This window comes from Ensifer sp. SL37, assembly GCF_026672675.1.
Classification (GTDB): domain Bacteria; phylum Pseudomonadota; class Alphaproteobacteria; order Rhizobiales; family Rhizobiaceae; genus Ensifer; species Ensifer adhaerens.
On sequence record NZ_JAPPRN010000006.1, the window covers coordinates 109,851 to 336,248 of the forward strand.

Here is a 226,398-nt window from a genome sequence, read left to right on the forward strand (position 1 = left end):
GCAGGCAAGAAGGCTGGTATTCATGGTGAGCGCTCAGGTCTCTTTTCTGAAATCGTCCGCCTCATTCGCGAGCTACGACCAAAATTTGTCTTGCTGGAGAATTCCGCAGATCTCCTTACTGGAGCAGATGGAGCATGGGCTAGACACGTTTTCGGGGAGCTTTCCGCGGTCGGGTACGATGCGGAGTGGCACGTTATACCAGCTTCCGGACTTGGTGCCCCGCACGAAAGGGAACGTGTCTATATCATTGCTTCCGACCCCATTCGCACGGTCTGGCGGCAAGGGATCGAGCTATTTCTTGGACGGTGGCACACACGCACGGCAAAAGCTGCGGCAGTTGTTGCCTACGATTACCAGGAAGGGAAACTACAATCGGGTTGGCGCTTCCGAGACCAGCGGGGACGGACTGTACACGATCCTCAATCAGTATGGCCTGAAGCCTGGGACGATAAGCTGTCACAGATTTGCGGCTTGGATGATGGGCTACCCGCAGGACTGGCTACTGACACGAGCGAACGCTTCGGAAACTCGGTAGTTCCGCACATCCCCAAGCTGATCGGCCATGCCATCCTTGAAATTGAAAGGATCGCAGCATGACCCCCTCACCCCTCATCCCACAGCGGATTAGCGTCGGAATGCTTAGGAAGGAGAAGAGATGACAACCGCACTCCTATCATGCGAGCAGGCTGCCGAAATCCTCAATGTCTCCCCTGAGACGTTGCGCAAGTTCGTCAAGGCTGGTGATATCCCGTATATCCCGCGGGGCGCAGGCACGAAAAAGCCTCGACTCGGCTTCCACATCGACGACATAAACGACTTCATAAAGGCCCGGAGAACCCGCGCGTGTCCGTCTACAAGCCAAAGAACAGCCCGTATTACCACTTCGACTTCCAAGTCAGTGGTACTCGGTTTCACGGCTCTACAGAAACAGCGAACCGCCGAGAAGCTGAAAAACGAGAAGCGGTAGAGAAGGAAAAGGCCAAGGCTGCGGCTAAGGCCTCAAAGAACGCTTCTGGTGGCCCTCTGACGATCGATGTTGCCGCGGCTCGGTATTGGAACGAAGTAGGCGAGAGGCACGCCAATAGTGAAACGACGTGGGCTGATCTCGGACGACTCATAGCCTATTTCGGGCCGTCGAAGCTCATGGCTGACATCACGGACGACGATATTGCCAAGCTCGTCCAGTGGCGCCGCTCTCAGCAAGCCTGGGGCCGCGAGAAGACGAAGGACGACGAACCCATGCGCCTCGTATCGGCCGCAACGGTTAATAGGTCCACTACCCTCGTCATCAAGAAGATTTTCACCCGGGCGAAGCGGACGTGGCGATATGACTTCCCCCAGGAACCGAACTGGCGTGATCACTTCCTTCAGGAGCCGAAGGAGCGCGTCCGGGAACTGAAGTCAAATGAAAGCGCCTCTCTCGAACTCGCCACCAGATCCGACTATGAGCCGATCTTTGAATTCGTGCGCGCCACCGGCCTGCGTCTTGAGGAATGCTTGCTGGAATGGTCCGAGGTCGATTGGCAAACCGGATGGATCACCAAGACAGGAAAAGGCGGCAATCTCGTCAAGACTGCCATCACCAGCACCGTCAGAGACATTCTGCTGCCTCTGAGAGGCCATGACCCGAAATACGTCTTCACGTATCAGGCTGCCCGCAACAGGACGGGGAAATCTTCATACAAGGGAGATGGTGAGCCTAGGAAGAAGGGCGATCGATATCCGATCACCTATAGTGGGCTCAAGACGCAGTGGAAGAGGATCAGGAAGAAGGCCGGCGTTGAGGACTTCCGCTTTCATGACTTCCGCCATGACCTGGCAACGAAGCTTCTGCGGAAAACCGGGAACCTGAAAACGGTCCAGAAGGCGCTCAGTCACGCCGATATCAAGACCACCACGCGCTATGCTCACGTCCTCGATGAGGAAGTGGCTGACGCCCTCGAATCACTCTCGAAGGCCAAGCGTGCACAAAGGAAGAACAAGTGAGCCAATCTCTTCGGGACTTGTTCGGGACTATCCGTCACGAAATACCGAATCTGAGCGCGTTTCGTTCTGATTTGATGGGGAAAGAGGAAATGCCATCTGGGGGAACAGCATTGAAAATAAAGAGGAAAATGGTCGGAGCGGCGGGATTCGAACCCACGACCCCTTGACCCCCAGTCAAGTGCGCTACCGGGCTGCGCTACGCTCCGAACCGAGGAAACCCCTATATAACCAACGCTTAGAGCGCAAGCGGGAAAATGCGGCCTGGATCGAAAAAGGAACAAACGGCGTGGAAAAGTATGCTTGGGAACTGAAAGTCCGACGGACTTCCGCAAACTCATAGCATGGCGTCGCACCTGTGATGCGACTGCGGACATAGAAAGCTCCCGCCATTCGCGCGCCACTGGGTGTCTGCAAGTTCCGATGCTGCCTGACGAGGAAATCACCGACCGCCCGTCCGTCTACCGAACCTTCACCAAAACGAGATCCCGTCCCTCGAAACTTGCTGCCTAACGCAACGTGAGCTTGCCATCATGGATGATTTGAGGGACAGTTTGATACTGGCCCTTGAGGCCTGGAGCGTCTCCCCTTCTAGGAGAAAACCATGCCTCTTAAGTCCCTTATGGCCCTCACCGCGCTTGCGCTTCTCACGCTCTCCGGCTGTGCGACCTCCGGTTCGACCAACACGACCTATGCGCAGTGGACCGGCCCCTACCCGGAGCCCGACGTCTCCGCGGCGAGCCCCGGCGGCTTCCGGATCTCCTACTGACGCTTTTCAATCCTTGCTGGAATAGTCGCGCGGGCGCCCTGCGGACGGATGCGTATATGCCCCTCTTCGGCAGGAAGCCCGCAGACGGCACCATCTCGGCAATCGTGTAAAAGGTGTCTGTGGAGGCAACCGTATTCGGCAGACGTTCGGCCGTGCGGAACCGGTCTTGATAATCGCCTGCTATGGCTTTCTCAGCGCACCTGGTCGAGAAGCCGCTTGCATTCCAGGAGGTCGTAGAGCGCCTCCTGAAGCAGGGCGCGATCTTCCTTGCCAACGGACGACGATTTGCCGAGCGAGATCTCCGGCACGTCGTCGCTGTTGCCGCCGAAGGAGAAGAAACGGCGGCTCGCCGGCGCCTTGGCGCGGCCGACGATCTGATCCTCCTCGGAAAGACCAGCCTTCGGCGGTGCCGGCTCCTCGTTGCTGGAGGCTGCCAGCGCCTCGACGGTCGCGAGATCGCCGCTTGCAATCGCCGCGACGAACTTGTTGCCGTTGGTCTTCAGGAGCTTCTGCACGCCCTTGATCGTATAGCCGTGATCATAGAGCAGATGCCGGATACCCTTCAGAAGGTCGACATCCTCCGGCCGGTAGTACCGCCGGCCGCCGCCGCGCTTCATCGGCTTGATCTGCTGGAAGCGGGTTTCCCAGAAACGCAGGACATGCTGCGGCAGATCGAGATCGTCAGCGACCTCGCTGATGGTGCGAAAAGCGTCCGGGCTCTTTTCCATATCGTTCCCAATCCATGCCGTGCGACTCAGGCTCGAAAGCCGTAGTGAGCCGATACCGCGCCAATGATGGCACGAATCGGCTCCATTTCAACGGCTTATGGATGGGTTTTCAACCACATTTGTGGCTGTCGTCAGGCGTTCACGAAACGGGAGATACCGGTTTCTGCTTGGCCCTGCGGCCCAGATGCGCCTTCAGGACGCGCTGCTTCAAGACATTCGACGCCTTGAAGGTCATCACGCGCCGGGGCGAAATCGGCACTTCCTCGCCGGTTTTCGGGTTTCGCCCGATGCGTTCGTTCTTGTCGCGGACCTGGAAGGTCGCGAAAGAGGACAGCTTCACACTCTCGCCACGCACGATTGCGTTGCATATTTCGTCAATGACGGTTTCCACCAATTCGGCAGACTCTGTCCTCGACAGACCCACCTTGCGAAAAACCGACTCAGCCAAGTCCGCCCGTGTTACTGTTTTTCCGCTCATCTTCCCCCACCAACGTCTGGTACGCCGATCAGCGTCCGAAGACTATTGCCCTTGCCTTTTGCGGTCAAGCGTCTGTTGCTTAAGCAATTTCTTTACCAGCGGAGAAGCACGGAGCCCCAGGTGAAGCCGCCGCCCATGGCCTCGAGCAGGACGAGGTCGCCCTTCTTGATCCGGCCGTCGCCCGCCGCCGCATTCAACGCCAGCGGAATGGAGGCTGCGGAGGTGTTGCCATGGAGATCGACCGTGACCACAACCTTATCGAGAGGGATGCCGAGCTTCTTGGCGGAGCCGTCGATGATGCGCCGGTTGGCCTGGTGCGGCACCAGCCAATCCAGATCTTCGGCCGTCGTCCCGGTCGCCTCGAAGGCAGCCTCGATCACATCGGTGATCATGCCGACCGCGTGCTTGAAGACTTCGCGGCCTTCCATCTTCAGATGGCCGACCGTCCCAGTGGTCGAAGGGCCGCCATCCACATAGAGCTTGTCGCGATGTGCGCCGTCGGAGCGAAGCTTCGCCGTCAGCACGCCCCGGTCGGCAATGGTGCCCTCGCCTTCCTGGGCTTCCAGGATGATGGCGCCGGCGCCGTCACCGAAGAGCACGCAGGTCGTGCGGTCGTTCCAGTCGAGGATACGCGAGAAGGTCTCCGAGCCGATCACCAGCACGCGCTTAGCAAGCCCACCGCGGATATAGGCATCCGCCGTGGTAACCGCGTAGACGAAGCCCGAGCAGACCGCCTGCATGTCGAAGGCCGCGCCATGGCGCATGCCGAGGCGGTCCTGGATGTTGACAGCCGTTGCCGGAAACGTGTTGTCGGGAGTGGAGGTCGCCAGGATGATCAGGTCGATATCATCAGGGGTAAGCCCCGCATTGGCGAGCGCAGCACGCGCGGCACCTTCGCCGAGCGAAGCTGTGGTTTCGCCCTCGCCGGCGATGTAGCGCTGCCGGATGCCGGTGCGCTGCACGATCCACTCATCGGACGTATCGACCTTGGATTCCAGCTCCTGATTGGTGACCACGCGCTTCGGCAAAGCTGCGCCGAAACCGCGAACGACGGAACGGATCATCTATTCAAACCTCATCATTCATGCCGGCGGAAAGGGCCTTGGGCGGTTCGCCGCCATGGTACTTCGCCAGATCGAGCTCGATCTTCGACTTCAGGCCATTCTTCACCATGTCGTAGCCGACGTCGATCGCGGCTGCAAAACCCTCGGCATCTGCACCACCATGGCTCTTGATCACGACGCCATTGAGGCCGAGGAACACGCCGCCATTGACCTTCCTCGGGTCCATCTTCTCCCGCAGGCGGTCGAATGCGCCCTTGGCCAGGATGTAGCCGATCTTGGCAAGAAGCGTGCGCGACATCGCCGCGCGCAGATATTCGGCGATCTGGCGCGCGGTGCCTTCTGCGGCCTTCAGCGCGATGTTGCCGGAAAAACCTTCCGTGACGACGACGTCGACGGTCCCGCGACCGATGTCGTCGCCCTCGACGAAGCCGTAATAGTCGAAGCCGTCGATGTTGGCTTCACGGATCAGGCGGCCGGCTTCCTTGACCTCTTCCTGTCCCTTGATTTCCTCGACGCCGACATTCAGCAGCCCGACCATCGGCCGCTCGATCTCGAACAGCGCCCGTGCCATGGCGCCGCCCATCAGCGCGAAATCCATCAATTGCTGCGCGTCCGCGCCGATCGTCGCGCCGACATCAAGCACGATGCTCTCGCCTTTCAGCGTCGGCCAGATGGCGGCAATCGCCGGCCGTTGAATTCCCTGCATGGTGCGCAGACAGAAGACCGACATGGCCATCAGCGCGCCGGTATTGCCGGCGGAAACAACGACATCTGCCTCGCCGGCATTGATCGCGTCGATCGCTTTCCACATGCTCGACTTGCCGCGGCCTCGGCGAAGCGCCTGGCTCGGCTTCTCGTCCATGGCGACTGCAATCTCGCAGTCGTAAAAGGTGCTGTTGGCCTTCAGCTTCGGATGTTTTTCAAGGAGGCCCGCGCACTGCGCTTCGATGCCGAACAAAACGAACTTGATGTCCGGATGACGTTCAAGCGCCCTTGCGGCGCCGGGGATGACGACTTCAGGACCATAGTCGCCCCCCATCACGTCAAGTGAAATTCTGACCACGCGTGTCTTATCCTTCATTTCTGCCACACAACACGTGCCGCCGCGGCGTACTCAACGGAAACGCATTGACGAAACATATTGCTTCTGACGCTTGAGCCAAGCACGCGGCAGATCGCTTTAGCGGCTCTTCTGGCCGGTTTGGGGCCAAAATACTGCTTTTCCTTTGCGTGACAACCGAATTGTAGATGACGCTTTCGCGACCTCAGTCCTTTTTCCAGTCCTTCAGGACCGCAAAGGGGTTCGGCTTCTTGTCATCGGCAGATGTGCTCTCGATGCGCTCGCCGAACGTCACGCCGGGCTTACGGGGATAAGGCTCGATCGCGAGTGCAACCTGCTCGCTGACGACGACGCCGGCGTCGATGGTGTCGCCGATAAAGGTATCGGGAATATCGGGGCCGTCAGGGTCGAGAATCATCTCGCCACCGTCATTGCTCGCCTGGCGGGCAAGCCGCGAGCCCTCGGGCACGAAGATCGCTTCGACCGGTTCGTCGATATCGGCTTCGACCGGCTCAAGAGTGACGACACAGCTCTGCACGACGCGGGCCCTGACGTCGCCCTTGATCTTCACGCCATCCTTCTTCCAGCGCGCGATCTGCAGGTCGGCTTCGAGCGACAGAACCTCGTTGATGTTCCAAAGCGCGGCAAGCGCCTTGCGCTCGCGCTCGTTGGCGGAGAGATGCACGCTGACCGCGTTCGCCGAAATGTGCCCGACTTTCACCGGATAAGAAAAGGCCGCCTGACTTTCGTCTTTCATGATTGGATCCTTCCTCGCGCGGGCTACCTGGCACCCATCGCGAACGCAGCCGCCAACCGGCTGCCGGTGGCGACGCTCTTGTTTTCTATTACGCCCCAGCCGGCGGAATGTGCAACTGGCCGATTTCGACGGCGTCTTCCGCGACATCGACGAGCTGGGCCTCAACCGCCAGCAGATAGCCAGCAAGCGCAACCATCGAAGGCGCCGCGTCGCCGCCATCAGGATGGAAGTTGCGCCTGAGCGCTGCCGCCAGGGCCTCGACGTCCCTTGCTTCCAGCGCCGCCGCATAGGATTCGAGTCGACCGTAATACATGCCGGCCAACTTCTTCATCTTCTTCGGCACGCCGGCATCGCCGACGCCGAGCTCGCGGATCGAGTGATCCACATCCTCGAAGAAGGCATCGATGATCTCCTGGGCGATTTCCTGGCCAGGCCTTGCCGAAGCACGTGTGCGGCGGAAATAGAGGATCAGCGTCGCCGACAGCATCTCGAACCGGCCCATGACCGTGTCCGGAACATCGAGGTCGGTGTAAAGGTAGGGCTGGCGTGCCGCCGCCGTCAGCAATGCATATTGCCGCTCGACAATCGCGGTGTTGCCACTTTTTCTTTTAAACAGTCCAAAAATCATCACAAAGCTCGGGCTTGGCTTTCTCGAAATGCGCGCAAGCGCCCATGACGTTGTTGCATGACAGCCGAAGCTGGTTTACCGAAGCAGGCACGAATTGCAATGGCGGATCTGCCATCGTTTCTCCAAGGGGAGCTGTCGTTGACGAAGCGGTATTTGAGAAAAAACTTTAAGACCCTCGGCCGCGTGGCGGTCGTAGCCACCATCGCCGGTTTTACCCTTTCCGCCTGCCAGTCCGCCAATGTCGGTGAAGTTCTCCATCAGGGCTATGTGGTTGATCAGGAAACGCTAAACCTCGTTCCGGTCGGTTCCAGCCGCGAGCAGGTGCTGCTCTCGCTCGGCACGCCGTCGACGACCGCGACCTTCGACAACGAAGTGTTCTACTACATCTCGCAGACGCGCAAGCGCCCTGTCGCCTTCATGAAGCCCAAGCTGATCGACCAATCGATCCTGGCCGTCTATTTCGACAAGGAAGGCACCGTCAGCCAGCTGGCTCACTATACGCTGAAGGACGGCAAGGTCTTCGACATGCTGACACGCACGACGCCGACAGGTGGCAAGGAAACGAGCTTCCTCGGCCAGCTGCTGACGGGCCCCGGCGCCGGTCAGGCCGCGGCGCGCAGCCTGTTCAAGGACTTCGGCAACTAAGCCTCCCCATTCCAAACAAAGGCCCGCGGAACGATGTTCCGCGGGCCTTTTGTTTGCGCATCGATGCGATCAGGCGAGGACGGCCAGAAGCAAGAGCGCCACGATGTTGGTGATCTTGATCGCCGGGTTCACAGCCGGCCCGGCCGTGTCCTTATAGGGGTCGCCGACGGTGTCGCCGGTTACCGACGCCTTGTGGGCGTCGGAGCCCTTCAGATGGCGTTCGCCATTCTTGTCGACAAACCCGTCCTCGAAGCTCTTCTTGGCGTTGTCCCAGGCACCGCCGCCCGAGGTCATCGAGATCGCCACGAAGAGGCCGTTGACGATGACACCGAGCAGAGAGGCACCGAGAGCCGCGAAAGCCGAAGCCTTCGAGCCCGAGAGCAGCAGCACGCCGAAATAGACGACAATCGGCGCCAACACCGGGAGCAGCGAAGGAATGACCATTTCGCGGATCGCCGCTTTTGTCAGAAGGTCGACGGCGCGGCCATAGTCCGGCCGTTCGGTCCCCTGCATGATGCCGGGCTTTTCGCGGAACTGGCGGCGAACCTCCTCGACGATCGACCCGGCCGCACGGCCGACCGCAGTCATCGCGATACCGCCGAAGAGGTAGGGAATGAGGCCGCCGAAGATCAAACCCGCGACCACGTAAGGGTTGGAGAGATCGAAGGAGATCTGCCCGACATCGGCGAAGTACGGATACTTGTCGCCGTTGGCGGCAAAGTAGCTGAGGTCGTTCGAGTAGGCGGCGAAGAGCACCAGCGCACCGAGACCGGCCGAGCCGATCGCGTAGCCCTTGGTGACGGCCTTGGTGGTGTTGCCGACGGCGTCGAGCGCGTCGGTGGATTTACGCACTTCCGGCGGCAGATGCGACATTTCCGCGATGCCGCCGGCATTGTCGGTGACCGGACCGAAGGCGTCGAGCGCCACGATCATGCCGGCAAGGCCAAGCATGGCGGTGACGGCGATGCCAGTGCCGAAGAGGCCGGCAAGCTGGTAGGTGGCGATGATGCCGCCGACGATGACGATCGCCGGCAAAGCCGTCGATTCCAGCGAGACGGCCAGACCCTGGATCACGTTGGTGCCGTGACCGGTCACCGACGCCTGGGCGATCGAGTTGACCGGCCGCTTGTTGGTGCCGGTATAGTATTCCGTGATCACCACGATCAGGGCCGTTACGATCAGGCCGAGAATACCGCAGAGGAACAGATTCCAGCCGGTGATCTCCTTGCCGGCGACGGTGCCGATCGTGCCCCAGCCGATGGTGAAGGACGTGGCGGCGCCGAGACCGAGGATCGACAGGACACCGGTCACGATCAGGCCCCTGTAGAGCGCACCCATGATCGAGTTGTTGGACCCGAGCTTCACGAAGAAGGTGCCGACGATCGAGGTGATGATGCAAGCCGCGCAGATGGCAAGCGGATAGACCATGACGGTCGCAAGCACAGGCGTGCCGGCAAAGAAGATCGCCGCCAGAACCATGGTCGCCACGACCGAGACCGCATAGGTCTCGAACAGGTCGGCTGCCATGCCGGCGCAGTCGCCGACATTGTCGCCGACGTTGTCGGCGATGGTTGCCGGGTTGCGCGGATCATCCTCGGGAATGCCGGCTTCGACCTTGCCGACGAGGTCGCCGCCGACGTCGGCACCCTTGGTAAAGATGCCACCGCCGAGACGGGCGAAGATCGAAATCAGCGATGCGCCGAAGCCGAGCGACACCAGTGCGTCGATGACTTCGCGCGAGGCGGGCTCATGACCCAGGCCGGCCGTGAGGACGACGTAGTAGACCGAGACGCCAAGGAGCGCGAGGCCGGCCACAAGAAGGCCGGTGATCGCGCCGGATTTGAATGCGATATCGAGGCCGGAGGCGAGGCTCACGGACGCCGCCTGGGCAGTGCGGACGTTTGCCCGGACCGAAACATGCATGCCGATGAAACCCGCGGCACCCGAAAGGATCGCACCGATCAGAAAGCCGAAAGCGGCGGCGGGAGAAAGAAGAACCCAAGCGGCGATGAATACGACGACGCCGACAATGGCAATGGTCTTGTATTGACGCGTGAGATAGGCCTGCGCCCCTTCACGAATGTAGCCTGCGATTTCTTGCATGCGGGCGTTCCCCTGGTCGGCGGCAAGCACCGACTGTGTTGCCCAGATGGCATAAGCCACCGCGAGCAACCCGCATGCGATAACGCCCAATAAAATGGTCATTTCGCATTACCCTCCGTTACAACCCGCGGACTCACTCCCGGCCGCAGGCCCCTCAAAACCGCGAATCACGCACCACCTCCTCAAGCAGCACCCCTCACGGCGCGGCCAGAGTGCGGTTGCAACAGGAGATCGTCAAGCCCCGAGAAACGCCACTGGCGGCGCCTCGTTCGCTTTAGATTTCAGGGGAATGGAGCGTTAGGCGGCGGCCTTGCGCGGCGCCCGCTTCAGGAGCAGCAGGAGGATAAGGCAGACGATCGTTACCGGCCACACGACCGCGTTCAGCATGTCCCAGCCATAGGCGGTGAGCACCTTGCCCGAGGCAAACGACGACAGCGCCACCGTGGTGAACAGGATGATGTCGTGGAAGGCCTGAACCTTGTCGGCCTCCTGCGGGCGATAGCTGCTGGCAACAATCGCCGTCGAGCCGATGAAGCCGAAATTCCAGCCAAGGCCGAGCAATACGAGCGCGCCCCAGAAGTTCCAGAGCTCGATACCCATATGCGCAACCGCGGCGCAGGCCATCAGCAGAAGGAGGCCACAGCCGACAATGCGCTCGGCGCCAAAGCGGCTGATGAGCATGCCGGTGACAAAGCTCGGCGCGAACATCGCCAGCACGTGCCACTGGATGCCGAGCGTGGCGAGTTCGGTCGAGAAGCCGCAGCCGATCACCATGGCGACCGGCGCCCCGGTCATCATGAAGGTCATCAGCGCGTAGCTGGAAATGCCGCAGATCATGCCGGTGGCGAAGCGTTGGCTGCGGACAATCTCGCCGAGGGGACGGACAGACTGATCGTGGTGGGCACTCACCATTGCGCCCGGCTCGGGCAGCCGCAGCGGCGCGAAAAACAGGGCTGCAACCAGGCAAATCGGCATCAGGACGACGAAAGCCCCGGCAAAGGAAACCGGCGCGAACAGGTCGCCAGCAAAAATGACGATCTGCGGACCAAGAACGGCCGAAACGATTCCGCCGCCAAGGATCAGCGAGATTGCCTTGGGCTTGTAGAACGACGGCGAGGCGTCGGCGGCAGCGAACCGCAGCTTCTGCGTAAAGCCGTTCGACGAGCCGAGCATCGCAAGGGCGAAGGCGAAAAGCCAGAAATTCTCGCGGAAGAGCGCGACGGCGGCGAGTGCTGCCCCGGCGGCCGCTATTGCGGTCCCGCTCATGAAGGCGAAGCGGCGGCCGATCAGGCGCGACAACACCGCAACCAGCACGACGCCGAGCGCCATGCCGACGTTAAAGGAAGTGAGCGGCGCGGTGGCCAGCGACTTGTCCTCCGCCAGCATCTGGTAGCCGGCGACACCGCCGACCGAAAAGCAGATGGGCCCGACGACGCCAAGAACGGCCTGTGCGGCTGTCAGGAGGTAAACGTTGCGGCGTGTTTCGCGAAGGGTGTTCCCCATGTCCTCAGCAGCAGCCGCAACCATCGACCTTACTTCCTCGGTTCGCCGCGGACCTGCTTGGCAATGCGGTCGAGAACGGCATTGACCAGCTTGGGCTCATCATCCGAGAAGAAAGCCTTGGCGATCTCGACATACTCCGTGACGATCACCGGAACCGGCACGTCCTTGCGCTCGAGCATCTCGAATGTACCCGCGCGCAAGATGGCACGCACGGTGGAATCGAGGCGCGACAGAGCCCAGTCGTCCTGGAGTGCCGAGCCGATCAGCGGATCAAGCTTGCGCTGGTCGCGCACGACACCGGCGACAATCGACCGGAACCAGGAGGCGTCCGCCTTCAGGTAGGTGTCGCCGTCGACATCCTGTCCGAGGCGATGCGCTTCGTATTCAGCAACCACTTCCAGGACACCGGTGCCGCCGATGTCCATCTGATAGAGCGCCTGCACCGCAGCGAGGCGTGCTGCACCGCGCTGGTTGACCTGCTTCAGCGGTTGATCCGAGGGAGTTTTCGTCACTTTTCCGTGCCCAATTTCTTCTTAAGTTCAATCATGGTCAGTGCCGCACGCGCAGCAAAGCCACCCTTGTCGCCTTCCGACCGGCGGGCGCGCGCCCAGGCCTGGTCGTCGTTCTCCACCGTCAGGATACCATTGCCGATCGCAAGGCTCTCGCTGACGGCGAGGTCCATGATCGCGCGCGAAGACTCGTTCGCGACGATGTCAAAATGGTAGGTTTCGCCGCGAATGACCATGCCAAGGGCCACGAAACCATCATATTCGGTGCCGCCCTCGTCGGCGCCGTCGAGTGCCATGGCAATCGCCGGCGGGATTTCGAGCGCACCCGGAACCGTCACGATATCATAGGTGGCCCCGGCTGCGTCCAGCGCATGCTTGGCGCCGTCGAGCAATGCATCGGCCATATCGTCATAGAAACGCGCTTCCACAATCAGGATGTGGGCTGCCGTGGTCTCTGCCATGGATCACCTGTCTTTGAGAGTTCCGCGCCGGATGCGACCGGCTGAGGCGGCGGTAAAACCACGCCCGGCGCCGAATGGCAAGCAAATTCCGCCGCAGACGGCCTTTTGCCGCGTTTACAGGGCCGCAACATGCGGCCGTTGCCGCTGCAAAATGCCAATGCCGTGGGTCTTGCGCGGCCGCGTTGCTGGCTCCAAGTTCGAAGCCGTCGATATCAAGCTGGATTTTTCGTATGCCCGAAATCGGTTCGACCAACATCGTCCTGCCCATGAAACCTCTTGGCGTCGTCTTCGACATGGACGGATTGCTCTTCGACACCGAAGCGCTCTACCGCGACGCGATGATCCAGACAGCGGCAGCGCTCGGTCACAACATGCCTGTCTCCCTTTATCTCGATACGATCGGGCTTTCGGCCGAGGCGACGCGCATGTTGCTTCGCGGTCGCTTCGGCGATGCCTTCGACCTCGCTCAGTTCTGGGAGCGTACCTCGGCGCAATTTGCGACAATGGCGACGACCGAGCTGCGGCTGAAGCCTGGCGTCGTCGATCTCCTCGACCTGCTTGACGGCATGGGCCTGCCGTTTGCGATTGCCACCTCGTCACAACATCACGACGTCCAGCGCAATCTCGACCGGCACGGATTGCGCGACCGCTTCCCGACGGTCGTTGCCTATGGCGACTACGATCATGGCAAGCCGCACCCGGCCCCCTTCCTGACGGCTGCAAGTCGGCTCGGTATCGCGCCGCAGTATTGCCTCGCTCTCGAAGACAGCCACAACGGCGTGCGTTCGGCTTCGTCTGCCGGCATGATGACGGTCATGGTGCCCGATCTCCTGCCACCGACCGAAGAAATGAAAACCCTTTGCGTTGGGATCGCCAGGTGTCTTCACGAGGTCGCCACGGCGCTGATCGGCAGACGAACGTGACCGCGCAGCTCGGCGTTAAACCAACGCGCGATAGCGCCCATATGCTTTCGCCAATGGATTGCAACACTAGGATGTATTCCTGTAACCATCGTCGCTAATTTTAGCGATCGCAGGTTGACGACGGGACGAACGCGCGACACGGATAGAACGTATTAGCGTTGCCGCGACAACGGTACGCGAGGGAGGAACATGTGACCGATACGAAAAAGCCGATCGTTAATCCCAAAAACCTAGAACTCGACCACTGGACGCAAGGCACCTTTTTCGAATCCCGCGACGCCGCCTTCGGCGCGCTACTCGGCCTCAAGGATCTGGGCATCGGCTACGGTGAAGTACCGCCGGGCAAGTCCGGCTGCCCGTTCCACAATCATCACGTCGAAGAAGAACTTTTCATCATCATCGAAGGCGAAGGCACGTATCGCTTCGGCAGCGAGCGGTATCCGGTCGGCCCCGGCGACATTCTGGGCGCCCCTGCGGGTGGACCGGAAACGGCCCACCACCTGATCAACACCGGCTCGGTGCCGCTCAAGTACCTTTCCATCTCGACCAAGGCGGCCACGGAAATCTGCGAGTATCCGGACTCCGGCAAATTCCTTGCCAGGACGCGTGGTTCCGATGGCCAAAGACGCTTCCTTTTCACCGGCCGTCCGGAAAGCGATGTCGACTACTGGGACGGCGAGCCCGACGCCTGATTTCATCACAGCTTAGGATCGAATATGCATAGCGTTCCCATTATCGAGACCGACCGCCTCATCCTGCGCCCCTACCGCCGTGACGATTTCCCCGCCTATTCCGCGCTGTTCGGCGATGCCGAGGTGATCCGCTATGTCGGCGGGGTGCCGTTTACGCGCGAACAGTCCTGGACGCGATTCCTGCGCCAGGTCGGCATGTGGCACTATTTCGGCTTCGGCTTCTTTGCCATCCAGGACCGGGAGACCGGGGGTTTTCTCGGCGAGGCCGGCTTCCACGACGTGCACCGCGCCATCACGCCTTCGCTCGAAGGCACGATGGAAACCGGATGGGCATTGTCACCGAAGGCACACGGCAAGGGGCTGGCGACGGAAGCCGTCAGTGCGGCGCTCAAGTGGGCCGACCACCAGTTTCCGAAGCTGCGCAAGACCTGCATCATCGACGTCGGAAACCGCGCCTCGATCCGGGTCGCGGAGAAGCACGGCTTCAAGGAATTCTGGCGGACGACCTATCACGGCAACCACGTGATCATGTTCGAGCGCCACCAGAAGGCAGCAGCTGCGACAGGCGACCGAAGGGCTCGCGCGCACGCCGAAACATGAACAATTTTTAATTGTTTTCCCGATGCCAGCGCCATGGAAAGGGCCACATTCCGGCCCAGTTTCCTAGTCGTTGGCACGACGCGCCCTCCCCAAGAAGGGAGCAAACGCCGACCAATCAGTCGAAACAGTCCAGCGCCTTTGCTTGCGGGTGACAACGCCCGCAAACGAACCCTGCTGGCCGCCGCAATGGGCGATCCTCACCGGCCCGGAAACCCGCAAGGTTCCGCGTTCCCGTAACGGGTCGGCTTGCGCCTTGTTGCCGGCAAACAAAGGAGCATGACCATGAACCGCATAGCCAAGCTTTCCGTCATCGCTGCTCTCTCCGCCCTTTCCTTCGGCGGCGTCTCCTATGCTGCGAGCGCAGCCATGAACTGGCCGGCCGAAATCGACCACACCGTTCGCGATTTCAAGGGCGATCATTTCAACGTCGTCGACGTGGATACGCTGAAGGAATCGAGCCAGACGCGCATGTGGATCAACGAAGCGACGCCGCAACAGATTTCGTCCCTGCACGCGGCCGTCGAAGGCAACAAGCCGCTTGCAGCCAAGCTCAAGGCACAGAATGTCGAGATGAACAACATTGCCGGCGCCGAACAGGCAGCCGATGGCAGCCTGACCCTCTACGTGCGTTGAGTGTCAACACCTCCCGCAACCAGAACCGCCCCCGATTGGGGGCGGTTTGCATTCGGCAAAAGAGGAAGTCGGCTTACTCCGGCTTTGGTGCCGGGAATTCGGCGAGGCGCGCCGCATAACGCGCCATGGTGTCCACCTCGAAGTTGACGAAATCGCCGGCCTTGCGCTCACCCCAGGTCGTGACCTCCAGCGAATGGCGGATCAGGAGCACGTCGAACTCGGCGCCGGCGACCTTGTTGACCGTCAGCGACGTGCCGTCGAGCGCGACCGATCCCTTCGGCGCGACGAATTTCGCCAGATGCTCAGGCGCCCGCAGACGAAAGCGCACAGCGTCGCCTTCCGCTTCCACCGACAGAATTTCCGCCTTGTCGTCGACATGGCCGGAAACCAGGTGCCCGCCGAGCTCGTCGCCGATCTTCAGCGAGCGCTCGAGATTGATGCGCGTTCCCTTCGTCCAGCCGGCGATCGTCGTCAGGCGGAGCGCCTCTTCCCAGGCCTCGACCTCGAACCAGCGCTCGTTGCTGCCGGCTTCAGGCAAAGCCGTCACCGTCAAGCACACGCCGGAATGGGCGATCGAGGCGCCCATGTCGATGGTCTTCGGGTCGTAGCTCGTGGCGACACGCAGCTTGATGCCTTCTTTCAGCGGAGTGACGGCATCGACGGTGCCGATATCGGTAACAATGCCTGTGAACATCAGTTCTCTCTTTCGTATTCCTCGAACAGATCGTCGCCATACCGTGCCTCGGCGACGAGCCGGAAGCCTGCCGGCACGGACTTACGGTCAAATGGGGATGCAATGCCGTTTTCGCCAATGGTCCCCGGTCCGGTGTAGAGCTGGATACGGTCGACCAGATCAGCATCGAGAAAGGCGCGTGCAGCCACAGCACCACCTTCGACCATCAGCGAGGAGATACCGCGGGAAGCGAGTGCCGCAAGAAGGTCGGCGATCGAGCCGGCTTCGAGCACCTCGACACCGGCGGCCTCCAGGGCCGCCTTGCGTGCTGCTCGGCCGTCGTCAACGTCCGCATCCGCATCGCCGGATCCGTCGCTGGAGACCACGATGACGGGGACCTCCCGCGCCGTTAACACCAGTTTGGAGGAAAGCGGCAGGTCAAGCCGGCGGTCGAGAACGATGCGCAACGGCGAGCGATGTTCGAGCCCCGGCAAGCGCACAGTCAGTTCCGGATCGTCAGCCGCAGCCGTGCCGATCCCGACCAGGATCGCGTCGGTCTCCGCGCGCAGCATCTGTACCTGCCCGCGCGAAATCGGACCGGTGATGCGCACTTGCCCCTCGCCCTTGCGGCCGATCATGCCATCGGCCGAAACCGCAAGCTTGAGAGTCACATAAGGTCTCTTGCTGACCTGGCGCATGAGGTAGGCTTCAAGCGCGTGATGCCCTTCCTCGGGGAGCACACCGATATCGACGGTGATGCCAGCATCGCGCAGGCGCACGACGCCACGCCCGGCAACCCGCACGTCCGGATCGAGGATCGAAATCACCACGCGGGATATGCCGGAGGCGACAAGCGCATCGGCGCAAGGCGGCGTCTTGCCGTGATGGGAGCAAGGCTCCAGCGTCACATAGGCCGTAGCACCCCTCGCCTTCGCACCGGCCTCCGTCAGTGCCTGGGTTTCGGCATGCGGGCGGCCGCTCCGCGCGGTTACGGCCCGGCCGACGATAACGCCGTCCTTGACGATCAGGCAGGCGACGGAGGGATTGGTGGATGTCTGTCCGAGATGGTGGCGAGCCAGCCTCAGCGCCGCGGCCATGAACCTCTCGTCTTCACGGTTGGGCGCTGTCATGGCTCTATCCAGCGTAATCTACTCGCCGGGATCGCGCGCGATCTTGGCGCTGATCTCGGTGATGACCTTCTCGAAATCCTCCGCATGGGAGAAATCGCGATAGACCGAAGCGTAGCGCACGAAGGCCACGTCATCGAGGCTCTTCAGCGCTTCGAGCACCTGCAGGCCGATTTCTTCCGAAGGGATCTCGGTCTCGCCGGAGCTTTCAAGGCGACGGACGATACCGGAAACCGCCCGCTCGATGCGGTCGCGATCGACCGGACGCTTGCGCAGCGCAATCTCGAAGGACCGCAGAAGCTTGTCCCGGTCGAAAGGAACCTTCCGACCGGTTTTCTTGATGATCATCAGTTCACGCAACTGCACCCGTTCGAAGGTCGTGAAACGACCTCCGCAATCCGGACAAATCCGGCGGCGGCGAATGGCATTCCCGTCCTCTGCCGGACGGGAATCCTTCACCTGACTGTCTTCAGAACCGCAATAGGGGCAGCGCATGGGCGACCGATCACATGTAGCCGTACATCGGGAAGCGGTCGGTCAGCTTGATGACCTTGTCGCGAACGCCGGCTTCGACGGCGGCATTGCCCTCGTCGGAGTTGGCGACCTTCAGGCCGTCAAGAACCTCGACGATCCGCTCGCCGATTTCCTTGAACTCGGCTTCCTTGAAGCCACGGGTCGTGCCGGCCGGCGTGCCGAGACGGACACCCGAGGTGACGAAGGGCTTTTCAGGATCGAAAGGAATGCCGTTCTTGTTGCAGGTGATGAAGGCACGGCCAAGGGCGGCTTCCGCGCGCTTGCCGGTTGCGTTCTTCTTGCGCAGGTCGACGAGCATCAGGTGGTTGTCCGTGCCGCCCGATACGATGTCGAGGCCATTGGCCTTTAGCGTTTCGGCGAGCGTGCGGGCGTTCTTGACGACCTGAGCCGCATAGTCCTTGAACGACGGCTGCAGCGCTTCGCCGAGTGCCACGGCCTTGGCGGCGATGACGTGCATCAGCGGACCGCCCTGGAGACCCGGGAAGACGGCCGAGTTGATCTTCTTGGCGATATCTTCGTCGTTGGTCAGAATCATGCCGCCGCGCGGGCCGCGGAGCGACTTGTGCGTCGTCGTCGTTGCAACGTGGCAATGCGGGAACGGCGACGGATGCTGGCCACCGGCAACGAGACCGGCGATGTGCGCCATGTCGACCATCAGCCAGGCGCCGACTTCGTCTGCGATCTCGCGGAAGCGCTTCCAGTCCCAGATGCGCGAGTAAGCGGTGCCGCCGGCGATGATCAGCTTCGGCTTGTGCTTGCGCGCCTGCTCGGCGACGTTGTCCATGTCGAGCAGGTGATCGTCTTCACGCACGCCGTAAGAGACGACGTTGAACCACTTGCCGGACATGTTGACCGGCGAACCGTGCGTCAGGTGACCGCCCGAGTTGAGGTCGAGGCCCATGAAGGTGTCACCCGGCTGCAGGAGCGCCAGGAACACGGCCTGGTTCATCTGCGAACCGGAGTTCGGCTGAACGTTGGCGAAGTTGACGCCGAAGAGCTTCTTGGCGCGCTCGATCGCCAACTCCTCGGCGATGTCGACGAACTGGCAGCCGCCGTAGTAGCGCTTGCCCGGGTAGCCCTCGGCATATTTGTTGGTCATGATCGAGCCCTGGGCTTCGAGCACGGCGCGGGAAACGATGTTCTCGGAGGCGATCAGCTCGATCTCGTGGCGCTGGCGACCCAGCTCCTTTTCGATCGCACCGAAGATGTCCGGATCGCTGTCGGCCAGAGAGCGGGTGAAGAAGGCGTCATTCGTCTGTGCAGTCATCGGCGCGAGGCTCCTCTCAAGGGTGGCAGTTCTTTAGCTTCCTCGCACGGCGAGAGCAATATCCGCTGTGCGGTTTGCGTCATTTCCCCCATCTGCCGCGCCGAAATATCGCGGCGCTCAACCCATGAAAAAGCCGCGCTCCCAAGGGAAGCGCGGCTCGAAGAATTCCGTGTCGCAAATTCGCTTATTGCGGCAAGGCGTCCTGGTCGACCGAGCCGGGCGACTGCTCGACGCCATAGGGGGTCTGCAGCGCCAGTTCGGTGGCACCGTCGCGCTGATAGATATCGTCGCGGAACTGCACGACGCCGTCCTTGGCGGACCAGGCGGTGATGTAGGTGAAGAAAACAGGGACTTCCTCGGCGAGCGTGATCGGCGTGTTGACGCCGGTCTTGATGGTCGCCTCGATCTGCTGGCGCGACCAGCCGGGCGTTTCCTTCAGAAGCCAGGTCGAAAGGTCGCGCACGTTCTGTACGCGCACGCAGCCCGACGATTCGAAGCGCATCAGCTTGTTGAACAGGCCCTGCTGCGGCGTGTCGTGCATGTAGACCTGATGCTCGTTGTGGAAGTTGATCTTCGTCGACGACATCGCGTTGATCTTGCCCGGGTCCTGGCGGAACATCAGGTTCGGTGCCTTCTCGGCGTTCCAGTCGACGGTTTCCGGCGACACTTCGCCGCCGCTGCCATCAAACAGGCGGATCGAGTTGCGCGCCAGATAGGTCGGATCCTTACGCATCAGCGGCATGATATCCTTCTGGATGATCGAACGCGGCGCGGTCCAGTAGGGGTTGAGGATGACCTCGTAAATCTTCGAGTTGAGGATCGGCGACTGGCGGTCGATCTTGCCGACGATCGCCGTGTGGCGCAGCGCCACGCGGCCGTTCTCGACCGCTTCGATGTAGGCCGCAGGGATGTTGACCATCACGTAGCGGCGGCCGAGGTCGCCGGACATCGACTGCAGGCGCACGAGGTTGGTCTGGAGCTGGCCGAGGCGGGTGTTGGCGTCGACGTTGATCGCCTTCAGCGTGTATTCGCCGATGACGCCGTCCGCCGGCAGGCCGTGGCGGGCCTGAAAGCGCTTGACCGCGCCTTCGACGTAGCTGTCGAAGGACGAGGAGATGCCGGCCGAACGCGGCAGGTCGCCGGAAACCATCAGGCGCTGGCGGAGCTGCTGCACGGACGGGTCGGTGACGCCGAGTTCAAGCTTGACGCTGGTCTGGACCGACGGCCAGCCGCCCTGGGACACGATGTTCTGATAGTCGAAGATCGCCTGCTGCACATGGGCGATCGTTTCCGGGCCGAAAACCGGCGTGTTCGAAACGACCGTCGTCGCGGTGCGCGATGCCCCTTTCGCGTCAAACTGGTCATCCCAGGAGCCACGGCGAGGCGAATTGATGATCTCGTTCAGGGCGTCCTGTGCGCTTGCCGCGCCGGCGACTGCCACGGCGCCGAAGGTCGCTGCCGAGCGCAAGAAGGCGCGGCGCGAGAATGCATCAATTCCATTCTTTTTCGACATAATCCTACCATCCCAATGCGTCGGCACGCGCCCTATGCGCTGACACGCACGTTGCCGGAGCCCTAACACGATCGTGGTTAACAAAGGTCAACCAACGAGCCACCCTGCCCTCACATGTCTTCACGATGCCGCGAGTGAGGACCCTCATCCGGCAGGCGAAACGCGAAACGAATCCACACGCAAGAAAACACGTGGGCGCACCTACCGCATGCCGTCGTCGCTGTCATAGCAATATGGCCAATTCGTGTCTCGGCGCGAGCGAACGGCGACATGGCATGCCTTTTGCCTTTCGCCGGACGCGACGGGGTTGCAGCCGAACCGAGAACGGCAACATTATGATTTACTAATGTTTTTGGTTTGAAAAATCGCGCGAACGCGAGGAAAGCGTGCCGCAGCGGTGCAGCTTTTCGGCAACAGAACGGGCTGCCGCAAATGGCAAAGGTCGGACACGCAGGGATTGCGCCCGACCCTTGAACTGGAGGTTTTGGCCTGATTACAGGCGATACATGATCGAGTCGTTCCAGAAGCGATCGAGGCGCTGCAGGAGCTTATTCATCTGGGTGAACTCGTCCGAGCCGATGCCGCCGACCTTCTGGATCGAGCCGACGTGGCGCTCGTAGAGCTTGGCAACGGTTTCGGCGATTTCCTGGCCGTCTTCCGTCAGGCTAATGCGGACCGAGCGGCGGTCGACGCGGGAGCGCTGGTGGTTGATCAGGCCGAGATCGACGAGCTTCTTGACGTTGTAGGAGACGTTCGAGCCGAGGTAGTAGCCGCGGGAGCGAAGTTCGCCGGCGGTCAGTTCCGAGTTGCCGATGTTGAAGAGCAACAGGGCCTGAACGGCGTTGACGTCGCTGCGACCTTCGCGGTCGAACTCGTCCTTGATGACGTCGAGCAGGCGGCGGTGCAGACGCTCGACGAGGTGAAGGGATTCCATATAGAGACCGCGGATGGTTTCTTCCTGGGGGTCTCGGGGCTGAACTGCCTGCGGCTTCATCTTGGTGTTCATTTGACTGCCTCACTGTTTTGTTTGGCGGTGTCTGTTTGTCTTCCCGCCTTGAGTGAGACCCTATCGAATACGTCTAAAATTCTACTTAAACCGCAGCCTTAACAAGAGCTTGCCATTTGGCGACCCTGTCTCAGGGTGAATCAACCCTTACCTGCCTGGCGAGCCGCCAGCGCTGGTAGAAGATCGCCGCGCGGAAAAGAACGAAGGTAACGGCAACCGCCGCATGCAGCACGACCAGCAGCGGACGGCCGCCGAAACTGGCCGGATAGAACTCGTACATCACGATCTCGATGGCTGCCGCAACCACCCAGACGACCGGCCCCCAGGAGACCAGCAGCCACAGGCCGAGGGCGGCGACCGGATAGATGACGGCGAGTGCGGTTGCGGCCGCCCGCCACTCCGGCGTCAGGAGATCGAAGCGTCCGGCGCCGCCATGGGAAAACCCGATCAGCATGGCCCAGTAGTTCAGCGCGAACCAGATGCATGAAGCGGAGACCAGACGCAGAAAGAGACCGAAGAGGATCTCGGTCAGCGACGGTTTCGGCACATGGGCAGAATCATGAAGCATGGCCGGGAAGATAGGGCGGGTCTTTGCCATCCGCCAGCGGCATCGCGCCGTCCCCTCCCCATGACTCCTTTTAAAGAGAAGAAATGCCGCAGCCCGTTCGCCGGCCGCGCGGTTCCCAATGGCGGCCAGCCCATGATAAAGCGCTTGGCTATCGACGATTTTCACGGGAAAGGCGCGGCGCGATGAACAACAGGACAAATCTTGTGGACAGGGTCACCGGCCATCGCCGCATGCGCCGCAACCGCAAGGCCGACTGGACGCGCCGGCTGGTGCAGGAAAACCGCCTGACCGTCGACGACCTGATCTGGCCGATCTTCATCGTGCCGGGCGAGAACATCGTCCAGCCGATCGACGCGATGCCGGGCGTCAACCGCATGAGCATCGACAAGGCCGTGGAAGCGGTGAAGGAAGCGGCCGATCTCGGCATCCCGGCGATCGCCACCTTCCCCAACATCGACCTGTCGCTGCGCGACGATACCGGCTCCAACAGTCTTGCCGCCGACAACCTGATCAACCAGGCGACGCGCGCCTTCAAGAAAGCCGTGCCCGAGATCGGCGTCATCACCGACGTCGCGCTCGACCCCTTCACCAGCCACGGCCATGACGGCATCCTGCGCAATGGCGAGATCGTCAACGACGAGACGGTCGAGACGATCGCAAGGGCGGCCATCGCCCAGGCGGACGCCGGCTCCGATATCATCGCCCCCTCCGACATGATGGACGGACGCATCGGCGCCATCCGCCAGGCACTCGACGCTCACGGCCACCAGAATGTCGGCATCATGTCCTACGCGACGAAGTTCGCCTCCGGCTTCTACGGTCCCTATCGCGAGGCGATCGGCACCGGCGGCCTTTTGAAGGGCGACAAGAAGACCTATTACATCGACCCGGCCAACGGCACCGAAGCGATCCGCGACGCAGCCCTCGACGTCGAGGAAGGCGCCGACATGCTGATGGTGAAGCCAGGTCTGCCCTATCTCGATATCTGCTGGCGGATGAAGGAAGCCTTCGGCCTGCCGGTCTTTGCCTATCAGGTGTCCGGCGAGTATTCGCAGGTGAAGGCGGCGGCTGCCAACGGCTGGATCGATGGCGAGAAGGTGATGCTCGAAACGCTGCTCGCCTTCAAGCGCGCCGGCTGCGACGGCATCCTCAGCTACTTCGCGGTCGAAGTGGCCCGCATTCTCGCCAAAGGCCGCTGAAACGTACCGCTTGATCCCGGCTCCGATCCTTGTTTTGCAGGGAATGCCATCCCATATCCTTGCTGCAACCAAACGAGGCTTTTGACCGATGACCATGCACAACGAAGAACTGAGGCTGCCGAGCAATGACTGGCGCGCCTATCAGGGCGTGCTGTCGCGACGCGTCTTTGCCTTTCTGCTCGATTACGCGATCATCGCGCTCCTCTGGATCCCCGCGGCGGTCGTCGTCTTCTTCCTCGGCCTCCTGACGCTCGGCCTCGGCTTCATGCTTTATCCGGCGCTCTTTGCGATCGTCGCCATGCTCTATTTCGGACTGACGGTCGGTGGCCGCGAACAGGCCTCTCCCGGTATGCGCTTGATGGGCCTGGCGATCGCTCGAACTGATGGACGCCCGATGGACTTCCTGACGGCGATCGTCCACCTCGTCATCTTCTGGATCGCCAACGCGCTGCTGACGCCGCTGATCCTGCTGATCGGCCTTTTCACCGACCGCAGCCGCCTGCTGCACGACCTGCTGATCGGTACCGTCACGGTGCGCCGCGACATGTATTGAAACCGGCGCAGGCATAGAGCTGAAAGCGTAAGGCGGTGTTTTCCGCCTTACCGCCGCCACCTATTGTGGTCACCACTAAAATATCGGCCGGCGCAGGCGGAAGCGGCAAACGAGTGAGTTGACGTTTTCCATTCTTGCGCCATGCTACTGTCATGAACCACAGCGCGAAGAGTGACCTCCGCACTCGATGAACACACAGACCGCACCGTCTCCGCAATTTTATCTGACTGCGCCGGCAGCCTGCCCTTATCTGCCGAACGAGATGGAGCGGAAGGTTTTCACCCACATGGTGGGCGAGCGCGCGCCCGAGCTCAATGATCTCCTGACGCAAGGCGGCTTCCGACGCTCGCAGAACATCGCCTATCGCCCGGCTTGCGAGACCTGCCGCGCCTGTATTTCGGTGCGCATCCTCGCCAACGAGTTCAAGCCCACCCGTTCCATGCGCCGCGTGCTTGCCGCCAATCACGACGTGATCTCGGCGGAATATCCGGCCGAGCCGTCGAGCGAGCAGTACAACCTCTTCCGCCGATACCTCGACCGACGCCACCAGAAGGGCGGCATGTCGGACATGTCGGTGCTCGACTATGCGATGATGGTCGAGGACACCCATGTGCACACCAAGATTATCGAGTATCGCCTGAGGGTCGAAGGCGACGGCGTCAGCGAGAAGGCACGCGGGCCGCTGATCGCTGCGGCGCTCACCGACCGCATGGGCGACGGACTGTCGATGGTCTACTCCTTCTTCGACCCGACGCAGGAAGAGCGGTCGCTCGGCACCTTCATGATTCTCGATCACATTCGCCGCGCCCGGGAGCGCGGCCTTCCCCACGTCTATCTCGGCTACTGGGTGAAAGGCTCGCGCAAGATGGGGTATAAAACAAAGTTTTTGCCGCAAGAGCACCTCATGGCCCGTGGCTGGGAGCGCTATGAAGGCGGAGACACCACCCTGGAAGCCGCTCCTACGAAAACGGGTTAGAAATTGAGTTCATCTTCCGATGCCGCGATGCACCGGCGCGGCCTTGCCATCACCGGCCTCGGCGGCCTTGCCCTCTCCTTCGACATTCCGCTCATCCGATCCGCCGGCGGCGACGTCTGGTCGCTGCTCGCCGTGCGCAGCCTGTCGACTTTCGTGATCGCGCTCGGCGCCTGGTTCGTACTCAACCGGGTGCTCGGCCGGAAGATTTCGCTGCTGCCGGGCAAGACCGGCCTTTTGGTCGGCGTCTTCTACGGAATCAATTCCTGCACGTTCCTGCTCGCCGTCTTCAACACCTCGACGGCGAATGTGGTCTTCATCCTCGCCTTCACCTCGATGTTTGCCGCCATCCTCTCCTGGATCTTTCTGAAAGAGAGACCATCGAACGCGACGCTCGTGACCATGCTGGTCATGGTGCTCGGCGTCGGGCTGATCGTCCAGGACGGACTGGAAAGCGGGCACCTCTTCGGCGACGCCATGGCGGCATCCTCCGCCTTTCTGCTGGCAAGCGCGATTACGATCAGCCGTGCGAGCAAGCGCGACATGGCGCTGGTGCCGCTGGTGACGGCGATCTTCCCGGCGGCCGTCGCTCTCCTGATGCTGCCGGCCGGCGGCTTCACGATCGCCGCCCCCGGCTACATCCTCTTCAACGGCCTGGTGATGATCCCGCTCGCCTTCTTCTGCCTTGCGACCGGGCCGCGTTATCTCTCAGCCCCGGAAGTGGGCATGTTCTATCTGCTAGAGACTATTCTCGCGCCGATCTGGGTCTGGATGGTCTTCGCTGAAACGCCGACAACGCAGACGCTGATCGGTGGCTCGATTCTCGTCTTCGCGCTGATCGGCCATTCGCTTTGGCAGTTGCGCAGCCGGTCGCTGAGAGCGGCCGTTGCCTGCGCCGAGTAACGCTTGTTCAAGACTTGTCGTCGCGCTGACCGCTGGGCCGCGGACGACGCTGCTTGTGGTCGACGCCCCGATCGCGCACCGGCAGCGGCTCCTGCGGCTGTCCCAGCGAAGCCGGGCGGACGCCGGGCATCTCTACGCGCATGACCCACAGTTCGCGGTTGGTGTTGATCCAGGTGGCCGCGACGCTCAACGGCGCCGGATTGCCGATCAAGGCGTCGCCGTCGCGCCGTTTGAGGCGGGTGACGAGGCCTGCAGCCTCCAGGAGCGCGATGTGCGTCTCCAGCTCTTCGCGGGTTGCCGCGACGGCTACGGCAATATCGGCGACGCGCGCCTCACCGGCAAAAAGGATCTCGAACATCCGGCGGCGGACCGGGTGGGCAAGGGCCAGCAGGACGTCATCAAGGGCTGTGGCATTCGGCATCGCTGTCATCCCTGTTGGACGCGCAGTGATCCATTATAGCCTTCCGGCTTACAAGCGCCAGTTGCGCCTGCGTTTCATTTGGATTTCCAATGATTTAAGAGATTGCGCCAAACTGCGCCAAAACGAAACAGGAGCCACGCGGCCTCTCGACCGCATGGCTCTCCTTATCCCGGTCAGCCGCTGAACTTGCCGCTGCGCGGGAAGCCCTTCGGAACGACGCGGCCGGCAGAAGCGCGGTCGCCCTGCCATTCGATCAGTTCGTCCTTGGTCTTGGTAAAGACCCGGCCGGCGCTGTCTTCCCAGACGAGACCGTCGGCGATCGTGAAGCAGCGAATGTCGGAGATGCCGCCATCCTTGTAACGCTGCAGCCGCACGCCCTTGCCGCGTGCCATCTCGGGGATCTGAACGAGCGGGAAGACGACCAGCTTGCGGTTTTCGCCGACGACGGCCACGTGATCGCCCTTGACCGGAACGACCAGCTTCGCTTCGTCGCTGGCCGAGACGTTCATCACCTGCTTGCCCTTGCGGGTATTGGCGACGATATCGCTTTCGGTGACGACGAAGCCGTTGCCGGCAACCGAGGCGACGATGAGCTTGCGCGCCGGGTCATGAACGAAGGCCGTCAGGACGTCCTGGTCGGTCTCCATGTCGACGATGATGCGCAGCGGCTCGCCATGGCCGCGACCGCCGGGCAGCTTGTCGCCGCCGAGCGTGTAGACCTTGCCGCCTGTCGTGAAGACGAGGATCTTGTCGGTCGTCTGCGCCGGGAACGCCACCTTCAGCGCGTCACCCTCCTTGAACTGGAGCGACGACGTGTCGGAGATGTGGCCCTTCAGCGCGCGGATCCAGCCCTTCTCCGAGATGACGACGGTGATCGGTTCCTTCTCGATCATCGCCTGCTGGATCGCCTCTACGTCGGCGTCCGGCGCATCGGCAAAGGTGCTGCGGCGCTTGCCGATCTCGGTCGCCTTGGCAAACTTCTTTTTGACTTCGCCGATTTCCCAGGCGACGGTCTGCCATTGCTTTTCGTCGGAGGCGAGCAACGCCTCGATCTCGGCCTTCTCCTTTGAGAGCGCATCGAACTCGGTGCGGATCTCGAATTCCTCGAGCTTGCGCAAGGAGCGCAGGCGCATGTTAAGGATCGACTCGGCCTGGAGATCGGTGAGCGAGAATCGCTCCATCATCACTGTCTTCGGCTCATCCTCTTCGCGGATGATGCGAATGACTTCGTCGATGTTCAGATAGGCGACGAGGTAGCCGCCGAGGATTTCGAGCCGGCGGTCGATCGCGGCCAGCCGGTGGCGCGATCGGCGCTGCAGCACTTCGCGGCGATGCGCCAGCCATTCCGACAGCACTTCGTTCAGCGCCATGACGCGCGGCACGCGTCCGAGCGACAGCACGTTCATGTTGAGTGGGATGCGGCTTTCGAGCTCGGTCAGCTTGAACAGCGATTCCATCAAGATTCCGGCATCGACCGAACGGGTCTTCGGCACGAGGACGATGCGGATGTCTTCGGCCGATTCGTCGCGGATGTCTTCGAGCAGCGGCAGTTTGCGGGCGACCAGGAGCTCGGCAATCTTTTCGATCAGTCGGGACTTCTGCACCTGATAGGGGATTTCGGTGACGACGATCTGGTAGCCGCCGCGCCCAAGGTCTTCCTGCGCCCAGCGGGCACGAACACGGAAACCGCCGCGGCCGGTGCGGTAGGATTCGGCCATGCTTTCCCGGCCTTCGACGATCACGCCGCCGGTCGGGAAGTCGGGCCCTTCGATGCCGCCCTTTTGCGGGTTGGCCGGATCGTAAAGCAGATCCTCGACGGTCGCGTCGGGATGGCGGATGAGATGCAGCGCCGCGTCGCAGAGTTCATGCGCGTTGTGCGGCGGGATCGAGGTGGCCATGCCGACGGCGATGCCGGTCGCGCCGTTTGCGAGCAGGTTCGGGAAAGCGCCGGGGAGCACGGTCGGCTCCTGGTCTTCCTCGTTGTAGGTCGGGCGGAAATCCACCGCGTCCTGGTCGATGCCTTCCAGGAGCAGCGAGCAGACGTCCGTCATCTTCGCTTCGGTGTAACGCATCGCCGCGGCGTTATCGCCGTCGATGTTGCCGAAGTTGCCCTGGCCGTCGACCAGCGGATAGCGGATCGCGAATTCCTGCGACAGGCGCACCAGCGCGTCATAGATCGACGCGTCGCCGTGCGGATGGAACTTACCCATCACGTCGCCGACGATACGCGCGCACTTCTTGAACGAGGAGTTGGGGCGCAGCCCCATCTCGCTCATCGCATGCACGATACGACGGTGCACGGGCTTCAGCCCGTCTCGGACGTCCGGAAGTGCGCGGTGCATGATGGTCGACAAGGCATAGGCGAGGTAACGCTCTTCCAGCGCCGCCTTGAGGTCAACCGGCTGAATGTGATCGTCCCCGCCTGACGGGGGATTGAGGCTTTGTCCCATAGGTTCTTGCTAGCGCAACAAACCCGGAACGGCAAGGTTTTCAGGGCTTGCGCTTGTGGAGAACCCCCTCGCCCCAAATAACCGGCTCTCGCACCGATCCGCTTGCCCCGGCGCAATGTTCGTGCAACGGTCGCGCCGCTATGCGTCGGAGGCTGCCGACAGGTAACGTCCCGGAAAGCATGCCCGAGCAGGAACATGTGCGGTTCGCCCAAGCGAATATAATTTCGCCCTGTTTCGTAATAGCTTCGGCTGGAGTTGATTTGGACGATTTGCAAGGGGGATCGCAGGACGCGCATTGGCAGACGGAACTGGCGGCCGCGCGCCGCCGACAAAGACGAATGCTGCCATGCGCCTACAGTTGACGCCCTCGCCAAGGGAACCAGATCAGCGACGCCTTATCTTCTTAAACAGCTACACAATCAAAGATTTTCACGAAGGAACTCGAAATGATGCACACGCGCAAGATCCGCCTGATGATGGCGAGCGCCGCGCTTCTCACGCTGACCGGCCCGGCCTTCGCGCTCGATGGCGCCGATTTGATGAAGAAGCTCGACGCAGCGACGAACGCGAACGGCACCTCGATCACCTATGACAAGGCCGAAGTCGACGGCGACAAGGTGACGGTGACCGGCGTGAAGCTGAAGGTCGCGAGCCAGCCGGGCGACGCTGTGGACCTGAATATCGGGGACCTGACCTTTGAGGGCGTCGAGGAGACCGAAGGCGGCGGCTATTACGCCGAAACCGTTTCGTTCCCCGACGTCAATGTCAGCCAGGACGAAGGCGCCATTTCCGTCAAGGACATCCTGCTCTCCGGCCTGACGATCCCGGCCAATGCGACCGGCGGAACGATCAACGACATCATTCTCTATGAAAGCGCCAGCACCGGCCCGATCGCCGTCAGCTCCAAGGGCAAGGAAGTCTTCTCGCTCGAAAGCACCGAAGCCAACCTCGCGCGCCAGGAAAATGACGCCGGCTTCGACTTCGACGCGACCGCTTCCGGCATCAAGGCCGACCTGTCGTCGGTCGAGGACGCCAAGACCAAGGAGGCGATCGAAAAGCTCGGCCTCACCACTATCGACGGCGCCCTGACCATGAAGGGCAGCTGGGAAGTCGAAAGCGGCAATGTCGCGCTCGAAGAATATGCGCTCGACTTCAAGAATGTCGGCCGGCTGAACTTCGCTCTCGACATCTCCGGCTACACGCTTGCCTTCGTCAAATCGATGCAGGAAGCGATGAAGGCTGCCGAAGCCAATCCGAACAAGGAAGAGGCCAACCAGGCCATGGGTCTCGCCATGATGGGCCTCATGCAGCAGCTGACCTTCAACAGCGCCGAAATCCGCTTCGACGACGCCTCGATCACCAAGAAGGCGCTCGACTATGCCGGCTCGCAGCAGGGCGTGACCGGTGAGCAGATGGCACAGTCGCTGAAGGGCCTGGTGCCGATCATGATGGCGCAGCTCAACGTGCCGGAACTGCAGAACCAGGTGTCGGCTGCCGTCAACGCCTATCTCGATGGCCCGAAGAGCCTGACGATCAGCGCGGCACCGGAAAAGCCGGTTCCGTTCCCGATGATCATGGGTGCCGCCATGGGCGCGCCGAACACCATCCCGTCGGTGCTCGGCGTCAAGGTAACGGCGAACGACTAATCGTTCAGGTCTCTCCCGGCCTCAGCCGAGCCCGGGAGAAGCCGACATCACGACCAACCTTGCGCGCCGAGACAGGCGCGCAAGGTTTGATGGCGCCGCACCGGCCTCCCATGTGGCCCACGGCATTCACTCAACGGACTTCGCCGGCCGAAAACTGCGCCGCCGCCCTCCCGTGAAAGAACAAGCATCGCCCTTACTTGCGAACCGCATAGTCGGATCACGTTGCAAGCCCTTGTGGAGCACGCATCGGCTGCGGGGCTCTTTTCTTCCCGGTGAGCTATTGCTTGCACCAAGAAATTTTCACCGTAAGGCGATAGCGTTTTTCATCGAAATCGTGCATGCCACCCTCAGGCAATTCAGAATCCGACTTCCAACGAACTTGAGAGCATCTAGGCCTCGAAGGGGACGTCTCGGACTTTGTGCAAATATACAAATACATGCCCGAATATCGTCTCCACGTTACGGCAGATCGGACGTAAATGCTCGCCTGGCTCCAGCAGTCTGTAAATTTCACTGAAGAATTGTTGGAGGGGAAATTCGCCCCCGTCCGAGCTGACTACTATACGGGCCCGCCCGGTAAGCCGTTGCGGCTGCTGCTCCAGGCGCGAACGGATTTCCTATCGATCTGGCGGGCGAGCGACTATACCGAAACGATCTCGCAGACCCGGATCCTTGGGCGGCAGATCATCGTCGTCAACTCGCCCGACCTGATCCGGCAGGTCGTCGTCAAGCGTCATGAAAACTTCGAGCGCAAGAGCCCGCAGATGCGCCGGGCACTCGAATTCCTGCTGGGCGACGGGCTGTTTATTTCGGACGGGGACACCTGGAAGCAACGCCGGCCGCTGGTGGCGGACATCGTCCACGCCAAGCGGGTCCCCTCTTTCGGGCCCGTCATGGAAAATACGACCAGCGAACTGGTCGAGCGTTGGAACCGCATGCCCGATGGCGCCGAGGTCAACGCGTTGCACGAAATGGCGGGGTTGACCGCCGAAATCATCGCGCGCAGCGTCTTCGGCAACCAGCTCGGCGACGGTAGCGCGGCGGCGGTGACCGAGGGCTTCACCAGCTACCAGTCGCTGGTCGATTCCATCAACATCGGTTACTTCCTCGGCTTTGACGACGGCCTGCCGGTGCTGCGCACGCCGAGCCTGCGTCGTTCGGTCAAGCGCATCCACGCAACTATCGACAAGGTGGTTGAGGATCACCTTGCCGGACGCGGTGACCACAATTCGATGGTCGAGCTGCTGATCCGGCGCCAGCAACGAAACCCGGAACTGAAACTCGACCTCGTCGCCTTGCGCAACGAGGCCGCGACCATCTTCATGGCCGGGCACGAGACGACGGCGGCGACGCTGACCTGGACCTGGTATCTGCTTTCGAAGGCAGGCTGGGTCGAGAAAGCCGTTCACGACGAAATCGCCAGGGTCTGCGGCGACCGGACACCGACGATCGACGACGTGCCTCAGCTCGAATGGTGCCGGGCAGTTATCGAGGAGACGCTTCGCCTCTATCCACCGGTTCCGATCCTGGCGCGGCAGACCCGTGAGGCGGATATGATCGGCGACGTTGCCGCAGAGCCGGGCTCGCTCGTGCTGATCGTGCCGTGGCTCCTTCACCGGACTGAAAGCCTCTTCCAGGATCCACACCACTTCCATCCGGAACGGTTCACCGAAGGCCGGCGCCCGACGCCCTACAGCTTCATCCCCTTTGCCAGCGGACCGCGCGTCTGCCCCGGCCTGCATTTCGGGCTGACCGAAGCGATCCTGTGCCTGGCGATCATCGCGCAGCGCTACCGGGTTCGTGTGAGCCAGCGCCACGCGGTCGAACCGATCTGCCGCCTGACCCTCAGGCCGAAGAATGGCCTGCCGGTCACCTTGCACAAGCGAGAGGCCCCGTCGCATGGCGCCGGATGATCCGCACGCGGCGCAGCCGATCGGTAAGCGCAGGGCCTGGATCTTCGCCGAGGAAAGCGCCCCGCGGCTCGCCGATGCACTGGCGGGTGGCGACAGGGCGCGGGCCTTCCGGCGCTATTGGATCACCGACAACATCTGGAACGTCGCCAACATCGCCGCCCATTTCGGCATGAAGCTGCTGCCGATGGACGCCTGCTCCAGGCTTGGGGCGGCGCTCGGTCTCTTCATGGTTCCGCGCTTCCACAAGGTGGCAACCCGCCGCGCCCGTGAAACCATCGAACAGTTGCGGCCGGACCTTGACGCCCCGCAACGCGAGGCACTGTTTCTCGAAAACTGTCGCGCTCAGGGACGGTTGATGACGGAGTTCTCTGTCGTCAACCGATTGCAGCAGCGGCCGGAGCGGCTGAAGACCGAGGGCCTTGCACCCATCCGTGAGGCGGCAAACCGCGGCCCAGTCATTCTCGTCGGCCTGCATCTCGGCAACTGGGAAGTGGGCACGATCGCATTCCGCAAGCTCGGCCTCCAGCCGCATGCCTTCTATGTGCCGCCCAAGGGCCGGGCCAAGGCGTGGATCGCCGGTCGGGTGCGCAGCAAGGCTGGCTTGCAGTTTCTGCCTCCGGGAATGGACGGGATCCGGCCGGCACTGAAGGTTCTGAAAGGCGGCGGCGTTGTCAGCATCTTCTGCGACGAGGGGTTCGGCGGTATGATCCGCGGGCCGTTCTTCGGCCGCCGGCCGCATCAGGAAGGCAACATCGCCATCGCCATACGGCTGGCGCGCATGACGGGCGCTACGATCTGCCCCTGGTACGGCCTTCGCACCGACGACTTCCGCTTCGAATGCACGGCCTTGCCGCCGATACGTTTGCCGGCGGAGGAGCGCCCCAATGCCCGGCTGCTGGATGACATGCAACTGCTGAACGACACGATCGAGCCGGTCGTCCGCGCCCATCTCGACCAATGGTATTTCCTCGATAACGCGCTACGGCCGCGGTGAGCTTACTCGCGCCTTTTTAACGCCTGCACGTCGCGGCTTTGCGATCGGCGCTTGATGCCGGCCGGGTCTGGCCTATTTATTCCACCAAGGACCGAAATCCCTGTTCCTGACCGATAAAACGGAAGGAGAAACCCATGGGACTGAAGCAGGCGGACATTACAGCCATCCTTGGCCCGGTTGACGAGACGCTGATGGCCGAACTGCTTGCGACCGGCGCGACGGCCGGCGAGCTTGCGGAGGCGATCGCCTGGGTCAACAACGATGAAGCGCTGATCGGGGAAGGCCGCCATCTGCCGGCCGGCCGCGTTGCGGCGCTGATCGATATCTTGACCCCGGACAACGAAGAAGAGCGGAATTTGGGACTGTAGTCGCGAAAGCCGGTTGCCGGGTACGTCCGATTGCAAGCCGCCTTCCGGGCGGCTGGGTGCGTGAGGCCATATGTTCGTGTTGAGGGAGGTCCACAATGGCTGCCAAGGAAGTCAGGTTCAGTAGCGATGCCCGCGATCGGATGTTGCGCGGCGTCGACATTCTCGCCGATGCGGTCAAGGTCACGCTCGGCCCGAAGGGACGCAACGTCGTCATCGAACGCGCCTTCGGCGCGCCGCGCATCACCAAGGACGGCGTGTCGGTCGCCAAGGAAATCGAGCTCGACGACAAGTTCGAGAACATGGGCGCGCAGATGCTGCGGGAGGTCGCGTCGCGCACCAGCGACGTGGCCGGCGACGGCACAACGACGGCCACCGTGCTCGCACAGGCCATCGTCAAGGAGGGTGTCAAGGCGATCGCGTCCGGCATGAACCCGATGGATCTGAAACGCGGCATCGATCTCGCCGTCGATGCGATCGTCGCAAAACTGAAGACCCATGCGCGCAAGATTTCCAACAATGAGGAGATCGCGCAGGTCGGCACGATCTCGGCCAACGGCGACGCCGAAATCGGAAGCTATCTGGCAAAGGCAATGGAGCGTGTCGGCAACGAAGGCGTGATTACGGTCGAGGAGGCGAAGACGGCCGAAATAGAGCTGGAGATCGTCGAAGGCATGCAATTCGACCGCGGCTATCTCTCCCCCTATTTCGTCACCGACCAGGAGAAGATGCGGGTTGAATTCGAAGACCCCTACATTCTCATTCACGAAAAGAAGCTTTCCAACCTGCAGGCGATGATCCCGATTCTCGAAGCAGTGATCCAGGCAAGCCGGCCGCTGTTGATCATCGCCGAAGATGTGGAAGGCGAAGCGCTGGCGACGCTGGTCGTCAACAAGCTGCGCGGCGGGCTGAAGATCGCCGCCGTCAAGGCGCCGGGCTTCGGCGACCGGCGCAAGGCGATGCTCGAGGACATCGCCATCCTGACGGGCGGGACCGTCATCTCCGAAGATCTCGGCATCAAGCTTGAAACCGTGACGCTCGCCAATCTCGGGCGGGCCAAGCGGGTGATGGTCGAGAAGGAAGACACCACCATCGTCGATGGCGCCGGCACCAAGGCAGACATCGACGGGCGTGTCGGCCAGATCAAGGCGCAGATCGAGGAAACGACCTCCGACTACGATCGCGAGAAGCTGCAGGAACGGCTGGCCAAGCTTGCCGGCGGCGTCGCGGTGATCCGGGTGGGCGGCTCGACGGAAGTGGAAGTGAAGGAAAAGAAGGACCGGGTCGACGATGCGCTGCATGCGACGCGGGCCGCGGTGGAGGAAGGCATTCTGCCTGGCGGCGGCGTCGCGCTACTCCGCGTCGTCCACGCGCTCGATGGGCTCAAGCCCGAAAATGACGACCAACGCGTCGGCGTCGAGATCGTCCGGCGGGCGCTGGAGGCGCCGGTGCGCCAGATCGCCGAAAACGCCGGCGCCGAAGGCTCGGTCATCGTCGGCAAACTTCGGGAGATGAGCGACTTCGCCCAGGGTTGGAACGCGCAGACCGGTGAATATGGCGATCTCTACCGCATGGGCGTCATCGATCCGGCGAAAGTCGTGCGGGCGGCGCTGCAGGATGCGGCGTCGGTCGCCGGCCTGCTTGTGACCACCGAAGCGATGGTCGCCGAAAAACCGAAGAAGAACGTACCCACGCCACCGCCCGGCCCGGGCATGGATTTCTGACCCGCGCCAGTCGGTCGGTCGCCTAGCAGGACGGCTGCCGGTGGCGCCCGACCTCGTCGATCGCAAGTTCAGCGATCGGCAAGAGGTCCGCTTCGCCGGCACCGTCCTGCGCCTGCACGGTCATGCCCTGGAGAATAGCGCCGACGAAGCGCGCGAGGCCGGCGGCATCGGTATCCGCACGTAGCTCTCCGCCCGCTATGCCCTGCCGGAAGCGCGCCTCCAGCAAGGCCAGCGTCTCACTGCGCAGGGCAGAAGATCACCGTCGTCGCCATGACGAACACGACCTTCGAGGGCACGTGGGGTCCGTTCACCCGCGAGGTTCGCGACGCCGTCTACGGCAGGCACTGAACAGACATGGCGCAGACAAAGAAAAAGCCCGGCGAGACGATCGCCGGGCTTTCCTTTTGGGGTCAGGTCCGTTCGACCTCAGTCCTTCTTCTGCGGAATCGGGCGGATCGCCAGTTCGCGCAACTGGGCCGGCGTCGCTTCGGACGGTGCGCCCATCAGGAGGTCGACGGCCTGCTGGTTCATCGGGAAGATCGAAATCTCGCGCAGGTTCTTGGCGCCGACGAGCAGCATCACGATACGGTCGATTCCGAATGCCATGCCGCCATGCGGCGGTGCACCGTACTGGAAGGCGCGGTAGAGGCCGCCGAACTGATCTTCGACTTCCTGCTGCGACTTGCCGGTCAGCTCGAACGCCTTGACCATGACTTCCGGAAGCTGGTTACGGATCGAGCCGGAGGCGATTTCGAAGCCGTTGCAGACCATGTCGTACTGGTAGGCCTTGATCGACAGCGGATCTTCGCCGTTCAGCGCTTCCAGACCACCCTGCGGCATCGAGAAGGGGTTGTGGGCGAAGTCGATCTTCTTTTCGTCTTCCAGCCATTCGTAGAACGGGAAGTCGACGATCCAGCAGAATTCGTAGCGGTCGCGGTCGACGAGGTTCAGTTCCTCGCCGGCGCGGGTGCGGGCTTCGCCAGCAAACTTGTAGAACTTGGCGGGGTCACCGGCGACGAAGAAGCAGGCGTCGCCGTCGTCGAGGCCGAGCTGGGCGCGGATCGCATCCGTGCGCTCTTCTCCGATGTTCTTGGCGAGCGGGCCGGCGCCTTCGAGCTTTTCGCCCTCCTTGCGCCAGAAGATGTAGCCGAGGCCGGGCTGACCCTGGCTCTGCGCCCAGGCGTTCATGCGGTCGCAGAAGGCGCGCGAGCCACCGGTCTTGGCCGGGATCGCCCAGACTTCGACCTTCGGGTTAGACGCGATCATGTTCGCGAAGACCTTGAAGCCGGAACCGGCGAAGTGTTCGGTAACCGCCTGCATCTCGATCGGGTTGCGCAGGTCCGGCTTGTCGGAGCCGTATTTGCGGATCGCCGTGTCGTAAGGAATGCGCGGGAACTTTTCCGTCACCGGCTTGCCGTCGGCAAACTCCACGAAGATGTCGCGGATCACCGGTTCCATCGTCGACCAGACGTCTTCCTGCTCGACGAAGCTCATTTCCAGGTCGAGCTGGTAGAACTCGCCCGGCAGGCGGTCGGCGCGCGGGTCTTCGTCGCGGAAGCACGGGGCGATCTGGAAGTAGCGGTCGAAGCCGGCGACCATCAGCAACTGCTTGTACTGCTGCGGCGCCTGCGGCAGGGCATAGAAGCTGCCTGGATGAATGCGCGAAGGCACGAGGAAGTCGCGCGCGCCTTCCGGCGACGAGGCCGTCAGGATCGGGGTCGTGTATTCGGTGAAACCGACGTCGCCCATGTGGCGGCGCATCGACGAGATGATCTGGGTGCGCTTGACGATGTTCTTGTGCAGCGTGTCGCGACGCAGGTCGAGGAAGCGGTACTTGAGGCGCACGTCTTCCGGATAGTCCGGCTCGCCAAAGACCGGCAACGGCAGTTCCTTGGCGGCCGAGAGAACCTCGATCTCCTGCGCATAGAGTTCGATTTCGCCGGTTGGCATGCCCTTGTTGACGGTGTCATCCATGCGCGCCTTGACGAGGCCGTCAATGCGCACGACCCATTCGCCGCGAACGGTCTCGGCCGCCTTGAAGGCGGGGCTGTCGGGATCGGCAACGACCTGGGTGATGCCGTAGTGGTCGCGCAGGTCGATGAAGAGCAGGCCGCCATGGTCGCGGACGCGGTGGACCCAGCCCGAAAGGCGAACGGTGGAACCGACGTCCGACTTGCGGAGGGCGGCACAGGTGTGGCTGCGGTAACGGTGCATCGTCTTATCCCGGAATTGCAAAGAGCCGCGCAAGCTCGTGGGACACAGCGCGCGGCAACATGGTCAAAATCGGGCGGAAAAGCGCATGATGCGCAGCCTTTGTCAAGCTGCAGCGCCCGCTGCCGCCCCCGATGGAGGTGCGTTGTAAACGAAGGCAAGAGCCAGTCCAAGACCGCTTGTGACAGAAGGCGGCCGAAATGCCGCGAAAAGAACGGCAATCGTCACAATTCGGGACTGTCCGGCGGCAGAATGCGGGGCTACACATGAGCAAGGCCCGATAGTGATCCCACCCGAGTCGTGGCCGCCTGCCCGGATGTCGCCTGCCCCATGTCCCAGATTCGCCCGCTTATCCCCCTCCTCGTCACCGCAGGCATCCTCATTGGCGGCAACGGCCTGCAGGGCACTTTCATCTCGCTGCGTGCACTCGAAGAAGGTTTCTCGACATCGCTGATCGGCGTTATCGGCGCCGGCTACAATATCGGCTTCGCGCTTGGCTGCGTCTACGTCACCCGCATCCTGCGCTCGATCGGTCACATCCGCACCTTCTCGGCGATGGCGGCGATCGCTTCGGCCGCAGCCATCTCGATGGTGCTCGTCATCAATCCGCTGATGTGGTTCCTGATGCGGCTTCTTGCCGGCATCTGTTTCGCCTGCCTGTTTGCGACAGTCGAGAGCTGGCTCAATGCCAGCGTCACCAATAAAAACCGGGCCCGCACGCTTTCGGTCTATCGTCTCGTCGACCTCGGCTCGGTCACGGCCGCACAATATGTCATTCCTGGCATCGGGCTTGGCGGCTTCGAGCTTTTTGCCATCATCTCCATGGCGCTGACGCTGTCGCTGGTGCCGATCTCCTTTGCCGACCGCTCGAGCCCTGTGGCCCCGGAGGCGATCCGCTTCGACGTCAAAGCACTGTGGAACATCTCGCCGCTTGCGACCGTCGGCTGCATCGTCGTCGGTCTGACCAACGCCGCCTTCCGCTCGCTCGGGCCAATCTATGCGCAGGGCATCGGCCTGTCGGTGACGGCGATCGCCACCTTCATGAGCGCCGGCATCATCGGCGGCGTCGTGCTGCAGTATCCGCTCGGCCACTATTCCGATCGGTTCGACCGCCGCCTGATCATCCTGATCGCCACCTTCGGCTCGCTGCTCGCAGGCTTGTTTCTCGCCTTCGGCGCCGGCAACGACGAATGGCTGAACTTTGCCGGCATCTTCCTGTTCGGCGCCTTTGCCATGCCGCTCTATTCGCTCTGTTCGGCCCATGCGAACGACCACGCGGCCGAGGGGCAGCATGCGCTCGTCTCCGCCGGCATGCTGTTCTTCTGGTCGCTGGGCGCGATCATCGGGCCGCTGTTTGCCTCCTTCCTGCTCGAGATCTTCGGGCCGCAGGCGCTGTTCATCTACACGGCAGCGATCCTCTTCCTGTTCATGCTCTACACCCTGCAGCGCATGACGGCGCGCGGGCCGGTGCCCGCCGGGGAGCGCGCCTTGCCGTTCCGCAATCTCCTGCGCACCTCGTCCTTTTTCAACAAGCTCGCCGCCGGCAACAACCACAAGCGCAAGGATCGCTGACCTGCGGCAAGATGCGCGCGATCCGGATAATTGCTGAACACAATAATCAGGTTTAGAACCGGGGCACCTCAAACAGCAGCCGAGATTGCCGAAATGCCCGTCATCAGCCGCCGCACCTTCCTCCAAGGCTCCGCTGCTCTCGGAGGCGCCTTCGCGCTCGGCGCCGGCATGGCGGCGCGCGCCGGCGCCGCACCCGATCCGCAGATCCTGATGGCACAGCTTGCCGAAGCCCAGATCGCCAAGGATGGGCTTACGCCCAAGGTCATGACCTACGGCTTGGGTGAGGCTCCAAGCAGCGGCATGCCGCCCGTCTTGCGCATGCGCAAGGGCGAGCCCTATGCGGCCCGCCTCTTCAACCGGCTGGACGAGCCGACGACGGTACATTGGCACGGACTGCGCATTGCCAACGCCATGGATGGCGTGCCGGAACTGACGCAGCCCTATGTCTATCCGGGCGACCGTTTCGACTATGTGTTCACCCCGCCGGATGCCGGCACCTTCTGGTATCATCCACATTGCAACACGCTGACCCAGATGGGTGCCGGCCTGACCGGCATGATCGTCGTCGAAAACCCGGACGATCCGACGTTCGATGCCGAGATCGTGCTCAACCTGCGCGATTGGCGGCTCGGCACCGGCGGCGCGTTCATCGACGCATTCAAGCCGCGGGATGCGGCCCGCGGCGGCACTTACGGCACGGTGCGCACCGCCAACTGGCAGCAGGAGCCTACTTACGATGCACCGGCCGGCGGCCTGGTGCGCGTACGCATCGCCGCAACCGACGTCACCCGCATCTATACGATCGGCCTTGAGGGCGCTGAGGCGATGGTCATCGCGCTCGACGGCAATCCGGTCGACAAGCCCTTTGCACTTGATCGCTACGATTTTGGGCCCGGCCAGCGCGTCGATCTTGTCGTGCGCATGCCCGACGGCGAGGGTCAGACGGTTGCGCTCGGCAACCTGCGTGGATCGCATCCCTGGACGATCGCGCGCTTCCGGTCAGCCGGAGCGTCGCTCAAGCGCGATCTTCGGGATGTCAGCCCCCTGCCTGCCAACCCGATCGCGGAAGCCGACCTCTCCACCGCCACCCGCGTGCCGCTCGAACTGACGGCGACGGCCGAGCACAAGGCGACGCCTTCGATCTGCGGTTCGCTTGGCTACACCTTCTGGGCGATCAACAAGGTTCCGTGGCCGGGCGACACGCCCGATCCGATCGCGCCGATCGAGGAGATGAAGCTCGGCAAGAGCTATGTGCTGGAGGTCGCCAACCGGACGCCGCATGCGCACCCGATCCATCTGCACGGCCTGAGCTTCCGCATTCTCAATTCCAACAAGCGGACTTTCCTGCCGCCGCCGACCGATACGATCCTGCTTTTGCCCGATGAACAGGCGGAAGTGGCGCTTGTGGCGGACAATCCGGGCGATTGGGTCGTGCATTGCCATATCATCGAGCACCAGAAGACCGGCATGACGGGTTATTTCAAAGTCGTCTGAGATTTCGATTGTGACAGATGCCGCGAAGAGTTACACGAAATTCCAAGCCGCATTTTCGCCACAGTGATTTAAATCTGATGATTGAAACAACAGCAGACCTTGAGGCCGCCTGCCAGCAGCTGGCCCTATCAAATTATATTACGATTGATACCGAATTTCTTCGCGAGACGACTTTCTGGCCGGAGCTTTGCCTGATCCAGATGGCGAGCCCGGACCTTGCCGTCATCGTCGACCCAATGGCGAAGGGCATCGATCTTGCGCCCTTCTTCGCGCTGATGGCAAACCCTGAGGTCATCAAGGTGTTCCATGCCGCGCGTCAGGACATCGAGATCATCTTCCATCTCGGAAACCTTATTCCGCATCCGATCTTCGATACGCAGGTCGCAGCGATGGTTTGCGGCTTTGGCGACAGCGTTTCCTATGACCAGCTGGTCAACCGCGTCACCGGCACGCAGATCGACAAGTCCTCGCGCTTTACCGACTGGAGCCGCCGTCCGCTGACCGAAAAGCAGCTCGACTATGCGCTGGCCGACGTGACGCATCTGCGCGACATCTACAAATACCTGGCGGCAGAACTCGAACGCGAAGGCCGTTCGCTCTGGCTGACCGAAGAGATGGCCATTCTCGAAGCCCGCGACACCTACGACCTGCATCCTGACGACGCCTGGCAGCGGCTGAAGATGCGGGTAAAGAAGCCGATTGAGCTCGCCGTGCTGAAGACGGTCGCCGCCTGGCGCGAGCGCGAGGCACGCGCCCGCAACGTGCCGCGCGGCCGCATCCTCAAGGATGACGCCATTTACGAGATCGCCCAGCAGCAGCCGAAGGATGCGGAAGCACTGGCACGGCTCCGGACCATCCCCAAGGGCTGGGAACGCTCCACCGCCGGAACGGCGGTCGTCGAGGCCGTCAACGAGGCGCTGGCGATCCCGAAGACCGATCTGCCGAAGCTTCCGCGCCAAAGCCATGCGCCGGAAGGTGCTGCGGCCGCTGGCGAAATGCTGAAGGTGCTTTTGAAGCTGATCGCCGAGAAGCAGGGTGTCGCCGCGAAGATCATCGCCAACAGCGAAGATCTCGACAAAATAGCTGCCGAGGGCGAGAAGGCGGATGTCGCCGCGCTCAAGGGCTGGCGGCGCGAACTCTTCGGCGAAACGGCACTGAAGCTGATCAACGGCGACGTTGCCCTGCGCTTCGTCGACAAGAAGATCGAAGCAGTGGAAATCAGCGCCGAGATCACGTCCGCGTCAGCTTGAAAAAGGGATTGGGCGGAGACAAGTTTCCGCCTGAATCCAGCTCTAGCGAAGGGCCGGGCGGAACAGAATCACCATCGTATCAAACGATGTGACGTGAGCCGGCGCCTTGGGCAACGCCGACCGACACGGATGCCGCCTCTTCCGGTACCGGAGCTTTCTGCATGCGTTGGCGCTTTTCGACTTTCGAAGGACTTCTCTTGCTGCTGGTCGTCGCAGGCGCCGGCGCGGTCTACGCATGGGTTTTCTACGGCAAGGGCGCCCTGATCGGCGCGACCTATGCGCTCTTCATGTGCCTGCCGATCATCGCCTTCGAGCGACGCATCATTTTCCGGCGCCTGCATCGACGGATCCACGCCTTTTCCACGCCGGTCTTTTTCGTCGCGTCGCTGGTGATCTACTTCGTGCTTCTCGACATCGGATATGCCGCCGCTGGCCTGCTCATGCAGTCGGGCGGCGTCATGGAGGACCATTGGATGGACGCGATGATGCCGTCCAAGACGGTCCTAATCTTCGCGCTTGGCGTATCAGGTTCGCTCGTCTTCATCCTCAGGGTTCGCGAACTCCTCGGGCGCGACGTCTTTTTGAGCCTGCTCACCGGCCGCTATCGCAGACCGGTCGAGGAGGAACGCGTCTTCCTCTTCATCGACCTGGCCGGCTCGACCGCCTATGCCGAGAAACACGGCGACCTGCGGATGCAGGAGTATCTCGGCAGGCTGTTTGCGACGATCGCCGACCCGGTCATGCGCTACCGCGGCTCGATCGACGATTATATCGGTGACGCCGCCGTCATTACCTGGCCTTTCGATCGCGCCACCAACAATGCGGCCTGCATTCATTGCGTCTTCGACATTCTGGAAATGATCGATGCGGATGCGCGCCGTTGGCAAAAGGAGTTCGGCGAGGTTCCGCGGCTGCGCGCGGCGCTTCATGGCGGCACCATCGTCGCGGCGGAAATCGGGCTCGACCGGCACAAGATCACCTATTTCGGCGATACGGTGAACACCACCGCCCGGCTCGAAGGTTTCTGCAAGACGCTCGGCCACCAGGTACTGATCTCCACCGATCTCGCCCGCAAGATGCGTCTGCCGCATTATGTGCGGGTCGAGGATCTCGGCGAGCACGCCGTCAGAGGACGCGGGCAGAAGCTTGGCGTTCTGTCGTTGCGCGCAGGCAGCGCGGCTCCTCAGCTGGCATCGACCGCGGCCGAGTGATCCCGGCCGGCGCGCAGGGCATTGATCGGCCGGATCGCGATCGCCGTCAGCCGTGCAGCTTGGCACCCTTGGTGATCTTGTCGACCAGCTTCTTGTCCGCATGAATGGCAATGCCGGCGACTGCCGCGTCGTCCGGCCTGGTCTCGGCGAAAACCGCACGGTTGGCGTGGTCGTGACCGGTGGCAAACATGCCGTCGACATAGATCGAAGCTTTGACCTCTCTTTCGATCGCGCGCCGTTGAATGTTGCCGAGCGTCTTCCCATCTGCGGCAAGGACGATGATCGGCTGGATGCTCAAGGCGTTGTAGACGTTGCCGGCGCCATCGCGATAATCTTCGCCGATGATCCCGGGCTTCTGTCCGGCGATCCCGGTGGCGAGGAAGGCGGTGACGTTGAGCTTCTGCCAGGTTGCCAGGTCCTCGCGCAAGACGATTGCAAATTTGGTATCGAACATGACGGCCATCTCCATTTCAGCCCGACAGGGCGTGCCGGAAGACGCATTATCGGACGGCGCTGCGATCGATCTTGAACGATTGTGCGGCGCGCCCGGCGACGGCATTCGGGTTGCGCCTGCCGTCGATGGCATCGAGCGCATCGAGGCGCGCCTGCATGGAAAATTTTTCGAGCCGCACCGCCACGACACCTATGCCATCGGCGTAACGCTCGGCGGCGTCCAGACGTTTCAGTATCGCGGCGAAAGCCGCTTCAGCAATCCTGGAAGCATCATCATCCTCCACCCGGACGAGATCCATGATGGCGGCGCGGGAACGGAGATCGGGCTGCGCTACCGGATGATGTATCTGCAGCCGGAACGGCTACTCGCAGCGCTTGATGAAACCGACCGCTCCCTGCCCTTCGTCGCAGCCCCTGTCGTAGGCGACGAGGCGCTGCGGCAGGCGGTCGGCGAAGCCGTCATGGATCTCGACAATGGCATCGACGAACTGGCGCTCGACGACATTCTCGTGCGGATCGCCGAGGGGCTCTACCGTCACGCCGGCACCAAGGACGCCAAGCCCGCAAAGGCCGACACGCGTGCCGTTCTACAGGCGAGCGAATTTCTTCGCGCCAATCTCGAACGGCCCGTCGCCTCGCAGGAACTTGAGGCGGTGAGCGGGCTCGATCGCTTCACGCTCGCCCGGCAATTCCGCCGGGTTCTCGGCACCAGCCCCCATCGCTACCTGCTGATGCGCCGGCTGGAGCGGGCACGGCAGATGATCGCCCGGGGCGAAAGCCTTGCCGGTGCTGCGCTCGAAACCGGCTTTGCCGACCAGGCGCATTTCACCCGTCATTTCAAGCGCGCCTACGGCCTGACGCCCGGCCGCTGGGCAAGCCTCGCCGTCGCCGGCTAATCCTGTCACCAAAGCTTCATCGGGTTGTAAAGCAAGCATCACCCAACCGTCATCATAGCCGCCTATCGGGTTGCGGACTGCAGCGCCGCGCGTCCTGGGACGCGCAAGGGTCGCTGCAGCACGTCGAATTTGCTGCACATCTGCCTCCTTGGATCTAGGGCGATCCAAGGAGACATGCAGAAGGCTCCAACCCAAGGTGAACCTCATGACGAAAAAGCTTCTCGCCACCGCGGCTCTTTCTCTTTTGATGACGATGGCCGCCTCGGCCGAGGAAAAGTCCTTTACCGCGACGCTGAAGGGCCACGCGATCCTGCCGGCCAACACGATCATCGCCGCCCCCTCGGACGCACCGGAATACCTCAAGACCTCCGGCAAGTTCACCACCGCGGACCGCAAGCGTGCCGAAGCGCTCGGCACCGTTCCGGGCAAGGACGGCGTTCGCCTGACCGGCCTGTCGCTGCCCTTCGACGGCCAGCCGATGCAGGGCTTTTCCGGCATCAAGGCGATGGAAGACGGCACCTTCTGGAGCCTCTCCGACAACGGTTTCGGCAGCAAGATGAACTCCAGCGACGCCATGCTGATGCTGCACCACGTGAAGATGGACTGGGACGCCGGCAAGGTCGAAGCACTGAAGACGTTGTTCCTGACCGACCCGGACAAGAAGGCCCCCGTTCCGATCGTCATGGAAGGCTCGGACAAGCGTTATCTCACCGGCGCCGACTTCGACGTCGAATCGATCCAGCCGGTTGCGGACGGCTTCTGGGTCGGTGAAGAGTTCGGCCCCTACATCCTCAAGTTCGATCTCGACGGCAAGTTGACCGATGTGATCGCGACCACGGTCGACGGCAAGCCGGTGCTTTCGCCCGACAATCCGACGCTGACGCTGCAGGGCGATCCCTCGAAGAAGACGCCCGCCTTCAACCTGAAGCGCTCCGGTGGCTATGAAGGCATGGCGCTTTCCAAGGACGGCAGCAAGCTTTACGGCCTGCTCGAAGGCCCGCTCTGGACCGACAGCGAAACGGTCGAGCAGGCCGATGGCCGCCCGGCGCTGCGCATCATCGAACTCGATGTTGCGAGCAAAGCCTGGACCGGCCGCAGCTGGCTCTATCCGCTGGCTGAAGGCGGCGAGGCGATCGGCGACTTCAACATGCTCGACGACAAGACCGCACTGGTGATCGAGCGCGACAATGGCGCCGGCACGGTGGACAAGGCCTGCGCCGATCCGAAGGGCCCGAAGCCGGACTGCTTCGCAACGGGCTCCAAGGTCAAGCGCATCTACAAGATCGCCTTTGACGACAGCAATGCCGGCAAGGCCGTGCGCAAGATCGGCTACATCGACCTCTTGAAGATCGCCGATCCGGACAACAAGAAGCGCCAGGGCGGCGGCGAAGGCTTCTACGACATGCCCTTCGTCACCATCGAGAACGTCGACCGCGTCGATGAGACCCACATCATCGTCGGCAACGACAACAACCTGCCGTTCTCGGCCGGTCGCGCGCTCGACAAGGCCGACGACAACGAGTTCGTGCTGCTCGAAGTCGGCGACTTCCTCAAGGCCGAATAATCAAAAGGGCGCGCGAACATCGGTTCGCGCGCCCTTCCCGTTTGACCGGTGACTTTTCGGCGTCAGCTTTCGAAGTGGAAAGCGAGACGCTTACCAGTGAGCTTTCCAAGCTGCTGCAGGCGTCCATCCAGGCGCTCGCCCTGGAATTCCGAATAGTCCGCAGGCACGACGATTTCGAGGTCCACGTCCGGCAGAGACGACTTGCGGAACGTCAGGTTCCGGGCAATCCCCGGCATCGATGCGGAGAAAAGATAGGCGACACGCAAGAGGCCTCCGAGCAGCTTTGCCAGTTCCAGCAGGCGCGGCGTGGTGATGCCGGCAAGTGCGTTCGTGGCGCCGTCGTCGTTGAGCCCCTCGAAGCGGTAATAATTGGAAAGCGCAATATAGGCGCGGCCGGCATGGGTAATGCCGGAGAAGGTCGAGTGGGCGATGATGTTCAGCGCCTGGAGACCGCGATAGTCGGGGTGCGCCCGCCAGCTGATATCCGCAAGCAGGCAGGCCGCCTGGCGATACCGGCCTTCCTCTTCCGTCTCCTCGATCCCGAAGAACGGCACCATGCGACCGGTCCAGTCAGCCAGTTCGCGGGCGTGCTCGGGCGAGCGGGCACGCAGGATGGCGATCTCGTTGGCCGCCGTCAGCAGCGGATCCTGAGCACGTTCCTCGTCCCTCAAGAGCGAGAAAAGATAACCTTCGCGAACGCCGAGCGCCGAGAAGGAAATCCGCTCCGGCTTCATGATCTCCAGCGCTTCCTGCATGGCGATCGCGCCGAAGGGCAGAAGGCTGCGGCGGCTCTTCGAGATCGTCGAATAGGCGGACGGCTTGATGTTCTTCGGCTCGATCACTTCCGGCAAAAGCGCCATCGCCTCGTCAAAGGAAATCTCGTAGCCCTGCATCATGTGCAGCGGATAGTCGCGGATCTCCATGTGCAGCTTGGCGATCGAACGCCAAGTGCCGCCGACCGCATAGAACGTCCGTCCCGTGCCGGTCTTCAGCACCGCCGAGTTCTTCATGAACTTGCGCACCCAGGTGCGCGCCTTGGTGAGTGAGCCGTTGCTGTGCTCGAACAAACGGATACCGCCGAGCGGGAGGGTGATGCCCTTGCCGATTTTCGTGCCGGAGACCTCGACGAGTTCCAGCGAGCCACCGCCAAGGTCGCCGACGACACCGTCGGGATCGTGATAGCCGCTGACGATGCCCATCGCGGAATAATAGGCCTCTTCCTCGCCGGTAAGGATGCGGACCTTGTGACCGAGGATCGCCTCCGCCTTCTCGATGAAGGCGGGGCCGTTGCTCGCTTCGCGTGCGGCGGCCGTCGCCAGCACATACATCGAGGTCGCACGCGCCTGCTTGGAGAGCGCGTGAAAGCGGTGCAGCGCTTTCAGCGCGCGCTCGACGCTGTCTTCATCCATGCGTCCGGTCGCATCGATGCCCTTGCCGAGACCGCACATCACCTTTTCGTTGAACAGCATGGCCGGCGAGCGGCTCAGGCCTTCATAGACGACAAGGCGGATGGAGTTCGAACCGATATCGATAACGGAAACCGGGCGGATGCCGGGCAGACGCCCCTGCGCTTCAGATTCGACCATGCAATTCCAGTTTATTTGTGCCAGCCGCTCTTCCAGCCGGCTATGAGCTTCGGTGCGCTGGACTTCAGGGCCTCGCCCCGGCCGGAGAGGCTGGGATTGGTCATGAAATAGTGCTGTGCGTTGAAAGGCTCGGCATCCTTGCCGACTTCCATCCGGCGAGAGGTGCCATCGGGAAGAATTTCGTAGCTCTGCTGGTTGTCGATGAGATTACCCAGCATGATCTGCGACAGAACCTGTTCGTGCACAGTCCGGTTGATGAGAGGCACGAGCGTCTCGACCCGCCGATCCAGATTGCGCGGCATCATATCCGCCGAGCCGATATAGACAAGGGCATTCTCCGATGGAAGCCCGTGACCGTTGCCGAAGCAGAATATGCGGGAATGTTCGAGGAATCGACCTACGATAGACTTGACACGGATATTGTCAGATAGCCCCGGGACCTGCGGGCGCAGGCAGCAGATGCCGCGCACCACCAGGTCGATTTCGACGCCGGCACGGCTCGCCTTATAAAGCGCGTCGATGATCTCCGGATCGACAAGCGAGTTCATCTTCATCCAGATCGCCGCCGGGCGCCCGGCCTTGGCATGCTCGATTTCTTCGTCGACGTGCCTGAGAATGCGCGGGCGCAGCGTGTGCGGCGAGACGGCCAGCTTCATGCCCGCCTCCGGCTCGCCGTAGCCGGTGATGAAGTTGAAGATGTTCGCCATGTCGTGGGCGATGACCGGGTTGCAGGTGAAGAACGACAGGTCGGTGTAGATCTTCGCGGTGACCGGGTGATAGTTGCCGGTGCCGAGATGGCAGTAGGTCCGAAGCTTGCCCTCTTCGCGCCGCACCACCATCGACATTTTGGCATGGGTCTTCAGTTCGATGAAGCCGAAGACGACCTGGACGCCGGCGCGTTCGAGGTCGCGCGCCCAGCGGATATTGGCTTCCTCGTCGAAGCGGGCCTTGAGCTCGACCAGCGCCGTCACGGACTTGCCGGCCTCGGCGGCGTCGATCAGGGCGCGCACGATCGGGCTGTCGTTCGACGTGCGGTAAAGCGTCTGCTTGATGGCGACGACTTCAGGATCGCGCGCCGCCTGCAACAGGAACTGCACGACCACGTCAAAGGACTCGTAGGGGTGATGCACCACCATGTCCTTCTCGCGGATCGCCGCCAGGCAGTCGCCGGCATGCTCGCGCACGCGCTCGGGGAAACGCGGATTGTACGGCTCGAAGCGCAGATCGTCGCGTGGAGCCTTGGTGATTTCGGACAAAGTGTTGAGTGCCAGCAGTCCCGGCAGGACGGCGATCCGGTTTTCCGGGACGCCCAGTTCCTGCACGACGAACTGGCGCAGCGACGCCGGCATTTCCGAATCGGTCTCGATGCGGATCACCGAACCGCGGCGACGGCGCTTCAGCGCGGTCTCGAAAAAGCGAACGAGGTCTTCCGCCTCTTCTTCCACCTCGATATCGCTGTCGCGAATGATGCGGAAGGTACCGGAGCCTTTGACCTCATAGCCCGGAAACAGCCGGTCGATGAACTGGCTGACCATGTCTTCGAGGGTGATATAGCGGATGACGTTCTTGACGTCGGGCAGCCGGATGAAGCGGTCGAGTGCCACCGGCAGACGCAGGAGCGCCGTCATTGGCTCGCGGCCGGTCTTGCTGACGAGCTGCAGGCCCATCGAAAAGCCGAGGTTCGGAATGAAGGGGAACGGATGCGCCGGGTCGATGGAGAGCGGTGTCAGCACTGGGAAGATCGACTGATCGAACTCGTTGGCAAGCCAGCTCCTGTCCTGCACCGAAAGCGAGGCCGGGCGAACGATCAGGATGTCTTCCTTGGCGAGATACTGCTGAAGCACGGCGAGCGAGGCCTGCTGCTCCATCTGCAGATTGTCGATTTCCTTCAGGATGTCTTCGAGCTGCTCGACCGGGGTCTTGCCGTCGGGCGAACGCATCGAGAGGCCCTGGCGCACCTGGCCTTCGAGGCCGGCGACGCGCACCATGAAGAACTCGTCGAGGTTGGCGGCAGAGATCGACAGAAAGCGAACACGCTCCAGCAGAGGATGCGCCGTGTTCAGCGTTTCCTCGAGCACGCGGCGATTGAACTGCAGCCAGGAAAATTCGCGGTTGATGAAGCGCTGCGGGCTCGTCAGCAGGTCGACGTCCTCCGCCGATGCCTGGTTTTCGTTCACCGCAGATAGCGCGTTATCCATGCTTTTCAGATCCCATTGCTCCGGCTGCACCGGCTATCTCAGTTTGACGACGGTTCTGTGACAGTCAATCGGACCGACGCTGATTTCCCAGTTCTTCGAGAACTTCGGAAGCGAGCGCGCGTGAAAGCTTCGTGCCGCGGGCCAGCGCCAGATGGTCGATGCGCTCGACGATCGTCTGCGCTGCCTCCAGCGAGCGCTCCATGCGCTGGACGATGTAGCCCACCAGCCGCTCGTCGACGAAAAGCTGGCGATCGGCAAAGAGCTTGATCAGCACCTGCGTCAGCAATTCGTCGTCCGGCTCACCGATCTCGACCACGGTCGCCGCCTTCAGGCGCGAGCGCAGGTCCGGCAGCGTCACCGGCCAGGACATCGGCCAGAGCCGCGTCGTCATCAGCAGGCTGGTGCCGTGCTGGCGCACATTGTTGATGACGTGGAACAGCGTCGTGTCGTCGAAGCCGCTGCGGTCGGCATCCTCGAAGAGAACAGGTCGTTCGGCCGCGATCAACGCGGCATCGGAGCCGGCGAGCGGGTGGATCACTTCCGCTCCTGCCCGCTCCTTCCAGATGCTGGCGAGATGCGATTTTCCCGAGCCGATCGGGCCGGCGATGATGACCACGGGCGCCGGCCAGTCCGGCCAGTGGTCGACGATGGCGATGGCCGCGCTCAGCCTGTCGGAGACGAGCAGGTCCTCACGACCCGTCGCCGGGTCGTGGCCGAAAGCCAGGGGGATTTGTTCGAATGGGCGTTTTGTCATGCTGTACTCGGGACAATCGTCGGAAATCAGGCGGCCTTGTCGCTCTTCGCCTTCTTTTCCACGGCCTTGCCGTGCCCGTGATAGAGGTCGCTATCAAGGTAGCGCTGGATGCCGAAGCGGACAAGCACGCCGATGGCGGCTGCTGCGGGCACCGCGACCAGAAGACCGACGAAGCCGAACAGTGCACCGAAGGCAAGCAGCGCAAACATCAGCCAGACCGGATGCAGGCCGACGCTTTTGCCCACCAGCTTGGGCTGGAGGATATTGCCCTCCATGAACTGGCCGCTGAAGAAGACGGCAAGCACGAGGCCGATCCACAGATAGTCCGGCCAGAACTGGACCAGTGCGACGCCAACGGCGAGCACCAGGCCGACCATGGATCCGACATAGGGAATGAAACTGATCATGCCGGCGAAGAGACCGATCAGCAGACCGAAATTGAGACCGACCAGCGACAGGCCGATCCCGTAATAAAGACCAAGGATGAGGCAGAGCGAGCCCTGCCCGCGCACAAATCCGGCGATCGTCGCGTTCATGTCGCGGGCGATCTGGCGCACATCCGAGACGTAGTCGCGCGGAACCCAGCTATCGACCTTCTCGACCATCCGGTCCCAATCGAGCAGGATATAGAAGGCGACGACAGGGGTGACGACCAGCAGCGAGATGACGTCGAGCAACGCCACGCCGGAGTTCCAGATCTGCTGGAAGAGCGTGCCGACGAAGGCCGCACCCTGTTCGAGCAGTTTGCCGGAGCTTTGCTTCAGCGAGGGCATCTGGCTCGCGAGCCAATCGGGAATCAGCCGCGTCTGCGCTTCGTTGACGAGCACCTGCAGCTTGGCGGCATAGCCGGGGATGTTCGCAATGAAATCGGCCGCCTGGCTGACGACGACAGGAATGATGACCATGAGGGCCAGCACGAAGACGACGACGAAGCCGATCAGGATCACGACCGTCGCCATCAACCGGCTCAAGCCGAACCGCTCCAGGCGGTCGGCGACCGGGTCGAGGAAATAGGCAAGCGCCATGCCGGCCAGGAACGGCAGCAGGATCGAGCTGAAAACCATGAGGAAGGCAATGAAGGCGGCAAGCACCAGTAGCCAGAAAATGACCTGGCGCTGCAATCCGGAACCGCTGACCTTGATATTCATGACACTCCTCGTGAGGCGCCGCTCGCCACTGTTGCGTATCACAACCCTGTCAAGGAGATAGGGGGCGGTGCGCGTAACGGTCAAGTCCGACCGGTGCAGTCATCCAGTTTATAGCCAAGCTGACTGGCTTGCGCCGTGGGATATGGGCAAAATGGTGAAAAAACGCCGCCAAGGCCTGCTCTCGGCTTGCACTCCCTTGCCTGCCGTGCCAATCGCATCCGCAAAATACCTGTCGCACGACGAGCCTTGGAGAACGAGCATGAGCCAGTCGGGAAAGAACGGTCTCACCTATAGCGACGCGGGCGTTGATATCGACGCCGGGAACCTGATGGTCGAGAAGATCAAGCCGCATGTGCGCTCGACCCGACGGCCCGGCGCCGACGGCGAAATCGGCGGCTTCGGCGGTCTCTTCGATCTCAAGGCCGCGGGCTTCACCGACCCGGTTCTGGTGGCCGCCAATGACGGCGTCGGCACCAAGCTGAAGATCGCCATCGACGCCAACAAGCACGACACCGTCGGCATCGACCTCGTCGCCATGTGCGTCAACGACCTCGTCGTCCAGGGCGCCGAACCGCTCTTCTTCCTCGACTATTTCGCGACCGGCAAGCTTGACCCGGACCAGGGTGCCGCGATCGTCGCCGGCATCGCTGCGGGCTGCCGCGAATCCGGTTGCGCGCTGATCGGCGGCGAGACCGCCGAAATGCCCGGCATGTATTCGGGCGGCGACTACGATCTCGCGGGCTTTGCCGTCGGCGCTGCCGAACGCGGTCAGTTGCTGCCGGCCGGTGACATCTCCGAAGGCGACGTCATCCTCGGCCTCGCCTCCTCCGGCGTGCATTCCAACGGCTATTCGCTGGTGCGCAAGATCGTCACGCTCTCGGGCCTTGCCTGGGATGCTCCTGCTCCGTTCGGCGAAGGTACGCTTGCCGATCTCCTGATGACGCCGACGCGCATCTATGTGAAGCCGCTCCTGAAGGCGATCCGCGAGACCGGTTCGATCAAGGCGCTCGCCCACATCACCGGCGGCGGTTTCCCTGAGAACATTCCACGCGTGCTGCCAAAGCACCTCGCTGCCGAGATCGACCTCGACGCGATCAAGGCGCCGAAGGTGTTCTCCTGGCTTGCCCAGACCGGCGGCGTTGCCGCCAATGAAATGCTGCGCACCTTCAACTGCGGCGTCGGCATGATCGCCGTCGTTCCGGCCGACAAGGCCGCAGAGGTTTCCGCCGTGCTCACCGGCGAAGGCGAAACCGTCTTTACGCTGGGCCGCATGGTCGCCCGCGACGAAGGTGCAGCCGGCACGATCTACAAGGGCAACCTGGCCCTATGACGACGGAAGTCTCGACGGGCAAGAAGCGGGTCGTCGTCTTCATCTCTGGTGGCGGCTCCAACATGCTGGCGCTCGCAAAGGCAACGGCCGAGCCGGATTTCCCGGCCGAGATCGTCGCCGTCATCGCCGACAAGGCGGATGCCGGCGGCCTCGCCAAAGCCGCGGCGCTTGGCATCCCCACGCGCGCTTTCCTGCGCAAGGACTTCGACAGCAAGGACGCCCACGAGGCGGCAATTCTTGCCGAGCTCGACCGGCTGTCACCAGACATTATCTGCCTCGCCGGCTATATGCGTCTGCTGTCGGCGACGTTCATCCAGCGCCACGAGGGACGCATCCTCAACATCCATCCGTCCTTGCTGCCGCTTTTCCCCGGCCTGCACACCCATCAGCGGGCTATCGACGCCGGCATGAAGGTCGCCGGTTGCACCGTGCACTTCGTCACCGAAGGCATGGACGAAGGCCCGATCCTGGCGCAGGCGGTGGTTCCGGTCGTGCCCGGAGACACGTCCGACAGCCTTGCTGCCCGAGTGCTGACCGTCGAGCACCGCACCTATCCGATGGCGCTTCGGCTGATGGCCGAGGGCAAGATACGCATGGAAGGCGGTCGCGCTGTGAGCAAGAGCCTTGGCGAGGCGACGGGTACGCTGATTTCGCCGGCTGCGTAATCACGCCGGGTTGCTTTGTCCCGACTACGGCGCATCACACGCGGTTAACGCCCCTCTGTCATGCCGGGCATCTCCCCCGCAAGGGGGGATATCAGCAGATGGCGACCGCTCGGCGGTCATTACCGGTTCGCCGGTGGCAACTCTATCTGGGGCAGAAGGATACCCCCATCGTCAACATCGAGCCGGCGGGCAATCTCGTTCAGTTGTAGCGGGTGGGCGCGTCTAGCCGATCTCCCCTTTGTGGGGGGAGATCCCCGGCGGGGCAGAGGGGGGTAAGCCTCACGCCCCCACACACCGACCGTTCACTTCGCCGAAGCCAGCCGGCGATCGAGGGCGTCGAGCACACGCCGTGTCAGCGCCGGATAATCCTCGTCGAAGTGGTGGCCGCCGTCGATGCCGATGACGTCGACGCCGGTGCCCTTCAGTTGCGGGCAGGCATCATCCTCTTCGTCGGTGCCGTAGATGCATTGCACCAACGCCGGGTCGATGCGCTTGATATCGTCGAGCGGATCACCACCCTTGCCGTCGCCCGAAGCCCCTAGCCAACCCAGCACAGAGACCTTGTAATCGACCATGTGCGAGAGGGCCATCAAGGTCACCTGGCGAACATGGGCCTTTTCGCCGGCCGGCAGCAGGTTGAAGGTTCGCGGCAGCACGTCGGCACCGAAGGAATAGCCGATGAGGAGCACGTTTCGCACGTTCCAGTGCTTGCGGTAGTAGCTCATCACCTTGGCAAGGTCGTCCGCCGTCACCTGCGGATCGCGCTCGGACCAGAAGTAGTGCAGGGAATCGAAGCCGACGACCGGTACGCCCTGCTGCTGCAGCACGTCGCCGACTTCCTTGTCGATGTCGCGCCAGCCACCGTCGCCCGAATAGATCACCGCCATCGTGTCACGGGTCGGCTTTGCGTCAAGGATGGTCAGGGGCAAACCGAACGGATTGCCGGCGTCGCGCTCGCTGTCGATGATATCGATGAGGTGATCGGACAGCGTCGTATAGGCGTCGTCGTCGCTGTCCTCCTGCTCGACGTCCGGATGCTTGGCGATCAATGCCGCCACATGGGCGCGCCCGTCGGCCGATGCCGCGGGTGAAAAGACGACGGAAACCGGATCCGGCAATGCGCCGTCGGTCAGGCCATAGACCATGCGGTCGCCCTTCTTCACCTTTTCGGCCGGGGTGCAGAGTTGCTTTTCAAGCGCGATCCCCTCTTCCGGATCAATCGCAAGTGTTTGGCCGATGGTGGCAGGCGGTGTCTGGGCAGCGATGGCGAGTGCCAGCGCACCACCGGCACCGACGCCTGCGACGACGGGCAATTGGTAAGCGTCGGTGCCGACGGCACGCTGCACCTGCTGGCTCAGCGATTCGATGTCGGAGACCATGTAGATGCAGTCGCCATCATCCTTGGCGAGTGAAGCGAGATAGGCCTTGAGGTCGATGCCGACAACGACTGTCTTGTCATCGGTGAGCGTATCGGCGATCGCCTGCTCCTTGTCCGTCCAGCCGGCGGCGTCCGACAGCAGCACAACAAGTGCGGCCGCCTTTTCCTTCGGTAGCATGATGCGCGGCGACGGGATCATCCCGGTATCGTAGCTCTTCGGCGCGTCTTCTGCGAGAGCGGGGAACATCGATGCGGAGAGCAGCAGCGCCGCCGAAGTCAGGCATTTCCAGGCGTTCGCGACAGGGATCATTTCTTCACCACTCCCTTGAGACCGCCGCCGATCAGGAATGTCGCATCCATCAGGGCGAGGATCGGATTGATGCCGCCACTGGCGACAAGATAGCGCGGTTGCCACTGCGGATGAAACTTCGACTTGAAGGCGCGCAAGCCCTTGAAGTTGTAGAAACGTTCGCCGTGTTCGAAGAAGGTGCGCCCGGCCCGGTCCCAGACCGGCGCGATCTGGCGCGTGGACATGCCCGACAGGGGCGCCATGCCAAGGTTGAAGGTACGGTATCCCTCGGCCTTCAGATACTCCATCACCTGAGCGAAGAGAAAATCCATCGCGCCCTTCGGCGCATCCGGCGAAAAGCGCATGAGGTCAACGGTCCCCTCCTCCTTGGTCGCCGTCACCAGAATATTGGCAAATGCGACCGTACGCCCACCACAGGTGAGGATCGCCACCGGCTGCTCGCGAAGATACTCGGGATCGAAGGCACCGAGCGAGAAGCCTTTCTCCTTGGCATTGTGATGCGCGAGCCAGGCATCGGAGACCGCGGTCAGGTCAGGCATGACGTCCGGAACGTTTTCGGGCGCTACGACACGGAACTCTAGCCCGTCCCGCTGAGCGCGGCTCACCTGCTGGCGCAGGTTCGCCCATTTGCCCCCCTTCAGCTCGAAGCGGGCGAGGTCGACGCGCGCGAGTTCGCCGAGCCGGAAGGCGCGCAGCCCGGCATCGGCATAGTATGCAAGCCCCAGGGGCGAGACCTGGTAGAAAACCGCCCGGCAGCCGGCCGCGCGCGCCTTTTCGATGAAGTGCCAGATCAGCTCCGGCCAGGCATCGATCGGGCCGACGGGATCGAAAAGCGCGATCCAGGAACGAGCACGCTGGCCATACATGATGAAGGCTCGGCCGTCGGCGGAAAACAACAGGCTCTTGTCGCCCATGCGCACCAGATTGGCATCGGACATATCCTGCGCCTCGACGATCGAAAGCGCCCGCTCCATCGCGTCGTCGGAGGCAGGCTCGGCGGATCCGGTTGCCGGGCGCATCAGGCTCCAGATCGCAAGCATGCTCGCGCCGATCGTCACGCCGAGAAGCGCGCGCAGACCGCGGGGGGCTTCGGCGGAGAATTCGAACTGCCACCAGAGCTCATGGCTGTATTCGACATCGCGATAGACGAAGAGCAGCACGACCAGCGCGCCCAGGCAGATGACCCCGAGCGCCGTCAGCCATGGCACCGTCAGCGCCTGCCCGAACAGCGAGGCCGGCCGCACGAACAGGCGGCGGCTGACGATGAGCCCCACCAGGAAGAAGGCCAGCATGCCCGCTTCCACCACGGCGATCGCCTTGATCAGCGACAGCAGCAGCGCGGCGATCCCGATCACGATCGAGGCCCACCAGGCGCCGTCAAGCCTCAGCGCCAGTCCGCGCGAGACGACCACAAGGGCAAGGCCGAGCAGGCTGGCGAGGAAGTGTGCGCCCTCAACGATCGGCAAGGGCAGCAGTGCTTCGAGGAATGCCAGGTTCTCGTCGGGCGTCGGGGTCACGCTGGAAAGAACCAGCATGATCGCCAGCACGATGCCGAGCGTTGCCAAAAGCAGCGGCGTCATGCGGCCGCCGATGCGCCGCACGCTGGAGGCAACCGGATGACCGGACAGCTGGCGGAGTTCGATGCCGATGACGACGGCGATCGCGATCACGAGCGGCAGAACGTGATAGATCACGCGGTAGAGCACCAGCGCGCCAAGAATGGTGTCGACATCGGCATTGTGGCCGAGCGTCGCGATGATGATCGTCTCGAAGACGCCAAGACCGGCCGGCACATGGCTCAAGACGCCAACGCCGACGGCCAGCGAATAGACCGCAAGGAAGGCCGGCCAGCCGATCGTGCCGGCGGGTAGAAGAACATGGAGAACGGTCGCCGAGGCGGCGAGATCGAGCGCCGTCACCAGGAACTGGCGCGAAACGGTGCGCGAATCCGGGAGCCGAAGCGTCAGACGCCCGATGCTGACCTCGCGCCCGTCACGGGCAAGAAAGAACACTGTGAACAGACCGCCGAGGATCACGGCCGCGATTACGCGCAATACCAGAGGATCCATCCCGGTCATCGGCGCCACATACTCGCCGACGGCAAGCAGGCTGAGGCAAGTCACCGCCAGCAGCCCGAGCCCGAAGGCGAGCGTCACGAAGGCGATAATGCGGGCGATGTTCTCAGGCTCGATGCCGAGGCGCGAATAGGAGCGGTAGCGGATGGCGCCGCCACTGAGCGCCCCGAACCCCGCGGTATTGCCGACCGCATAGGCCGAGGCCGCCGTCAGCGCCACATCGGCATAGGGCAGCTTTCGCTTGACGTAATCAAGCGCGCTGACGTCATAGAAGGTGAGCGCGAGGAAACTCAATGCGGTGAAGAACACCGCCGCCGCGACGGAGATCCAACTGGTATCCGCCAATGCCTGGACCACCTCGTCGTACTGGACTTCGGACGTCAGGTGAAAGATCGCAAAGCCGAAAAGTGCGATTACGAAGAGCGTACCGGCAGCCGATAGATAACGGCGATTGCGACGCAGGAAGGTGAACCAGCCTCCCTCCGCCTGCTGCTCGTCGTCGGTTGCACGTTCCGGTAGGGAGGATGTCATGAAGCGCCCATGTCGATAATGAGGACATCAGCGCTTTAGCTTACCCGATACGGATCAAAAAGTGAAATATCGGTAATAAATTATACTCTTATAAAACAATCCCTTAGGCAAACAGTTGCTGCCGGTTGAGCAGCGCCCACTGCAGGAGCATGATCGTCTTGGCATCGCAGATCTCTCCGGTCGCGATCATTGCGACGGCTTCGTCGAAGGGGATTTCCAGCACTTCGATGTCCTCGCCCTCATGCGCAAGCCCGCCGCCGTCGCCGCGTTTCTCGGTGGCGTCGATGTGGCCGGCAAAGAAGCTCGTGCGCTCGGTCAGCGCCCCCGGGCTCATATAGACATCGAAGAGGTGGATGACGTCCTGGACGTGGTAGCCGGTCTCCTCCAGCGCCTCGCGGCAGATCGCCTCTTCCGGAGTGTCGCCGTCGAGGAGCCCGGCGGCCGCCTCGATCAGATAGGCCGGGTCGCCCTGGAGCAGAACGGGAACGCGAAGCTGCCGCACCAGGATGACGCTCTGGCGCCTGGCATCGACGAGCAGGATGGTCGCCGCATTGCCATGGTCGTGGATCTCCCGCTTCAGCGTCACGGTCGCGCCATCGGACATCTGCTGTTCGAACGTCACCTCTTCCAGGTGCGCAAAGCCCTTCCACAGCGTGCGGCGGCCGACGATCCTGACGCGTGGGTCATGCTGGGTGCTCATGCAACTTCCTTCTCCGGCGAGTGCAATCCCGCCCTTTCAGCCATCAGTGGATATCTTCCGCTGCCGCGCGATCTTCCCGCTCCATCTGCAGCGTCGTGTGGTGCAGGTCGAACGTCGCGCGCAACTGCTCCTCGATTGCGCGGCGCACGGTCTCGGCATCGGCACCGTCGGCAAGTACCGCATGGGCGGTCAGCGACGGCTGGCTCTGGGTGATCGCCCAGAGGTGCAGGTCATGCACGGAGGCAACACCGGGAACGGCGGCAATCGTCGCGTGGACATCGGCGAGGCGCATGCCCGGCGGCACGCCTTCGAGCAGGATGTTGACGCACTCCTTCAGCAGCACCCAGGTGCGCGGAAAGACCATGAAGCCGATGCCGACAGCGAGCAGCGAATCCACCCACTGCCAGCCGGTCAGCCAGATGACCACCGCGCCGACGATGACGGCGAGCGAGCCCAGCATGTCCGACCAGACTTCGAGATAGGCGCCCTTGACGTTGAGGCTTTCGTCCTTGTGGCTGGTGAGCAGCCGCATCGAGGCGAGATTGACGAGAAGGCCGACGACGGCAATCACCAGCATGCTGCCGGACTGGATCTCCTGCGGCTCGGACAGCCGCTTCCAGGCCTCATAGAGGATGTAGAAGGCGACACCGAGCAGGAGCAGCGCGTTGAAGGCGGCAGCCAGGATCTCGAAGCGGGCGTAGCCATAGGTGCGCAAGAGGTCTGACGGGCGACGGCCGACATGGATCGCGACGAGCGCGATCGCAAGGGCCGCCGTGTCGGTCAGCATGTGCATGGCGTCGGATATCAGCGCCAGGCTGCCGGTCAGGATGCCGCCGACGACTTCGGCCAGCATGAAGCCGCCGGTCAGGCCAAGCGAGGCCCAGAGCCTTGAAACCGGCGTGCTCGTGACATCTGCATGGTGGTGGTCGCCGCTCATGGGAGGTTCCGTCTGCCGTTCTACAACCTGACTTAGCGCGCCAACCTTACCCAGACCCTGTTGTCGTGAAAGGCGGCACCACCATACGGCGCCACCGCATCGGCGCCGGTGAGCACATTGATGCCCTCCCCGTCGAGATGCGCGCCATTCGGCCACAGGCCCTCGGCGATGACGACGCCGCGACGGGCGCCGCCACCGATCTTCGCATGCAGACGCACCTCGCCGCGGACGTTGCCGAGTTGGACGACATCGCCATCGGCAATGCCGAGTTCTGCGGCATCTTCCGCATGAACCATCACTTCCGGGCGCACTTCCTTCTGGATCGAGGACGGTGTCTCAGCAAAGGTCGAATTCAGGAAGGATCGAGCCGGAGAGGTCGCCAGCCGGAACGGGTGCTCGGCGTCGGCAACCTCGATGAGGTCGACATGATCAGGAAACTCCGGCAGCGCCTGGTGCGGCCCCTGAATGCCCATCGACTTCGGCGGCCGGTTCGGCGCCGGCGTCCCCGTCCAATCCGCCTTGAAGCGGAACTTGCCGTCCGGGTGGCCAAAGCCGTTGAGATAGTGCGCCTCCTCGAAGGCGGGCTGACAGTCGAGCCACTTCTCCCGTTTCATCTCTTCGTAGCCGATTCCGTAGTTGGCGAGCAGCCGATCAATGTGCTCACGCTCGGTCAGGCCGAAGCCGGCATGATCGGCAACGCCAAGGCGCTTGGCCAGTTCCTCGATGACGAACAGATTGGTGCGCACGGTCGAGGGTGGTTCTACCACCTTAGGGCCCATCAGGATGTGCTGATGGCCGCCGCCGCGATAGAGATCGTCATGCTCCAGGAACATGGTGGCCGGAAGCACGATATCGGCAACAGCAGCCGTATCGGTCATGAACTGCTCGTGCACGGCAACAAAGAGGTCGTCGCGCAGGAAGCCGCGCTTCACCAGCCGCTGCTCCGGCGCGACGTTCGCGGGATTGGTGTTCTGGATCAGCATCGCCGTCACCGGCCCGCGGTGGCGCAGCGCCTCGGCGTCGCCGGTCAGCACCCGGCCGATCTGCGACTGGTCGAGCATGCGCACATCCGGATCGTGAAAGGCCGAGCCGATCAACTCGCGCTTGTCGAGCTTGAAGATATCGTTGTTGGAGTGGAAGGCACCGCCGCCTTCGTGTTTCCAGGAACCGAGCACGGTCGCCACGGATGCCGCCGCGTGGATGGCGACGGCACCGTTGCGCTGGCGCGTGAAACCGTAGCCGAGCCGGAAATAGGTCCGCGGCGTCGTGCCGACCAATTTTGCAAAGGCCTCGATTTCCTCGGCCGAAAGGCCGGTGATCGCCGACGCCCACTCCGGCCCGCGCGACTTCAGATGCGCTTCAAGGCCGGCCGGATCGTCGGAGAACTTCGCCATGTAGGCCCGGTCGGCGTAGCCGTCGCGAAACGCGATGTGCATCACGGCGCAGGCAAGTGCTGCGTCGGTGCCCGGCTTCAGCACCAGGCCCATGTCCGCTTGCTTGACCGTCGGGTTGTCGTAGATGTCGATGACGACGATCTTCGCGCCGCGATCCTTGCGGGCTTTCACCGCATGGGTCATCACGTTGACCTGGGTCGCAACCGCATTCGTGCCCCAGATCACCACGCAATCGGCCTTGGCCATTTCGCGCGGGTCGGGGCCGCGCAAGGCGCCGGTCGCCATGCTCAAGCCGGTCCAGGCCATGTTCGTGCAGATCGAGCCGAAGAAGCCGGAATAGCGCTTGGCGTGACGCAGCCGGTCGATCGAGTCGCGCTGCACCTGGCCCATGGTGCCCGCGTAGAAGTATGGCCACACGGTCTCGGCGCCATATTTCTGCTCGGCGCGAATGAACAGATCGGCGATCTCGTCGAGCGCGGCCTCCCAGCTCACCTCCTGCCAGCCGCCCTCGCCCTTGGCGCCCTTGCGGCGCTTCGGCACCATCAGACGGTCGGGATGATAGATGCGCTCGGAATACCGCGCCACCTTGGCGCAGATCACGCCGGCGGTGTAGGTATTGGCGGCTGCACCGCGCACACGGCCGATCCGCCCTTCGGCGGTCAGGTCGACTTCCAGGGCGCAGGCCGAGGGACAGTCGTGCGGACAGACCGAGTGGCCGATGGTTTTTTCTGCTTTGATGGGGGTCGCAACGTTCATGGCTTTTCTATATGGCATCGGCATTTCGGCTCAAAGAGCCAATCGCCCACCCATCGCAACTATTGATCACAGCCATCGGCGGCGCTCATGAACTATCGGCACATCTATCACGCAGGCAATTTTGCCGACGTCCTGAAGCACGCAGTGCTGGCACGGCTCGTCACCTACCTCCAGCAGAAGGAGAAGGCGTTCCGTGTTCTCGATACCCATGCGGGCATCGGGCTCTACGACCTCTCCAGCGAGGAAGCGCAGAAGACCGGCGAATGGCGCGACGGCGTCGGCCGGCTGCTCGAGGGCGAACTGCCGCCGGAGATCGCGGTGATCCTCGCCCCCTACCTGTCCTCCATCCGCGCGCTGAACCCCGGCTCCGAGCTGACGCTCTACCCTGGCTCGCCGAAGCTCGCGCGCATGCTCTTCCGACCCCAGGACCGGCTTTCGGCGATGGAGCTGCATCCGGACGACTACGAAACGCTGCACCGGCTGTTCGACGCCGATTTCCAGAGCCGCGTCACCGAGCTCGACGGCTGGCTGGCGCTGGGCGCGCACCTGCCGCCGAAGGAAAAGCGCGGATTGATTCTCGTCGACCCACCCTTCGAAAAGGAGGGCGAATACGAACGGCTGGTGGATGGCCTTGCGCGCGGCTACCGCCGCTTTACCGGCGGCGTCTATTGCCTGTGGTATCCCCTGAAGCAGGGCGCGCCGATCAAAGCGTTTCATGAGGCGCTGAAGGCGCTGGACATCCCGAAGATGCTCTGCGCCGAACTGTCCGTCAGAAGCGACCGGGAAACCACAGGGCTTTCCGGTTCCGGCCTCATCATCGTAAACCCGCCCTTCACGCTGAAGAGCGAGCTCGACCTGCTGCTGCCGTTCCTGAAAAGCCGGTTGGGGCAGGATCGTTTCGCGTCCAGTCGCTGCTTCTGGCTGCGCGGGGAAGAACAGACAACCCGAGGGGCTTGACGGACGGGCGCGACGCACCGCAATCTCATGCGACGACATAGGGAGACGCCCATGACTCGCACGCTCGCCGCCACGCTTCTCATTTCGCTTTCCCTCGCCGGCGCTACGGCGCCGGGCGCCATTGCCGCCGACTACATCGGCAGCAGCCAGGCGCAATCCTACAACGCCGGGGTCTGCAGTGAATCCTCGGTTCTCGGCTTCATCACATCCCGTTTCGAGTATCGGGATGCAAACTACCTGCACGCCAATCTCTCGATCGCCGAGATCCGCGACATGGGGCAGAATCGGCAGGAGTTCCGCGACGAGACGCATCTCGTCGAGCGTGAATATTGCTACGGGACCGCTGTGATGACCAACGGCGAACAGCGTGCGCTCTATTACCTCATCGAACGCCCGTGGGGCTTTGCCGGCGTCGGCAGAAGCATCGAGTTCTGCGTCGGCGGCCTCGATCCCTGGTATGTCTACGGCGCCTATTGCGCCTCGCTCCGTTAATCATGAGATCATTCCGGAAAACGCGCCGGCTTCTGCCGGCGCTTTTCGTTGCAGCAGCCCTCGTTGGCTGCAGCGATCAGAACACTGAAAAGGCGCCGACGGCGACGGGAACGCAAGCCACGAAGGCGGTCGTTACGGTGCCGGTCGGCAGCGGCTTCGATTTCTATGTGCTCTCGCTCTCCTGGTCGCCGACCTGGTGCGGCGACAATGACCCCAAGGGAAAATCCAGCCAGTGCGAAGTCGGCGGCAATCGCGGCCTGATCGTGCATGGCCTGTGGCCGCAGAACGAACGGGGTTATCCGGACTTCTGCCCGACACGCCAGTCCGATCGCGTGCCGTCGTCGCTCGGCAAGCAATATCTCGACCTCATTCCATCGATGGGCCTGATCGGCCACCAATGGCGCAAGCACGGGACCTGCTCCGGCCTCAGTCAGGAGGAATACTTCGCCGTCACGCGCGCGGCGTGGGACCGGCTGACGCTGCCATCGGAGCTCGCACCTCCCCCGCAAGAAAAGGGCCTGCGCGTCGCCGCCATCGAAGATGCGCTCGTTGCCAAGAATCCCGGCATGACGAAGGACGCGGTCGCCGTGACCTGCGAGGGTAGTCGGCTCGAGGAAATCCGGATCTGCTTCGACAAGTCGCTCAATTTCCGCGCCTGCCCGGCGGTCGATCGCCAGGCCTGCCGAAAGGAAAGCGTGTCGCTGCCCCCGGCGCTTTGACCAGCCGCAGAAGGCGCCTGTCAGAAACCCATCTCGCAATCCCTGGAAGGAAAGACGCCCGATGAAGATCTTGTACTCGCCCGCCTCGCCCTATTCGAACAAGGTGCGCATGGCGGCGCATTATGCGGGCTATGCGGCCGAAAGTGTCTTGACCGACACCAATGCCAACCCGCCGGAGCTGATCGACAACAATCCGCTCGGCAAGATCCCGACGCTGATTCTCGACGACGGACGGGCGCTCTACGACAGCCGTACCATCATGCATTTCATCGACCGGGAGACCAAGGGCAAGCTCTATCCCAGGAACGCCGAAAAGCGCACCGACGTCGAGTTGCTGGAAGCGCTATGCGACGGCGTCTGTGACAGCCTGCTGTCGATCGTCTACGAGAAACGCTCCCATCCGCCGGAAAAGGTGCACCAGCCCTGGATCGACCGGCAATGGGAAAAGGTCGAGCGCAGCCTCGACCATCTGAATGCCAACCTGCCGAAGACCGGGGCCAAGCTCAATGCAGGCCATTTCGCACTCGCGGCGATGCTGCGCTACATCGAGCTGCGGTTTGCCGGCGAATGGCAGAAGGGGCGCGCCAAGCTGAAGAACTGGCCGGCGAAGTTCGAAAAACACTTCCCGGATTACCCCAAGTTCAAGGCCTAACGTGCAGACACAAAAAAGGCCGGGTCTCCCCGGCCTTTTCTTTGATCCGGCAGAAGCCGATCAGAACTTCACGCCCATACCGACTTTAACAGCGTGCTCGTCGTAGCCGGACGAGACCTTGGTGCTGCCCATGCGGAAGTCCTTCGAACCGTAGTCCGTGTAACGGTACTCGACGCGTGCGGTGATGTTGTCGGTGACGAAGGTTTCAGCACCGACGCCTGCGGTCCAGCCGACCATGGTGTTCTTGTCGGAAGCGCCGCCGACGGTGCCCTTGGTCTGGCCGACGGCAAGACCTGCGGTACCGTAGACGAGGACCGGGTTCAGATCGACACCGACGCGGCCGCGGAGCGAGCCGTTGACGCCCTGCTTCATGCGCAGGTTGCCCTTGGTCGAATCCTGGCCGGAGTAACCGATATCGGCTTCGCCGCCGTATACCATCTGGCCGTCCTGAACGTTGTAGCCACCATAGAGGCCGCCGCCGAAGCCGGCTGCGGTGTTGCTGCCGGTCGCATCGTGCTGGCCATGCTTCCAATCGGCGGTGCCACCGACATAGGCGCCGGACCAGTTCTTGACTGCCGGCTCGCTGTATTCGGCCTGCGGAGCTGCCGGAACTTCGTCGATCGCGTCTGCAGCCTGGGCGGCCTGGAAGGCGATGAGGGACATAGCCGAAGCCATGAGGGTGGTGGTGAGCGTACGCATAAACATTCTCCTTTTCGTCCCGATGCGCCGAGGGCTTGGGGTCCCACAGTGAAACATCAGGCAACTCTTAATTTAACCCGCCCGGTTGAGCTGAAATTGGCCAGCAAATGCGGATTCACAAGAGCCAAAATGTGAAATTTTGGTGGCACAAACGCGCCCGAAGTTTGATGTTGCTTTAGCGCCACAGGAGATTTGTTAACCATAAATCAAGATTAACGAAAGCTATACTATAAGTACGCAAAATAATACAATTTACGCCAATTCCATTAATTTTTGGGCAAGGAATCGTCAGGGAGTGTTTCAGCCCCGCGTTTCTTCCCTATATCTTCGTCCGCTGACGCGAAGATTCGAAAAAGCGGGATGAAACGTTGAAGAAAGCACTGAAGGCGGCTCTCGTAACCGGGGGCGCCAAGAGGATCGGTAAAGCTATAGTGGAGGACCTGGCCGCCCACGGCTTTGCGGTCGCCATTCATGCCGATGCCTCGTTTGACGAAGCGCGGGCCCTGGCCGAAACCCTGAAGAAGACGGGAACGAATGCCGTCGCGATTCGAGCCGACCTTACGGATACGGGCGCGACATCGACACTGATCGAGCGCGCGACAGCAGCGCTCGGGCCGATCGATCTGCTCGTCAACAATGCGTCGCTGTTCAAGAAGGATAGCCTCGATGCCTTCGACGAAGAGGTCTGGGACCAGCATTTCGCGCTGCATGTGAAAGCCCCTTCCCTGTTGGCGCGCGATTTCGCCGCGCAACTGCCGGCCAAGGCCAGCGGGCTCATCATCAATGTGATCGACCAGCGCGTCTGGGCTCCCAATCCGCGCTTTTATTCCTATATGTTGTCCAAGTCGGCGCTTTGGACGGCCACCCGGACGATGGCGCAGGCACTCGCCCCGCGCATCCGCGTCAACGGCATCGGCCCCGGACCGACGCTGCCGAACGAACGGCAGGACCCGAAGGATTTTGAGGCGCAGGTCGATGCGCTGATCTTGAAGCGCGGGCCGACGCTCGACGAATTTGGACGGACGATCCGCTTCCTGTTCGACACGCCGTCGATTACCGGACAGATGATTGCGCTGGACGGGGGCCAGCACCTCGCCTGGGAAACGCCCGACATCAGGGAGATAGTGGAATGAATGGACGCGTGCCGGCCGACGGCGGCATCCTTTATGATGGCAGCGAAGCGGAAGACGACGACGACCTGATCGAAGTGTCTGACGTGAGCGGCGTTGCGCCCGTCGTCGAGTGGCACGAGAATCACTCGGAGACCGAGGGACTGAAGGGCGCGGAGCTGATCCAGGCCTTCGTCAAGCTGCTGCCGAATGGCCCCGGCGTCTATCGCATGTTCAACGAGGCCGGCGACGTTCTCTATGTCGGCAAGGCGCGCAGCCTGAAGAAGCGCGTCAGCAATTATGCCCAGGGGCGCGGTCATTCCAACCGCATCGCCCGCATGGTGCGCGAGACCGCGAACATGGAGTTCGTGACGACGCGCACCGAGATCGAGGCGCTGCTGCTCGAAGCGAACCTGATCAAGCGCCTGAGGCCCCGCTTCAACGTGCTTTTGCGCGACGACAAGTCGTTTCCCTATATTCTGGTGACCGGCGACAGCCGTGCGCCGGCACTCTACAAGCATCGCGGCGCACGCAGCCGCAAGGGCGACTTTTTCGGTCCCTTCGCGTCCGCCGGCGCGGTCGGCCGCACGATCAATTCGTTGCAGCGCGCCTTTCTGCTTCGGACCTGCACCGACAGCGTCTTCGAGACGCGCACGCGCCCCTGCCTGCTCTACCAGATCAAGCGCTGTTCGGCGCCCTGCACCGGCGAAATCAGCGATCAGGGCTATGCGGAACTCGTTCAGGAGGCCAAGGACTTCCTCTCGGGCAAGAGCCAAGCGGTGAAGGCGACGATCGCTGCCGCCATGGGCGAGGCAGCCGAGAACCTCGACTTCGAAAGGGCAGCGCTTTACCGCGACCGCCTCGCCGCACTCAGCCACGTCCAGAGCCACCAGGGCATCAACCCCTCTGGCGTCGAGGAAGCCGACGTCTTTGCGATCCACCACGAGGGTGGCATCTCCTGCATCCAGGTGTTCTTCTTCCGCACCGGGCAGAACTGGGGCAACCGCGCCTATTTCCCGAAGGCCGACCCGTCGCTGCCGACGGCCGAGGTGCTCTCGCAATTCCTCGCACAGTTCTACGACGACAAGCCCTGTCCGCGGCAGATCCTGCTTTGCGAAGCGGTGGAAGAGCAGGAACTGCTCGGCCAGGCGCTCAGCGAAAAATCCGGATACAAGGTCGCGATCCAGGTGCCGCAGCGCGGCGAAAAGAAGGATCTCGTCGATCACGCGCTCGCCAATGCGCGCGAGGCGCACGGCCGCAAGTTGGCAGAAACGGCCTCGCAGTCGCGCCTGCTCGAAGGCTTCTCGGAAACCTTCAAGCTGGAGCGCACGCCGCGCCGCATCGAGATCTACGACAACTCGCACATCATGGGCACCAATGCCGTCGGCGGCATGGTGGTGGCGGGGCCGGAAGGCTTCGTCAAAGGCCAGTACCGCAAGTTCAACATCAAATCGACCGACATCACCCCGGGCGACGACTTCGGTATGATGCGCGAAGTGATGACGCGGCGGTTCTCGCGGCTGCTGAAGGAAGAGGGCAAACCGGACCGGAGCGTGGAGGTCGGTGACGATGCCGCTTTCCCCGCCTGGCCCGACGTCATTCTCATCGACGGCGGTCAGGGACAGATGACCGCGGTGCGCGCCATCCTCAAGGAGCTCGATGTCGAGGACTGCGTGACGGCGATCGGCGTCGCCAAGGGCGTCGATCGCGACGCCGGCCGCGAACGCTTCTTCGCGCTCGGTCGCGACAGCTTCACGCTGCCGCCGCGCGATCCGGTGCTCTATTTCATCCAGCGGCTGCGCGACGAGGCGCACCGTTTCGCGATCGGCTCGCATCGGGCTCGCCGCAAAAAGGAGATGGTCAAGAACCCGCTCGACGAGATCGCCGGCATCGGGCCGACGCGCAAGCGCGCGCTGCTCACGCATTTCGGCACCGCCAAAGCCGTCTCGCGCGCCGGCATCAACGACCTGATGGCCGTCGCCGGGATTTCCGAAACGGTGGCGCGGCTGGTCTACGAACATTTCCACGACGATGCCGGGAAATGAAAACCTGATGTCACAATTCACCCGGCGTTCACATGCGATAGGGCAAATATGACAGTTGACGACGATGACCTGTTGACCTGCGGCCAGCAAAGTCATTTCTGTACCTGACGAACCAGAGAACACGAATCCATGCCCACGCCCGTCGCCTACAGCATCCCGAACCTGCTCACCTATTTCCGCATCCTGATCGTGCCGCTGATCGTCCTTTGCTTCTTCGTCGAAGGACGGCTGCACAGTTCGGACTTCGCGCGCTGGACGGCCGTGGCGCTTTTTGCCGTTGCCTCAATCACCGATTTCTTCGACGGCTATCTCGCGCGCATCTGGAAGCAGACGTCGAACATCGGCAAGATGCTCGATCCGATCGCCGACAAGCTGCTGGTCGCCTCCATCCTGCTGCTCGTCGCCGCCGACGGCACGATCGCCGGCTGGTCGATCTGGGCTGCGATCATCATTCTGTGCCGTGAAATCCTGGTCTCGGGCCTGCGCGAATATCTGGCGGCGCTGAAGGTCAGCGTTCCCGTTACCCGCATCGCCAAGTGGAAGACGACGATCCAGATGGTCGCCATTGCCTTCCTGCTTGCCGGCCCGGCCGGCGACAAGATTTTGCCCTATACGACGGAAGCCGGTATCGTGCTCCTGTGGATTGCCGCCGCGATCACGCTCTATTCGGGCTACGATTACTTCCGCGCCGGCCTCAAGCACGTGGTCAACGAATGAGCACCGTCAACCTGGTCTATTTCTCATGGGTGCGCGAGCGTATCGGCAAGGGCGAGGAAACCCTCGACCTTCCCGCCGGTGTCGTCACCATTGCCGATCTGCTTCAGCACCTGAAGACGCTCGGCGAGGAATACGAGGCGGCGCTCGAACATGAAAACGTCATCCGCGCGGCCATCAACCAGGAACATGTCGACCACAAGGAGCCGATCGCCGGCGCACGGGAGATCGCCCTGTTTCCGCCGATGACGGGTGGCTGAGGCCATGCGCGCGCCGGTGACCGTGCGCGTCCAGCGCGAGGATTTCGACATCAATAGCGAGGTCGCCAAGCTTTCGGCCGGGCGTGCCGACATCGGCGCCATCGTCACTTTTTCCGGGCTTTGCCGCGACGAGGCAGGCACGCTTGCCGCCCTCGAACTGGAACACTACCCCGGCATGGCCGAGGCGGAGATCGAACGCATCTGCCAGGAGGCGGTCGAGCGCTTCTCGCTCCAGGCGGCCACCGCCATCCACCGCTACGGCAAGATCCTTCCCGGCGAGAACATCGTGCTCGTCGTTGCCGCCTCGCGGCACCGGCAGGCCGCCTTCGACGGCGCCAACTTCATCATGGATTTCCTGAAGACTTCGGCTCCCTTCTGGAAGAAGGAACATTTGGGCGACGGCACGACCGGCGGCTGGGTCAGCGCCAAGGATGCCGACGATACCGCACGGGACCGCTGGTCGAAGTAGCCGCCCGTTCCTTGAGGTCAGGGAATGACCTTCTCCTTGCGCGTCACCATCAGCACGATCACCAGAAATCCGAAAATCGCAAAGTCGCGCCAGAGGATCGGCCCATAGGCGCTCCATAGTGTTTCGAGCAGGCCGACCGCGGCAGCGCCGAGGGCTGCATAGAGCGGCGAGGCCTGGCCGCCGATCGCGGCGATGAACAGTACCTTGACGCCGAAAGTAAGCCCCGTGCCGAAATCCATGTTGCCGTAGTAGGACGCGGCGAGGATGCCGCAAAGGGCAGCAATCAGGGACGCCGCGCCATAGGCGACGATGTAGACAGTGGCCGCGTCGACCCCGCAAAGCGCTGCAGCCCCCCGGTCTTCGGAGACGGCCCGCCAGAACCGCCCTGCCCGCGAATGGGTCAGGAACCAGTGCCCGGCCGCCACCAACGCCGCCATCAGCGCGGTATTGCCGAGTTGGATGACGGTCAACGTGACCGGGAAACGCGGATCATCCCAGAAGACGATGTTGGCATTGAGGAACGGCGGCAGCCACAGGCTGCGGGTCTCCGAGGCAAGCCGTGCCGTTTCCATCAGCACCAGCAGGCAGCCGAGCGAGGCGACGACGACGGTGTTGGCCGACGAGAAGGCCAACGGCCGCATGACATACCGCCCGGCGACGAGCCCGGCACCAACACTGAAAGTCAGGGCAGCCGCCGCACCGAGACCAAGGGCGGCCGGAAGCACCAGCCACAGCCGGTCCCAGCCGAAAGCAGCAAACAGCACAAAGATCTGGCCCGAGAAGGCAAAGAGCGCACCATAGGTGAGATCGGCCCGGCGGGTCACGGCAAAGGCGATCGCGTAGCCAAAGGCCAGCGCCGCGTAGAGCGCTGCGACGGGAACGGCGTTGGCGAGCTGCTGCAGAAAATAGAGCATGGCGCATCCGGAGCGTGACAAGATCAATATAACTGGTAAAATCAATTTTGCCAGTTAGGATTTTTGCATGACCTTCACCTGGACAGCCCATCGATTTGCCGGCGGCGCCCTGGCACTGGATGTCGCCAATTCCATCGTCCTGCGTTTCGATCCCGAACGCCGGATCGACCGCTTCGCCGATGTCGTCGCACTCCATTCCTTTGCGGAAGCCGCCAACCGCTACAGCGCGGAGAGTGTACGCTTCGGCGCGCTTGCGCCTGTCGCCGCGGAGAACCGTGACCGGCTCTTGCAGTTGCGCGAAGCGACCGACCGGCATTTTCGCGCAGAGATCTCGGACACGGGCCGGCCGGAACTGTTGGCGGATCTGCTGGAAGCCATCGCCGGCGTCTTGCGCGGCTCGACGCACCAGGGCGGCCTGCTTTCGCTCGACACCGCAACGGCGCAATCGGCGCTCACGCTTGCCGCCAACCCCGAGCCCGATCGGCTGAAGATCTGCCCGAATTGCGGCTGGCTGTTTCTCGACCGCAGCCGCAACCGCAGCCGCACCTGGTGCGACATGGCCGTCTGCGGCAACCGCACCAAAGCCAAGCGCCACTATCACCGCAACAGGGAAGAAGCAGGCCCATGACAAGGACATTCGGGATCTTGGCCACACTCGCCATCGCACTTGCCGCTGCCGCATGTCAGCGCGAGAGCGGCCCGGATCCGCTGAAGCTGACGGGCAAGATGTTCGTCTTCAACTACCGCCTCGCCTATGCGACCTACATGGTCACGCTGACCAAGGCCGAGGCGGTGCCCGACGGCAGCATCGTGGTGGCGCGCTTCGAAAATCCGGCCGGCGGCGACGCGCTGACACTGGAGCGCAAGCTCTTTCCGAAGTTGGAGAAGGTGGTGCTGGAAAGCCCCGATGTCACCTGCGTGAAGAAGGATCGCCCCTATACGGTGTCGATCGAGGTCAAAGGCCCCGAAGGCCAGTCACTGCAGAAGCTTGAGACCACCGTCGTCTCCGATGTCGATCAGGACATCATGCCGGCCAAACCGCTGGTCGAGGGCCCGGCCTACGACAAGAACCCGGCGGTCTTCAGCGGCGGCAAGGCACCAGCCCATTTCGAGACCGCGAAGTGCCCCGTCTGAGAGACCGGGCAACAAAAAACCGGAGCGTTTCCGCTCCGGCTCAAATCCTGAGTCAATTCAAGCCGCTATGGCTCGAACCGAAGATTTTGAATCAGCCAACGATCTCGGTGCCCGAGAACCAGTAGGCGATTTCTTCAGCAGCGGTTTCCGGAGCATCCGAACCGTGAACCGAGTTTTCGCCGATCGAGAGAGCGTGAACCTTGCGGATCGTGCCTTCGTCAGCGTTTGCCGGGTTGGTGGCGCCCATGACTTCGCGGTTCTTGGCGATTGCGTTTTCGCCTTCGAGAACCTGAACGATGGTCGGGCCGGAGGACATGAACTCGACCAGTTCGCCGAAGAACGGACGCTCCTTGTGAACGGCGTAGAAGCCTTCGGCTTCGCGACGGCTCATCCAGACGCGCTTGGAAGCGACGACGCGCAGGCCGGCATCTTCGAGCATCTTGGTGATGGCGCCGGTCAGGTTGCGCTTGGTCGCGTCCGGCTTGATCATCGAGAAGGTACGTTCAATAGCCATTGGCTCAAATCCCTTGTTTCTTGAGAAGTGGCGGTTCATTAGCCGCCAATTCCGCGCAAAACAAGGGGGTTCACCGATGATTCGGCTTAGGCCAGGCGGGTTTCACGCAGCCGTCACACTGCGCCCGAGCCCGCCATGCAGATCAAGGCAGCGCTCAAACCAGGCGGTGACGGGATCACCCGGCTGAAGCAGGCGCTGAGGCGAGACGATGCGCGCCCACTGAAACGCGCCGAAGACGATGTAGTCGGCGAAAAGCGGCGTTGCACCACCCAGAAAATCCTGAATCTTCAGCAGATGGCGCAAAGGCTCGAGCTTTTCCGAGAAGGTTGTGAGAGAGGATCCGCCACTTTCGGCCACGGCCTCGAGCGACGTGCCGAAGCGCTTTTCCCGGCTCTCGCGGAAATAGGCCTGATCGACGGGGTCCAGCCGGTCGTGAATGTCCCGGATAATGATGCGGGTGACGGCCGGGTGCAGCGTCGTCTGCGACCAACCCTCGACGAAGCGGGAGATCGCCATCGCCCCCTCGCCGGCAAAGAGCGCCGGACGGTCCGGATAGGTCCGTTCGAGATAAAGGGCGATCTCGAAGCTGTCCTTCACGAGCTTTTCTCCATCCCGCAGCAACGGCACCAGGTTCGTCGCCCCGTCCTCGATCGCTCGGATTTCGGTGAAGCCGATCGGCACGGTGTCAAAGTCGAGCCCCTTGTGGGCCAGCGACATCGCGGTCTTCCACACATGCGGCGAGAAGGGACGCGCCCTGTCGGATCCACACAGCGAATAGAGCTTTCTAGTCATGCAAACTCTCCGGGACGATTGGCGTCCTCTTGAACGACATATCCGCCGCGTCATCAAATCAGTAAATTTCATGAATGATATCAGACACAGGAATGCGGTTCCGGGTTAGCGTCGCCATCCGCAACCGCAGCCATCAGGAAGGTAGCCGATGCTCGATCATTTTCGCATGTTCGCCGATTATAACCGCTGGGCGAACCGCCTCGTCTATGCTGCTGCTGCGGAGCTGACCGATCCCGAATTGCGGGAAAACCGCGGCGCCTTTTTCGGCTCACTGCTTTCAACCCTCAATCATATCCTCGTTGCCGACCGCATCTGGATGAAGCGCTTCACAGGCGAGGGCAATACCCCTGCTTCACTCGACACGACCCTGCACGAGGACCTCGCCGGGCTTACCGCCGCGCGGGCGGCCGAGGACGAACGCATCATCGCCTGGATCGACAACCTCAGCGACGAGCGCCTTGGCGCTTTGCTTAGCTACAGAACGCTGACCAATCCGGCGGCCGTCACGCAGAGGCTGGCGCCGACGCTCGGCCACTTCTTCAACCACCAGACCCACCATCGCGGTCAGGCGCACGCGACGCTCACCGCGCTCGGGCGCCCGTCCCTGATACTGGACCTGGCCCAGTTTCTGAGGACCCAAGGATCACAGTGGGCGTAACGGCGAGCGCAACGCCTCGAAGCCGAACAGCCGCAGTGGGCGGATCTCACGCCCGCGCCATGCGGTAAGCTTCTTCAAGAGCTGACGCTGGCCGAGCCATGCGACGAGGCCGAGCGCCACGCCGCCGACGACCGACAGCAGCGAAAAAGCCGCCGGCGGCAAGGCCGGCTGCATCGGCACCATCAGCAATTCCGGCACGAAGCGGTGCAGGATGTAGATGTGGAAACCCGCCGCCGACAGGGGCAGGATGAGCTGAGCCGACCAGCGCGGCAGACTGACGCGTGGAAGGTAAAGCAGCGCTGCCAGGACGGCGATCTGCAGCAGATATTTGATCTTCGTGCCGATCCAGACTCCTTCGTAGAGGCCGAAGAACAGGAAGGCCCCCGTGCCGGCCAGCATCAACAGCAGCCGCTGCCTGGCCGTTTCCGCAACGGCGGCGCACCAGCCAATGACGGCGAGATAGAAGATCCATGGCAGCGTAAAGATCTGGCGATTGCCGATCGGCCAGACGAGTGGCAGCGCCAGGCGGGTAACAAGCGCGGCCAGAAGCAAGGCCATCCCGGCGGCGAAGGGTTTTGCCGACACGAAACGGCGAAACTGCGGGACGGCAAAGAGTCCGACGAAGACGACCATCATCTGGCAATAGGCCTCGATGAACCAGTAGAGATAGGGCACCATGCCGTGCGTTTCCGGCAGGGCCACGCCGAAGTTGCCGACGAGAAAGACCGAGGCCCAGGGCACCTCACCCCAGGCGACCGCATAGGCCGCAACGATCAGATAATAGGGGATCAGCACCTGCGCGAGCGGCCGCAGGATCGCCCAGCCGTCGCCTGCAAGCAGCGGTCCCATCTGAAAGCGCGCAAGGCTGAAGCCGGCGAGAACGACCATGGCCGCCGACCCGCCGGGGATCGGCCACAGGACCTCGTGGTGCAGGACGACCAGAAGAATAGCAAGCGCACGGATCAAGAGGTCCGTGCCGATCCGTCGCGTGGCAGTCTCGCGCCGTTCCTGGAGCGATAGCTCGGCGATCGGCAAGGTCTCCCAGGCATCCGGAACTTGCCCCAGCGCTTTTTCCAGCCCGATCGACAGCTGAACGAAGCGCAAGGAATCGCCGCCGAGCGAGACAAAGCTGTCGGACCGCTTCACCCGCTTTGGATAGAAGACCTGGGCAAAGAGCCCTTCGATACCGCCGTTATCATCATCGCCACTGGCCGCCGCCTGGCGGGCTGCCATGTTCAGTGCGTTGTAATCGATCTTGCCGCTGGCAAGCCGCGGCATCTCGGCAAGGGGCGTCGCCTTCAGGTGGGCCAATGTCAGCCCGCTTGCCTGCGCCAAGAGCCGCCTGATCTCTTCGACATCGCGGCTGCCGGCGTAAAAGGCGTGAAGGCCGGCATCGTCGCCGACAACGGCAGCGGTGATACCGCGCGCCTCGAGCCCCGCTTCCAGCACATCGTGCGCGATCCTGAGCCCGGCGATCTTGGAGATCCGCTTCATGCGGCCGACGATCTGGAACAGGCCGTCGGCATGGCGCATGGCCAGGTCGCCGGTCCGCAATTCGGCAAGGTCGGCGCCGCGGCAGAGGTCATCCCGTGAAATGGCATAGCCCATCATGACGTTCGGGCCGCGATAGACGAGTTCGCCAGCCACGCCGTCGCTTTCGATCGGCACGCCGCTCTCGCTCACGATCAGAAGGCGTCCACCTGGAATGGCGACGCCGATCCTGTCCTCGTTGCCGGAAAGCTGAGCCGGCGGCACATAGGCGATGCGGGCGGTGGCCTCGGTCTGGCCGTACATGGCGAAGAAAGCCACACCCTGGGTGCCGAGATGGTCGTTGTAGAGTCGGATGACATCAGCGCTCAGGCGGCCACCGGCGACAGTCATGAAACGCAGCTTGGCGAAGCGACGGTCGCGGAAGCCCACTTTTTCCAGCAGCTCGTAGGAGTAGGGCACGCCCGAGAGGTTCGTGCTTCCGCTTTCCGCGAGACCATCGAGAAAACCGGCATCGAGGATGGAGCCGCCGGGAATATAGAGGCTGGCGCCGACGGCCAGGTGAGAATTCAGCACCGACAGGCCGTAGGAATAATGGAGCGGCAGGATCAGGCAGCCGCGATCTTCCGCCGTCAGGCCGAGATAGTCCGCGATCGCCACAGCGTTGGCGGAAATGTTTTCCCGCGAGAGACGCACGGCCTTGCCGCAACCGGTGCTGCCCGATGTCGAGAGCATGACGGCCAGTTCGTCATGGGGCGTCCGATCGCCTTGTCGCAGATGCTCCGTGCGCCAGCGGCCATCGATGCGACGGAAGCCGAAGTCTGGCTCGAAGGCATCGACCCAGGAGCCGGCAGCGCCGTTCTTCGGGGCTTGCATGGCGACGGCATGCCCGGCGGCGAGCGCTGCCAGATAGGCGACAATCGCATGCTCGCATAGCTCGACCTCGATCGTTACCAGCCCGCGCGGACCGCGAAAGGCAAGTGCCTGGCGGGTGACCCGCTCATGGAGTTCGCGATAGGTGACGATCCGTTGCCCGGAAAAGACCAGCGCCGGCCGGTCGCCCCATTTCGCCAGATCCGCAATGAACGAGAGGGACATGCTTGACCGTCGCTGTTTGCCCGGGCGCGATGCCCGATTTAGCAGCGCCGAATATAATTGGTGACTAAAGGCGTCAAGTATAAAGATGGCGACAGTTGACAACCGTCCATTCCCCGCGACATGCGGTTGCAGTGGACGGAGGGCCGATGGAATTTAGCAACCATACCGGGCGGGAATCGCCCAGAGCCCGAAATCTTCAGACTCCCTTAAATGCAGCCTTCTCATAGTGGCGGCTTATCAAGCCAGAGATTGAGAAGCGACCGGGGGCCACGACAGAATGAACAGGCAAGTTCCAGCGGATGCCAGCCGATCGCAGGCGAGGCAGGCGGCGATCATTCTGAAGGTGGCGCATGCGATGTCGGCGCACGGGATCGCGGCCCTGCCCCGCAATTACGAGCTTGTCTACGAGGCGCTATCCGGTCGCCTGCCGGAGCTTTCCCGCGAACTCGCCGCACTCGGGCACAACCCGCAGCAGGATGCGCTGGATGCCCTGGGTCTCAGGCATCACCTCATCTCCCATGCAGCACTTGCCGCTGACCGCGCGAGAGCCGCGGGCCAGGAAGCGCTTGCCGAGATTGCCGGAAAGCTCAGGCTCGCCTTGCTGCAGAAACAGAGCTTCAAGGATGAACTGGACCATTTCGCCGGCCGCCTGGCCACGGACCCCGTTGCAGGCATGTCCGAATTCGCCGACGACGCCGCGCGACTGCGGGAAGCGGCTGGCCGTTTGACGAATGAAGAAGGCGCTCTCCAGCAGGCGCTGGAAACCAGCATGACACGTCTCGCCGAACTCGAAGGCGAGCTTGCCGAAAGCCGGCGATCCCTGACCCGCGACCCGGCCACGGGCCTGCCGAACCGCCTGGCGCTGACGGCAAAACTCGACTCGATCCTCGAAGCGGAACGGGCAGACCAGCCGGTTGCCCTGCTTCTTGCCTCGGTGGAAGGGCTGCGTGAAATGGCGGAGCACCACGGCGGCACGGTCGCCGCGAAGGCGCTTTCCAAGCTCTCGACGCTGTTTCGCAAGTCGATCAAGAAGGACGATTTCGTCGCCCGCGTGGGCCAGCAGGAGTTTGCCTTCGTGTGCCGGGATGTCAGCACCGAAAATGCCGAGGCCATTGCCCGGCGTCTGCGGCAGTCGGTGAAGGAACTGACGGTCACCCTCCCCGGACGGGCGCACACGGCCGAGACGCTTTCGCTTGCGGCCGGCATCACCCTTGCGCAACCGGCATCGACGAGCGCCGATCTGCTGACCCAGGCGGAGCAGGCCCTCGCCGGCGCACGCGATGGCGCCGGCATCCTGTGCTATTCGGCGGCCCTCGGCCGCGGCAGGGGCTACGGCCAGAGCGCCGCTTGACGCTTGCAAATCAGGCGGCGTCCGGGTGACGGCTTTCGTCGATTTCCGACGCCCTTTCACGCAGACAGCCGAGCAGCCGGAAGAATTCGGTGCGTTCACAATCGTCGAGCGCTGAGAACAGCTCATCGATCGTGCGATGGCGCGGCTGCAGTGCCGCCTCCAGCGCCAGCCGACCGCGGTCGGTGATCGAGATGATCTTCGCGCGGCGGTCTTCCGGATCCGGTTCGCGCAGGACCATGCCGTCCCGCTCCAGGCCATCGATCGCTTCGGTGACGGTTCTGGCCGCAAAGCCGAGCGCCGAGGCGATATCCGCGCAGCGACAGGGGCCGAGCGTGTTCAGATAAAACAGGAATTTGCTGCGCGCGAGCGAAACGCCTTCCTCCGACATCGATGCGTTCACCAGGCGATGAACGCAGTGGTAGAGCTCGAAGAGCCGCTCTGCGACTTCGACTTTTTCTGTCATGGCAATGTACCTCATTTGGCAACGCCAAAACGAAACAACCCGGCCCCGCGTGGGCGGGACCGGGTTGTTCGGTCAACCGTCTGGCGTGACTTACTGCTTGTTTTGGTCGGCCTCGCCGAAAGCCCTGGCGCCGCCATTGGCGATCGCGCCGGTTGCCGTCTTGTCGACGGATCTGTCTTCGATGCCCGCATAGTAGTCGCCGCGGCTTGCGGTCGCGGACACGCCGGTGCCGGCGGAGGCTTCGGCGCGGCCGGTAAAGAGCGGCGTGGAGCTAACACCCTCGTAGTAGCTTCCGCCTGCGACAGCGGCGGACGCGCCGCCGAGCATGGCCGCCGCAACGAGGATTGCGGCAAAGGACTTCTTCATCAATCTGTTCCTTGGTGGAGGTAGAAGGTCGGGGACTAGGCCCGCATAGGCGCTTGGGGTCGCCTCATAGGATCATCACGGTGATCCATCAAATCCCTTGAAATGGGGTGCGGGCCAAAACCCGCGCCCCCTCATTCATCGCCGTTAGCGCGAAATGCCCTGGTAGTATTCGCCTTCGCCGCCGATCACGCTCTTCGGCGCGACGCTGAAGTTTGCGACCGAGCCGGTGTTGGTGCGATCGACATAGCCGGCTTCGGAGCTGCCGATGGTGAAGGACGACTTGCCGGTGACGGCCGGCGTGCGCTCGGTATAGAGCGGCGTCGGGCTGACGCCTTCATAGTAGCTGCCGCCGGCAAAGGCAGCAGAAGCGCCACCGAGGATAGCGGTTGCAACGAGAGCGGCGGAAAGAGCGGTCTGGATTGCGGTTTTCATGGTCTTTGCTCCTGGGAGGCTCGTTCGGCTGAACGAGGTTTCATCAAAAATGTCCTTGGCCGGATCGGTCGTCCCTCGGAACGCGGGGCCTCTGCCACTGGCGTTCGGTCGATCGAGGCGGTCAGAAGAGCGTTCCCCGCCCTTCCGTTATTGAGATGGTCCCTCACGATGAGGATGTGTAGTATCGATTGTCGGAACGCCTTGTTCAAAAATCGATAACAATGACCTCTTGAATTCCCGACCCGCCACAGCGGTGGCAACAGCACGCCGACGCCTCTTGCCTTCCCGGCCAAGTCCGGGCAAAAGGCCGCAATGATCCAGATTTCCGGCCTTTCCGCCCGCATCGCGGGACGTCTCCTCATCGAAAACGCATCCGTGACGCTTCCGGCGGGCACGAAGGCGGGGCTCGTGGGCCGAAACGGCGCTGGCAAGTCCACGCTGTTTCGCATCATAACCGGCGAATTCGCGTCGGAAGCCGGCACGATCGCGCTACCCAAAAACGCGCGCATCGGCCAGGTCGCGCAGGAAGCGCCCGGCACAGAAGAACCGCTGATCGAGATCGTGCTCAAGGCGGACAAGGAGCGCACGGCGCTGGTCGCCGAAGCCGAGACCGCGACCGATCCGCACCGGATTGCCGAGATCCAGACGCGGCTTGCCGACATCGGCGCCCATTCGGCCGAAGCGCGTGCTGCAAGCATTCTCGCCGGCCTCGGCTTCGACCATGAAGCACAGCTGCGTCCCGCCTCGTCGTTTTCCGGTGGCTGGCGGATGCGGGTGGCGCTTGCGGGCGTACTCTTTTCCGAGCCGGATTTGCTGCTGCTCGACGAGCCGACCAACTATCTCGACCTTGAAGGCACGCTGTGGCTCGAGGATTACATCCGCCGTTATCCGCACACGGTCATCATCATCAGCCACGACCGGGACCTCTTGAACACCGCGGTCAACGCCATCGTGCATCTCGACCAGAAGAAGCTCACCTTCTATCGCGGGCCCTACGACCAGTTCGAGCGGCAGAAGGCGGAAGCCGACGAGCTGCAGATGAAGGCGAAAGCCAAGAACGACGCAGCGCGAAAGCACCTCCAGAGCTTCATCGACCGCTTCAAGGCCAAGGCCACCAAGGCGCGCCAGGCGCAAAGCCGCGTCAAGGCACTGGAGCGCATGGGCACGATTGCGGCCGTGATCGAAGACCATGTCCAGGGCTTCTCCTTCCCGGACCCGGAGAAGGAAGCGGCTTCGCCGATCATCGCCGTCACCGGCGGTACCGTCGGCTACGAGCCCGGCAAGCCCATCCTCAAGCGCTTGAACCTCCGGATCGATACGGACGACCGGATCGCGCTGCTCGGCTCGAACGGCAACGGCAAGTCCACTTTCGCCAAGTTCATCTCGGGTCGCCTCGCGCCTGAGGCGGGCGAACTGAAGATCGCTCCCAATCTCAAGGTCGGCTTCTTTGCCCAGCATCAGCTCGACGACCTGATCCCGACGCAAAGTGCTGTCGAGCACGTGCGCCGGCGCATGCCGGAAGCGCCTGAAGCCAAGGTGCGCTCACGCGTGGCGCAGATGGGGCTTGCGACGGAAAAGATGGAAACGCCCGCCAAGGATCTTTCCGGCGGCGAAAAGGCGCGGTTGCTGATGGGCCTTGCCGCCTTCGACGCGCCGAACCTTCTGATCCTCGACGAGCCGACCAACCACCTCGACATCGACAGCCGCAACGCGCTGATCACCGCGCTCAACGACTATTCCGGCGCCGTGATCCTGATTTCACACGACCGGCACCTGATCGAAGCGACGGCCGACCGGCTGTGGCTGGTGCGCGACGGTACCGTGACGAGCTATGACGGCGACCTCGAAGATTACCGCAGCCTGATTGTCGGTGGCCCCAAGGCGAAGGACGAGAAGCCGAGGCCGACCGGCGTGGACGACAGCCTTTCGAAGGCGGACCAGCGCAAGGTCAATGCCGACAAGCGCGCCTCGCTGGCGCCGCTCCGCAAGAAGATCAATGAAATTGAATCCTTGACCGGAAAGCTGGAGAAACTGATTCAGGCACTTGATGTGGAACTTGCCGATCCGGCGCTCTACGAAAAGTCGCCGGCCAAGGCTGCACAAAAGGCCAAGGAACGCTCCGACGCGGCAGCGAAACTCACGCATGCCGAAGAGCAATGGCTCGAACTTTCCGCCGAATATGAAGACGCGATGGCCGGCTGACAGAAGCCGGCCCCGCCGTCGCCTCCCCTCCGTCAGCCCAGCTCGAAAGTGGTAATTCCGTAGATTCGCGCCAGCGGCAGCCCCGGATCCGGCCCACGATACATGCGCGCGGTCTCAAACACGGGCTTGAGATTGTAGCGATCGCAAAGTGCCTTGGCCGAGGCGTTCGGTTCAGGGATATCGAGGTATACTTCGCTGCCGTTGACGCCGGCGGCAAGCTTGCGAAAGACCAGATCGGCGCCGGTCTCGGTGTCGGAAAAGAGCGGCCCGATTTTGAAGCCGTTGCGGCAGGCCCGGATCGTCCCATAGGCCGCCACCGCGCCATCGCGCAGCAGCAAGACGCTGCGCCGCCCGTCGCTCGCCTTCAGCCACTCGCGCAGAAACACCTCGCGACGCGCCGGGACGAAGCGGCGATCATAGTCGATGAGGAGCGGCATGTGCACCGGCGCGACCTCCAGCAGATCCGCGCCCGGCGGCTCGACCACGTCGATGATGCCGCCGTAGCGGATGTTCGCGTGGGCGTAGACGAAGCCGGACCGGCTATAGTTCTCCTGCTGCGCGACCACGCCGTCCAGACCGACGATGCGCCGATCGGCAACCGACATCGCCTGTTGCCACAGCTGTCGGCCAATGCCCTTGCCACGATGATCCGGCCGGGTGATGAAGAAGCCGAGAAAGCCGAAGCTTTCGTTGTACCGCGCCAGTGAGATCGCGGCGACCGGCGCCCCCTCTCCATCCGCCACCCAATAGCCCTCGGGGTCGGCTGCCCAGAAAGGCCCCGCGTCGCCGAGGCCGGGGTTCCACCCCTCTTCCGCGGCCCACTCGATCATGATGTCGAGGTCGGCTCGGCTTGCCCGACGGATCTGCTGCTGCATCGTTCACTCCTCGTTCGGGTGGTCAGACCACCCATGTCAGTCCAGTTGACGGCACGGCATCGCACGTCCACCGGTAGAGTTAGTGCGGCGACGTTGAGAGGGAATGACAATCTGTCGATTCCATCGACATCGATGTCATAGCCGTGGGCGGAGCGGCGGCTTGCTCCCGGTGTGCAATCTGCTACAAGAGCCGACAATAAGTCATACAAATCGAGCGGAACACCATGGCCCCCATCAATATTGCGCTTGTCGGCATCGGCAAGATCGTTCGCGACCAGCACCTTCCGGCGATCGCCAAGAACAGCGACTATCAGCTGATTGCCGCCGCGAGCCGACATGGGACGGTCGATGGCATCGACAATTTCAAATCGATCGAGGCGATGCTCGACGCGGTTCCTGCGATTGAAGCCGTGTCGCTCTGCATGCCGCCGCAGTATCGCTACGAGGCAGCTCGCGTCGCGCTCGACGCCGGTAAGCACGTGTTTCTGGAAAAGCCGCCGGGCGCGACGCTCAGCGAGGTCGCGGACCTCGAGGCGCTGGCAGCATCGAAGGGGCTGTCGCTGTTTGCAAGCTGGCACTCCCGCTACGCGCCGGCCGTGGAAGCTGCAAAGTCCTTCCTGGCAACGACGACGATCAAGGATGTCCAGGTCATCTGGAAGGAAGACGTGCGGCACTGGCACCCGAACCAGGAATGGATCTGGGCGGCCGGGGGCCTCGGGATCTTCGATCCGGGCATCAACGCGTTGTCGATCGTCACCCACATCCTGCCACGCCCGCTGTTCGTAACGTCGGCCGTGCTCGAATTCCCGGAAAATCGTGACGCGCCGATCGCCGCCAACATCACCTTCACCGACGGCCAAAAATTGCCGGTCGCGGCGGAATTCGACTGGCGCCAGACAGGCAAGCAGAGCTGGGACATCGTTGCCCGCACGGCGGCGGGCGAGATGGTGCTGTCGGAAGGCGGCGCCAAGCTCTCCATCGATGGCAAGCTCGTGCACGAGGAGCCGGAGCAGGAATATCCGATGCTCTACCGGCGCTTCGCCGAAATCGTCAAAGCCGGGAAGTCGGACGTCGATCTGGCGCCGTTGCGCCACGTCGCAGATGCCTTCATGCTCGGCAAGCGCAAATTCGTCGAGGCCTTCCACGACTGATCTTCCGGACATGCCGGAAACAAAAAGCCCGCGGTCTCGTCCGCGGGCTTTTTTGTCGTAACGCTTGTGAACTCAGGCCTTCTTTTCCCAGCGACCATCGCGGTTCTGCTGCCAGTAGGTCAAGGTGTGGCCCTCGCCCTTCAGCCGCTTCCAATGGCCGCGCGCGCCTTCCAGCTGTTCCTGGTCATAGCCGTCGAACATGAAGACGATGCGCTCATAGGCCGAAACGTCAGGCGGGCTCGCGCCATCGATGACGAAACGCACCGTCGCCGCATTGGCATTGCCGTCGTCGGCGACGAGCAACACCGGCTGATCCGCCGCAAAGTCCCCGGCGTCAGTGCCATGCGGCAGGAAACTCTCGTCGCGATAGACCCAGAGATGCGTATCGAGCGCATCGCGGCGTTCGGCATCGACCGTCTGTACGACCACGCGCCAGCCGCGCTCGACACTCTTGTCGAGCAGCGGCGGCAGCGCGTCTTCCAGCTTCGATTCCGTCAGGTGGTAGAACAGGATCTCGGTCATGCCGATTGCCTCCCGCCTTTCATCACGTCCGGCATTGCCGATCAGGCCTCGTAGCTCGCCCGCACCAGCTCATCGAGCAGCCGCACGCCGAAGCCCGAACCCCAGGACTGGTTGACCTCGTCGGTCGGCGCGCCCATGGCGGTGCCAGCGATGTCGAGATGCGCCCAGGGGGTATCCTTGACGAAGCGCTTGAGGAACTGCGCCGCGGTTACCGCGCCACCGTGGCGGCCGCCGGTGTTCTTCATGTCGGCGAACTTGCTGTCGATCATCTTGTCGTATTCCCGGCCGAGCGGCATGCGCCACAGGGGCTCGTGCGTCGCTATGCCGGCGGCAAGAAGCTGCCCCGCCAGACGGTCGTCGTTGGAGAACAGGCCGGCATGATGCGTTGCAAGTGCGACCATGATCGCGCCGGTCAGGGTCGCGAGATCGATGATCGCCTGCGGCTTGAAGCGATCGTTGCAGTACCAGAGCGCATCACACAGCACGAGACGGCCTTCGGCGTCGGTGTTGATCACCTCGATCGTCTGACCGGACATGGAGGTCACGATATCACCCGGGCGCTGCGCACTGCCGTCGGGCATGTTTTCCACAAGGCCGATGATGCCGATGGCGTTGACCTTGGCTTCGCGGGCGGCGAGCACGTGCATGAGGCCGGTGACGGCGGCCGCACCACCCATGTCGCCCTTCATTTCCTCCATGCCGGCAGCCGGCTTGATCGAGATGCCGCCGCTGTCGAAGACGACGCCCTTGCCGACGAAGGCAAGCGGACGGTCCTTGGACTTGCCGCCCTTCCACTGCATGATGACGAGGCGCGGCGGGCGGCTCGACCCTTGCGCGACGCCGAGCAGCGCGCCCATGCCGAGCTTCTTCATTTCCTTTTCGGTGAGGATCTCCACCTCGACGCCGAGCTTTTCCAGCTCCTTCGCCTTGGCGGCAAACTCGACCGGGCCCAGCACGTTGGCCGGTTCGTTCACCAGATCGCGGGCGAGAAACACGCCTTCGGCAACGGCCTGCGCCGCCGTGAACGCCTTTTTCGCCGCGATGACCGTGCCGGTGACGATCGTCACCTTGGTCGGCTTGCCGGATGGCTTCGCGTCGTCGTCGGCCTTCTTGGTCTTGTAGCTGTCGAAGGCGTAGGCATTCATCTCCATGCCGAGTGCGAAGTCCGCTGCCGCCTTTCCGGTCACGTTGGCGTCGGGCGCGTCGATGAAGACCGTCACCTTGTCGACCGAACCAAGCTTCGCAGCGACGGCCCCGCCGGCCTTCAGCCAGTCATGGTCCGTCAGCGCATCCGCGTCTCCAAGACCGAGCACGACGATTCGATCGGCGGGCGAGCCATGCGGCGCGACGATGTCGAGGGAGGAGAACGCCTTGCCGGTAAACTTCTTGATCTTCGCCGCCCTTGCGACGACGTTCTCGGGGTCGGCGACATCGGCGCCGGCAGCCGCCGACGCGCCCGCGCTCTTCAGCAGAACGGCGACGCCACCGCTCGGCTTATGGGACTTGGCAAAGGTGAACTCAAACTTCATCGACATTGAAAACTCCGGGTATTTCCTGTCTGGACGCAACCCTTTGGATCGAATGGATCTTTCCGGGAGATCGAGCGCCAGCCCAAGGGGATCTAGGCCGCACAACGCAACCGGACGACACGGCAAGGCTTATGGCAAGCCGGCCTGTTACCGGGCGGTTACAGTGGCAAATATTCGCATCATTCGCCACCGTCAAAGCTGTGGCCGGCACCCTTCTCGCTTTTCAACCGCTTGGCAAGATGCCCGCAGATGTTTACATGCGGTTAACCGAGGTTCTTCGCCTTAAATTATCCCTGTTGCTGCACAATTCGAGCAGCACGGGTGGCTGGCAAAGAACCGGGCTTCGGTTTACGGACATGGGCGAAATCCGGTTCGATAACCGCCGCCGGAACAGAAACATGAGCAGGATTTTGGACCGGACACGGGCATGAAGCTGATCGAACGCTACATATTCCGGCGTGCCGTGATCATGTTCCTCGCGACGCTCCTGCCGTTGCTTGGCATCACCTGGACGACTCAGGCGCTGACCAACGTCAACCTCGTCACCGACAACGGCCAATCCGTGCTCGCCTTCGCCAAGGTGGCGACCCTCATCCTGCCTTCCGTCATCACGATCATCCTGCCGTTTGCGCTGGTGATCGGCGTCACGCAGACGCTGACGACGATGAACACCGATTCGGAGCTGACGGTCCTCAACGCCGCCGGCAGCTCGCGCATGGCGATCATCCGGCCGGTGGTCTACCTGGCATTGGGCCTCAGCGTGCTTTCCTTCGTGGTCGACAATTTCGTCGAGCCCTATTCGCGTATGGCCTTGCGCAAGATGCTGGCAACCGCCAACGCGGATCTGCTGTCGTCCGTCGTGCAGGAGAACACCTTCCGCAAGGTCGCAGACAATCTTTATGTCCAGGTTGGCGCGCGGCGGGGCGGCGGCGTGCTGCAGGGCATCTTCGTCGCCGATTCGCGCAATCCGAGCTTCGAGCTCGTCTATTATGCCCGCGAAGGCGCCATCGACGACAAGAGCTCGGCCCTGGTGATGAAAGACGGGGAAGTGCAGCGCAAGCTCCCCGACGGCAGCGTGTCGATCATCAAATTCGACTCCTACGCCTTCGATCTCGCCGACATGACCAAGACGACGCGCGAGGCGACCATTCGGGCAAAGGACCGCGACCTTCCCGGCCTGATCAATCCGGACCCGGAAGATCACGTCTACAAGAACAATCCGCTCGCCTTTACCGCCGAGCTCAACCGTCGCTTCACGGAATGGACCTTCCCCCTTCTCTTCGGCCTGATTGCGCTGGTCTTCAGCAGTGACGCACGCTCCCACCGCGAAGCTCGGCTTCATCCGATGGTCAGCGCGCTCGGCATGGCCCTGCTCATCCGCTGGATGACGTTCTATGCCGGCAACAGCGCCGAGGACTCCGTCTGGTTCGTGCCGTTGATGTATGCCGTGCCGCTGATGGCGGGCGCCCTCTGCATTCACCAACTCGTCAGCAACAGGCGACTGGACATTCCGATGACCGGGCAGGAAAAGCTGCAGGAACTCCTGGTTCGCCTGCGCCTGATGCGGCCTGACGCCGAGAAAGGGCAGCCGTCATGATGGGCACGCTCGGCCGCTACTTCTTCATGCGCTACGTGATCACGACGTTCTGGTTCCTCGTCGGGATCTTCTCGCTGGTCTTCATCATCGACTTCAGCGAACAGGCAAGCCGGCTGGCAAACCTGCCGCGCTACAGCATCTCCGGCGCCCTGTTGATGACCGCGCTCCGGATCCCGCTGATCCTGCAGCAGACGATACCCTTCGTCGCGCTGTTTTCGGCCATGGCGGCGCTGATTTCGCTCAACCGCCGCTACGAGCTGGTCGTGACCCGCGCAGCCGGTATTTCCGTCTGGCAGTTCCTGCGGCCCTTCATCCTCGGCTCCTTCCTCTTCGGCGTGCTGGCGGTCGTGGCGCTCAACCCGCTTGCTGCCTGGGGAACGAAGCGCGGCGAGGCGCTTTTGGCCGAATGGGGCTCCACGCGGAACGCCGATGCCGGCTCGATCCCGTGGCTGCGGCAGATCTATAACGGCACGGACACGATCATCGGCGCGCGCTCAGTTCAGGACAACGGCACGACGCTTCTCAACGTCACCGTCATCCACTTTGATCCACAGGGTACGATCATTCTGAGACAGGATGCGGCGTCGGCGAAACTCGAAGATGGTTACTGGCTTCTTAACGACGTCACGGAAACGCGCAACGGGCAGCTTCCGCAACGTTTGAAAACAGCACAGCTGGCCACCAATCTTAAGCCCGAGTTTGTTCAGGAACGTCTTGCAAAGGCTGATTCCATTCAGTTTTTCGACCTGCCGCGCAAGATCGAAGTGGCCCGCTCCTTCGGTTTTTCGACCAACGGCATGGAAACTCAATTCCACTCAATGTTGTCGTTGCCGCTGCTGCTCGTCGCCATGACGCTGATCGCCGCTTGCGTGTCGCTGAAATTTAGCCGGTTTAACCAATCGCGCTCCGTAATTCTCGGTGGCATCCTTTCAGGCTTCGTGCTTTATGTCGTCACCGTGCTTGTCAAAGCATTCGGGAGCAGCGGCATTGTGCCTCCTTTCGTTGCAGCCTGGTTGCCAGTTGTTGTAGCGATGGCGCTGGGCTCGACGATTCTTTTAAATCAGGAGGATGGCTAGTGGCGGTAGTGAACCGCAAACGTATAAGGCTGATCAACGCTGCCCTGCTTGCAGGCGTGGCGCTGCAGACACTTGCCATGGGAATGAGTGCGCCTGCAATGGCGCAGCAGGCTTCGGACCGCCTCGATTCGTTGCGCCCGAACATGCCGGAAGACGCCAAGCTGCTTCTGTCCGCCAATGAGCTCGTCTACAACAAGGACGCCGAAAAAGTGATCGTGCGCGGCAACGTGCAGATCGATTACGGCGGCTACAAGATGGTGGCCCGTCAGGTCGAGTACGACCAGAAGAATGGCCGCATCTATGCATCCGGGGAAATCCAGTTCATCGAGCCCGGCGGCAATGTCGTCTATGCCGACAAAATGGATGTCACCGACGATTTCGGGGACGGTTTCCTCGAGCAGATGCGCATCGAAACCACCGATCTGACGCGGCTTGCTGCCACGAGCGGCGAGCGCCGGAACGGCGAAGAATTCATCCTGAACGAGGCCGTCTATACGGCTTGCACGCCGTGCTCGACCAAGCCGGACCATCGCTCGCTGTGGCACATCAAGGCGCAGCGCGTCATCCAGAACGGCCGCACGCGGACCATCCGTCTGGAGAACGCCCGCTTTGAGCTGTTCGGCAAGCCGATCGCCTATATTCCGGTCATGGAGCTGCCGGACCATACCGTCAAGCGCAAGAGCGGTTTCCTGTTCCCGACGTTCCGCTCGGCCCAAAAGCTTGGTGTTGGTGTCGGCGTCCCCTACTACTGGGCGATCTCGCCCTATATGGACGCGACGGCCACGCTTACCGGCCTGACACGGCAGGGATTCCTGCTGGAGGGAGAATTCCGCCAACGGTTCCACAACGGCTTCCATACGCTGAACTTCGCCGGCATCAGCCAGCTCGATAAGGGCAAGTTCACGCCCGGCACCGTCGACGCGATGCATACCAATCGCGGCATGATCGCGTCGAAGGCTGAGTTCGAGATCAATCCGCGCTGGACCTTCGGCTGGAACGTACTCGTCCAGTCCGACGCCAACTTCGCCAAGACCTACGAGCTGTCGACGTTCGACGGCACCACCTATACGAACCAGGCCTACCTGACGGGGCTCGGCAAGCGGAACTACTTCGATCTGCGCGCCTTCTACTTCGACATTCAGGACGCCGACGCCAACAGCATCGAGGAAAACCAGCAGCCGGCGGCGCAGGTCCTCGACTATTCCTACAAGGCGCCTGATCCCGTGCTGGGCGGCGAACTTTCCGCGACGTTCAACTTCACGAACGTGAAGCGCAACCGGCTCGACGCGTTTACCCAACCGGGCGTGGTCCGCTTCCGCGGCCTAGAAGGCACCTCGCACCGCCTGACCGGCGAGCTCGAGTGGAAGCGCACCTTCATCGCCCCGGGCGGCTTGGTCCTCACGCCGCTGCTGGCGGCGCGCGGCGATGCCATCGGGCTGAACATGGACAATCCGGGTCCGGCCTATACCGGCGACTTCAACACGAGCGATGCGGCAACGCGGCGCATGTTGACCGCAGGCCTCGAAGCCCGCTACCCGATCCTGTTCGTCGGCGAGGACAGCAGTCACGTTGTCGAGCCGATAGCACAGCTCTACGCGCGCCCGAACGAGCAATATGCCGGTGGCCTGCCGAACGAAGACGCGCAGAGCTTCGTGTTCGACGCAACGAACCTCTTTGACCGCGACAAGTTCTCCGGTTTCGACCGGATCGAGGGCGGCACCCGCGCCAATGTCGGCTTCCGCTACACAGGGACCTTCGACAGCGGCTACGGCCTGCGTGGCATCGTCGGCCAGTCGTTCCATCTGGGTGGCCTGAACTCGTTTGCGACGGACGACCTGGTCAAGGCCGGGGCGAATTCCGGTCTTGAGACCAAGAGCTCTGACTACGTTGCCATGTTCGGCATCGACGCACCGTCCGGCCTGATGGCGAGCGTTTCCGGCCGCCTCGACGAAAAGGACCTGTCGCTGCGCCGCGCCGATACCACCGTCGGCTATCTCGGCACGACTTGGCAGGCCGCGATGACCTATACGCGCATCGAAGCGCAGCCGCTCTACGGATCTCTGTCCAACCAGGACGAAATCCAGACCGCCGCCGCCTACCGGTTCCACGACTATTGGTCGGTGTTCGGCGCGATCACCTATGACATCAACAAGGATGTCATCTCACGCAACGGTTTCGGCATCACCTACGACGATCAGGACACGCTGTTCTCGATCGTCTACAAGCAGGAACGCGATACCGATGCCAATGTCGCAAACGACTGGTCGATCGGCGCGAGAATCAGCTTCCGTACGCTCGGCGACGTGAACGTCGGCGACACCAAGTTCGAAGAGCTCGACTATTATTGATATCGTCAAGCGAGTGGGCGAGCCAAAAGTTCGCCCATTCGTCGATATCGGCACCGTCAAACGGTCTTGTCATCGTTTGGCCGCATGTATTATGCATTCCCTCCGACAAGATAAGGCAACGGCGCAAGGCCGGCAGGCGGACAAAGCCTGTCGACGGTGATAGTCCGGGATATAGGAAAAGAGAATGGGCGGGAAAATGTCGATCTTGAGGACACTGTCGGTACTGGCTTTGGCCGGCACCTTGAGCGTTGCAATATGCTCCGGAGCTCAGGCAGCAGCGAGCACGGTCAAGGTAACGGTCAACAACACGGTGATTACCTCCGGCGACATCGCCAAGCGCGTGGCCTTCCTTCGCCTGCAGCGCCAGAAGGGCGGCAACGACGAAGCCAAGAAGCAACTCGTCGACGAAGTTCTCAAGCGTGCCGAGATCGCACGCATCGGCCAGTCCGTCAGCACGCAGGAAGTCGATGCCGCCTATGCGCGCTTCGCCTCGGGCAACAAGCTTTCGACCGAGCAGCTCGGCAAGATTCTCGATCAGGCCGGCGTCGGCTCCGAACATTTCAAGCAATTCATCGCCGTGCAGATGAGCTGGCCGCGTGCGGTCAACTTCCGTTACGGCAGCTCTAACCGCCTCCAAGGCGCCGACCTCGTCAAGCGCATGATGGAAGGCGGCGGACAGAAGCCGGTGACCACCGAGTATTTCCTGCAGCAGGTGATCTTCGTCATTCCCGAGAAGAAGCGCGGCGCGATCACCGCGAAGCGGCAGGCGGAAGCCAACGCCTCGCGCGCTCAGTTCCCGGGCTGCGAAACCTCGAAGGTGTTTGCCGCCAACTATCGCGACGTGTCGATCCGCAGCCTCGGCCGTATGCTTGCCCAGCAGCTGCCTGACGAATGGAAGCCGCTGATCGAGAAGGCCGGCGAGAACGGCACCACCGGAACCCGCGTGACAGAAAAGGGCGTCGAGTACCTGGCGATCTGCAAGAAGCGTGAGGTGAACGACGACACCGCCGCCGAAATCGTCTTCCGCGCCGAGGATATCGGCAAGAAGAAGGCCGGTGGCGAAGACCCGAACAGCGAGAAGTACCTCGAGGAGCTGCGCAAGAAGGCGCAAATCGTCAACAAGTAATCACGACGGAAACATGCGCGAAACTACCGGCGGGCCCCTCGCCCTGACCATGGGCGACCCGGCCGGTATCGGGCCGGACATCAGCCTCTCGACTTGGCTCGGCCGCCGCGATCATGCGACGGCCCCCTTCCTTTTCATCGGCGATCCCGCAGTCCTTGCCGCACGCGCCTCGATGCTCGGCTACACGGTGTCCATCCGCGAGACGGATTGCGCCGACGCCCTCTCCCGCTTCGACACGGCGCTGCCGGTCCTGCCGCTTGCCTGCCCTGCCCCGGTCAAGGCCGGCGAGCCCGACACCGTCAATGCCAGCGCCGTGATCGGGGCGATCGACACGGCCGTGCGACTGGTGACCGCCGGACAGGCCTCGGCCGTGGTCACGAACCCGATCGCCAAGGCGGTTCTCTATGACGCCGGCTTCCGCTTCCCGGGCCATACCGAATATCTCGCCGATCTTGCCGAAAAGGCGACGGGACAGCCGGTGCTGCCGGTGATGATGCTGGCCGGACCGAAGCTGCGCGCCGTTCCCGTCACCATCCATATCCCCTTGAAGGACGTGCCGGAGCAACTGACGCCGGACCTCATCTACCGCACCTGCGCGATTACTGCGGCCGACCTTCGCAATCGTTTCGGACTTCGACAGCCACGGCTCGCGATCGCCGGGCTGAACCCGCATGCGGGCGAAAACGGTGCGCTCGGTCTCGAGGACGACGCCGTCATCCGGCCCGTCATCGACAGGCTGCGTGCCGAGGGTATCGATGCGGTCGGCCCGCTGCCGGCAGATACGATGTTCCATGATCGCGCACGCGCCACCTACGACGTGGCCATCTGCATGTATCACGACCAGGCGCTGATCCCGGCCAAGGCGCTCGGCTTCGACGATAGCGTCAACGTCACGCTCGGTCTTCCCTTCATCCGCACGTCGCCCGACCACGGCACGGCCTTCGGCCTTGCCGGCAAGGGCGTCGCCCGCGACGACAGCCTTCGGGCCGCGCTCGACCTTGCCGCATCGCTTGCGGCCAATATGCCAGGAGATACCCGCTGATGGCCGCCCTTGACGGTCTTCCTCCGCTACGCGACGTAATCCAGCGTCACGGCCTCGATGCCAAGAAGGCGCTCGGCCAGAACTTCCTGCTCGATCTCAACCTGACGCAGAAGATCGCGCGGACCGCCGGTTCGCTCGAAGGGGCAACGGTCATCGAGGTCGGCCCCGGACCGGGAGGCCTCACCCGCGCCATCCTCGCGCTCGGTGCCAAGAAGGTCATTGCGATTGAGCGGGACGCGCGCTGCCTGCCGGCACTTGCCGAAATCGGCGCGCATTATCCCGATCGGCTACAGGTCATCGAAGGCGATGCTTTGAAGACGTCGTCCGAGACGCTTGCCGACGATGGGCCGGTCAAGATCATCGCCAACCTGCCCTACAATGTCGGCACTCAGTTGCTCGTTAACTGGCTGCTGCCCGAGCGCTGGCCGCCCTTCTGGCAGTCGCTGACGCTGATGTTCCAGCGCGAAGTGGGCCTGAGGATCGTCGCCGACGCGGATGACGACCACTATGGCCGCCTCGGCGTGCTCTGTGGTTGGCGCACAAAGGCGCGGATGGCATTCGACGTGCCGCCGCAGGCCTTTACGCCACCACCGAAGGTGACGTCGTCCGTGGTCCATCTGGAGCCGGTGGAAAACCCGATCCCCTGCTCGGTCGCGGCGCTCGAGAAAGTGACGCATGCAGCCTTCGGCCAGCGCCGCAAGATGCTGCGGCAGAGCCTGAAGCCACTCGGTGGCGAGGCGCTGCTTGCCAAGGCCGATATCGACCCGCAGCGACGCGCCGAAACACTTTCGGTGGAAGAGTTCTGTCGCCTGGCCAACTGCCTCTGAGCGGGCATATGGATCGCAAGGCGCGCGCTACAAATAGCGTGAATCAAAAATGGCTCCTCACGGAGCCATTTCTTTTGAAGCCTTAGAAGGGGTTTTCGGTCAGCAGCCCGTTGACGAAATCGAACAGGCCGGGGCGCCGGTCGCGGCGCAGGCGTTCGGCCTCGACGATCGCACGCACGGACGCAAAGGCGCGGTCGAGGTCGTCGTTGAGCACGATGTAATCATACTCCCGCCAGTGCTCGATCTCGGCGCGCGAGTTGGCAAGGCGCGTGGCGATCACCTCTTCGCTGTCTTCGGCGCGACGATGCAGGCGTGACTGCAGTTCAGCCATTGACGGCGGCAGGATGAAGATCGAGACGACGTCGCCCGCCATCTTCTCCTGGAGCTGCTGCGCGCCCTGCCAGTCGATATCGAACAGCATGTCCCGGCCCGCGGCCATGGCCGCCTCGACCGCATCGCGCGGCGTGCCGTAGAAGTTGCCGTGCACCTCCGCCCATTCGAGCAGCGAGTCGGTGGACCTCAGCGCCTCGAACTCGCGGATCGACTTGAAGTGATAATGCCGTCCATCGATCTCGCTTGGTCGCCGCTGACGCGTCGTCACGCTGACCGAAATGCTCATCTCCGGATCGGCTTCCAGTAGATTGCGCGCAATGGTCGACTTGCCTGCGCCCGACGGCGAGGAAATGACGAGCATCAGCCCACGACGGGCGATCTTGATGGGCGAAGGGGTCGCCGGGTTCATACCTTACTCCAGATTCTGGACCTGTTCGCGGAACTGGTCGATGACGACCTTCAGCTCGATGCCGGCGGCAGACACAGCGGCCGCGTTGGACTTGGAACAGATCGTATTCGATTCTCGGTTAAATTCCTGTGCGAGGAAATCGAGCTTGCGCCCGACGGGACCGCCCTTCGACAGAAGCTCCCGGGCGGCAACGATGTGGGAACCAAGCCGGTCGATCTCTTCGCGAAGATCCGCCTTGGTGGCGAGCAAAGCGACTTCGGCATGGAGCCGGTCCCGGTCGAGCGACGAGCCGTTGTCCATCACCAGAGCCACCTGCTGCGCCAGCCGATCGGCAATCGCAGCGGCGCTACGTGACGGGTCGGACTCGACCGTCGCCGTCAGCCGCTCGATCGTCTCGACCTGTCCCAGCAGGATCTGACAGAGTGCCGCGCCCTCGTCTTCTCGCATCGCGCGCAAATCGGCGAGCGCACCCACCAGACCTGCCAGGATACCGGCATCGAGCGCCGCACGCTCTTCTTCGCTTTCTTCCGGCTCGCGGAAGTCGACGATGCCGCGGATCGAGAGAAGCGTGTCGAACCGGAGTGGCGCGGGATCGACGAGATCACCGAGCTGGCCGCGCAGGTTCAGCACCGCCGTCAAGGCTGCCTGGTTGACCACGGCCTCGACGGCCGCCTCGCCGCCGCTGACGGAGAGGCCGATCTGAAGATTGCCACGGGAAAAATACTCCGCTGCGAGCTTGCGCGCCTCGGGCTCGAAGCGCTCGAGCCCCTGCGGCAGGCGCAGCCTGAGGTCCAGGCCCTTGCCGTTGACGGAGCGCAGCTCCCAGGCCCAACGACGGCGGCCGCTGCTGCCTTCTCTCCGGGCAAAGCCGGTCATCGATTGGAGCGGCATCATCACCTCCGTTGCGGTTTCAGCAGAAGCAATAAGGCGACGGCGCGGCATCCCGCAAGGGATATCCGCGCCGTGATTCGTCCGTCCACAATGCAAGCACCGCTGCGCGGCTATGCGCCGCCAGCCGCCGGCGTTATTGCGGCTGCGTGGCTGCCGGCTCGGCGGTGCCCGCGTCAGCCGCAGCCTTCGCCGCTTCTGCCGCCCGCTCTGCCTCGACCTTGCGCCAGCGGCGGACATTGGCATTGTGCTCGTCGAGCGTCTCGGCAAAGACGTGGCCGCCCGTGCCATCGGCAACGAAGTAAAGCTCAGGCGTGCGCGACGGATTGGCGACCGCTTCCAGCGCTGCACGACCAGGATTGGCGATCGGCGTCGGCGGCAGCCCCTTGATGATATAGGTGTTGTAAGGCGTCTGCTTGTCGATGTCCGACTTCAGGATCGGCCGGTCGGCCGGCTTACCGTCACCGCCGAAGATGCCATAGATGATCGTCGGGTCGGATTGCAGCCGCATGCCCTTGTCGAGCCGGTTGATGAAGACGGAGGCGACGCGCGGACGCTCGTCGGCGCGACCGGTTTCCTTCTCCACGATCGAGGCAAGCGTCACGAGCTCCTCAACCGTCGACACCGGCAGGTTGGGATCGCGCTTTTCCCAGATCTGGCCGACCAGCACCTTCTGGGCTGCGGCCATCTGCTGGACGATCTCGCCGCGCTTGGTGCCGCGCGTGAACTTGTAGGTGTCCGGCATCAGCGTGCCTTCCGGCGGCAGCTCCGTCGGCAGGTCGCCGACGAGCACCGGATCGTCGGCCAGCCTGTGGAACATCTGCTTGACGGTCAGGCCTTCCGGCAGGGAGACGGAGTAGAGGATCGACTTGCCCGACTTCAGGAGCTGCATGACCTCCTGCATCGACGAGCCGGCCTTGATCTCATATTCGCCGGCCTTCAGCGTCTCATTGTCGAGGTAGGCTTCGGAAACGAAACGGAAAACGCGCGCATCGGTGATGATGTTGCCGCGCTCGAGCCCGCTGGCGATCTCGCTCATGCCGGCGCCGCCCCGGACGATGAAGTTCTGGTTCGCCTGCAGCGGACCCGGCTTTTCGTACTGGTGCATCGCATAATAGACCGTGCCGGCAGCGGCGAGCGCTGCAAAGACAATGACGGTCATGACAAAGTTCAGGAAGATCACGACCTGGCTACGGGCCTTGCGCGATCGTTTCGGCGGTTGCGGCACTTTTTCCGGACGCAGGGCCTCGTTTGCCGATTTCGGAATGATCGGTCCGTTGCTCGCGTTTTCACTGCGGCCAAATTGCGCCGCGCCGTTATCGTTTGAGTCGCTCACGATTATCCCGAACCCGAAATTCGCGGCCTCATTCTCTTCCTGCTTCCGGTGCGAATTTCGGACTGGACCGTGGCAGGCATAGGTCAAATTTATAAAACGGTGCCGCCCAGAAGGCCGACGTCCGCAGTTACTCAAAAATCCGCAGTCGGTGCAATCTCACCGAAGAACCACAGAAATGTGTCGAATCACCGTCCGTTCAAGAGAACGCGGCGGACGACCGACACTTTAATCCGGAACCACGGCCCGCGGCAAAAACCCGGCAAACCGCAATTCCAGGCAATGACTGAAGGGCAATCTGACAGATATGCCTTGCGCGAACATCGCGGTCGGCGAGCGCCGTCTTCCGTGACGACGCCTCCTCCCACCACATGCTTGTAGCGAGCAATACGGCAAAAGCTGGATCATCGCGCCGCCTTTGACGGTCGGCGCGACAATTGGCTCAAGCGACGCTCCGGGCGCGCGATCAGGCGCCGGTGTAGCGGCGCAGGACCAACGAGGCGTTGGTGCCGCCGAAGCCGAAGGAATTCGAGAGCGCCACGTTGATTTCGCGCTTGCGCGCGACATGCGGCACGAGGTCGATCTTCGTCTCGATCGACGGATTGTCGAGGTTCAGCGTCGGCGGCGCAATGTTGTCGCGGATCGCCAGTGCCGAGAAGATCGCTTCCACCGCGCCGGCAGCGCCGAGCAGATGGCCGATGGCCGACTTGGTCGAGGACATCGAGATCTTCGACGCGTGTTCGCCGACCAGGCGCTCGACGGCGCCAAGCTCGATCGTGTCGGCCATGGTGGAGGTGCCGTGGGCGTTGATGTAGTCGATATCGGCAGCCGTCAGGCCGGCTCGCTTCAGCGCCATCTGCATGCAGCGATAGGCACCGTCGCCATCTTCCGACGGAGCGGTGATGTGAAACGCATCGCCCGAAAGGCCGTAGCCGACGACTTCCGCATAGATCTTGGCGCCACGGGCCTTGGCATGCTCGAGCTCTTCGAGGATGACGACGCCGGCGCCCTCGCCCATGACGAAACCGTCACGGTCGATATCGTAGGGGCGCGAGGCCTTCTGCGGATCGTCATTGTGCTGGGTCGATAGCGCCTTGCAGGCGGCAAAGCCGGCGAGCGAGATCCGGCAGATCGGCGATTCCGCACCACCGGCCACCATGACGTCGGCATCGCCGAGCGCGATCAGGCGGCTCGCATCGCCGATCGCATGCGCGCCGGTCGAACAGGCGGTGACGACAGAGTGGTTCGGACCGCGCAGCTTGTGGCGGATCGACACCTGGCCCGAGGCAAGATTGATGAGCCGGCCGGGAATGAAGAACGGTGAGATGCGGCGGGGGCCCTTGTCGCGCAGCGTGTAGCCGCCTTCGACGATGCCTTCGAGACCGCCGATGCCCGAACCGATCAGCACGCCGGTCGCGATCTGGTCTTCATCGTTCTCCGGCTTCCAGCCGGCATCGGCCAGCGCCATGTCGGCCGCAGCCATTGCGTAGACGATGAATGGATCGACCTTGCGCTGCTCCTTCGGCTCCATCCAGTCGTCGGCATTGAAGGTAGCATCGGTGCCGTCGCCGAAGGGAATGCGGCAGGCAATCTTGGCAGGAAGGTCCTCGACCTCGAATTCGGTCACCTTGCGCGCGGCATTGTGCCCGGCAAGCAGGCGCGCCCACGTCGCCTCAGTTCCGCAACCCAAGGGAGATACCATGCCGGTACCGGTGATAACGACACGTCTCATAGTCCGCGACCCACCCTGACTTTTCCATTTCAGAGCCGGATCGGACCACGTGTAACGAACCCGATCCGGGCATCCATTTTAAGGTTCTTATTCACGATCAGAGGGATATGCGGGAAACGCTTGCTGATCGAAATCCCCGCTCAGCGCGGGATAGCCCACTTCCCTGGGCTGAAACGGGCCGCTTTAGGCGGCCCGTCCACGGCCGAAGCCGCTTTAAGGTATTAGGCCTGAGCCTTTTCGATGAACTTGACGGCGTCGCCGACAGTCAGGATCGAGTCAGCAGCGTCGTCCGGGATTTCAACGCCGAATTCTTCTTCGAAAGCCATGACCAGTTCGACGGTGTCGAGCGAGTCCGCGCCGAGGTCGTCGATGAAGCTTGCGCCTTCGCTGACCTTTTCGGCGTCGACGCCAAGATGATCAATAACAATTTTCTTTACGCGTTCTGCGATATCGCTCATGTCGGAGTTCCTCGACCTTCGTTTCTGTAGGCGCCTATTCCGGCACCGGTACTCTTCTGTAAGCCTGATAGACCAAGACGGCCCACCCGGCAATCCATCCAACCGGAACTGCGGCAAACCCAAGGCAGCCAAGGCTGCCGGGCACCTGGCGGGACCGGTCGACTGCTAACAGTCATGGCCCGATTAACACGGTTTAACGCTGTCGCAAAGTCCGAAAATGCCTGTCATTCGCTTGCTCAACATTGAATTTCAGGCATTTGGCAGGCGGCGTCCCGGGACGTTGAAGATCGCCCACCGCACAATCTCGGCGGGCGGCCCATCCCGGAAAGCGGATCAGATCATGGCCATGCCGCCATTGACGTGAATCGTCTGGCCGGTGACGTAGCCCGCTTCGTTGGAAGCGAGGTAAACGACCGCCGAAGCGATTTCAGCGCCGGTGCCCATCCGCTTCATCGGGATCGCGCCCATGATCGCGTCCTTCTGCTTGTCGTTGAGCTTGCCGGTCATCGCGCTTTCGATGAAGCCCGGAGCCACGCAGTTGACCGTGACGTTGCGCGTCGCGATTTCCTGGGCCAGCGACTTGGAGAAGCCGATCATGCCGGCCTTGGAGGCGCAGTAGTTCGCCTGGCCGGGGTTGCCGGTGACGCCGACGATGGAGGTGATGTTGACGATGCGGCCGAAACGGCGACGCATCATCGGATGGGTGAGTTCGCGCGTCAGGCGGAACACGGCCGTCAGGTTCACTTCGAGAACGGCATCCCAGTCCTCGTCGCTCATGCGCACGAAGAGACCGTCCTTGGTGATGCCGGCATTGTTGACGAGGATGTCGACGCCGCCAAGCTCGGCTTCGGCCTTCTCGCCGAGCGCCTTGACTTCGGCGCGGTCGGAAAGGTTTGCCGGGAAGAGCTGCACGCGATCGCCAAGTTCGTTGGCAAGCGCTTCCAGCTTTTCGACGCGGGTGCCGTGCAGACCGACGGTCGCGCCCTGGGCGTGCAGCATGCGGGCGATTTCTTCGCCGATACCACCGGATGCACCGGTAACGAGAGCCTTGCGGCCGGAAAGATCAAACATCTCTTTGATTCCTTATAACTGGAGCGCCTAGGCGTTCGCTCAGGCGAGCAAGGCGGCGAGTGCTGCGTCGATATCGGCGGGCGTATTGACGGCGATACCGTTGACGGTCTTGTCGATGCGGCGGGCAAGCCCGGTCAGGACCTTGCCGGAGCCGAGTTCATAAAGCGTCGTGACATTGTTGGCGGCAAACCATTCGACCGTCTCGCGCCAGCGGACCTGGCCGGTGACCTGCTCGACCAGCAGCCGGGCGATCTCGTCGGCATCGCTGACCGGGGCGGCGAGCACATTGGCGATGACAGGCATCACCGAATTGCGCTTCTCGACCTTGGCCAGCGCCTCGCGCATCGCGTCGGCAGCCGGCGCCATCAGCGCGGAATGGAAGGGGGCAGAGACGGGCAGCATCAGAGCGCGCTTGGCGCCCTTTTCGGAAGCGAGTGCTGCGGCCTTCTCGACGGCAGCCTTCTCGCCGGAGATCACCAGCTGGCCGCCACCATTGTCGTTGGCGATCTGGCAGGAACCGAGCGCGGAGGCTTCGCGGCAGACGGCTTCGACATCCGCATGTTCGAGGCCGATGATCGCCGCCATTGCGCCCTTGCCGACGGGAACCGCCGCCTGCATGGCGTTGCCGCGGATGCGCAGGAGACGCGCCGTGTCGGCAATGGAGAAGGTACCGGCGACACAGAGCGCCGAGTATTCGCCGAGCGAATGGCCGGCGACGAAGGAAACCTTGGACTTGAGGTCGAGGCCCTTGGCTTCGAGCACGCGAATGACGGCCATCGATACGGCCATCAGCGCCGGCTGGGCGTTCGCCGTCAGCGTCAGTGTTTCCTCGGGGCCGTTCCACATGATCTCGGACAGCTTCTGGCCGAGTGCTTCATCGACTTCGGCAAAGACGGCTGCCGCTTCCGGAAAAGCGTCGGCCAGATCCTTGCCCATGCCGACAGCCTGGCTGCCCTGGCCTGGAAACGTGAATGCAATGCTCATGGGATCGTCCCTTCCCTAGATCACTAGGATTTCGGGTCGGCGCGACACGAAATCCTAGTGATCGGTTCTTATGAGTTAGAGCGGGATGCAGGCAGAAACCATACATCTCCGGCTTCCTCTCCATTCACATTCCTTACCGACGAGTCAAGCTTGGAGGCCGGCACGGACACGGCCGACGAGGCCTTTTGCCCTTGATCTTCAACAATCAAGGCGTAAGTTTGCCGCCCGATGTCGCTCTGCCCTACCCGATCACCAGGGTCGAGGCGACCGCTCCATTCCCGGTGCCAGCGCCCCTTCCCTCCCAGGTCGGCGCCGCCCTTCACAAGGATACTTATCTAGATGCGCTACAACACGCTTGGCCGCACCGGCATCAAGGTCTCGGAAATCTGCCTGGGCACCATGACCTGGGGTTCACAGAACTCCATCGCCGAGGCGCACGAGCAACTGGATTACGCCTTCGAAAAGGGCGTCAACTTCATCGACACGGCCGAACTCTACCCCACGACCCCGCTTTCGCCGGAGACCTATGGCGACACGGAACGCTTCATCGGCGAATGGCTGGCCAGGCGCGGCCGGCGCAATGAGGTCGTCGTTGCGACCAAGGTCGCCGGCCCCGGCCGCCCCTATATCCGCAACGGCAACCCGACGACACCCGAGGGCATCGACCAGGCGATCGACGCCAGCCTCAAGCGGCTGAAGACCGATTATGTGGACCTTTATCAGCTTCATTGGCCGAACCGCGGCCACTACCATTTCCGCAATGCCTGGTCCTATGACCCGTCCAGGCAGGACAAGGATCATGTCGCGAGTGACCTCCGGGCAATCCTCGACAAGCTCGGCGACCTCGTGAAAGCCGGCAAGGTCCGCGCCATCGGCCTCTCCAACGAAACGGCCTGGGGCACGATGAAGTTCATCGACATGGCGGAGCGTCATGGCCTGCCGCGCGTCGCCTCGATCCAGAACGAATACAACCTGCTTTACCGCGCCTACGACCTCGACCTGTCGGAGCTGTCGCACCACGAAGACGTGGGCCTGCTCGCCTATTCGCCGCTCGCCGCCGGCCTCTTAAGCGGCAAGTACCTCGATGGCGCGAAGCCGAAGGGCTCGCGACTTTCGATCAACGGCGATCTCGGCGGCCGCTTCACGCCGCACCAGGAACCGGCCGTCGAAGGCTATGTCAAACTGGCACGCGAGCACGGCCTCGATCCGGCGCAGATGGCCATCGCCTTCTGCCTGGCGCGGCCGTTCATGGCTTCCGTCATCATCGGCGCAACCTCGATGGAGCAGTTGAAGACCAACCTTGGCGCCGTCGACCTTACGCTGTCGCAGGACATCGTGAACGGGATCCGGCGGCTGCACCGGATCTACCCGATGCCGATCTGAGCGTGAGACCAGATCGGCGATGCCGGTACCCCAGACGAAAGCGGAACTGCTTGCGGCGATCGACGTCCAGTTCGCCAGGCTGATGCGCGAGCTGGAACGGGTTCCTGACGAGCGCTACCGCGAACCGTCGCTCGAAGGCCACGCCAAGGGCACGATGATGAGCGTCGGCGACCTCGTCGCCTACCTCATCGGCTGGGGCGAACTCGTGATCAAATGGATCGATCGCGATCAGCGCGGCGAGCTGGTCGACTTCCCCGAGACGGGCTATCAATGGAACGAACTCGGACGGCTTGCGCAGAAATTCTATGCGGACTTCCACGCTCTTTCGCCAGGCGAGCTTGTCGCCAGACTGAGGCGCAGCAAGGAGACGCTCGAGGTACTCATCAGGGATCGCGACGAGCGGACGCTTTACGGGCGGCCATGGTACGGAAAATTCACGCTCGGACGCATGATCCAGTTCAATACTTCCTCTCCCTATGCCAACGCCCACGGCCGCCTGCGCAAATGGAAAAAGGTGAACGGGCTGGCGTAGAAAGCGGAAAAGACGCGGCAAGCCTTGCCTTCCGCGGAAAAATGCGTATAAGCGCGCTGTTCGAAATGCCCGGTCTTCTGGCTGGTGGCTGAACGGAGGGCCGGCTTCCTCGAGGGGAGCCGTTAGGATTGCACGTCTTTCCGGCCTCCCGTGTCTCCGCTCTCGACCGTCTCGATACAACACTTTCTTGCCGGCTGCCTGCAGCCACTAAGAACAGTCGTTGAGGCTTAGCCGCCGAGGTCCGGGCTGATTAACGCAAGAAAGGCAAGCCACAATGGCTCTTTATGAACACGTATTCCTGGCCCGCCAGGACATCACGCCGCAGCAGGTCGACGGTCTCGTCGAGCAGTACAAGGGCGTGCTCGAAGCAAACGGCGGCAAGGTCGGTCGCGTCGAGAACTGGGGCCTGAAGTCCCTCACCTACCGCATCAAGAAGAACCGCAAGGCTCACTACGTTCTCATGGACATCGATGCTCCGGCAGCGGCTGTTCACGAAATCGAGCGCCAGATGCGCATCAACGAAGACATCCTGCGCTACATGACGATCGCCGTCGAGAAGCACGAGGAAGGCGCGTCTGCCATGATGCAGAAGCGCGACCGCGACGACCGTCCGCGCCGCGATGGCGACCGTCCGGAGCGTGGCTTCGGCGACCGTGGTCCGCGTCCGGACCGTGGCGACCGCGAAGACCGCCCGCGCCGTCCGCGCGAAGACCGCGCGTAATCAAGAAGCTTTAGGAGATTAAGACAATGGCTGAAGTTTCTTCCGCTCCGGTTCGTCGCCCGTTCCACCGCCGCCGCAAGACCTGCCCCTTCTCGGGCGCAAACGCTCCGCGGATCGACTACAAGGACATCCGTCTTCTGCAGCGCTACATTTCCGAGCGCGGCAAGATCGTTCCTTCCCGCATCACGGCCGTTTCCCAGAAGAAGCAGCGCGAACTCGCCCAGGCGATCAAGCGTGCACGCTTCCTCGGCCTGCTGCCCTACGTCGTTTCCTAAGAACGGCTGACTCTCCGTCAGTCTTCTGACTCGACGGAACCCGACTTGTTGGGAGAGGCGCTCCCCTAAGGTGAGCGCCTCTTTCTCTCCCTTCCGCGATGGGCGCGGATCGGAACCGGCGCGATGCGCCAAAATCCCATGCTGGGGCTGCGCTTTGGCCATCCCCTAACTGCACGAAGCAGGACAGCGAACGTGACGAATGTGAACAGGACATCGCTGCTGACCGGCGTTCTCGCCGGCTTTACCGCCGCCCTCTTGTCGATGGGCGCGAATACGCAGTCGTCTCTTGCGATCGTCCTTTATGCCGCTTCGGCACTTCCAATCCTGATTGCCGGCCTCGGCTGGGGCAATGCCGCAGCGATCACCGCGATCGTCACGGCCGGTGCCACCGGTGCCGTTCTCGTTTCGCCCTACTTCGCGCTGCTGATCCTCGTTGTCACGCTGATCCCGGCCGGTTGGCTGAGCCATCTCGCCAATCTCGCCCGTCCGGCGTCCGAACTCGGCGGCCCGGACGAGGCGCTTGCCTGGTATCCGCTCTCCGATATCCTCAGCCATCTCGCCGGTCTGGTGACCGTCGGCATGATCATCGTCGGCGTGATCGTCGGTTATGGAGCCGATATCTCCGATCGCATGGTCGATATCGTCATTCAGGCCGTGAAGGCGCAGGACAGCGCCTACAACCCGGATGCGGCTGCCATCGCCCAGATCAAGTCGCTTTTCACCCTCGCTTTGCCGCTCGTCCAGGGCGCGATCTGGGTGCTGATGCTGTTTACCGCCTACTACCTCGCCACCCGCATCGTGCAGATGTCCGGCCGGTCGTTGCGCCCGCGCGAGGACATTCCGTCGACGCTGCGCATGCACCGCAACGCGATCTTCGTCTTTCTCGGCGGCCTGGTCCTCACCTTCCTCGGCGGCGCACCCGCAACGATCGGCGCGCTGATCTGCGGAACCTTCGGCGCGGGCTTCCTGCTTGCCGGTTTCGCCTCCTTCCATTTCCGCACACGCGGCAAGTCCTGGCGGCTTCCCGTGCTGTGGATTGCATACCTGTCGGTGCTCGTGTTCACGATCCCGGCATTCTTCTTCCTCCTGTCCGGCCTGATCGATACGCGACGCACCATCGCGGTCACGCCGGTTGGAAAAAACTGACCAACGAACTGGAACTCTGAAAGGAAACCAACATGGAAGTCATTCTTCTCGAACGTATCGCCAAGCTCGGCCAGATGGGCGAAACCGTAAAGGTTCGCGACGGCTTTGCCCGTAACTACCTCCTGCCGCTCGGCAAGGCGCTGCGCGCCAACGCTGCCAACAAGGCCCGTTTCGAAGCTGAGCGTTCGACGCTCGAAGCCCGCAACCTCGAGCGCAAGTCGGAAGCCCAGGCTGTTGCCGAGAAGCTCGACGGCAAGTCGTTCATCATCGTCCGCTCGGCTGGCGAAACCGGCCAGCTCTACGGTTCGGTTGCTGCCCGCGACATCATCGAAGTGCTCGCTGCCGAAGGCTTCAACGTCGGCCGCAACCAGGTCGACCTCAACCAGCCGATCAAGTCGATCGGCCTGCACAAGGTCACGCTGCACCTGCACTCGGAAGTCGAGATCTCGGTTGAAGTCAACGTTGCCCGTTCGGCCGAAGAAGCCGGTCGCCAGGCAAAGGGCGAAAGCCTGACCTCGGCCGACGCCATCTACGGCGTTGACGAAGACGCCCTCAAGCCGGAAGACTTCTTCAACCCGGAAGCCGAATTCGAAGGCGAAGAAGAATAAGCCTTAAAGGCCATTCAACACGCGAAAGCCCGGATCATCGATCCGGGCTTTTTTCTTGGTTGCGCGGCCGTTTCTGGCAATGGCTCTGTGGGCCTCGGCCGTCTTATCCGTGGGCAGCAACAGGCGCGACACCGATGTTCGCCTGGTCCGGTGTAACGCGCACCGGCGCGTCCTTGTCGACGCGCACGACGACCGAAAGGCCGGGCGACAGCATTTCCGCCAGCGGCTGGCCGGGATCGACGACGATGCGCACGCCGACGCGCTGGGCCACCTTGGTGAAGTTGCCGGTGGCGTTGTCCGGACGGATGATGCTGAACTCGGAACCGGCGGCGGGCGAGAACCGCTCGATATGCCCCGTCAGCTCGTTCCGCTGCAGCGCGTCGACCGCGATGGCGACGGGTTGGCCCGCCTTCATGCCGTCGAGCTGCGTTTCCTTGAAATTGGCGACGACCCAGACGTCGTTCGGCACCAGCGCCAGGAGTTGCGAGCCGGCCGTCACATATTGACCGATCCGCGCGCCGATCTCACCGAGACGGCCGTCCCGCGGCGCGACGATGCGGGTGTTGTCGAGATCGATTCGCGCGAGTTCGACGGCCGCTTCCGCCCCGCTCACCGCGGCTTGCAATCCGGCACGCGCGCCAAGCGTCGTCGCCAGCGCCTGCTTCGACACTTCCAGCCCGGCCTCTGCCTGGCTCACGGCAGCGTCGGCCTGCTCAAAGCCTGCACGCGCCTGGTCGGCATCACTGCGGGTCGAAACACCCTTTTCCGCGAGCGGGCGGATGCGGTCCCAGGTCGCCCGGGCCCGATTGAAGGCAGCCTTGGCACCATCGAGCTGCGCCTGGCTGGCGGCGATGCCCGCCTTGGCGGAAAGCTCCTGCTGAAAGGAATTGGCAAGTGCGGCTTTCTGCCCGGCAAGCGTGGCTTCCGCCTGCGCCACCTTCTGCGCATAGATGCGGTCGTCGATCTTGACCAGCAGTTGCCCGGCCTTGACCGTCTCGTAGTCGTGCACCGGAACGTCGGCGACATAGCCCGCAAGCTGCGGGCTCATGATCGTTACAAAGCCGCGCACATAGGCATTCTCCGTCGATTCCACCGAACTGTGGAACGGCGGCAGCCGCCAGGCGTAGAGCACAAGGGCGATACCGGCGATGCCGGCGAGAAGAACGATGATGCTCGTGGGAGAGCGCAGGGATTTCAACATGGTCGTCAACTCTGTCAATCAGGTGGCCGGCATCGGCGCAGGAGCGGACAATCTCTGCCTGAGCCAGTTGTAGAAGATGTGCAGCAGCAGCCCGGCGAGCGCGAAAAGCGCGACCGCCGAGGCAAGCAGGAAGGCGTCGTTGTAGGCGAGGATGTAAGCTTCGCGGGTCACCTGTTGTGACAACAACACGGTGCCCTCGCCGCCGAGCAGGGTCTTGTCGCCCATCACCTTGGCGTAGGCGGCGGAAAGCTGGTTGACGCGCTGGGCAACCAGAGGGTTCGAGAGCACGATCTGTTCCGCGAGAAGGTTGGAATGAAACTTTTCACGGATCGTGACGAAGGTACCGAAGGCGGCGGAGCCGATCAGGCTGCCGATGCTCTGGGTAAAGAGGAAGATCACGATGAAGCTGAGGATATAGCTCGGCCCCTTGGCGAGCGCCGCCTTGAAGCCGCGCGCCATGGCCGGCGGCAGGAAGAGCGCCGTTCCGGACGCGATCATCGCCTGGCTCAGATACATCTGCTCCGGCCGTGTCAGGCTGGTCGCCTGGCTGTCCATGTAGGCGCCGGCCGCCAGGAGGCCGAGTGCCAGAATATGCACGCGCTCCGCATGTTCAGGATTCATCAGCGCGGCGCAAAGCAGACCGCCGCCGATGGCCGCAGCAAGGATGATCCAATAGAGGGTTGCGACCTGCTCGAACTGGAGACCGAGCTGCTGGTAGAAGTTCGCAGCAACAGTCGATTGTTCGGAGGCGACCAGCCGGAAAATCAAGAGAACGGCGGCAAAGTGCACGATCTCCTTTGAAGCGATCCAGCGCACGTCGATCAACGGCACCGGGCGATAAAGCTCGATCAGCACCGCGGTCGTCAGCGTCGCTATCGAGACGACCAGCAGGACGCCGAGCCAAGGAGCCTCGAACCACCAGTAGAGGCGCCCCATGGTCAGGACCACGGCGAGGCAGCCGAAGGCGACGGCGACGAGGAGGTAACTCAGGATATCCATGCGCTGGATAACCTTGGCATGCGGGACCGGCGTCAGCGGCAGCAGGTAGATGATCGGCAGCGCGATCAGCGCCAGCGCCATTTCCTGCGTGTAGAGCGCATGCCACTGGCCATATTCGATCAAGGTCGGCGAGATCAGGCGGGTGACCGGCGCGGAAATCGTCGTGCAGGTGAGCGCCAGCGCCAGCCCGACGGTCAGTTTGCGCGCCGGCGGAAAGGCTTCGAGCATGTAGAGGAAGCCGAGCGTCGACATCGGTGCGGCGGCAATGCCGCTGATGAAGCGCACGACGATCGCCGAATGCAGATCGGAAACGAAGACGTTCATCAACGAGACGACGACGAAACCGGCGATGCTGATTTCGGCAAAACGGCGCAGCCCGTATTGGGCGCGGATCTTCACCAGCGCGATCGACAGGCTGACATTCGGCGCCATGTAGGCCGCCGAGAGCCAGCCGGCTTCGATGGAGGTCGCCGAAAGCGAGCCCTGGACCTGCGTAAGGTTGGCGAGCGCCAGGTTCATGCCGAGCCCCTGCGTCAGGAACAGGAGCACGGAGCCCAGGACATAGACCGCCGAAAGCAACAGGCCTTTCTCGACGGGGGCCGGCACGGGGGTGGGCGCCGGTTCCGGCGCAATAACGGTTTCTCCACGTTGGTCCTCGTCGACGGCCTCCGCGGCCTCAAGCTCGGAGGCAAGGCGATTGTCGTTTGCGGCGGCCGTCGCGACTGCGCCCATCGCCGTCACTCCCGCGCCAGCGACTGAACATTGTCGGCGATCGCACGAACCACCCGCTTTGTCACGGCAAGCTCGGCTGCGTCGATGCCTTGCAGCACTTCGGCCCGGATTTCGTCGGCAAGCCTGAGGATCTCGTCGGCAACGGTGCGGCCGAGTTCGGTCATATGGATCTGCTTGGCGCGTCGGTCGGAGACCTCGACCCGCCGCTCGATGAAGCCCTGCTTCTCCATGCCGTCGAGCAGGCGCACCAGTGTCGGGGTCTCGATGTCGAGTTCGTCGGCGAGCTCCCGCTGGTTCAGGCCATCCTTCTTCGTCAAGGCGAAGAGCGCGCGGGCGCGCGACAGCGTCAGTCCCTTCTCCTTCACCCGCGCATCGAACACGGCGCGCAGCTTGCGATTGAGCAGCGACAGGGCATCGAACAGTTCGCGGTTCACGGTGGGCTGATACATTGGTATCTTTTCCATATTACTAGCATGCTAATTATTCTGCCTCTATCTAATCCAAATGCGGTGGATTTTCAAGATGCGGATTTGAGGCAGAGGAGGACGGCGCTACACTTCGTTTCGTCGGGAAGGTTCGGGTGATTCGCGGCGTCAACGACCAAATTTGTGACGACGGCATAATCCGCACATTTGCGAGCCCCCGCCTGTGGATCAGTCGAACAACGGGAACAGCGCCAGGCGCGGTGACGTCGCTTCGCGACTGTGTCGCTCGTGCACTTGACCCGGCCCGCGCTAAAACGCAAACCGGTGCCACACCAGACAGAGGCAGAGATAAACGAATGAACGAAGCGTCGCGAAAGCTATCCCCTATCGGCAAGGATCAGGCGGACCAGCACTACCGCGAGGCCCCGAACAACCTCGAGGCCGAGCAGGCGCTGCTTGGCGCGATCCTCGTCAACAACGACGCGTACTACCGCGTGTCGGACTTCCTGAAGCCGGTGCATCTGCACGAGCCGCTGCACCGCAAGATCTACGAAGTCGCCGGCGACATCATCCGCATGGGCAAGATGGCGAACCCGGTCACCATCAAGACCTTCCTCAAGGCCGACGAGAAGGTCGGCGACGTGACCGTCGCGACCTATCTTGCGCGCCTTGCCGGCGCTGCCGTCTCGATCATCAACGCCGAAGACTATGGTCGGGCTATCTATGACCTGGCGCTGCGCCGTTCGCTGATCACCATCGGCGAGGACATGGTCAACATCGCCTATGACGCGCCGCTCGACATGCCTCCGCAGGGCCAGATCGAAGACGCCGAGCGCCGTCTGTTCGAACTTGCCGAGACCGGTCGATACGACGGCGGCTTCCAGTCGTTTAACGACGCCGTGGCGCTCGCCATCGACATGGCCGGCCAGGCCTTCGAGCGCGACGGCAGCCTTTCGGGCATTTCAACCGGCATCCTGTCGCTTGATGGCCGGATGGGCGGCCTGCAGCGTTCCGACTTGATCGTGCTTGCCGGACGCCCCGGCATGGGCAAGACCTCGCTTGCCACCAACATCGCCTACAACATTGCTGCGGCCTACGAGCCGGAAGTCCAGGCGGACGGCTCGTTCAAGGCCAAGAACGGCGGCGTCGTCGGCTTCTACTCGCTCGAAATGTCGTCCGAACAGCTCGCCACCCGTATCATCTCCGAGCAGACCGAAGTCTCCTCCTCGAAGATCCGCCGCGGTGACATCTCCGAGGCCGACTTCGAAAAGCTCGTCGCCTGCTCGCAGATGATGCAGAAGGTGCCGCTCTACATCGACCAGACCGGTGGTATCTCGATCGCCCAGCTTTCCGCCCGCGCCCGGCGCTTGAAGCGCCAGCGCGGCCTCGACTGCCTGGTGGTGGACTACATCCAGCTCATGACCGGCTCGGGCAAATCCAGCGACAACCGCGTGCAGGAAATCACCCAGATCACCACCGGCCTCAAGGCGCTCGGCAAGGAGCTGAACGTTCCGATCATCGCGCTCTCGCAGCTCTCCCGTGGCGTCGAAAGCCGCGAAGACAAGCGGCCGCAGCTGTCCGACCTTCGTGAATCGGGCTCGATCGAGCAGGACGCCGACGTCGTGCTCTTCGTGTTCCGTGAGGAATACTACGTGAAGAACCTGGAGCCGCGCGACGAGTTCGACCCGAAGTACGAGGAATGGAAGATGAAGATGGAGCAGGTGAAGGGCACGGCCGACGTGATCATCGCCAAGCAGCGTCACGGACCGACCGGCACCGTGAAGCTCGCCTTCCAGTCGGAATTCACGCGCTTCACCGATCTCGCCGATCCATCCTTCACCCAGTACGAAGAACACTAGGGTTCCGTGGGGGCGGCCGGAGCGGGCTGGGAAAAATGTTTGCGGTTTTCCAGCCCGCTCTCAATCTCAAATGGCACGTGCCTTTTGGCTGAAGCGCGCCGCGCCAGCACAAACCTCTCAGAACACGAGGCGCAGCAGCGCCACCGAGACGACACCGACGGCGACCGATACCAGGAGCGGCAGCCGCATGGCGGCCACGGCCGTCGCGGCAGCGGCGATCGTTTCCGCCGGGCCAGTCACGAAGGCCGTCGGCGCGATAACCGCCATCAGCACGGCCGGTGGTATCGCCTCCAGTGCGCGCTTCTGGCTTTCCCCGATCGTCACATACCGGATCAGCACGAGGCCGCCGATGCGGGTCGCGATCGTCGCAACCGCCATGACGACGATGGCGAGCAGTGTATTTGGATCGACGGTCATGCATGGGCCTCCTTGCGTGCACCGGAGAGAAGCGCGGCCACGACCCCGGCCGCAGCCCCGGCAGCGATGTACCAGACCCCTGGCAGCAACTGATGCGTGAGCACGGCGGCACAAGCGCTAGCCACCAGAACGGTACCCGTCTCCCGTCCTTTCCAGAACCCCATGACCAGCACGATGAAGACGGCGGGGAACGCAAAGTCGAGGCCGGTAACCTTCGGATCGCCCAGGAAGGCCCCAAGCAACGCGCCCGCAAGGCTCGTCAGCACCCAAAGGCAGTAGAAAGGCACCGCAAGGCCCGCATACCAGGCAGGCGTCAGCTTGCCGTTGCTCGCCCGCATCTCGGCCATGGCCCAGATCTCGTCGGCCAGAAGCAGCACCGAGGCATAGCGGGCCGGGCCGGAGAAACTATCGAGCTTGCCGCCGATCGAAGCGCTCATCAGCACATGGCGGATGTTGACGAGCAGCGCCGAAAAGCCAAGCGCCGCCCAGGACGCCGGATGCGTCCAGATATCCATCGCGACGAACTGGGACCCGCCGGCAAAGACCAACGCGCTCATCAGCGCCACCTCGGCCGGCGCAAGTCCCTTGCTCGCCGCCACCGCACCGAACACGAGGCCGACCGGCATGACCGCGACGATCAGCGGCGTCATAGCAACCGCCGCCGCCCGAAATTCCTGGAACGCACTTCTTTCCTGCAACGTCCACGTCTCCATTCGCGCGATGCGCCGCCCTTCCACACAGGCGCGCGATCGCAATTGCCCGAGTGTTCTAGGACTCGGGCTGCGGATCGTCTTGAACGAAAGTGATCAGCCGGCGCGGAAGGCCCCAGGGGTGACGCCGGTGCGCGCCTTGAAATGACGGCTGAAATGCGCCTGGTCGGCAAAACCGCATTGATAGGCTGCGTCCACCGCCGACCAGCCGTGCCGCAGCAGTGTCTTTGCCGCCCGCACGCGCTTGTCGGTCAGGAACGCATGCGGGGTGATGTGGAACTCCTTGCGGAACGCGCGGATGAGGTGGGCGCGGCTGAGGCCGGCGACCTTCGCCAGTTCCTCGAGCCCGACGTCCTCCGCATAGTTTTCCGCCAGGAAGTCGCGCGCCCGGTGCACGGCCGATTGCTCGCGCGTTTCGATCGGCGTGATGATCGTGCTGCCGTGGCGCTCGAACATCGCGGCAAGCACCGCGAACATTTTTTCCTCCGCCTCGAGCGTTGCCCCCGACACTTCGAGCGTGCGGTGGGCCTGATGGAAGGAAAGAGCCAGGTCCGGCGCCTGCAAAACACGCTTGGAGAAGGATGGCGTGCCCTTGAAAGCGCGTCCGGTGACATCCTCGATGATGCTCACCAGCAGTTCGGCGCTCGGATAGACCATGCGATAGCGATAGCCGCTGCCGCCCGGATGACCGTCGTGAATTTCGTCGGGATTGATCAGATAAAAGTATCCGGGGCCGGCCTCCGAACGCTCGCCCTTGATCTTGCTGATCTGCGAGCCGGCCTCGATGGCGCCGATGCTGAAGGTTTCGTGCGCGTGCGGCGCAAATTCATGGGTGATGAAGGTCGCCGTCAGACATTCCATGCCCATGAAGCGGGAATCCCGCCAGAAGCGCGTGCGCTCGGCGCCCTCTATCGGCATGACATCGATGGCTTCTTCCTGCGAAATTGTCTGCATGGCAAAACCATAGTGCGCCTGCGCGGCTGCGTCTTGCACAAAAGTGCTCGTTTGCCTGGTCCATCCGCGAGGGCGCTGCGACAGGGGAATATTTGCGACGCTCTGCGCTTGGCTGTATTGATCCTGGATCATCCACGCAGAGTGCCCGGCATGCTTCCTCCAGACTTCCTTTCCGCTTCCAACCGGCTCACGATCGATCTTGGCGCGCTTGTCGACAACTGGCGGGCAATGAACAAGCGCTCCGGCAAGGCGCGGGCCGCAGCCGTCCTCAAGGCGGATGCCTATGGCATCGGCATCGCGCAGGCGGCCCCTGCCCTCTATGCGGCCGGCGCCCGCGATTTCTTTGTCGCCAATGCCGAGGAAGGCGCAGCACTCCGTCCGCTTGCACCGGACGGCCGGATCTACATTCTCGCCGGGATGTGGCCGGGCAACGAGGCGCTGTTCTTCGACAACGATCTGGTGCCGGTCATCAACTCGGACGAGCAGCTGGCAGTGTTCATGGCCGCCCTTTCCGAGCGTGGCGACCACCCTTGCGTGCTGCATGTGGATACCGGCATGAACCGGCTCGGCCTTACGGTCGAGCAGGCCGTTGCGCTTGCGACAGACCCGGCGCGACCGGCAAGCTTTTCGCCGGTGCTGATCATGAGCCATCTCGTCAGCGCCGACGATCCGGACCATCGGCTGAATGGCCTTCAACTCCGTCGCTTCCATGAGGTGTCGACTGCCTATGAAGGGGTCGATGCGAGCCTTGCCAACTCCGGCGGCGTCTTCCTCGGGCCCGACTATCATTTCGACCTGACCCGGCCGGGCATCGCCGTCTATGGCGGCGAGGCGGTGAACGACATCCCCAACCCGATGAAGCCGGTGGTGACCGCCGAAGCACGGATCATCCAGGTGCGCGACGTGGCCGCCGGCGGCACCGCGAGCTATGGCGCCTCTGCCCGCTTCGACCGCGACAGTCGCATCGCCACGGTGGCTGTGGGATATGCCGATGGCTATCACCGTTCCGTCTCCGGCGGCGGCGTCACGCTCAGGCAGGCAACGCCATCAGGGGCCTTCGGTTTCCTGCACGGCCAGAAGGTCCCGCATGTCGGGCGCGTCACCATGGACCTCAGTCTCTTCGACGTCACGGACCTTCCTGAAAGCGCGGTACGACCGGGTGATTACATCGAGCTCTTCGGCCGGCACATCGCCATCGACGATGTCGCGCGCGCCGGAGGGACGATCGGCTACGAGATGCTGACCAGTCTCGGCCGCCGCTATATCAGGCACTATATCGACAGCGTCTGACGCGCTCCTTCAGCTCATTTTTCGGTTATTCTTGCAGAAATTCACCTTTTGTTCCGCACTTTGCGGCATTATGTGACGATACAGATGATTCTTTGCCGCCGACGTCCCCTCGCGACGTCGGCGGTCTCACATTCCGAAAGTCGATGCCGATGGCGAAAGCGCGTACCCAATTCATCTGCCAGAACTGCGGCACGATCCACACTCGCTGGGTGGGAAAATGCGAAGGCTGCGGCGAGTGGAACACGATCATCGAGGATGACCCGACGGCGGGCATCGGCGGCGGTCCGTCGCGCGCGCCGAAGAAGGGACGCCCGGTGGCACTCACCACCCTCTCGGGCGAGATCGAAGACGCGCCACGCATCCAGACAGGCATCTCGGAACTCGACCGGGTGACCGGAGGCGGCTTCGTGCGCGGATCGGCGCTGCTCGTCGGCGGCGATCCCGGTATCGGCAAGTCGACGGTGCTGATGCAGGCAGCGGCCGCGCTCTCGCGCCGCAAGCATCGCGTCATCTATGTCTCGGGCGAAGAGGCTGTGGCGCAGGTGCGTCTTCGCGCCCAGCGGCTGGGGGCTGCCGACAGCGATGTGCTGCTCGCTGCTGAGACCAACGTCGAGGACATTCTGGCGACGCTGTCGGAAGGCAAGCGCCCGGATCTCGTGATCATCGATTCGATCCAGACGCTCTGGAGCGACATCGTCGATTCCGCGCCGGGCACGGTGACCCAGGTTCGCACCGGCGTGCAGGCGATGATCCGCTTTGCCAAGCAGACGGGAACCGCCGTCGTGCTCGTCGGCCATGTGACCAAGGAGGGCCAGATCGCCGGTCCGCGCGTCGTCGAGCATATGGTCGACGCCGTGCTCTACTTCGAAGGCGACCGCGGCCATCACTATCGTATCCTGCGCACCGTCAAGAACCGCTTCGGCCCGACCGACGAGATCGGCGTGTTCGAAATGTCGGACAAGGGCCTGCGCGAGGTCGCCAACCCGTCGGAACTGTTTCTCGGCGAACGCAACGAGAAATCGCCGGGCGCCGCCGTCTTTGCCGGCATGGAAGGCACCCGCCCGGTTCTCGTCGAAGTGCAGGCGCTGGTCGCCCCGACCTCGCTCGGCACGCCGAGACGCGCCATCGTCGGCTGGGATTCCGCACGGCTCTCGATGATCCTTGCCGTGCTGGAAGCCCATTGCGGCGTGCGGCTCGGCCAGCACGACGTCTATCTCAACATCGCCGGTGGCTACCGCATTTCCGAGCCGGCGGCCGATCTAGCTGTGGCTTCCGCACTGGTTTCATCGCTTGCCGGGCTTGCCCTTCCGGCGGATTGCGTCTATTTCGGCGAAGTCAGCTTGTCGGGTGCCATCCGGCCGGTTGCGCATACCGCACAACGCCTTAAGGAAGCCGAGAAGCTCGGGTTCTCCCAGGCGGTCCTGCCGTCCGCTTCGACCGAACTGCCGAAAAACGGCAATGGCCGCTGGAGCGAGATGGAAAGCCTGCCCGATCTGGTGGCGCGCATCGCGGGGTCGCGAAACGCGCTGAGACCGGTGGAGGACGAAGACTGAAAGATGCGGATGCCGCAGGCCGCCCTTTAAGGGCCGCAAACAGGCTGCAAATGCCCTGAACTCAGGGCCGATGGCGGATAGGCTTGAGGAGACCCGGACGAACCGGGTCCGGAGTAAGGACAAAATGCCCATTACAATTCTCGACGGTATCGTTCTCGGCGTCGCCCTGTTTTCCGCAATCCTGGCCATGGTTCGAGGCTTCTCGCGCGAGGTGCTTTCGGTCGCGAGCTGGGTGGGTGCGGCGGCTGCCGCCTACTTCCTCTACCCGCATCTCCTGCCCTACGCGAAGCAGTATACCAACAGCGACACGGTCGCGATGATCGGATCGGCGGCGGTGATCTTCCTGATCGCGCTCATCATCATCTCCTTCATCACCATGCGGATCGCCGATTTCATCATCGACAGCCGCATCGGCGCGCTCGACCGCACGCTCGGCTTCCTGTTCGGCGCTGCCCGCGGCATCCTTTTGGTCGTCGTCGCCATGCTGTTCTTCAACTGGCTCGTCGCTCCCCAGCAGCAGCCGACCTGGGTCACCCAGGCCAAGTCGAAGCCGCTGCTCGACAATCTCGGCAACAAGCTGATCGCGCTTTTGCCCGAAGAAGCCGACGCCACCATTCTCGATCGCCTGCGCGGCAAGGACACGACCGGTGAAGGCGAAGGCGAAGCGCCGGCAACGACGCCCGGCCAGGCACCTGCGACGACGCCAGACCAGGCGCCCGCCGACGACGCCCCGGCCACCAACGGCTGAGACAGGAACGATTTGCCGACAAAGCCCGCCCCGCGGGCTTTGTCCTTTTGGGGAATAACGCTTGCAGCCGTTTTCAGCTAAGATTGCTTGAAGACGGCGGGCCTGATCACGATATGCGCACCGGTACGGAGCAAAGGCGACTGTGATGACCGATAGATCCATCGAAATCCACGATGAACTCGAAGGCGACGAGCTGCACGAAGAGTGCGGCGTCTTCGGCATACTGGGGCACTCGGACGCGGCGGCGCTGACGGCGCTGGGCCTGCATGCGCTCCAGCATCGCGGCCAGGAAGCAGCCGGCATCGTCACCTTTGACGGCAAGCAGTTCTGCACCGAGAAGCGCATGGGCCTCGTCGGCGACCACTACACGGATCCGGCGACCCTGGCGAAACTGCCGGGCTTCATGTCGATCGGCCACACCCGCTACTCGACGACGGGTGAAGTGGCGCTGCGCAACGTGCAGCCGCTCTTTGCCGAACTCGAAGTCGGTGGCATTGCGGTCGCCCATAACGGTAACTTCACCAACGGCCTCACGCTTCGCCGGCAGCTGATCGCCGACGGCGCCATCTGTCAGTCGACCTCGGATACCGAAGTCGTGCTGCACCTGATTGCCCGCTCGAAGCAGTCCTCCTCTTCCGACCGCTTCATCGATGCCATCCGCCAGATGGAAGGCGGCTATTCGATGCTGGCGATGACGCGCACGAAGCTGATCGCCGCACGTGATCCGATCGGCATCCGTCCGCTCGTGATGGGCGAACTCGACGGCAAGCCGATCTTCTGCTCCGAGACCTGCGCACTCGACATCATCGGCGCGACCTATGTCCGCGACGTCGAGAACGGCGAAGTCATCATCTGCGAGATCCAGCCCGACGGTTCGATCACCATCGACGCGCGCAAGCCGGAGGTTTCGCAGCCCGAGCGTCTTTGCCTGTTCGAGTATGTCTACTTCGCTCGGCCGGACTCGGTCGTCGGCGGCCGCAGCATCTATGTGTCGCGCAAGAACATGGGCATCAACCTCGCCAAGGAAGCGCCGGTCGAGGCCGACGTCGTGGTTCCGGTGCCGGATGGCGGCACGCCGGCCGCCCTCGGCTATGCCCAGCAGAGTGGCATCCCCTTCGAATACGGTATCATCCGCAACCACTATGTCGGCCGCACCTTCATCGAGCCGACGCAGCAGATCCGCGCCTTCGGCGTCAAGCTCAAGCATTCCGCCAACCGCGCGATGATCGAGGGCAAACGCATCATCCTCGTCGACGATTCGATCGTGCGCGGCACGACATCGGTAAAGATCGTGCAGATGATGCGCGAGGCCGGTGCGCGCGAGGTGCATGTGCGCGTCGCGAGCCCGATGATCTTCCATCCGGACTTCTACGGCATCGACACGCCGGATCGTGACAAGCTGCTCGCCAACCAGCATGCGGACCTCGCCTCCATGTGCCGCTACATCGGCGCGGACTCGCTCGAGTTCCTGTCGATCGACGGTCTTTATGAGGCGGTCGGCGGCGAAAAGCGCGATCCGAAGTCGCCGCAGTTCACCGACCACTATTTCACCGGGGACTATCCGACCCGCCTTCTCGACCAGGAAGGCGCCAGCAATGTCCGCAAACTCTCGGTTCTCGCCAGCAACGGATAATCAGACAGAAAAATGACGATCGATCTCAAAGGCCGGGTGGCCGTGGTCACCGGCGCATCGCGCGGTATCGGCTATTTCACCGCTCTCGAACTGGCCAAGGCCGGAGCCCATGTGGTTGCCTGCGCCCGCACCGTCGGCGGTCTCGAAGAACTCGACGACGCGATCAAGGCGGCGGGCGGCTCGGCGACGCTGGTGCCCTTCGACCTTGCCGACATGCCGGCGATCGACAAGCTCGGTGGCGCGATCAACGAACGCTGGGGTAAGCTCGACATCCTCGTTGCCAATGCCGGCGTGCTTGGCACGATCTCGCCGATCGGGCATGTCGAGGCGAAGGTGTTCGACAAAGTGATGAACATCAACGTCAACGCCACCTGGCGGCTGATCCGTTCGCTCGAGCCGCTGCTGATCAAGTCGGATGCCGGCCGTGCGCTGATCCTGTCGTCGAGCGCTGCACACAAGTGCAAGCCCTTCTGGGGGCCCTACTCCGCTTCGAAGGCTGCCGTCGAGGCTCTGGCCCGTACCTGGGCCGGCGAGACGCAGCGCCTGCCGCTGCGCATCCTCTCGGTCGACCCCGGCGCCACCCGTACCGCGATGCGCGCTCAGGCGATGCCGGGCGAGGATCCGGAAACCGTGCCGCATCCTTCGGAAGTCGCAGCCAAGCTGCTGCCGCTGGTTGGCCCCAACCAGACCGAGACCGGCAAGCTCTACATCGTGCGCGAAGACAAGATTGTCGACTACCGGCTGCCGGAATAAGCTTCGTCACACCGCTCAAATGAGAAAGGCCACCGTGTCGTCACGGTGGCCTTTTTATTTTGGGCATTGCCGGTCGGAAAGCCGATTCACGCCGCTCGCGGACTTGCGTTAGTCCTTGTCGCCCGGCAGGCCGTCGCCGCCGGTCGAAGGATGGGCCGGCCAGTCGCCGCCATATTTGCGCTGCCAGGATCGCGCGCCGAAGGGCAGCGTGATCAGGTAGCCAAGCGCCGTCACCGCCATCGTTTCCCATGTGTAGGTCATCAGCGTCGCGACGTAGAAGACGACGCCGAGGATCGCCGGCAGAACGAGGTCGCGGCGCACGCGGCTGTTTTCCGACTTGCCGGACCAGACAGGCAGACGGCTGACGAGCAGAAAGGCGATCAGCACCGTGTAGGCGGATGCGATGAGCGCGAAGGTGCGTTCTGGCGCCAGGCCCAGGAGGCCGAGATAGACCGGCAACAGCACCAGCATGGCGCCCGCGGGCGCCGGCACGCCGACGAAATATTCCGACTGCCAGGACGCCTTGACCTGGCGCTCCGCCATCACGTTGAAGCGGGCGAGCCTCAGGCCCATCGCGATCGCGTAGATCAGTGCCGCGATCCAGCCGATCGAACGCGCCTGGTCGAGGATGAAGACATAGAGCACGAGGGCCGGCGCGACACCGAAGTTGATGATATCGGCGAGCGAATCCATCTGGCCGCCAAAGTTCGACGTCGCCTTCAGGGCGCGCGCGACACGGCCGTCGATGCCGTCGAGAAAGGCGGCGAGCAACACCATGGCAACGGCAAGCTCGATGCGGTTTTCAAAGGCGAGCCGGATACCCGAGAGGCCGGCGCAGATCGCGAGCACGGTGATCAGATTGGGGATCATCAACCGTAGCGGGATTTCGCGCAGCCGTGGGCCGCGTGCGGTATCGCTCGAGCCGCTGGCGTCCTCGGACGCCTGCCGCGTGTCGATCGGTTTTTCCTGTTCAGAGCCTTCCATAGACACTCCTTATGCGCGGCGGCTGATGACCGGGCCCTTGGCCGAGCCAAACTCGGCGAGCACGGTTTCGCCCGCAACGGCAGTCTGCCCGACGCTGACGCGCGGCTCGGAGCCGGCCGGCAGGAACACGTCGAGACGCGAGCCGAAGCGGATCAGGCCGAAGCGTTCACCGGCCTCCAGCGAGCCGTTCTCGTACTTCCAGCACAGGATGCGGCGGGCAACGAGACCGGCGATCTGAACGACGCCGATGGCGCCGTGTTTTGTATCGATCACCAGACCGTTGCGCTCGTTCTCCTGGCTCGCCTTGTCGAGCTCGGCATTGACGAACTTGCCGGCGCGATAGGCGACGCGGGTGATGGTACCGGCCATCGGCGCGCGGTTCACGTGGCAGTTGAACACATTCATGAAAACGGAGATGCGCAGCATCGGTTCCGAACCGAGGTTCAGTTCTTCCGGTGGCAGGACCGTCGCGATCGACGACACGCGGCCGTCGGCCGGGCTGATCACCAGATCGTCGTCGAGCGGCGTCATGCGCTCGGGGTCGCGGAAGAAGTAAGCGCACCACGCGGTCAGCACGAAGCCGATCCACATCAACGGCTCCCACAGGAAGCCAAGCACCAGCGACACGACGAAGAAGATCGCAACAAAGCGGTAGCCTTCCTTGTGCACCGGGACGAGCGTGTTGCGGATCGTATTGACCAGGCTCATGAACTCTACTCCAGATTTTCCGTGGAACGTGATCGTTTTCTATAAGTTAGCGCGGGATGCGGACGGAAAACCGCAAACGCTTTTCCTGCCCCCGCTCTAGCGCGAAATGTCCCGGCGGGCAACGCTGCCCGCCCGGTAGCGACAAAACGCGTCGCGCTCAGCAAAGAAAAAGACGCCATCAAACCGCCGGCTCGCCGCGCGTGACGATGCCGAGATCGTCGCTCTCGCGCACGCGCTTCAGTTGCTCTTCGGCCTGCGTCGCTTCGCGCTGACGGCTCCACATCGAGGCATAGAGGCCGTCGCGATCGATCAGCTCGCCATGGGTGCCGCGCTCGGCGATGACGCCGTCCTTCAGCACGATGATCTCGTCGGCGTTGATGACGGTCGAGAGCCGGTGCGCGATGACAAGCGTCGTGCGGTTACGCGAAACGACGTCGAGTGCCGACTGAATCTCCTGCTCCGTGCGCGTATCTAGTGCCGAGGTCGCCTCGTCGAGGATCAGGATCGGCGGCGCCTTGAGAATGGTGCGGGCGATCGCAACGCGCTGCTTCTCGCCGCCCGAAAGCTTCAGGCCCCGTTCGCCGACCATGGCCTGGAAGCCCTCCGGCAGCGTGCGGATGAACTCGGCGATCTGCGCGGCTTCGGCCGCCGCCTCGACTTCGGCTTCGCTCGCCGAAACGCGGCCATAGCGGATGTTGTAGGCGATGGTGTCGTTGAAGAGCACCGTGTCCTGCGGCACCATGCCTATCACCGAGCGCAGGCTCTTCTGCGTCACTGTGCGCACGTCCTGGCCATCGATGGTGATCGCCCCTTCCTGCACGTCGTAGAAGCGATAGAGCAGCCGCGAGAGCGTAGACTTGCCGGCACCGGAGGGGCCAACGACGGCGACCGTCTTGCCGGCGGGCACTTCGAAAGTGATGCCCTTCAGGATCGGACGCGCCGCGTCATAGGCGAAATGCACATCCTTGAAGGCGATGGCGCCCTTGCCGATGACAAGTTCGCTCGCATTCGGGCGATCCACCACTTCGGCGCGCACGTCGAGCAGGTCGAACATATGCTCGATGTCGGTGAGCCCCTGACGGATTTCGCGGTAGACGAAGCCGATGAAGTTGAGCGGGATCGCAAGCTGGATCAGCATGGCGTTGATGAAGACGAAGTCACCCAACGTCTGCTCGCCACGCTGCACGGCAAGCGCCGACATGATCATCATCACGGCCGTACCGGCGCCGAAGATCAACGCCTGGCCGAAGTTGAGCCAGCCGAGCGACGTCCAGACCTGGGTCGCCGCCGCCTCGTAGCGTTCCATCGACTTGTCGAAGCGACGGGCTTCCATCTCCTCGTTGCCGAAATACTTGACCGTCTCGAAGTTCAGCAGCGAGTCGATCGCCTTGGTGTTGGCGTCGGTGTCGCTGTCGTTCATCGAACGGCGGATGGCGATGCGCCAGTCGCTCGCGCGCACGGTGAACCAGATGTAGAGCCAGACGGTGACGGCGGTGACGAGGAGATAGCTGAAGCCGTAGCCCCACCAGAAGATCACTGCCGTCAGCAGGAATTCGATCAGGGTCGGAACGCTGTTGAGGATGGTGAATCGGACGATCGTTTCGATGCCCTTGGTGCCGCGCTCGATGACGCGAGAAAGCCCACCGGTGCGCCGCTCCAGATGGAAGCGCAGCGACAGCTGGTGCATGTGCACAAAGGTCTTGTAGGCCAGTTGCCGGACCGCGTGCTGACCGACGCTTGCAAACAGCGCATCGCGCAGCTGGTTCAAGCCGGCCTGCAAAAGACGCGCGAGGTTGTAGGCAAGCACCAGCATGACCGCGCCGGTCATGAACACGGGCAGAAAGCCCAGGACATCCGGCTTGCCGTTCAGCGCATCGGTTGCCCATTTGAAGGAATAGGGAACGAGGATCAGGACGACCTTGGCGATGATCAGAATGACCGTCGCCCAGATCACCCGAAGCTTGAGATCGGCCCTGTCCGATGGCCACATGTAGGGCCAGAGATTGGCGATCGTATGCAAGGGATTGCTGGTATCGGCCGAAACGGTTTTCTTCTGGGGTGCCACGTTCTGATCCGCTCTTACGTTTGCGCGCTTGGAGGCAGATTGTTGCGCATCCAAGCTCTGCGCCGAGCCTTCCCTGTAAACGAAGACCTGCGGCGCCGTCATCACCGTTCAATGAAAAGCGGCGCCCTGTCGAAGGCGCCGCCCTTGGTCTGGAGATAAGCATCCGTCGCAGCCGCCGCAATGTCGGCGGCCGCCGATCGGCTGCTTATTGCTCTTGTTTCATGTGCTTCTTGTGAATTTCCCGCGATTCGTCGTCCGGCAGCGCCTTGTCCGGCACGCCGAAGACCTGACCCGGGCGAATGCGGTCCGGATCCTCGATCTGGTCCTGGTTGGCGAGATAGATCGTGGTGTAGCGCAGGCCGGCGCCGTAGACGCGACGCGAGATCTGCCACAGCGTATCGCCGCGGCGGATGATCACCGAACTCTTGCTCTCCTTGAGCGGAGCCTGCTCGAGCGTCTGGGGCTGGTCGGGCGAGGCTGCAACGGCCGCGGTTTCGGTCGCCGACTGCGCCGGTGCAGCGTCGTTTACAACTGCGCTTCCAGCACCCATTGCCTTTGCCAGTTCGCCCGGAGCCGGGGCATTGTCCTTCGGCTGGGCCTTCTCGGGCGACGCCGGCGTGGCGCTGCCCTGCTCGGCAAGGACCGCACCAACCGTTTCATCAACCTTGGCAAGTGCCGTCGCCACGCTCGATGCGTCCTGAGGTGCAGCCTTCAGCGCCGCGAGCGCACTTGCGGAGGCCTTTGCGGCCCGCGTCGCGGAAGCGACGAGCGTCTGGTCGGAACTGTCGGCGAGGCGGAAATCGGCAAGCGACTTCAACGCGATCTCGGTCGCCGAACGGGCGGCGGCCAGTTGCTCGCCGTTCGGCACCTTGCCATTGGCATAGAGACCCTTCAGCAGCGCGAGCGCCTTTCCAGCTTCCGCACGCAGGCCATCGAGACCCGCGGTTGCGGACGGCGTGCCCGAAGGTGCCACGGCCGCGACCTGCGATCCGGCGGGCCGGTCGAAGGGAACCGAAGCGCGCATCACGACCTTGGTGCCATCCTCGTTCAGCATGTCGGCCCGAATGATGTGGCTGCCCACCGTCAACTCGATCTGGCCGTCGACGACGAAGTGGCCCTTGTCGTCGGCTTTCATTTCGCCGACGAGCCTGTCGTCGGCATAGACGCGAACCAAGGCGCCTGCCTTGGCGCTGCCGGCAACGAACATCTTGCTGCCTTCGATCTCGACGGCGCTCACCTGCAGGCCCGGCACGCCAGAAAGCTTGGCCGGCGCAGTAGCGGTATCGACCGCCTGCGGCGTTGCGGAAGCAACCTCGGCCGGCTTGGCGTCCACAGCCGCTGTCCCCTCCACCGTATCCGGCGTCGTGATCAGCCGGCTCGCCATGCCGGGCTTCGAGACCATGGCAAGCAGTTGACCGGACGGATCCTTGGGAACAGAAACGGTCGCGACCTCCTCGGAGCTCTTCACCGCACCGTTTTCGCCGGTGCTGCGCAGCGTGAGCTGATGGTCACCCGCCGGAAGCGGATCGTCGAAGACCGCGGCAAAGTCGCCGGTCGCGCCGACATCAGCGGTGCCGACCACCGTATCGCCGCTCAGGATCTCAAGCTTCGAATTCGGCTGGGCATGGCCGGCGATCACCGTCGAGCCATCGGGCTCCACGCGCAACACATCGAAACCGGGAATGGCGGGATCGGTTGCAGGCGCATTGGCGGCAGTCGCCGCGTCGGCCTTCGACTGTTCCTGCTGCGGCGCAGCATCCGTCTTTGCTGTCTCGGCAGAGGCGCCAGCCGCCTGCGGGCCACTGATCGCAGGCGTCGCCTCGGTCGACTGTGTCGCGGTGCCTGCCGCCTGCTCCGCCGTTGGCTTCTGGCCGTCGTCGCGCAAGTTCGGTTGAATTACGAATACCATCAACGCTGTTGCTGCCACGAGGACAGAAATGGCCACCCAGCCGGCCTTATTTTTGATCATGCCACTCTCCACACGGAGCGGAGCAACGCTCCGCGCATGCCCTCTCATCGGCCTGCGGTGCGGGCTTGCGCCGTCATTATAGCGCAACAGCAAGCAACTCGTCCGATTTCTTCAATCAATCACTGAAATTGCTAGCGATTCGCGATTCGGCATACAAGCAGCCGAAGGCACGGCAACCCACAGAAAGCCGGGTTTCCCCTCATTTTTCTTGACCCATGCTGCGCTGCAATGTTTTTTGGGGGGCATGAGCACCGAGAACAGCACGATTCGATCCATCTGCGTCTATTGCGGTTCACAGCCGGGACGCGACAATGCCTACATGGAGGCCGGCCGCGCGCTCGGCCGCTCCATCGCCGATCACGGGCTGCGCCTGGTCTATGGCGGCGGCACACGCGGCATCATGGGAGCGGTCGCCAGCGGCGTGCTTTCCAACGGCGGCGAAGTCACCGGGATCATCCCTGAATTCCTGATGGACAAGGAAGCGACCCGCCATTCGCTCGGCCAACTGAACGAACTGATCGTCACGGCCGACATGCACGAGCGCAAGCACACGATGTTCGAACGCGCCGACGCCTTCGTGGCTCTGCCGGGCGGCATCGGCACGCTTGAAGAGATCGTCGAGATCATGACCTGGGCGCAGCTCGGCCGTCACCGCAAGCCGATGGTCTTCGGCAACATCAACAATTTCTGGAGGCCGATGATGGACCTCCTGCAGCACATGCGCGAAGAGGGCTTCGTCCACACGGCGCATCTGGTGCAGCCGCTCGTCGTCAATGACGCCGCCGACATCGTGCCGACCATCCTGGCGGCCGCCAACGGCGGCAACGGCCGCGACGGCGAAGCCGAGATCATCTCCAAGCTTTGAGAAACCTGTTCAGCCAACAAAAAAGGCGCGCCCCCGGCGCGCCTTTTTTGTTTCTATTGCAACCGACCTTATTCGGCGGGGCTTGCCTGCAGGGCGCGGCGCGCCCTGCTTTCAGCCAGCATCGCGCCGGTATAGATCACCAGCGCCGCCCAGATCAGGCCGAAGGCGATGAGCTTTGCCGTACCGAAGGGCTCATGGAAGACGAAGACGGCGATCACGAAAATCATCGTCGGCGCGATGTACTGCATGATGCCGATGGTCGAGAGGCGCAGGAGCTTGGCGCCATTGGCATAGATCATCAGCGGCACGGCCGTGACGATGCCGCAGGACAGTAGCCACAGGACGTCGGCCATGCCGGTGTCGCCGAAATGGCCCTGCCCCGTCGTCTCCAGCCAGATGATGTAGCCGATGGCCGGAACGCTCAGCAGCAGGACTTCCAGGAAGAAGCCTTGGTTGGGGCCAACCGGCAGGGTCTTGCGGAAGAAGGCGTAGAAACCCCAGGACAGGCAGAGGCCGATCGACACCCACGGCAGACCGCCGGCATCAAAGGCGAGCACGGCGACGGCGGAGGCAGCGAGCGCGATTGCGACCATCTGCGCCGGGTTCGGCCTCTCCTTCAAAAGCACGGCGCCGAGGAAGATCGAGAAGAGCGGATTGATGTAGTAGCCGAGCGCGGTTTCGATGGCGCGGCCCGCCCCGATTGCCCAGACATAGATGCCCCAGTTGATGGTGATGAGCACGGCGGTCAGTGCGGCCATGCACAGCATGCGCGGCGAGCGCAGTGCCGTCTTGATATCGTCGGTGCGCCCGAGCCAGAGCAGCACGAGACCTGCGAGCGGCACCGACCACACGATCCGGTGCGCCACCACTTCCGGCGCCGGGATATGGGCGACAGCCTTCATGAAGAACGGCAGGAAGCCCCAAAGCAGATAGGCGGTCAGCGCGAAGGCAAAGCCTTGTGCGGAATCGGTATTTTCGGCGGGTGCTTTCGGCTCGGCCATATCATCTTTTCCTGGTGTTTTGCCGGAGAGCCCTGGCGGCAACGGCCGCTCACCGGTCAGAAGGGAGGGCACAGCCAGTCGGCCGGCACGATCTCCCATTGGTGCGTCCTACCCCAATGGCCGGTGATGCACCAATTCATTTCCGTGAAGGGAGAATGAGTTTTGCTCACCCTCCCCCGACCAGTTCATCAGCGTTACCGGGCCGATCGCCGAAATTACTCGGCGGCGATCAGCCCGACGTGGTCGCGGTTCTTGAGCAGCTTGAAGACGATGCTGTCCATCAGCGCCTGGAAAGACGCATCGATGATGTTGTCGGAGACCCCCACGGTCCACCAGCGTGCGCCCGTGCCATCGGTCGATTCGATCAGAACGCGGGTGATCGCCTCGGTCCCGCCATTGAGGATACGGACCTTGTAGTCCGCGAGCTCCAGGTCTTCGATTTCCGACTGGTACTTGCCGAGATCCTTGCGCAGCGCCAGGTCGAGCGCGTTGACCGGGCCGTGGCCTTCGGCGACCGACATCATCGTCTCGCCGTCGACGACCACCTTCACCACCGCTTCCGACACCGTCTTCAGATGGCCGTTGGCGTCGAAGCGGCGCTCGACCATCACCCGGAAGCTTTCCACGTGGAAGAAATCCGGCACCGTGCCGAGAATGCGGCTGGCGAGCAGCGCGAAGCTCGCATCCGCCCCTTCATAGGCATAGCCGGTCGCTTCGCGTTCCTTGACGATGGCGATCAGCTTGTCGAGCTTCGGGTCGTCCTTGCTGACGACGATGCCGCGGCGCTTCAGCGCGTTGATGAAATTGGCCTTGCCGCCCTGGTCGGACACCATGACCTTGCGCAGGTTGCCGATGCTTTCCGGCGCCACGTGCTCATAGGTGCGCGGATCCTTGAGCAATGCCGAAGCGTGGATGCCGGCCTTGGTTGCAAAGGCCGACGCGCCCACGTAAGGCGCCTGCTGATCTGGCGAGCGGTTCAACAGCTCGTCGAAGGAATGAGCGAGCTTCGTCAGCTCCAGCAAGCGGTCGGCATCGATCGCCGTTTCGAAGCGGCTGGAATAGGTCTCTTTCAAAGCAAGCGTCGGGATCAGCGTGACGAGATTGGCGTTTCCGCAGCGTTCGCCAATGCCGTTCAGCGTGCCCTGGATCTGGCGTACGCCGGCCTCGACCGCCGCAAGCGAATTGGCGACCGCCTGGCCGGTATCGTTATGGGCGTGGATGCCGAGATTGGCGCCGGGCACGCCGGCAGCGATCACGGCCGCAACGATCTCGCGCACCTCCGGAGGCTGCGTGCCGCCATTGGTGTCGCAGAGGACCACCCAGCGCGCGCCGGCGTCAAAGGCCGTCTTCGCGCAGGCGAGCGCATAGGCGGGGTTGGCCTTGTAGCCATCGAAGAAATGCTCGCAATCGACCATCGCCTCGCGACCGGAGGCGACCACCGCCTCGACCGAGGCCCGGATGTTGTCGAGGTTTTCCTCGTTGGTGCAGCCGAGCGCCACTTCGACGTGATAGTCCCAGCTCTTGGCGACAAGACAGATGGCGTCGCTTTTGGCCGCGAGCAGCGCCGCGAGGCCCGGATCGTTCGACGCAGAAACTCCGGCGCGCTTGGTCATGCCGAAGGCGACGAAGGAGGCCTTCTGGGTACGCTTGCGCCCGAAGAACTCCGTGTCGGTCGGGTTCGCGCCGGGATAGCCGCCTTCGATATAATCCATGCCGAACTGATCGAGCAGGCCGGCAATCGCAATCTTGTCCTCGACGGAAAAGTCGATGCCGGGCGTCTGTTGCCCGTCTCTCAGCGTCGTGTCGAAGAGGTAGATGCGTTCCCTGGTCATGGCTCTCGTCCAAATATGCTCGGTTTACTTTTGCTCGGTCTTGCCTGCGAACTGGTCCGTGGCGCGGATCAGCCGGTCGAGGATGCCCGGCTCGGAATATGCATGGCCTGCTCCCTCGACCAGATGCAGCTCTGATCCCGGCCAGGCCTTGTGCAGCTGCCAGGCGTACTTCGCCGGGCACGGCATGTCGTACCGCCCGTGGATGATGACGCCGGGAATGCCGTGCAGCCGGTGGGCGTCGCGCAGCAATTGGCCCTCTTCCATCCAGCCGGCATTGACGAAGAAGTGGTTCTCGATCCGCGCGAAGGCGTCAGCATAATCGTCGTCGGCGAAGGGCTCGCTGGTTGCGAGCTCCGGCAACAGCGTGATCGTCTCTCCCTCCCAGATGCTCCAGGCCTTGGCGGCCGCAAGGCGTGTCGCCTTGTCCTCGCTCATCAGGCGGCGATGATAGGCGTGCATCATCTCGTGGCGCTCGTTCTCGGGAATGGGCGCGATGAAACGCTCCCACTTGTCCGGGAACATCTCCGAGACGCCGAACTGGTAGTACCAGTCGAGCCGGCCTTGGTCAGCGTGTAGATGCCACGCAGCACCAGTTCGGAAACCCGTTCCGGGTGCTTCTCGGCATAGGCAAGCCCCAGCGTCGATCCCCAGGAACCGCCGAAGACCAGCCACTTGTCGGCGCCGGCCATCTCGCGCAGCCGCTCGATATCGGCGACGAGATGCCAGGTGGTGTTGGCTTCGATCCTGGCATTCGGCGTCGACTTACCGCAGCCGCGCTGGTCGAACAGCGTTACGTCGTAGAGCGTCGGATCGAACAGGCGGCGGTGGTTCGGCGAGATCGTGCCGCCTGGCCCGCCATGCAGGAAGACGGCAGGCTTAGCGCCCGGCGTGCCGGCCTTTTCCCAATAGATGGTGTGACCGTCGCCGACCTCGAGGTGGCCCGACGCATAGGGTTCGATTTCCGGATAAAGCGTACGCAGAACAGTCGTCATTTTCAGTCTTTCGTGAGCGGCCAGTGCACGGTGTCGTAGTCGGGATGCTGGCGGTTGGTTTCGAGAACGATCAGATGGCGGGTCGCCGAGACCTCGCTACCGTCATCCGTCTCCCTTGGTGGCAAGCCCGCGAGCCGTGAGAACCATATGACGCGGGATTCGACGCCGGACTGGTAAACGGGCTGTACGTCATCGGGGTCGTCGAGCGAGCCGAGCGCGATGTTGATGAAGTTCTCGTCGGGCATATCGTAGAACAGCGGCGTGCCGCAATCGCTGCAAAAACCGCGGCGCACCAGATGCGACGAGCGGAACCAGGACGGCTGGCCCCGGGTAATGTCGAACGTGTCTCGGGACGCATTGGCGAGCGGCATGAAATAGTTCCCGGTCGCCTTCTGGCACATGCGGCAATGACAGATATGCGGGTCCGCAAGCACGCCCTCGGCGCGGTAGCGCACGGCGCCGCATTGGCATCCGCCCGTATAGATGCGCGCGATGGTCACCGGAATGCTCCCGAGGGATGCCATTGATCGGTCTCGTGGTCGGGATGCTGGAACGAGATGATGCTTTCCTGCCTGGCGTAAAAATCCTGATCCTCAAGCACCGGCTGCTCGAAGATCGTATCGACCCAGGGCAGCCGCGAGGCGTGATTGACCTGGATTTTCGGCGCCAGATCGGTGCGATCGTCAAAGGTGCCGATGGCGATCTCAAGGCCACCCGGATGCCGATAGGTCATCGGCGTTCCGCATTTCGGGCAGAAGCCACGGTCGATGTTGACCGAGGACTGGAAATAGCTCGGTTCGTCCCGCACCCATTCGACGCCATCCTTCGGCGCCGTCACCAGCGCCGAGAAGAACGAGCCGAACTGTTTCTGGCACATGCGGCAATGACAGATCGACGCGCGTCCGAGTTCACCCTTGATCCGGAAGCGGACCGCGCCGCATTGGCATCCACCTGTTCGAACGTTTTCGGTCATCGCTTCTCCTCCGGGGGCCAGGTCTCGGTGTCGTGGTCGGGATGCTGATAGGAAACGAGATTGGTCAGGAACTCGATTGCGTCCGGATCTTCCAGCGTATGAACGCCAGGCAGATCGGCAACGTGATCGACATAGGGCAGCTTACCCTCGACTCCCCATTGGATGGTCGGCACGATGCCTTGCGGCTCGTCGAAGGCAGCGATCGCCAGCGCCATGCCATCCGGTGCCTCGTAGGTCAGCGGCGTGCCGCAATCGGCGCAGAAGCCGCGTCGCGCGGCGTTTGACGACTGGAAGCGCTTGGGCTCTCCGCGGGTCCAGGTCACATGCGCGCCGCGAACCGAAACCAAGGGCATGTAGAAATTGCCGCTCGCCTTCTGGCACATGCGGCAATGACAGACGGATGCGTCACCGAGCTTGCCCTCGACGCGGAAACGGACCGCGCCGCATTGGCAGCCGCCGGCATAATGGGGCCTGTTGTCGAGACTCATCGCAACTCCTCCTTAGCCCGGCGCGTGGCAGACGGCTTCGATATTGTTGCCGTCGGGATCGAATACGAAGGCCCCGTAATAGTCCGGGTGGTAGTGCGGTCTCAGCCCCGGCTTGCCGTTGTCACGTCCGCCGGCGGCAATCGCCGCTTCATAGAAGGCATCGACCTCGGCGCGGCTGCGCGCCGAAAAGGCGTAGTGGCGGCCCGGGCCTGCCTCGGCCGTTTCATGCAGCCAGAAAACCGGCCGCTCGCGGCCATAACCGCCGACCTTCACGCCGCCGGTGTGCTCCAACGGCACCATCATCAGCAAGGAGGCGCCAAGCGGAGCAAAGGCCTTGTCGTAGAACGACTGCGCCCGGTCGAAATCCGCGACGGGAATGCCCGTATGGTCGATCATCGCACGAACTCCTCTTTCATGCATGCGCTCCGCTTTCCGCTGCCCTTTCAGATGCCCTGTCCGAACCGATCAGAGCGATCGGACAGGGCTCTGGGGGCGGCCCACCGTCACCGTTTGATATCCCAGGTCGTCACCCGCTCGCCGGTTGCCGGATCCTTGCCGTCCTTCAGCTGAACACCGCGCGCCAGCAGATCATCGCGGATCTTGTCGGCTTCCGCGAAGTTCTTCGCCTTCAGCAGTTCCAGACGGGCCCGCACGCGGCTGTCGATGTCGCGGACCAGCCCCTCGTCGAGTTCGACCGCCTGCGGCACCACGCCGATCAGCGCAGCACTTGCGGCGAAGGTGCCGAGCAGTTTCGGATCGGTCGCCGCCTTCTGGGCGAGCGCATGGACCGCCTGGACGGCCGCGACCGTGTTGAGGTCGTCGGCAAGTGCGGCGACCACGGCCGGGTCGGCCTCACCCGTGGCGTCACCCGGCACCGGCCACTTGGAGAGCAGATGCTCTGCCTCTTCCAGCCGCTTCACCGAAAAATCGATCGGCTCGCGATAGTGCGTCATCAGCATCGCGAGCCTCAGCACGTCGCCCGGCCACTGGCGGCCGGCGAACTTTTCCGTGTGCAGCAGTTCGTAGATGGTGACGAAGTTGCCTTCGGACTTCGACATCTTGCGGCCTTCGACCTGCAGGAAGCCGTTGTGCATCCAGACATTCGCCATCACCTCGGTGCCATGGGCGCAACGGGATTGGGCAATCTCGTTTTCGTGGTGCGGGAAGATGAGATCCAGCCCGCCGCCGTGGATGTCGAAAACCTCGCCGAGATAGCGGCTGCTCATGGCCGAGCACTCGATGTGCCAGCCGGGACGGCCCCTGCCCCACGGGCTTTCCCAGCCCGGTTCGTTGTCGCCGGAGAGCTTCCACAGCACGAAATCGCCGGGGCTTTTCTTATGCGCCTCGACGGCGACGCGGGCGCCGGCCTGCTGTTCGTCGAGGTTGCGCTTCGAGAGTTGACCGTAATCGGCCATCGACTTGGTATCGAACAGGACCTCGCCGCCCGCCTGGTAGGCGTGGCCCTTGGCGATGAGCTTTTCGATGATGTCGATCATCTGGGCGATGTTGTCGGTCGCCCGCGGCTGGACATCAGGATCGAGGCAGCCGAGCGCCCTGGCATCGTCGAGAAACTGCGTTTCGGTCTTCTCCGTCACCCGGCGGATCGCGTCGTTGAGCGGCAGGGTCGGATAGTCCCGCAGCGCCCGCGCGTTGATCTTGTCGTCGACGTCGGTGATGTTGCGCGCATAGGTGACGTGATCCGCGCCATAGACATGGCGCAGCAGCCGGAACAGGACATCGAAGACGATGACCGGCCGGGCATTGCCGATATGGGCATAGTCATAGACCGTCGGGCCGCAGACATACATGCGAACGTTGTCGGGATCGATCGGCTTGAACTCGATCTTCTCCCGCGTCAGCGTGTTGTACAGCTTCAGTGTCGGCGTTCCGCCCATTGCCATTCTCCAAGATGCATACGACCGTAAAATACCGCGCCCGGGAGGCCCGCGCGTTTGTCATCTTGGATTTTAGGAGACGAAAACGGCCAGGCCAGCGGAGCGCTAGCGAATAATGTTCCGGCAGATAATGCAGATAACCGTTTTCATGGCCTCACTTATCGCGCGTCACCCGATTTCGGTCAAGAGGTCAGCCGCGTGCAAGCACAGCCGACTATCGAAAGGATTCCGCGGTCATGGATTTGTCATGATTAGGCTTATCTGAGATCGCCATGCGGAAAACAGATTCGCGGTGTAGTTGGTAGCACACCACGAAATCCTGTCTCCGGAGAGCGAGGAGGAGCGTCGCTTTCGTGAAGACGTGCGAAAGCGGCAGTGTATCCGGTTCGGGAAAGCATCAAGGAGTGAGTGCAAGTGAAAGCCGCAAAGACCAAAGACACCACCAAATCCGCCAACCTCGTCGAACAGTATCGCCCGCTCGGCCTGAAGGCCGTACTTGCCGCAGCGTTGCAGGTGAAGGCGAAGCCGGCTGGCAAGCTGACCAAGCGGCCAGCCTGACGGTTCCGACGCTCTTTTCCTTAAAAGAGAGACATCTGCCCGCCATCGGGCTCGGTCGGCTTGCCCTTGCCCTTTAGCTGGGCATTCGCAACCGACCTGGGCGTGACGGCATCCTGGATTTCGGGACCGGTGTTGACGACCTTGTTGACCTTGTCCGAGACAGGGATCGCCTCGAAGTAGTCCTCCGCGACGGGGCCGAAGAGATCGGCAACCTCGTGCGGCTCCTGCGTCTTGCAATCCAGCCAGCGGGCAAAATCCTCGGGCTGGATAACGACCGGCATACGGTCATGGATCTGCCGGATCGAGGCGTTGGCGGCCGTCGTCAGAATGGCCGCTGTGTCGACTTCGGAGCCGTCGGCCGAGGACCAGGTTTCCATCAGCCCGGCGAAAGCGACGATGCCGCCCTTCCGCGGGCGCACCCAATAGGCCTGCGACGGCTCGCGGCTGCCTTTCGGCGGCCGACGCCATTCGTAAAAACCGGAGGCCGGCACGAGAACGCGCCGGTGCCGCATGGCGGCGCGAAACGAGGCCTTGTCGATTGCCGATTCGGCCCGCGCATTGATCAGCAGCGGAAAGTCACGCGGGTCTTTCACCCAGCCCGGCATAAAGCCCCAACGCACGAGCACCGCCTTGCGCTCCGGCAGGTTGCTGCCGGGTGCCGCGCGCTCGCCGGCCACGACAACCATGATCGGCTGGGTTGGCGCGATATTGAAGCGCGCCGGAAAGTCGTCGCTTTCCAGCAGGCTGAACAATTCCATCATTTCGTCGGGGGTCGCCGTCAGCGCAAAACGTCCGCACATGACATCGATGTGGCACTTCACGTAGGATGGGTCAACGCCACCGAGACGATTTGATTCCCTGATGCCGACCAAGCCCGAACTTGCTTCCTCCGTCATTCTAGAACGCGACGGTCGCTATCTGCTCGTTCGCCGGGCCAACCCACCATCGGCCGACATGTACGCCTTTCCGGGCGGCCGTGCCGAGCCCGGCGAGACGCCGGCGGAGACAGCGCTTCGCGAATTGTTCGAAGAAACCGGCATCAAGGCGCGCGATCCGGTGCTGTTTGAAATCTACGATCTGCCGGGCAAGGAGTCCGAAGGGCGACACTTCCTGCTTTCGGTGTTCAGGGCCGAGGCGGATGCCGACGCGGTGGCCGTCGCCAGCGACGACGCGGCAGGGCTCGGCTGGTTCACCCCTGAGGAGATCTTCGCCCTGCCGATCCCCGACAGCGTGCGCGAATGTGTGGAAAGGCTCTCCGGCAGCGGCGCGAACGCCGCGACATCCGGCGACGGCCTTGAAACCGCCGACAATTCGGGCTTGATGAAATCATGATCCCTGTCCCGATCCTCGCAAGGCTTACGCTCGCTGCAATCGCCCTGACGGTCGCCACTGGTGCGGCGGCGCAAAAAACACCGACGAAAGAGCCGGCCAAGACCGAGACCGCAGCCCCTGCCCCGGCCGCTGTGGAAGAAAAGCCGACGCCCTATGACCAGCGGCTGATTCGACTCTCGGAGATCCTCGGCTCCGTGCACTACCTCAGGAATCTCTGCGTCAAAGAACCGGAAGACGTCTGGCGCCGCTCGATGCAGGATCTGATCGACAAAGAAACCGCCACCGAAGTCAAACGACGCGAGCGGATGACTGCCGCCTTCAACCGCGGGTACCGCACCTTCGCATCGGTCTATACGAGCTGCACAGGCCCTGCGATCGTCGCCGAACAGCGATATCGTGCCGAAGGGGCAACACTTGCGTCAGAAATCGTCGCCCGCTTTGGAAATTAGCAATAAATTAACCTCTTTTCTCACGACCCCGTGTCGTTTCGGGAAAAGGCTGCTAAGTTCGTTAAGAGAGTGGTAAGAAGTGGCGAGTCCGTCACGGTCGTTCAGTCGGAGTTCAGCCGAACGGCCATAAATTGAACCGCTTGCACAATGGAAGTCGCATGGAACGAATGATGGAACCAAGCCTGACCGACATCGATGACATGATCGTCCACGAGAAGATGCAGGCTGCGCTGGAACACCAGAGCGAGGCCTGGGCGGACGGAATGGCCGACGGTATCGAGCCGGAAATCATCGCGGATGCGGCCATTGCCCTTGCCATGCGGGAAACCGTTCGGCTTCATGGCGAAGACGGCGCCGAAGCAATGCTCAATTCGCTTCGCGAGCGCGTGCTCGCCGGCGAATTCTCGCCCCAGCGCACGATTCAGTAATATCAGGACTGCCCGATGCATCGGAATCTTGCAAACCGGACCCTTCCGGTTCGCCTCGCCACACTGCTGTTGGCCGGTGTCGCCTTGACCACCCCGGCAGCGGTTTCCCCCGCCTTCGCTCTCAGCGAATTGCAGGGCGCGCCGCAGCCCGTTCCGGCCGAGCAACAGCCTGCCGCCGGCGACCAGAAGGCGACGCCGCCTGCCGCCAAACCCGTTGCCGAAGAGCCGGATGAGGAAGAGACGCTTCCGCTCGAAATCCCGATGCCCGACCCGCTGATCAACAAGTCGGCGACAGCCACGAAGGAAGACGCTCCCGAAGCCGAAGAACCGGAGCCGACCGGGCCTGTCGAAGTCCTGACCGACGTTTCCAAGATTCCGGCGCCGGTCGCCCGCATGCGCGAGCTGATCGTCGAGGCGGCGGCTTCCGGCGACATCGAGCGGTTGCGCCCATTGCTCGGCAAGGGCCCGAACCAGACCCAGGTCACCGGCGTCACCGGCGATGAAGACCCGGTGTCGATCCTGAAGAGCCTTTCGGGCGACCAGGAAGGCGTCGAAATTCTCGCGATCCTGCTCGACGTGCTGTCGACCGGCTTCGTGCTGGTAGACAAGGGCACGCCGCAGGAGGCCTATGTCTGGCCTTATTTTGCGGAAAAGAAGCTTTCGACGCTGACGGCACCGGAAAAGGTCGACCTGTTCCGCCTGGTCACCGCCGGTGACTTTGCCGACATGGAAGAATTCGGCAGTTACAACTTCTATCGCGTCGGCATCATGCCGGACGGCAAGTGGAAATTCTTCATCGCCGGCGACTGAGCGCCGGCGACCTGCTTGCCGATGACAGCCGAACATCCTACCTCTTCGCCAAGAGATCGCCGCTGAGACCGGGGCCTGAGTCGGCCGCGGCTAACCAGGTGATCGTTTGCTAGGTTAGCGCGGGATTCTCCCCTCCCGTCGAACAGGATTCGAACGATGCCCAGAGTTCGCCTCGACGATCGTGCGATCGTCTCCATTTCCGGCAAGGACGCCGAAGATCTTCTTCAGGGACTGATCACCACCGATCTCGACGCGCTTGCGCCCGACGAGGCGCGTCCTGGCGCACTTCTGACGCCACAGGGCAAGATCCTGTTCGAGTTCCTGATCTCCCGCGACGGCGACGGCCTACGGCTGGAAACGGCACGCGACCAGGCCGAAGCGCTGCTGAAGCGCATGACGATGTACAAGCTTCGCTCGGCAGTCGAGCTTTCGATCAGGGCTTCCGACGCCGTCACCGTGATATTCGACGAAGCAGCACCGACGGGTGCCTATAGGGACCACCGTTTCGAGAAGGCGGGCGTTGCGCTCTTTCGCGCCTATGGGGAAGCCACCGGCGACACGGCCGGCGCAGAAGACCTCGAACGGCTGCGGATCGCAGCGGGCATTGCGAATGCCGGTGCCGATTATGCGGTGCAAGACGCATTCCCCCATGACGTGCTCCTGGACAAAAACGGCGGCCTCTCCTTCAAGAAGGGCTGCTATGTCGGTCAGGAAGTGGTGTCGCGCATGCAGCACCGCACCACGCCGCGCCGCCGGGTCGTGATCGTTTCGGCGGACGCCGCCCTTCCCCCGACGGGAACGACGATTACGGCGAACGACAAGTCGATCGGCGCGCTGGGCACGGTGCAGGGCAAGTCGGCGCTCGCGATCGTGCGCATCGACAAGGCCGGCGAAGCCATGGCGAATGGGATCCCGCTGCTCGCCGGCGACGTGCCGGTGACAATGGTTCTGCCCGAATGGACCGGCCTCACCTTCCCGACCAGCACGGACGAGGCAAGCGCGTGACGGCGGCCCGCGCCTGGCAGCGCATGCTTTCCGGCCGAAGGCTGGACCTGCTCGATCCCTCGCCGCTCGATGTGGAGATCGGCGACATCGCCCATGGCCTCGCCCGTGTTGCCCGGTGGAACGGCCAGACCGCCGGCGATCATGCCTTCTCCGTCGCCCAGCACAGCCTGATGGTCGAAGATATTTTTCGCCGCAGCAACAAGTGCAGCACCGACGATTGCCTGCTGGCGCTTTTGCACGACGCGCCGGAATATGTGATCGGCGACATGATCTCGCCGTTCAAGGCGGTGGTCGGCGGCGGCTACAAATCGGTCGAGAAGCGGCTGGAAAGCGCCATTCACCTTCGTTTCGGCCTGCCGCCGCATTGCTCCAAGGAATTGAAGGACCGCATCAAGAAGGCCGATCATGTCGCGGCCTATTTCGAAGCAACGGTGCTTGCCGGCTTCTCCGTCGAAGAGGCGCGCAAGTTCTTCGGCCAGCCGCGCGGCATCACCCGCGAGACGCTGCTGATCGATCCCTTGCCGGCGGTCGAGGCGCAGCGCCTGTTCACCGAACGGTTCCTCACGCTGGAAGCGCAGCGCGTGCCCGCGCGCGCGGAAATCTGACATGCCCGGCATTATCGTTTCTCCGCTTTCCCGCATCGCCGAAATGGCCGTCCGCCATGGCTGCACCGAGATGATCAGCCTCGTCGCCAAGGGCCAGGATTTCCATCGCCCCGGCGTCATCGCCAAGGCGCGACATCTGACGCTCGGCATGAACGACATCACCTTTGCCGGCACCGGCGACCTCATTGCGCCGCAGGAAGACCATGTCCGGCAGATCGTAGCCTTTGCGCGCGAATGGGACCGTGCACGGCCGCTCCTCGTTCATTGCTGGATGGGCGTCTCCCGTTCGCCGGCAGCCGCCCTCATCGCCGCGCTCGCGGCCGAGCCGGACCAGGACGACGCGGAGCTGGTGCAGCGGCTGCGCCGCGCCTCGCCCTATGCGACCCCCAACAGCCGGCTTGTCGAAATTGGCGACGGCGTGCTCGCGCGCAATGGAAGGTTGATCGCCGCCGTTCGCGCGATCGGTCGCGGCGCGGATGCCGACGGCAATGCGCCGTTCGTTCTGCCGCTTGCTTCCGAAGGAGCAGCCGTTGCCGATTGAGACGCAGCCGACAACGGTCGAGATCGGCCTCAATGCGGCGATCGTCGCCGTCGTCAACCGCAGCCCGCGCATCCTCGCCGTCAGCGAAAGTGACGGCGATGCGCGTGACAGCCTGCCCTTCGGCCCCTTCGATCCGGCGCTCCACCGGACCTTTGAGACGAGCCTGCGCGATCGCGTCGAAAAGCGTACGGCGCTGAAGCTCGGCTATATCGAACAGCTTTACACCTTCGGCGATCGCGGCCGGCAGCGGCTGCCGGGCGAAGAAGGCAAGCACATGGTCTCGGTCGGCTATCTGGCCCTGACGAGAACCGATGCCGAAAACACCGAACGGCTGGCCGAAGCCGGCGCGCATTGGCGCGACTGGTACGGCTACCTGCCCTGGGAAGACTGGCGGCAGGGTCGCCCGGCGGTGCTGGACCAGGCGCTCCTGCCGGCACTTGCCCGCTGGGAAACAGGTGTGTCCGGTGACGACCGAGCCGCCCGGATTGCCGGGCGCCGGGCGCGCATCCGCCTGGCCTTCGGCCTCGGCGATTTTCCCTGGGACGAGGAACGCGTGCTGGAGCGCTATGAGCTGCTTTACGAGGCAGGGCTCGTGCCCGAGGCGGCCATCGACGGCCACGGTAATGGCAACGACGTTCTGACCGCCGGGCTGGCGATGCGCCACGACCACCGCCGTATCGTCGCGACCGCGATGGCGAGGCTGCGCGGCAAGATCAAGTACCGGCCGGTCGTCTTCGAACTGATGCCGCCCGAGTTCACGCTGACCGATCTGCAGGCAACTGTCGAAGCGATCTCCGGGCGCCACCTGCACAAGCAGAACTTCCGCCGCCTGGTCGAAGGGGCCGAACTGGTGGAGCCGACGGGGATGACGCTGTCTTCCACCGGTGGGCGGCCGGCCGCCCTCTTCCGCTTCCGCCGCCAGATCCTCGACGAGCGCCCCGCCCCGGGGCTCAAGGTCGGTGGGCGATGATCGCAGCCACCGATCCCTGAACCGCGGATCGGCACCTAAAAACCTCCAGCAGAACGCCCTACATGTGCGGGGATGATGCTATAATCGGTGCAGGGGGACGCGACCGAACTTTCGCTGCCCGCAAACCATGCGGCGTTTACGACCGAGGTGACAACCATGCTGCTCGTCCTGACCCTGCTTACGTCGCTGCTCGGCACCTCGCCCCAATCGGGAACCGACGAAAAGCCGAAGATGCCCGACTACTTCAAGAACCAACAGGGCGGCGGCATGCAGCCGCAGACAACCATCTGCAATCTCAACAGCCAGGACCTGAACGGGCAGTTCCGGACCTGCCGCTACGACTGCGGCACGCAGATCACCGTCGGCGAACGTTTCTCCTGCCCGTTCATCATGCAGCGTTGACGTCCAAAACCTCGGTTAGCTTCTGAAAAGACGCAACTCCGGACAGAAAACCGCTTCGCACTTTTCCTGGAGTTGGCCTCTTTTTGGCGCAACTCCGGACAGAAAACCGCTTCGCACTTTTCCTGGAGTTGCTTACCTTTCGATCACCACATCAAGGCCGATGTCGAGCGTCGGCGCAGCCATGGTGATCTTCGAGGTCGAGATGTAGTCGACGCCGCTCTCGGCGATTGCCCGCACCGTATCGATCTTGACGTTGCCTGAAGCCTCCAACCGCGTCCGGCGGGCATCGACCGCATAGGCGTCGGCGGAGAGCTGCCAAAACGCGCGGTTGACCGCAACGGCCTCGCGGAGCAAGTCCGGCCCCATGTTGTCGAGCAGGATGACGTCGGGTTGGGCCGTCAGCGCCTCGCGCATCTGATCGAGGCCATCGACCTCGATCTCGATCTTGACGAGATGGCCGCAATAGGCGCGCGCCGCATGGACGGCGCTGGCGACACCACCAGATACGGCAATGTGATTGTCCTTGATCAGCACGGCATCGTCGAGGCCGTAGCGATGATTGGAGCCACCGCCCAGACGCACCGCGTATTTTTCCAGCGCCCGCAGCCCAGGAATGGTCTTGCGGGTGCAACAGACCTTCGCACGCGTGTGGGCGATCTCGTCGGCGAATTTCGCCGTATAGCTTGCGATGCCCGAAAGGTGCATCAGGAAGTTCAGGCCAACGCGTTCGGCCGACAGCAGCCCGCGGGCGCGACCGGAGATCCGGGCGATCGCCGTGCCCGGCGCGACCCGGTCACCATCCGCCACCAATGCCTCGAAGTGGATCGACGGATCGACCAGACGGAAGGCGGCACGCGCAAGCTCCAGCCCGGCAACAACACCCGCATCGCGCACGTTCATGCCGGCCTTTGCGGTCAGCTCCGGCCCGATGGTCGAGAGCGTGGTAATGTCGCCGGCGCGGCCGAGATCCTCGTTAAGTGCGGCACGCACCTGGTCCTCGATCATCAGTGCGGGAAGTTCGGGGCGGAGGGCTGCGGTCATCTGCTTTTTCGTCCTTGAGTGTCGGTCCATGCAAGCGGCGCGCGTGAAATCACGCCGCCTCCGTCTCCGCCAGTTCGCTCGCCAGGCGGTTGGCGTCGGCGAGCGTCAGATAAGTGCGGCGGCGCCATTCCGGCTGTTCTTGTGGGCAATCGGCGCGGAAGTGACCGCCGCGGCTTTCCGTGCGCCGCAGCGCGCCGACGGCGATCAACTTGGCCGTGGTAATAATGTTGGTGAAGCGCATGCGGGTGTTGTCGCGCTCGAGCTGTGCGATCTCGCGGATCGCCTTTACCAGGCTCTCGCGGGTTCGGATCACGCCGACGCAATCGCTCATCACCTGGCGCAGGATCTTCAGTTGCGGGCTGTCTTCGACGGTCACCGGATCGTCGTTCTCGCCGGCATTATCGCCCCATTCGGTAAGCTGCGGCGTCGGCAGCGTGCCCTTGATGTTTTCGGCGATGCGGGCGGCAAAGACGACGGCTTCGAGCAGCGAGTTGGAGGCGAGCCGGTTGGCGCCGTGCACGCCGGTGGAGGTCACTTCTCCAGCAGCCCAGAGACCATCGATCGAGGTGCGACCTTCGGCATCGGTGAGCACGCCACCCATGTGATAGTGAACCGCCGGCACGACCGGGATGGCTTGCGTCACCGGATCGATGCCGGCCGCCATGCAAGAGGCATAGACCGTCGGGAACATCTCGGGGAAATGCTTGCCCACAGCCTTGGTGCAATCGAGGAACGCGCCGCGGCCGGCCTGGACCTCGGCAAAGACACCACGCGAAACGATGTCGCGCGGCGCAAGCTCGCCGTCCGGGTGGATATCGAGCATGAAGCGATGGCCGGCGGCGTTCAGAAGCTGGGCGCCATCACCGCGCAGCGCCTCGGTCGCGAGCGGCGCCGGATCCTTGCCGATGTTGATCGCCGTCGGGTGGAACTGCACGAATTCCGGATCGGCGATGATCGCGCCGGCGCGGGCGGCCATGCCGAGCCCCTGCCCGCACGCTTCCCACGGGTTGGTCGTGACAGCATAGAGATGACCGATTCCACCGGAGCAGAGCACGACGGCACGGGCCGGGAAAGCCACACGCTTCTTCGACTGGCCGGCATCGGGCCGGGCGATGACGCCGGAGATGAACCGGCCTTCGCGCACAAGTTCCTCGACCACATAGCCTTCGATCACGCGGATCGAAGGCGTCCGGCGGACGGCGGCAATCAGCGCTTCCATGATCGCCTTGCCGGCCATGTCGCCCTTGACGCGGACGATGCGTCGCTCGGAATGGGCCGCCTCACGCGAGAGCAGCAGCTTGCCTTCGAGATCGCGATCGAAGGGCACGCCGTATTCGAGCAGATCGTGAATGCGCGCCGGGCCTTCGGCCACCATCATGCGCGTCATCTTCTCGTCGACGATGCCGGCACCGGCGGCCAACGTGTCAGCGACATGTTTCTCGAAGGTGTCGCCGGGGCTCATGGCTGCGGCGATGCCGCCTTGAGCCCAGGCCGACGAGGCGCCGTGGCCGATCGGGGCTGCGGCAAGGATCGTCACCGGTCTCGGGCTCAGTTTCAGCGCGCAGAAGAGGCCGGCCAGGCCGCCACCGACGATGACGATATCGTCAATCCCGTTGAAGGATTGCGGGCGGAAATGGTCGGTCAGCATGATTCATTCTCCTCCAATGCGCATGCCTGCATCCGGTATGACCCGGCGGAAATTGTTACTGCTTGAGGTTCACCATGCGCTCGACCGCAAGGCGGGCGCGATCGGCGATATCAGGATCGACGAGAACCTCCTCCGTCATGGTCAGCAGGCTGTCGAGGATCTTCGGCAGCGTGATGCGCTTCATGTGCGGACAGAGGTTGCACGGCTTGACGAACTCGACGCCTTCGATCTCGGCCTGGATGTTCGACGCCATCGAGCACTCGGTAACGAGCAGCACCTTCGACGGGCGATTGTCCTTGACGTAGTTGATCATGCCGGAGGTCGAGCCGGCGAAGTCGCAGACGGCGATCACGTCCGGGTGGCATTCCGGATGACCGATGATCTCGATACCCGGATTGGCTTCCTTGTAGGCGAGCAACTCGGCGGCCGTGAAGCGCTCGTGCACCTCGCAGTGGCCCTTCCAGGTCAGGATCTTCTTGTTGGTCTGGCGCGCGACGTTCATCGCCAGGTATTCGTCGGGAATGCAGAGAACCGTGTCGGATTCCAGGCTCTCGACGACATCGAGCACGTTCGACGAGGTGCAGCAGATGTCGGTCTCGGCTTTCACGTCGGCAGACGTGTTGACGTAGGTGACGACGGGAACGCCGGGGTAGCGCTGCTTCAGAAGGCGGACATCGGCGCCGGTGATCGATTCCGACAGCGAGCAGCCTGCCTTGGCGTCGGGGATCAGCACGGTCTTTTCCGGACTCAGCAACTTCGACGTTTCGGCCATGAAGTGCACGCCGCACTGGATGATAATTTCCGCATCGACTTTGGCAGCATCGCGCGCGAGCTGCAGCGAGTCGCCGACGATGTCGGCGACACAGTGGAAGATATCCGGCGTCTGATAGTTATGCGCGAGGATGACCGCGTTACGCTCCTTCTTCAGCCGGTTGATGGCGTGCACATAGGGCGCGTAGACCGGCCACTCGATCGCCGGGATGAAATCCTTGACCTTCTCGTAGAGATGCTCGGTTTCGCGCGCGATCGCCGGCGTAAAGGCAAGCTCGGGCCTTTCGATGATGCCGAAGCGCTCAGCGGCGCTGACAAAAACCGGTTTCGCCACGGCCGCAGTGCGGGGTGCAAGGCGCGTCATCGACATCTCCTCTCCGCCCCTCTTCCTGGGCGGGTTTTCAATTATGCTCAATATGAGCATAATTGAACCAAAACAAAAGCGGCAAAGCCGCATGGGTTGATTTAGAAAGTTTTGTGACAGAATTCAAGAATAGAAGCGCCGCTTTTCGCGGCGCTTCTGATTTTGCTTCGCGATCAGGCCATCGCCGGCCGTGCCACGCCCTTCTCCTCGATCGGCCAGTGGACGATTGCAGCGAAGACGCCGAGGGCTACACCGAGCCACCACACCGGATCGTAGGAACCGAAGTGGTCGTAGAGGTAGCCGCCCATCCACACACCCAGGAACGAGCCGACCTGGTGCGACAGGAAGACGATGCCGCCGAGCAGGCCGAGGTGGCGCGTACCGAACATGATCGCGACCAGCGCATTGGTCGGCGGCACGGTCGAAAGCCAGAGCAGGCCCATAACGATGGCGAAGACGATGACTGAGGTCGGCGTCTGCGGCAGCAGCAGGAAGGCCGTCACCGCCACCGAGCGCGCGATATAGATCAGCGCCAGGAAATAGGGTTTCGAGTAGCGCTGGGCGATGAAGCCCGCCGACAGAGAGCCGATAATGTTGAAGAAGCCGATGAGTGCCAGCGCGATCACCGCATAGCGCGCGTCGATGCCGATATCGCCGATGTAAGCCGGGAAGTGCGCGGTGATGAAGGCAACCTGGTAGCCGCAAACGAAGAAGCCGGAAACCAGGAGCAGGTAGCTCTTGTGGCCAAGTGCCTCCTTCAGCGCCTCGCCGATCGACTGCTTGAATTGCGCCTCGCTCTGGCGGCCGGAGGACGCGTTGCCGCGCAGTGGGATCGCGAAGAACGGCACGACCAGCATGAGGACGCCGAGATAGACCAGGCTGTCCGACCAGCCATAGGCCGAGATCAGCCCCTGGCTCAGGGGCGCGAACAGGAACATGCCGGCCGAGCCCGCCGCCGTGCAGATGCCGAAGGCGAGCGACCGCTGATGCGGCGTGACGTTGCGGGCAAAGGCGGAGAGCAGGATGCCGAAGGAGCCGGAGCCCACCGCCATGCCGACGAGCACTCCGCCGCCGATGTGCAGCCAGATCGGCGCGTTGGCGAAGGCCATGATGAAGAGCCCTGCAGCGTAGAGAAGGCCCGACATGGCGAGCACGCGCCACGTTCCGAACTTGTCCGCGATCGCGCCGAAGAAGGGCTGGCTCAGGCCCCAGCAGAGGTTCTGCAATGCCATGGCAAGGCCGAAGGTCGTCCTGTCCCAGCCCGTATCGGCGAGCATCGGCAGCTGGAAGAAGCCCATCGCCGAGCGCGGGCCGAAGGTGAGCATCGCGACGACCGAGCCGGCCGCAATGATCAGCCAGGGCATCTCCTGACGGGCACTGGACGGCGCGGATGCTCCGGAAACAGCGGACATGGAATCTCTCCGATTGATGGAGCGCGATCCTAGGCGGCTGCTAAAACAGATAAAAGCCAATTAAATTGACGCCGCAATCACCGGAATTGATGCCTTGATCAAGCGGCGCTGCGGAACCGGTCGCGAAACGCTCTCGGCGTCATGCCCTTGGCCGCCTTGAACTGGCGATTGAAGTTGGCAAGCGAACGATAGCCGACGGCATCGGCGACATGAGCGATCGAACGCGCCGAACCACTGAGCAGCGCGCAGGCCTCGCCGATCCGCAGGCGCATCAGATATTCCGAGACCGGCATGTTGAGGTGGCGCAGGAACAGGCGGTGCAGGCCGGAAAGGCTGAGCGCGGCCAGATCCGCGAGTTCGTCCATCGACGGGTTTTCGGCGTAATGCAGGTGGATATGGTCGAGCACCCGGTCGAGGCGGCCGCGGTCGACCGATCGGCCTGATGGCGTGACGACCCGGCTCGACAGTGGTGTTACCGCCTGCTCGCGCGCCAGGATCGTCAGCATCGACAGGACGTCCGGCAGGCGCTCCTCCGGCGCCAACCGGCGCAACCCTTCGAACAGCGGCCGCACGCGGGTGGCCACTTCCGGCGTGAACTGCAACCCTGGAGCCGAACGCTCGAACATCGCCTTGACGCCGGCGAGTTCGACGAAGCCCTCCTCCAGGCGCTCCACCCATTCCGGATGGAACCAGAGCACCAGCGCCACGTGCGGTTCGGCCTCGTCGACCTTGCCGGCGGAGTGCCAGGTGTGCGGCAGGTTGGAGCCGACCAGCACGAGATCGCCGTCCTCATAGGCGCCGATATGGTCTCCGATGAAGCGCTGGCCGCGCGAGTTGAGCGTCAGCGTCAATTCGAACTCGGGATGATGGTGCCATTGGAACGGGATGGCATCGTCGAGCCGGCGGTCGAGCAAGATTGATGAGGCATTGGTCGGCCTCGAGATCTTCTGCAAAACAGCCTTCATGTTGCACCATTCGCTCCATGGAAGCCAGAATAGTATCAATGCTGGCAGGCTGCGTGCAACAGCGGCACCGTTGAAAGGGCTAGGTTTTCTCCATCACCAATCAAACCTGCCAGGCGAGGAGATCCCCATGCAGCCACTCAGAGACAGTCACCCGACGGCGGCCCATCTCGATATTCAACTGAAGGACATCCGGAAGCGGCTGCCTCTGCGCGTGCTTTCGGAAGCGGACTGGCAGCACTGGATCACCAAGGGCTACGTCATCGTCCGTCAGGCGGTACCGGCGACCAATGTCGAGCGGCTCGTCGAGTTGCTCTGGCGCTTCGACGAAAAGGATCCGGCCGACCCTTCGACCTGGTATGCGCCGCAGCGACGCGAGCACAAGATGAAGGAACTCAACAACACCGGCATGCTGGAGATCTACAATCACCAGTATCTCTGGGACAACCGCCAGGAGCCGCGCATCTACGGCGCCTTCGTCGACATCTGGGACCGCGAGGACCTGTGGGTGACGATCGACCGCGCCAACCTCAACCCACCGAAGAAGGTGAAGGGCAACCCCAACGGCTTCATACATTGGGACGTCGACACCTCAATCCGGCCGCTGCCGATCGGCGTTCAGGGCGTGCTCAGCCTCAAGAAGCAGGACGGCGACGTCGGCGGCTTCCAATGCGTGCCGGAACTGTTCGAAAACTTCGAAAGCTGGGAGAAGACTCAAAGCGCCGACCGCGACCCGATGCACCCCGACATGACCGGTCTTTCGACCGTCAACATCGAGATGGAGGCCGGCGACCTGATGATCTTCAACAGCCTGCTGGCCCACGGCGTGCGACCCAATCATTCCGATGGCCGCGTGCGCATGGCGCAGTACATTTCGATGCATCCGGCAGAATGGGGCAATGTCGCCGAGCGCGAGGAACGGGTGCGCCTGTGGCGCGAGCTCGACCATCCGAAGCGCGACGCCTTTCCCGGCGACCCGCGCGAATGGGAAAAGCACAACGCCTCCGCCGCCAGCCTTTCGGATCTGGGCGCCAAGCTTCTCGGTATCACGCCCTGGGCTTGATACCGAGAAACGGGTGAGATCGTTTCCGTCCGGAATTGCTTCTGAACTAAGCCGAAGCACGCACCTTCATCGGCCAGCGCTCGCCGCGTCGGCCGATGATCTTGACCTCATCGCCGAGCTTCACGGTGCCTTCGCTGCGCGGCACCGCATTCCAGCCGAAGAGCACGCCGGTCACGCGGCGGTCGGCCGACATGCGCTTCTCCGCCAACCCCTGGATCGGATTGCCGCCGATGCGCTCGCCGGTGATCTGGTCCTGGGTCGTCATGATGCAGCGCGAGCAGGGTTTGACGAGATCGAAGCGGATGCCGCCGATCTCGACGCTCTCCCAGAAATCCTCCTCCCAGGCGTCATCGCAGTCGACGAGGATGTTGGTGCGGAACCGTTCCATGCCGACCGGTTCCTGGCCCTTTTCGGCGAGCGTCCGGTTGAGATCGGTAAGCGAACCCGTGGTCGTGATCAGGATCGGAAAGCCATCGGCAAAGCCGACGGGTGCAGCCGCTCCTGCCCATTCGGCGCCGACGAGCCGTTCGGCCGAGGCGTCCATATGGGCGAGCCTCACCGGGCGGCCGAACCATGAGGACAGAACCTCATCCGTCGTTTCATCCGACACGGCGGCATCGACCTCGCTGCCCCAAACGACGACGTTCAGACGACGGTCCGGATCGAAGCGGACGGAGATCTCCCGCTCACCCATCCTCAGGTGCAGGCCGCCATCGATATGGCTCGCCTCAACCTGCGCCAATGTCTGCAGTTCGCGCTGGGTGATAAAGCGCCCATCCGGCTGGATCAGCATGAAACGCCGGTCACCCTCGACGCCGTCGAGATTGACCGAGACCGTCTCGCGGGCAATCGCGCGACCGCTCTTCAGCGGATGAATGTTGAGGCCGGTCACCTTCATGGACAGTTCCTTCCATCTTCAAAAACTGATTCAAGCGCCTGACGATCCGATTCACCGGGCGGCTGCAATCCGTTGAAAGGCCTAGATCATTTCTCGGTTTGATGGAAACGGAGAAATGTTCCGGTGCAATCGACGCGGCACAATCGCTCGCAGAAAAGCGCCCCACGCCCTTCCCGGCAACTAGATTTCATCCAGCATCATGGCGAGCACGTCGCGTAGCCGCTGCTCACGCTCGTGAGCCAGACGGCGGCCGGCCTCGGTCTTGAACCCGTCAGCGAGCCGGAAGAGCTTGGTCTCGAAATGATCGATGGCGAAGGCCTTGTCATCGAGCGCCCGCGCCTCAGCCAACGGATCGAGCGGGTCGTAAAGGCCGCTGCCCATGCGCCCGGCGATGTAGAAGCAGCGGGCAGCGCCGACCATGCCGATCGCATCCAGCCGATCGGCATCCTGAAGGATCTTCGCCTCCAGGGTTTCCGGCGGGATGTTCGCCGAGAAGCTGTGCGTCAGGATGGCGTGCGCCACCGCGGCAATCTCATCCGTGCCCCAACCGAGATCTTTCAGAATGCCCGTCGCCTTTTCGGCCGCCAGTCGTGATGCCTGCGTGCGCAGGGGCGAGTTCTTCTCGACCGAGACGCAGTCATGCAGCAGCACCGCGGCGGCGAGCAAACGCGCCTCACTGCCCTCCTCCGCCTGGATGCGGGCGGCATTCTTCCAGACACGGATCAGATGTGCGGCATCGTGCGAGCCGTCATCGGCGGCGAAGGCATGCGGCAGCAACGCCGCCGCAAGTTCCTCATGCGGCGCGAAGGCGGCCGCGAGTTTCGAAATCTCTGTCATGATGTCCTATTGCTGTTCGGCAGGCTTTGCCGGCGCCGTCGGTGCAGCGCCAACGCCGGACAAGATCTTCTGGTAGAAGAGCCCTATCCCGATCAATACCCCGCCAAGGCCGATGAAGGACAGAGCCCGCAGGAAACCTTCGAGGTTGGACATGTCGATCAGGAACACCTTCAGCACGGCAACGAAGACCAGAACGGCCGACGCGATGCGGATGCTCTTGGCATGGAAGCGCGAGCCGAGCACCAGCAGCAGCACGCCGAGCAGCAGCCAGACGACCGAATAGGTGTAGGTCTCGCCCTGCAGAAAGCCCTTCCAGTCCGCGATGTTTTCCCCCTGCCAGACACGGCGGACCGTGAGGCTCGCCCAGGCGAAAGCAAGCACCGCGCCGCTGACCGCAAGTGCCATGACATAGGGCAAGGGCCGCTTGTCGCGTGCATACCAGGCGAGCCCCGCATAGCCGAGCCCCGGTAACAGGTAACCGATCAACAGCAGGTCGAAGAACGGGATGCGCCCCAGCAGTTCGCCGCTGAAATAGGGGTTGAGGCCGAGGAGATGCGCCGAAAGCACCGACAGCATCGAGAGCACGCCGAGGCCCATGCCGCCGTAGCGGAAGACCGGGCTCGGTGATTTCATGTCGAGGCTCATGAAGATCGCCGAGGCGCCGATTGCCAGCAGCGTGTAGATCGACTGCTCGCCGAGGGTCGGCACCGCGCTGTCGAGCACGCCGCCGTTCATCGCATGGCGCACCAGGATCGCGAGCGTCAACAGCACGAAAAGGCTGGCAAGCGCCTGCAGCAGGTTGCGCACGCGCGTGCCTGGCCAGGATCTCAGGAAATAGGCGGAGCCTGCAAGCAGCACGGCGGGAATGCCGTAGCCCGGCAGCAGCGCATTGAAGACGGGCGTAGTGCCGAGATTGCCGGCACCGACGATCGTCGGCTCCCAGGCGATGCGCCCGAGTACGACGACGGCCGCTGCACCAGTCATCCACGGAAGAATCGGCCAGGTGCGGATCCGCGTGGCGAGCGCATAGGCCGTGCCGAGCACGGCGATCGCAAGCGTCGTGACCAGCCCGTCCGTCCAGGCGTGGAGGGCAAGCACGAGAAAGGTGAAGGAGCCGGCCACCAGCAAGCCGGCCGCCGTATCGCGCGCCATCGCCTCGCTTTCGCGGCGGTAGAGCCAGTCCGCAAGCGCCAACAGCGCCGCCCCGGCGACGAGCGAGAACAGGCCGTGCGGCAGGTCGAAGGAATAGTTGCCGGTCATCAGGAACGACATCGCGACGAGCGCGACCGGAACGACCGCGGCGATGCCCGCCCAGAGTGTCGAATATTGCGGATGGGCGACGAGCCGGCGCGACAGCACGAAACCGCCGAGTGCGACGAACAGCGCCGCAAGCAGCATTGCGGTGATCATCGCGGTGCGCCCGGGCAGGACGACTGCCGGAAGAGCGTCGGCCAGCGAGGGATCGAGATAGGCGAGCACGCCGCTCAGCGCCGTCAGGCTCCAGACGCCAGCAACAGCGCCGACCGCTGAAAGCACGGCGGGATAGACTGCCGTTGTCCGCCAGGCGCCCAACGCCGCCAGCGCCGCAACGACAACTGCAAACTCCGCCACCGGAAAGCGGACCGCATAGACTGCCGGGCTGATGAGGAGGAGCGCAAGCATGGTGACGACGATCGCGGCCGAAATGGAGATTGCCGCGTGCGGTGGAACGAACAGGCGTTCCCATGGCCCGACGACGGCCCGGGGTCGGGTTGTCGCTTCGGTCGGCTCCAGCATTTCGGACCCTTCAGTCGCATCACGCACTTCGCGCGCTTCTGCCACTGGCTCCCGTTCGATGGCGGCAGGCCAGATAAGTCCGATGCCGGCGATCATCACAAGTAGGACGAAAGCGACCGGCCGTGCTTCGAAGGGCGATGCCGCAGCGACATAGGCAAGGCCCCAGAGCCCTATGCCAACATTGGCAAGCGTCGGCACTACGGTCCATCGGCGCAGCCGCGATGCAAGCAGGGTCGCGAGCCAAACGATCGCGAGGAAGCCGAAAAGAACCCAGGGGCGCGGTTCGTTGCTCGAAACCAGCGCCGGCGTGATCAGCGAGGCAAGCAGGCCGAGGCCAGCGAGCGCCTGCCCATGCAGCAGCGACAGACCAACCGTGGCGAGCGAAATCGCCGCCAGGAGAACGAAGGCCGTGCCCGTGCCGATATAGTCGTAGATGCCATAGGCGGCATAGGCGACCCCGAAGAGGGTGACGGCACCGGCCGCCGTCAGGATGCCGGGGATCATGGCGTTCTGGAATTCGTTGGCGATCACGGGCACCGCGCGCCGACGGATGACCTCGCCTGCCGCCATCAGCAGGAGGCCGAACAAGGCAGCAAGCGTCAGGCGAACCGCCGGGCTCAACAGCCCGGCATCGATTGAATACTTGACCATGAAGACGCCGCCGAGCGCCAACGCGATGCCGCCAACCCAGACGGCCCAACGGGCGCCGAGGCGACTTTCCAGGCTTTCGGTCTGACGGGGTACGGTTGCGACCGGCTGCGGTGCTTCCGTGCTGGCAGCGATCGTCTCCTCGCCCTCGATTTTGGCCGCGGCTCCTTCCGCATCGCCGAAAATCCGCGCGCCCTCGCGCGCACTGGCCGAGAAGGCGGCAGCGGCATCGTCCAGCGTCTCTGGCTCCGGCGTCTCCGACATGGCCGACAACTCGTCCGCAGCCGCAAACGCCTCGGTCGCCGTTTCAGCCGGGGCGCCTCCCCCCGGAGCGGCCTTCAGCGCCACGACCTCCGCCTTGAGGGCGGCGAGTTCGGCACCAAGACGCTCGGTCGTCCTTCGGTTGCCGAGATAGGCGGACAGGGCCAGAATAAAGGCAGCTAAAGCAATAAGTTCGAACATACTTTCCCCTGGCAGTCGCAATCGCCGGCGCGCGCAACCATACAGACTTTTATGCAAGCGCCAAATCTATAGACGGCCGAGCGCTGTAATCTCTTCACGGAAATGTCGCAGAACTGTCATGGGGCAGCTGGTACAGGCGGATGAACACCGCTGCCTTGCGCGGTGGTTTCCATCGTTCAACCAGGAGACCCGATCATGGACAAGCATCTCGCCCAGACGGAAGAGACCGAATTCAAGACGCTGACGGAACGCAGGGAAGAGCTGGAAGATGTCGGCCACAACTGTTCCGCCAATCCGACGATGGGCGACATCATCCACCGCCGCTTCTCGCGCCGGTCGTTCATCGGCGGCTCGCTGGCAGTTGCCGCGATCTCGACCACCGTCAGCCCGCTCGCTCTCCTGACCGCCGAAGAGGCACGCGCCGAGGAGGGTTCGCGCTTCGACTTTACCGAGATCGAAGCCGGCGTCGACGAAAAGCACCATGTGGCCGAAGGTTACGATGCCGACGTCCTGCTTCGCTGGGGCGACAAGATCTTCGCCGACAGCCCGGAGTTCGACCCGAAGAACCAGACGGCCGCTGCCCAGGAAAAGCTGTTCGGCTACAACAACGACTATGTTGGCTTCATCCCGCTCGACGGCAGCGCCGACCACGGCCTGCTCGTCGTCAACCACGAATACACCAATGCCGAACTGATGTTCCCGGCCTTCGCCAGCGTCGTGAAGGAAAAGGTGACGAAGGACGGCAAGGAAGTCGAGGAAGAGAAGGTCGTTCTCGGCGAATACAGCAAGGAGCTGGTCGACATCGAGATGGCCGCACATGGCGGCACGATCATCGAGATCCGCAAGGTCGACGGCAAGTGGCAGCCGGTTCTCGACGGCAAGAACAACCGTCGCATCACCGTCAACACCGAGATGCAGATCACCGGCCCGGCCGCCGGTCACGACCGCCTGAAGACGCCGTCCGACCCGACCGGAAAAAAGGTGTTCGGCACGCTCAACAACTGCGCCGGCGGCGTCACCGCCTGGGGCACCTACATGATGGCCGAAGAAAACTTCAACGGCTATTTCGGCGGCGAGATTGCCGAGAACCATCCGGAATACAAGCAGCTGAAGCGGCTGGGCGCACCGGGCGGCCAGTATGAATGGGCGTCCTTCTACGACCGTTTCGACGTCTCCAAAGAGCCGAACGAAGCCAATCGCTTCGGCTGGATCGTCGAGGTCGACGCGCTTGATCCGACGTCAGTGCCGAAGAAGCGCACAGCCCTCGGCCGTTTCAAGCACGAAGGCTGCGAATCGATCGTCAACAAGGACGGCCGCGTCGTGCTCTATTCCGGCGACGACGAGCGCTACGACTATGTCTACAAGTTCGTGACCAAGGGCACTTTCAACCCTGACGATCGCGCCGCCAACATGGACCTCTTCGACGAGGGCACGCTCTATGTCGCCAAGTTCGACGAAGACGGCTCCGTCACCTGGATGCCGCTGACGCACGGCGAAGGCCCGCTGACCGAAGCCAACGGCTTTGCCTCGCAGGCGGACGTGCTGATCAACACCCGTCTTGCCTCCGACGCGCTCGGTGCCACCAAGATGGACCGTCCGGAAGACGTTCAGCCGAACCCGAAGACGGGCAAGGTCTACGTGATGCTGACCAACAACACCAAGCGCAAGGCCGAAGAAGTCGACGCGGCCAACCCGCGCGCCAAGAACGCCTTCGGCCACATCGTCGAGATCACCGAGACCGACGGCGACTTCGCGTCGCTGAAGAGCCGCTGGGACGTTCTCTTGAAGTGCGGCGATCCGAGCGTTGCCGAGGTCGGCGCTTCGTTCTCGACCGCCACCACCAAGAACGGCTGGTTCGGCATGCCCGACAATTGCGCCATCGACACCGATGGCCGCCTCTGGGTATCGACCGACGGCAACAACGAGAAGGACACCGGCCGCACCGACGGTATCTGGGCGATCGACACGGACGGCGCCGCCCGCGGCACGTCGAAGCTCTTCTTCCGCGTGCCGGTCGGCGCCGAAATGTGCGGCCCCTGCTTCAACCCGACCTCGGACACATTTTTCCTCGCCGTCCAGCACCCGGGCGACGCCGGCCTTGCAACTTACGAGACGCCGGCCACCCGCTGGCCGGACTTCCAGGACGACATGCCGGTACGCCCGGCTGTCGTCGCCGTAACGAAGCAGGGCGGCGGCCGCATCGGCTGATCAGGACTGCTATTACAAAGAGGAACGCCGCGCCATTCTGCGCGGCGTTTCTTGCTTCCGACATTGCTTGACCGACGCAATTCCGGGCGGAAAACCGCTTCGCACTTTTCCTGGAATTGCTCAGCTTGAAGTGACGCTATTCCGGGCGGAAAACCGCTTCGCACTTTTCCTGGAATTGCTTTAACGCCTGAGATTGTCGATCGGGAAGATGGCGCAGGTTTCGGTGCCGTGGGCGAGCAACTTGCCGTTACGGTCGCGCAGCCAGGCTTCGGAGGTCGCGATGGTGCGGCCACGATGCACGATGCGCCCCTCGCAGAAGACCTCGCCCATATCGGGCAGTAGCGGCCGCACGAGGTTCACCTTGAACTCGACCGTCGTATAGGCCTCCCCAGGTTTGACGGTGGTGAAGACAGCGCAGCCGAGGGCCGAATCCATGATCGTTGCCGTCCATCCGCCATGCACTGTGCCAAGCGGATTGAGGTGTTCCTCGGTCGGCAGCCCCTTGAAGACCACCCGACCCTCCTCGACTTCGCTCAACCCGAACTTCAGCGTCTTCGACATCGGCGGCGCCGGCAGCTCGCCGCTCAAAAGATCCTGCATTGCCTTGAGACCGCCATCGCGGGCGACGCGGTCGAGCGACAGCACGCCGACGCCGGATACGGACATGCCGGGATAAAGCTCTTGGTACATCGATAACTCCTGGGAATCAGGCGGCTGAGGATTGCGCTTTCAGCGCCTTCAGCGCCGCATGGACGAAACCGTCGCGGGCGGAAGAAACGTCGAGACCGCGCGGCTCATAGACATGGCGGTGGAGGAAGAAGGCGGTCAGGCGGAAGGCGGCGGCGAGGCTGTCGTGATCCGCAGCCCTTCGCGCTTCGGCCGAAAGGAAGTCCGGCAACGCCAACATGCGGTCGGCATAACGCTCTCCGGCCTCCCGGCAGACCGCCCTGCCCGATTTCGGCGAGACATAGACGAGTTCGGTACGAGCGCCGGTTGCAACGCATTCGGTGAGATCGAGCCCGAAGCCGAGGTCGTTGAGGACTGCGAGTTCGAAACGGACGAACAATTCGCCGGCGTCGGCGGGATCGGCCAGATGGTCGACGATGACGGCCAGCGCCTCATAGAGATGCGGATGCGGGTCGCGCTCGGGAAGCAGCCTAAGGAGAGCGCCGAGCGCCTGGATACCATAGACCGAGGTTGCCGTTTCCATCAGCCGGGCGGCCCGCAGCTCCACCGGTTCGATCCGGAATTCGCCCATGTGCTCGTCGAGCCGGGCGCGCCAGGTGACCTCCACCGAGTTGCCCGGCTGCAGCACCGGCTGCATCGTGCGCGAACGCCCCGAGCGCACCATGCCGAGATGCCGGCCGTGGGTTTCGCTCATGACCTCGACGATGGCCGAGCTTTCGCCGTGCCGCCGGATCCCGAGAATGATGGCCTGATCGCTCCATTGCATGGCTATGGCATACACCCGTGGTCGAAAGCGGATCAAGCTGTCTTGCGGAAGCAAAACGCCATTGCCGACTGTAGCCTTTCGGCCACACCTAATGGTTGCCCCATTTGCGACATGCTGTCGCCGCCCCGACGCCGTCTTTGACATTAGAACGGAAGGGCGGCAAAAGCCGTGTCTCCCGCCCGAAAATGACAATCAGCAGGATCAGATATCTTATTATGTGTGTGTCCCGGAACAACGCCGGCCGCCTGGCGCAGCTCTTCGCCCTTCTTCTCGCCACCTCGACGCTCGCAAGCTGCGTTACCACGTCGGGCCCAGCCAAACCGAAGGGACCGGATCCATACTACGTGGCGATGTACGGCCCGCTGCCGAACGAAAAGTTCCCGCTGGATGCCATCGACATCAGCAAGGTCGACAAGCGCTATCTGCGCCAGCAGGTCGCCTACCAGACGCATGAGCCGCCGGGCACGATCGTGATCGATACCCAGAACCGCTTCCTCTACCTCGTGCAGGATGGCGGCATGGCGATGCGCTACGGCATCGGCGTCGGCAAGGCCGGCCTTGAGTTCGAAGGTGAAGCGCGGATCGCGCGCAAGGCCGAATGGCCGCGCTGGACGCCTACGCAAGAGATGGTGGCGCGCGAGCCGGAACGTTACGGCCCGCTTGCCGGCGGCATGGAGCCGGGCGTGCGCAACCCGCTTGGCCCCCGCGCGCTCTATCTATTCCAGGGCAACCGCGACACGCTGTTCCGCATCCACGGCACGACCGAGGCCTGGTCGATCGGCAAGGCCGTGTCCAGCGGCTGCATCCGTCTCTTCAATCCCGATATCATCGACCTCTACAGCCGCGTACCGGTCGATTCGCGCGTCGTCGTGCTGCAGGCCGAACCGCCGATGACGGAGCCGGCCGGCGGCATTCCCATGGCGAGCGCCGCCAATGGCGGCCTTCCTCCGATGTATTGAGACGCCGAATGCTCAGCCGGGCGCGCCTCAGTGACGCCCGGCGCATTCAGGCACATTAACGCCCGTCGCTCAAGTCGGCGCCGCACTGCAGACGACCGTCCGGCTAGGCCTGCGGCTCGAGCGCCGGCTTGCCTGAGAGTTCGCTGAGGTAATAGCCGTCGCGCAGGTTGATGCCGTATTCGAGCCAGGCCTTCATACAGGCGAGCATCTGCGACCAGCCCTCGCAGTTGACGTAGGAGCTCTTCTGCCCCTGCGCGTTCTCGCGCCAGCCGGTTTCGGCGATCGTCACCATCGTGGCGCCATCCTCCAGCGGCTGGAAGCGCATCTCCACACGGGTCTGGTAGGCATCCTCGCCCTCGGCGACCATGGCGCCCCAGCAAAAGACGATACGCTCGTTGGGCTCGACCACCTCCACCTGGATCGGCACCTCGCCCCACCAGGTCACGGTTGCGCCGGCCACCAGCGGCCCGCTGATGCCGCCGAGCGTCACGAAGTAGCGGCTGAGCTGGTCCGGATTGACGACCGCATCAAAAACCTGGGCGACAGGGCGGCCGATCCGTCCGTTCACACGAAATTCAAAGGGCATGGCGTATTCCTCCTGTCGGGGCCAACAAGAGTATGTTATAGAAACATAACATGTCAACCGATTCGAAAGACGACCTGGTATTCAAGGCGCTCGCCAACGGGCTGCGCCGGCAGATGCTCGACGCCATGCGCCAGGAGCCGCAGACCACCGGCATGCTCTGCGAGCGCTTCAGCAATCTCGACCGCTGTACGGTCATGCAGCACCTGAAAGTCCTTGAGCAGGCCGAGCTCGTACTCGTCCGCCGCGAGGGGCGTGAACGCTGGAACCATCTGAACGCATTGCCGATCCAGGCGATCCATGATCGCTGGATCAGCCAGTATGCCGGCCATGCGATGTCGGTGCTGTCCGCCCTGCAACAGGACCTCGACCGGTAACCAGACCGATGGTTTCGGCTTTCAATCGATCGGCTTTCTTCGTATGAACGGCCGATACGTAAATTGGGGACATCGTCGTGCGCTACCTCATCACCGGCACCGCAGGCTTCATCGGCTTTCACCTCGCCAAGCGGCTGATCGACGAAGGGCATTTCGTTGTCGGCTTCGACGGGATGACCCCCTATTACGACGTTACGCTGAAAGAGAATCGGCACGCGATCCTCGCTCGCTCGAACGGCTTCAAGCCCGTCGTCGGCATGCTTGAGGACAGAGACGCGCTGCGCCGGGCGGCCGAGCTCGCCGAACCCGAAGTCATCATCCACCTCGCCGCCCAGGCGGGTGTGCGCTACAGCCTCGAAAACCCGAAGGCCTATGTGGATTCCAACCTGGTCGGCTCCTGGAACATGCTGGAACTGGCGCGGGAGCTTAACCCTAAGCACCTGATGCTGGCCTCGACCTCCTCGATCTACGGCGCCAATGAAAAAATCCCGTTTGCCGAAACCGACCGTGCCGACGAGCCGATGACGCTCTATGCCGCCACCAAGAAGTCGATGGAGTTGATGGCGCACAGCTATGCCCATCTCTACAAGGTGCCGACCACTGCCTTCCGCTTCTTCACGGTCTACGGCCCCTGGGGGCGGCCCGACATGGCCCTGTTCAAGTTCGTCGATGCCATCCACAAGGGACAGCCGATCGATATTTATGGCGAAGGCCGCATGAGCCGCGACTTCACCTATATCGACGACCTGGTCGAGGGCATTCTCCGGCTTTCCCATGTGGCGCCGGCGGAAGAAAACCGCGTGCCGGAGGAAAAGGCCGAGGACACGCTCTCGCGCCAGGGGCCTTTCCGCGTGGTCAATATCGGCGGCGGGCAGCCGGTCGAACTGATGACCTTCGTCGAAACGGTCGAGAAGGCGGTCGGCAAGCCGGCGGTGCGCAACATGCTGCCGATGCAGCAGGGCGATGTGCCCCGCACCTACGCCTCCCCCGACCTTCTCGAAGCGCTGACCAATTTCAAACCCTCGCTTTCTGTCGAAGAGGGCGTGGCGCGCTTCGCTGCCTGGTACAAGGATTACTACAACGCGAACCGGTGAGCCGCTCACCAGCTACTCCCCACGGATTATTCTGCTGGCGGGACGGCTTGCTTTAAGCGCAATCGAGCATAAATGGGTGTGAACCTGAGCGCATAAGCAATTGCAAAAATACGCAATTGCACGTTCTATGAACTGAGTTCGCTGTGGAACACAACAAGGGAAAGAGCCTATGAAAATCACGATGATCGGCGCCGGCTATGTTGGCCTTGTTTCCGGCGTGTGTTTTGCGGACTTCGGTCACGACGTCGTTTGTCTCGACAAGGATGAGAGCAAGATCGACGCCTTGATGCAGGGGCGCATTCCGATCTTCGAACCCGGCCTGGACCAGTTGGTGGCCAGCAACGTCGCTTCGGGCCGCCTTACCTTCACGACTGATCTCGTTGCCGCCGTCGCCGACAGCGATGTCATCTTCATTGCGGTCGGCACGCCGTCACGGCGCGGTGACGGCCATGCCGACCTTTCCTATGTGCATGCGGCTGCGCGCGAGATTGCCGAGAACCTCAAGGGGTTCACCGTGATCGTGACGAAATCGACCGTTCCGGTCGGCACCGGCGACGAGGTCGAGCGCATCATCCGCGAAACCAATCCGGACGCCGATTTCGCCGTCGTTTCCAACCCGGAATTCCTGCGCGAGGGTGCCGCGATCGAGGACTTCAAGCGGCCCGACCGCATCGTCATCGGCCTTTCGGGCGACGACGCGCGGGCGCGGGACGTGATGACCGAGGTCTATCGTCCGCTCTATCTCAACCAGTCGCCGCTGGTCTTCACCTCGCGCCGCACCTCCGAGCTGATCAAATATGCCGGCAATGCGTTCCTCGCGATGAAGATCACCTTCATCAACGAGATGGCGGATCTCTGCGAGCGGGTCGGTGCCAATGTCCAGGATGTCGCCCGCGGCATCGGCCTCGATGGCCGAATCGGCTCGAAATTCCTGCATGCCGGTCCAGGTTACGGCGGATCGTGCTTCCCGAAGGACACCTTGGCGCTGGTGAAGACCGCGCAGGATTATGACAGCCCGGTGCGACTGGTCGAGACGACGGTGGCCGTCAACGACAACCGCAAGCGGGCCATGGGCCGCAAGGTCATCGCAGCGGCCGGCGGGGACGTGCGCGGCCGCAAGATCGCGATCCTCGGCCTCACTTTCAAGCCCAACACCGACGACATGCGCGACAGCCCGGCGATCGTGGTCGTCCAGACGCTGCAGGACGCTGGCGCCCATGTCATCGGCTATGACCCGGAGGGCATGGAAAACGCGAAGAAGGTGATCGACGGGATCGACTACGCCAGCGACCCCTACGAGGCCGCCAACGAAGCCGATGCGCTGGTCATCGTTACCGAATGGAACGAGTTCCGGGCGCTTGACTTCCGCCGGCTCAAGACCGTGATGAAGACGCCCATTCTCGTCGACCTCAGGAACATTTACCGCGAGGACGAGGTGGTGAAGCACGGCTTCAGCTATTCGAGCGTCGGCCGGTCGCTCTGACAGGAGCGGCTGCGCCCTCTCAGCCCCAAGAAGCTAGGCTTTCGGTATCGGCAAGGGTGGCAGGGTTTCCCAGCTCTTGCCGGCAAGGATGACGCAGCTTCGCCCATTGACGTCGGTGACGATCAGCGTCCAGCTGCCGTTGTCGGCAGCGTAGATCTCCATGATCGCCTGCTGGTTGATCAGCGCGGTTGCCGCCTGCTTCTCTTGATATTGCCGCGTCAGAAACGCGATCACCTCGGACCGGTCGGCACAATTGACCGGAGCCTGGGAGATCGCGGGAACGGGACGCGCCGCCACGCCCGCCGCCAAGAGGGCGACCAATGCCAGGCCGCGGATCGCACTGCCCACCATCACTGAACTCCTTTCACCGGACGCCCGGCGAAGGAGTTTGCGTTGACCTTTCCGTCGCCGGCCGGCTGCGGCATGGGCACGATATGCCCGCGCCGCCCTGCAGTCAGTATGGTGGAAAGGCCGGATTATTACAATTAGCTAATTTATAGAGCATGCGGCCGGGGGCGCCGGATGCGCCCGCGGCGAAGGCCTGCCCTATTTGCGCTTCATCGCTTCCATCAGCGCCGCACCGAAGGCGCCCTGAGCCGGTTGCTGCGGCTTCTGCTGGCGCGGGGCGGGACCACGATTGTTGTTGCCGCCCGGCGCGCCCGACCGCGGCTCGCGGCCCGTCTCGGCGCCACCATCCTTGCGCATGGTGAGGCCGATCCGCTTGCGCGGAACATCGACCTCCGTGACACGAACGGTCACCACATCGCCGGCCTTTACCACCTCATGCGGATCCTTGACGAAGCGATCCGCGAGCTGGGACACATGCACGAGGCCGTCCTGGTGCACGCCGATGTCGACGAAGGCGCCGAAGGCGGCGACATTGGTCACGGTGCCCTCGAGCTGCATGCCGACCTTCAGGTCCTTGATGTCGTCGATACCGTCGGCGAAGGTCGCGGTCTTGAAACTCGGGCGCGGGTCGCGACCGGGCTTTTCCAGTTCCGCAAGGATGTCCTTGACCGTCGGCAAGCCGAAGCGCTCGTCGACGAAAACCTTCGGATCGAGGCTCTTCAGCGCGACGCTGTCGCCCATCAGCGCACGTACGTCGCGACCACAGGCAGCAACAATTTTCTTGGCGACACCATAGGCCTCCGGGTGGACCGAGGAGGCGTCGAGCGGCTCTTTGCCGTTGGGAATGCGTAGGAAGCCCGCGCACTGCTCGAAGGTGCGCGCGCCGAGCCGTGGCACGTTCAACAGTTCCTTGCGGCTCGCAAACGGGCCGGTCGCATCGCGATGAGCGACGATCGCCTCGGCGGAGGATTTGCCGAGGCCTGAAACGCGCGCCAGCAGCGGCGCAGAAGCCGTGTTGACATCGACACCGACGGCATTCACCGCGTCTTCCACCACCGCATCCAGCGAACGGCTGAGCTTCGACTGGTCGACATCGTGCTGGTACTGGCCGACGCCGATCGACTTCGGCTCGATCTTCACGAGTTCAGCCAACGGATCCTGCAGGCGGCGGGCGATCGAGACCGCACCGCGCAGCGAAACGTCGAGACCCGGGAATTCCAGGGCGGCGGTTTCGGAAGCCGAGTAAACCGAGGCACCGGCTTCGGAAACGATGACCTTGGTCGGCTTCGGCGCCGGGAGCTGCGAGAGCATGTCGGTCACGAGCTTTTCGGTTTCGCGGCTGCCGGTGCCGTTGCCGATGGCGATCAGCTCCACCTTGTGCTTGCGAATGAGCGAAGCGAGTTCCGCCTGGGTGCCACGGACGTCGTTCTTCGGCGGAAACGGGTAGACGGTTGTGGTTTCGAGCAACTTGCCGGTGCCGTCGACGATGGCGACCTTGACGCCGGTGCGGATGCCCGGATCAAGCCCCATGGTCGCCCGCGATCCCGCAGGTGCGGCCAGCAGCAGATCCTTGAGGTTGCGGGCAAAGACGTGGATCGCCTCTTCCTCGGCGCGCTCACGCAGTTCGCGCATGAGATCGAGCGACAGCGACATGGAGAGCTTCACGCGCCAGGTCCAGCCGATCATCTCGGCAAGCCACTTGTCGCCCGGCAGGTGGCCACCGACATTGTAGGCGGCAGCGATCATGCGCTCGACCGGCTTGACCGGCGAGGTATCATCCTGGTCGACGACGATATCGACGGACAGCACCTCTTCGTTCCAGCCCCGCAGCATGGCCAGGGCGCGATGGCCTGGCGTCGTCGCCCAGCGCTCGGAATGATCGAAGTAGTCGGAGAACTTGGCACCCGCCTCCTGTTTGCCATCGACGACCTTGGCGCGCAGGAAGGCGGCCCCCTTCATGTGGTTGCGCAGGCGGCCGAGCAGATCGGCATTCTCCGTCATGCCTTCGGCGATGATATCGCGCGCACCATCGAGCGCCGTCTTCACATCGGCCACCTCTGCAGTCAGGAAGGCCGCGGCGCGGTCGGCAGGTGCTATGGAGCGATCAGCAAGGATCGCTTCTGCCAGAGGCCCGAGGCCACGCTCGCGGGCGATTTCCGCCTTGGTGCGGCGCTTTGGCTTATAGGGCAGATAGATGTCTTCGAGTTCGGCCTTGGTTTCGACGGCGGCGATCTTGGCTTCGAGTTCGGCGGTCAGCTTGTCCTGGCCGCGGATCGATTCGAGGATCGATGCACGGCGCGCCTCGAGTTCGCGCAGATAGGTCAGCCGTTCCGAAAGCATACGCAGCTGCGTATCGTCGAGCCCGCCCGTCACTTCCTTGCGGTAACGCGCGATGAACGGCACCGTGGCGCCCTCGTCGAGCAGCTCGACCGCCGCGACGACCTGCGAAGGTGTCGCCTTGATTTCGCTGGCGATGATGGCGGCGATGGGTTTTGCAGGGCTGGCCATATGGGAATTCCGTCTTTGCTGTTGATCGGCGACCATAAAGGCGCAGACCTTGAAGGCCAAGTGAAGGCCTTCAGCGGAAAACCGGAACTCCACAGAAGATGGATCGACCGCCCCGCTTTCAGGCGGGACGGCCGATGGTTCAGCACGCCATGGCGGCAGGCTCGACATGCTCCTGCTCGGGCACGACGTCCCAGGTGTTGACTGGCTCGAGCGGCGGCCGGCGCTTTTCGAACTCGATCAATTGCCGCTCCCTCTCCTCGATATAGCCGCGCGAGGCCGGGACGGCACCGAGAGACGGTGAGATCTGCAGCTGGAAGATGAAGTGCTTGTCGTAGAGGAAGGCCGTCTCAGACGCAGCCAGATAGAACTCCCACATGCGGAAGAACCGCTCGTCATAGAGCTTGATCGCCTCTTCGCGCCGGGCGACGAAACGCTCGCGCCAGGCTTTCAACGTCCAGGCATAGTGCATCGGCAGGATTTCGACATCCTTCACCAGCAGCCGCGTGCGCTCGACGGAAGGCAGGACCTCCGAAATCGCCGGGATATAGCCGCCGGGGAAGATGTACTTCTCGATCCACGGGTTGGTGGCCCAGGGCTTGTAGATCTGGCCGATCGAATGCAGCAGCATGACGCCGTCGGGCTTCAACAGCGCGTTCATCTTGTCGAAAAAGTTGCCGTAGTTGCCGATGCCGACATGCTCGAACATGCCGACCGAGACGATGCGGTCGAACTGCCGGCCCTGCAAAGTGCGGTAGTCCTGCAGTTCGAAGCGGACCCGATCGGAGAGCCCACGCCTGGCGGCACGATCCCGCGAGACCTTCAGCTGCTCTTCGCTGAGCGTGATGCCGGTGACCTCAACGCCCGAGGATTCGGCCAGATACATGGCCATGCCGCCCCAGCCGGAGCCGACCTCCAGCACCTTCTGGCCCGGCTCCAGCAGGAGCTTTGCCGCGATATGCCGTTTTTTGGCGAGCTGCGCGGCATCGAGCGATATGCCCTGCGGTTGAAAATAGGCGCAGGAATATTGCCAGTCCTCGTCGAGGAACAGGTCGAAAAGCTTGCGATCAAGGTCGTAGTGATGGGCGACGTTGTGCCGGTTACGATTGACCGGGATTCGGCTCAGCAATTGCTGACGCAACACATGCCACAGGCCGGTCATCGTGTTGGTGGCATTGGCCGCGTTCTCGATGCCGTTTTCCTTGACGATCGAGAGCACATCAAAGATGTCGCCCTTCTCGATGACGACACGCCCGTCCATATACATTTCACCGAAACGAAGACCGGGATCACGAACGATCGCCGCCTCCGCCTCCGCATCGATGATGCGGATTGATGCCGGCTTTCCGCTGCCGTCACCCAGGATCACTTTTTCACCGGAAGAAAATACAACCGTCAGGTTACCGTTGCGCACCAGACGGCGAAGCAATGTCAACAATGCTGCATTCATATCCCACCCCTACCAGAGCTACCGAACGTGTCCTGGTGCATGAGAGATGCGAAGGGTCGGCTCTTTCGGGGCTTCAGGAGTGGTTGCGCGGGGCGCATCGGGAACAGGCGCCAGCGCGTCCGGAAGCGGCGAGAACCGGCACGGGCGTAGCCTCACGGGTATTCGGCGGGCACATCGCCGCGACTTCGTCAGGCAGCCGCCATCGGGCTCCTATCCATCAGAACTCAAATTAAGGTAGGAAGCTTCGATCGATTGACAATGGGTTCTTTATGGCCCCTCATAAATTTGTTTCCTTAGCAAATGCTGAGAAACAAACCTAGACTTCAGCGACGCCTAGACCGGGCAGACGCGCGCGGTCATGGGGCCGGTAGAAATCGAGCAGCGGGCCTGCCGGAACGATGCGCGTCGGGTTGATGTGGACGATGCCATAGTAGCCGCGCTTGATATGGTCGATGCGTACGCTCTCGCGGATGCCTGGCCACTGGTAGATCTCGCGGAGGTAATTCGACAGCGCCGGATAATCCTCGATCCGGCGGATGTTGCATTTGAACGCCCCGTGATAGGCCGCGTCGAAGCGAACGAGGGTAACGAAGAGGCGGATGTCGGCCTCGGTCAGGTGCTCGCCGGCGAGGTAACGATTGTCCGCAAGGTGGGCCTCCAGTTCGTCGAGCATGCCAAAGAGGCTTGCCACCGCCTCGTCATAGGCGCCCTGGGTCTTGGCGAAGCCGGATCGATAGACGCCGTTGTTGACACGCTCGTAAATCGGGCCGTTCCAGCGGTCGATCTCGGCACGCAGCGCCTCGGGGTAGAAGTCGAGCCGGTTGCCGGTGAGCCCATCAAAGGCCGAGTTCAAGATGCGGATGATATCGGCGGACTCGTTGTTGACGATCCGCCCTTCGCGCATGTCCCAGAGCACGGGAACAGAGACCTTACCGGTGTAGGTCGGATCGCTCGCCACATAGAGTTCGTGATGGAAGCGGATCTTGCCGACGCGCGCGCCGGCATCGACAGGCTCGTCATAGACCCAGCCATCTTCGCCCAGTTCCGGATTGGAAACGGTCAAGCCGACAATGTCCTGCAAGCCCTTGAGATTGCGGAAGGCGATCGTACGCGAGGCCCAAGGGCAGAGATAGGAAACGAACAGGCGGAAGCGCCCGGCCTCGGCTGGCAAGGCCTCCTGCCCTTCCGGGCCCGGCCTGCCATCGGGCGTGATCCAGCGGTGAAACCGCGTCGGCTCGCGATGGAACGCGCCGCCCTTCATCTCGCTCGCCGCAACGTCGCCCTTGACCCATTTTCCCTCGACGAGCTGCGGCATCTCTTTCTCCTGGATCGCAAGTCTGTGACGGCTACCTCTCACGGGGCCCGGACCACGGTCAACCGCGCGCGCGGGTGACACATTGTTCGCAATCCGCGACACGCACGCACGCGATACGTGCAAAACAACATCGTCGCGCCACAATGTCGGGCAATCCCGATTCCCAGAGGAGAATCAGGATGAAGAAAGCGCTTGCCATTTTCGTGCTGTTTGTCGCGGTCGTGTGGTTGATGAACACATCGTTGTTCGTCGCGCCGCCGGCGGGCACCGCAAAACTGCTTGCCCACCGAGGCATGCATCAAACCTATCCGAAGGACAACGTCGGCAGGGACACGTGTACGGCAACGATCATCAGGACGCCGGAGCATCCCTATCTCGAAAACACGATCGCCTCGATGCAGGCCGCCTTCGACGCCGGCGCAGATGTCGTCGAACTCGACGTGCATCTGACGCCCGACAGACAGTTCGCCGTCTTCCACGACTGGACGCTCGATTGCCGGACCGAGGCCAAGGGCGTGACCGAGGAAACGCCGATGACGGCGCTGAAGTCTCTCGACATCGGCTATGGCTACACGGCCGACGGCGGCAAGACCTTCCCGTTCCGCGGCAAGGGCGTCGGCCAGATGCCGACGCTCGAGGAGGTGCTGGCCGCCCTGCCCGACCGCAAGTTCCTGATCAACTTCAAGAGCCGGCGCGCCGAGGAAGGCGCTGAACTCGCAACGCGTGTCGACGCGCAACCGCAATGGCGGGAGGCCGTGTTCGGCGTCTATGGCGGCGAGGAGCCGACCCGCGAGACGCTGAAACGCCTGCAAGGGATGCGAGGCTACGACCGGACGTCAACGATGGCGTGCCTGACCCGTTATCTCGGCTACGGCTGGAGCGGCCTGATGCCGGACGCGTGCAAGAACACGTTTGTGATCGTGCCCGGCAATTATGCGCCGCTTCTCTGGGGCTGGCCCGACCGTTTCGCTGCACGGATGAAGGCGGCCGGAAGCGAGATCATCCTGCTCGGTCCCTATGGCGGCGGCGATTTCACCACCGGCATCGACACGATGCAGGACCTGGAAATGGTACCGCCAGGGTTCTCCGGCTACATCTGGACCAACCGGATCGAGATGATCGGCCCGGCGCTCGCAAAGCGGCAGGTCGCTGACGCCGGTACGAACTGACACGGGCGGCCGACTTGCCTGCGGCAAGCTTCGACCCTATGGCTTTGAGCAACCGTCGAAGCTGGCCGCAGCGGCGGTCTCAACACCGCGGAAGGCAAGCGCATGAACGTCACGATCTACCACAACCCCGCCTGCGGCACCTCGCGCAACACGCTGGCGATGATCCGCAACGCCGGTATCGAGCCGACGGTGATCGAGTATCTGCAGGCCCCGCCGTCGCGGCAGGCGCTGGAAAAAATGATTGCCGATGCCGGCCTGACGGTGCGGGACGCACTCCGCGAGAAAGGCACGCCCTATGCGGAACTCGGGCTTGGCGAGCCCACGGTCAGCGACGATCGGCTGATCGACGCAATGATGGCCCACCCGATCCTCATCAACCGCCCCTTCGTGGTGACGCCGATCGGAACGCGGCTCTGCCGTCCATCCGAACGGGTGCTCGACATCCTGCCGGACACGCACAAGGGCCCGTTCTCGAAGGAGGACGGCGAACCAGTTCTCGATGCAAAAGGAAAGCTGATAGCGGGCGCCTGAGGCCGCCTGCGTTTGATACGGCACCCGCTTCAACGGGTGCCGTAAAACATCACACCAAACGGTGTGCGTGCGGCCTTATCGCGGAAATTCCAGACCCATTTCGCGGAAGCGCTCGGGGTCGTCGCCCCAGTTTTCGCGTACCTTGACGAACAGGAACAGGTGCACCGGCTGCTCAAGGATCTCGGAGATCTCCTTGCGCGATGCGGTCGAGATCGCCTTGATCGCATCGCCGCCCTTGCCAAGCGCGATCTTCTTCTGGCTCTCGCGCTCGACATAGATCACCTGCTCGATGCGCACCGAGCCGTCCTTGCGCTCTTCCCACTTCTCGGTTTCGACATGCGAGGCATAGGGAAGTTCCTGGTGCAGCCGCAGGAAGAGCTTTTCGCGGGTGATTTCAGCGGCAAGCTGGCGCATCGGCAGATCGGAGATCTGGTCTTCCGGATAGTACCAGGGGCCTTCCGGCAGCGTCTCAGCCAGGTAATCCATCAGATCCGTGCAGCCCGAGCCGTTCAGCGCCGAGATCATGAAGGTGCGCTCGAACTTGATCGTCTCGTTGGCGGCAGCCGCCAGCTTCAAGAGGTCTTCGGGACGCACCTGGTCGATCTTGTTCAGCACCAGGATCTTCGGCTGGTGCACTTCCTTCAGCCCCTCGAGGATCGCTTCCGCATCGCCCTTCAGGCCGCGTTCGCTGTCGATCAGGAACATGATCACATCCGCATCCTTGGCGCCGCCCCAGGCGGTCGTGACCATGGCGCGGTCGAGCCGGCGGCGCGGCTTGAAGATGCCGGGCGTGTCCATGAAAACGATCTGGGCGTTGTCATGAATGGCAATGCCACGCACGATCGCGCGCGTCGTCTGCACCTTGTGGCTGACGATCGAAACCTTGGCACCGACGAGGCGGTTGACCAGGGTCGACTTGCCTGCGTTGGTCGCTCCGATCATCGCCACGAAGCCCGAGTGGGTCGGCGCGCCTTCGGCGGCCGTATCTTTTTCCATGTCCGTCATGTTTTCCGTCAATTTCCGGCGGAACTCTTCCGCCACACGCCTTCGCGTTCCAACAATTTCGTCGCGGCCACCTGCTCGGCTCCGCGCTTGGATCTGTCCGTTCCGGTCTCCGGCGCGACACCCGTAACTTCGACGGTTACCGTGAAGCGGGGGTCGTGGTCGGGGCCGGAGCGCTCATCCGTCCGGTAGGCCGGCGCAATGCCGAACTTGGCATGCGCCCATTCCTGCAATTCGGTCTTTGCATCGCGGCGCGCCCCATCGGCACGCACCGCGCGATCTTTCCAATGGCGCAGCACGAAGCCCCGGGCAGCTTCGAGACCGCCGTCGAGATAGATGGCGGCGATCAGCGACTCTACCACATCCGCCCGCACATTCATCATCGCCTTGCCGGTTATCTTCTTGACGTCCGAGCCTGTGCGGATGAATTGGTGCAGCTCCAGGTCATCGGCGACCTTGGCGCAGCTTTCGGCGCTGACGAGCTGGTTCAGCCGGACCGAAAGCTCGCCCTCATTGGCATCGCGAAAGGTCTGGAACAGAAGCTCCGCCACGCAAAGCCCGAGCACCCGGTCACCCAGGAATTCGAGGCGCTGATAGTTGGAACCCTTGGCGCTTCGCGCGCTGGAATGGGTGAGCGCCCGATCAAGGCGCTCCTTCTCCGTGAACTGATAACCGATCACGGCCTCAAGCTTTACCCGATCCTCCGCGCCCAGCGACCGCGACTTCATCATTCGACCGCCTTGAACAGACGGTCGTAGCGCAGGTTCGTCGGCCACTTCCACACTTCGCGGAACGAGGTGTCGTGACCGAGCGAGAAGAAGATCATGCTGGCGCGGCCGACGAGGTTTTCGGCAGGCACGAAGCCGACGTCGAAGCGGCTGTCAGCCGAGTTGTCGCGGTTGTCGCCCATCATGAAGTAATGGCCGGCGGGCACGATGAATTCGCGGGTATTGTCGCCGCGCGCATCCGGGAACTGGTCAAGCGTGTCATAGGAGACGCCATTGTCCATCGTTTCGCGGAAAACCGGAACGTCGCCGCCGGTGTCGTACTGGTCGTCGGCGCGGAAGCCGCCATCCGGCGTGCGCTCGACCGGCTTGTCGTTGATGTAGAGGATGCTGTTGCGCACCTGGATGCGGTCGCCCGGCAGGCCAACGAGGCGCTTGATGTAGTCGATATCCGGGTTCGGCGGGAAGCGGAAGACGACGATATCGCCGCGCTTCGGCTCACTTGCAAAGATGCGGCCGGAGAACAGATCGGGCGAAAGCGGCAGCGAGTACTTGGAGAAGCCGTAGGCGAACTTGTTGACGAAGATGTAGTCGCCAACCAGCAGCGTCGGCATCATCGAGCCGGACGGAATGGTGAAGGGCTGAAAGAGAACCGTACGGATGACCAAGGCCAGGAGCAATGCCTGGATGACGACCTTCACGTTCTCCCAGAGGCCGCTCTGCTTCGCTTCTGTCTTTTCTGCCACGCTACTGTGTTCCTTTATCATCGCAACGCCCGCGCGGGGCCTGCTCTCAACTTTTGTCCGTACTCTCGGTCCGGCTTTGGACTGCGCGCAATCCCGGTCTCATATGCTGCAAACCGCCGCCCCTTCAATCGGTCAGGGCCGGTTTTTCCAGCGGAATGCTCTAAACCGTTCCCTCAATCGGGGCAACGGGCAGCGCCTCGATAATCACGAAGGCCTGGGCCAGTGGAAAATCATCGGTAATCGTCAGATGAATGGCGGCGCGATGATGCGGCGGCAACATCTGCTCCAGACGCGCGGCGGCACCGCCGGTCAGGTTCATTGTCGGCTTGCCGCCCGGCAAATTGATGACCCCCATGTCCTTCCAGAAGACGCCCTGCGCGAGGCCTGTGCCGAGCGCCTTGGAACAGGCTTCCTTGGCGGCGAAGCGCTTGGCGTAGGATGCCGCGCGGTTCTTCCGCCCTTCGGACTTGGCGATCTCGATTTCGGTGAAACAGCGCTGAACGAAGCGCTCGCCGAAGCGGGAAAGCGAGTTTTCGATCCGCCTGATATCGATCAGATCGCTGCCTATGCCTATGATCATGAAGAGGATCCGAGCTCTTTGGTGCGTGCCCGGCGGCGCTTTTGGAAGAGCCGGGCCGCCTGGTAGGCCGCAATATAGGAAAGGACGGCGCCGCCTGCCGCGAGCGGCAATGAGCCGACCAGCATCGGCTTGAACACCGGACCCCAAAGGGCCGGAAGGTCGAGGTGCTCGACCATGCGCATGACGTCGGCCGAGCTCGCAGCGTGTGCGCTCTCGACGCCGAGGATTGCCGTCCCGAGTTCGTAGGACGCCGTCAGGATCATCGGGATCGTGACGGGATTGGCGAGCGCGGTCGTGATCGCCGCCGCCACGAGATTGCCCGAGAACAGGAAAGCGAGCGCAACCGCTATAAGGATGTGCAGACCGAAAAATGGCGTGAAGGACGAAGCGGCACCCGCCGCCACGCCGACGGCAATCGAATGCGGTGTCGATGAAAGGCGCAACACACGCAGCGTCACATAACGCAGGCCGCGTGCAAAACCCTTGCGCGGCCAAACGATGGACCGCAGCCTTTCGGAAATCGTAACCGGTTTTCTGCGCCTGAATAACATATGCCGTCATGACCGCGTCTTGAAGCCGTCAGCCGGCACAAGACCGCGCGTCCGCCTGTTTTCTGGCCGCAAGATAGGCGTCCTGCCTGTCGCTTGCAACCCGCACAGGCGCCGCGCGCATGTCGCAGGCGAGCCATCCACCGAACGCATGGCTCGGCATCCCGCCAGAAGACGGGACGCAGCGGGCTTAGTAGTTACGGAACAGGCCGCGATCGATCTGGCGCTGGCGGTACTCGAGGTCGATACGGTCGACCGAGTTATTGAGATAGGCGAGCTCGCGCTCTTCCTGAGTGGGGACGCGCAGAGCGCGGGTGATCTTCTTCAACTGATTAAACATGGCAAACCTCTTTGTTTACCTCCCGACCGAGAAGATAGTTTAGAGGTCCCTGTTCCACCAGACACAGGAAATAGCGGCAGCCATGCGCTGATGGCATGGCTTGCCATTTCGCCCCGCGCAGGCTGCCTGTTTTGCAGGCATTTGCGCAAGGCGCGGCCAGTCGGCTCATTCGAACAGGCGCTTCACCATGGACACGCTCGGCAATTCCTTGAGCTGCGTGATCAGGTGGTTGAGCTGGCGCAGGTCCCAGACTTCGAGGTCGAACTGCAGTTCGCTGAAGTCCGCAGCCACGCGCCCCATCGACAAAGTCCGGATGTTGACGTCGCTGGTGGCGATCGCCTGGGCCACCTCGGCCAGCGTCCCCGGCTCGTTCAGGGCGCTGATCGCGATGCGGGCGATGAAGCGGCTGCTGTTGGCCTCGTCCAGATCCCAGCGCACGTCGATCCAGCGCTCCGGCTCGTCATCGAACTTCTGCAGGATCGGCGACTGGATCGGGTAGATGGTGATCCCCTTGTCCTTCTCCATGATGCCGACGATGCGGTCGCCCGGGATGGCCCCGGCCGGGCTGAAATGAACCTCGGCATTGCCCGAGAGACCGCGGATCGGCAGGGCCTCCGGCCCCTCGACCTGGGCGACACCGTTGGCATCCTTGCCGCGGCCCGGCAACTTGAACACCATGCCGGCGGCACTGCGCATGTTGAACCAGCCGTCGTCGGCACTGGGCTTCACCGTGACCCGCTCGTCCTGATGATCCGGGAAGACCGCACGCAGCACGTCGAGCGAGGAAAGCTCGCCACGGCCGACGGAGGCGATGGCGTCCTCGACTTCCTTCTGACCGAGCCGATGCAGCGCCGGCTTCAGCGCCTCGCGCGAAAAGCTCTTGCCGGCGCGCTCGAAGGTGCGCTCAAGAATGCGATAGCCGAGGCCGGCATATTGCTTGCGGATGGCCGCACGCGTCGCGCGGCGGATCGCCGAGCGGGCCTTGCCGGTAACGACGATTTCTTCCCAGGCCGGCGGCGGCACCTGGATGCCCGAGCGGATGATCTCCACTTCGTCGCCATTATTGAGGCGGGTGACCAGCGGCATGATACGGCCGTTGATCTTGGCGCCGACGCAGGTGTCACCAATATTTGTGTGAACGGCATAGGCAAAGTCGATTGGCGTCGCGCCGCGCGGCAGTGCGATCAACTGGCCCTTGGGCGTGAAGCAGAATACCTGATCCTGGAAAAGTTCGAGCTTGGTGTGCTCCAGGAACTCTTCCGGGTTGTCGCCTTCCGCGAGCGATTCGATCGTGCGCCGGAGCCAGGAATAGGCGTTCGACGTCGGCGACAGGGCCGCATCTGCCGACGCACCCTCCTTGCCCTCCCTGTCCTTGTAGAGCGAGTGCGCCGCGATACCGTATTCGGCGATGTCGTTCATGCGTCGGGTGCGGATCTGTAGCTCGATGCGCTGGCGGGACGGGCCGACAATGGTGGTGTGGATCGACTGGTAGTCGTTCTGCTTCGGTGTCGAGATGTAATCCTTGAAGCGGCCCGGGACGACGCGCCAGCGCGTATGGACGATGCCGAGCGCCCGGTAGCAGGACGGGATATCGTCGACGATGATGCGGAAGCCCCAGACGTCGGACAGCTGCTCGAAGGACAGCGACTTCGACTGCATCTTGCGGAAGACCGAATAGGGCTTCTTCTGCCGACCCTTCACCTGCGCCGCCTTCAGGCCCTCGGCCTGAAGCAGCTCGCGAAGCTCGTCCTCGATCTTCTTGATCAGGCCCTCGTTGCGCTCGGACAATTCCTCCAGCCGCCGGGTGACCGTTTCGAAGGCCTCGGGATTGATATGGCGGAACGAGAGGTTTTCGAGCTCCTCACGCATGTCTTGCATACCCATGCGGCCGGCGAGCGGCGCGTAGATATCCATGGTCTCTTCGGAGATGCGGGCGCGCTTTTCCGCCGACATGTGGTCGAGCGTGCGCATGTTGTGCAGCCGGTCGGCGAGCTTCACGAGCAAAACCCGCACATCGTCCGAAATGGCGAGCAGCAGCTTGCGCAGGTTCTCCGCCTGCTTGGCCTTCTTGGTGACGAGATCGAGCTTCTTGATCTTCGTCAGTCCTTCGACGAGCGCGCCGATATCCTCGCCGAAGAGATCGTCGATTTCCTGCCGTGTGGCCGTCGTGTCCTCGATCGTGTCGTGCAGAAGAGCAACGGCGATGGTCGACTCGTCGAGACGCATCTCGGTCAGGATCGCCGCCACCTCCAGAGGATGGGATATGTAGGGATCGCCGCTTGCCCGCTTCTGCTGGCCATGCTTCTGCATCGCATAGACGTAAGCCTTGTTGAGCAAGGCTTCATTGACGTCGGGCTTGTACTTCTGCACGCGCTCAACGAGCTCGTATTGGCGCATCATTCGCTGGCGATCCTCTAGATCATGATGATTTCAGGTCCCATCGACCTAAAATCATAAACGTGATCGTTCTCCTAATTTAGAGCGGGATGCGGGCGGAAAACCGCAAACACTTTCCTTTTCTCGCTCTAGAAGAAATCAATAAAAAAGTGCGCCAATCATACGAGTGGCGCACTGCTTTGAAAACACGTGGGAACGGGCGTTCCGCGACGGATCTCAGTAGTCGTCGCTCTTTTCCGGCGGCACCAGACCTTCGATACCGGCAAGCAGTTCTTCTTCCGACATGCGGTCGAAGGTGATGGCTTCCGGCTGATCTTCGTCTTCGGCGACTTCGGTAAACGTCGTCTCGGCATCGGCCTGAAGCAGCGAAGCCGGATCGGGCTCGGGCTCGTCCACTTCGACATGCTTCTGCAGCGAGTGGATCAGGTCTTCCTTGAGGTCGCCGGGAGACAGGGTCTCGTCTGCAATCTCGCGGAGCGCGACGACGGGGTTTTTGTCGTTGTCGCGATCGATGGTGATGGCGGCGCCCTGAGAAATCAGGCGCGCGCGGTGGCTGGCAAGCAGAACGAGTTCGAAACGGTTATCGACCTTGTCGATGCAATCTTCGACGGTGACGCGGGCCATTGCCTGTCCTTTTGGGCTCGAAGCGCGGCGGCATCGCCGCTGCACGGATTGACAACACGAAACCGGAGCAGTCGCCTGACGGCGCCTCATCGGGTCCGATTTCTGGAATTAAGCGCCCGGATACAATCAAAACAAGGCAAGTTCAAGTTTTTCCTTCAAGGGACGCTCACGTAACGTCACACTTCGTGATAAAATGCGATGCGAATGAGTTGGAGACGTCGCTCACACATTAAGGTTGCATTTTCTGGCCATAAATAAAGCCCCTGATGGAAAAAGCGACCCAGAGATGTGGACGATCTATAGCAACTGCTAAAACTAGCTATATTCGCGAGCGCGCGGCTGGAATAATGCAATACATAAGCTACATTATTTGCCATATCAGCAATTATTAATGTAATCGACTTACTTTTGCGCACCCGCCGGCAGGCGGCCTTTGATGCGCCGCGATTGAAAAAGGAAAGACGATGTTCGACCCCCGCGAAAAAATCGCACTCTTTATCGACGGCGCGAATCTTTATGCGGCATCGAAAAGCCTCGGCTTCGACATCGACTATCGTAAGCTCCTGAAAGCATTCCAGAAGCGCGGCTATCTGCTGCGCGCCTACTACTACACGGCCCTCATCGAGGATCAGGAATACTCTTCAATCCGCCCGCTCATCGATTGGCTAGACTATAACGGTTACAAGGTCGTGACGAAGCCGGCCAAGGAATTCACCGACTCGCTCGGCCGCCGCAAGATCAAGGGCAATATGGATATCGAACTGGCGATCGACGCCATGGAACAGTCCGAAACCGTCGATCACCTCGTCATCTTCTCCGGCGACGGCGATTTCACCACGCTGGTGGAAGCCCTGCAGCGCAGGGGGCGCAAGGTTTCTGTCGTTTCGACCATGTCGACGCAGCCGCCCATGATTGCCGACGACCTGCGCCGCCAGGCCGACCACTTTATCGATCTTGCGACGCTGCGTGCCGAAATCGGCCGCGAACCGTCCGAACGTACCCCGCGACACAACACCGAGCCGGTGGCCGATCCGGTCGAGATCTGAGGCGTTCATTCGAACGCAAGGCGCGTGATCGCGATTGCGCGAGCGCCGCTTGAACCACTCCGCGTCAACGACGTCGATCGTTGAGTTCTCTCAATAAATATCAAGAATTGCAGGCAGGGCTTTCAGCGCGCCGTGGCCGACAGCTGCGTTGCATCGGCCGTCTTTGGCGTATGCAACGCAAAGCGATTTTTCTTAGCCACGGTCTTTCAACAGGCGGCTTTTCTGCCGGTTCCAGTCGCGCTCTTTCGAGCTCTCCCGCTTGTCGTGCAGCTTCTTGCCCTTGCCGAGCGCCAGCTCCAACTTGGCGCGGCCGCGATCGTTGAAGTAGATCTTCAGCGGGATCAGCGACATGCCTTCGCGGTTGACGGCGCCCTGCAACCGGTTGACCTCGCGCTTCGACAGGAGCAGTTTCCGCCGCCGCCGCGTTTCATGATTGAAACGGTTCGCCTGCAGATATTCCGGCAGATAGGAGTTGATCAGCCAGATCTCGCCGCCCTCGTCCGTCGCATAGGATTCGGCAATGTTGGCCTTGCCTTCGCGCAACGACTTGACCTCGGTGCCGGTCAAAACCAGACCGGCCTCGTAGGTGTCGACGATCTCGTAGTTGAAGCGTGCCTTACGGTTTTCCGCCACAACCTTGTTGACCGTGCGCTGGCTTCCTTTGGGTGCCATCAGTTCATCAATCCTGCATGTCTGAGTGCTGCATCGATCGCAGCCTCGGTTGCCGGCTCGAGCGTCGGCAACAGCGGCGAGCGCACGGTGCGGCTCATACGGCCGAGGCGGTTCAGCGCATACTTGGCGCCGCAGAGACCCGGCTCCATGAAGATCGCCTTGTGCAACGGCATCAACTTGTCCTGATAGGCAAGCGCCTTGGCATAATCGCCGGCAAGCGTCGCTTGCTGGAACTCGGCGCAAAGGCGCGGCGCAACGTTCGCCGTGACCGAAATGCAACCAACACCGCCATGGGCGTTGAAGCCGAGCGCGGTTGCGTCTTCGCCCGAAAGCTGGACGAACTCCGGACCACAGGCCATGCGCTGCTCGGAGACGCGCTCGATCTTGCCGGTGGCATCCTTGACGCCGATGATGTTGGCGTAAGCCTTGCTGAGCGCCGCCATGGTCTCGACACTCATATCCACGACCGAGCGACCGGGGATGTTGTAGATGACGATCGGCAGCTTCACGCTCTCGGCGATCGCGGCATAGTGCGCGAAGAGGCCCTTCTGCGTCGGCTTGTTGTAGTAGGGCGTAACCACGAGGATCGCATCGGCGCCAGCCTTTTCGGCGTGCTGTGCAAGCTCGATCGCTTCCGTCGTGTTGTTGGAGCCGGCGCCGGCGATAACAGGCACGCGCTTGGCAGCCGCTTCGATGCAGAGCTCGACCACCTTCTTGTGCTCATCATGCGAAAGGGTCGGAGACTCGCCGGTGGTGCCAACGGGCACCAGGCCATGGCTGCCTTCTTTTATCTGCCATTCCACATGCGCGACGAAACCATCCGCATCCACCGCGCCGGTGGCGGTGAATGGTGTTACGAGAGCGGGAATGGAACCCTTGAACATGCACAACTCCTGACGGCGTAAAAGCGAAGTCTGCACTCATGCTTTGGCCGTAATCGACGGTTAAAAAACTGCCGCACCATAATCATGTGAGGTGGCTGCGGCAAGCGTTGTAACACGGCATTTCACGCCGGTTTTCATGCAAAAGCTTGATGTTTGGCCTGCATAATCACGACCGCCCAACCAGGGCGAGAGCGGGTTTGGCGCAATTGTTACGATCGATACTGGCCGCCCGTCTTGTCATCGGGCAATCTGGCGGCGGATGAATGTTGGACACGGGGAACACGGGGTTCTTGATGCGCGGGTCAATATATCTGCCTGTCGCCGCCATCATCGGCGCGGTGCTTCTGGCAGCGCCAACGGGCAACGCAGAAACCCTTGACCGCATACCAGTTCCGACACGCAAGCCCGCGCTCTTGGACAAGGCGGCCCCCATTGCCGCGAGCGAAACCACGAATGCCATAGAGACGGCTGCCGGATCCGTCAGCAGCGATCTCAAGACGGGGCTCGATGCTCTGTCCAACAAGCAGCCGGCCGCAGCGATTGCCGTACGCGACGCGATGACCGAAGGCACGCTCGACCGGCACATATTGACCTGGGCGATCGCCGTTTCCGGCCAGCGGGGCGTACCTTCCTTTGAAATCGCCGATGCCCAACGGGAATTGCAGGGATGGCCGGGGCTGAAATCGCTGCGCGCCAACTCCGAACGAGCGCTCTATCGAGAGAACCCGCCGGCGGCCGATGTGCTCGCCGCTTTCGGCAACACGCAGCCGGAAACGACGGAAGGCTCCCTCATTCTTGCGCGTGCTCTCGTCGCCACCGGAAAAGCCGACATAGCCGCCAAGAACCTGCGTGCGATCTGGCAACGTGACACGCTCGACAAGGACATCGAGACCAAGATCCTTGACGAGTTTTCCGGCCTCTTGACCACAGACAATCATCAGCACCGCATGGTGCTGCTTCTCTATCGCAACCGCGTCGAGCAGGCCGAACGGTTCGGCGACCTTGGAAACGCTCAATCGCTTTATCGCGCCTGGGCGGCGGTCAGCCGTGGCAGCGACAAGGCGCCGGCCCTCATCGCAGCGGTCGATCCTGCCTGGCGCAAGGACGCAGCCTATCTCTTCATTCAGATCGAGCACCTGCGCAAACAGAAGAAATACGAGGAAGCAGCAAAGCTCCTTGCGCGCATGCCCAAGGACAAGAGCGCCCTGGTCAACCCTGGCGAATGGTGGGTCGAGCAACGGGTCGTCAGCCGCGGGCTGCTCGACAGTGGCGACTTTCGAGGCGCCTATCGGATCGCCGCCGGCCATCTCGCGACTGACGCGGCCGATATTATCGACGCCGAGTTTCATGCCGGGTGGTATGCCCTGCGCGGCATGGAGGACCCGGCGACCGCAGCGCGTCACTTCCGCCGCATTCTGGATGTGTCGAGCCGTCCCCTCTCCGCTTCGCGCGCTTGGTACTGGCTCGGCTGCTCGGCCGAGGCCGGCGGACCGGGTGACGCCAACGGGTATTTCGCAAACGCAGCCCGCTATCCCGGAACGTTCTACGGGCAACTCGCAGCCGCCCGGCTGGGTCGCAAGACGCTGAACGTCGCCTATCCGGCCCCGACGGCAGACGACCGATCGCGGTTCGAAAGCCGCGAGGCGGTGCGCGCCATCACGCGGCTCGAAGGCACAGGCCACACCTGGCGCGCCGACAGCATCTACCGGGCGCTTGCCGACGAACTGACGAGCCCCGGCGAGCTGGCGCTACTTTCCGCCCGAGCGGAAAGAACCGGCAACCACCAGCTTTCCCTACAGGTCGGCAAGATTGCCTTTGGGCGCGGAATCGATGTTGCAGCGCTCGCGTTTCCCGTGGGCGTGATCCCGTCAAGCGCCAATATCGACGGCTCCGGCAAGGCACTCGCCTATGCGATCGCGCGCCAGGAAAGCGCCTTCAACCCGGGCGCCATCTCCACCGCCAACGCCCGCGGTCTGTTGCAGTTGATGCCGGGAACGGCCAAGGGCGTTGCCAGCCGCTACGGCCTTGCCTACTCGCAGGACCGGCTGACGAGCGACGCCGGCTACAACGCCACGCTCGGCGCGCATTATCTCGGCGAACAGATCAGCAGTTTCGGCGGCTCCTACATCCTCACCTTTATCGCCTACAATGCCGGCCCGCGCCGCGTTCCGGAATGGCTCGACCGCTACGGCGACCCGCGCGGCAAGCCGATCGACGAGGTCGTCGATTGGATCGAACGCATTCCGTTTCAGGAAACGCGCACCTATGTCCAACGGGTGATGGAGAACTATCAGGTCTACAAATCGAGGCTCGGGCAAAAAGCCGATATCGTCGAAGACCTGAGAATGGGACGGCAATAGCCGGCCTCAGCCGCGATCAAATAATTGTGATCAGCGTCAACGGCACAAACCACGCCTTCAACCATTTCCTTTCTAAGGCCAGACTTTTCCGAAGGAAATGGTGAACGTTATGAAGACCTTGACAATCGTCGCCCTTTCGCTGGCGACCGCCTTGAGCAGCGTGCCGCCCGCCGGCGCGTTCCCGAGCGCTCCGCCGATCGTCTCCGGGACGACCAATGTGCAACAGGCTCAATTCTCCTACGAGCGCGGCGAAGAACGCAAGAGCCGATCCAGTTGCGCCGTTCCCTATTGCGAACTTCGCGGGCGACATGGCTATTATCGGGATCGCGACTACCGCGACTACCGCGACTATAATCGCAGCGGGTACTACCGCGACAGATACTACCGGGATCGATATCGCCGCCACTATGACCACGACGACAACGACGTCGGGGCGGTGATCGGCGGACTGGCTGCAGGCGCGATCATCGGCGGACTGTTGAGCCAACCGCGATATTACAACAGCCCGAGATACTACAACGGACCAAGAGCCGTCAGCGGCAATGCACACCAGCGTTGGTGCTATGCGCGCTATCGTTCCTATAGGGCTTGGGACAACAGCTACCAGCCCTATGGCGGCCCGCGCCGCCAATGTAGCTCGCCCTATTGAGCTAAGAATTTATTGAGCAGATCGCTGCCAACGCAAAGGGAAAAGCCACAACCGTTGGCTATCGCCCGCCACGGCTCGGGCCGCCGAACAGCTATGTCGGCCCGAACAACTTGCCCCTCACCTTCAAACGGATAGATTTTAGCTGTCCGAGAGGGAGCAGCATGGGCCAAGACGTATTCCAAGAGCATAACTTCCGTAGTTCCGATGGGCTGCTTCTCTACGCCCGAAGCTACGGCCCTCCCCCTTCGCCATCCGCGGCGACACCAATCATTTGCCTGCCAGGCCTCACCCGCAACAGCCGGGACTTTCACGAACTCGCAAGCTTTCTTTCGACGTCACGGGGCATTCCCGTCATCGCACTGGATTATCGGGGGCGCGGCAACTCGGAACGCGACGCTGATAAGAGCCACTACACGGTGGCCGTCGAAACGACCGATGTGATAACGGCCTGTGCTCACTTTGCGGTCGAAAAGGCAATCTTTATCGGCACATCGCGAGGTGGCCTGATCCTCCACAACCTCGTCGATCGCGCCCCTTCGTTGATTGCAGCCGCAGTGCTCAACGATATCGGGCCTATGATCGAAATTGAAGGTCTGCTTGCGATCCGGGATTACCTCAACTCCAGCGCCGCTCCGGCAAGCTGGGCGAAAGCACCCGGCTACCTGAGGACACTGCACGGCGGCGACTTTCCAGTCTTAAGCGACGGCGATTGGTCAGACATGGCCAAACGAGGACGGCATCCCGGTTCCCGATTTCGATCCAGCAATCGCGCAGTCCCTGCGCGGATTGACACCCGAAACACCATTGCCCGATCTGTGGACACCCTTTGACGCCATGAGCCAGGTCCCCCTGATGGTCGTCAGGGGCGAGCATTCGCGGCTTCTTTCAGAGACTACAGTGCGCGAAATGCGCCGACGACACAATGCGATGACCGCCTTCATCGCGCCTGGCCAGGGCCATGCGCCGCTGCTTCATCTGGACGGTCCACGCGACGCCATCACCGCATTTCTAAACGACCTCGCGCGCTCGCGCTGACCGAAGGAAGCCGCACCGACGCGGTCTTTATTCCCAAGTGCAGGACCAAAAATCAAGGTGCCATACCAAAACGAAAAAACCCGGCTCGAAGGCCGGGTTTCTCTCTTCTGACCGAGGTCAGACGATCTTAGAAGTCGCGCTGCAGGCGGACGAAGCCGAATACCTGATCCTGTTCGCCGTCAGCATCTTCGTACTGGACCGACACGCGGGTCGCGAGACCTTCGGTGATCTTGTAGTCGAGGGTGACGCCAGCGCGCCAAGCATCGTCACCGCTGAAGTCGGTGAGCGAGCCGTGGCTCAGGTTGTCGAAGTACTGAACGCCGGGGGTGATGGCCAGCTTGTCGGTCGCGTTGAAGCGGTACGACGCAGCAACGGTCCACTCAGACTTTTCCCAGTAAGCGTTCGGGTTCGAAGCCCAGATACCAGCAACCTGGAAGACGCCCGGGCCGAGGTCGGCCGAGAGCAGAGCGCGGATTGCGCCTTCTTCGAGTTCAGAGTCGTAACCGCCGAGCAGGTCGAAGGAAACGCCGCCGAGCGAAGCCGAAACGATACCGGAAACGCCAACACCGTTCGACTTGGTCGAGGTGCCTTCGAGTTCGTCAACCGAGAGACCGGCCTGGAACGAACCGCCGTCGTAGAGGTAGGCGATCGAGTTGAATTCGGTGAAGTTGCCGAGCGAGTCGGTTTCGCCGTTCAGGCCCTTATCCCACCAGTTGTAGAAGAAGCCGGCCTTGAGGCCACCGAGCTGGATGTAGGCTTCGTCAACGTCGATGAAGCTGTCGCCGATGTCGGTGTCGTTGTCAGCGTTGAACTCAGCAGCGAAGAAGCCGGTGAGCGTGCCGTACTCGGTGTCGCTCTTGGCGTCAAACGAGATGTAAGCGCGGGAGAAAACGTCCCAGTCCGACGTGGACTGACCGCCCAGGTTGCCCTGGTTGTAACGGCTGTCAGCAGCGTCTTCACCGAACGAACCCTGAACACGGATGAAGCCGCCGATCTTGAGGCAGGTTTCGGTGCCCGGGATGTAGAAGTAGCCAGTGCCGAAAGCGTCGCAAACGCGAACGTATTCCATGGGCTCCGGCTCTGCTGCGACGATAGCGTCGGCTGCCTGAGCGCCGGAAACTGCTGCGAGAGCTGCAGCGGAGCCGAGAAGAAGGCTCTTGATGTTCATTTCTGACCTCCAGTCAAAAGTTTCAAACGGGTCTGGGTATTTTGCTGAAGGACAGCTTTCCCTGCCCCATCCCCAACGTTCAAGAAGTCGGACGATCAACCGCCCTTGCTTCCGGAGTTGAAAATACAAGACCGGATCACCGGCGCAACGTCCAACTAGCGAGTTCACGTCCTTTGCATCGCCCTTCGCCGAGGCCTGTTGCTGAAACGACACAAAATCGCCGCAGACCCCCGCAGAAAATTAACAAAGCATTAAGAAAACCCTTTAGCGGCGGGGGGTTAGCATAAGGAAGGTGGGGGTCGCCTGTTTCAGAAAGAGGCAGAAACCCGCCCAAAACAGGGGAAAAGCTGGACGCGAACCCCGTTTCAGATGTCCAGTGAATGCCTAAAACAGCATTCGCTCCAAGAAAGCGCTTGGCGGAGAAAGGATGGCGGCCTGAGGAATCAGCAGCATCGACGCAGAGATTCGGCAAACGCCCCGACCAGGTGATTCTGGACGATGCAAAGATCAGCACCGCGCAGCACCAAGAATGCACGGGCGCCCCTGGCGACGACTGCCGCAACGGCTCACGAACCACAATAAATGAAATTCAGTCGAGGGATAGCCGAAACCAGATGCTCGCTCGAAGGGCGGGGCGCAAAGGACATGGGGCTATTTGGGACAATGGCGGAGAAGAAGGGATTCGAACCCTCGATACCGTTTCCGGTATACTCCCTTAGCAGGGGAGCGCCTTCGACCACTCGGCCACCTCTCCGTTACCGCCTGACTAGTGTCACTCAGCGGCCAATGCAAGATTTTTTTGTCGGTTTCCGGGAAATCCTCGCATTTTCATGTGGGCCGATCGGCAACCCCCGTCGTGCCGCGTCGTGTTCGCCCTCATCTCCGCAGGCAAGATCAGCGTACGCAGCGATGTGATTCCACATCGGCGCATCGCCTGCTGCCTACGATTTGCGCGCGAGGCGCTCGATCGCCTGTTGGGTCGCCGCGCCGAACTCGCCGTCGACCGGACCACCATAATACCCGCGGTCCTTCAGCAGGTTCTGCATTTCCTTGCGGAATGCGGGCGTGAAATTGTTGGGCTGGCTCTTCAGTTCATCGAGTTTCGCCGGATCGCCGCCCTCGACGCTGGCTGCAGCCCAGCGAACCGCCTCCTTCGCGTCCGCCTTGGTGCCGAGGCCGTAATCATAGAGGCGACTGAGGTTGCCCATCGCATAGGCGCTGCCGGCGTTGGCCGCCATCTCATACCAGGTGCGCGCCTGCACATAGTCCTGCGCGACACCATTGCCGATATCGTAGAACCAGCCGAGCAGCGCCATGGAATAGGAATCACCCACGTTGGCCGCCTTCTCGTACCAGACCTTGGCTTCCGGGTAGCTCTGCTCAGTCCCCAGTCCGTTCTGATAGGCCCAACCGAGCGACGACATCGCGTTGGCGTCGCCGCTTTCGGCGGCCTTCTTATACCAGGCGAGCGATTGTTGGAGGTCTTTCGGCAGGCCAAGACCTTCGCGATAGAACCAGCCCATCGTCGCCATGGCATTGGCATAGCCCTGATTGGCCGCCAGTTCATACCACCGGGCGGCTTCCGCATAGTCCTGCGCGATGCCGTCATAGCCTTCGCGATAGAGCCAGCCGAGCGAGGCCTGCCCATAGGCATTGCCGGCGCGGGCCGCCTGGTCGAACATGCGCTTGCCCTCGTCGACGTCCACCGGCCCATCAGTCCCGTAGACCGAGAACCAGGCGAGATTGGTCAACGCATACATGTTGCCGCCGTCGGCCGCCTTTCGGTAGTTGCGCCGCGCCTCGACATAGTTCCGCCCGGCGTCCTGCGCGCGCCCCAACATATTGACGAGCATCATATCGTCAGGGTTTTCGTTGACAGCCTGGGCACAGGCGGTGAGCGCCCTTTCGGCGTCGAGCTTCAGGAAATTGACCCCGAGGAAACCGGGCATCGACTGCGGCTCGCCGGCAAGCAGATAGCAATCGCGCGAAGCCTGGGTGTCCTTGCCGGTCGGCGAGACGTTGAGGCCCTTCTGTGGCTCGAGGGCCGCAATTTGCTGCTCGGCCTCCGCCTTGTGCTTGCTGTCAGGGTAGCGCTCGATGAAGCGCGTCAGCGCCGCCGCATCGGTCGACTGCTTCAAGGCGTCCCAGGCAATCTCGTCCGGCGTCACGCTCGATGTCTGCTCGGCTTGGCTCAAGAGCTTCAGCTTCTTTTCTGCGAGCATCTTATAGACCGGGTCCGAACCATGCTTGGCCAGGAAGGCGGTCAACAGGTCCTTGTCCGCGAGATCGCGGATGTTCTGCCAGTCGGCAGCCGCCTCGGATTGGCTGTTGGGCGACAACTGTCTGCCATTGTTGGTGACGGTGATGTTCACCTCTTTGATGTTGAGAAAGATCTGGGCGCCGCCGAGCGAGCCGTAGACGAAAGGCTCCTGGCCGCGATTGGTCACCGACACCACCTCGTCGCGAACCTTTCCAAGCGCGATACGGACATCGACGCCCGGTTCCGTCAGATACTTGGCGAGTGCCGTGGCGAAGGGGCTGTTCTTGCCCTCCCCGTCGAGCGCGACCGTGCCGGCCTTCGAGGCGAAGGCGACGAGCAGATCGGCCGATTCGGGCTCGACGCGCGCCAGTCCGCGCGAAACGGCCCTGGTCGAGATCGAACGCGTCATGCTCTGCTCAAAAGGATTGTTGCGACAGGCGTCGAGAATCACCAGCTTGAGCTTGGTCGCGCCTTCCAGCGAACGCTGAACTCGATCGAGGCCGATCGCCTCGTCCTCGATATCCTTGTCAGTCTTCAGTTGCGCGTCGACGGGAAGCAGGAAGTTCTCGCCATTCATCTCCATGCCATGGCCGGAGTAATAGACGATCGCAACTTCGGCACCGGTCGCGAGATCCTCGAAGTCGCGCAGCGCCTTGACCATCTCCTGGCGACCGACGTCGTGCACCGTCGTCACCGATTCGAACCCGGCATCCTCGAACGAAGCCTTCATCAGTTCGACGTCGTTGGCGGGGTTGTTGAGCGGCGACGTCGCTTCATATTTCTCATTGCCGATCAGCAGCGCGACGCGTTTTGCCGCCCATGCCCCTGATGGCATCGACACAAGCAGCGCCACACAGACGATCGAAAGCGGCAGCCACCGCCGCGCAAGCCCCAAGGCCATGTTATTCCCTCCAGCACCGATCACCGTCTTCCGCCTTGCCCAGCGTGAACGACAGACGATGCCTCGCCCGATTACCCCTCGGAAGCGGCCATCGGCGCCCCGGTCACGTCTAATGAAAGTATTACGTATGAGGTTGGGGCTTTCAATGTGCGCGCATGCCAAATTTAGCGACGACGCCTGCCGATGGCACAAGGTCGAAGCAAGGCGGCGTGCTTAGCTCAATCACGGGGGGCGCGGCGAGTCCGCCAAGAACACCACAGATCCGCCGAGGGCTGCGCTGATACGGAGCTTGCCATGTCGATGAAAATGCATGTCGCCGAGGGAAAGCCAGGCCAGCTCGCCACGACCCACCAGCATTATTTCATCGAGCGGCCGTGCAGGATCCTCGTCATTGGCCAGCACCTGAAAGCGAAGACAAAGTATCGGTGCCTGCTGCGCCATATCTCTATTGCCGGCGCGATGCTCGACTTCAATGCGACGATCCCGCTGCCGAAGCACTTCTTCCTCGAGATCGAGGGCTTCAAGGAAGAAATCGGTTGCTCCGAGGTTTACCGTGAGAGCGCGGAACTCGGGGTGCGTTTCAACATGCTGCTTTCGGCAGATTTCCTGAGACGCCTGATCCGCATGCAGTTTTCCAGCGGCGGACTTTGATCTCCTCAAATCAAGCGAGCCCCGACATTAGATTTTTAGTGATCGATTTCAGGGGATTGCAAGTTTCTTCTGCAAGACTGATTCTAGCATCGGTAGAAATCGTCCACCGATATGATGTGGGACAAATGAATTGTCCGGGGTCCACGAATGCGGTCAAAGGTTGATCGTGCCGTGCGACCCGGCACTGGCGGAGAAAGACGCATGCAGAACCAGACCATGTATTCCTGCGTCCCCTCGCCATTTTACGAGCGGCGCTACGAGCGTTTCAACATCGGCCATGCGGGCACGCTGACCGCCGTGCAGCCGGGGCTCGGAAGCGTCTCGGTCCGGTCCTGCCGGATGATCGACATATCGCGCGGCGGCGCGAGCTTTGCCGTCGACACCAATATCGGTCTGCCGCAACATTATTATCTGCACATCGTCGGCACTTCGCTTCGGATCGGCTGTGCAGAGGTCTATCGCAACGGCGAGCGCATCGGCGTCCAGTTCATCAAGCCGATCGAGCAGACCTTGCTGCGCGAAATCATCCGGCAGGAGTTCTTCACCGGGCAAGTCAAAAACGCAAAGCCGCAGCGATAGGCCAGCCACAAAACGAAAGGCGGCGGATTTCCGCAGCTTTTCTTTCGGGAACGATTCCGAATTGCCAAAGCATGCGATAAGTTCCCCCGTACGTCATCCGAACGGGGCCTTATCTTCAGCATGTCCGCATTCTCTCGCTTCACGCCGCTCATCCAATCCCTACCATCCACCATCCCCTTTGTCGGGCCGGAGGCGATCGAACGCCAGCGCGGGCGCGCGATCGCGGCGCGCATCGGCGCCAATGAAAGCGGCTTCGGTCCGGCGGAGAGCGTGCTTTCAGCGATGAGAGAGGCATCCAGCGGAACCTGGAAATATGCTGACCCGGAAAATCACGATCTGAAACAGGCGCTTGCAGCCCATCTCGGAACCAGCCCGGCCAATCTCGCGATCGGCGAAGGCATCGACGGCTTGCTCGGCCAGATCGTCCGCATGGTGATCGAGCCGGGCATGCCGGTCGTCACCTCGCTCGGGGCTTACCCCACCTTCAATTACCACGTCGTCGGCCATGGCGGCCGGCTCGTCACAGTGCCCTATGCGGGGGACCGGGAAGACCTCGATGGGTTACTGGCAGCCGTGAAGCAGGAAAATGCGCCGCTCGTCTATTTCGCCAATCCCGACAATCCGATGGGAAGCTGGTGGTCGGCCGAACACATTGTCGAGTTCGCGAGGGGCCTGCCCGAAACCACGCTGTTCATTCTGGATGAAGCCTATTGTGAAACCGCGCCGGCCGAAGCGCTACCACCGATCGACGCCCTGATCGACATGCCGAACGTGGTGCGCACGCGCACGTTCTCGAAGGCCTACGGGCTTGCGGGTTCGCGTGTCGGCTATGTGGTCACCACGCCGGGCACGGCCCAGGCTTTCGACAAGATCCGCAACCATTTCGGCATGAACAGGATCGGCGTCGCCGCGGCAATCGCAGCGCTTGCGGACGAGGTGTATCTGAAGGAAGTGACGGCCAAGATTGCGGCGTCGCGGCAGCGCATTGCTGCTATCGCCACGCAAAATGGCCTTGCCCCGCTCGTCTCAGCCACCAACTTCGTGGCCGTCGATTGTGGCCGCGACGCGGTCTATGCCCGCGCGATCGTCGATACCTTGATGAGCGACCACGGCATCTTCATAAGAATGCCGGGGGTGGCGCCGCTCAATCGCTGCATCCGGATCAGCACCGGACCGGAGACGGAGATGGTCCTGCTCGAAGCGGCTATGCCCGCGGTCCTGAAGAAACTCGCCTGACCCCTTTTCTCAAGGCCCAGCTTGCGGCGCCGTCGGGCGCCGCCCGTCCGATCAGTGAACCGTCATCCATTCGCGAGCTGCGCGCAGCGCCGCTGCGAGGTCCGGCTTGCTCATCGTCATCGCCAGGTCGGCGCGCAGATCGACGGCGCGGTCGCAACCCTTGATCGCCGCGATGTTCAGCCACTTGTGGGCGGCGACGAGATCGACCGGGCGACCGTGGCCGGTCGCGTAGGCCAGACCCATGTCGCAAAAGACTTCCGCCTGGTTGTCACCACCCATCGCGGCATCCGAAGCAATCTGCATATCAAAACGTGCCATTGTCGTGTCCCTGTCTTGCCTGGTTGGTTTTTCCGAAGCGGCCCGCCCGTTTGGGGCGGACCATGCTCCAGATCAGCACTTGTTTTGGTCCCTGTTCGACCTTGCCTCTTTGCGGGCCTTTCCGAAGCGCGCCGTCTTTTTGCGGTGTCGTCCTCGGTGGTTTTTCGGAGCGTTTCGTTCCGCTCGTCTTATGGCTTCACTATGCCTGACGGGCTTCAATGGGCGCTTAAAATGCATGCTTAATTTGCGACAAACAAAGTTCAAACGCTTGGTAAACTTGAGTTTTTGTTAAACATCGGAAGGCCTGAAATCCCGCGCATTCGCCTCAAAATTTACGAAAAATTCAATCGACGATTTCAACCAAACGCTAACCACGAAAAGATCGACGCCAGCAAAGTCCGCGCAATTCCTTGCGCAAGAAGCGCTCAAAACCGCCCAGGAAAAAGCGGCAAAGGCCGCGATTCGGCTGGTTTACCTTTACGTGCGCGTAAGCTATCTTGCCCGCGGCGGTGAGGAGACTGCCTTTTCATACGAGGACATCTTGAGCTGCCGGCGGAGCGGACCACGCCGGCAGCCTCAATCTGGAGGACACGAATGCTACGTACATTGCTCATCACCGCGACGCTGGCTCTTGGCATTGCCGGAACCGCCGCGGCGGCGGAACCGATCTTAGGCAACTGGAAGACGGCGAGCGGCGCCACGGCGGAAATCGCCCCCTGCGGTGGCGCCTTTTGCATCACGCTGAAGACCGGCAAGCATGCCGGCAAGCGCATCGGCAACCTTTCGGGCACCGATGGCAGCTACTCGGGCGAGATTACCGATCCGGACACCGACAAGACCTATAGCGGCTCGGGCGCTGTCAACGGCAATTCGCTGAAGATGAAGGGCTGCGTGCTGAAGGTGCTGTGCAAGTCGCAGACATGGACCCGTCTCTAACAGAGCCGGCGCGGCAGAAATCGCCGCTACGATTACGACGATGAAAGGGCAGCCGATGGTTGCCCTTTTTTATGCGCGCGAAGGATCTGCCGAGCGGCCTTTCGCCGGCGTCCTCAACCGGCCCTTTGCAATGGCCCGAGCATACGCCTTCCGTTTCGACGGACAGTGCCCGGGGTCGGCCGGCTCTCGGCTCCGTGGGCGTGCAACCGAAGATGAACGCCAGATGAACGGACATCTCAGCATCAATTCAGTTTGGGTATGCGAAAACACACTCAATCGATTTGAACCTGCCTCCAAACAACGGACAGAACCATGGATATCCTCGCTCGGCGCCTCACCATCATCAGCCTTCTGATGGTCGTTTTCGCTGTCACTCTTGCAGCTGCAGTCAGCGCTGACACCGAACGTCGCCGCAGCAACACCTATCTCGGTTCGCTGACCGATTGCACCGCCCACACGGCACAGTACTGCCAGGCCAAGCTCTAACGCAGCCAGGCAGGCTAAGTTCCAGAGCCTCAACTGAAACCGATCACTTCGTGGTCTGATGGAGAGACGAACATGCTGGCAGCACTTTCGACTTCGGCCTTTCTGTCGCTGCGCGTCCTGGCGCTCGCCAGCCTGCTGATGGCGCCGGTCGGGGCGCTCGCCTACTCCAAGGCCAGCGGCACGGGCATCGGCAAGCAGGGCGCGGGCCTTGTCCTCTTTGTCACCCTGCAGCGCCAGGCCATGACCTGACGGATCGCTGCGGATCGGAACTACGAGCTGAAAGGGGCGCACATTGCGCCCTTTTGTTTTGGCCGGCTTGCGCATCAGCGAGCCGCTTTCCTATCCTTGGTTTTCCAGAGGATTCGTCTCAGCCAAGGCCACCAGACCCGAACCGATGCCCGCCTATCTCATATATGCCCTCGCCGCCCTTGCAGAAATTGCCGGCTGCTTTGCCTTCTGGGCCTGGCTGAAGCTCGACAAGTCTGCGCTCTGGCTCGTTCCCGGAATGGTCTCGCTGGCGCTCTTTGCCTGGCTGCTGACCTTGATCGACAGCCCCGCGGCCGGCCGCGCCTATGCGGCCTATGGTGGCGTCTATATCGCCGCACGCTCATCTGGCTCTGGCTGGCTGAAGGCGTCAGACCGGACCGCTGGGATCTTGCCGGCATGACGGTTGCGCTGATCGGCAGTGCGATCATCCTCGCCGGCCCGCGTTGAGCAACGGGCCTCAAATCGCCTCGCGGTTGTGCGTGCCACCATCTTGTCGTTTGCTTGTCAGAAGCCGCAGCCTATAATGCGACATGAACAAGCGAATCTCTTCACACTCCGTCCTTTCCACAGCAACGCCCGAGCCTTTCGAGCCGCAGTATTTCGATGATCCTGCGGCCGCAGTCGATTGCCTCGAGGCGCTTTACGAGCGCAATACCCGGTTCCTCTGCGACGCGTTCGAGGGGCTGGGCAAGGGCGGCAAGCCGTTGACCCGTTATCGCGCCTGCTACCCGCAGGTCAGCATCGAGACGAGCAGCTTCGGCCATGTCGATTCCCGTCTTTCCTATGGTTATGTCAGCGCGCCCGGCGTCTATACGACGACGATCACGCGGCCAAAACTCTTCCGGCACTATCTGAAGGAACAGCTCGGGTTGTTGACGCGCAACCACGGTCTCGGCATCACGGTCTCGGAATCGGCCACCCCGATCCCCTTGCATTTCGCCTTCGGCGAAAGCGCCTATGTCGAGGCATCGGCCGCCAATGCCATCGACATCCCCTTGCGCGACCTGTTCGACGCGCCTGATCTGACGACCACGGACGATGAGATCGCCAACGGTTCCTACGAGCCAGGTCCGGGCGAACCGTCGCCGCTCGCGCCGTTCACGGCGCAGCGCATCGACTATTCGCTGGCGCGCCTCAGCCACTACACGGCGACGAGCGCCAATCATTTCCAGAACTTCGTGCTCTTCACCAACTACCAGTTCTATATAGACGAATTCTGCGCTTGGGCCCGCCAGCAGATGGCGGAAGGCGGCAACGGCTACACGGCCTTCGTCGAGCCCGGAAACATCATTACGCCCGCCGGGGCCGACAAGCCGGAGACGGACTTTACCCTTCCGCGGTTGCCGCAGATGCCGGCCTATCACCTGAAGAAGAAGGGCCACGGCGGCATCACCATGGTCAACATCGGTGTCGGCCCGTCCAACGCCAAGACGATCACCGACCATATCGCCGTGTTGCGCCCGCACGTCTGGCTGATGCTCGGCCACTGCGCCGGCTTGCGCAACAGCCAGCGGCTCGGCGACTACGTGCTTGCCCATGCCTATATGCGCGAGGATCACGTGCTCGACGACGACCTGCCGGTCTGGATCCCGCTGCCGGCGCTCGCCGAAGTGCAGGTGGCGCTGCAGGATGCCGTGGCCGAAGTGACCGGTTATCGGGACTACGATCTCAAGCAGATCATGCGCACCGGGACCGTCGCCACCATCGACAACCGCAACTGGGAGCTTCGCGACCAGCGCGGCCCGGTCAAGCGCCTGTCGCAGGCGCGCGCCATCGCGCTCGACATGGAATCGGCAACGATCGCCGCCAACGGCTTCCGCTTCCGCGTGCCCTATGGAACGCTGTTGTGCGTCTCCGACAAGCCGCTGCATGGCGAACTGAAGCTGCCGGGCATGGCAACGGCCTTCTACAAGACGCAGGTCAGCCAGCATCTGAAGATCGGCATCCTGGCGCTGCAGAAGCTCGCGGCGATGCCGCCGGAAAAGCTGCATTCGCGCAAGCTCAGAAGCTTCTACGAGACCTCGTTCCAGTAGAGGTCAAAACGTCGCTAGGACATGCCCCACGGCACGGCGCTCTAGCGACGTTTCCCCAAAACCATCGACAACAGCGTGCCCGCGACTGCGGACACGATGATCAGGAGATGCGCGTTGACGCCGGCCGTCGCCAGCAGTTCGAGGCCCGCCCGGCCGGCGGGGGCGCCGAAGGAAACGGCACCGGCCGCAATCGCTGCCGGATAGGTGCCGACGCCAGCCGGCGCATGCATCGGCAGCACCGAAGAAAGCTCGCCTCCGAGCGCGCCGCCAAAACAGGCCGCAAGCGGCGCAATTCCCATGAACGCCAGCACCCAGGCGAGCACGATCACCTTCACCGCCCAGTTGAGGATGGTCATGCCCCAGGCGCGCAGGAACGCAGCCACGGTGCCCGGCAGGCCCGCCTCCAGTTCCTCGACGACCGGCTCGAGCTTTGCCGGCAGCAGCCGGCGCGCCAGCGCGATTGCGTGGTCCTTCAAGAAAAAGAAGAGAAGCGGCGAGACAAGCGCCGCAAACCAGACGAGCCAGAGCCCGATCGACCCTCTGCCGAAGACCAATCCGACGACGGCCACGACGAGGAGCGCATGCAGGTCAAGCAGGCGCATGACCAGAAGAGCGGCCGTCCCCCTGGCGAGCGGGACAGAAAACTCCGAACGCATCAGGAGAGGAAAGCTGGTCTCGCCGGCCCGAAACGGCAGCATGATGTTCAGGAGATTGTGGACCTGGGTGACCCGAAAGAGCGGCAGGAAACGCCCCGACGTTTCGCTCGGGAAGTAATCGTAGATGCGATAGCAGCGAATGAAGTAGGTCGCGATGAGCAGCAAGAGGGCCGCAGATGCGGCACCAACGCCGATTTCGGACCACTGGCGCAAGAGCGCCGACCAGCCCCAGAACCACTCAACGAAGGCCGCGTAGGCCGCAATGGCGCCCGCCGACAGCAATGTCATCCGGTTGCGGACGAGCCAGGATCGCCGGTCAGGCTCGCAATCCGATGTCATCAGGCCTCGATTTCCCGTGTTGAAGGGCAAGATTGAACGTTGGTTATCACCGATAACTGTGCAAGAAAACGATTATGTAAGCAGTCCAATTCTTGCGGCAGCGTGAGCGCCGTATGTATGAGCGGTTCCCATGCATCCCATAGAGCTATCCGTCGTCATTCCCGTATTCAACGAAGAAGACAGCATTCAGCCGCTGATTACGCGGGTCCGCGATGCGCTGGCGAATTTTCCGTCCCCTTGGGAACTGATCCTCGTCGACGACGGCAGCACCGATCGAACGCTTGTGAATGCAAGAAAGGCCCTTTCCGATCCCGGCATCGACCTCAAGATCGTTGAACTGCAAAAGAACTTCGGACAGACGGCCGCGATGCAGGCGGGCATCGATGCCGCCACCGGCCGCCTGATCGCCACGCTCGACGGCGACCTGCAGAACGACCCGGCCGATATTCCCGAGATGGTCACGGCCATCGAGGAGCGTCAGCTCGACCTGCTCGTCGGCTGGCGAAAGAACCGGCAGGATGGCCTGCTCCTTCGGAAAATCCCGTCCTGGTGCGCCAATCGCCTGATCGGCAAGATCACCGGCGTCCGGCTTCACGACTATGGCTGCAGCCTGAAGGTCTATCGCGCGTCCGTCATCAAGCAGGTGAAGCTGATGGGCGAAATGCATCGCTTCATCCCCGCCTGGGTCGCAGGCGTCGTGCCGAGCAGCCGCATCGGCGAAATGCCGGTCACCCACCACGCACGGCAGCATGGCCAATCCAAGTACGGGATCTCCAGAACCTTCCGGGTGATTCTCGATCTTTTGTCGGTGCTGTTCTTCATGCGCTACAAGGCGCGCCCGGGACACTTCTTCGGTTCGATCGGCCTTGCGACGGGGGCGCTCAGCGCCCTGATCCTGCTCTATCTCGGCTTCGACAAGTTCGTGCTCGGCAACGATATCGGAACCCGCCCGATGCTGATCGTCGGCGTGATGTTGTTCCTGTCGTCGGTTCAGCTCATCACCACGGGCATTCTCGCGGAAATGATGGCGCGCACCTATTTCAGCGACGACGGCACGACGAACTATATCGTCCGGCAGGTCTTCGTGCGGGACCAGACAGATGCTTGAGGCCGTCAACCGCCGGCCAAACCTGATCCTTGCGCTGATTGCGGGCTACTTCCTGCTTTGCATCGCACTGAGGCTTTCCGCTTCGACTTCGCTCGAGATCGACGAATCCGAGCAGGCCTATGTCTCGCAGTTCCTGATGCTCGGCTACGGTTCGCAACCGCCTTTCTACAATTGGCTGCAATACGGGCTGACCTCGCTGTTCGGCCCGTCAGTGGCGACGATGACCGTACTCAAGAACGGCCTATTGTTCCTCTGTTGTCTCTTCTTCGGCCTTGCATCCCGCGAGGTTCTCGGCGACCGGCGCCTTGCAGCCATCACGACAATGGGCGTCCTCGCTCTGCCGCCGATCTTCCTGCTTGCCCAGCGCGACCTCTCGCACACGGTCGCCGCGCTATTTGCCGTTTCGCTCTTCCTGTACGCATTCCTGCGGACGATGAGCCGACCGACCTTCTTTGCCTACGCTCTTACAGGCGTCGCCGTCGGGATCGGCGTCATTTCAAAGTACAACTTCGTGATCGTTCCGGTCGCGGCGATCGTCGCGATCCTGCCCGAACCGAAACTTCGCGCCCGGCTCTTCGACTGGCGCATCCTTGTCGCACTCGCCGTCTGCGCGCTGATCGCCCTGCCGCACGGCACCTGGGTCCTGCAAAATATCGGCGCCGCGTCGAGCAATACCTTCAAGGAAATGGGAACGGGGCAGGAAGCCGGTTTCGTGTCGAAGGCGTTGAAGGCGATCGTCGCGCTCTTTGCCTCGACGCTTCGCGGCTCAGCGATCATCTTCGTCGTCTTCGCCCTCGTGTTTCGCAAGGACCTGCCGGCGATCTGGCGCGCCGACAGCCTCTGGGCTCGGGTCGTCGGGCGCATGCTGGTCCTCTGTCTCGGCGCCGTTCTCGTCATCATGCTGGTCACCGGCGCCACCCATATGCGGGAAAAGTGGCTGGTTCTCTTCCTCGTCCTGCTGCCGCTCTATCTGGCCCTCAAGGTCGAGGCGTCCGGCGTTGACACCACACGTAGCGTCCGGCCCGTCGCCCTCTTTATCGGCTTCGTCATCGTGACCACGCTGGTCGTGGTGTCTACCCGCGCAGTCGTGCGGCCTTGGTTCGGCAAGGTTTCGAGACTGAGCATCCCCTACAGCAGCCTCGTCGACACCATCGTTCAGCAGCAGGGACGCGAACCGGCGATGGTTCTGGCCACCAACAAGCAGGTGGCCGGCAATCTGCGAACGCGCCTGCACGGGGCCAAGGTCTACGTGCCCGGCAACAACAGCAGCCCGGCGATCGGTCAGCTGGCCGGGCCGCTTCTCGTTGTCTGGACCAACGACGGCAAGGCCGATGCAGCGCCACCGGCGCCACTCGTCGATGTCCTCAAATCCTTCGGCGTGCCGGAAACGCACTTGCAGCCGCAGCAACTCGCCCTGCCCTATCTCCACGGCACGCTCGAGGATCGCTACAGTTTCGGCTACTTCTGGATCGACGATCCGTCGCGATCCGCGCCGACGAGCAGCTTGAGTTCGCCAGGGTGAATGCGCAGCGCGACGTCGCGGCCCATGGGCAGAAGTTCGCCGTCGATGACGCAGTTGATCTTTCGTTCGACCTTCGGAAAATGCAGATCGAGGGCATGACCGCTCATGGCGGTAATCAGCGGACTGTCGCGAAACTTGCCGCGCATTACATCGAGCGCGAGCTTGGCGACACCCGGCGGGCTCAGCGGCGGCGCCGTGTAAAAGCCGAGATGGCCGGCGGTCACGTCGTCCGCATACATCAGCGTGTCGCGGCCGAACGGATTGTTGGAAACCGAGACCGCCGAGACATGACGGCTCTCCTTGTGACCATCGACATCGAACTCGATCTCGAAATCCGGAGGATTGAGAATCACTCCGACTGCGGCGCGGGTGCTGGCGGCGATCTTTCCCGCTCTTGAGCGAAAGCTGTAGGATTCGCGGTAGCGCACCATGCGCGCATGCAGCCCCATGGAGAATTGATGCACGAACGCACGGCCATTGGCGCTGCCGATGTCACCGTCGATGATCACGCCATTCGCCAGCACTTCCGGCACTTTCCAGATATCGAGCGGCAGCTTCAGCGTGCGGGCAAAAAGATTCATCGTTCCGGCGGGAACGACGCCGAGCGGCATGCGGTTCTTCCAGGCGACGCCGGCGGCGGCCGAAATCGTGCCGTCACCTCCGCCGGCAAGAATGGCGTCGAGGTCGTCGCGACGGCAGGTCCGCTCCAACGCCTCTTGCATCTCGTTTCCGGAAACCGCTGCAATCTCGATCTGGTGGCCTGCGGCCTGGAAGACGTCTTCGACCTTCTGGCCATAGGCGGCCATGTCCGTCGTGCGGAACGTGCCGCCGTCGCGATTGAAGATTGCCTTGATTTTCATGAACGGCTCGTCGGCTCCATTGCCGCGGCAATGCGGCTTACCGCGATCAAATAAGCGCGATTGCGGCCAATTCCAGAACCTTACCGAAACTTAACGGGAGCGCCGGTCGTTCGTCCGCTCCATCACGACCAGCACAACAGAAACCGAGTGTCACAGCAATGCAGCGATCAGCGCGGTTCGGGCAACTTCAGCGGCCCGCCTGTCTTGATCGAGCGGATCGCGAAATTGGACCGGATGTCGGTGACGCCGGGCAAGGCCAACAGCGTCTCGGTCAAGAGTTTCTCATAGGCAGGCAGATCCTCGACGACGACCTCGGCGAGGAAATCGGCATTGCCGGAGATCAGGAAGCAGGAGACCACCTCGGGGATGGCGAGCAGCGCCTCCTGCTGCTGCTGTGCGTTCTCGCGGCTATGGCGCCCAACCTTGATTTCGACGAAGACCGTCAGCCCGAGACCGGCTTCCTTACGATCGATGTCGGCCCTGTAGCCGCGCAGGATGCCGGATTTTTCCAGGTTGCGGATGCGCCGCAGGCAGGGCGACGGCGAAAGATTGACCTTTTCGGCAATCTCGACGTTCGTTGCGCGCGCGTCCTCCTGAAGGATTCTAAGGATGGCGAGATCGAATTTATCGAGGCTTGGCATTTTTATGAACTTCAGTTGTTATTATTGGCACATTGTTGCTGACGATAGGCTATTTCGGGCACAAATCGCAAGGACATGCCCCGCTATCAGGGCTTAATCTTCCTTCCAGACCCAAAAGCCTCTCAGGTATCCAATTCGGGAAGGAAATTCAAATGGTTGCGCTCGCTCTCGATCGCGGCAATACGACGCCTGTCGCCGCCGGCTATGCCGGCGCCTTCGTAACCGTCCTCATCTGGGCGGGCTGGATACTGGCGACCCGCCACTCGGCCGGCACCGCGCTTGGCACGATCGACCTCGGGCTGATCCGCTACGGCGTGCCGGCGATCCTTCTTGCCCCGGTCTGGCTGAAGACCGGGCTTCTGCCGCGCAAGCTGCCGCTGCTGTTGCTCGTCCTGATGGTAGCCGGTTCGGGCGCCCTGTTCTTCCAGGTCTCCGCCTTTGCGATCCACTCCGTTCCAGCTTCCTCGGTCGGCGTTCTCCTCGGTGGCTCGATGCCGCTTGCCACCGCGCTCATCGGCATCACGGTCTTCGGCGAGCGGCCGGACCGGATGCGCGTGCTCGGCTTTGCCGCAATCCTTGCCGGCGTCGCCATCCTCCTGACGCGAAGCCTCGGAAGTGCGGCCTCGACCGGCTGGAGCGGCTATGCGCTGCTGCCGACTGCGGCGACCCTCTGGGCGATCTATACCCATGCCTTCCGCCGCTCCGGCCTCAGCCCGCTGCAGGGAAGCGCCCTGATCGCCATCTGGTCGTTCCTGATCCATCTCGGACTTGCCGCCTGCTTTGGAACCACCCTTGCCAGCGTTCCGGTCCAGGAGATCGCCTTGCAGGTCACCAGCCAGGGCATCCTGTCCGGCCTCGTCGCCATGGTAGCCTACGGCTTTGCCGTGAAGAGCCTTGGCGGTACCCAGGCGGCCGCCTTCACGGCGCTGACACCGGTTCTCGCGATGGTCGGCGGCGCCGTCCTGCTCGGCGAGCAGATCGGCCCCTTCGAGATCCTCGCCGCGGTCGTCACCGCTACCGGCGTCGCGCTTTCGACCGGCATTCTTTCGTCCAGGCCCTGAACGCAAAGCTCGTTAAAATGGGAAGGCCCCGGAGGTGTTCGCTCCGGGGCCTTTTTCTGTCTCGACGACAGGCTCAGCCGTGAATGATTTCACGGTGTTTTTGCAGCCGGTGACCGTAGGCCTGGCTGACGCGATCGAAGATGATGGCAATGCCGACGATCGCAAGGCCGTTGAAGATGCCGAGCGTGAAGTACTGGTTGGCAATCGCCTTCAGCACCGGCTGGCCGAGGCCCTGAACACCGATCATCGAGGCGATGACCACCATGGCGAGCGCCATCATGATCGTCTGGTTGATGCCGGCCATGATCGTCGGCAAGGCGAGCGGCATCTGGACGTTCTTGAGCTTCTGCCACGCCGACGAACCGAAGGCATCGGCCGCCTCCAGCACGTCCTTGTCGACGAGGCGAATGCCAAGGTTCGTCAGGCGAATCATCGGCGGGATCGCGTAGATGACAACGGCGATCAGCCCCGGCACTTTGCCGATCCCAAGCAGCATCACGACCGGGATCAAATAGACGAAGCTCGGCATCGTCTGCATCACGTCGAGAATCGGATTGACGATGTTCTGGAACCGGTCCGAACGGGACATGACGATGCCGATCGGAATGCCGATGGCAATCGACAGCACGGTACAGACGAAGATCATCGAGACCGTCTTCATCGTGTCGTCCCACATGTCGAAGTAGCCGATCAACAGCAGCGTGCCGATGCAGCCGGCGACGATCTTCCAGTTGCGGCTTGCCACCCAGGCGATGAAAGCGATCAAGATCAGGATGATTGGCCAGGGCGTCTTCGTCATGAAGCGCTCCGACTGGATGAGAAAGAACTGCAAGGGCTCGAAGAAGCCTTCGATCGCGTCGCCATAGGCGCGCGTGAAGCCGCGAAATCCCTCGTCGATCGCCTTTTTCAAGGCTCTCAGGCTCTCGTCATCCATGTGTGGAAACTGGGTCAACCAGTCCATTCCATTTCCCCTTCAGATTTCGCCGGCCGCGATTGTTGTTTTGCCTTTGCCGGACCTAGAACGAAGAGGCGGCGCACATGACTGCGCCGCCCGCTGGTTATGACCATCGCGATCAGAGCGCGGCCTTCACCTTTTCGGCGACCTCGGGCGAAACCCACGGGGTCCAGATATCGGGGTTTTCCTGCAGGAAGTGCTTGGCGCCCTCCTCCCCGCTCGCCTGATTGTCGGTCATCCAGGCCATCAGCTTGTTGACCGTGTCGTTGGTCCAGGCGCGCTTGTTGAGGTAATCCATAGCCGGGCCGGCGCGATCGGCGAAGGCCTTGGTCACCAGCGTCTGGACCTTGTCCTTCGGCCAGTCGTTCTTCTTGGGATCCGGGCAATCGGCAACCGTGTTGCAGCGCTTCCATTCGGCCGGATCGGCGGCCACACCATGCTCGAGCTTCACCATCTCGTACTTGCCGAGAAGGGCCGTCGGCGCCCAGTAGTAGCCGACCCAGCCCTGCTTGCGCTCATGGGCCTTGGCGATCGAGCCATCGAGGCCGGCGGCCGAACCGGTATCGACCAGCGTGAAGCCAGCCGTTTCGCCGCCATAGGCTTTATAAAGCTGCGTCGTCACGACCGTGCCGCCCCAGCCCTGCGGGCCGTTGAAGACGGCGCCCTTGCTTGCGTCTTCCGGATCCGGAAACAGTTCCTTGTGCTTCAAGGCGTCATCGATCGTCTTGATGTCGGGATTGGCATCGACGATGTATTTCGGCACCCACCAGCCCTGGACGGCGCCATCGGAGAGCGCCACGGCGGCGCCGACGAGCTTGCCCTCCTCGAGGCCGCGATTGACGACATCCGGAAGCAGGTCGACCCAGCCTTCGGGTGCGACATCCGGCTGGCCCTTTTCGATCATCGAGGTGATCGTCGGCACGGTGTCTCCGACCACCAATTCGGCATTGCAGCCGTAGCCTTCCGTCAGGATGATCTTGTCGACACTCGCCAGCACCTCGGCGCTCTGCCAGTTCATGTTGGCGATCGTGACGTCGCCGCATTCGGCGGCCGAAGCTGCGCCGGCGAGGCCAAAGAGGCCCGCGGCCAGGCAAGTCGTTGCAAGAAGCTTCTTCATTTCCGTTCCCTTGTTTTGGCGGTGCATCCCGTCGCACTGCCGATCTCACCGCGGGGATCGACAGCGTCACAGGGTTCGGTCCAACTCAAGACAACAGGGACCGAACGGCCTGCAGATCCGTCGGCTTCAAGCCGATGACATCATGAAAGCTAACGGGCTTTTCCGGCAAGGACTTTCCCATTTGCGTCAACGGGTGCCTTTCCTAATATTTGCGCATCGTTGAAGTGGTCGTCAGGACGTTTTGCAGCGCTGGTAATAGCGCGACACGCGCACCCGGTTTCCGCAGCGCGCCGCCGAGCACCAACGCCGCCGGGCATTGCTGCCGACGAACAGCATCACACAATCCTCCGCCTCGCATTTGCGGATGAGCCTGGCGTCGCCGCCGGCAAGCAACGCCGCAGCGTCCTCGGCGAGGAAACCGGCTAGCTGGACCATGGGCTCCGCCGTTCTTTCGCTGACGAGCCGCGGCGGATCGGTCCAATCGAGACGGCGGACGACCGGTGCTGCCTCCATTGCCGCGTTAAGGCCCTCGATATCCGCGGCCGGAACAGGTTGCCTGTCCATCACATGTGCGATGGCCGACGCCACATGCGAGCGGACGGCAAGGACTGGCGCGAGATCGTCGGCGTCGGCCGCACCGATGCTGGCAAACGCGACATCCGACATGCGAGGCCCCTCCAACGCCAGCCAATGCGCGAGCCCGCCATCGGCCGCGAAGAGATCGACACGGCCGCTCGCGGTCAAAGGGCGAGTGTTGACGAGATCGAGAGCAAGGGGCTCTCCGACGAAAGGAACCAGATCCATGCAGGCCTCACATAATGCATAATTTCGATATTGACGCATTAGGTTTTCTGGCGCAATTCTAATGCATAAATATTACCAATAGGAGTGTTAAATGAGCAGGCATAGCATTCCATCGATCCGGCACCGGTTCATCGAGGCCGGAGGCGTCCGCGTCTTCTACCGCGAGAGCGTGCCGACCGGAGCGCCGGCCGATTTCCCGACAATCCTGCTTCTGCACGGCTTCCCCTCGTCTTCCCACCAGTACCGGCGGCTAATGGACGCGCTTGGCAGCGACTACCGTCTGATCGCGCCTGACTATCCGGGCTTCGGGCATAGCGACACGCCGACCTCGACGAACGAAGGCGGCAGTTTCGTCTACAGTTTCGACAAGCTGGCGGATGTCATGGAAGCGTTCGTGGATGCGCTCGCGCTGAAACGCTTCGTCCTCTACGCCTTCGATTTCGGCGCGCCCGTCGGGTTTCGTCTTGCAAGCAGAAAGCCCGAGCGCATTGCCGGGCTGATCGTCCAGAACGGCAATGCCTATCTGGAGGGGCTTTCCGACATTGCCCGCGACTTCATTGCGCTCAAATCCGAGGACGAAGGCGCTGAAGAGCAGGTGCGGCAGTTGCTGACCTTGGAGATGACCCGTGCGCAATATGTCGGCGGGACGAAGGATCCGGACCTGGTCGCACCTGACGGCTGGACCATGGATCAGCACTTCCTCGATCGCCCGGATCGCCGCCAGCCGCAGATCGATCTTGCCTTCGACTACAAGAGCAACCTTGCCCGCTACGGCGAATGGCAAGAGTGGCTGCGCCGCGAACGGCCGCCGACCCTGATCACCTGGGGCCGTAACGATCCCTTCTTCACAGAGAAGGGCGCTCGCGCCTTCCTCACCGACCTTTCTGAGGCCGAGCTCCACCTGTTCGATACCGGCCACTTCGCGCTGGAAGAAAACCTGCCGGAGATCGCACCGCTGATTGCCGATTTCGTTGATCGCATCTGGGCGAAGGCATGAAACGACAAAGGCGCCGTGGCCAATGGCCGCCGGCGCCTTTGTAAACCTCAATGGCCGCGGATCTAAGACCGCCTCCCGAACTCACATGTTCGGATAGACCGGGCCTTCGCCGCCTTGGGGCGGCACCCAGTTGATGTTCTGGTTCGGGTCCTTGATGTCGCAGGTCTTGCAGTGCACGCAGTTCTGGGCGTTGATGACGAAGACGTCCTTGCCGTCCTTCTCCACCCATTCGTAGACCCCGGCCGGACAGTAGCGCGTCGACGGACCGGCATAGATGTCATGCTCGGAGCGCTTCTGCAGATCCATGTCCTTCACCTTGAGATGAACCGGCTGGTCCTCCTCATGGTTGGTGTTCGACAGGAACACCGAGGACAGCCGGTCGAAGGTCAGAACCCCATCCGGCTTTGGATAGTCGATCTTCTGGTGCTGCGCTGCGGGTTCGAGCGACTGCGCATCGGTCTTTCCGTGCTTCAGCGTGCCGAAGAAGGAGAAGCCGAACAGCTGGTTGGTCCACATGTCGAGACCGCCGAGCCCAACGCCGATCGCCGTGCCGAACTTCGACCACAGCGGCTTGACGTTTCTCACCCGCTTCAGGTCCTGGCCGATGGCGCTGTCACGCCAGCCGCGTTCGATCTCGATCGGCTCGTCATTGGCGCGGCCACTGGCGATCGCCGCTGCCAGCTTCTCGGCCGCTAGAATGCCTGAAAGTACCGCATTGTGGCTGCCCTTGATGCGCGGCACGTTGACGAGACCGGCCGAACAGCCGATCAGCGCACCACCGGGGAAGGACAACTTCGGTACCGACTGGTAACCGCCCTCGGTGATCGCACGGGCGCCATAGGAGAGACGCTTGCCGCCCTCGAACGTGCCACGGATCGCCGGATGCGTCTTGAAGCGCTGGAACTCCTCGAAGGGGAAGAGATAGGGGTTCTTGTAATTCAGGTGCACGACGAAGCCGACGGCGACCATGTTGTCTTCGAGGTGATAGAGGAAGGAGCCGCCACCGGTCTTCATGCCGAGCGGCCAGCCGAAGGAGTGCTGCACCAGACCCGGGCGATGGTTTTCCGGCTTGACCTGCCAGAGTTCCTTCAGACCGATGCCGAACTTCTGGACGTCGCTGTCCCTGGAGAGATCGAACTTGGCGATCAGCTGCTTGGCGAGCGAACCGCGCACGCCCTCGCCGATCAGCGTGTATTTGCCGAGCAGCGCCATGCCGCGGGCAAAGTTCGGGCCCGGTTCGCCGTTCCTCTCGATGCCCATGTCGCCGGTGGCAACCCCGATGACCGCACCTTCGTCGTTGTAGAGCACTTCGGTTGCGGCAAAGCCCGGATAGATCTCGACGCCGAGTTCCTCCGCCTTTGTCGCCAGCCAGCGACAGACGAGCCCAAGCGATACGATGTAGTTGCCGTGATTGTTCATCAGCGGCGGCATCAGGAAGTTCGGCAGGCGGATCGAGCCGGCGGGTCCCAACAACAGGAAGTGGTCGTCCTTAACCTCGGTCTTGAACGGATGGTCGGCGTCGGCGCGCCAGTCCGGCAGCAATCGGTCGATGCCGATCGGATCGACGACGGCGCCCGACAGGATATGCGCACCGACTTCGGCGCCCTTTTCCAAGACGACGACCGAAAGCTCCGGATTGACCTGCTTCAGCCGGATCGCCGCTGCAAGACCCGCCGGTCCCGCACCCACGATCACAACGTCGAACTCCATGCTCTCGCGTTCGGGCAGGTCTTGTTCGGTCATACCGTCTCTCCAGTCTCACCGGTCTTCTGCCGGCTCCGTTCCCAGGGCATATCATTCCGTCATGGCAAATGCAGTTTGGCTTGTCGAGCCGGGATGCGACAGACGATGCCCGCTTTTGCGCATGAGGTCATGAGTATAGGCAAATATCTATATGACGTGTACGTAAACGTAAATACATCAATTTGTCGCGCAGCGAAGCTATGACCCATGCGGCCTTGCTTTTGCCGAAGAGCCGTGCGACGAGGCCGCCGCACCCTTCCAGCGGTACGCGCTGGCACACCCCATTCGCAATCGGCACGCGGCAAGGCGCCTCTCGGCGTCCGGACGGCGTGTCTTTCGGCTTTGAAGCCGGCCGCCCATCGATCCCCGAAAGCGGCCCACGGAATTCATGTTGCGTCGCGCGCCACCGGCCCCACTCCGGGCGGCGAAGCGACGCCAGATGCAAGGAGACACTCATGGTCAAGGCACTCGGCTTTGATTTCGGCACCACCAATTCCGTTCTGGCGGTTGCCGCGGGCGAAACGACCCACTCGATGCGCTTCGACAGCCTCGCCGGCTCGACCGATGCCATGCGTACTGCCCTCTCCTTCATGAAGGATGCCAAGCTTGGCGCCCAGGCGCTGAAGGTCGAGGCGGGCCAGGCCGCAATCCGCGCCTTCATCGACAATCCCGGTGACTGTCGTTTCCTGCAGTCGATCAAGACCTTTGCCGCAAGCCCCCTCTTCCAGGGCACGCAGGTCTTTGCCAAGCGCCACAGCTTCGAAGACCTGATGCGCGTGTTCCTGACCAAGCTGCGCGACTATGCCGGTGACGGCTGGGCGGACCAGTACAGCCGCATCGTCGTCGGCCGTCCGGTGCACTTTGCCGGCTCCAGCCCCGACCCTGCGCTGGCGCTCGAGCGCTATGGCGCAGCCCTCTCCGAATTCGGCTTTCCGGAGGTGCACTACGTCTACGAACCGGTGGCAGCGGCCTTCTACTTCGCCCAGAACCTGAAGCAGGACGCAACTGTGCTCGTCGCCGACTTCGGCGGCGGCACCACCGACTATTCGCTGATCCGCTTCGAGACCAAGGCCGGGCGCCTGACGGCAACCCCGATCGGCCATTCGGGCGTGGGCATCGCCGGCGACCATTTCGACTTCCGCATCATCGACAACGTCGTCTCGCCACTGATCGGAAAGGGGAGTCTGTTCAAGAGCTTCGACAAGCTGCTTGAAGTGCCGTCGAACTACTACGCGAATTTCGGCCGCTGGAATCAGCTTTCGATCTTCAAGACACTGAAAGATTTCACCGATCTGAAGAAGCTCGTGCGCCAGAGCCTGGAGCCGGAAAAGCTCGAGGCCTTCGTTGACCTGATCGAGCATGACGAGGGCTATCCGCTCTACAACGCGATCTCGGCCACGAAGATGCAACTGTCGAAGGAGGACGAGACCGAGTTCTATTTCGCCCCGCTCGGCGAAATGTCGCGCCGCACCGTTCGCCGCAGCGATTTCGAAGGCTGGATCGCGCCGGAGCTCGCCCGCATCGAGGGCGCGCTGGATGATGTGCTGCAGTCGACGGCAACGGCACCCGAGACGATCGACAAGGTGTTCTTGACCGGCGGCACCTCCTTCGTTCCGGCCGTACGCGGCATCTTCGAGCGGCGTTTCGATGCCGACCGGATCGAGAGCGGCGGCGAACTGCTGTCGATCGCCCATGGCCTGGCGCTGATCGGCGAGCACGAGGACATCGCCCACTGGACCGCGAATGCGGCCTGAGCCGACGCGCGAACCGGATGTGCATGACCTTGGATAGGAGGGTCGAGCGCCGGAAAAGCGGTTCCGGTCCGGCCGCTTATGGGCTAGGTTGGCGGCCATGATTTCCGCCAACGACCTTTCTCCGGCGCAGCTTGCCGCCCTTCTCGCCTTCCACGGCGATGCGGGCGTCGAATGGCTGCTGGAAGAGGAACCGGTCGACCGTTTCGCCGAGTTCGAGGCGATGAAGGCAGCACGCGGCAACGCCCGCGTGGCGGCAACCAGCAACCGGGCGGAGGCACCCGCTTCGCAACCGACGGCGCGCCAGACAGCGGCGGCCGCTGCTCCCACCCCTTCCCGCGCACCTGCCCCAGTCGCGAACGCCCCTGCGGTCGCCATCCCCGATGCGCAGGCGATCGAAGAGGCGCGCTTTGCCGCCGAATCGGCCCGGTCGCTCGCCGAGCTCCGCGTTGCGATGGAAGGTTTTGCCGGCTGCAATCTCAGGAACAGCGCCCGCAATCTGGTCTTTGCCGAGGGTGATCCGGCAAGCGGCATCATGATCGTCGGCCCGATGCCCTATGCCGACGACGATCGCGACGGCCAGCCTTTTGCGGGCCGCCTCGGCGAGATGCTGACCCGGATGATGGCGGGCATCGGTCTTACGCGCGAGAGCGTGCTCTTGAGCAATGTCGTGCCCTGGCGCCCGCCGGGTAACCGCGTGCCGACGGCGCGCGAGGGCGATATCTGCCGACCCTTCATCGAACGCCAGATCGCGCTGGCAGAGCCTAAGCATCTGCTGCTGCTCGGCAATTTCACCGCCCGTTTCTTCTTCGGCGGCAACGACACGATCCACCAGCTTCGCGGCGAATGGCGCGAGCTTGCGATCGGCGGCATTAACGTGCCGACCCTCGCCACCCTGCATCCGCAGGACCTGGTGACGGCGCCGATCAACAAGCGCTTCGCCTGGCAGGACCTGCTTGCCTTCAAGGCCCGCATTCACGGCTGATCCTAAAGCGCCCTGCCCGGATCGTGCTCCCGGCCGCTTGCCCGTTTCATGAACAAAGAATGAAGAAAGCCATGCGGTTTGCGCATATCAGCGGCGCATTTTGACGCATTGCAAAACGTCATGTTGCAGCGCAATATACTGGTACGGGAGGAATGGAATTTAAGGAATTGAACCATGACTGCCCGCTTTCGTCCGATCCACAGCAGCTTTGAGACGCTCCGCCACACTGGCGCTGCTTACCGGACGCCGTTCAACCGCTTTGGCACGGCAGCCAACGAGCAGATGACCGCGATCGGCCTCGCCCGGACCACCCGTCCGGCGCAGATTTTCGCCGACTTCATCCAGCGCTGATCCCCACGCGATACGCGGCTTTTGCGTATCGCGTGACGCATCGTTTGACCCGACACGAAGAAAGGAACGAACCCATGACCAAGCCGATTGCCAGCCTCAAGGTCCTGCTCGATTCGATCTCCGACATCGGTACGGCCGTGCGCGCCTCGCGCGAATATACCGTTCTCAGCACCAAGAAGGATGCACGCCGCGCCCATCGCACGGCCGTGAGCCCGTTGCTGCCGAACTGACTGCTGCCCGCAGGTATAAGCACCGCCTTTTTGCCATCGCCTGTCGCAATCGACAGGGCGTAAAAAACTGGATAGAGCCACACTCGTCCCGACTAAGGAGTGTCAGGCTCATCCGGCCCTGCCAGACCGTTCCTCGCTCCATCTGCGTTTGCTTGTCATCGGACAAATGACGAAGCGCCACGTTTCCAGGAGCGCCGATGCTGGCCAGCCTCGCTTCCGTCTTCAGTCTGATGGTGTCGACCCTTCTCATGATGGTCGGCTTCGGCCTGCAGAGCTATGTGATCCCCGTGCGTTCCGTCGCCGAGAACTGGTCGACGCTGACGGTCTCGGTGATCGCCACCGGCTATACGGTCGGCTTCACCCTTTCCTGCGTCGTCACGCCGAAATTCGTGCTGCGTGTCGGCCATGTGCGCGTCTTCACCGCGCTGATCACGCTGCTCTCCATCGCTATCCTGCTCTGCGGCCTCATCGTCGACTGGCGCCTCTGGATTGTGTTCCGTGCCATTGCCGGCTTTGCCATCTCCGGCAGCTATCTCGTCATCGAGAGCTGGCTCAACGAGCGCGTTACCAACGAGAACCGCGGCCTGCTCTTTTCGCTCTACCTGATCACGACGATGGTCGGCACGATCGGCGGGCAGTACATGGTGCCGCTCGGCGACCCGACAAACACGTCGCTGTTCATGCTCTGCAGCGTGCTGTTCTCGCTGGCGCTATTGCCGACGGCGCTCTCCTCCTCCCCCATGCCGGCGCCACCGGCACAGGCGAAGTTCGATATCCCCGCCCTCTTCCGCCGCTCGCCGGTCGCCGTCGTCGGCGGTTTTCTCGCCGGCGCGCTCTCGGGCGCCTGGCTGAACCTCGGCGGTGTCTTCACCCAGAAGATCGGACTTTCGACGGCGGAAGGCGCGACACTGCTCGCCTCGCTATTGACCGGCAGCGCCCTCTCGCAAATCCCGATCGGACGTCTCTCCGACAAGATCGACCGGCGCATCGTCATGGTTGGCTGCGGCATCGTCGGCGTCATCTCGTGCCTGGTGATGTCGGCATCGATCGGCAGCCAGCCCGCCGTTCTCTACATCATCGCCGCTTTCGTCGGATCGGTGCTCTTCCCGATCTACGCACTGAACGTCGCCCATGCCAATGATCTCGCCAAACCCAACGAGTATGTCGAAACATCCTCGGGCCTGATGATCACCTACGGGCTCGGCACGATTTCCGGCCCGCTGATGGTCGGTCCGGTCATGGATCGTTTCGGCCCGGCGGCGCTGTTTCTCGTCCTTGCCGTCTACTTCGCGCTCTATGGCGGCTATGCAGCCTGGCGCATTCTGCGGCGCGAGCAGCACAAGGGGCTCGTCGTCAAGACCGACTTCCAGGCAACGAGCGTCATGCCGACGCCCGGCCCTGATGTGACGAGCCCGGCTGCCCAGCAGGCGGCGCGGGAACCGCTGATCGACGACGATACGGTTCCGGCCTGGGAAAACCCGCGGCCGTAGGCCGTGGCTCAGCCCTGCGGCGTCACATGCTTGCGAGCGCCCCGGCGCTCGAGGCCAAGCCGATGTTCGCGGAAAATGATGAAGATGCCTGCGCCAACGACGATGGCCGTGCCGACGAGCATGGCGGCCGTCGGGATATCGTCGAACAGGAAGTAGCCGATGATCAGGCCGAGCACGATCGAAGTGTATTCGAACGGTGCGATGGTCGACATGTCGGCATGGCGATAGCTCTCGGTCAAAAGGATCTGGGCGACACCGCCACAGAAACCGGCGACCATCAGCAACAGGAAGGCCTCGCGCGAGATCGACGGCCAGCCGAAGGGCAAGGTCGCGAGAGAGAAGACCGAGGCCGACAGCGAGAAATAGAGCACGATCGTGTGGGTGCGCTCATTCTTGACGAGTTTTCGTACCAGCACCATGGCAACTGCGCCCAGGGCCGCCGAAACCAGCACAGCAGCAGCGCCCAGCGCCTCCAGCGAACCGAAGCCGCCTTCGCGAAAAAGGGTCAGCCGTGGCCAGGTGATGATCATCACGCCGACCAGCCCGACGACAACGGCCGACCAACGGTAGAGCCGCACCGACTCGCCTAGAAAAATCGCGGCGAAGGCGACGGCGATCAGCGGCATGGCATAGCCGATGGCGATGGCTTCAGGCAGCGGCAGGTGTACGAGGCCGTAAAAACCGAAGCTCATTGCGAGAATGCCGACGAAGCCGCGAGCGATATGGCCGGTAAAATCTTCGGTCTTGAAGGCGTCGCGCAGCTGTCCGCGGAAGGCGAGATAGCCGAGGATCGGCACCATGGCGAAGGCCGAGCGGTAGAAGGTGATCTGGCCGGTGGCGATCTCGTTTCCGGCCGCCTTGATCAGCGTCGACATGCAAACGAAAATGACGACTGAAAGGACCTTGAGCAGGATCCCCTTCATCGGGCTTTCGACTTCCGCATCCATTGAGGGCACTTTTCGAACAGCCTTGACCGGCGATCAGCTGGCACGCGGGCTGGTTTGGAGATTTTTCAGCGGAGAGCACCGCTGCAGGACCGGGCCACCTTAGCGACGCTTTTCTCGAAAGTCGGATCAAACTTCGTGATGAATGACGTTTTTTCTTGATCGATTAACCTTCGACAGTAGGGCGGCCGGCTTTTCTTTAGCTGCCCCGAAAAAAACCTTTCCAATTCATGTCTTGTTAGTCCCACTTCGATACACATCGGTCCGATAAGGGAGCGGGAAGAATAACGGGCGCCATGTCTTTTCTGTCGGAAGTGCGGTCGCCGGCATCACAATCGTGTGGCACAGCCCAGCTTTTCGCCCCTTGGCCTTTTCACCATCACAGGCACCCTCTACAAATTCTCCAGTAGAACGGTGCAAGCGGGACTGACCATGCGGACAAATACTGGCCAGATCATTCATCTGGAAGACTACCGGCCGACCGACTTCGTTCTGGAGAGAGTGGATCTGACCTTCGAGCTCGATCCGAAGGAGACCAAGGTCGAGGCCCGGCTGATCTTCCATCGCCGCGAAGGTGTCGACAGTGCCGCGCCGCTCGTGCTTGATGGCGACGAGTTGACCATGACCGGCCTTTTGTTGGACCAGGAAGAACTCGCCGCAACGCTCTACGATGTCGCCGACGATACGCTGACGATCCGCGGCCTGCCCGAAACCGCCCCGTTCGAAATCACCATCACTACCCTGCTTTCGCCCGAGACCAATACGCAGCTGATGGGGCTCTACCGCACCAACGGCGTCTACAGCACCCAGTGCGAGGCCGAAGGCTTCCGCCGCATCACCTATTTCCCCGATCGTCCCGATGTACTTGCCGTCTACACGGTCAACATCATCGCCGACAAGGCGTCCTCTCCCCTCCTGCTTTCGAACGGCAACTATCTCGGCGGCGCCGACATGGGCGACGGCCGTCACTTCGCCGCCTGGTTCGATCCGCATCCGAAGCCGAGCTATCTCTTTGCGCTGGTCGCCGGCGACCTCGGCGTGGTCGAGGATACGTTCACAACGATGTCCGGCCGCGACGTTGCCTTGAAGATCTATGTCGAACACGGCAAGGAGCCTCGCGCCTCCTATGCCATGGATGCGCTCAAGCGCTCGATGAAGTGGGACGAAGAGGCCTTTGGTCGCGAATACGACCTCGACATCTTCATGATCGTCGCCGTCTCCGACTTCAACATGGGCGCCATGGAGAACAAGGGCCTCAACATCTTCAACGACAAATACGTGCTTGCGGACCCGGAAACGGCGACCGATGCGGACTACGCCAACATCGAGGCGATCATCGCGCACGAATACTTCCACAACTGGACCGGCAACCGCATCACCTGCCGCGACTGGTTCCAGCTCTGCCTGAAGGAAGGCCTGACGGTCTACCGCGACCACGAGTTCTCCGCCGACATGCGCTCACGCGCGGTCAAGCGCATCGCCGAAGTGCGGCATCTGAAGTCGGAACAGTTCCCGGAGGATGCAGGTCCCCTCGCCCATCCGGTGCGCCCGACGAAATACCGCGAAATCAACAACTTCTACACGACGACCGTCTACGAAAAGGGATCGGAAGTCACCCGCATGATCGCGACCATCCTCGGCCGCGATCTGTTCAAGAAGGGTATGGATCTCTATTTCGACCGGCACGACGGCCAGGCGGTGACGATCGAGGATTTCGTCGCCTGCTTCGAGGCGGCAAGCGGTCGGGATCTGCGCCAGTTCGCGCTCTGGTATCACCAGGCCGGAACGCCGCTGGTCACCGCTTCGGGCGCCTATGACGCCGCCAAGCAGACCTTCACCCTGTCGCTCGAACAGACCGTGCCGCCCACGCCCGGACAGAGCGCCAAGGAAGCGATGCACATTCCGCTGAAGATGGGTCTGCTGCTCGAAGACGGCAGCGAAGCCGCGCTTGCCGCCGTTTCCGGCGCCGACATGACCGACGATGTCCTGCATCTGACAGAGCGCAATCAGACGGTGGTCTTCTCGGGCATCCCCTCGCGCCCGGTTCCGTCGTTCAACCGCAGCTTCTCCGCGCCGATCAACCTGCATATCGAGCAGAATGCCGACGATCTGGCGCTGATCGCGCATCACGAAAGCGACCTCTTCGCCCGCTGGCAGGCGCTCAATGCCATTGCGCTTGGCAATCTGGTCGAGGCGACGGCGAATGTCCGCGCCGGCAAGCCGGTCACCTCGGACAAGGCCCTGATCGACGGCCTGATCCGGGCCGCCGCCGACAACAGCCTCGAGCCGGCCTTCCGTTCGCAGGCGCTGGCCTTGCCGAGCGAATCCGATATCGCCCGCGAGATCGGCACCAACAACGATCCGGACGCGATCCACGCGGCCCGCCAGCAGATCCTGACAGCGGTTGCGGCCGCCGGGCGCGACACCTTCCTCAAACTCTCCGACGAACTCGTCTCCAGCGGCGGGTTCAGCCCGGATGCGGCAAGCGCCGGCAGGCGAGCACTGCGCAACAGCGCGCTCACCTACCTCGTTCAAGCCGATGAAGGGCCGGAGCGTGCCGCGAAGGCCTTTGCGGCCGCCAACAACATGACCGATCTCAGCCATGCGCTGGCGCTGCTGGCGCACCGCTTCCCGGATTCGGCCGAGGCGACAGACGCGCTTGCAACATTCCGCAAGCGTTTCGCCGACAACGCGCTCGTCATCGACAAGTGGTTCGCCGTGCAGGCGGCGATCCCGGGCGCTGGAACGCTCGATCGCATCAAGGCGCTGATGAACGAGCCACTGTTCAACGGCAACAATCCGAACCGCGTACGTTCGCTGGTGGGCACCTATGCCTTCGCCAACCCGACCGGGTTCAACCGCGCCGACGGAGAAGGCTACCGCTTCCTCGCGCGCCAGATCCTCGACATCGACCCGCGCAATCCGCAGCTTGCGGCCCGCATCCTGACCTCCATGCGCTCCTGGCGTTCGCTGGAGGACAAGCGTGCCGGGCATGCCCGCAAGGCGCTGAAAGAGATCGCCGGCGCGTCGAAACTTTCGGCCGATGTCGGCGACATCGTCGAGCGCATGCTCAAGGCCTGAGCATCGCCAACGCCTGATTTTCCTGGGGCCGGGCCACCAAGGTGGCCCGGCCTATTATTTTCCAACGATAAGAAATGGTTAACAAATCTTTACCAGTGCCTCTGGACAAGGCGAATCGCCCTGTGATTCATTGAGTCAGATTCGGGCGAGCGGCGCGCCGAATCATCAGAGGGTTTAGACAATTGGGAAAGATGGCGGACGCGCGACCAGCGAGCGCAGCCGACGGGCGGTTGCGACTCAAGCTTCCAGGCGTTACCGGCCTGGAGCAGGAGTTTATCTCGCAGGCGAAGATCTTTGCCGGGCCGGCTTCACGCCGCCTGGCAAACGCGGAGCCCGTTCTCAAGCGCTCCATCCCGATCCTGATCATTGCATTCCTGATCATCGTTGCGGTTTCGCGCATGTCCAGCATCATGGACGAGCATGCCCGCATGGAGGAAAGCTCGCGCCAGACCGTTGGCCTTGCGGCGGCGATCGCCGTCGCCGCCTTCCAGACAGACGGCGGCGCGCTGTTCGATGCGGGCCGTCGTGCCGAGACGGAGCAACGCTTCAGCCAGTTTCTGCCGACCGGCATGCTCGATCCCGGCACATTCATCCTCGCGGTGCGCAAGGACGGGCGGATCTTTGCAAGCACGGAAGGCGGTGGCCCGCTCATCGGCCGCACGCTCGCTGCGGCCGCTCCCGACATCGCGACGTTGCAATATTTCGGCGAACATTCGAGCGTCATGAAGACGGCGATCGCGGGCGCCGACCACATCGTGGCGCTGGCGCAGCTGCCCGATGCGGCTGGCGTCGTGCTGGCCGCAACGCCGGTCACCCAGCTCGAAACGACCTGGCGAGACGAGGTTTCGCTGAACGTCACGCTGTTTGCCGGCATCTCGGCGATCCTGCTGATGGTGCTTTACGCCTACTACATCCAGGCCAAGCGCGCCCGCGATGCCGATTCGGTCTTTGCGGAATCGAACCTGCGGGTCGAGACGGCGCTCTCGCGCGGGCGTTGCGGCCTCTGGGATTTCGACCTTGCCAACCGTCGGCTGTTCTGGTCGCGCTCGATGTACGAGATGCTCGGCATGCCGGGCGAAAGCAGCGTGCTCTCCTTCGGTGACGCCGCAAGGCTGATGCATCCGGATGATCACGGCATCTACAGCGTGGCGCGCACGATCGCGCGCGGCGACGCGCGCCAGATCGACCAGGTGTTCCGCATGCGGCATGCGGACGGTCACTATGTGTGGCTACGGGCCCGCGCCGAGATCATCCGCACGGCCTCGGGCCGGGCGCATCTGATCGGCATCGCCATGGACGTGACGGAACAGCATCGTCTTGCGCAGCGCTATGCGGAGGCCGACCAGCGGCTCGCCGACGCCATCGAATGTACCTCCGAGGCCTTCGTGCTCTGGGACAAGCACGACCGCCTCGTCATGTGCAACACCCACTTCCAGGAGGCCTACAAGCTTCCGGACCACGTCCTGGTGCCCGGCACCGAACGCATAGCCGTGCATACGGCGGCAGCACGGCCGGTGGTCGAGCGGCGGATCGCCGACCCGGATCACAGCAACCAGTCGCAGACGAGCGAAGTCCAGCTTGCGGACGAGCGCTGGCTGCAGATCAACGAGCGGCGCACACGCGACGGCGGCCTTGTCTCCGTCGGCACCGACATCACGCTTCTGAAGCGGCACCAGGTGCGCCTGCGCGAATCCGAGCGGCGTCTGATGGCGACGATCGGCGACCTCTCGGCCTCGCGCATGACGCTGGAGCGGCAGAAGACCGAGCTTTCGGTCGCGAATTCGAACTACCAGGCGGAGAAGGACCGTGCGGAGGCGGCCAACCGCGCCAAGTCCGAGTTCCTCGCGAACATGTCACATGAGCTGCGCACGCCGCTCAACGCCATCCTCGGCTTCTCGGAAATCCTGCAGAACCAGATGTTCGGGCCGCTCGGCTCGGAGAAGTACAACGAGTATTCACGCGACATCCACGAAAGCGGCAAACATCTGCTCAACGTCATCAACGACATCCTGGACATGTCGAAGATCGAGGCCGGGCACATGCGCATCAGCCGCGAGACGATCGACCTTGCGCCATTGATCGAGGAGACGCTGCGCTTCACCACCATACCGGCGGAGCAGAAGAACATTCACGTCGTGCAGCAGATCTCGTCGGGCCTCACCATGGTCGCCGATCGCCGCGCCATGAAGCAGGTGCTGCTCAACCTGCTTTCGAACGCGGTCAAGTTCACCAATGAGGGCGGGCGGATTTCGCTTCGGGCACGCAAGGTGACGGGCGCGGTGACGCTCACGATCGCCGATTCCGGCATCGGCATTCCGCGCGACGCATTGCAGAAGATCGGTCAGCCCTTCGAACAGGTGCAGAGCCAGTACGCCAAGAGCAAGGGCGGATCCGGCCTCGGGCTCGCGATCTCGCGCTCACTCACCCGCCTGCACGGCGGCAGCATGAGAATACACTCGACCGAGAATGTCGGGACCATCATCTCGGTCAGGATTCCGGACCGCGGTTAAAGCGGGTCTGGAGCAGCGCGCGGTCTTCCACGCGCCGTCCGTTTACCCGCTGCCCTCCCTCACACTGAAACGACCGATTGGAAGACACGGCGCACGGCTTTGGAGAGCCTGCGAACGTCCCCCTCCAAGGTTTTCAGGTCCGGATAGTCCCCTGCCCGGCAGACGAGATCGATCAGGCCCGCTGGCGCTTCCTTCGGCTCGAACTCGCCCTCGATGCAGAGCCTCACGATCTGGGACAATTCGGTGAAAAGATGCAGCGCTTCCAGCGCAACATCGAGATCGTTCGGGTTCATCAGCGCATCACCAAGCAGCTTCAACGCGTCGGCGGTGTTGGTGCCTGATGTCAGCGGCTGAACGCCCTTGGCCGGCGCTACGAGCGCCAGATACTGGGTGATGAACTCGATATCGACGAGACCGCCCGGGATCAGCTTGAAGTCCCAGATGTCGCTCGGCGGTTTCTCGCTATCGATCATCTCGCGCATGGAGATCACGTCGGCGCTGACTTTGGAAACATCGCGCTTGCGCTCGAGGATCTCGGCGAAGATCCCGTTGGCCTCGGCCATCAGCCGGTCATCGCCGCAGATGCAGCGCGCCCGGGTCAGAGCCAGATGCTCCCACGTCCAGGCCTCTTCGCGCTGATATTTGGCAAAGGCGTTGATCCTGGTTGCGACCGGCCCCTTGTTGCCGGAGGGACGAAGCCGCATATCGACCTCGTAGAGAATGCCTTCCGCCGTCGGCGCGGAAAGTGCGGCGATCAGGCGCTGCGTCACCCGCGTAAAGTATCGCGTCGGATCAAGCGGCTTGGCGCCGTCGGACTCGGTTGCCGTCTCGTCGTAATCGTAGAGCAGGATCAGATCGACGTCGGATCCCGCGGTCAGCTCGTGGCTGCCGAGCTTGCCCATGCCGACAACGGCGATACGGCCTCCAGGGAAATCGCCGTGAACGGAGCGAACTTCATCCTCAACCGCCTTTACCGCCGCGGCGATGATGAGGTCGGCAAGATCGGTAAAGGCGCGGCCGGCTTGCGCGCCCGAGATCGCGCCGGTCAGGAGCCGAATACCGATCAGGAAACGCTGCTCGGCGGCTATGATCCTCAGGCGATCGAGCACCTCCTCATAATGGCGAGCACCGCCGACGAAGTTGGCGATGCGTGGCGCCAGATACTCCCGCGTCGGCAATTCGGCGAGCAGGCCGGGATCGAGCATGCCGTCGAAGACATGCGGGCGCGCGGCAATGATTTCGGCAAGCCTTGGGGCCGACGACATGACATTGACGATCAGCGACAGGAGGCCCGGATTGTTGCCGAGCAGAGAAAACAGCTGAATGCCGGCAGGCAGGCCGGAGATGAAATTGTCGAAACGCAGCAGCGCTTCGTCGGCGCGGCGGCTTTCGCCAAAAACCCGCAGCAGCTCCGGCGTCAGCTCTGTCAGCCGCTCGCGCGCCTCCACCGACTGTGTCGCGCGGTAGCGGCCATAGTGCCAGGTGCGGATCGTGTGGGAGATGTCCGACGGCCGCTGGAAGCCGAGTTTCTTCAGCGTCTCCAGCGTGTCCGGGTCGTCGCGCTGGCCAGTGAAGACGAGGTTGCCGGTCTCGGTCGAGAGCTTAGCTTCCTGTTCGAAAAGCTGAGCGTAGCGACGCTCGACGGTCTTCAGCACGCGCGAGAGGGCCTTGGAAAAGGCGGCTGTATCCTCGAAGCCGAGCATATAGGCGATGCGCTTCAGTTCCGCTTCGGTCTCGGGCAGGACGTGCGTCTGCTCGTCGCGCACCATCTGGATCCGGTGCTCGACATCACGCAGGAACCAATAGGCATCGACGAGTTCGTCAGCCGTCTCTTCGTCGATCCAGCCGGCCTTGACGAGCGCCCGCAGCATCGGCTCCGTCGCGCGCTGGCGCAGGTCCGGCATGCGGCCACCAGCAATCAGCTGCTGGGTCTGGACGAAGAACTCGATCTCGCGGATGCCGCCGCGGCCGAGCTTGATGTTGTGGCCCTTGACCGCGATCTCGCCGTGCCCCTTGTGGGCATGGATCTGGCGCTTGATCGAATGAATGTCTGCGATCGCCGCATAGTCGAGATACTTGCGGAAGACGAAGGGGACCAGATCCTTGAGGAAGTGCTCGCCAGCCTCGATGTCGCCGGCGACCGGCCGCGCCTTGATGAAGGCGGCGCGCTCCCAGTTCTGCCCCCTGCCCTCGTAATAGAGCATCGCCGCTTCGACCGGGATCGCCAGCGGCGTCGAGCCCGGATCCGGGCGCAGGCGCAGGTCGGTTCGGAAGACGTATCCGTCGCCGCTGCGCTCCTGCAGGATGCGGATCAGGCGGCGCAACAGCCGGCCGAAAGTTTCCGAGGCATCGTCGCGATCGACGATGATGCCGGATTGCGGATCGTAGAAGACAACGAGGTCGATATCGGAGGAATAGTTGAGCTCGAAGGCGCCGAGCTTGCCCATGCCGAGCACGACGACGCCGGAACCGGCGCTCGGGTTTGCGACATCCTTGACCTTAAGCTTGCCGCTCTCATGCGCGCTCAGGAGCAGGTGGTCGATCGTCGCCGACACGGCCGCACCAGCGAATTCGCTGAGCCAACGGGTGGTCTCGCGCCCGTCGAAATGGCGGGAGAGATCGGCGAGAGCGACGGCGAAGGCAAGTTCGCGCTTGGCCCTTCTGAGCCGCGCCATGATCTCGGTATCCGGCAACGCCGCGCCGCCTTCATTCGGCTTCCAGGCATCGCGGGCTCCGCGCACGCGCTCGCTCAGGAAAGTCGTGAGATCGGTCGAGAGAAGCTCTTCGAGAATGGCGGGGCGACTGTCGCCGGTGTCGCGAAGAAAAGGCGAAAGGGCAAAGGCCGAGACGATGAAGGTCTTGAACTGCGTTTCGGACGCAAGCAAGCTTGCGACCTTTTCATGACCCTTGGCCATATCCTTCAAGACCGAAAGCGCTGTCTTGGCATCGGCTTGTGTCGCCGGACGGATCGGCGTCGTCTCGATCGCCCAGCACTGCTGCACCTGTTCCTGCATGCCGTCTCCCTCTGGCCGGAGCGGACGGCGCGGAACAACTGCGCGCTGCCTCACTCCACCTCGTTCTCCCAAAACCGGTCTATCAGGTTGCAGTCATCGGGAAAACCATCTGAACCGTCAGCCCCTTGGCGCCATCTTCGGCGGAAGGAACGGTGTCGGCGAGATGCAGCGCGCCGTGATGCATTTCCATGACGGCCTCGACCAGCGACAGGCCAAGGCCGGTGCCAGGCTTGGACCGGCTCTCATCCAGGCGAACGAAACGCTTGATCACCTCGTCGCGCATCGCTGCGGGGATGCCCGCTCCATGATCGGCAACCGACAGCAACACATTCCCCTCGCGCTTTTCGAGCGAGACTTTGATCAGAGGGTTCCCGGCGCCATCGGCATACTTGACCGCGTTGTCGATGAGGTTGCCGAGGGCCTGGCCGACCAGTTCGCGGTTGCCTGAAATCACGAGATCCTGGGCGATTTCGGCTTCAAGTTTCAGACCGCCATCTTCGGCCACCGGTTCGTAGAGCTCGACGCAATCGGCGACGATCTGCGAAAGGTCGATGTCGCTCATCTCGGCGACGGACGAGCCGGCCTCGACGCGCGAAATCATCAGAAGCGCGTTGAAGGTGCGGATCAACTGATCGGATTCGCCGATGATCTCCTCGAGCGCACCGCGCTGGCTCGTGCCCTTGCGGGAAAGTGCGGCTTCCGCCTTGTTGCGCAGCCGCGTCAGCGGCGTCTTCAGATCGTGAGCGATGTTGTCGGAGACCTGCCGCAGCCCTTCGTTCAGCTTCTCGATGCGGCTGAGCATGGCGTTCAGTGATTCCGACAGCCGGTCGAACTCGTCGCCGGAGCCGCTCATCGGCAGACGCTGCGACAGATCGCCGGCCATGATCTTGGTGCTCGCCTCCGACATGCGGTCGATGCGCTTCAAGGCGTTGCGGCCGATGCCGAACCAGATGACGAGCGCGCCAAGCCCCATGACGCCGAGCGCCACCATCAGCGCCTGGCGCACAAGGGCGCGGAACTTCTGCGGCTCCTGCAGGTCGCGGCCAACAAGAATGCGCAGACCATTGTCGAGAACCAGCACATGGGCAAGCGCCACGTGGGTGTCCTTCTTGCTCTCGTCCGTATAGCGCTGATAGGCGAAGGGACGTTCGGTCCAGCCTTCGCTGTCGAGCAGGCCCGGCTCCAGGCTCGCAACGTTGCCGGCGAGGATTTCGCCGCTCGGTCCCGCAATCACGTAGAGATTGGCTCCCGGCTGGCGTGCCCGCCGCTCGAGCGAGCGCAACAGGCCGTTCATGCCGGCGCGGCTATAGACCTGCTCGATCTGCGCCACCTCGGCGGTGACCGCGTCACGGGTCTGCTGCTGCAGCAGCCGCTCCGACATGCCGGTGACGTAGAAGACGAGAAAGGCAGCACAGAGAGAAAAAAGAATGAGGTAGAGGGCGGAAAGCCGGACTGCGGTCGTTCTGAAGAGAACGCGAAGCTTGCTCATGCGGACGCCCGGTCATCCTTGATCATGTAGCCGGCACCGCGCACCGTGCGCAGCAGCGGCACATCGAAATCCTTCTCGATCTTCGAGCGCAACCGCGAGACATGCACGTCGATGACGTTGGTCTGCGGGTCGAAGTGGTAGTCCCAGACGTTTTCCAGCAGCATGGTGCGGGTGACGACCTGGCCGGCGTTCTTCATGAGATATTCGAGCAGGCGGAATTCGCGCGGCTGCAGGGGAATTTCCTTTCCCTGCCGGCGCACGGAATGCGACAGGCGGTCGAGTTCCAGATCGCCCACGCGGTAAACCATGTCCTGATCGGGCGTGCCCTTGCGGCGCCCAAGCACCTCGACACGGGCGAGCAACTCATTGAAGGCGTAGGGTTTCGGCAGATAATCGTCGCCGCCGGCGCGTAAACCCGTGACCCGGTCATCCACCTGGCCGAGCGCCGACAGGATCAGCACCGGCGTGTGGATGTCCTTGCGCCGAAGCTCGGTGATGACAGAGAGACCATCTCGACGCGGCAGCATGCGGTCCACCACGAGAACGTCGTAATTGTTCTCGCTGGCCATGAACAGGCCGCTCTCGCCATCGCTGGCGTGATCGGACACGATGCCCGCCTCGCGGAAGGCTTTCGCCAGATAGGCTGCCGCCTCGAGATCGTCTTCAATGATGAGAATCTTCATACGCGCGACCATAGTCCCGGACCCCTGTCTGTCTCAACCGGTTTCGACTTTCGACAACCGGGTTGGCGAGTGCTCTCGTGAGGGAAAGCGGGATGGGGGCGGAGAACCGCACACACCTTTTCACATCCCGCTCCAAACGGCGAGCGCCGCGACATCACTTGGAAATCGCGGCGCTCCGGTCAATCATTTGACTGCCGCGATCAGCCCTTGTCGATCGGAAGGGCCACGAAGCGGCTGCCGTTGTCGGCCTCGATCTGGAAGAGCGCCTTGCTACGGCCGTCCTTCTTGGCAGTGTTGATGACCTTCAGGATGTCGTCGGCGGACTTCACCTCCTGATTGTTCACCGAGACGATCTTTTCGCCCTGCTTCAGGCCGCGATCGCTGGCATCAGAGTCTTCGTCGACCGAGGCGATGGTGACGCCCTTGCCATCATCAGACGGCACGACAGAGACGCCAAGGTCGGCCAGTGCCTGCTCGCTCGACGGCTGGGCTTCTTCGGACTGGTCGTCCTGGCTCTTGGCAGCGTCCTTGTCGTCCTTGGGCAGCGTGCCGATTTCGAGCTTGACGGTTTCCGCCTTGCCGCCGCGCCACAGGGCCAGATCGACCGTGGTGCCCGGGCGGATTGCCGCAACCTTGCGGGCAAGGTCACGCGGATCCTTGACCGTGTCGCCGTTCAGCGCGGTTACGACGTCACCCTTCTTGATGCCGGCCTTTTCACCCGGCGAGCCGGTCTGCGGTTCGACGACGAGCGCGCCGCTTGCTTCCGAAAGGCCGAGCGATTCGGCGATGTCCTTGGTAACGGGCTGGATCTGCACGCCGAGCCAGCCGCGGGAAACCGAGCCGTCCTTGATCAGGTCGGCGACGACATCCTTGGCAACGGTCGACGGGATGGCAAAGGCGATACCGACGTTGCCGCCGCCCCTCGGCGAGAAGATCGCGGTATTGATGCCGACGACTTCACCGGAGAGGTTGAAGGTCGGGCCGCCCGAGTTGCCGCGGTTCACCGCCGCATCAACCTGCAGGTAATCGTCATAGGGGCCGGAGCCGATATCGCGGCCACGCGCCGAAACGATGCCGGAGGTCACTGTGCCGCCGAGACCGAACGGGTTGCCGACGGCAACGACCCAGTCACCGACGCGGACCTTGCTGTCATCGGCCCAGCCGACATAGGTGAACTTGCGCTTGTCATCGACCTTGAGCACGGCGAGATCCGTGCGGCTATCCTTGCCGACCAGCTTGGCATCGAGTTCGGTGCCGTCGTTGAGGATGACCGTGAAGGCAGAACCGTCGGAAACGACGTGGTTGTTGGTGACGAGGTAGCCGTCTTCGGAGATGAAGAAGCCGGAGCCCTGAGCGGTCGGACGCAGGCGGCCTTCGCCATGCGGACCACGGCGGTTGGGGCCGCGGTCGGCACGGTCATCGCCGCGCGGACCGAATTCCTTGAAGAAGCGCTTCAGCGGGTGATCGTCGGGCAGATCGTCGAAACCGCGACCGTTGAAATCGAAGCTGAAGTCGCCGCCATCTTCGGCCACCGGGTTGACGCGCGACTGGACGCGCACCGAAACGACGGCCGGCGAAACGGCATCAACGACATTGGCAAAGCTCGGCACTGACGGCGCTTCCACCTTCACCGGATCGGCAAAGGATTGCGAGATGCTTGCCGGCAGACCCGAGGTCAGCATGACGGCGGCAAGGCCGGCGATGGTCGAGGTCTTCAGAACGGTCTTGAGGGAGGGACGCAGGGATTTGGTCGTAAACATCCGTTTTGCCTTTTCTCTTCCTAGATGCCATCGGAGATGGCACCGAAACCTGGTTGCGAAGCCGCCTCAGGGAAGGCGGAATTCGTTTTGGCTGACTGGAGGAACAGCCGATGACGAAAGATGTAACGGATGGGACCTTACTGAGTTCTGTCCGGAAAATGAATTTTTGGTAATGTTGTGAAGAGCTGGCCCGGGCTCGGCCAAAGGCCTGCCGGGGACTGCGCGTTGGCGCGAACGGAATTGCCAGCCACCGGCAGGGATCTCAAGCGATATCAAGAGATTAGTGCTGAAGCCGATCCAACGAATGCGCGTTCGGCGAGCGCTGCATTAAGGCTGAAGCAGCTTCTTCAGCTTTTCCTTCTCGTCCTCGGAAAGCGGCGTCCCCTTTGGCTGGGCGCCGCGACGGCGAGAGGCGATGACGAGGGTAATCGCCCCGACGAGAAGCAGGGTCGCCGGCATGCCCCAGAGGATCAGGGTCTTCGTCTCGAAGCGCGGCTTCAGCAGTACGAATTCGCCATAGCGGGACACGACGTAATCGATGACGGCCTTGTCGCTGTCGCCGTTCGCCAGCCGCTCGCGTACAAGCACGCGCAGGTCCTTGGCAAGCTCGGCGTTGGAATCGTCGATCGACTGGTTCTGGCAGACCATGCAGCGCAGCTCCGCCGAGATCGCCCGCGCCCGCGCTTCGAGCGCGGGATCGGCAAGCACTTCATCCGGGTTGACGGCAAAGGCCGAGCCGACAGGCGCGAGCAACAGCAGGAGTGCCAGGAGCAGACGGTTCATTCCGCAGCCCCCACCGGCACCGCCTTCGGTCGCTTGGCCTTGGCCGGCGCGCCGACGCGCAGGCGACGGTCGCTCAAGGAGACGAAACCACCCGCCATCATGAACAGGGTACCGCCCCAGATGCACAGGATCATCGGCTTCCACCAGATGCGCACGACGATGCCGCCTTCGCTGATCTGATCGCCGAGCGAGACGTAGAGTTGGCTCAAGCCGAAGGTGCGAATGCCCGCCTCGGTCGTCGGCATGCGGCGCGCCTGGTAGAGACGCTTCGAAGACCAGACGTCGTCAATAGCAACGCCACCGCGGCTGATGGTGAAGTGGCCGGACTCCTCGGAATAGTTCGGGCCACTGCCATTGCGCATGCCGTCGAAGCGCAGGGTGTAGCCACCGGCATCCACCGTCATGCCGGGCTTCATCTCGACCACGGTTTCGGTCTCGAAGGCCGTGACGGCGACGATGCCGATCAGGGTGACGCCGAGGCCGATATGCGCAAGCGCCGTGCCGAAAGCCGAACGCGGCAGGCCGGAGAAGCGCCGCCAGACGACGTTGCCTGCGACCTTGCCGAGGCCGGAGCGCAGCGCCAGGTCCGTCAACGAACCGACAATCACGTAGACGCCAAGGGCAATGCCGAAGAGCGCCAGAACCGGGCCGCCATTCATGAAGTAATAGTAGGTGACGCCGAAGAGCAGGCCGATGGCAACCGCTGCGAAGAGCCGCTGCGAAACGCCAGCAAGGTCGCCGCGCTTCCAGGCAAGCAGCGGGCCGAAAGGCACCGCAAAGAGCAGCGGCAGCATCAACAGGCCGAAGGTCATGTTGAAGAAGGGCGGCCCGACGGAGATCTTGTCGCCGGTCAGCGCTTCGAGCACCAGCGGATAGAGCGTGCCGGTCAGGACCGTCGCGGTCGCCGTCGTCAGGATGAGATTGTTGAAGACCAGCGCACCCTCACGCGAGATCGGCGCGAAGATGCCGCCGGCTTTCAGGTGCGAGGCGCGCAGGGCGAAGAGCGTGAACGCACCGCCGATGAAGAAGACGAGAATGGCGAGGATGAAGATGCCGCGCGTCGGGTCGGTGGCGAAGGCGTGGACCGAGGTCAGGACACCCGAACGCACGAGGAAGGTGCCGAGCAGCGACAGCGAGAAGGTCATGATCGCAAGCAGCACGGTCCAGATCTTCAGCGCCTCGCGCTTTTCCATGACGAGCGCCGAATGCAAAAGCGCCGTCCCCGCAAGCCACGGCATGAAGGAGGCGTTTTCGACCGGATCCCAGAACCACCAGCCACCCCAGCCGAGCTCGTAATAGGCCCAGTACGAACCCATTGAGATACCGGCGGTGAGGAAGGTCCAGGCAGCAAGCGTCCAGGGACGGACCCAGCGAGCCCAGGCGGCGTCGATGCGGCCCTCGATCAAGGCCGCGATGGCAAAGGAGAAGCAGACCGAAAAACCGACATAGCCGAGGTAGAGCAGTGGCGGATGAATGGCGAGGCCGACGTCCTGAAGGATCGGGTTCAGGTCCTTGCCCTCGCCCGGCGCGGGCATCAGCCGAGCGAACGGATTGGACGTCAGCAGGATGAAGAGCGCGAAGGCCATCGCGATCCAGGCCTGGACGGCAAGCACGTTTGCCTTCAACGTCTCCGGCAGGTTGCGCCCAAAGGCGGCAACCAGCGCCGAAAAGAACGTCAGGATCAACAGCCACAGCAGCATCGAGCCTTCATGGTTCCCCCAGACGCCCGAGATCTTGTAGATCAGCGGCTTCAGCGAATGGGAGTTTTCCCAGACGTTGCGGACCGAGAAATCCGAGGTCACATAGGCGAAGGTGAGGACGGCAAAAGCGAAAGCGACGAGCAGAAAGCAGGCGACGGCGGCGCTGGATGCGAGTTCCATCAGGCCGCGATCGTTCAATCGTGCGCCAAGGATCGGTAAGGCGGCCTGAATGACCGCAGTCGCCAACGCCAGAACCAGAGCGTAGTGTCCGAGCTCGATGATCACTTGATGGTTTCCTTCCCGCTGAGCTCGACGCCCTGCGCCTTCAAACGGTCGGCGACATCCTTGGGCATATAGGTCTCGTCATGCTTGGCGAGAACGGAATCGGCCACGAAGACCGAGCTTCCGGCAACGAAGGTTCCCTCCGTCACCACACCCTGCCCTTCGCGGAACAGGTCAGGCAGGATGCCGGTATAGGTGACCGGCACACCGCTCAGCGTATCGGTGACGGTGAAGGTCACCGTCTTACCGTCACCGCGCTTGACGGAGCCGGTTTCGACGACACCGCCGAGGCGGATGCGGGTTCCCGGCGGTACGTTGGCCTTTTCGAGGTCGCTCGGCACATAGAAATAGGCGATCGCCTGGCTGAAGGCGAACATCACGAGGAAGGCTGCAAGCACCAGGAAGCCGACACCGCCGCCGATGATCGCCAGTCTTTTTTGTTTGCGCGTCATTGCGTTACTCCGTCGGTGGCAATCCCGAGCTCACGCGCCAGCGCCAGCAGCTGCTTGCCGCCGTCGCCATCGGCCGGGAAGGTTTTCAGGCCTTCCCTTAGCGCGGCCAGTGCCTTGTCTCGTTGATCAAGGACAACATGGGAGCGGATCAGACGCGCCCAGCCTTCGAGATTATCCGGATTTTCCTTCAGCCGGCTTTCGAGGCTGCCGACCATGCCCCGGATCATTTCCTGGCGATCGCCGGCGCTCATGCTTTCGGCGGCGGCCACGTCATCGGCGCTTGGATTGCCGGGCGCTGCAGCGCTGGTGGCGCCGGCGCCGCCCAGTTCTGCCACGTGCTGCTTGACGAGCGGCAGCCAGGGCGCGTCGGCGGGTGATGTCGCGACCAGTCGGTTGAAGGCAGTCAGCGCTTCCGCGCTCTTGCCTTCCTGCTTGAGGCCGAGGGCAAGATAGAATTCCGAGCGCGGATCATTGGGATCGAGCGTCAGCGCCTGCTTCAGCGCGTCCTGCGCCTTGCTCGTCACGACGCCGTCGGACTGCACGACCATCGCCTCGGCATAGCCGCCGAGACGTGCCGGCGTCGGGCCAAGCAGGCGGATCGCCCGGTCATAGGCATCGACCGCATCTTCGACACGGCCGTTGCGCATGTAGATCGGCGCAAGCAGGTCCCAGCCGGCGCCATCATTCGGGTTTACCGCCAGGTGGTTCTCGGCCTTGGCAATCAGGATGTTGATGTCGCCATTGGGATCGGCCAGGCGTGCGGCCAGCGGCTGCGCCGGCATTCCCGGGCTGCCCGTCAGCAAGTAAAGACAGAGGCCGACGGCCGGAAGACAGAGAAGCACGAAGGCCTGGGCCAGGCGGCTGACACCGCGGCGCGGCGCGGCAGCCGCAGTCGCCTCACTGTCGCTCTCGCCAGCAGCCAGCAGCCGGCGCGCAACTTCGGCGCGCGCAAGCTCGGCGTCGTCGCCGCCGATCAGGCCGCTATCCTGGTCCCGCTTCAACTCTTCGAGCTGGTCGCGATAGACCTCGACATCATGGCTGTGGGGAGACGACGGGGCTTCCCCCGCCCGCAGCAGCGGAAGGATGAGCACGACAGCGACAGCCGCCGTCAGAGTGGCGACGAGGATCCAGAACAACATGGAAGCTCAATACTATGGCCCCCATGCCATTCCAACTCGAAAACCCCTTATGACGGAGATTTGAGGCGTTTCGCCGCAACGGCGGCTCGATCCGCCTGAGCACATCCGGGAGAGCCCGGCCGGCTACGCCTTAGGTCAGCGGTGTCCAGCTGCCGTCCGGGTTGCGGCAGGCAGCACCCCGCGCCGTCTTCGGCTGTCCCTTGACGGTAACCGTGTGGCTATACTGGCGGCAGTTCTGCGACCCGACCTGATAGGGAGCGGCCGCAACGACCGAACCGTTGACGCCGCGCCCGTCCCAGGTCACCGGCTGCCCACCGGGGGCCGCTTCAAGTGCGCGGTACTCCGCTTCCAGAGCGCGCTGACGGTCGGACGTCCCGATGTCGAGATCGGTGAGACGCGCGATCACCCCACCCTGGAGTGCCGCGATGTAATTGGTCGAGGTCGCACCACGCGTTGCCGTCGAGCCGAGGCCGGCGGCCGCGCCCTTGCTGCCCGTCGTGCCGCATCCGGCAAGCGCGACGGCCGAGGCGATCACAACGATCCTGCCGCCGACGACAATAGCCCGTGTCATTTCTGCCTGGTTCCTCATGATCCGCGACACTCAATCATCCTATCCGAAGCCGCATTCTTAAGCTCGTTCCATTCGAGCACGATGACGACTAGTCCTTGATTTTCTTTTGGCATTCCCCGCGTGCCGAGGCAACGGCGAGCCCTGCGGGTGTGACATTTTCAA

General features: G+C 62.7%; 209 protein-coding genes, 2 tRNA genes and 5 pseudogenes (1 of these 216 cut by a window edge). 102 read left to right on the forward strand and 114 right to left on the reverse strand.

Features of this window, described 5'->3' with window-relative positions; genetic code table 11:
* The 3 genes and pseudogenes from OVA00_RS12630 to OVA00_RS12635 form a co-directional block, all read left to right on the forward strand.
* A protein-coding gene (locus OVA00_RS12630) for a DNA cytosine methyltransferase (protein WP_268089075.1) crosses the window boundary here: on the forward strand, positions 1–597 show its 3' portion. It extends 243 nt beyond the left edge of the window; 597 of the gene's 840 nt are visible here — the last part of the coding sequence; its start codon lies off the left edge, out of view; its stop codon occupies positions 595–597.
* Positions 598–655: 58 nt separating this feature from the next.
* A pseudogene (locus OVA00_RS40045) lies at positions 656–820 on the forward strand (helix-turn-helix domain-containing protein); the annotation flags it as partial.
* A gap of 23 nt (positions 821–843) precedes the next feature.
* Positions 844–1,986: a tyrosine-type recombinase/integrase gene (locus OVA00_RS12635; RefSeq protein ID WP_268089076.1), complete on the forward strand. Its 1,143-nt coding sequence runs from the start codon at positions 844–846 to the stop codon at positions 1,984–1,986.
* 129 nt (positions 1,987–2,115) lie between these two features.
* Here OVA00_RS12635 and OVA00_RS12640 read toward each other — a convergent pair.
* A tRNA-Pro gene (locus OVA00_RS12640) sits at positions 2,116–2,192 on the reverse strand.
* 395 nt (positions 2,193–2,587) lie between these two features.
* Between OVA00_RS12640 and OVA00_RS12645 the strand changes: the two genes are divergently transcribed.
* Positions 2,588–2,752 carry a hypothetical protein gene (locus tag OVA00_RS12645; protein WP_089043959.1) on the forward strand — a complete coding sequence of 55 codons (165 nt, stop codon included), beginning with the start codon at positions 2,588–2,590 and terminating at the stop codon, positions 2,750–2,752.
* A gap of 191 nt (positions 2,753–2,943) precedes the next feature.
* Here OVA00_RS12645 and OVA00_RS12650 read toward each other — a convergent pair whose 3' ends face one another.
* The 6 genes from OVA00_RS12650 to OVA00_RS12675 form a co-directional block, all read right to left on the reverse strand.
* Entirely contained in the window at positions 2,944–3,480 is a 537-nt protein-coding gene (locus OVA00_RS12650; RefSeq protein ID WP_060580887.1) for a MerR family transcriptional regulator, read from the reverse strand.
* A 139-nt stretch (positions 3,481–3,619) separates the two neighbouring features.
* The gene (locus tag OVA00_RS12655; RefSeq protein WP_034803721.1) at positions 3,620–3,958 is read right to left on the reverse strand and encodes an integration host factor subunit alpha; all 339 of its coding nucleotides are present in this window, start codon (positions 3,956–3,958) and stop codon (positions 3,620–3,622) included.
* 92 nt (positions 3,959–4,050) lie between these two features.
* The gene (locus tag OVA00_RS12660) at positions 4,051–5,022 is read right to left on the reverse strand and encodes a beta-ketoacyl-ACP synthase III (protein ID WP_034803724.1); all 972 of its coding nucleotides are present in this window, start codon (positions 5,020–5,022) and stop codon (positions 4,051–4,053) included.
* 4 nt (positions 5,023–5,026) lie between these two features.
* Positions 5,027–6,085 (reverse strand): phosphate acyltransferase PlsX, encoded by a 1,059-nt coding sequence (gene plsX / locus OVA00_RS12665; protein WP_034804255.1) that lies wholly within the window; start codon positions 6,083–6,085, stop codon positions 5,027–5,029.
* 202 nt (positions 6,086–6,287) lie between these two features.
* A complete protein-coding gene (locus OVA00_RS12670) occupies positions 6,288–6,839 on the reverse strand; it encodes a YceD family protein (protein WP_034803727.1) in 552 nt (183 codons plus the stop codon).
* Positions 6,840–6,927: 88 nt separating this feature from the next.
* Positions 6,928–7,467 (reverse strand): ubiquinol-cytochrome C chaperone family protein, encoded by a 540-nt coding sequence (locus OVA00_RS12675; RefSeq protein ID WP_034803730.1) that lies wholly within the window; start codon positions 7,465–7,467, stop codon positions 6,928–6,930.
* A gap of 138 nt (positions 7,468–7,605) precedes the next feature.
* On the opposite strand from OVA00_RS12675, the gene OVA00_RS12680 reads away from it, so the two are divergent.
* Entirely contained in the window at positions 7,606–8,112 is a 507-nt protein-coding gene (locus OVA00_RS12680) for an outer membrane protein assembly factor BamE (RefSeq protein ID WP_034804258.1), read from the forward strand.
* Positions 8,113–8,181: 69 nt separating this feature from the next.
* Here the strand turns inward: OVA00_RS12680 and OVA00_RS12685 are convergent, their stop codons facing one another.
* The 4 genes from OVA00_RS12685 to ribH all read right to left on the reverse strand — a co-directional run bounded on the left by OVA00_RS12685 (position 8,182) and on the right by ribH (position 12,688).
* Positions 8,182–10,317, reverse strand: a complete 2,136-nt coding sequence (locus tag OVA00_RS12685) for a sodium-translocating pyrophosphatase (protein ID WP_060522169.1) — start codon at positions 10,315–10,317, stop codon at positions 8,182–8,184.
* Between the two features lie 195 nt (positions 10,318–10,512).
* Entirely contained in the window at positions 10,513–11,742 is a 1,230-nt protein-coding gene (locus tag OVA00_RS12690) for an MFS transporter (RefSeq protein WP_442780501.1), read from the reverse strand.
* A 5-nt stretch (positions 11,743–11,747) separates the two neighbouring features.
* Positions 11,748–12,230 carry a transcription antitermination factor NusB gene (gene nusB, locus OVA00_RS12695; RefSeq protein WP_034803740.1) on the reverse strand — a complete coding sequence of 161 codons (483 nt, stop codon included), beginning with the start codon at positions 12,228–12,230 and terminating at the stop codon, positions 11,748–11,750.
* Positions 12,227–12,688, reverse strand: a complete 462-nt coding sequence (gene ribH, locus OVA00_RS12700) for a 6,7-dimethyl-8-ribityllumazine synthase (protein ID WP_034803742.1) — start codon at positions 12,686–12,688, stop codon at positions 12,227–12,229. Before ribH ends, nusB begins: the two co-directional genes overlap by 4 nt.
* A gap of 230 nt (positions 12,689–12,918) precedes the next feature.
* On the opposite strand from ribH, the gene OVA00_RS12705 reads away from it, so the two are divergent.
* The 4 genes from OVA00_RS12705 to OVA00_RS12720 all read left to right on the forward strand — a co-directional run bounded on the left by OVA00_RS12705 (position 12,919) and on the right by OVA00_RS12720 (position 15,536).
* Complete coding sequence (locus OVA00_RS12705; RefSeq protein ID WP_210338593.1) at positions 12,919–13,611, forward strand: HAD family hydrolase; 693 nt, start codon at positions 12,919–12,921, stop codon at positions 13,609–13,611.
* A gap of 191 nt (positions 13,612–13,802) precedes the next feature.
* The gene (locus tag OVA00_RS12710; protein WP_268089078.1) at positions 13,803–14,303 is read left to right on the forward strand and encodes a cupin domain-containing protein; all 501 of its coding nucleotides are present in this window, start codon (positions 13,803–13,805) and stop codon (positions 14,301–14,303) included.
* A gap of 24 nt (positions 14,304–14,327) precedes the next feature.
* On the forward strand, positions 14,328–14,903 hold the full coding sequence (locus OVA00_RS12715) for a GNAT family N-acetyltransferase (protein WP_051659660.1): 576 nt from the start codon (positions 14,328–14,330) through the stop codon (positions 14,901–14,903).
* A gap of 282 nt (positions 14,904–15,185) precedes the next feature.
* Positions 15,186–15,536, forward strand: coding sequence for a hypothetical protein (locus OVA00_RS12720; RefSeq protein WP_034803749.1), 351 nt, complete (start codon positions 15,186–15,188; stop codon positions 15,534–15,536).
* A gap of 73 nt (positions 15,537–15,609) precedes the next feature.
* Here OVA00_RS12720 and OVA00_RS12725 read toward each other — a convergent pair whose 3' ends face one another.
* The 7 genes from OVA00_RS12725 to OVA00_RS12755 form a co-directional block, all read right to left on the reverse strand.
* A complete protein-coding gene (locus OVA00_RS12725) occupies positions 15,610–16,230 on the reverse strand; it encodes a riboflavin synthase (protein ID WP_060522164.1) in 621 nt (206 codons plus the stop codon).
* The gene (ribD, locus tag OVA00_RS12730) at positions 16,230–17,339 is read right to left on the reverse strand and encodes a bifunctional diaminohydroxyphosphoribosylaminopyrimidine deaminase/5-amino-6-(5-phosphoribosylamino)uracil reductase RibD (RefSeq protein WP_268089079.1); all 1,110 of its coding nucleotides are present in this window, start codon (positions 17,337–17,339) and stop codon (positions 16,230–16,232) included. The genes OVA00_RS12725 and ribD overlap by 1 nt, the downstream gene beginning before the upstream one ends.
* 18 nt (positions 17,340–17,357) lie before the next feature.
* Positions 17,358–17,831 (reverse strand): transcriptional regulator NrdR, encoded by a 474-nt coding sequence (gene nrdR / locus OVA00_RS12735; RefSeq protein ID WP_034803756.1) that lies wholly within the window; start codon positions 17,829–17,831, stop codon positions 17,358–17,360.
* Between the two features lie 10 nt (positions 17,832–17,841).
* Positions 17,842–19,137, reverse strand: a complete 1,296-nt coding sequence (gene glyA / locus OVA00_RS12740) for a serine hydroxymethyltransferase (protein WP_034803759.1) — start codon at positions 19,135–19,137, stop codon at positions 17,842–17,844.
* Between the two features lie 184 nt (positions 19,138–19,321).
* Positions 19,322–20,650, reverse strand: a complete 1,329-nt coding sequence (locus tag OVA00_RS12745; RefSeq protein ID WP_034803761.1) for a L,D-transpeptidase family protein — start codon at positions 20,648–20,650, stop codon at positions 19,322–19,324.
* Positions 20,651–21,143: 493 nt separating this feature from the next.
* Positions 21,144–21,656: a transcriptional regulator LdtR gene (gene ldtR, locus OVA00_RS12750; RefSeq protein ID WP_034803764.1), complete on the reverse strand. Its 513-nt coding sequence runs from the start codon at positions 21,654–21,656 to the stop codon at positions 21,144–21,146.
* Between the two features lie 130 nt (positions 21,657–21,786).
* Positions 21,787–22,224 carry a DUF6163 family protein gene (locus tag OVA00_RS12755; protein WP_034803767.1) on the reverse strand — a complete coding sequence of 146 codons (438 nt, stop codon included), beginning with the start codon at positions 22,222–22,224 and terminating at the stop codon, positions 21,787–21,789.
* A gap of 182 nt (positions 22,225–22,406) precedes the next feature.
* Between OVA00_RS12755 and hemB the strand changes: the two genes are divergently transcribed.
* The 4 genes from hemB (at position 22,407) to OVA00_RS12775 (ending at position 25,852) form a co-directional block, all read left to right on the forward strand.
* Positions 22,407–23,423 carry a porphobilinogen synthase gene (hemB, locus tag OVA00_RS12760; protein ID WP_268089081.1) on the forward strand — a complete coding sequence of 339 codons (1,017 nt, stop codon included), beginning with the start codon at positions 22,407–22,409 and terminating at the stop codon, positions 23,421–23,423.
* An 88-nt stretch (positions 23,424–23,511) separates the two neighbouring features.
* Positions 23,512–23,976, forward strand: a complete 465-nt coding sequence (locus OVA00_RS12765) for an RDD family protein (protein ID WP_268089082.1) — start codon at positions 23,512–23,514, stop codon at positions 23,974–23,976.
* Positions 23,977–24,163: 187 nt separating this feature from the next.
* Positions 24,164–24,952, forward strand: a complete 789-nt coding sequence (locus OVA00_RS12770; protein WP_034803779.1) for an arginyltransferase — start codon at positions 24,164–24,166, stop codon at positions 24,950–24,952.
* Between the two features lie 3 nt (positions 24,953–24,955).
* A complete protein-coding gene (locus OVA00_RS12775; protein WP_060522160.1) occupies positions 24,956–25,852 on the forward strand; it encodes a DMT family transporter in 897 nt (298 codons plus the stop codon).
* 127 nt (positions 25,853–25,979) lie between these two features.
* Here OVA00_RS12775 and OVA00_RS12780 read toward each other — a convergent pair.
* Both OVA00_RS12780 and parC read right to left on the reverse strand, forming a co-directional pair.
* Positions 25,980–26,273: pseudogene (locus tag OVA00_RS12780) on the reverse strand (transcriptional regulator); the annotation flags it as partial.
* Positions 26,274–26,446: 173 nt separating this feature from the next.
* A complete protein-coding gene (gene parC, locus OVA00_RS12785; protein WP_112771269.1) occupies positions 26,447–28,723 on the reverse strand; it encodes a DNA topoisomerase IV subunit A in 2,277 nt (758 codons plus the stop codon).
* A 446-nt stretch (positions 28,724–29,169) separates the two neighbouring features.
* On the opposite strand from parC, the gene OVA00_RS12790 reads away from it, so the two are divergent.
* The 6 genes from OVA00_RS12790 (at position 29,170) to OVA00_RS12815 (ending at position 35,549) form a co-directional block, all read left to right on the forward strand.
* Positions 29,170–30,369: a hypothetical protein gene (locus OVA00_RS12790; RefSeq protein ID WP_034803785.1), complete on the forward strand. Its 1,200-nt coding sequence runs from the start codon at positions 29,170–29,172 to the stop codon at positions 30,367–30,369.
* A gap of 479 nt (positions 30,370–30,848) precedes the next feature.
* The gene (locus OVA00_RS12795) at positions 30,849–32,282 is read left to right on the forward strand and encodes a cytochrome P450 (RefSeq protein WP_034803788.1); all 1,434 of its coding nucleotides are present in this window, start codon (positions 30,849–30,851) and stop codon (positions 32,280–32,282) included.
* Positions 32,269–33,276, forward strand: a complete 1,008-nt coding sequence (locus tag OVA00_RS12800; RefSeq protein WP_162741216.1) for a lysophospholipid acyltransferase family protein — start codon at positions 32,269–32,271, stop codon at positions 33,274–33,276. The genes OVA00_RS12795 and OVA00_RS12800 overlap by 14 nt, the downstream gene beginning before the upstream one ends.
* A 134-nt stretch (positions 33,277–33,410) precedes the next feature.
* Positions 33,411–33,644 (forward strand): hypothetical protein, encoded by a 234-nt coding sequence (locus OVA00_RS12805; protein ID WP_034803790.1) that lies wholly within the window; start codon positions 33,411–33,413, stop codon positions 33,642–33,644.
* Positions 33,645–33,739: 95 nt separating this feature from the next.
* Positions 33,740–35,365 carry a chaperonin GroEL gene (gene groL / locus OVA00_RS12810; protein ID WP_192437948.1) on the forward strand — a complete coding sequence of 542 codons (1,626 nt, stop codon included), beginning with the start codon at positions 33,740–33,742 and terminating at the stop codon, positions 35,363–35,365.
* A 40-nt stretch (positions 35,366–35,405) separates the two neighbouring features.
* Positions 35,406–35,549, forward strand: a complete 144-nt coding sequence (locus tag OVA00_RS12815) for a hypothetical protein (protein ID WP_268089085.1) — start codon at positions 35,406–35,408, stop codon at positions 35,547–35,549.
* A 242-nt stretch (positions 35,550–35,791) separates the two neighbouring features.
* Here the strand turns inward: OVA00_RS12815 and aspS are convergent, their stop codons facing one another.
* Positions 35,792–37,579: an aspartate--tRNA ligase gene (aspS, locus tag OVA00_RS12820; RefSeq protein ID WP_268089086.1), complete on the reverse strand. Its 1,788-nt coding sequence runs from the start codon at positions 37,577–37,579 to the stop codon at positions 35,792–35,794.
* A 327-nt stretch (positions 37,580–37,906) separates the two neighbouring features.
* Here aspS and OVA00_RS12825 point away from each other — a divergent pair, with 327 nt between their 5' ends.
* The 4 genes from OVA00_RS12825 to OVA00_RS12840 all read left to right on the forward strand — a co-directional run bounded on the left by OVA00_RS12825 (position 37,907) and on the right by OVA00_RS12840 (position 43,103).
* Positions 37,907–39,148 (forward strand): MFS transporter, encoded by a 1,242-nt coding sequence (locus tag OVA00_RS12825; protein ID WP_089043952.1) that lies wholly within the window; start codon positions 37,907–37,909, stop codon positions 39,146–39,148.
* A 93-nt stretch (positions 39,149–39,241) separates the two neighbouring features.
* Positions 39,242–40,642, forward strand: a complete 1,401-nt coding sequence (locus tag OVA00_RS12830) for a multicopper oxidase family protein (RefSeq protein ID WP_060580902.1) — start codon at positions 39,242–39,244, stop codon at positions 40,640–40,642.
* Between the two features lie 77 nt (positions 40,643–40,719).
* Positions 40,720–41,892: a ribonuclease D gene (gene rnd / locus OVA00_RS12835; protein WP_060522151.1), complete on the forward strand. Its 1,173-nt coding sequence runs from the start codon at positions 40,720–40,722 to the stop codon at positions 41,890–41,892.
* 161 nt (positions 41,893–42,053) lie between these two features.
* Complete coding sequence (locus OVA00_RS12840; RefSeq protein WP_034803810.1) at positions 42,054–43,103, forward strand: adenylate/guanylate cyclase domain-containing protein; 1,050 nt, start codon at positions 42,054–42,056, stop codon at positions 43,101–43,103.
* A 46-nt stretch (positions 43,104–43,149) separates the two neighbouring features.
* Here OVA00_RS12840 and OVA00_RS12845 read toward each other — a convergent pair whose 3' ends face one another.
* Positions 43,150–43,557, reverse strand: a complete 408-nt coding sequence (locus tag OVA00_RS12845) for a DUF2000 family protein (RefSeq protein WP_060522237.1) — start codon at positions 43,555–43,557, stop codon at positions 43,150–43,152.
* Between OVA00_RS12845 and OVA00_RS12850 the strand changes: the two genes are divergently transcribed.
* Together OVA00_RS12850 and OVA00_RS12855 are read left to right on the forward strand one after the other, a co-directional pair.
* Entirely contained in the window at positions 43,556–44,452 is an 897-nt protein-coding gene (locus tag OVA00_RS12850) for an AraC family transcriptional regulator (protein WP_268089087.1), read from the forward strand. The two genes, OVA00_RS12845 and OVA00_RS12850, sit on opposite strands and share 2 nt — an antisense overlap.
* A gap of 205 nt (positions 44,453–44,657) precedes the next feature.
* On the forward strand, positions 44,658–46,016 hold the full coding sequence (locus OVA00_RS12855; RefSeq protein ID WP_268089088.1) for an esterase-like activity of phytase family protein: 1,359 nt from the start codon (positions 44,658–44,660) through the stop codon (positions 46,014–46,016).
* Between the two features lie 62 nt (positions 46,017–46,078).
* Here OVA00_RS12855 and ppx read toward each other — a convergent pair whose 3' ends face one another.
* The 4 genes from ppx to OVA00_RS12875 form a co-directional block, all read right to left on the reverse strand.
* A complete protein-coding gene (gene ppx / locus OVA00_RS12860; RefSeq protein ID WP_034803818.1) occupies positions 46,079–47,602 on the reverse strand; it encodes an exopolyphosphatase in 1,524 nt (507 codons plus the stop codon).
* An 11-nt stretch (positions 47,603–47,613) separates the two neighbouring features.
* Entirely contained in the window at positions 47,614–49,800 is a 2,187-nt protein-coding gene (locus OVA00_RS12865; protein ID WP_034803821.1) for an RNA degradosome polyphosphate kinase, read from the reverse strand.
* 64 nt (positions 49,801–49,864) lie between these two features.
* Positions 49,865–50,554 (reverse strand): DnaA regulatory inactivator HdaA, encoded by a 690-nt coding sequence (gene hdaA, locus OVA00_RS12870; RefSeq protein ID WP_089043948.1) that lies wholly within the window; start codon positions 50,552–50,554, stop codon positions 49,865–49,867.
* A 26-nt stretch (positions 50,555–50,580) separates the two neighbouring features.
* Positions 50,581–51,702 carry an AI-2E family transporter gene (locus tag OVA00_RS12875; protein ID WP_268089089.1) on the reverse strand — a complete coding sequence of 374 codons (1,122 nt, stop codon included), beginning with the start codon at positions 51,700–51,702 and terminating at the stop codon, positions 50,581–50,583.
* 259 nt (positions 51,703–51,961) lie between these two features.
* On the opposite strand from OVA00_RS12875, the gene purM reads away from it, so the two are divergent.
* Both purM and purN read left to right on the forward strand, forming a co-directional pair.
* Positions 51,962–53,032 carry a phosphoribosylformylglycinamidine cyclo-ligase gene (gene purM, locus OVA00_RS12880; protein WP_034803829.1) on the forward strand — a complete coding sequence of 357 codons (1,071 nt, stop codon included), beginning with the start codon at positions 51,962–51,964 and terminating at the stop codon, positions 53,030–53,032.
* Complete coding sequence (purN, locus tag OVA00_RS12885; protein WP_112975707.1) at positions 53,029–53,697, forward strand: phosphoribosylglycinamide formyltransferase; 669 nt, start codon at positions 53,029–53,031, stop codon at positions 53,695–53,697. The genes purM and purN overlap by 4 nt, the downstream gene beginning before the upstream one ends.
* Before the next feature lie 302 nt (positions 53,698–53,999).
* On the opposite strand, the gene OVA00_RS12890 is transcribed toward purN, so the two are convergent.
* The 5 genes from OVA00_RS12890 to OVA00_RS12910 form a co-directional block, all read right to left on the reverse strand.
* Positions 54,000–55,322 (reverse strand): virulence factor family protein, encoded by a 1,323-nt coding sequence (locus tag OVA00_RS12890; RefSeq protein ID WP_268090327.1) that lies wholly within the window; start codon positions 55,320–55,322, stop codon positions 54,000–54,002.
* Between the two features lie 59 nt (positions 55,323–55,381).
* On the reverse strand, positions 55,382–57,991 hold the full coding sequence (gene mprF / locus OVA00_RS12895) for a bifunctional lysylphosphatidylglycerol flippase/synthetase MprF (protein WP_268089090.1): 2,610 nt from the start codon (positions 57,989–57,991) through the stop codon (positions 55,382–55,384).
* Positions 57,992–58,094: 103 nt separating this feature from the next.
* Positions 58,095–58,691: an NUDIX domain-containing protein gene (locus OVA00_RS12900; RefSeq protein WP_060580909.1), complete on the reverse strand. Its 597-nt coding sequence runs from the start codon at positions 58,689–58,691 to the stop codon at positions 58,095–58,097.
* Positions 58,692–58,734: 43 nt separating this feature from the next.
* Positions 58,735–59,628: a cation diffusion facilitator family transporter gene (locus OVA00_RS12905; RefSeq protein ID WP_060604277.1), complete on the reverse strand. Its 894-nt coding sequence runs from the start codon at positions 59,626–59,628 to the stop codon at positions 58,735–58,737.
* Between the two features lie 32 nt (positions 59,629–59,660).
* Complete coding sequence (locus OVA00_RS12910) at positions 59,661–61,796, reverse strand: molybdopterin-containing oxidoreductase family protein (protein WP_268089092.1); 2,136 nt, start codon at positions 61,794–61,796, stop codon at positions 59,661–59,663.
* A gap of 69 nt (positions 61,797–61,865) precedes the next feature.
* Here OVA00_RS12910 and OVA00_RS12915 point away from each other — a divergent pair, with 69 nt between their 5' ends.
* The 4 genes from OVA00_RS12915 to OVA00_RS12930 all read left to right on the forward strand — a co-directional run bounded on the left by OVA00_RS12915 (position 61,866) and on the right by OVA00_RS12930 (position 64,598).
* Positions 61,866–62,735, forward strand: a complete 870-nt coding sequence (locus OVA00_RS12915; RefSeq protein ID WP_034803845.1) for a 23S rRNA (adenine(2030)-N(6))-methyltransferase RlmJ — start codon at positions 61,866–61,868, stop codon at positions 62,733–62,735.
* 51 nt (positions 62,736–62,786) lie between these two features.
* Positions 62,787–63,227: a hypothetical protein gene (locus tag OVA00_RS12920; RefSeq protein WP_034803848.1), complete on the forward strand. Its 441-nt coding sequence runs from the start codon at positions 62,787–62,789 to the stop codon at positions 63,225–63,227.
* Between the two features lie 2 nt (positions 63,228–63,229).
* Entirely contained in the window at positions 63,230–63,946 is a 717-nt protein-coding gene (locus tag OVA00_RS12925; RefSeq protein WP_218684623.1) for a ribonuclease T2 family protein, read from the forward strand.
* Between the two features lie 61 nt (positions 63,947–64,007).
* Positions 64,008–64,598: a glutathione S-transferase gene (locus tag OVA00_RS12930; protein ID WP_034803852.1), complete on the forward strand. Its 591-nt coding sequence runs from the start codon at positions 64,008–64,010 to the stop codon at positions 64,596–64,598.
* Between the two features lie 60 nt (positions 64,599–64,658).
* On the opposite strand, the gene OVA00_RS12935 is transcribed toward OVA00_RS12930, so the two are convergent.
* A complete protein-coding gene (locus tag OVA00_RS12935; RefSeq protein WP_034803854.1) occupies positions 64,659–65,297 on the reverse strand; it encodes an outer membrane protein in 639 nt (212 codons plus the stop codon).
* Positions 65,298–65,665: 368 nt separating this feature from the next.
* Here OVA00_RS12935 and OVA00_RS12940 point away from each other — a divergent pair, with 368 nt between their 5' ends.
* From OVA00_RS12940 to OVA00_RS12960, 5 genes are all read left to right on the forward strand, one after another.
* Positions 65,666–66,430, forward strand: coding sequence for an SDR family oxidoreductase (locus OVA00_RS12940; protein WP_034803857.1), 765 nt, complete (start codon positions 65,666–65,668; stop codon positions 66,428–66,430).
* Entirely contained in the window at positions 66,427–68,451 is a 2,025-nt protein-coding gene (gene uvrC / locus OVA00_RS12945) for an excinuclease ABC subunit UvrC (protein WP_089043939.1), read from the forward strand. The genes OVA00_RS12940 and uvrC overlap by 4 nt, the downstream gene beginning before the upstream one ends.
* A 129-nt stretch (positions 68,452–68,580) precedes the next feature.
* Positions 68,581–69,168 carry a CDP-diacylglycerol--glycerol-3-phosphate 3-phosphatidyltransferase gene (gene pgsA / locus OVA00_RS12950; RefSeq protein ID WP_034803862.1) on the forward strand — a complete coding sequence of 196 codons (588 nt, stop codon included), beginning with the start codon at positions 68,581–68,583 and terminating at the stop codon, positions 69,166–69,168.
* On the forward strand, positions 69,165–69,425 hold the full coding sequence (moaD, locus tag OVA00_RS12955; protein ID WP_034803865.1) for a molybdopterin converting factor subunit 1: 261 nt from the start codon (positions 69,165–69,167) through the stop codon (positions 69,423–69,425). Before pgsA ends, moaD begins: the two co-directional genes overlap by 4 nt.
* 4 nt (positions 69,426–69,429) lie before the next feature.
* Entirely contained in the window at positions 69,430–69,894 is a 465-nt protein-coding gene (locus OVA00_RS12960) for a molybdenum cofactor biosynthesis protein MoaE (RefSeq protein WP_268090328.1), read from the forward strand.
* Between the two features lie 17 nt (positions 69,895–69,911).
* Here the strand turns inward: OVA00_RS12960 and OVA00_RS12965 are convergent, their stop codons facing one another.
* On the reverse strand, positions 69,912–70,808 hold the full coding sequence (locus tag OVA00_RS12965; RefSeq protein WP_060580915.1) for a branched-chain amino acid ABC transporter permease: 897 nt from the start codon (positions 70,806–70,808) through the stop codon (positions 69,912–69,914).
* Between the two features lie 67 nt (positions 70,809–70,875).
* Between OVA00_RS12965 and OVA00_RS12970 the strand changes: the two genes are divergently transcribed.
* Both OVA00_RS12970 and OVA00_RS12975 read left to right on the forward strand, forming a co-directional pair.
* Positions 70,876–71,436 (forward strand): CGNR zinc finger domain-containing protein, encoded by a 561-nt coding sequence (locus tag OVA00_RS12970; protein ID WP_034803871.1) that lies wholly within the window; start codon positions 70,876–70,878, stop codon positions 71,434–71,436.
* On the forward strand, positions 71,433–71,942 hold the full coding sequence (locus OVA00_RS12975) for a hypothetical protein (RefSeq protein ID WP_034803874.1): 510 nt from the start codon (positions 71,433–71,435) through the stop codon (positions 71,940–71,942). The genes OVA00_RS12970 and OVA00_RS12975 overlap by 4 nt, the downstream gene beginning before the upstream one ends.
* 91 nt (positions 71,943–72,033) lie before the next feature.
* On the opposite strand, the gene ndk is transcribed toward OVA00_RS12975, so the two are convergent.
* Both ndk and OVA00_RS12985 read right to left on the reverse strand, forming a co-directional pair.
* Entirely contained in the window at positions 72,034–72,456 is a 423-nt protein-coding gene (ndk, locus tag OVA00_RS12980; protein ID WP_034803877.1) for a nucleoside-diphosphate kinase, read from the reverse strand.
* Between the two features lie 102 nt (positions 72,457–72,558).
* Positions 72,559–73,248, reverse strand: a complete 690-nt coding sequence (locus OVA00_RS12985; protein ID WP_268089094.1) for a glutathione S-transferase family protein — start codon at positions 73,246–73,248, stop codon at positions 72,559–72,561.
* A 148-nt stretch (positions 73,249–73,396) separates the two neighbouring features.
* Between OVA00_RS12985 and OVA00_RS12990 the strand changes: the two genes are divergently transcribed.
* Positions 73,397–73,906 carry a DinB family protein gene (locus OVA00_RS12990; protein WP_268089095.1) on the forward strand — a complete coding sequence of 170 codons (510 nt, stop codon included), beginning with the start codon at positions 73,397–73,399 and terminating at the stop codon, positions 73,904–73,906.
* On the opposite strand, the gene OVA00_RS12995 is transcribed toward OVA00_RS12990, so the two are convergent.
* Positions 73,892–76,492 (reverse strand): AMP-binding protein, encoded by a 2,601-nt coding sequence (locus tag OVA00_RS12995; protein ID WP_268089096.1) that lies wholly within the window; start codon positions 76,490–76,492, stop codon positions 73,892–73,894. The genes OVA00_RS12990 and OVA00_RS12995 overlap by 15 nt on opposite strands.
* A gap of 277 nt (positions 76,493–76,769) precedes the next feature.
* On the opposite strand from OVA00_RS12995, the gene OVA00_RS13000 reads away from it, so the two are divergent.
* Complete coding sequence (locus OVA00_RS13000) at positions 76,770–77,843, forward strand: GGDEF domain-containing protein (RefSeq protein ID WP_034803886.1); 1,074 nt, start codon at positions 76,770–76,772, stop codon at positions 77,841–77,843.
* A gap of 10 nt (positions 77,844–77,853) precedes the next feature.
* Here OVA00_RS13000 and OVA00_RS13005 read toward each other — a convergent pair whose 3' ends face one another.
* From OVA00_RS13005 to OVA00_RS13015, 3 genes are all read right to left on the reverse strand, one after another.
* Positions 77,854–78,306, reverse strand: coding sequence for a MarR family winged helix-turn-helix transcriptional regulator (locus OVA00_RS13005; RefSeq protein WP_060522130.1), 453 nt, complete (start codon positions 78,304–78,306; stop codon positions 77,854–77,856).
* Between the two features lie 90 nt (positions 78,307–78,396).
* Entirely contained in the window at positions 78,397–78,672 is a 276-nt protein-coding gene (locus tag OVA00_RS13010) for a hypothetical protein (protein WP_060522129.1), read from the reverse strand.
* Between the two features lie 144 nt (positions 78,673–78,816).
* A complete protein-coding gene (locus tag OVA00_RS13015) occupies positions 78,817–79,104 on the reverse strand; it encodes a hypothetical protein (protein WP_034803904.1) in 288 nt (95 codons plus the stop codon).
* A 312-nt stretch (positions 79,105–79,416) separates the two neighbouring features.
* On the opposite strand from OVA00_RS13015, the gene OVA00_RS13020 reads away from it, so the two are divergent.
* Positions 79,417–81,306, forward strand: coding sequence for an ABC-F family ATP-binding cassette domain-containing protein (locus tag OVA00_RS13020; protein WP_034803907.1), 1,890 nt, complete (start codon positions 79,417–79,419; stop codon positions 81,304–81,306).
* Positions 81,307–81,338: 32 nt separating this feature from the next.
* Here the strand turns inward: OVA00_RS13020 and OVA00_RS13025 are convergent, their stop codons facing one another.
* Positions 81,339–82,181, reverse strand: a complete 843-nt coding sequence (locus OVA00_RS13025) for a GNAT family N-acetyltransferase (protein ID WP_268089097.1) — start codon at positions 82,179–82,181, stop codon at positions 81,339–81,341.
* A 224-nt stretch (positions 82,182–82,405) separates the two neighbouring features.
* On the opposite strand from OVA00_RS13025, the gene OVA00_RS13030 reads away from it, so the two are divergent.
* Complete coding sequence (locus OVA00_RS13030; RefSeq protein WP_268089098.1) at positions 82,406–83,332, forward strand: Gfo/Idh/MocA family protein; 927 nt, start codon at positions 82,406–82,408, stop codon at positions 83,330–83,332.
* A 72-nt stretch (positions 83,333–83,404) separates the two neighbouring features.
* Here OVA00_RS13030 and OVA00_RS13035 read toward each other — a convergent pair whose 3' ends face one another.
* Positions 83,405–83,854, reverse strand: coding sequence for a DNA polymerase III subunit chi (locus OVA00_RS13035; protein ID WP_060580925.1), 450 nt, complete (start codon positions 83,852–83,854; stop codon positions 83,405–83,407).
* Between the two features lie 41 nt (positions 83,855–83,895).
* Complete coding sequence (locus tag OVA00_RS13040; RefSeq protein ID WP_110818459.1) at positions 83,896–85,389, reverse strand: leucyl aminopeptidase; 1,494 nt, start codon at positions 85,387–85,389, stop codon at positions 83,896–83,898.
* A 421-nt stretch (positions 85,390–85,810) separates the two neighbouring features.
* On the opposite strand from OVA00_RS13040, the gene lptF reads away from it, so the two are divergent.
* From lptF to rsmA, 6 genes are all read left to right on the forward strand, one after another.
* On the forward strand, positions 85,811–86,980 hold the full coding sequence (gene lptF, locus OVA00_RS13045) for an LPS export ABC transporter permease LptF (protein WP_060580927.1): 1,170 nt from the start codon (positions 85,811–85,813) through the stop codon (positions 86,978–86,980).
* The gene (gene lptG, locus OVA00_RS13050; RefSeq protein WP_034803924.1) at positions 86,977–88,056 is read left to right on the forward strand and encodes an LPS export ABC transporter permease LptG; all 1,080 of its coding nucleotides are present in this window, start codon (positions 86,977–86,979) and stop codon (positions 88,054–88,056) included. Before lptF ends, lptG begins: the two co-directional genes overlap by 4 nt.
* The gene (locus OVA00_RS13055) at positions 88,056–90,404 is read left to right on the forward strand and encodes an LPS-assembly protein LptD (protein WP_089043932.1); all 2,349 of its coding nucleotides are present in this window, start codon (positions 88,056–88,058) and stop codon (positions 90,402–90,404) included. The genes lptG and OVA00_RS13055 overlap by 1 nt, the downstream gene beginning before the upstream one ends.
* A 184-nt stretch (positions 90,405–90,588) precedes the next feature.
* Positions 90,589–91,530 (forward strand): peptidylprolyl isomerase, encoded by a 942-nt coding sequence (locus tag OVA00_RS13060; RefSeq protein ID WP_034803927.1) that lies wholly within the window; start codon positions 90,589–90,591, stop codon positions 91,528–91,530.
* 13 nt (positions 91,531–91,543) lie between these two features.
* Complete coding sequence (pdxA, locus tag OVA00_RS13065; RefSeq protein ID WP_268089099.1) at positions 91,544–92,572, forward strand: 4-hydroxythreonine-4-phosphate dehydrogenase PdxA; 1,029 nt, start codon at positions 91,544–91,546, stop codon at positions 92,570–92,572.
* A complete protein-coding gene (gene rsmA / locus OVA00_RS13070; RefSeq protein WP_060580929.1) occupies positions 92,572–93,399 on the forward strand; it encodes a 16S rRNA (adenine(1518)-N(6)/adenine(1519)-N(6))-dimethyltransferase RsmA in 828 nt (275 codons plus the stop codon). Before pdxA ends, rsmA begins: the two co-directional genes overlap by 1 nt.
* A gap of 82 nt (positions 93,400–93,481) precedes the next feature.
* Here the strand turns inward: rsmA and gmk are convergent, their stop codons facing one another.
* The 7 genes from gmk to fabD all read right to left on the reverse strand — a co-directional run bounded on the left by gmk (position 93,482) and on the right by fabD (position 100,607).
* Positions 93,482–94,141, reverse strand: a complete 660-nt coding sequence (gene gmk, locus OVA00_RS13075) for a guanylate kinase (RefSeq protein ID WP_034803935.1) — start codon at positions 94,139–94,141, stop codon at positions 93,482–93,484.
* A 3-nt stretch (positions 94,142–94,144) separates the two neighbouring features.
* Entirely contained in the window at positions 94,145–95,032 is an 888-nt protein-coding gene (locus tag OVA00_RS13080; RefSeq protein ID WP_268089100.1) for a YicC/YloC family endoribonuclease, read from the reverse strand.
* Between the two features lie 133 nt (positions 95,033–95,165).
* Complete coding sequence (mltG, locus tag OVA00_RS13085) at positions 95,166–96,365, reverse strand: endolytic transglycosylase MltG (RefSeq protein ID WP_034803938.1); 1,200 nt, start codon at positions 96,363–96,365, stop codon at positions 95,166–95,168.
* A 463-nt stretch (positions 96,366–96,828) separates the two neighbouring features.
* On the reverse strand, positions 96,829–98,094 hold the full coding sequence (gene fabF / locus OVA00_RS13090) for a beta-ketoacyl-ACP synthase II (RefSeq protein WP_034803942.1): 1,266 nt from the start codon (positions 98,092–98,094) through the stop codon (positions 96,829–96,831).
* Positions 98,095–98,315: 221 nt separating this feature from the next.
* Entirely contained in the window at positions 98,316–98,552 is a 237-nt protein-coding gene (locus tag OVA00_RS13095) for an acyl carrier protein (RefSeq protein WP_003531676.1), read from the reverse strand.
* Between the two features lie 333 nt (positions 98,553–98,885).
* Positions 98,886–99,623, reverse strand: coding sequence for a 3-oxoacyl-[acyl-carrier-protein] reductase (fabG, locus tag OVA00_RS13100; RefSeq protein WP_034803959.1), 738 nt, complete (start codon positions 99,621–99,623; stop codon positions 98,886–98,888).
* Between the two features lie 39 nt (positions 99,624–99,662).
* Positions 99,663–100,607 carry an ACP S-malonyltransferase gene (gene fabD / locus OVA00_RS13105; RefSeq protein ID WP_113294212.1) on the reverse strand — a complete coding sequence of 315 codons (945 nt, stop codon included), beginning with the start codon at positions 100,605–100,607 and terminating at the stop codon, positions 99,663–99,665.
* Positions 100,608–100,946: 339 nt separating this feature from the next.
* Between fabD and OVA00_RS13110 the strand changes: the two genes are divergently transcribed.
* The 6 genes from OVA00_RS13110 (at position 100,947) to rplI (ending at position 105,272) form a co-directional block, all read left to right on the forward strand.
* Complete coding sequence (locus OVA00_RS13110; protein WP_113294213.1) at positions 100,947–101,990, forward strand: aldo/keto reductase; 1,044 nt, start codon at positions 100,947–100,949, stop codon at positions 101,988–101,990.
* Between the two features lie 19 nt (positions 101,991–102,009).
* A complete protein-coding gene (locus tag OVA00_RS13115) occupies positions 102,010–102,522 on the forward strand; it encodes a ClbS/DfsB family four-helix bundle protein (RefSeq protein ID WP_060580932.1) in 513 nt (170 codons plus the stop codon).
* A gap of 274 nt (positions 102,523–102,796) precedes the next feature.
* Positions 102,797–103,243, forward strand: coding sequence for a 30S ribosomal protein S6 (gene rpsF, locus OVA00_RS13120; RefSeq protein ID WP_034803973.1), 447 nt, complete (start codon positions 102,797–102,799; stop codon positions 103,241–103,243).
* 26 nt (positions 103,244–103,269) lie between these two features.
* On the forward strand, positions 103,270–103,518 hold the full coding sequence (rpsR, locus tag OVA00_RS13125; protein WP_025426448.1) for a 30S ribosomal protein S18: 249 nt from the start codon (positions 103,270–103,272) through the stop codon (positions 103,516–103,518).
* 192 nt (positions 103,519–103,710) lie between these two features.
* Positions 103,711–104,664: a DUF2232 domain-containing protein gene (locus OVA00_RS13130; RefSeq protein ID WP_113294214.1), complete on the forward strand. Its 954-nt coding sequence runs from the start codon at positions 103,711–103,713 to the stop codon at positions 104,662–104,664.
* 32 nt (positions 104,665–104,696) lie between these two features.
* Positions 104,697–105,272: a 50S ribosomal protein L9 gene (rplI, locus tag OVA00_RS13135; protein WP_034803982.1), complete on the forward strand. Its 576-nt coding sequence runs from the start codon at positions 104,697–104,699 to the stop codon at positions 105,270–105,272.
* A 103-nt stretch (positions 105,273–105,375) separates the two neighbouring features.
* Here the strand turns inward: rplI and OVA00_RS13140 are convergent, their stop codons facing one another.
* Genes OVA00_RS13140 through OVA00_RS13150 form a run of 3 tightly spaced genes read right to left on the reverse strand, consistent with a single transcriptional unit; the run spans position 105,376 to position 108,653 of the window.
* Entirely contained in the window at positions 105,376–106,473 is a 1,098-nt protein-coding gene (locus OVA00_RS13140; RefSeq protein ID WP_113294215.1) for an HlyD family secretion protein, read from the reverse strand.
* 18 nt (positions 106,474–106,491) lie between these two features.
* Entirely contained in the window at positions 106,492–108,204 is a 1,713-nt protein-coding gene (locus OVA00_RS13145; RefSeq protein WP_113294216.1) for an MFS transporter, read from the reverse strand.
* Between the two features lie 5 nt (positions 108,205–108,209).
* On the reverse strand, positions 108,210–108,653 hold the full coding sequence (locus OVA00_RS13150; protein ID WP_034803983.1) for a MarR family winged helix-turn-helix transcriptional regulator: 444 nt from the start codon (positions 108,651–108,653) through the stop codon (positions 108,210–108,212).
* 332 nt (positions 108,654–108,985) lie between these two features.
* On the opposite strand from OVA00_RS13150, the gene OVA00_RS13155 reads away from it, so the two are divergent.
* A complete protein-coding gene (locus OVA00_RS13155; RefSeq protein ID WP_043611355.1) occupies positions 108,986–110,488 on the forward strand; it encodes a replicative DNA helicase in 1,503 nt (500 codons plus the stop codon).
* Positions 110,489–110,605: 117 nt separating this feature from the next.
* Here OVA00_RS13155 and OVA00_RS13160 read toward each other — a convergent pair whose 3' ends face one another.
* The 3 genes from OVA00_RS13160 to OVA00_RS13170 form a co-directional block, all read right to left on the reverse strand.
* Positions 110,606–110,905 (reverse strand): AzlD family protein, encoded by a 300-nt coding sequence (locus OVA00_RS13160; protein ID WP_089043924.1) that lies wholly within the window; start codon positions 110,903–110,905, stop codon positions 110,606–110,608.
* Entirely contained in the window at positions 110,902–111,555 is a 654-nt protein-coding gene (locus tag OVA00_RS13165) for an AzlC family ABC transporter permease (RefSeq protein WP_268090329.1), read from the reverse strand. Before OVA00_RS13165 ends, OVA00_RS13160 begins: the two co-directional genes overlap by 4 nt.
* 156 nt (positions 111,556–111,711) lie before the next feature.
* Positions 111,712–112,569: an AraC family transcriptional regulator gene (locus tag OVA00_RS13170; protein WP_060604336.1), complete on the reverse strand. Its 858-nt coding sequence runs from the start codon at positions 112,567–112,569 to the stop codon at positions 111,712–111,714.
* A gap of 150 nt (positions 112,570–112,719) precedes the next feature.
* On the opposite strand from OVA00_RS13170, the gene alr reads away from it, so the two are divergent.
* From alr to OVA00_RS13195, 5 genes are all read left to right on the forward strand, one after another.
* Positions 112,720–113,859 carry an alanine racemase gene (gene alr, locus OVA00_RS13175; protein WP_034803986.1) on the forward strand — a complete coding sequence of 380 codons (1,140 nt, stop codon included), beginning with the start codon at positions 112,720–112,722 and terminating at the stop codon, positions 113,857–113,859.
* Positions 113,860–114,008: 149 nt separating this feature from the next.
* On the forward strand, positions 114,009–115,412 hold the full coding sequence (gene radA, locus OVA00_RS13180; RefSeq protein ID WP_034804296.1) for a DNA repair protein RadA: 1,404 nt from the start codon (positions 114,009–114,011) through the stop codon (positions 115,410–115,412).
* Positions 115,413–115,536: 124 nt separating this feature from the next.
* Positions 115,537–116,160, forward strand: coding sequence for a CvpA family protein (locus OVA00_RS13185; protein ID WP_034803987.1), 624 nt, complete (start codon positions 115,537–115,539; stop codon positions 116,158–116,160).
* Between the two features lie 145 nt (positions 116,161–116,305).
* On the forward strand, positions 116,306–117,793 hold the full coding sequence (purF, locus tag OVA00_RS13190) for an amidophosphoribosyltransferase (RefSeq protein WP_060522118.1): 1,488 nt from the start codon (positions 116,306–116,308) through the stop codon (positions 117,791–117,793).
* Positions 117,794–117,805: 12 nt separating this feature from the next.
* The gene (locus OVA00_RS13195) at positions 117,806–118,546 is read left to right on the forward strand and encodes an SDR family NAD(P)-dependent oxidoreductase (RefSeq protein WP_034803992.1); all 741 of its coding nucleotides are present in this window, start codon (positions 117,806–117,808) and stop codon (positions 118,544–118,546) included.
* A gap of 108 nt (positions 118,547–118,654) precedes the next feature.
* On the opposite strand, the gene pssA is transcribed toward OVA00_RS13195, so the two are convergent.
* From pssA to OVA00_RS13215, 4 genes are all read right to left on the reverse strand, one after another.
* The gene (gene pssA, locus OVA00_RS13200; protein ID WP_051659665.1) at positions 118,655–119,530 is read right to left on the reverse strand and encodes a CDP-diacylglycerol--serine O-phosphatidyltransferase; all 876 of its coding nucleotides are present in this window, start codon (positions 119,528–119,530) and stop codon (positions 118,655–118,657) included.
* A gap of 9 nt (positions 119,531–119,539) precedes the next feature.
* Positions 119,540–120,238 carry a phosphatidylserine decarboxylase gene (locus tag OVA00_RS13205; RefSeq protein ID WP_034803995.1) on the reverse strand — a complete coding sequence of 233 codons (699 nt, stop codon included), beginning with the start codon at positions 120,236–120,238 and terminating at the stop codon, positions 119,540–119,542.
* 178 nt (positions 120,239–120,416) lie between these two features.
* Positions 120,417–122,303, reverse strand: a complete 1,887-nt coding sequence (locus OVA00_RS13210; RefSeq protein ID WP_034804301.1) for an ABCB family ABC transporter ATP-binding protein/permease — start codon at positions 122,301–122,303, stop codon at positions 120,417–120,419.
* Positions 122,304–122,508: 205 nt separating this feature from the next.
* The gene (locus OVA00_RS13215; protein WP_268089102.1) at positions 122,509–124,272 is read right to left on the reverse strand and encodes a LysM peptidoglycan-binding domain-containing protein; all 1,764 of its coding nucleotides are present in this window, start codon (positions 124,270–124,272) and stop codon (positions 122,509–122,511) included.
* Between the two features lie 244 nt (positions 124,273–124,516).
* Here OVA00_RS13215 and OVA00_RS13220 point away from each other — a divergent pair, with 244 nt between their 5' ends.
* The gene (locus OVA00_RS13220; RefSeq protein ID WP_034804006.1) at positions 124,517–125,137 is read left to right on the forward strand and encodes a TIGR00730 family Rossman fold protein; all 621 of its coding nucleotides are present in this window, start codon (positions 124,517–124,519) and stop codon (positions 125,135–125,137) included.
* A 68-nt stretch (positions 125,138–125,205) separates the two neighbouring features.
* Here the strand turns inward: OVA00_RS13220 and rarD are convergent, their stop codons facing one another.
* From rarD to cysS, 8 genes and pseudogenes are all read right to left on the reverse strand, one after another.
* Complete coding sequence (gene rarD / locus OVA00_RS13225) at positions 125,206–126,138, reverse strand: EamA family transporter RarD (protein ID WP_034804008.1); 933 nt, start codon at positions 126,136–126,138, stop codon at positions 125,206–125,208.
* A gap of 215 nt (positions 126,139–126,353) precedes the next feature.
* Positions 126,354–127,970 (reverse strand): citramalate synthase, encoded by a 1,617-nt coding sequence (gene cimA / locus OVA00_RS13230; protein ID WP_060522115.1) that lies wholly within the window; start codon positions 127,968–127,970, stop codon positions 126,354–126,356.
* A gap of 24 nt (positions 127,971–127,994) precedes the next feature.
* Positions 127,995–128,962: pseudogene (gene pip / locus OVA00_RS13235) on the reverse strand (prolyl aminopeptidase).
* Positions 128,963–128,964: 2 nt separating this feature from the next.
* Positions 128,965–129,486: a GFA family protein gene (locus tag OVA00_RS13240; protein ID WP_034804013.1), complete on the reverse strand. Its 522-nt coding sequence runs from the start codon at positions 129,484–129,486 to the stop codon at positions 128,965–128,967.
* Positions 129,459–129,935 (reverse strand): GFA family protein, encoded by a 477-nt coding sequence (locus OVA00_RS13245; protein ID WP_034804014.1) that lies wholly within the window; start codon positions 129,933–129,935, stop codon positions 129,459–129,461. The genes OVA00_RS13240 and OVA00_RS13245 overlap by 28 nt, the downstream gene beginning before the upstream one ends.
* Entirely contained in the window at positions 129,932–130,423 is a 492-nt protein-coding gene (locus OVA00_RS13250) for a GFA family protein (RefSeq protein WP_034804016.1), read from the reverse strand. Before OVA00_RS13250 ends, OVA00_RS13245 begins: the two co-directional genes overlap by 4 nt.
* Positions 130,424–130,435: 12 nt before the next feature.
* Positions 130,436–130,819, reverse strand: coding sequence for a VOC family protein (locus OVA00_RS13255; RefSeq protein WP_034804024.1), 384 nt, complete (start codon positions 130,817–130,819; stop codon positions 130,436–130,438).
* 107 nt (positions 130,820–130,926) lie between these two features.
* The gene (gene cysS, locus OVA00_RS13260) at positions 130,927–132,318 is read right to left on the reverse strand and encodes a cysteine--tRNA ligase (RefSeq protein WP_112983799.1); all 1,392 of its coding nucleotides are present in this window, start codon (positions 132,316–132,318) and stop codon (positions 130,927–130,929) included.
* Between the two features lie 414 nt (positions 132,319–132,732).
* Between cysS and OVA00_RS13265 the strand changes: the two genes are divergently transcribed.
* Positions 132,733–132,876, forward strand: coding sequence for a hypothetical protein (locus OVA00_RS13265; protein WP_268089103.1), 144 nt, complete (start codon positions 132,733–132,735; stop codon positions 132,874–132,876).
* Positions 132,877–132,896: 20 nt separating this feature from the next.
* Here OVA00_RS13265 and OVA00_RS13270 read toward each other — a convergent pair whose 3' ends face one another.
* The gene (locus OVA00_RS13270; RefSeq protein ID WP_268089104.1) at positions 132,897–133,676 is read right to left on the reverse strand and encodes an SOS response-associated peptidase; all 780 of its coding nucleotides are present in this window, start codon (positions 133,674–133,676) and stop codon (positions 132,897–132,899) included.
* Between the two features lie 58 nt (positions 133,677–133,734).
* Here OVA00_RS13270 and OVA00_RS13275 point away from each other — a divergent pair, with 58 nt between their 5' ends.
* From OVA00_RS13275 to OVA00_RS13315, 9 genes are all read left to right on the forward strand, one after another.
* Entirely contained in the window at positions 133,735–134,208 is a 474-nt protein-coding gene (locus OVA00_RS13275) for an NUDIX hydrolase (RefSeq protein ID WP_268090330.1), read from the forward strand.
* The gene (locus OVA00_RS13280) at positions 134,205–134,657 is read left to right on the forward strand and encodes a TIGR02301 family protein (RefSeq protein WP_112983798.1); all 453 of its coding nucleotides are present in this window, start codon (positions 134,205–134,207) and stop codon (positions 134,655–134,657) included. The genes OVA00_RS13275 and OVA00_RS13280 overlap by 4 nt, the downstream gene beginning before the upstream one ends.
* Positions 134,658–134,815: 158 nt before the next feature.
* On the forward strand, positions 134,816–135,085 hold the full coding sequence (locus OVA00_RS13285) for a hypothetical protein (RefSeq protein ID WP_089043914.1): 270 nt from the start codon (positions 134,816–134,818) through the stop codon (positions 135,083–135,085).
* Between the two features lie 15 nt (positions 135,086–135,100).
* Complete coding sequence (locus OVA00_RS13290) at positions 135,101–135,895, forward strand: hypothetical protein (RefSeq protein WP_268089105.1); 795 nt, start codon at positions 135,101–135,103, stop codon at positions 135,893–135,895.
* A 156-nt stretch (positions 135,896–136,051) separates the two neighbouring features.
* Positions 136,052–136,900, forward strand: a complete 849-nt coding sequence (ygfZ, locus tag OVA00_RS13295) for a CAF17-like 4Fe-4S cluster assembly/insertion protein YgfZ (protein WP_268089106.1) — start codon at positions 136,052–136,054, stop codon at positions 136,898–136,900.
* Complete coding sequence (locus tag OVA00_RS13300; RefSeq protein ID WP_034804032.1) at positions 136,897–137,505, forward strand: YfbR-like 5'-deoxynucleotidase; 609 nt, start codon at positions 136,897–136,899, stop codon at positions 137,503–137,505. Before ygfZ ends, OVA00_RS13300 begins: the two co-directional genes overlap by 4 nt.
* A 1-nt stretch (position 137,506) precedes the next feature.
* Entirely contained in the window at positions 137,507–138,046 is a 540-nt protein-coding gene (locus OVA00_RS13305; RefSeq protein ID WP_268089107.1) for a tyrosine phosphatase family protein, read from the forward strand.
* Positions 137,994–139,016 carry an NUDIX hydrolase gene (locus OVA00_RS13310; RefSeq protein ID WP_034804035.1) on the forward strand — a complete coding sequence of 341 codons (1,023 nt, stop codon included), beginning with the start codon at positions 137,994–137,996 and terminating at the stop codon, positions 139,014–139,016. Before OVA00_RS13305 ends, OVA00_RS13310 begins: the two co-directional genes overlap by 53 nt.
* A 156-nt stretch (positions 139,017–139,172) precedes the next feature.
* Complete coding sequence (locus OVA00_RS13315; RefSeq protein WP_077961811.1) at positions 139,173–139,418, forward strand: hypothetical protein; 246 nt, start codon at positions 139,173–139,175, stop codon at positions 139,416–139,418.
* A 132-nt stretch (positions 139,419–139,550) separates the two neighbouring features.
* Here OVA00_RS13315 and nadC read toward each other — a convergent pair whose 3' ends face one another.
* The 5 genes from nadC to OVA00_RS13340 all read right to left on the reverse strand — a co-directional run bounded on the left by nadC (position 139,551) and on the right by OVA00_RS13340 (position 145,619).
* Positions 139,551–140,459: a carboxylating nicotinate-nucleotide diphosphorylase gene (gene nadC, locus OVA00_RS13320; RefSeq protein ID WP_034804039.1), complete on the reverse strand. Its 909-nt coding sequence runs from the start codon at positions 140,457–140,459 to the stop codon at positions 139,551–139,553.
* 49 nt (positions 140,460–140,508) lie between these two features.
* A complete protein-coding gene (locus OVA00_RS13325; protein ID WP_034804041.1) occupies positions 140,509–142,107 on the reverse strand; it encodes an L-aspartate oxidase in 1,599 nt (532 codons plus the stop codon).
* Between the two features lie 55 nt (positions 142,108–142,162).
* On the reverse strand, positions 142,163–143,242 hold the full coding sequence (gene nadA, locus OVA00_RS13330; protein ID WP_034804309.1) for a quinolinate synthase NadA: 1,080 nt from the start codon (positions 143,240–143,242) through the stop codon (positions 142,163–142,165).
* A gap of 173 nt (positions 143,243–143,415) precedes the next feature.
* Positions 143,416–144,654 carry an MFS transporter gene (locus OVA00_RS13335; RefSeq protein ID WP_034804045.1) on the reverse strand — a complete coding sequence of 413 codons (1,239 nt, stop codon included), beginning with the start codon at positions 144,652–144,654 and terminating at the stop codon, positions 143,416–143,418.
* 98 nt (positions 144,655–144,752) lie between these two features.
* Positions 144,753–145,619, reverse strand: coding sequence for a helix-turn-helix domain-containing protein (locus tag OVA00_RS13340; protein WP_034804048.1), 867 nt, complete (start codon positions 145,617–145,619; stop codon positions 144,753–144,755).
* Between the two features lie 127 nt (positions 145,620–145,746).
* On the opposite strand from OVA00_RS13340, the gene OVA00_RS13345 reads away from it, so the two are divergent.
* Positions 145,747–146,679, forward strand: a complete 933-nt coding sequence (locus OVA00_RS13345) for a phytanoyl-CoA dioxygenase family protein (protein WP_268089109.1) — start codon at positions 145,747–145,749, stop codon at positions 146,677–146,679.
* Between the two features lie 46 nt (positions 146,680–146,725).
* Here the strand turns inward: OVA00_RS13345 and OVA00_RS13350 are convergent, their stop codons facing one another.
* The 3 genes from OVA00_RS13350 to OVA00_RS13360 all read right to left on the reverse strand — a co-directional run bounded on the left by OVA00_RS13350 (position 146,726) and on the right by OVA00_RS13360 (position 151,300).
* Positions 146,726–147,577, reverse strand: coding sequence for an MOSC domain-containing protein (locus tag OVA00_RS13350; RefSeq protein WP_268089110.1), 852 nt, complete (start codon positions 147,575–147,577; stop codon positions 146,726–146,728).
* A 180-nt stretch (positions 147,578–147,757) separates the two neighbouring features.
* Positions 147,758–148,414, reverse strand: a complete 657-nt coding sequence (locus tag OVA00_RS13355; RefSeq protein WP_034804057.1) for an HD domain-containing protein — start codon at positions 148,412–148,414, stop codon at positions 147,758–147,760.
* Positions 148,415–148,420: 6 nt separating this feature from the next.
* A complete protein-coding gene (locus tag OVA00_RS13360) occupies positions 148,421–151,300 on the reverse strand; it encodes a DUF2339 domain-containing protein (RefSeq protein WP_268089111.1) in 2,880 nt (959 codons plus the stop codon).
* A gap of 195 nt (positions 151,301–151,495) precedes the next feature.
* On the opposite strand from OVA00_RS13360, the gene OVA00_RS13365 reads away from it, so the two are divergent.
* On the forward strand, positions 151,496–153,508 hold the full coding sequence (locus tag OVA00_RS13365) for a PhoX family protein (protein WP_268089112.1): 2,013 nt from the start codon (positions 151,496–151,498) through the stop codon (positions 153,506–153,508).
* A 180-nt stretch (positions 153,509–153,688) separates the two neighbouring features.
* Here OVA00_RS13365 and OVA00_RS13370 read toward each other — a convergent pair whose 3' ends face one another.
* Positions 153,689–154,198 carry a PaaI family thioesterase gene (locus OVA00_RS13370; RefSeq protein ID WP_034804064.1) on the reverse strand — a complete coding sequence of 170 codons (510 nt, stop codon included), beginning with the start codon at positions 154,196–154,198 and terminating at the stop codon, positions 153,689–153,691.
* 16 nt (positions 154,199–154,214) lie between these two features.
* A complete protein-coding gene (gene recO, locus OVA00_RS13375) occupies positions 154,215–154,961 on the reverse strand; it encodes a DNA repair protein RecO (protein ID WP_034804316.1) in 747 nt (248 codons plus the stop codon).
* Between the two features lie 215 nt (positions 154,962–155,176).
* Here recO and OVA00_RS13380 point away from each other — a divergent pair, with 215 nt between their 5' ends.
* Entirely contained in the window at positions 155,177–155,920 is a 744-nt protein-coding gene (locus OVA00_RS13380; protein WP_113294230.1) for a L,D-transpeptidase, read from the forward strand.
* A 103-nt stretch (positions 155,921–156,023) separates the two neighbouring features.
* Here OVA00_RS13380 and OVA00_RS13385 read toward each other — a convergent pair whose 3' ends face one another.
* Entirely contained in the window at positions 156,024–156,506 is a 483-nt protein-coding gene (locus OVA00_RS13385) for an SRPBCC domain-containing protein (protein WP_034804086.1), read from the reverse strand.
* 50 nt (positions 156,507–156,556) lie between these two features.
* Here OVA00_RS13385 and OVA00_RS13390 point away from each other — a divergent pair, with 50 nt between their 5' ends.
* The 3 genes from OVA00_RS13390 (at position 156,557) to rkpK (ending at position 159,457) form a co-directional block, all read left to right on the forward strand.
* Positions 156,557–156,880, forward strand: a complete 324-nt coding sequence (locus tag OVA00_RS13390; RefSeq protein WP_034804089.1) for an ArsR/SmtB family transcription factor — start codon at positions 156,557–156,559, stop codon at positions 156,878–156,880.
* Positions 156,881–156,957: 77 nt separating this feature from the next.
* Positions 156,958–157,974, forward strand: a complete 1,017-nt coding sequence (locus tag OVA00_RS13395) for an NAD-dependent epimerase (RefSeq protein WP_060522104.1) — start codon at positions 156,958–156,960, stop codon at positions 157,972–157,974.
* Positions 157,975–158,143: 169 nt separating this feature from the next.
* Positions 158,144–159,457 carry a UDP-glucose 6-dehydrogenase gene (gene rkpK / locus OVA00_RS13400; protein ID WP_060522103.1) on the forward strand — a complete coding sequence of 438 codons (1,314 nt, stop codon included), beginning with the start codon at positions 158,144–158,146 and terminating at the stop codon, positions 159,455–159,457.
* Positions 159,458–159,490: 33 nt separating this feature from the next.
* On the opposite strand, the gene OVA00_RS13405 is transcribed toward rkpK, so the two are convergent.
* The 4 genes from OVA00_RS13405 to OVA00_RS13420 form a co-directional block, all read right to left on the reverse strand.
* A complete protein-coding gene (locus OVA00_RS13405; protein ID WP_034804097.1) occupies positions 159,491–159,808 on the reverse strand; it encodes a hypothetical protein in 318 nt (105 codons plus the stop codon).
* 195 nt (positions 159,809–160,003) lie between these two features.
* Positions 160,004–162,313: a Tex family protein gene (locus tag OVA00_RS13410; protein WP_090294631.1), complete on the reverse strand. Its 2,310-nt coding sequence runs from the start codon at positions 162,311–162,313 to the stop codon at positions 160,004–160,006.
* Between the two features lie 139 nt (positions 162,314–162,452).
* Positions 162,453–163,760, reverse strand: coding sequence for an SAM-dependent methyltransferase (locus OVA00_RS13415; protein ID WP_051659668.1), 1,308 nt, complete (start codon positions 163,758–163,760; stop codon positions 162,453–162,455).
* Between the two features lie 316 nt (positions 163,761–164,076).
* Positions 164,077–165,075, reverse strand: a complete 999-nt coding sequence (locus tag OVA00_RS13420) for a glutathione S-transferase family protein (RefSeq protein ID WP_268089113.1) — start codon at positions 165,073–165,075, stop codon at positions 164,077–164,079.
* Between the two features lie 179 nt (positions 165,076–165,254).
* Between OVA00_RS13420 and OVA00_RS13425 the strand changes: the two genes are divergently transcribed.
* Both OVA00_RS13425 and arsC read left to right on the forward strand, forming a co-directional pair.
* Entirely contained in the window at positions 165,255–166,244 is a 990-nt protein-coding gene (locus tag OVA00_RS13425; RefSeq protein WP_113553257.1) for a glycerophosphodiester phosphodiesterase family protein, read from the forward strand.
* Positions 166,245–166,346: 102 nt separating this feature from the next.
* Entirely contained in the window at positions 166,347–166,775 is a 429-nt protein-coding gene (gene arsC / locus OVA00_RS13430; RefSeq protein ID WP_268089116.1) for an arsenate reductase (glutaredoxin), read from the forward strand.
* Between the two features lie 75 nt (positions 166,776–166,850).
* On the opposite strand, the gene era is transcribed toward arsC, so the two are convergent.
* The 8 genes from era to rpoZ form a co-directional block, all read right to left on the reverse strand.
* A complete protein-coding gene (gene era / locus OVA00_RS13435; protein ID WP_034804323.1) occupies positions 166,851–167,780 on the reverse strand; it encodes a GTPase Era in 930 nt (309 codons plus the stop codon).
* Between the two features lie 8 nt (positions 167,781–167,788).
* On the reverse strand, positions 167,789–168,505 hold the full coding sequence (rnc, locus tag OVA00_RS13440) for a ribonuclease III (protein ID WP_090294803.1): 717 nt from the start codon (positions 168,503–168,505) through the stop codon (positions 167,789–167,791).
* Positions 168,505–169,248, reverse strand: coding sequence for a signal peptidase I (lepB, locus tag OVA00_RS13445; protein ID WP_060522099.1), 744 nt, complete (start codon positions 169,246–169,248; stop codon positions 168,505–168,507). Before lepB ends, rnc begins: the two co-directional genes overlap by 1 nt.
* A gap of 160 nt (positions 169,249–169,408) precedes the next feature.
* A complete protein-coding gene (gene acpS, locus OVA00_RS13450) occupies positions 169,409–169,828 on the reverse strand; it encodes a holo-ACP synthase (protein WP_034804122.1) in 420 nt (139 codons plus the stop codon).
* Positions 169,825–170,379, reverse strand: a complete 555-nt coding sequence (locus OVA00_RS13455) for a DUF2062 domain-containing protein (RefSeq protein ID WP_060580957.1) — start codon at positions 170,377–170,379, stop codon at positions 169,825–169,827. Before OVA00_RS13455 ends, acpS begins: the two co-directional genes overlap by 4 nt.
* Positions 170,380–170,566: 187 nt before the next feature.
* A complete protein-coding gene (locus tag OVA00_RS13460) occupies positions 170,567–170,716 on the reverse strand; it encodes a DUF3563 family protein (RefSeq protein WP_112975742.1) in 150 nt (49 codons plus the stop codon).
* 165 nt (positions 170,717–170,881) lie between these two features.
* Positions 170,882–173,116, reverse strand: a complete 2,235-nt coding sequence (locus tag OVA00_RS13465) for a RelA/SpoT family protein (RefSeq protein ID WP_034804141.1) — start codon at positions 173,114–173,116, stop codon at positions 170,882–170,884.
* A 213-nt stretch (positions 173,117–173,329) separates the two neighbouring features.
* Entirely contained in the window at positions 173,330–173,737 is a 408-nt protein-coding gene (gene rpoZ, locus OVA00_RS13470; RefSeq protein WP_112975743.1) for a DNA-directed RNA polymerase subunit omega, read from the reverse strand.
* Between the two features lie 464 nt (positions 173,738–174,201).
* On the opposite strand from rpoZ, the gene OVA00_RS13475 reads away from it, so the two are divergent.
* Complete coding sequence (locus OVA00_RS13475) at positions 174,202–174,783, forward strand: LabA-like NYN domain-containing protein (RefSeq protein WP_034804147.1); 582 nt, start codon at positions 174,202–174,204, stop codon at positions 174,781–174,783.
* 192 nt (positions 174,784–174,975) lie between these two features.
* Here OVA00_RS13475 and smpB read toward each other — a convergent pair whose 3' ends face one another.
* Both smpB and dapA read right to left on the reverse strand, forming a co-directional pair.
* The gene (gene smpB, locus OVA00_RS13480; protein ID WP_034804150.1) at positions 174,976–175,455 is read right to left on the reverse strand and encodes an SsrA-binding protein SmpB; all 480 of its coding nucleotides are present in this window, start codon (positions 175,453–175,455) and stop codon (positions 174,976–174,978) included.
* On the reverse strand, positions 175,455–176,339 hold the full coding sequence (dapA, locus tag OVA00_RS13485; protein ID WP_060522097.1) for a 4-hydroxy-tetrahydrodipicolinate synthase: 885 nt from the start codon (positions 176,337–176,339) through the stop codon (positions 175,455–175,457). Before dapA ends, smpB begins: the two co-directional genes overlap by 1 nt.
* Positions 176,340–176,632: 293 nt before the next feature.
* On the opposite strand from dapA, the gene OVA00_RS13490 reads away from it, so the two are divergent.
* From OVA00_RS13490 to OVA00_RS13500, 3 genes and pseudogenes are all read left to right on the forward strand, one after another.
* Positions 176,633–178,699, forward strand: a complete 2,067-nt coding sequence (locus tag OVA00_RS13490) for a lytic transglycosylase domain-containing protein (RefSeq protein WP_268089118.1) — start codon at positions 176,633–176,635, stop codon at positions 178,697–178,699.
* A gap of 109 nt (positions 178,700–178,808) precedes the next feature.
* On the forward strand, positions 178,809–179,348 hold the full coding sequence (locus tag OVA00_RS13495) for a BA14K family protein (protein ID WP_268089119.1): 540 nt from the start codon (positions 178,809–178,811) through the stop codon (positions 179,346–179,348).
* A gap of 161 nt (positions 179,349–179,509) precedes the next feature.
* A pseudogene (locus tag OVA00_RS13500) lies at positions 179,510–180,383 on the forward strand (alpha/beta fold hydrolase).
* Positions 180,384–180,510: 127 nt separating this feature from the next.
* Here OVA00_RS13500 and OVA00_RS13505 read toward each other — a convergent pair.
* The 3 genes from OVA00_RS13505 to OVA00_RS13515 form a co-directional block, all read right to left on the reverse strand.
* Complete coding sequence (locus OVA00_RS13505) at positions 180,511–181,551, reverse strand: porin (protein ID WP_034804167.1); 1,041 nt, start codon at positions 181,549–181,551, stop codon at positions 180,511–180,513.
* 664 nt (positions 181,552–182,215) lie between these two features.
* Positions 182,216–182,305, reverse strand: a tRNA-Ser gene (locus OVA00_RS13510).
* A 187-nt stretch (positions 182,306–182,492) separates the two neighbouring features.
* Positions 182,493–184,712 carry a caspase family protein gene (locus OVA00_RS13515; RefSeq protein ID WP_218684651.1) on the reverse strand — a complete coding sequence of 740 codons (2,220 nt, stop codon included), beginning with the start codon at positions 184,710–184,712 and terminating at the stop codon, positions 182,493–182,495.
* 294 nt (positions 184,713–185,006) lie between these two features.
* On the opposite strand from OVA00_RS13515, the gene OVA00_RS13520 reads away from it, so the two are divergent.
* The 3 genes from OVA00_RS13520 (at position 185,007) to OVA00_RS13530 (ending at position 187,178) form a co-directional block, all read left to right on the forward strand.
* Entirely contained in the window at positions 185,007–185,363 is a 357-nt protein-coding gene (locus tag OVA00_RS13520) for a hypothetical protein (RefSeq protein ID WP_060585995.1), read from the forward strand.
* 201 nt (positions 185,364–185,564) lie between these two features.
* Positions 185,565–185,942, forward strand: a complete 378-nt coding sequence (locus tag OVA00_RS13525; protein ID WP_268089120.1) for a PilZ domain-containing protein — start codon at positions 185,565–185,567, stop codon at positions 185,940–185,942.
* Positions 185,943–186,062: 120 nt separating this feature from the next.
* On the forward strand, positions 186,063–187,178 hold the full coding sequence (locus OVA00_RS13530; protein WP_113505704.1) for a pyridoxal phosphate-dependent aminotransferase: 1,116 nt from the start codon (positions 186,063–186,065) through the stop codon (positions 187,176–187,178).
* Positions 187,179–187,229: 51 nt separating this feature from the next.
* On the opposite strand, the gene OVA00_RS13535 is transcribed toward OVA00_RS13530, so the two are convergent.
* A complete protein-coding gene (locus OVA00_RS13535) occupies positions 187,230–187,496 on the reverse strand; it encodes a sel1 repeat family protein (protein WP_034804178.1) in 267 nt (88 codons plus the stop codon).
* Between the two features lie 594 nt (positions 187,497–188,090).
* Here OVA00_RS13535 and OVA00_RS13540 point away from each other — a divergent pair.
* From OVA00_RS13540 to OVA00_RS13560, 5 genes and pseudogenes are all read left to right on the forward strand, one after another.
* Entirely contained in the window at positions 188,091–188,432 is a 342-nt protein-coding gene (locus OVA00_RS13540) for a DUF2147 domain-containing protein (protein ID WP_034804181.1), read from the forward strand.
* A 312-nt stretch (positions 188,433–188,744) separates the two neighbouring features.
* Positions 188,745–188,918 (forward strand): hypothetical protein, encoded by a 174-nt coding sequence (locus OVA00_RS13545; RefSeq protein ID WP_034804185.1) that lies wholly within the window; start codon positions 188,745–188,747, stop codon positions 188,916–188,918.
* Positions 188,919–188,990: 72 nt separating this feature from the next.
* Complete coding sequence (locus OVA00_RS13550; RefSeq protein WP_162251053.1) at positions 188,991–189,167, forward strand: hypothetical protein; 177 nt, start codon at positions 188,991–188,993, stop codon at positions 189,165–189,167.
* A gap of 145 nt (positions 189,168–189,312) precedes the next feature.
* Positions 189,313–189,632: pseudogene (locus OVA00_RS13555) on the forward strand (YnfA family protein).
* Positions 189,633–189,715: 83 nt separating this feature from the next.
* Positions 189,716–191,218 (forward strand): AMP nucleosidase, encoded by a 1,503-nt coding sequence (locus OVA00_RS13560; protein WP_112985627.1) that lies wholly within the window; start codon positions 189,716–189,718, stop codon positions 191,216–191,218.
* Positions 191,219–191,259: 41 nt separating this feature from the next.
* Here OVA00_RS13560 and OVA00_RS13565 read toward each other — a convergent pair whose 3' ends face one another.
* Positions 191,260–192,213 carry a lysylphosphatidylglycerol synthase domain-containing protein gene (locus OVA00_RS13565; protein ID WP_268089121.1) on the reverse strand — a complete coding sequence of 318 codons (954 nt, stop codon included), beginning with the start codon at positions 192,211–192,213 and terminating at the stop codon, positions 191,260–191,262.
* Positions 192,214–192,343: 130 nt separating this feature from the next.
* Here OVA00_RS13565 and OVA00_RS13570 point away from each other — a divergent pair, with 130 nt between their 5' ends.
* Both OVA00_RS13570 and OVA00_RS13575 read left to right on the forward strand, forming a co-directional pair.
* Positions 192,344–193,321 carry a glycosyltransferase family 2 protein gene (locus tag OVA00_RS13570; protein WP_034804195.1) on the forward strand — a complete coding sequence of 326 codons (978 nt, stop codon included), beginning with the start codon at positions 192,344–192,346 and terminating at the stop codon, positions 193,319–193,321.
* Entirely contained in the window at positions 193,314–194,843 is a 1,530-nt protein-coding gene (locus OVA00_RS13575) for an ArnT family glycosyltransferase (RefSeq protein WP_112975752.1), read from the forward strand. Before OVA00_RS13570 ends, OVA00_RS13575 begins: the two co-directional genes overlap by 8 nt.
* Here the strand turns inward: OVA00_RS13575 and OVA00_RS13580 are convergent.
* Positions 194,780–195,703, reverse strand: coding sequence for a diacylglycerol/lipid kinase family protein (locus tag OVA00_RS13580; protein WP_113189671.1), 924 nt, complete (start codon positions 195,701–195,703; stop codon positions 194,780–194,782). The two genes, OVA00_RS13575 and OVA00_RS13580, sit on opposite strands and share 64 nt — an antisense overlap.
* A gap of 167 nt (positions 195,704–195,870) precedes the next feature.
* Positions 195,871–196,344 carry an Lrp/AsnC family transcriptional regulator gene (locus tag OVA00_RS13585; protein WP_060522089.1) on the reverse strand — a complete coding sequence of 158 codons (474 nt, stop codon included), beginning with the start codon at positions 196,342–196,344 and terminating at the stop codon, positions 195,871–195,873.
* 152 nt (positions 196,345–196,496) lie between these two features.
* Here OVA00_RS13585 and OVA00_RS13590 point away from each other — a divergent pair, with 152 nt between their 5' ends.
* A complete protein-coding gene (locus tag OVA00_RS13590; RefSeq protein WP_113189673.1) occupies positions 196,497–197,405 on the forward strand; it encodes a DMT family transporter in 909 nt (302 codons plus the stop codon).
* Between the two features lie 73 nt (positions 197,406–197,478).
* Here the strand turns inward: OVA00_RS13590 and OVA00_RS13595 are convergent, their stop codons facing one another.
* The 3 genes from OVA00_RS13595 to OVA00_RS13605 form a co-directional block, all read right to left on the reverse strand.
* Positions 197,479–198,366, reverse strand: a complete 888-nt coding sequence (locus tag OVA00_RS13595; protein ID WP_060522087.1) for an ABC transporter permease — start codon at positions 198,364–198,366, stop codon at positions 197,479–197,481.
* Between the two features lie 112 nt (positions 198,367–198,478).
* Positions 198,479–199,477 carry an ABC transporter substrate-binding protein gene (locus tag OVA00_RS13600; RefSeq protein WP_268089124.1) on the reverse strand — a complete coding sequence of 333 codons (999 nt, stop codon included), beginning with the start codon at positions 199,475–199,477 and terminating at the stop codon, positions 198,479–198,481.
* Between the two features lie 231 nt (positions 199,478–199,708).
* Positions 199,709–200,281 carry a CGNR zinc finger domain-containing protein gene (locus OVA00_RS13605; RefSeq protein WP_113189604.1) on the reverse strand — a complete coding sequence of 191 codons (573 nt, stop codon included), beginning with the start codon at positions 200,279–200,281 and terminating at the stop codon, positions 199,709–199,711.
* 91 nt (positions 200,282–200,372) lie between these two features.
* On the opposite strand from OVA00_RS13605, the gene OVA00_RS13610 reads away from it, so the two are divergent.
* Entirely contained in the window at positions 200,373–201,278 is a 906-nt protein-coding gene (locus tag OVA00_RS13610; RefSeq protein WP_268089125.1) for an alpha/beta fold hydrolase, read from the forward strand.
* 81 nt (positions 201,279–201,359) lie between these two features.
* On the opposite strand, the gene OVA00_RS13615 is transcribed toward OVA00_RS13610, so the two are convergent.
* Positions 201,360–203,021: an electron transfer flavoprotein-ubiquinone oxidoreductase gene (locus tag OVA00_RS13615; RefSeq protein WP_268089126.1), complete on the reverse strand. Its 1,662-nt coding sequence runs from the start codon at positions 203,019–203,021 to the stop codon at positions 201,360–201,362.
* A gap of 455 nt (positions 203,022–203,476) precedes the next feature.
* Between OVA00_RS13615 and OVA00_RS13620 the strand changes: the two genes are divergently transcribed.
* From OVA00_RS13620 to OVA00_RS13640, 5 genes are all read left to right on the forward strand, one after another.
* Positions 203,477–204,775: an Hsp70 family protein gene (locus OVA00_RS13620; RefSeq protein WP_034789413.1), complete on the forward strand. Its 1,299-nt coding sequence runs from the start codon at positions 203,477–203,479 to the stop codon at positions 204,773–204,775.
* Between the two features lie 97 nt (positions 204,776–204,872).
* The gene (locus OVA00_RS13625) at positions 204,873–205,757 is read left to right on the forward strand and encodes a uracil-DNA glycosylase (RefSeq protein WP_268089127.1); all 885 of its coding nucleotides are present in this window, start codon (positions 204,873–204,875) and stop codon (positions 205,755–205,757) included.
* Between the two features lie 174 nt (positions 205,758–205,931).
* Complete coding sequence (locus tag OVA00_RS13630) at positions 205,932–206,108, forward strand: hypothetical protein (protein ID WP_089043882.1); 177 nt, start codon at positions 205,932–205,934, stop codon at positions 206,106–206,108.
* 74 nt (positions 206,109–206,182) lie between these two features.
* Entirely contained in the window at positions 206,183–206,338 is a 156-nt protein-coding gene (locus OVA00_RS13635; protein WP_089043881.1) for a hypothetical protein, read from the forward strand.
* Between the two features lie 197 nt (positions 206,339–206,535).
* Entirely contained in the window at positions 206,536–207,828 is a 1,293-nt protein-coding gene (locus tag OVA00_RS13640; RefSeq protein ID WP_268089129.1) for an MFS transporter, read from the forward strand.
* An 8-nt stretch (positions 207,829–207,836) separates the two neighbouring features.
* Here OVA00_RS13640 and OVA00_RS13645 read toward each other — a convergent pair whose 3' ends face one another.
* On the reverse strand, positions 207,837–208,775 hold the full coding sequence (locus OVA00_RS13645) for a DMT family transporter (protein WP_060516200.1): 939 nt from the start codon (positions 208,773–208,775) through the stop codon (positions 207,837–207,839).
* A 429-nt stretch (positions 208,776–209,204) separates the two neighbouring features.
* Between OVA00_RS13645 and pepN the strand changes: the two genes are divergently transcribed.
* Together pepN and OVA00_RS13655 are read left to right on the forward strand one after the other, a co-directional pair.
* Positions 209,205–211,853, forward strand: coding sequence for an aminopeptidase N (pepN, locus tag OVA00_RS13650; RefSeq protein ID WP_268089131.1), 2,649 nt, complete (start codon positions 209,205–209,207; stop codon positions 211,851–211,853).
* Positions 211,854–212,035: 182 nt separating this feature from the next.
* Positions 212,036–214,363: a PAS domain-containing sensor histidine kinase gene (locus tag OVA00_RS13655; protein WP_268089133.1), complete on the forward strand. Its 2,328-nt coding sequence runs from the start codon at positions 212,036–212,038 to the stop codon at positions 214,361–214,363.
* A 59-nt stretch (positions 214,364–214,422) separates the two neighbouring features.
* Here the strand turns inward: OVA00_RS13655 and OVA00_RS13660 are convergent, their stop codons facing one another.
* The 9 genes from OVA00_RS13660 to OVA00_RS13700 form a co-directional block, all read right to left on the reverse strand.
* Entirely contained in the window at positions 214,423–217,377 is a 2,955-nt protein-coding gene (locus tag OVA00_RS13660) for a bifunctional [glutamine synthetase] adenylyltransferase/[glutamine synthetase]-adenylyl-L-tyrosine phosphorylase (RefSeq protein ID WP_268089135.1), read from the reverse strand.
* A gap of 82 nt (positions 217,378–217,459) precedes the next feature.
* Positions 217,460–218,866 (reverse strand): sensor histidine kinase, encoded by a 1,407-nt coding sequence (locus OVA00_RS13665; RefSeq protein WP_090294664.1) that lies wholly within the window; start codon positions 218,864–218,866, stop codon positions 217,460–217,462.
* A complete protein-coding gene (locus tag OVA00_RS13670; protein WP_034789385.1) occupies positions 218,863–219,561 on the reverse strand; it encodes a response regulator transcription factor in 699 nt (232 codons plus the stop codon). The genes OVA00_RS13665 and OVA00_RS13670 overlap by 4 nt, the downstream gene beginning before the upstream one ends.
* A 188-nt stretch (positions 219,562–219,749) precedes the next feature.
* Complete coding sequence (locus tag OVA00_RS13675; RefSeq protein ID WP_113293443.1) at positions 219,750–221,309, reverse strand: Do family serine endopeptidase; 1,560 nt, start codon at positions 221,307–221,309, stop codon at positions 219,750–219,752.
* A gap of 327 nt (positions 221,310–221,636) precedes the next feature.
* Positions 221,637–222,092 (reverse strand): cytochrome c-type biogenesis protein, encoded by a 456-nt coding sequence (locus OVA00_RS13680; RefSeq protein ID WP_034789377.1) that lies wholly within the window; start codon positions 222,090–222,092, stop codon positions 221,637–221,639.
* Positions 222,089–224,077 carry a heme lyase CcmF/NrfE family subunit gene (locus tag OVA00_RS13685; protein WP_112770397.1) on the reverse strand — a complete coding sequence of 663 codons (1,989 nt, stop codon included), beginning with the start codon at positions 224,075–224,077 and terminating at the stop codon, positions 222,089–222,091. The genes OVA00_RS13680 and OVA00_RS13685 overlap by 4 nt, the downstream gene beginning before the upstream one ends.
* Complete coding sequence (gene ccmE, locus OVA00_RS13690; RefSeq protein WP_034789366.1) at positions 224,074–224,526, reverse strand: cytochrome c maturation protein CcmE; 453 nt, start codon at positions 224,524–224,526, stop codon at positions 224,074–224,076. Before ccmE ends, OVA00_RS13685 begins: the two co-directional genes overlap by 4 nt.
* Positions 224,523–225,665 carry a c-type cytochrome biogenesis protein CcmI gene (ccmI, locus tag OVA00_RS13695; protein WP_060516206.1) on the reverse strand — a complete coding sequence of 381 codons (1,143 nt, stop codon included), beginning with the start codon at positions 225,663–225,665 and terminating at the stop codon, positions 224,523–224,525. Before ccmI ends, ccmE begins: the two co-directional genes overlap by 4 nt.
* A gap of 130 nt (positions 225,666–225,795) precedes the next feature.
* Complete coding sequence (locus OVA00_RS13700) at positions 225,796–226,236, reverse strand: membrane protein (protein ID WP_034789364.1); 441 nt, start codon at positions 226,234–226,236, stop codon at positions 225,796–225,798.
* Between the last annotated feature and the right edge of the window lie 162 nt (positions 226,237–226,398).

What these genes read in the sequence shown, in the direction of transcription:
- OVA00_RS12645 (WP_089043959.1), top strand. Translation starts at nt 2,588, where the DNA reads ATGCCTCTTAAGTCCCTTATGGCCCTCACCGCGCTTGCGCTTCTCACG.
- OVA00_RS12650 (WP_060580887.1), bottom strand. Translation starts at nt 3,480, where the DNA reads ATGGAAAAGAGCCCGGACGCTTTTCGCACCATCAGCGAGGTCGCTGAC.
- OVA00_RS12655 (WP_034803721.1), bottom strand. Translation starts at nt 3,958, where the DNA reads ATGAGCGGAAAAACAGTAACACGGGCGGACTTGGCTGAGTCGGTTTTT.
- OVA00_RS12660 (WP_034803724.1), bottom strand. Translation starts at nt 5,022, where the DNA reads ATGATCCGTTCCGTCGTTCGCGGTTTCGGCGCAGCTTTGCCGAAGCGC.
- OVA00_RS12670 (WP_034803727.1), bottom strand. Translation starts at nt 6,839, where the DNA reads ATGAAAGACGAAAGTCAGGCGGCCTTTTCTTATCCGGTGAAAGTCGGG.
- OVA00_RS12675 (WP_034803730.1), bottom strand. Translation starts at nt 7,467, where the DNA reads ATGATTTTTGGACTGTTTAAAAGAAAAAGTGGCAACACCGCGATTGTC.
- OVA00_RS12685 (WP_060522169.1), bottom strand. Translation starts at nt 10,317, where the DNA reads ATGACCATTTTATTGGGCGTTATCGCATGCGGGTTGCTCGCGGTGGCT.
- OVA00_RS12690 (WP_442780501.1), bottom strand. Translation starts at nt 11,742, where the DNA reads ATGGTTGCGGCTGCTGCTGAGGACATGGGGAACACCCTTCGCGAAACA.
- ribH (WP_034803742.1), bottom strand. Translation starts at nt 12,688, where the DNA reads ATGGCAGAGACCACGGCAGCCCACATCCTGATTGTGGAAGCGCGTTTC.
- OVA00_RS12705 (WP_210338593.1), top strand. Translation starts at nt 12,919, where the DNA reads ATGCCCGAAATCGGTTCGACCAACATCGTCCTGCCCATGAAACCTCTT.
- OVA00_RS12715 (WP_051659660.1), top strand. Translation starts at nt 14,328, where the DNA reads ATGCATAGCGTTCCCATTATCGAGACCGACCGCCTCATCCTGCGCCCC.
- OVA00_RS12720 (WP_034803749.1), top strand. Translation starts at nt 15,186, where the DNA reads ATGAACCGCATAGCCAAGCTTTCCGTCATCGCTGCTCTCTCCGCCCTT.
- OVA00_RS12725 (WP_060522164.1), bottom strand. Translation starts at nt 16,230, where the DNA reads ATGTTCACAGGCATTGTTACCGATATCGGCACCGTCGATGCCGTCACT.
- ribD (WP_268089079.1), bottom strand. Translation starts at nt 17,339, where the DNA reads ATGACAGCGCCCAACCGTGAAGACGAGAGGTTCATGGCCGCGGCGCTG.
- nrdR (WP_034803756.1), bottom strand. Translation starts at nt 17,831, where the DNA reads ATGCGCTGCCCCTATTGCGGTTCTGAAGACAGTCAGGTGAAGGATTCC.
- glyA (WP_034803759.1), bottom strand. Translation starts at nt 19,137, where the DNA reads ATGACTGCACAGACGAATGACGCCTTCTTCACCCGCTCTCTGGCCGAC.
- OVA00_RS12745 (WP_034803761.1), bottom strand. Translation starts at nt 20,650, where the DNA reads ATGTCGAAAAAGAATGGAATTGATGCATTCTCGCGCCGCGCCTTCTTG.
- ldtR (WP_034803764.1), bottom strand. Translation starts at nt 21,656, where the DNA reads ATGAACACCAAGATGAAGCCGCAGGCAGTTCAGCCCCGAGACCCCCAG.
- OVA00_RS12755 (WP_034803767.1), bottom strand. Translation starts at nt 22,224, where the DNA reads ATGCTTCATGATTCTGCCCATGTGCCGAAACCGTCGCTGACCGAGATC.
- hemB (WP_268089081.1), top strand. Translation starts at nt 22,407, where the DNA reads ATGAACAACAGGACAAATCTTGTGGACAGGGTCACCGGCCATCGCCGC.
- OVA00_RS12765 (WP_268089082.1), top strand. Translation starts at nt 23,512, where the DNA reads ATGACCATGCACAACGAAGAACTGAGGCTGCCGAGCAATGACTGGCGC.
- OVA00_RS12770 (WP_034803779.1), top strand. Translation starts at nt 24,164, where the DNA reads ATGAACACACAGACCGCACCGTCTCCGCAATTTTATCTGACTGCGCCG.
- parC (WP_112771269.1), bottom strand. Translation starts at nt 28,723, where the DNA reads ATGGGACAAAGCCTCAATCCCCCGTCAGGCGGGGACGATCACATTCAG.
- OVA00_RS12790 (WP_034803785.1), top strand. Translation starts at nt 29,170, where the DNA reads ATGATGCACACGCGCAAGATCCGCCTGATGATGGCGAGCGCCGCGCTT.
- OVA00_RS12795 (WP_034803788.1), top strand. Translation starts at nt 30,849, where the DNA reads ATGCTCGCCTGGCTCCAGCAGTCTGTAAATTTCACTGAAGAATTGTTG.
- OVA00_RS12800 (WP_162741216.1), top strand. Translation starts at nt 32,269, where the DNA reads ATGGCGCCGGATGATCCGCACGCGGCGCAGCCGATCGGTAAGCGCAGG.
- OVA00_RS12805 (WP_034803790.1), top strand. Translation starts at nt 33,411, where the DNA reads ATGGGACTGAAGCAGGCGGACATTACAGCCATCCTTGGCCCGGTTGAC.
- groL (WP_192437948.1), top strand. Translation starts at nt 33,740, where the DNA reads ATGGCTGCCAAGGAAGTCAGGTTCAGTAGCGATGCCCGCGATCGGATG.
- aspS (WP_268089086.1), bottom strand. Translation starts at nt 37,579, where the DNA reads ATGCACCGTTACCGCAGCCACACCTGTGCCGCCCTCCGCAAGTCGGAC.
- OVA00_RS12825 (WP_089043952.1), top strand. Translation starts at nt 37,907, where the DNA reads ATGTCCCAGATTCGCCCGCTTATCCCCCTCCTCGTCACCGCAGGCATC.
- OVA00_RS12830 (WP_060580902.1), top strand. Translation starts at nt 39,242, where the DNA reads ATGCCCGTCATCAGCCGCCGCACCTTCCTCCAAGGCTCCGCTGCTCTC.
- rnd (WP_060522151.1), top strand. Translation starts at nt 40,720, where the DNA reads ATGATTGAAACAACAGCAGACCTTGAGGCCGCCTGCCAGCAGCTGGCC.
- OVA00_RS12840 (WP_034803810.1), top strand. Translation starts at nt 42,054, where the DNA reads ATGCGTTGGCGCTTTTCGACTTTCGAAGGACTTCTCTTGCTGCTGGTC.
- OVA00_RS12850 (WP_268089087.1), top strand. Translation starts at nt 43,556, where the DNA reads ATGACGGCCATCTCCATTTCAGCCCGACAGGGCGTGCCGGAAGACGCA.
- OVA00_RS12845 (WP_060522237.1), bottom strand. Translation starts at nt 43,557, where the DNA reads ATGTTCGATACCAAATTTGCAATCGTCTTGCGCGAGGACCTGGCAACC.
- OVA00_RS12855 (WP_268089088.1), top strand. Translation starts at nt 44,658, where the DNA reads ATGACGAAAAAGCTTCTCGCCACCGCGGCTCTTTCTCTTTTGATGACG.
- ppx (WP_034803818.1), bottom strand. Translation starts at nt 47,602, where the DNA reads ATGGTCGAATCTGAAGCGCAGGGGCGTCTGCCCGGCATCCGCCCGGTT.
- OVA00_RS12865 (WP_034803821.1), bottom strand. Translation starts at nt 49,800, where the DNA reads ATGGATAACGCGCTATCTGCGGTGAACGAAAACCAGGCATCGGCGGAG.
- hdaA (WP_089043948.1), bottom strand. Translation starts at nt 50,554, where the DNA reads ATGACAAAACGCCCATTCGAACAAATCCCCCTGGCTTTCGGCCACGAC.
- OVA00_RS12875 (WP_268089089.1), bottom strand. Translation starts at nt 51,702, where the DNA reads ATGAATATCAAGGTCAGCGGTTCCGGATTGCAGCGCCAGGTCATTTTC.
- purM (WP_034803829.1), top strand. Translation starts at nt 51,962, where the DNA reads ATGAGCCAGTCGGGAAAGAACGGTCTCACCTATAGCGACGCGGGCGTT.
- purN (WP_112975707.1), top strand. Translation starts at nt 53,029, where the DNA reads ATGACGACGGAAGTCTCGACGGGCAAGAAGCGGGTCGTCGTCTTCATC.
- OVA00_RS12890 (WP_268090327.1), bottom strand. Translation starts at nt 55,322, where the DNA reads ATGTTCCCCGCTCTCGCAGAAGACGCGCCGAAGAGCTACGATACCGGG.
- mprF (WP_268089090.1), bottom strand. Translation starts at nt 57,991, where the DNA reads ATGACATCCTCCCTACCGGAACGTGCAACCGACGACGAGCAGCAGGCG.
- OVA00_RS12900 (WP_060580909.1), bottom strand. Translation starts at nt 58,691, where the DNA reads ATGAGCACCCAGCATGACCCACGCGTCAGGATCGTCGGCCGCCGCACG.
- OVA00_RS12905 (WP_060604277.1), bottom strand. Translation starts at nt 59,628, where the DNA reads ATGAGCGGCGACCACCACCATGCAGATGTCACGAGCACGCCGGTTTCA.
- OVA00_RS12910 (WP_268089092.1), bottom strand. Translation starts at nt 61,796, where the DNA reads ATGCCATATAGAAAAGCCATGAACGTTGCGACCCCCATCAAAGCAGAA.
- OVA00_RS12915 (WP_034803845.1), top strand. Translation starts at nt 61,866, where the DNA reads ATGAACTATCGGCACATCTATCACGCAGGCAATTTTGCCGACGTCCTG.
- OVA00_RS12920 (WP_034803848.1), top strand. Translation starts at nt 62,787, where the DNA reads ATGACTCGCACGCTCGCCGCCACGCTTCTCATTTCGCTTTCCCTCGCC.
- OVA00_RS12925 (WP_218684623.1), top strand. Translation starts at nt 63,230, where the DNA reads ATGAGATCATTCCGGAAAACGCGCCGGCTTCTGCCGGCGCTTTTCGTT.
- OVA00_RS12930 (WP_034803852.1), top strand. Translation starts at nt 64,008, where the DNA reads ATGAAGATCTTGTACTCGCCCGCCTCGCCCTATTCGAACAAGGTGCGC.
- OVA00_RS12935 (WP_034803854.1), bottom strand. Translation starts at nt 65,297, where the DNA reads ATGCGTACGCTCACCACCACCCTCATGGCTTCGGCTATGTCCCTCATC.
- uvrC (WP_089043939.1), top strand. Translation starts at nt 66,427, where the DNA reads ATGAATGGACGCGTGCCGGCCGACGGCGGCATCCTTTATGATGGCAGC.
- pgsA (WP_034803862.1), top strand. Translation starts at nt 68,581, where the DNA reads ATGCCCACGCCCGTCGCCTACAGCATCCCGAACCTGCTCACCTATTTC.
- moaD (WP_034803865.1), top strand. Translation starts at nt 69,165, where the DNA reads ATGAGCACCGTCAACCTGGTCTATTTCTCATGGGTGCGCGAGCGTATC.
- OVA00_RS12960 (WP_268090328.1), top strand. Translation starts at nt 69,430, where the DNA reads ATGCGCGCGCCGGTGACCGTGCGCGTCCAGCGCGAGGATTTCGACATC.
- OVA00_RS12965 (WP_060580915.1), bottom strand. Translation starts at nt 70,808, where the DNA reads ATGCTCTATTTTCTGCAGCAGCTCGCCAACGCCGTTCCCGTCGCAGCG.
- OVA00_RS12970 (WP_034803871.1), top strand. Translation starts at nt 70,876, where the DNA reads ATGACCTTCACCTGGACAGCCCATCGATTTGCCGGCGGCGCCCTGGCA.
- OVA00_RS12975 (WP_034803874.1), top strand. Translation starts at nt 71,433, where the DNA reads ATGACAAGGACATTCGGGATCTTGGCCACACTCGCCATCGCACTTGCC.
- ndk (WP_034803877.1), bottom strand. Translation starts at nt 72,456, where the DNA reads ATGGCTATTGAACGTACCTTCTCGATGATCAAGCCGGACGCGACCAAG.
- OVA00_RS12985 (WP_268089094.1), bottom strand. Translation starts at nt 73,248, where the DNA reads ATGACTAGAAAGCTCTATTCGCTGTGTGGATCCGACAGGGCGCGTCCC.
- OVA00_RS12990 (WP_268089095.1), top strand. Translation starts at nt 73,397, where the DNA reads ATGCTCGATCATTTTCGCATGTTCGCCGATTATAACCGCTGGGCGAAC.
- OVA00_RS12995 (WP_268089096.1), bottom strand. Translation starts at nt 76,492, where the DNA reads ATGTCCCTCTCGTTCATTGCGGATCTGGCGAAATGGGGCGACCGGCCG.
- OVA00_RS13000 (WP_034803886.1), top strand. Translation starts at nt 76,770, where the DNA reads ATGAACAGGCAAGTTCCAGCGGATGCCAGCCGATCGCAGGCGAGGCAG.
- OVA00_RS13005 (WP_060522130.1), bottom strand. Translation starts at nt 78,306, where the DNA reads ATGACAGAAAAAGTCGAAGTCGCAGAGCGGCTCTTCGAGCTCTACCAC.
- OVA00_RS13010 (WP_060522129.1), bottom strand. Translation starts at nt 78,672, where the DNA reads ATGAAGAAGTCCTTTGCCGCAATCCTCGTTGCGGCGGCCATGCTCGGC.
- OVA00_RS13015 (WP_034803904.1), bottom strand. Translation starts at nt 79,104, where the DNA reads ATGAAAACCGCAATCCAGACCGCTCTTTCCGCCGCTCTCGTTGCAACC.
- OVA00_RS13020 (WP_034803907.1), top strand. Translation starts at nt 79,417, where the DNA reads ATGATCCAGATTTCCGGCCTTTCCGCCCGCATCGCGGGACGTCTCCTC.
- OVA00_RS13025 (WP_268089097.1), bottom strand. Translation starts at nt 82,181, where the DNA reads ATGCAGCAGCAGATCCGTCGGGCAAGCCGAGCCGACCTCGACATCATG.
- OVA00_RS13030 (WP_268089098.1), top strand. Translation starts at nt 82,406, where the DNA reads ATGGCCCCCATCAATATTGCGCTTGTCGGCATCGGCAAGATCGTTCGC.
- OVA00_RS13035 (WP_060580925.1), bottom strand. Translation starts at nt 83,854, where the DNA reads ATGACCGAGATCCTGTTCTACCACCTGACGGAATCGAAGCTGGAAGAC.
- OVA00_RS13040 (WP_110818459.1), bottom strand. Translation starts at nt 85,389, where the DNA reads ATGTCGATGAAGTTTGAGTTCACCTTTGCCAAGTCCCATAAGCCGAGC.
- lptF (WP_060580927.1), top strand. Translation starts at nt 85,811, where the DNA reads ATGAAGCTGATCGAACGCTACATATTCCGGCGTGCCGTGATCATGTTC.
- lptG (WP_034803924.1), top strand. Translation starts at nt 86,977, where the DNA reads ATGATGGGCACGCTCGGCCGCTACTTCTTCATGCGCTACGTGATCACG.
- OVA00_RS13060 (WP_034803927.1), top strand. Translation starts at nt 90,589, where the DNA reads ATGGGCGGGAAAATGTCGATCTTGAGGACACTGTCGGTACTGGCTTTG.
- pdxA (WP_268089099.1), top strand. Translation starts at nt 91,544, where the DNA reads ATGCGCGAAACTACCGGCGGGCCCCTCGCCCTGACCATGGGCGACCCG.
- rsmA (WP_060580929.1), top strand. Translation starts at nt 92,572, where the DNA reads ATGGCCGCCCTTGACGGTCTTCCTCCGCTACGCGACGTAATCCAGCGT.
- gmk (WP_034803935.1), bottom strand. Translation starts at nt 94,141, where the DNA reads ATGAACCCGGCGACCCCTTCGCCCATCAAGATCGCCCGTCGTGGGCTG.
- OVA00_RS13080 (WP_268089100.1), bottom strand. Translation starts at nt 95,032, where the DNA reads ATGCCGCTCCAATCGATGACCGGCTTTGCCCGGAGAGAAGGCAGCAGC.
- fabF (WP_034803942.1), bottom strand. Translation starts at nt 98,094, where the DNA reads ATGAGACGTGTCGTTATCACCGGTACCGGCATGGTATCTCCCTTGGGT.
- OVA00_RS13095 (WP_003531676.1), bottom strand. Translation starts at nt 98,552, where the DNA reads ATGAGCGATATCGCAGAACGCGTAAAGAAAATTGTTATTGATCATCTT.
- fabG (WP_034803959.1), bottom strand. Translation starts at nt 99,623, where the DNA reads ATGTTTGATCTTTCCGGCCGCAAGGCTCTCGTTACCGGTGCATCCGGT.
- fabD (WP_113294212.1), bottom strand. Translation starts at nt 100,607, where the DNA reads ATGAGCATTGCATTCACGTTTCCAGGCCAGGGCAGCCAGGCTGTCGGC.
- OVA00_RS13110 (WP_113294213.1), top strand. Translation starts at nt 100,947, where the DNA reads ATGCGCTACAACACGCTTGGCCGCACCGGCATCAAGGTCTCGGAAATC.
- OVA00_RS13115 (WP_060580932.1), top strand. Translation starts at nt 102,010, where the DNA reads ATGCCGGTACCCCAGACGAAAGCGGAACTGCTTGCGGCGATCGACGTC.
- rpsF (WP_034803973.1), top strand. Translation starts at nt 102,797, where the DNA reads ATGGCTCTTTATGAACACGTATTCCTGGCCCGCCAGGACATCACGCCG.
- rpsR (WP_025426448.1), top strand. Translation starts at nt 103,270, where the DNA reads ATGGCTGAAGTTTCTTCCGCTCCGGTTCGTCGCCCGTTCCACCGCCGC.
- rplI (WP_034803982.1), top strand. Translation starts at nt 104,697, where the DNA reads ATGGAAGTCATTCTTCTCGAACGTATCGCCAAGCTCGGCCAGATGGGC.
- OVA00_RS13140 (WP_113294215.1), bottom strand. Translation starts at nt 106,473, where the DNA reads ATGTTGAAATCCCTGCGCTCTCCCACGAGCATCATCGTTCTTCTCGCC.
- OVA00_RS13145 (WP_113294216.1), bottom strand. Translation starts at nt 108,204, where the DNA reads ATGGGCGCAGTCGCGACGGCCGCCGCAAACGACAATCGCCTTGCCTCC.
- OVA00_RS13150 (WP_034803983.1), bottom strand. Translation starts at nt 108,653, where the DNA reads ATGTATCAGCCCACCGTGAACCGCGAACTGTTCGATGCCCTGTCGCTG.
- OVA00_RS13155 (WP_043611355.1), top strand. Translation starts at nt 108,986, where the DNA reads ATGAACGAAGCGTCGCGAAAGCTATCCCCTATCGGCAAGGATCAGGCG.
- OVA00_RS13160 (WP_089043924.1), bottom strand. Translation starts at nt 110,905, where the DNA reads ATGACCGTCGATCCAAATACACTGCTCGCCATCGTCGTCATGGCGGTT.
- OVA00_RS13165 (WP_268090329.1), bottom strand. Translation starts at nt 111,555, where the DNA reads ATGACGCCGCTGATCGTCGCGGTCATGCCGGTCGGCCTCGTGTTCGGT.
- OVA00_RS13170 (WP_060604336.1), bottom strand. Translation starts at nt 112,569, where the DNA reads ATGCAGACAATTTCGCAGGAAGAAGCCATCGATGTCATGCCGATAGAG.
- alr (WP_034803986.1), top strand. Translation starts at nt 112,720, where the DNA reads ATGCTTCCTCCAGACTTCCTTTCCGCTTCCAACCGGCTCACGATCGAT.
- radA (WP_034804296.1), top strand. Translation starts at nt 114,009, where the DNA reads ATGGCGAAAGCGCGTACCCAATTCATCTGCCAGAACTGCGGCACGATC.
- OVA00_RS13185 (WP_034803987.1), top strand. Translation starts at nt 115,537, where the DNA reads ATGCCCATTACAATTCTCGACGGTATCGTTCTCGGCGTCGCCCTGTTT.
- purF (WP_060522118.1), top strand. Translation starts at nt 116,306, where the DNA reads ATGACCGATAGATCCATCGAAATCCACGATGAACTCGAAGGCGACGAG.
- OVA00_RS13195 (WP_034803992.1), top strand. Translation starts at nt 117,806, where the DNA reads ATGACGATCGATCTCAAAGGCCGGGTGGCCGTGGTCACCGGCGCATCG.
- pssA (WP_051659665.1), bottom strand. Translation starts at nt 119,530, where the DNA reads ATGGAAGGCTCTGAACAGGAAAAACCGATCGACACGCGGCAGGCGTCC.
- OVA00_RS13205 (WP_034803995.1), bottom strand. Translation starts at nt 120,238, where the DNA reads ATGAGCCTGGTCAATACGATCCGCAACACGCTCGTCCCGGTGCACAAG.
- OVA00_RS13215 (WP_268089102.1), bottom strand. Translation starts at nt 124,272, where the DNA reads ATGATCAAAAATAAGGCCGGCTGGGTGGCCATTTCTGTCCTCGTGGCA.
- OVA00_RS13220 (WP_034804006.1), top strand. Translation starts at nt 124,517, where the DNA reads ATGAGCACCGAGAACAGCACGATTCGATCCATCTGCGTCTATTGCGGT.
- rarD (WP_034804008.1), bottom strand. Translation starts at nt 126,138, where the DNA reads ATGGCCGAGCCGAAAGCACCCGCCGAAAATACCGATTCCGCACAAGGC.
- cimA (WP_060522115.1), bottom strand. Translation starts at nt 127,970, where the DNA reads ATGACCAGGGAACGCATCTACCTCTTCGACACGACGCTGAGAGACGGG.
- OVA00_RS13240 (WP_034804013.1), bottom strand. Translation starts at nt 129,486, where the DNA reads ATGGCATCCCTCGGGAGCATTCCGGTGACCATCGCGCGCATCTATACG.
- OVA00_RS13245 (WP_034804014.1), bottom strand. Translation starts at nt 129,935, where the DNA reads ATGACCGAAAACGTTCGAACAGGTGGATGCCAATGCGGCGCGGTCCGC.
- OVA00_RS13250 (WP_034804016.1), bottom strand. Translation starts at nt 130,423, where the DNA reads ATGAGTCTCGACAACAGGCCCCATTATGCCGGCGGCTGCCAATGCGGC.
- OVA00_RS13255 (WP_034804024.1), bottom strand. Translation starts at nt 130,819, where the DNA reads ATGATCGACCATACGGGCATTCCCGTCGCGGATTTCGACCGGGCGCAG.
- cysS (WP_112983799.1), bottom strand. Translation starts at nt 132,318, where the DNA reads ATGGGCGGAACGCCGACACTGAAGCTGTACAACACGCTGACGCGGGAG.
- OVA00_RS13270 (WP_268089104.1), bottom strand. Translation starts at nt 133,676, where the DNA reads ATGTGCGGACGTTTTGCGCTGACGGCGACCCCCGACGAAATGATGGAA.
- OVA00_RS13280 (WP_112983798.1), top strand. Translation starts at nt 134,205, where the DNA reads ATGATCCCTGTCCCGATCCTCGCAAGGCTTACGCTCGCTGCAATCGCC.
- OVA00_RS13285 (WP_089043914.1), top strand. Translation starts at nt 134,816, where the DNA reads ATGGAACGAATGATGGAACCAAGCCTGACCGACATCGATGACATGATC.
- OVA00_RS13290 (WP_268089105.1), top strand. Translation starts at nt 135,101, where the DNA reads ATGCATCGGAATCTTGCAAACCGGACCCTTCCGGTTCGCCTCGCCACA.
- ygfZ (WP_268089106.1), top strand. Translation starts at nt 136,052, where the DNA reads ATGCCCAGAGTTCGCCTCGACGATCGTGCGATCGTCTCCATTTCCGGC.
- OVA00_RS13305 (WP_268089107.1), top strand. Translation starts at nt 137,507, where the DNA reads ATGCCCGGCATTATCGTTTCTCCGCTTTCCCGCATCGCCGAAATGGCC.
- OVA00_RS13310 (WP_034804035.1), top strand. Translation starts at nt 137,994, where the DNA reads ATGCGCCGTTCGTTCTGCCGCTTGCTTCCGAAGGAGCAGCCGTTGCCG.
- OVA00_RS13315 (WP_077961811.1), top strand. Translation starts at nt 139,173, where the DNA reads ATGCTGCTCGTCCTGACCCTGCTTACGTCGCTGCTCGGCACCTCGCCC.
- nadC (WP_034804039.1), bottom strand. Translation starts at nt 140,459, where the DNA reads ATGACCGCAGCCCTCCGCCCCGAACTTCCCGCACTGATGATCGAGGAC.
- OVA00_RS13325 (WP_034804041.1), bottom strand. Translation starts at nt 142,107, where the DNA reads ATGCTGACCGACCATTTCCGCCCGCAATCCTTCAACGGGATTGACGAT.
- nadA (WP_034804309.1), bottom strand. Translation starts at nt 143,242, where the DNA reads ATGACGCGCCTTGCACCCCGCACTGCGGCCGTGGCGAAACCGGTTTTT.
- OVA00_RS13335 (WP_034804045.1), bottom strand. Translation starts at nt 144,654, where the DNA reads ATGTCCGCTGTTTCCGGAGCATCCGCGCCGTCCAGTGCCCGTCAGGAG.
- OVA00_RS13340 (WP_034804048.1), bottom strand. Translation starts at nt 145,619, where the DNA reads ATGAAGGCTGTTTTGCAGAAGATCTCGAGGCCGACCAATGCCTCATCA.
- OVA00_RS13345 (WP_268089109.1), top strand. Translation starts at nt 145,747, where the DNA reads ATGCAGCCACTCAGAGACAGTCACCCGACGGCGGCCCATCTCGATATT.
- OVA00_RS13350 (WP_268089110.1), bottom strand. Translation starts at nt 147,577, where the DNA reads ATGAAGGTGACCGGCCTCAACATTCATCCGCTGAAGAGCGGTCGCGCG.
- OVA00_RS13355 (WP_034804057.1), bottom strand. Translation starts at nt 148,414, where the DNA reads ATGACAGAGATTTCGAAACTCGCGGCCGCCTTCGCGCCGCATGAGGAA.
- OVA00_RS13360 (WP_268089111.1), bottom strand. Translation starts at nt 151,300, where the DNA reads ATGTTCGAACTTATTGCTTTAGCTGCCTTTATTCTGGCCCTGTCCGCC.
- OVA00_RS13365 (WP_268089112.1), top strand. Translation starts at nt 151,496, where the DNA reads ATGGACAAGCATCTCGCCCAGACGGAAGAGACCGAATTCAAGACGCTG.
- OVA00_RS13370 (WP_034804064.1), bottom strand. Translation starts at nt 154,198, where the DNA reads ATGTACCAAGAGCTTTATCCCGGCATGTCCGTATCCGGCGTCGGCGTG.
- recO (WP_034804316.1), bottom strand. Translation starts at nt 154,961, where the DNA reads ATGCAATGGAGCGATCAGGCCATCATTCTCGGGATCCGGCGGCACGGC.
- OVA00_RS13380 (WP_113294230.1), top strand. Translation starts at nt 155,177, where the DNA reads ATGTGTGTGTCCCGGAACAACGCCGGCCGCCTGGCGCAGCTCTTCGCC.
- OVA00_RS13385 (WP_034804086.1), bottom strand. Translation starts at nt 156,506, where the DNA reads ATGCCCTTTGAATTTCGTGTGAACGGACGGATCGGCCGCCCTGTCGCC.
- OVA00_RS13390 (WP_034804089.1), top strand. Translation starts at nt 156,557, where the DNA reads ATGTCAACCGATTCGAAAGACGACCTGGTATTCAAGGCGCTCGCCAAC.
- rkpK (WP_060522103.1), top strand. Translation starts at nt 158,144, where the DNA reads ATGAAAATCACGATGATCGGCGCCGGCTATGTTGGCCTTGTTTCCGGC.
- OVA00_RS13405 (WP_034804097.1), bottom strand. Translation starts at nt 159,808, where the DNA reads ATGGTGGGCAGTGCGATCCGCGGCCTGGCATTGGTCGCCCTCTTGGCG.
- OVA00_RS13410 (WP_090294631.1), bottom strand. Translation starts at nt 162,313, where the DNA reads ATGGCCAGCCCTGCAAAACCCATCGCCGCCATCATCGCCAGCGAAATC.
- OVA00_RS13415 (WP_051659668.1), bottom strand. Translation starts at nt 163,760, where the DNA reads ATGAATGCAGCATTGTTGACATTGCTTCGCCGTCTGGTGCGCAACGGT.
- OVA00_RS13420 (WP_268089113.1), bottom strand. Translation starts at nt 165,075, where the DNA reads ATGCCGCAGCTCGTCGAGGGAAAATGGGTCAAGGGCGACGTTGCGGCG.
- OVA00_RS13425 (WP_113553257.1), top strand. Translation starts at nt 165,255, where the DNA reads ATGAAGAAAGCGCTTGCCATTTTCGTGCTGTTTGTCGCGGTCGTGTGG.
- arsC (WP_268089116.1), top strand. Translation starts at nt 166,347, where the DNA reads ATGAACGTCACGATCTACCACAACCCCGCCTGCGGCACCTCGCGCAAC.
- era (WP_034804323.1), bottom strand. Translation starts at nt 167,780, where the DNA reads ATGACGGACATGGAAAAAGATACGGCCGCCGAAGGCGCGCCGACCCAC.
- rnc (WP_090294803.1), bottom strand. Translation starts at nt 168,505, where the DNA reads ATGAAGTCGCGGTCGCTGGGCGCGGAGGATCGGGTAAAGCTTGAGGCC.
- acpS (WP_034804122.1), bottom strand. Translation starts at nt 169,828, where the DNA reads ATGATCATAGGCATAGGCAGCGATCTGATCGATATCAGGCGGATCGAA.
- OVA00_RS13455 (WP_060580957.1), bottom strand. Translation starts at nt 170,379, where the DNA reads ATGTTATTCAGGCGCAGAAAACCGGTTACGATTTCCGAAAGGCTGCGG.
- OVA00_RS13460 (WP_112975742.1), bottom strand. Translation starts at nt 170,716, where the DNA reads ATGTTTAATCAGTTGAAGAAGATCACCCGCGCTCTGCGCGTCCCCACT.
- OVA00_RS13465 (WP_034804141.1), bottom strand. Translation starts at nt 173,116, where the DNA reads ATGATGCGCCAATACGAGCTCGTTGAGCGCGTGCAGAAGTACAAGCCC.
- rpoZ (WP_112975743.1), bottom strand. Translation starts at nt 173,737, where the DNA reads ATGGCCCGCGTCACCGTCGAAGATTGCATCGACAAGGTCGATAACCGT.
- OVA00_RS13475 (WP_034804147.1), top strand. Translation starts at nt 174,202, where the DNA reads ATGTTCGACCCCCGCGAAAAAATCGCACTCTTTATCGACGGCGCGAAT.
- smpB (WP_034804150.1), bottom strand. Translation starts at nt 175,455, where the DNA reads ATGGCACCCAAAGGAAGCCAGCGCACGGTCAACAAGGTTGTGGCGGAA.
- dapA (WP_060522097.1), bottom strand. Translation starts at nt 176,339, where the DNA reads ATGTTCAAGGGTTCCATTCCCGCTCTCGTAACACCATTCACCGCCACC.
- OVA00_RS13490 (WP_268089118.1), top strand. Translation starts at nt 176,633, where the DNA reads ATGCGCGGGTCAATATATCTGCCTGTCGCCGCCATCATCGGCGCGGTG.
- OVA00_RS13495 (WP_268089119.1), top strand. Translation starts at nt 178,809, where the DNA reads ATGAAGACCTTGACAATCGTCGCCCTTTCGCTGGCGACCGCCTTGAGC.
- OVA00_RS13505 (WP_034804167.1), bottom strand. Translation starts at nt 181,551, where the DNA reads ATGAACATCAAGAGCCTTCTTCTCGGCTCCGCTGCAGCTCTCGCAGCA.
- OVA00_RS13515 (WP_218684651.1), bottom strand. Translation starts at nt 184,712, where the DNA reads ATGGCCTTGGGGCTTGCGCGGCGGTGGCTGCCGCTTTCGATCGTCTGT.
- OVA00_RS13520 (WP_060585995.1), top strand. Translation starts at nt 185,007, where the DNA reads ATGTCGATGAAAATGCATGTCGCCGAGGGAAAGCCAGGCCAGCTCGCC.
- OVA00_RS13525 (WP_268089120.1), top strand. Translation starts at nt 185,565, where the DNA reads ATGCAGAACCAGACCATGTATTCCTGCGTCCCCTCGCCATTTTACGAG.
- OVA00_RS13530 (WP_113505704.1), top strand. Translation starts at nt 186,063, where the DNA reads ATGTCCGCATTCTCTCGCTTCACGCCGCTCATCCAATCCCTACCATCC.
- OVA00_RS13535 (WP_034804178.1), bottom strand. Translation starts at nt 187,496, where the DNA reads ATGGCACGTTTTGATATGCAGATTGCTTCGGATGCCGCGATGGGTGGT.
- OVA00_RS13540 (WP_034804181.1), top strand. Translation starts at nt 188,091, where the DNA reads ATGCTACGTACATTGCTCATCACCGCGACGCTGGCTCTTGGCATTGCC.
- OVA00_RS13545 (WP_034804185.1), top strand. Translation starts at nt 188,745, where the DNA reads ATGGATATCCTCGCTCGGCGCCTCACCATCATCAGCCTTCTGATGGTC.
- OVA00_RS13550 (WP_162251053.1), top strand. Translation starts at nt 188,991, where the DNA reads ATGCTGGCAGCACTTTCGACTTCGGCCTTTCTGTCGCTGCGCGTCCTG.
- OVA00_RS13560 (WP_112985627.1), top strand. Translation starts at nt 189,716, where the DNA reads ATGAACAAGCGAATCTCTTCACACTCCGTCCTTTCCACAGCAACGCCC.
- OVA00_RS13565 (WP_268089121.1), bottom strand. Translation starts at nt 192,213, where the DNA reads ATGACATCGGATTGCGAGCCTGACCGGCGATCCTGGCTCGTCCGCAAC.
- OVA00_RS13570 (WP_034804195.1), top strand. Translation starts at nt 192,344, where the DNA reads ATGCATCCCATAGAGCTATCCGTCGTCATTCCCGTATTCAACGAAGAA.
- OVA00_RS13575 (WP_112975752.1), top strand. Translation starts at nt 193,314, where the DNA reads ATGCTTGAGGCCGTCAACCGCCGGCCAAACCTGATCCTTGCGCTGATT.
- OVA00_RS13580 (WP_113189671.1), bottom strand. Translation starts at nt 195,703, where the DNA reads ATGAAAATCAAGGCAATCTTCAATCGCGACGGCGGCACGTTCCGCACG.
- OVA00_RS13585 (WP_060522089.1), bottom strand. Translation starts at nt 196,344, where the DNA reads ATGCCAAGCCTCGATAAATTCGATCTCGCCATCCTTAGAATCCTTCAG.
- OVA00_RS13590 (WP_113189673.1), top strand. Translation starts at nt 196,497, where the DNA reads ATGGTTGCGCTCGCTCTCGATCGCGGCAATACGACGCCTGTCGCCGCC.
- OVA00_RS13595 (WP_060522087.1), bottom strand. Translation starts at nt 198,366, where the DNA reads ATGGACTGGTTGACCCAGTTTCCACACATGGATGACGAGAGCCTGAGA.
- OVA00_RS13600 (WP_268089124.1), bottom strand. Translation starts at nt 199,477, where the DNA reads ATGAAGAAGCTTCTTGCAACGACTTGCCTGGCCGCGGGCCTCTTTGGC.
- OVA00_RS13605 (WP_113189604.1), bottom strand. Translation starts at nt 200,281, where the DNA reads ATGGATCTGGTTCCTTTCGTCGGAGAGCCCCTTGCTCTCGATCTCGTC.
- OVA00_RS13610 (WP_268089125.1), top strand. Translation starts at nt 200,373, where the DNA reads ATGAGCAGGCATAGCATTCCATCGATCCGGCACCGGTTCATCGAGGCC.
- OVA00_RS13615 (WP_268089126.1), bottom strand. Translation starts at nt 203,021, where the DNA reads ATGACCGAACAAGACCTGCCCGAACGCGAGAGCATGGAGTTCGACGTT.
- OVA00_RS13620 (WP_034789413.1), top strand. Translation starts at nt 203,477, where the DNA reads ATGGTCAAGGCACTCGGCTTTGATTTCGGCACCACCAATTCCGTTCTG.
- OVA00_RS13625 (WP_268089127.1), top strand. Translation starts at nt 204,873, where the DNA reads ATGATTTCCGCCAACGACCTTTCTCCGGCGCAGCTTGCCGCCCTTCTC.
- OVA00_RS13630 (WP_089043882.1), top strand. Translation starts at nt 205,932, where the DNA reads ATGACTGCCCGCTTTCGTCCGATCCACAGCAGCTTTGAGACGCTCCGC.
- OVA00_RS13635 (WP_089043881.1), top strand. Translation starts at nt 206,183, where the DNA reads ATGACCAAGCCGATTGCCAGCCTCAAGGTCCTGCTCGATTCGATCTCC.
- OVA00_RS13640 (WP_268089129.1), top strand. Translation starts at nt 206,536, where the DNA reads ATGCTGGCCAGCCTCGCTTCCGTCTTCAGTCTGATGGTGTCGACCCTT.
- OVA00_RS13645 (WP_060516200.1), bottom strand. Translation starts at nt 208,775, where the DNA reads ATGGATGCGGAAGTCGAAAGCCCGATGAAGGGGATCCTGCTCAAGGTC.
- pepN (WP_268089131.1), top strand. Translation starts at nt 209,205, where the DNA reads ATGCGGACAAATACTGGCCAGATCATTCATCTGGAAGACTACCGGCCG.
- OVA00_RS13660 (WP_268089135.1), bottom strand. Translation starts at nt 217,377, where the DNA reads ATGCAGGAACAGGTGCAGCAGTGCTGGGCGATCGAGACGACGCCGATC.
- OVA00_RS13665 (WP_090294664.1), bottom strand. Translation starts at nt 218,866, where the DNA reads ATGAGCAAGCTTCGCGTTCTCTTCAGAACGACCGCAGTCCGGCTTTCC.
- OVA00_RS13670 (WP_034789385.1), bottom strand. Translation starts at nt 219,561, where the DNA reads ATGGTCGCGCGTATGAAGATTCTCATCATTGAAGACGATCTCGAGGCG.
- OVA00_RS13675 (WP_113293443.1), bottom strand. Translation starts at nt 221,309, where the DNA reads ATGTTTACGACCAAATCCCTGCGTCCCTCCCTCAAGACCGTTCTGAAG.
- OVA00_RS13680 (WP_034789377.1), bottom strand. Translation starts at nt 222,092, where the DNA reads ATGAACCGTCTGCTCCTGGCACTCCTGCTGTTGCTCGCGCCTGTCGGC.
- ccmE (WP_034789366.1), bottom strand. Translation starts at nt 224,526, where the DNA reads ATGACGCGCAAACAAAAAAGACTGGCGATCATCGGCGGCGGTGTCGGC.
- ccmI (WP_060516206.1), bottom strand. Translation starts at nt 225,665, where the DNA reads ATGTTGTTCTGGATCCTCGTCGCCACTCTGACGGCGGCTGTCGCTGTC.
- OVA00_RS13700 (WP_034789364.1), bottom strand. Translation starts at nt 226,236, where the DNA reads ATGACACGGGCTATTGTCGTCGGCGGCAGGATCGTTGTGATCGCCTCG.